A 230,686-nucleotide genomic window follows, 5' to 3' on the forward strand; every position below is an offset into this window, starting at 1 on the left:
GGTGAGGGACCAGGACAGGCCCGGCATGGCGTACGCGGTGGCGACGAGACCGGAGTCGTCCGCCGTGCGCAGGCCGCTCACCGAGGTCGTGGTGTCAGTGGTTTCGGGTGCCGTGGGGCTGGACGTGTTCATCGCTGGAGGTGCCTCCGGAAGAAGCGCAGGGTGGACCCGTGCAGCGCGGTGCGGTGGGGGACGCTGCCCCAGCCGTGGTCCGCGCCTTCGACGATCTGCAGCTCGGCGTTGCCGTCGTAGTGGTCCAGGTAGCGGCGTACGTATTCCATGGGCGCGATGACGTCCTTGTCGCCGTGCAGGATGTGGACCGGCCCGGTGTACGCGCCCGACCGTCCGTAGACGTCGAGGCCGGCGATGTCCTCGACGAGCGCGGCGCTCATCCGGTGGCCGTCGGCGTCGACGTAGCCCTTCTCCGCGATCTCGGGGGCGAGTTCGCGGCCCTTGAGGTATCCGCTGCCGATCTCGAACGGGGCGACCGCGGCCGGGGACCACAGGCACAGGGCGGCGATCCCCGCCCCCTCCTCGGCGGCCGTGATCCCGGCGACCACGCCGCCCATGCTCATGCCGACCAGGCCGATACGGCCCGGGTCGACGAAGTCGAGGGTGCGGACCGTGCTCAGGACCGCGCGGGTCTCGGCGATCTCACCGGTGATGGTCACGTCGAAGAAGTCGCCGTCGCTCTCGCCGTGTCCCGAGAGGTCGAACCGCACCGAGGCGATGCCCTCGGCCGCCAACAGCCGTGACATGGCGACGAAGTTGGGCAGTTCGATCCGGTTGGAGGTGAAGCCGTGGACGAACACCACGGTGGGGTGGCGGGTGTCCGGTGGCCCTTCGGGGATGTGCAGTGTGGAGCGCAGGGTGAGGCCGTCGTGCTGGAAATCGTGGTGGCGGATCAAGGCACAGCCTTTTCGGTCGTGGCGGGGGTGGGAGTGCCGCCGAGGTCGGCGGGCTGGGAGGCTTTGGGCAGGCGTGGCACCCAGGTGAGGCCGATGACCGCGGAGACCAGCGTGACGCCGAGGAGCAGGCCGAAGAAGAGCCGGGTGTGGCCCAGCGCGAAGGCGGGTGTGCCCAGGGCGGCCAGCCCGGCGAGAGCGCGGGTGAAGGCCATGGTCACGCCGGTCGCGGTGGCCCGCAGCAGGGTGGGGAAGAGTTCCTGGGACCAGATCTTGTAGATGGACTCGCCGGCGAAGGCGTTGCCGAGCCCGGAGACGAGCATGACGGCGACCAGGGTGAAGGTGCCGGGCCCGAACAGCGCGGGCAGAGCCCAGGCGATGACGATCAGGGCGGTGCCCACGGCGAACCAGGCGTGCCGGGCGGGCCGGTCGACCACGCGCATGAACACCAGGCCCGCGAGGAAGCCCGTCGGGAGACCGAGGAGCGTGAGCCGCGAGTACTGCGCGACCTCCCCGTTCGCCAGGGCGGTCCACAGGAAGGTGCCGAACTGGCCGAGGGTGTTCGCGCCGAGGTTCCAGGTGGCGTAGTAGAGGCCCGTCGCGAGCAGGGCGTACCCGGTCGGAGCCCGGAAGAGATCCCGGACGCGGCCGAACTCGACGTTCTGCGACGGGGAGCCGGGGTGCCTGTCGGCTGCCCGGCGCGCGGCGGTCCACTCGGCCGACTCGCTGAGGGTGAGCCGCAGGAGCAGGACGACGACGGCCACGACCAGCAGATGGGCGAAGAGGATACGGCCGCCGAGCATGCCCTGCGCCCCCATGAAGGAGCTGAGCAGCAGGACGGCCACGATGCCGGCGAGCCAGAGCATGCCGGAGAACACCACCATGGTGCCCTTCCTGCCCGGCGGCGCCTCCTCGTTGACCAGCGCGAGCGACACGGGGAGGTCCGCGCCGATCGCGAGACCGGTGGCGATCACCCCCGCGAACAGCAGCGCGGGGCTCGCCGCCACCAACAGCAGCAGGACACCGGCCGCGTACAGGACCAGCGAGCAGGTGAAGACCGTACGACGGCCCAACCGGTCGCCGAGCCGGCCGCCGAAGAGCGCACCGGCGGCGAACGCGAGGGTCTGCAGTCCCAACAGGTGTCCGATGGCGCCGGGGGTGAGTTGCAGCGGTGCGGCGTAGTAGCCGCCGATGGCGATGCCCGAGGTCACCAGAGCGGCGGAGTCCAAGTAGGAGGCCATGCCGGCGAGCGTCGCGGTCTTCCAGGGATGGCTCGTGGTGCTTGTCTGGCCGGACATGGGTCCTCTTCGCTGAGCACCGGGGACTGTGTGCTCTGGGGTGCGGGTGGGGAGAGCCGGAGCGGCTACGGAAGTGGCTACCAAGCGTTACTTAAACGCGCCACTTAAACGTGTAGGTTGACTGAGCGGGTAAGCTAGCCCGCGCTCGCGGGGTTTGGCAAGAGGTCTGTCAGAGGGTGGGATGCATGGCCGGGACGTCCAGAGGCAGACGGGTGACCAGTGGGGACGTCGCGAAGGAGGCCGGAGTCTCACGGGCGACGGTCAGCTACGTCCTCAACGACACCCCGCACCAGAAGATCGCCGAGGCGACCCGCAAGCGGGTGTGGGAGGCCGCGGCCCGGCTCGGCTACGCGCCCTCGGCGGCGGCCCGCACACTGCGTACCGGACGCTCCGACATCGTGCTCGGGGTGCTGCCGGACTGGCCGATCCAGCATGTGCTCGGACGGCTCATCCAGCAGCTGACCCACGCCTTCGCCGAACACGAACTCACCTTCCTCGTGCACTCCTCGGCGCAGCCCGCCCGGCCACTGCGGGAGGTCTGGAAGGCGCTGACCCCCGCCGCGGTCCTCGCCCTGAACCAGTTCCCCGAGAGCGAGGCCGAGGCCATGCGCGCGGTCGGTATCGAGGTGGTCATGGCGATGCACGGCGCGCTTTCGGAAGACCCCGGCCCCCCTCTGACAGCCGCCCGGGCGGCCCCGCTGGTGGCCGAGGAACCGATCGGCGCGCTCCAGGCCCGCCATCTCGCCGTCTCGCACCGCCGCCTCGGCTACGCCTACCCGGACCTGCCACGCCTCGACGTCCTCGCCCAGCCCCGGCTGGACGGCGTCCGACAGGTCTGCGAGGAGCGCGGCCTTCCCGAACCCGTCGTCCGCACCGTCCCGCTGGAACTCGACGGTGCCACGGAAGCGGTCAAGGCCTGGCAGGCCGCCGACCCGCCGGTGACGGGCATCTGCGCCTTCAACGACGACATCGCCATGGCCGTGCTGCTGGGCGCGCAGGCCCTCGGGCTGAACCTCCCCCGGGACCTCGCGGTGGTCGGCGTCGACGACATCCCCAGCTCCGCCCTCCTGCGACCGTCCCTGACCACGGTCGTCCGCGACACCGACACCCTCGCGCGGGGCCTGGCCCGCCGTGTCGTCGACGCACTCGACGGGGTGGAGACGCCCGTCGCACCGATCGAGGACCCGCTCGGCATCGAGCGGCGGGACTCGGCCTGAGGACGCCCGCGGCGGCTGACGCGGTGCTCAGTCAGCGGGTCGGGGCTCGCGGGGCCCCGGGCCCACGTCGGTGCCGGTGCGGGCCGGATGCGAAGACGGAGGCCGCGCGATGCCGAAGCGGCCGGCCCGCGAGGTCAGGGATCCGCCGCGCTCCGTGAGAGGGCTGGACGACGGACGGGGCGGGCGGTTACGGTTCCGCCCGTCCTGCTTCGGCGCCAGGCACTCGGGGCCGGGACGGCACGGTCCGGCTGCCCTCGGCTGTCCGGCCGAACGGCCCGGGCGCGCCCGTCGTTGTTCGACCGAGGGCACGGGTCTGTACGGCGCTGATGCGAACGGGCGCACGAGCTCGGACCGTGTCACCCACCGCCCGGGGTCTCTCGGCGCGCGGACCCACCTCTCCGGCCCCGGCAGCGGAAGAGGCTGCCACTCCGGGGCCCTGGCGGTGAGACCTGCCCTTCCCAGGCCTCGCCGCCTGACGCCGTCGCCACGAGCACTCGGCACCGACCCTCACCCCGACCGAACCGTTCCGTCGTGGAGCCACATGCCGCCGCCCTTCCCGACGGGTCGCGGTCACGTCGACGATCGACTCCCAGGAGGTCCAGATGACCACGCCCCCTCCGCCCTTCGACCCGGAGCTGGCCGCCGTTCTCGCCGAGCTCGGCGACCAGGCGCCGACCAGCGCGACCCCGGACGACATCCCCGCGGCCAGGGAGCGGCTCAACGGCGACGTCCCCCTCCTGACCAACGACGAACTGAGCTGTGGCGGACTCTTCGAGGTCCACGAGCGGTCCGTACCCGGCCCGCCCGACGCGCCGGACGTCTCGTTGCTCATCTGCCGGCCCACCTCCGAGCCCGGCCCTCGTCCGATCGTCTACTTCACCCACCCCGGGGGCATGATCGTGGGCACCAACCGGCTGGGCCTGCCGCTGGACTGGGCCGAGGAACTGAGCCTGGTCGTGGTGTCGGTGGAGTACCGGCTCGCCCCCGAACATCCGCACCCGGCACCGATCGAGGACTGCTACGCGGGCCTGCTGTGGACGGCGGCCCACGCCGAGGAGATCGGCGGCGATCCGGACCGCATCGTGCTGGCAGGAGGCAGCGCGGGCGGCGGACTCGCGGCGGCCCTGGCCCTTCTCGCCCGGGACCGCGGTGGTCCGCGCGCCCTCGGCCAGTTGCTGATGTGCCCGATGCTCGACGACCGCAACGACACGTTGTCCGCCCACCAGATGGCCGGGCTCGGCGTATGGGACCGCACCGCCAACGAGACCGGCTGGAACGCCCTGTTGGGCGAGGCGCGCGGCACCGACGGCGTCCCGCCGTACGCCGCTCCCGCCCGCGCGGCCGACCTCTCGGATCTTCCTCCCGCGTTCATCGACGTCGGATCCGCCGAGACCTTCCGGGACGAGGACGTCACCTACGCCTCCAGGATCTGGCAGGCCGGGGGCCGCGCCGAGCTACATGTGTGGCCGGGCGGTTTCCACGGCTTCGACGGCCTCGTGCCGCAGGCCGCGCTCTCGGTCGACGCCCGCGAGGCCCGACTGCGCTGGCTTCGGCGGCTCCTGGGAGAGTGACGATTCCCGGTCCCCGTCGAGGGTCCTCCTCCCGGTCCCGACGGCCACCGTATTCGGCTCGGCCGTGGCCGTCGGACGCCACCCATCCTGCGCCCCTGGGAGGGGTGAGCAACGTTTCCCAAAAATAGGTTGGATCCGCCGACGCCTTCCGCTCACTCCGGCGGTCGCGCCGTCGACCGCCGCGGCACGAGCGAGGGAGTGAGGGTGACCCGGGACGACGGGCGGCCGCGGTCGGCGATCCGTTCCAGCAGCAGGCGTACGGCGTTGCGGCCCATCTCCTGACCGGCCTGGTCGACGCTGGTGAGCGAGATCGGGCCGTAGGCGGCGAACGTGGTGTTGTCGTATCCGGCGACCGAGAGGTCTCCGGGGGCGGACAGGCCGGCCTCGGCGAGCGCTTCGAGTGCGCCCATCGCGGCGATGTCGGCTCCGGCGAAGACGGCTGTGGGCCTGGCCGGGGCGGGGCGGGCGAGTAGTTCCCGCATGGCCAGGTGGCCGCCTTCCTGGCTGTAGCTGGTGGAGATGACGTCGATCATCTCCTCCAGTCCGTGGGCCCGCATGGCCTGCCGGTATCCGTCCGCGCGCCGGGCGTTGGGCATCTCCGCGAGGCGTGTGGGGTCGGTCTCGTGGTGCTCGATGTGCGCGATCCGGCGATGCCCGAGACCGACGAGGTGCCGGACGACCAGGGCCGCGCCCTCGGTGTCGTCGTCGGTCACGGTGTCGTAGGCGGGGGAGGAGCCGTGGCGGCCGACGACGACGGTGGGGACCGCGCCGGCGACATGTTCCAGATGGGCGCGGGAGGAGACCGGGGCGACCAGGACGAGTCCGTCCATGCCTCGGTCGATCATCGCCTCGGTGACCCGGGCCTCAGCCTTCTCCCCGTTGCAGCCGGGGCCCAGGAACACCTGGTAGTCGGTCTCCTCCAGCGAGTCGGTGACGCCGTCGAGGATCTCGGGGAAGAACGGGTTGCGGATGTCGGGCAGCATCACGCCGATCGTGTACGTCTGGCCCCGCAGGGCCCGGGCGCCGGCGTGCGGCCGGTAGCCCAACTCCTCGATCGCGCGGCGCACTTTGGCCTGCATGTCGGGGCTGGCTCCGTAGGCGTTGCGCAGCACCTTGGACACGGAGGTGACGGACACCCGGGCGTGCCGCGCGACGTCGACGATGGTGACCCTGCGCTGCGGTGCTGTCGGCTCCATCCGGTCCTTGCCTCTCGGGAGATCGTCCGGCCGCAGTGTAGGCCGGAACGCGCAGGTCGAACGAGGGTCCGGATCCCGTGGGCCGAGAGTGCCGGGAGGTGCGGGTCGCGCGGGCCGGGTCACGCCGCCGCGATGCGCGCGACATCTTGACGTCACGCGGGAGGCTCCTTAAGGTCTGGCCACACCCTTTGGGAAACGTTACCCAAAGCCGTGGCGTTTCTCGTGGCCCGCCAGTGGGCCGCTCCTTCATCCAGCACGAACACCGATCAGGAGAGCCGAGCGTGTCCGCACATCGCGCGGCTCGGCGGATCTACCCAGTACGTGATGTGAATCGTTTCAAGAGAGGGGGTTCGTCGGTGGCTCTGGCCCCGCACAAGCGGCTCGTCGACGATGACCGGCCTCCGGTCGCACCACCGGATCCGCGGCCCCGGCCCGCGCGCACGACCCCACCGTGGTGGTTCGCCCTGCCGGCGATGCTGCTGTTCGCTTTCGTCGTCCTGGTGCCGAGCGTCCGCGGCGTGTACTACGCCTTCACCGACTGGGACGGACTCGACCCCGACTTCTCCTTCGTCGGCCTGGGCAACTTCACCGCCATGCTCGACGACCCGGACGCGAAGCAGGCCGTCTGGCACACGCTGCTGATCGCGGTGGCGATCACGGTCATCCAGAACGGGCTGGGGCTGCTGCTTGCCCTGGGCGTCAACTCCGCCATCAGGTCCCGCAACATCCTGCGGGTCTTCCTGTTCGCCCCGGCCGTGATCACCCCGATCGTCACCGCCTACCTCTGGCGGAACCTGCTCGGCCCGGACGGCGCAGTGAACAGTCTGCTCGGCGCGGTGGGGCTGGGCGGACAGCGGCAGGACTGGCTCGGCGACCCGGAGCTGGCCCTGTGGTCGGTGGTCGGGGTGACCGTGTGGCAGTACGCGGGCTACTCCATGGTCATCTTCCTGGCCGGCCTCCAGTCGGTGCCCAAGGAGGTCCACGAGGCCGCGTCCATCGACGGCGCCGGTCCCGTACGCCGCTTCTGGTCGGTGACCAGGCCCCTGCTGGCGCCGGCCCTCACCATCAACCTGATGCTGTCGATCATCGGCGGGATCAAACTCTTCGACCAGGTCTACGCGTTGACCGGCGGTGGCCCGGGACACGCCACCGACACCATCTCGACCCTCATCTACAAGGACGCCTTCACCCTCGGCGAGTTCGGCTACAGCATCGCGCTCGCCGTCGTCCTCACGATCATCGTGGCGGTCGTCTCGGCCGGTCAGTACGCCGGTCTGTCCCGCAACGAGAGGGCCGCGTCATGAAGCGCTACGGCCGCCGCACCCTGGCCCTGGAACTGGCGATGATCGCCACCGCCCTGTTCGTCGGCTTCCCGGTGTACGTCCTGGTCAACCTGGCCGTGCGCCCCACGTCCGACACCTCCTCGCCGATCAGTCCCACCACCTCACCCACCCTCGACAACTTCACCCAGGCCTGGCAACAGGGCGCGCTGGGCGGGGCGTTGGCCAACAGCCTGCTGGTGACGGGGTGCAGCGTCGTCGTCGTACTGGCCGTGTCGTCGCTCGCCGCGTACCCGCTGGCCCGGATCACCGCCCGCTGGTCCCGGGGGACGTACCTGACGATCCTCCTCGGCCTCGCCCTGCCCTTCCAACTCGCGTCCCTGCCGCTGTACCAGACCATGCGTGACCTGGGCCTGCTCGGCACCCCCTGGGCCCTGGTCCTCTTCTACTCCGGCCTCCAGGTGCCGTTCACCGTCTTCCTCTACGTCGGCTTCCTGCGCGCCCTGCCCCGCGACTTCGAGGACGCGGCCCTGATCGACGGCTGCACACCCCTGCAGGGCTTCCGGTACGTGATCCTGCCGATGCTCAAACCCATCACCGTCACGGCCCTCGTGCTCAACACGGTCGCCGTGTGGAACGACTTCTTCACCCCGTTGCTGTACCTCAGCGGCAGCGACCGGCAGACCCTGCCGGTCGCGATCGCGGGCTTCGTCGGCCAGTACGTCACCGACTGGAACCTCATCTTCGCCGCGCTGGTGATCAGCATCCTTCCCGTCCTGCTCGTCTACTTCCTGCTGCAGCGCAGCATCATCAACGGCTTCGCGGGAGGGCTGAAGGGATGACCCCGACGCCCGACCGTCCCTCAAGTCCGGTGGCACTCTCCCCGAGGGGGACCTCATGAAGACACGCACACTCCCCGTCATGCTCGCCGCGGTCACGTCCATGGCGGTGCTGGCCGCATGCGGCGGCGGCACCAAGGCGGGCTCCGACGGCGACTCGGGCGGCTCCGGCGGCTCGAAGACGCTGACCCTCGCCTCGATCGACCAGGGCTCGGTCGAGGACGTCGTCAAGGCGTTCGAGAAGGCCAACCCGGGCGTCAAGGTCCGCTACACCACCAGCGGAGCCGACCAGTACCAGCAGCAGATCCGCACCCAGCTGTCCTCGGGCACCGCGCCCGACGTGATGTCGGTCTGGCCCGGCAACGGCAACCCGGGCGCCACCTACACGCTCGCCAAGCCCGGCTACCTGCGCGACCTGTCGGACCGGCCGTGGGCCGCGAAGCTGCCGGACGCGATGAAGTCCGTCGCCCAGTACGAGGGCAAGACGTACACCGCGGTCTTCGGACAGAACGGCATCGGAGCCGTCTACAACGAGCAGGCGCTGAAGAAGGCCGGGCTCACCGCGCCCGACACCTGGACGGACCTGCTGGCCTTCTGCAAGGCGGCGAAGGCCAAGGGCACCCCGGGCTTCGCCCTCGGCAACCAGGACAACTGGGTGACCCAGCTCATCCTGTACTCCCTGGTCGCCACCACCGTCTACGGCGAGGACCGGGACTTCGACCAGAAGATGCAGGCCGGCGAGGCCACCTTCGCGAAGTCGCCGTGGACCACCGCCCTGGACAAGTACATGACGATGGAGAAGACCGGCTGCTTCCAGAAGAACCCGCTGGGCACCAACTACGAAGCCAGCCAGCAGCTCGCCGCCACCGGCAGGACCCTCGGCATCGTGCAGGGCAACTGGGTGATCGCGCTCCTCAAGCAGAAGAACCCGAAGGGCACGTTCACCCTCAAGGCGCTCCCCGCCACCGACGACCCGTCCCAGACCCTGATACCCGCCGCCGCGGGCGCCGGGTACGGCGTCAACGCGAAGGCGAAGAACGTGAAACTGGCCCTGAAGTTCGTGGACTTCGTGATGTCGGCCAAGGGCATGAACACCTTCGTCGGGAAGCAGGGCGGTCTGCCTTCTCTGCCCGACACCGGCTTCGCCGCGGACCCCTCGCTCGCCGAACTCTCCGAGTTCATCAAGTCCGACCGCACGGTCCCCTTCATGGACCAGCTCTGGCCCAACCCCAAGGTCCAGCAGACCATGCTCAGCGGGCTCCAGGAGATCTTCAGCGGGCAGTCCACGCCCGAGAAGCTCCTCGACGAGATGGACGCCGACTACAAGGCCGGTAGCTGACCGACGGGCCGTCGGCCGCCGTTCGCGGCCGACGGCTCTCTCCGGCTGCTGAATGAAACGTTCAAACCGACAGTGACCCAATGGATCGGAGGATCGGCATGCCCGACGTCCCGAGTGAGGCGTTGAGCCGTAGACAGGTGGTCGGCACCATGGCCGTATCCGCGGCGGGGCTGGCCTCGCCCCTCGTCCCCGGGCTGCCCGCGGCGGCGGCTCACGCCGACGAGGACGACGGCCGCCGTGGAGCGAGAGTCACCGGCCTCGCGGTCGACGGCCGTGAGGACAGCCCGCTCGGCGTCGACGATCCCGCCCCCCGGCTGAGCTGGCGGGTGACCGGAGCCGACGCCGGCTGGACCCAGGCCGCCTACCGGGTACGGGCGGCGCGTTCGGAGAAGGATCTGGACCGCGGGCGCCTGCTGTGGGACAGCGGCAAGGTCCGCTCCTCCGCCCAGACCGACATCGCCTGGCACGGACCCGCGCCCGCCTCGCGCGACCGGGTGGTGTGGCAGGTGCGGGTGTGGAGCACCGGCGGCCACGCGACACCGTGGAGCAGGCCCGGCAGCTGGGAGACGGGCCTCCTGAAGCGCTCCGACTGGGGCGAGGCCCGGTGGATCGAGTACCCGGGCCGCACCCTCGACCAGCCCCTGCCCGTCTTCGCGCGCGCCTTCCGGGTGCACCCGCGAGGAGGCAAGATCGTCCGGGCCAGGCTGTACCTGTCCGGCATCGGACTGCACGTGGCCCGACTCAACGGCGAACCCGTCACCGACGAGGTCCTCGCCCCGGGCAACTCCAACTACCAGCTCTCCACCGAGTACCGGGCGTACGACGTCACCCGGCTCGTCCGCTCCGGGGACAACACTCTCGGTGTCGAACTGGGACACGGCACCGCGCTGGTGACCCGGTCCGTCACCAACCCCACCACCGGCCGCAGCGCCCCGTACAGCTGGTGGCAGAGTCAGCCCAAGGGTGCCGGCGCCCTCGTCGCGCCCGCCGCGCGGGGCGCCACCACGGTCAAGGTGAGCAGTGTCGCCAACTTCCACATCGGCGGGACCATCAGCGTCGACACCGGTGACGGCGGCGAGCGTCTGGAGTCCCGGACCGTCACCGCCATCGGCACGGCGGGCGCCGACGGCACGGGCATCTCCTTCGAGCCCGGTCTCTCCGCCGGTCACGAGACCGGCGCCACCGTCGTGGGCTCCGGCAACTCCCTGGCGGGCACCGACCCGAGCGCGGGCGCCGCCGTGTCGCCGCGACTGATCGCCCGTCTGGAGGTCACCCGGGCCGACGGCACGGTCGAGACCGTCGTCAGCGACCGCTCGTGGCGGGCGGCCCTCGGCCCCACCGTCACCGCCAACTGGTACTCCGGCTCCGACTACGACGCCCGCCGCGAACAGCCCGGCTGGACCGAGCCCGGTGCCGACCTCGGCGAGTCGGCGCGGCGGCGCGACGGCACGGCCATGGGCTGGACCGACGCGGGTATCGCACCGCCGCCCAACCTGACCACCGAACTGGTGTGGCGGGCGGCCGAACCGCTCAGAATCGTCGACAGGATCCGTCCGGTCGCTGTCACCCAAGCGCGTTCCGGCGTCTGGGTCTTCGACTTCGGACAGAACGTCGCCGGCTGGCCGCTGCTCGACCTGGAAGGCCCGCTCCCGTCCGGGACCACGGTCAAGCTGTACCCCGGCGAGTCGCTGAAAGCAGACGGCACCGTCGACCAGGCGTCGCTCATGGGCGGCGGCCCCGCCCGTGGCACCGACCTGTTCGCCGCCTACACAACACACGGCGACGAGCGGGGCGAGCGCTGGCATCCGCGGTTCCACTACTTCGGCATGCAGTGGCTCCAGGTGACCGGACTGCCGGAGGACTACGTCCCGACCCTCGACACGGTGACCGGCCTGCAGATCCACGCGGACGTACCCGCCGCCGGATCCCTGCGCACCTCGAACGACCGCATCAACCGCGTCCACCGCATGTCCCGTTACTCGATCATGAGCAACGTCATGTCCACCTTCACCGACTGCCCCGGCCGGGAGAAACTCGCCTATCCCGCCGACTACGTCCAGCCCTTCGGAGCCCTGCACCGCACCTTCGGATACGCGGCCTACCTGCGCACCATGCAACGCCACCTGGTCGAGGGCCAGTCGCGGACCGGCGACAACATCGGCAACGTGGCGCTGAAGGCCCCCGTGTACGACTGGGGGTACACCGGCCGCTTCGGCGACGAGATCAACTGGGGCAACGGCATCGTCCTGGTGCCCTGGCTGGCGTACGAGACGTACGGCGACACCCAGACGATGCGCGACCACTACCCCCGGATGCAGGAGTTCCTGAACTACATCCGGACCAGGAAGGCGGGCACCGGCGCCGACGCCCACCTCGTGGACGCGGCCCTGGCCGACTGGATCGCCAGTGAGAACACCTCGGGCCGTATCACCGGAACCTGGGGCTACCACCAGGTCGCCGACCGCATGGCCCGGATGGCGGCCCTGATCGGGCGCGACGCCGACGCGGCCGAGTACCGCAACCTCGCCGACAACATCAAGGCCGCGTTCAACGACGCCTTCTACAACGCCTCCCTCGGCCGGTACACCGCCGAGGGCGATCGGGGTGCCGCCGGTGCCACGCAGGCCGCGCAGGCGCTCGCGCTCGACGAAGGCCTCGTACCCGAAGGTGAGGGCGCCAGGGTGTTGGAGGCGCTGGTCGAACTGGTCCACGCCCACCACCCGTTCGGTGGCGGACCGCACTTCAGCGGCGGCACCATCGGCCTCGCCCCGATCGTGCGGGCCCTGCACGAGGGCGGTCACGACGAGCTCCTGTGGGACGTCCTCCAGGAGGACACCCGCCCGAGCTACGGCCACTTCATGGCGCCCACCACCGCCAACCCCCAGGGTCTGACGACGATTCCCGAGGAGTGGGGCCTGGGCAACTCCAAGAACCACATGATCCTCCTGCAGATCGAGGAGTGGTTCCACAGCGGTGTGGTCGGCATCCGCCAGGCGCGGGGCAAGGCCGGCTACCGCGAGTTGGTCATCGACCCCCGCCCGGTCGGCGACCTCACCCATGCCGAGGGCAGCTACCGCACCCCGTACGGCGTGGTCTCCGCACGCTGGACCCGCAAGAACGGCCGGTTCCGCCTCGACGTGGAGCTCCCGCCGAACACCACGGCGGAGATCCGGCTGCCCGCCCCGGACCACCCCACCCAGGTCGTCGGTTCCGGGCAGCACACGTTCACCACCCGGGACCTGTGACCTCGTGACCGGGAGCCGAGAGCTGGGAGGACGCCTGTGGCGTGAGCCATGAAGGTCCCGTCGCGGGCCAGGAGCGCCACACCGGGTGTCGCGGTCCTGGCCCGCGCCGTGCACCCTCCAGCACGGTCACCGGCACTTCAGCGGTCTTCCGCAACCAGGGAACACGCCGACGAGTGCCGCCTGGCTCACGCTGTGGCGTAGTCGGCGAGCGACGGCGCCAACAGGCCGAAGGCGCTGTCCGCCTCCGCGGTGACGGTGGCGGAGATCCGGGTGTTGTCCTGTCCGGCGAGGGTGAGTTCCTGGATGCGCTGGAACAGGGTGCGGTGTACGGCGCCGAGCAGGGCGGCGGCGGTGCGCGGGGTGATGTCGCCGCGGAGTGCGCCGGTGGCATCGGCCAAGGCGTCCGCCAAGGCGGCCTCCCGCAGGTCGTGCAGGTCGCGCAGTCGGGCGGAGAGGGTGGGACTGTCGGCGATCATGCGGGCGAAGTCGGGGCCGGAGAACCCGGCGACCGGGTCGGCGTTCGCCGCCGCTGCGGTGAAGGCGTGCCGCAAGGCCGACAGGGCCGACTCGCCGGTCCGACGGCTGGTCACCGTACCGGCCAGGGTGGCGATGAAGGCGTCCTGGTGGTCCAGGGCCAGGTCCTCCTTGCGCGGGAAGTAGTTGGTGACCGTCTTCTTCGCCACCCGCGCGGCGGCGGCGATCTCGGCGATGGTGGTCCGCTCGAAACCCTGGGCGAGGAACAAGCCGGTGGCGACGTCGGAGATGAGCTGACGGGTCTCCTGCTTCTTGGATTCCCGCAGGCCGGCCGGGGGCGCGGACGAGGTGGCGTCGGTAGTCATGGGGCAATCTTACCCTCGGAGTAATTTTATGTTGACAACCTGAAGGTGATCGGTCTAAGTTTACGTCCGTCGTAAGTTTTCTGTGCGTCCCGCTCCACCTCCCGGAAACCACTGAGGAGAAGCACCTTGCAGATCACCGCGTCCACCGTCTCGCTCACCGTCGACGACGTCGCCGCGTCCCAGCGGTTCTTCACCACCCGCCTCGGCTACGTCGAGCAGGCCGCCGCCGACGGGTTCGCCTCCCTGGCGCGCGACGACGCCGCGATGGACATCGTCCTGCTCGCCCGCGGCACCGAGGTGCTGCCGGCCGACCAGCGCGACCAGCACGCCTCCGGGCTGATCCTCGCCTTCACCACCACCGACATCGCACAGGAGGAGAAGCGGCTGCGTGCCGAGGGCGTCGAGATCACCATGCCGCTGCGCGAGGAGCCCTGGGGCGAACGCCTCTTCCAGGTCACCGACCCCAACGGGGTGATCGTCCAGTTCGTCGAATGGGTCACCCCGCCCGGCTCGAACCGTGAGTGACATCCCGCAATGCCCGGCGCGCGGATCGGCGACGGCTCCCGGTCAGACCGATCCGGCAGCCGACCTGGTCACCGAACACGCCCGCACCATCATGGCCGGAGCCCCGGCCGACATCGAACGTATCGCCACCGAGCACGGTTTGGGGAGCCCCTTTGACCCGTATATCCATCGAAGAGCACGCGGTGGCCGACAGCGAGGCCGGACCCTACGCCCTCACCACGGGAGCGGACGGCGCGCTGTGGTTCACCCTCGTCCACAGCGGACAGATCGGCCGCCTCGTCCCCGGTGAGGAACCGACGAGCCACCGGCTCGACCCCACCTGCGGGCCGACCCTCATCACACCCGGACCCGACGGCGCGCTGTGGTTCACCGAGTACCGGGCCGACCGGATCGGGCGGATCACCACCGACGGCGTCATCGGCGAATTCGACCTGCCCACACCCGGCTGCGGACCCTTCGGCATCGCGACGGGACCCGACGGCGCGCTGTGGTTCACCGAGACAGCCGCCGACCGCATCGGCCGCATCACCACCGACGGCCACATCACTGAGTTCCCGCTCCCGGTCACAGGCGCCTTCCCCTCCGCGATCACCGCCGGTGACGACGGGATGTGGTTCACCCTCAACCAGGCCGGTGCCATCGGCCGGATCGACATGACCGGTGCGGTCACCATCCATCCCCTGCCGACGGAGGCGGCGGCACCGGTGGGGATCGCCGCAGGCAGCGACGGGACCCTGTGGTTCGTCGAGATCGCCGCCGGGCAGATCGGACGGATCACTCCCGACGGGCAGATCACCGAGTTCCCGCTGCCCGACCGCACCGCCCGACCGCACGCCGTCACCGTCGACGAACAGGGCGCCGCGTGGTTCACCGAATGGGGAGGCAACCGCGTCGGCACGATCACCCCCGACGGCTCCATCACCGTCCACGACCTGCCCACTCCCCATTCCGAACCGCACGGCATCGCCGTCGGTCCCGACGGCGCCCTGTGGACCGCACTGGAGACCGGCGCACTCGCCCGCATCGCCGCGGACGACGCCCCCTGACCAGGCTGCCCCCTTACATTCCGACAATCCATCAGCAGCGGTCGCCCGTACGGCGGCCGGGGAGGAACCTCATGAAATACGCACTCGTGATCTTCGAGACGGACGAGTCACGCCGCCGGATCCAGGCCGACCGGGCCGCATACCGCAAGGAGTACGAAGGCTGGATCGGCAGCCTCGCCGCCGCCGGGAAACTGGTCGGCGGCGAGGCCCTGGAGACCGAGCACATCACTCCGGCGACGGTGCGTACCAAGGCCGACGGGACGTCAGCGGTGACCGACGGGCCCGCGCAGACCGGCGAGGAGACCCTCGGCGGCTGGTTCATCATCGAGGTGGCCGATCGCGAGGAGGCCGTCGAACTGGCCAAGAGCCTCCCCACGCCGGAGACCATCGAGATCCGCCCGATCCTCGAATCGGCCTGAACACCACGCTGCGACGGGAGGGAGCGGCTACATGCCGCCGGGGTCAGTGGCTCGGCCGACGGCTGTCCACCAGGCGTACTTGTGACGCTCACTCACCGACCTTCAGGCCGCGACGAGTTCCTGGTCGCGGTCCGGGGTCTTGACGTTGGGCTTCTTGTTCGGCAGTGAGAGACGGATGACCTTGCGCCATGCGGAGAACACCTGCTTGGGCAGGGGGCCGGTGACGTACTCCAGCTCGTACTTCTCGAACAGCGCGCGCACCTTCACGGCGACCTCGGCGTACCGGTTGCTCGGGAGGTCGGGGAAGAGGTGGTGCTCGATCTGGTGGGAGAGGTTGCCGGTCATGAAGTGCAGGGCCTTGCTGCCGCTGATGTTCGCCGAGCCCATCATCTGGCGCAGGTACCACTGGCCACGCGTCTCGCCCTTGATCGACCGGCGCTCGAAGACCTGCACGCCCTCGGGGAAGTGCCCGCACATGATCACCGAGTGGGTCCAGAGGTTGCGGACCAGGTTCGCGGTGAACGTGGCGGCGAGCGTGGTGAGGAACGACGGGCCCGACAGCAGCGGGTGGATCACGTAGTCCTTGAGCACCTGCTTGCGGATCTTGCGGCCCACGGCCTTGGCCCGCGCGCGGAACTCCGGGTTCTTGCGGCGGCGCTTGTGCAGGTTCTTGCCGAGCTCCAGGTCGTACGCCGCGATGCCGTACTCGAAGAAGCAGGCGTTGATGAAGTTCCACAGCGGCTGGCCGAGGTGGAACGGGTGCCACCGCTGGTCCTCGTCGACGCGCATGATGCCGTAGCCGAGGTCGTTGTCCTTGCCGATCACGTTGGTGTACGTGTGGTGCAGCTCGTTGTGCGAGTGCTTCCACTGGTCGGCCGGCGAGACGTGGTCCCACTCCCAGGTGGTGGAGTGGATCTTCGGGTCCCGCATCCAGTCCCACTGGCCGTGCAGGACGTTGTGGCCGATCTCCATGTTGTCCATGATCTTCGCCACGGACAGACCGGCGGTGCCGATCAGCCACGCGGGCGGGAAGAACGAGAACAGCAGTACGCCCCGGCTGGCCAGTTCGAGCTTGCGCTGCGCCGAGATGACCTTGCGGATGTAGGCGGCGTCCTTCTCGCCTCGGTCGGCGAGCACCTCGTCGCGGATCGCGTCCAGCTCGCGGCCGAGCTCCTCGATCTGCTCCGCGGTGAGGTGGGCGGTGGGGTCGATGGCGGTCAAGGTGCTCCTACCGTTCGATGTCGCAGGGGCCCGCCGCGGCGGACACACAGGTCTGGATGAGGACGCCCGGCTCGGCCTCGGTGATCTCGCCGGTGCGCAGGTCGCGGACGGCGCCCGCCTTGAGCGGCGTGACGCAGCCGAAGCAGATGCCCATACGGCACCCGGACGGCATGAGCACGCCGGCCTCCTCGCCGACGTCCAGCAACGGCGTGGCGCCGTCCGCGTCGACGGTCTTGCCGGTGGTGCTGAACGTGACCTCGCCACCGTCGCCGGTGACGACGATGCCGGGGCGGAACCGCTCGGTGTGCAGGCGCTCCCGTACGCCGTGCTCGCTCCAGTGCTCCTCGGCGGCGTCGAGCAGGCCCGCGGGCCCGCAGGCCCAGGTCTCGCGCTCGGCCCAGTCGGGCACGAGTGCGTCGAGACGGGCGATGTCGAGCATGCCGTCCGTGTCGGTGTGCACCTCGGTGAGCCGCAGTTTCTCGTCCGCGACCAGGGCGTGCAGTTCGTCGCGGAAGATCACGTCCTGCGGCCGCGGCGCACTGTGGACCATGACGACGTCGTCGAACTCGGTGTCGCGCAACATGCCCATCACGGGCGTGATGCCGCTGCCGGCCGTCAGATAGAGCACCTTGGCGGGCTTCGCCCGCGGCAGCACGAAGTCACCGGCCGCCTGGTCGAGTTGGATCAGCGTGCCCGGTTCCGCCCTGCGGACCAGGTGGTTGCTGACCTTGCCGTCCGGGATCGCCTTCACGGTGATCGTGACGCGGCCGTCCTCGCGCTTGGCCGGTGAGGTGAGCGAGTAGGCACGCCACAGCCGCACCCCGTCGACGTCGACCCCGATCCGCACGTACTGACCGGCCGTGTGACCGCGCCAGCCCCGCCCCGGTCTGATCACGAGGGTCGCGGCGTCACCCGTCTCGGGGTGCACGGCCTCGATGCGCCCCCGCAGGTCGGCGCCCGCACGCAGCGGGCTGACCAGGTCGAGGTAGTCCGACGGCAGCAGCGGCGTCGTGACCATCTCCAGCAGTTTCCACGCCCTGCTGCGGAGGGCTGTACTCGTCATGACTCCAGCTTGCTGTGCCTCAGGGCGTAAAGTCCTGACCGCAGGACGTGAATCTGGTCGGCTGAATTGTTCGCAGGGAATAAAAAATGGGCCATGCAATCCGAAGGGCCAGCGAACTGGCCCTCGACGAGACGACGGTCACAGCGCTGCGGGCCGCGCTGAGGACCACCGCCGACGAGGTCGTCCAGGCGATCATCGACGAGGTCCCTCCCTACGCCAACGCCCTCTCGGGCCACATGGGCGCCACCATCCGCCGAGCCGTCCGCACCGCCCTGGGGCACTACCTGGACCTCGCGAGCGGGAACGCCACCGGCGGCGACGCCGGTGACGCGGCCTACGAGCTGGGCCGCGGCGAGGTCCGCGACGGCCGTTCGATGGACGCCCTGCTCAGCGCCTACCGCGTCGGCGCCCGCGTGGCCTGGCGATGCCTGGCGGCGGGTGCCGTACCCGCGGGCCTGCCCGCCGCCGAGGTCGCCAAGTTCGCCGAGCTGACCTTCGCCTACATCGACGAGCTCTCCGCCGCGAGCGCCGCGGGCCACGCCGACGAACTGGCCGCCCGGGGCAGGGCCCACGAGCGCCACCTGGAACACCTGGCCCGCGACCTCCTCGCCGGCGCGAGCCCGGACGTGCTGCTGGCCTCTGCCCAGCGGGCCGGGTGGCAGCCTCCGGTCTCGCTGACCGCGGTCCTGCTGCCCGCCGCCCAGGCCCGGCCCGCCTACCGCGCGGTCGACCCGAGCACTCTTGTCCTCGACGACCTGCCGGACGCCACCGGTGTGCTGCTCGTCCCCGATGCCGACCGCTCCCATCTCCTGCGGCAACTGACCGACCGCACCGCCGTGGTCGGCCCGGCCCGGCCCTGGACGCGTGCGTCCGCCTCGTACGCACGAGCCGTCCGCGCGCGCTCCCTCTCCTCCGACATCCGCGACACCGAGGACCACCTGCCCGAGCTGGTGCTGAGCGCCGACGTGGAGGCGTTCGCGGACCTGCGTGCCCGAGCCCTCGCACCGCTGCGGACCCTGCCCGACGCGACCGCTCGGCGGCTGGAGGAGACCTTGCGGGCGTGGCTGCTGCACCAGGGCAGGCGGGACGAGGTCGCGGCGGCGCTGTTCATCCATCCCCAGACGGTCCGGTACCGGATGTCGCAGCTGCGGGAACTGTTTCCGGATCTCGCGTCGCCCCAGGGGGTCCTCGAACTGACGCTGGCGGTCGGTCGCGCCGGCTCGGAGTACCGGCCCGGCGACGGTCACGCGCGCGGGCGTTCGTGAGGGCGACCGGCAGCGCGACCGACAGTGCGACCGACAGTACGACCGGCAGTGCGACCGATCCGGTGCCCTCGGGTGGGTGCGGTCGCGCACGGACGCCTGGCCGGGAGCACCATGTTTCTCGGGGAAGGTGAGGCGGAGGTGTCCCATGCCTGAGCTGCCGGACGTCGAGGGGTTCCGGAGGGTGCTCGCGTCCTGCGGGAAGGGCAGGGTCATCCAGAGTGTCGACGTGCGCGACCCGGGCGTACTGCACGGTGTGAGCGCCCGGCGGCTGCGTGAGGCGCTGGAAGGCCGGCGTCTCACCGAGCCGGGGCGGCACGGCAAGTGGTTGCTCGCGCGGACCGGCGGCCCCACCCTCGTGCTGCACTTCGGCATGACCGGCCTGCTGCTCTGCTGCCGTCCCGACGACGAGGTCGAGGCGCACGACCGTGTCCTGTTCACCCTGGCCCGCGACCGGCAGCTGCGCTATCGCGACCAGCGCAAACTCCAGGGCATCTGGCTGGCCGACGACGAGCGGGAAACGGCACGGCTGCTGGCCGGGCAGGGGCCCGACGCGCTGGCGGTGGCCCCTGGGGAGTTCGCGGCCGTGCTCTCCGCACGCCGGAGCAGCGTCAAGAAGGCCCTCACCGATCAGTCCGTCCTGGCCGGCCTCGGCAACCTCCTGGCCGACGAGATACTGTGGCGCGCCCGGCTGCGTCCGACCGGCCGGGCGAGCGATCTCACCGAGAGCGACTGCCGTCGCCTGTACACCCACATGCGCCGCACCCTGCGCTCCGCGGTCACCGTCGGCCGCGTCCCGCCCCGCGACTCCTGGCTGACCGGCCACCGGGACGACCCCGCCCCCACGTGCCCGCGCTGCGGCAGCTCCCTTCGCCGGTCTCGTACGGCGGGCCGGACGACGGTGTGGTGTCCGCGGTGTCAGTAGAACGGACCTCGGCGGCCTGACCGGCGGGCCCCGACGGGGTGGTGCCGTGCGTCTCGGGGTCAGGTCGTCGTGGCCGATTCGGCGCGGGTGAGGGCTACGTCGAGGACGACCAGGAGGGCGTCGCGGACGGAGCCGGTGCGGCGGGCGTCGAAGACGGTGAGGGGGACGTGGTCGGCGATGTCCAGGGCCCAGCGCACCTCGTCCAGGTCGTGTTCGACCTCCCCGTCGAAGGCGTTGACGGCGACCGCGAAGGGGATGCGTTTGTGCTCGAAGTAGTCGACGGCGGCGTAGCAGTCGTCGAGGCGGCGGGTGTCCACGATGACCAGGGCCCCGAGGGCGCCCTCGACCACGTCGTCCCACATGAAGCCGAACCGGTCCTGGCCCGGTGTCCCGAACAGGTACAGCTTCAGGGTCGGGTCGAGGGTGATGCAGCCGAAGTCCATGGCGACGGTGGTGGTGGTCTTGTCGGGCGTGTGTGTGAGGTCGTCCACACCGGCCGCGACCTCGGTGATGGCGGCCTCCGTGGTGAGCGGCCGTATCTCGGAGATCGAGCCCACGGTGGTGGTCTTGCCGACCCCGAAGCCGCCGGCGACGACCAGCTTGACCGGCAGCGGTGGCTGCTCCTGCGGCTGTTCAGCCGCTGTCGCGGAGTGTGCCCCGTGAGTCGGGGACGGCGCGGAGACCATGGATAACCCTTCGGAGTACGGAGATGTCCTGCGCGGTCCGGGCGTTGGGCACGTGGACTGCCAAGTGCCCGGCGGCACACAGGTCTTCGGCGAGCACTCGGACGACGTTGAGGTGCAGTCGCAGGTGAGCGGCCAGTTCCGCCACGGACTGCGGCTGCCGGCAGGCGGCGACGATGTCGTGGTGTTCGAAGGCGAGCGTGCCGAGGACGGAGAGGCCGGCCGAGGTCGCCACGATCTGGGTCTCGATCGGGATCGGTGCCGCCCTGCCCGCCCCCGACACCCGCCCGGCGGTCAGCAGGAACGGCCGGACGGCGGGGGCGCGGCCGACCGGATCGACCGGATCGACCGGATCCGACTCCGCTGTCCCTGTCGGCTCCGCTGTCCGCGCCGACTCGCGCGGTCGTTCTCCACCGTCGGCCATGACGACCTCCTGCCTCGTGGGACGGTCAGCCGGCCGGTGTGGAGCCGACGCTGTTCTTCAGCTCCATCACCAGCTGCGGGGTGAGCGCGGCCCCGGCACGGTTGGCGAAGAGGGTCATCTCGTAGGCGATGTTGCCCAGCTTCGCCTCCTTGGAGGCGACCACGCCGAGCACGGCGCCGTTGCCGATGGCCGAGACCAGCACATGGCCGCCCTCCAGATCGATGATGACCTTGTTGAGGCCGCCCAGCGCGTAGTTGCCGGAGACCCCGGCGGCGAGGCTGGTGATGCCGGAGACGATCGCGGCGAGCCGCTCGGAGTCGGCCCTGTCGCGTAGTTGGGAGACGGCGATCAGCAGGCCGTCGGACGACACCGCGATGGCGTCGACGACCCCGGCGGTGTCGGTGGCGAACCGGTCGAGCAGCCAGGTGAAGTCGGCTGCCGCGGTGCGCAGATCGTCGGGCTGCGCCTGTTCGGGGGTGATGTCATCTGCCGACGTGGTCACTGCCCGTCTCCTTCTGGCCTGCTGGGGTTTCCGAGGTTTCCGAGGACGGCGGCGTTCTGCTCGTCCGGGGGTGTGGCCGCGTCCCGTTCCGCCCGGCGTACGGCGGCCTCGAACTCGTCGAGTTCCGTGCGGACGGCGTCGGCGTCGAGCGACTGTCGTACCGATGGGACGCTCCGGTCGGCCGCCGGGGTGGTCACGGTGAGCGTGGCGCCCCGGACCCGTCGGCGCAGCGGCCGGGCGGTGGCCGTCGGTGAAGGCCCCTCGGGAGTTGGTGCCCGTCCCGCGCCGGGGCGGGACGGGATGCGTCGGGGCAGGTCGCCGGGGGGTGACACGACCGTCGGCCGCCGTTCGGCAACGGTCGCGACCGCCGGTGCGGGTACGACGGCCGGTGCGGGTACGACTGTCGCCGCCTCGGGTCTCGTCGTAGGCGCCGCCCCGGCCGGTGTGCCGTCCACCGGACTCATCGTCAGCAGCAGCGTGGAGGGGATCCAGACGGTGCCGGTGACGCCCCCGCCCGGGGTACGGCTCAGGGTGACGCGCAGTCCGAGGTGGCGGGCCAGGCTGCCGACCACGAAGAGGCCCAGCACCTTCGTCGGTACGAGGTCGAGCCGTTCCCGGCGGACGAGGCGGGCGTTCTCCTCGTCGAGCCGTTCCGCGCTCATGCCGAGGCCGTGGTCGATGACCTCGATCAGGGCCCCGCCGTCCTTGGTGACATCGGTGCCGGGCCGTACGACCACCTCGACGGAGGTGTGGGACGGGGAGAACGAGACCGCGTTCTCCAGCAGTTCGGCGAGCAGCAGCGTCAGATCGCCGACGATGTCGGGCCCGATGGTGATGTCCGTCTCGGACCGCAGGGACACCCGCTGATAGCCCTCGATCCGGCCGAGGCCGGAGCGGATGACGTCGGCCAGGATGGTCGGCCGGGCCTCGACATCGGTCTCCCGGATGCCGGCGAGCAGCATCAGACTGTCGGCGTTGCGCTGGAGCCGTACGGCGATGTGGTCGATGCGGTATAGCCGTTCGAGGAGGTCGGGGTCGGTCTCCTCGCGTTCCACGGCGTCGATCAACGACAGCTGGCGGGTGGTCAGATTGCTGACCCGGCGCCCCACGTTGCCGAACATCTCGGCGACGTTGCGGCGGCTCAGCACCTGCCGCTCCAGCAGCGCGGCGGCGGTGACCTGCACATGGTTGAACGCCTCGGCGAGTACGCCGATGTCGTCGCGGACCGGCACGGGGATGGCCTGCGGCCGGAACGGGGCGGCGTCGGGGGACTCGTCGTCGGCGACCCGGGCGAGCTCCTCGTCCGCGGCCTCGACCACCTGCTGGGCGGCACCGGTCAGGGCCATGAGGGGACGGACGACCGAGCGACGGACCAGGACACAGAACCCGAGCCACGCGGCGAAGCCGAGCAGCGCGGCACCGAGCATCAGCCACGCTTTGTACAGGGCGTTCGCGGACAGCGAGTCGGCCTGGGCGGCGGTCTGGTCGATCAGCGTCCGGGTGATGCCGAGACGGGTGTCGGCCTGTCGTTCTCCGGCGGCGATCTTCTCGCGCAACTCCCGTGTGGACTGCGACTGCAGGGAGGCCGGATCGACCTGCAGTTCCGCGAACTGCGAGGTGATGTCGTTCTGTTCGGCGCCGCGCTCGATGCCGTTCATGGCCAGGACCTGCTGCGGCGTGGCGATACGGCCGAAGCGGTCCGCCTGGTAGGTGTACAGCTCGTGGGCGCCGGCCGCGCGGGTGTACTCGGTGAGGGCGTTGGCGTCCCGGGTCTGCGCGGAGAACACGGCGCTCTCGAACGCCGCGTGGGCCGCGTCCGCGCGCAGCGCCGCGTCCAGCAGATTGGTGACCGAGGACTGCGAGGTCGCCGCGAAGCGGTCGAGTCCGATGCCGTCGATGAGATAGCCGACCGCGGCGGCGTAGGCGGGGTCGATGTTGGCGGCGGGGACGTAGTCCCGGCCGAGCTTCTCCCGCAGGGCGTCGAGGCCGGCGATGTACTGCAGTGCCTGTGCCTCCTCGGCCGGGAGGCTCGACCCGAACGCGGACCGTACGGCCGCGACCCGCTCATCGGTGGTTCGCTGCGCCTCGCGGTAGGCGGTGGTCGACGGCCGGGCCGCTCCGGGGCGGCCCGCCTCGTACTGCACGGACAGCAGGAGTGCCAGCCGGTGTTCGGCCTGGATGTCGTTGATGAGCGCGGCGACCTGCTCGCTGTCGCGCACCATCTCGGCGATGCGGTCGGTCTCGCGGACCTGCTCGATCTGGCCGGTGACGCCGATGCCCAGCAGGACGCCGACGACCGCGATGGGCGCGACGACGAGCACGTTGAGCTTCCGCCGGAACGGCCACCGGGCGAGAACGGACCCCGCCCTCCGGCGGAACGGAGGAGTCCGGTCCTTGGGTCCGGGCGGCGGCTCCACTGTGTTCGTGGGCACGCTGGCCTCCTTCGATGTTCGGGTGGGGGCGAGATCCCGTCATGTGTCCGGATCCGGCCGGTGGAGACTATCGCCTGTGTGATCGCTTTGAGCCTGTGTGTAATCAAGAATTGATTACGAATTGTTCGCACGCGCCTACTGAGCGGTAAGGCCGCCCGTGGAGGGACGGGTCGGGGCCCTGCTACATTCCCACCGCGACAACCCGCCGGGCCGCAGCCCGAGGTGCGGCCGTCGTGCTGCCGTTGCGCTGCCGTCGTGGCGCCGGCGTGCTCCGATTCCGGCCGTCCGCCGGGTCGTTCTCCTCCCCCCACGCAACCCCTGCCCCCTCGTGCCCCGTTGAGGAGACCCCGTGCATCCCACCCGCAGAGCGACCGCGGCAGCCGTCACGTTCCTGGTTCTCGCCACGACCGTCGCCGGCTGCGACAGCGGTTCGGCCGGCGACGCGTCCACGGTCGGTGCGCCGAAGCCGGGTTGCCCCGCCGTCCTCGCCGAGGCGAAGCGGGCCGTCAAGGAGGCCGAGGACATCAACGCCCCCTGGAGCGGCCCCACCACCGGACCCGATGCCGTCCCCGACCGGACCCTCGCCTATGTCGCCCAGACCATGACCAACCCCGGTGTCTCAGGCGTCGCCAGAGGTGTCCAGGAAGCGGCGAAGGTCATCGGCTGGGATGTGCGCACCATCGACGGGCAGGGCACGCCCGAGGGCATCCGGGCCGCCTTCGCCGAGGCCCTCGCCCTCAAGCCCTCCGGCATCGTCGTCGGCGGCTTCGACCCCGGGTCCGTGACCGAGCAGGTCGCACGGGCGAACGCCGCGGGCATCCCGCTCATCGGCTGGCACGCCACCGCCGCCCCCGGCCCCAGCACCGATCCGAAACTCTTCACCAACGTCACCACCAAGGTCGAGGACGTCGCGGAGATCAGCGCCGACTGGATCATCGCCCGCTCCGGCGGTCGCGCGGGCGTGGTGCTCTTCACCGACGCCTCCATACCGTTCGCGAAACGGAAGTCGGACCTCATCGAGAAGCAACTCGCCACCTGCGCCGACGTCGAGCTGCTGAGCCACGAGGACATCCCCATCCCGGAGGCCAACAGCCGTACCGTCGACAAGGTCTCCTCCCTCCAGTCCCGCTTCGGCGACCGATGGACCTACTCCGCCGCCATCAACGACCTGTACTTCGACCACGCGGCACCCGCACTGCGCGCCGCCGGTCACCAGGGCGACGGCGCCCCGTTCAACATCGGCGCCGGTGACGGCGATCCCTCGGCCTTCGAGCGGATCAACGGCAAGCAGTTCCAGGCCGCGACCGTTCCCGAGCCCCTGTCCGAACAGGGCTGGCAGATCGTCGACGAGTTCAACCGCGCCTTCGCGGGCGAGCCCGCCAGCCGTTACGTCGCACCCGTCCACATCACCACCGCCGACAACAGCGGCGGCGCACTGTCCTGGGACTCGGAGGGCTACCGTCAGGCGTACCGCAAGATCTGGGACAAGTAGAGCCCGACTCGGGGGCGGTGGCGGCGGTGGCGGCGGTGGGGTCGGTTGGGCCGGTGGGGGCGGCGGGAGCCACATGCTCCCGGACGGATCCGTCCAGCGTGCCGCCCGCGGCGTCTACTTCTCGTCCGCGTCCGGTGTGCGTGTCTTGCCCGCGGCCGTCGGCCGGGCCACGCCCTCGACCGCGACACAGATGCCGAAGACACGGTCGTGACCGGTCCAACCGTTGACGTGGCCACGGTTGTTGCTGATCTGCACCCGCTTCCTGGCGGGGTCCACGGCGGACACCAGGTGCAGATAGACCGTGCCCGCGACACGGGCGAGGACGATGTCACCCACCGCCACCTTCGCCGGATCGACCGGAGCGACGACCACCCGCTGCCGACTGCGTATCAGCGGAACCATCGAAAATCCGCTGGGCCGGAACTCCACGGTCTCCCCGCCCGCGACCCTGCCCGCCACCGCATCCAACGCGCCCATCCGACGATCGTGGCAGGTTCGTTCCCGTCACCCCACCGAATTTCTCACCCCGCCGGGTGGGCCGCTGGCGTCGGACGCGACGCCCGTGGACTTCCGTCCGGCACTTCGTACGAGGGACGCGGCGGCCCCCTCCCAGTCCGGATACGCGAAGTCGAACCCGGCCGCGCGCAGCCGACCCGGCGTCACCCGGCGGCTCTTGAGCAGCAGTTCGGTGTCCGAGCGCAGGGCGAAGGCCCCCAGCTCGGCCATCCAGCGGGTCGCCGGCAGACCCACCGGAACGCCCCAGGCCCCGCGCAGCGTCCGCATGAAGTCGCGGTGCGGCAGGGGGCCGGGCGAGGAGAGGTTCACCGGGCCGTCGAGGTCGTCCCGGGCGATCAGGAACTCCACCGCCCGTACGAAGTCCTCGCCGTGGATCCAGGAGACGTACTGCGCGCCGCCGGCCACCGGACCGCCCAGCCCGAGGCGCGCCATCCGCGACAGGATGTGGAACACCCCGCCCCGGTCCGGGCTCATGACCATCGCCGCGCGCAGTGCCACCTTGCGGGTCGCGGGCGTCGGCGCCTCGGTCTGCGCCCGCTCCCAGTTCCTCGCGATCTCCACGCTGTACGCCCAGTAGTCCGGCACCCCGGACTCGGAGCCGCCGATGACGCCGGTCGCCTCGTCGTGCGCGGCGTCGAAGCGGTGGGCGTAGATCGTCGCCGTACTCATCTGCAGCCAGACACGTGGGGGACGTGCGGCGGCGGCGATCGCCTCGCCGACCACGCGTGTCGAATCGACCCGGGAGTCCATCATGGCCCGCATGTTCTCGGCGGTGTAACGACAGGAGACGCTGCGCCCCGCCAGGTTGACCACGACATCGCTGCCGTCGATCGCCTCGGCCCAGGGGCCGAGCGTGGACCCGTCCCAGCCGCGGTGACGCGCCCGCGTGGGACGCCTGGTCAGCACCGTCACCTCATGCCCGGCCGCCGTCAGCGCGCGATCGAGCAACGCACCCACCTGTCCGGTTCCCCCGGGCAGCACTACCTTCATCGAACCCCCTCGGCTTCGCTCGTCACCAGCGTACCCTCTCCTTTTGAACATGTTCAATTAATGGGGGCGGTGCCTATGATCGGGGAGTGAGCATCGACATCGCATACGAGTGGCGGGGCGACTTCGCCGACGCCGACCTCAACGCGCTGCACGCCGACTGCTTCGGACACCCCGTAGGCCGGACCGCGTGGCGGGAACGACTCGAACGGCACAGTCTCGGCTGGGTCTGCGCGCGGGAGGACGGGGCGTTGATCGGCTTCGTCAACCTCGCCTGGGACGGCGGAGTCCACGCCTTCGTCCTCGACACGGTGGTGGCACGGCACCGCCGCACCCGAGGGATCGGCGCCGCGCTGATCGCGACCGCGGCCGGAGAAGCCCGCGCCGCGGGGTGCGAGTGGCTGCACGTCGACTTCGAGGAGCACCTGCGGCCGTTCTACTTCGACACCTGCGGCTTCAAGGAGACGACGGCGGGTCTGATCGCCCTGTGAGCGCGGGGGCGGGGACCGTCGGTCAGTGCGTACCGCTGGGGCCGGAAGCCCGGCCTTCTCGCCGACTCGGTCGGCGACCCGCGCCCCGGAAACCGGCCCTATGCGGGCCGTCGGTTCAACGGCGGTACCTCAGGCCCGGTGTAGCGTCCCCCCTTCGTGCCGCGGGTGGGCTGCCATCCGGCGGTATTGCTGAAGCTCTCCCAGGACACGCTCGTGCGCTGGTCGTGCGGCGCTCCGGTCTGGGCCTCGTACGCGTTGGCGGCGAGGTACAGGAGAGACTCGAATTCCATCCCGGTCGGGAAACGCGAGGGATCCGCGAGTACCTCCTCGTAGAACTCCCTTCCGTTCGCCACCACGACACAACGCGCGTACAGGAAGTCGTCGGCGGAAATGTAATCGTCTCCGTCGTCCGGGTCCGCCTCTCCCCGATAGCACCAACGGGCGTGCTCTCGCGTATCCAGAGCGAAAAGCTTGGTGGCAAGCAGGTCCTCGAACGCGACGATGTCCCGCGACGGCAGTGCCTGAAGCACCTGCGAGGCGGGAGCGAGCACCGCCTCGTCGTCACCGGCCCGTTCCCAGTCGAACGATGCGATGAGGGCCCAGAAACGTACTTCATCCATGGTCCGATCCTTGCATGGGCTCAAGACCGCTCAGCCACGAGACGGCTTCCCTCCGGGCAGCTCTGCGAGCGCCATGGCCGCGGCCTCGCGGACGTAGTCCACGGGGTGGTGCCGATAGGGCTCGATCATCGGGCGGGCGTCAGGGGCACGGGTGGAGCCGAGAATGCCGAGGGCGTGCTCCAGGAGAGGGGCGGTCATCGTGGGGAGGCACGGCGCCAGTCCGGCGACCAGCCGGAGCGGCAGGTCTCGGCGTTCAGAGGCGTTACCGATGGCGTTGAGAGCACTCTCACGGACAGCGTCGTCCGGGTCCTTCACGGCAGTGGTGAGCAAGCACGCGACAGCCGTTTCCGTCTCGTCCTGCGTCAGGCTCGACCCACGCAGGAGATCACCGAGCTGCTCAGCGGCGGCATCGCGATCCCGGGCGTCAGGGGCGTGCAGGTCAGCCAGGAGGGCAGGGGCCAGATTCATACGGCCACCGTGCCATGCGGTTCGGAAAACTGGGCGCGGACTCAGCGCTGGTCGGGGCAAGGCCCACCGAGGGGACCGGGGAGGTGTCCCCGGCCCCCTCATGCCCGGGGCGGTCAAGGCTTGACGTAGGTGCAGATGGCCAGGGGGGAGTGGGGGGAGTAGGGGGCCGCGTCGGGGGGCCAGTCGCCGAAGCGGGATTCGGGGACGAGGCCGGCGGTGCGGGCGTAGGTGTCGAACTCGTCGGGGGAGGTCAGCCGGGAGACCTCGGTGCCGACGCGGCTGGTGCCGTCGGACTCGAACCAGACGTGCGAGAGGTGCCAGAGCGACCCCTCGGGCAGCAGCAGCGAGTGGCTCTGCAGCCCCGTGCCGGGCTCCGGGTACGGCGTGAAGTACGTGGTGCGGGCCCGGCCTTCGTGCAGGGCGAGGATGGCCGGCTTGTTGTGGGTCTCCACGACGAACCGCCCGCCGGGAGCCAGGAGATCGGCGGCACGCTGCACGGCCTGCTGCTGCTCCTCCGGGGTCAGCAGCATCGACAGGGTGGCGCAGATGGCGTACACGAGCCCCACGGTGCGGTCGGCGGTGTAGGTGCGGATGTCGCCGTGCACGGCGTCTACGGGCGTCTCGTCGGTGCGGTCGCGGCGCAGCAGGCCGAGCATCTCGGGCGAGCAGTCGACGCCGGTGACCGGGCCGACGCGGCGGGACAGCGGGAGCGCGACGCGTCCGTTGCCGACGCCGAACTCGACGGTGCCCGAGGCCGGGTCCGGGTGGAGGGAGACCAGACGGTCGACCTCGGCGACGACGGACGCGTCGTCGGGGAAGAGCCGGTGGTACCAGTCGTCGAACTGCCGGCCGTAGCCGATGTCGTCGATGATGCCGCCCGTGGTGGAGCCGGTGGACGTGGCGGGCTTGGTCGGGGTGCTCATGGGTGGTGCCTCCGTTTCTTGGGCGGGGTGGGCCTCGGATGGGTGCTCCGTCTGGCCTGGGCGCAGGCGCCGAGCAGCACCACCAGGGCGACGCCGAGGACGGCGGGGGTGCTGACGGCCCGGGTGGTGATCAGGAAGCCGACGATGCCGAGGGCCACCACGAACGGGATCAGCAGGAAATCGTTCATCACACTCTCCAGTCGGTAACTCCGATAACTCCGATAACGCAGATGACTTCGGTAACTCTGTTCTGTTGTCGGGTACTTGGTTCAGGACGCCACGTCGGTGAGCGACTGGATGCGGGCGAGCCGGCGGTAGAGGTCGCTGTGCTGGTGGAGTTCGTCGTGGGTGCCGATCGCGTGGATCTCGCCCCGGTCGAGCACGACGATCCGCTGGGCCTCGGTGACGGTGGACAGCCGGTGGGCGATGGCGATGACCGCGCAGAAGTCGGAGATCATGGCGATGCTGTCGCGCAGCGCGTTCTCCGACTCGCTGTCGAGGTTGGCGGTGGCCTCGTCCAGCAGCAGGATCCGGGGCGCCTGCAGCAACGTACGGGCGATGGCGAGACGTTGGCGCTGACCGCCCGACAACCCCGCGCCCCGGTCGCCCAGTTCGGTGTCGAGGCCGTGCGGAAGCGCGGCGATCACCTCGGTCAGGTTGGCCATGCGCAGCGCCTCGGCGACGTCCTTGTCCCCGGCGTCCGGCGCGCTGTAGGTGAGGTTCTCGCGGACGGTGCCGCGCAGCAGGGTGTGGTCCTGGTCGACGTAGCCGACGACGGACCGGAGCTTGTTCAGCGGCATGTCGGTGATGTCCGTGCCGTCGATGCGGATCGCCCCCGACACCGGGTCGAAGAGCCGCTCGATCAGCTGGAAGACGGTGGACTTGCCGGCGCCGGACGGGCCCACCACGGCGGTCAGCCCGGTGGCCGGGACCTTGAACGAGACGTCGTCGAGGACGATCTTGTCGGTGCCGGGATAGGCGAACGTCACCTTGTCGAAGACGAGACCGCTGTCGTACGCGCCCCTGGAGGAACGGGGGCCGCGCTTGCGCTCGACGGGGGGTTCCGTCGCCCGGTCGCCCTCCACCTCGATCTTCCCCAGCTCGGCGAGACGGTCGATCGAGGCCCGGCCGACCTGGAACTGGGCGATGGAGGTGAACAGCGTCAGCAGCGGGGCCACCAGATAGAACAGATAGAGGATGAACGCGGTCAGGTCGGCGGCGCTCATCTGGCCCGTCGCGCTGCGGGCCGCGCCCAGGGCGATGACGACGGTCAGGGCGAGCTGCGTGCCGATGCTCATCGTGGGGTCGAGCAGCGACGACAGGACCGTCACCTTGATCCCCGACTTGCGGGCCTGCTTGGCGATGTCCGCGATGCCCTCCGCCTCGCGGGTCTCGGCGCGGGACGCCTTCACGGTGGGCATCGCGCCGAGCACCCGCATCAGCGCGGAGCCGAAGTTGCCGGTGTCGGTCTGGTTGGTGATCGACACCTTCCGTACGCCGCGCGCCAGCCACAGCGAGATGACGCTGGTGACGCCGAGACAGCCCAGGGTGGCCAGCAGCAGGACCTCGTCCACCCAGGCCATCAGCGCGATACCGCCGACGACCAGGAACCCGTTCTGGATGATGCTGTCGATCGCGTGCGTCATCGTGGTCCGGGCGAGGAGCGTGTCGCTGACCATCCGGGCGAACACATCGCCCTGCTTCCAGCCGCTGTACGCCCGGAACCGGGACCGCAGCAGCCGGGAGGCGAGGCTGCTGCGGATGTCGTAGACGATGTTCTCCCCGGCCAGCCCGATGACGTACGAGTGGAGGGCGCCGAGGACGGCGTCGGCGAGGAACAGGGCCGCGGCGATCATGATGGGCTCGGTCACCGGCTGCCCCTGCTCGACGGTGGCGACCAGCGCGCCGATGACCGCGGGCTGCGCCAGGGAGGCGGCGGCGCCCAACAGGCCCAGCAGGATGCCGAGTCCGATCAGCCCGCGATGCCGGCCGAGCGCCCGCCACGGCTTGGCCCCCTTGCCCCACAGCAGATGCAGATGGAGCTGCGGGACCGCCCGGTGGACGGCCCGCGGCCTGGCCGGGGGCCGCGTGCCGAGGGGGCTCACTCGGAGTCACTCCCGTCGTGCTTGCGCTCGCGCACCACCTGGACGTAGAGCAGGGCCGCCTTGATGAAGCCGATTCCGACCAGGGCGAGGCCGCTGATGAAGAAGGGATTGTCGAGGCTCATGGTCAGGCCCTCACTTCGGTCTTGGCCGAGGCGGCCGGAGCGGAGGGGGTGAGCGGGGTCCTCGGCGCGTAGGGGTCGAGCGGGATGAACGGGGAGACGAACATGAGCCGGGGGTCCTGGCGCATGTCGTAGCCGGTGCCGGAGGCCAGTGCGAACTGGAAGCCCCGGATGTCGTCGGCCGGTGTCTCCTCGGCCGCGATACGGGTGCGGACATGCTCGGTGATCAGCCGGCAGCCGGGGGTGCTGGTGGCTGCGGCGAAGCCCTGCTCCAGACGCGGCAGGATCTCCTGACAGGCGTCGAAGACGGCCTTGTCGGCGCGGCGGGTCGGGAACCACACCAGGTGCATCGGCTTGCGGTCGACGATGCCGCTGGCGTCGCGCCAGGTGGACGCCGAACCGTCGCCGCTCACCGTGCGGTACAGGAAGTGGTAGTCGAACATGGCCGGGTGCGGGGCGAAGAACCGCCAGTTCGGCAGGAGCGAGAAGTGGTCCCGGGACCGGACCCGGCTGAAGTCGTGGTGGGGGTGCTGGCCGGCGAGGGTGAGCAGGAGCATCGCGGCTCCGGCGATCCGCCAGGGGGCGCCCTCGCCGGTGAGGGCCTTCTTCAGGTACGTACGGGTCAGCGACCTCATCGCGCGCTCTCCTTCCGCGTGGCGGGACGGGTGGGGCGGCCGGCGGAAGCGGAGGAGGAGTCCGAAGCGGCGCTACGGCCTGCGGGGGAGTGGTGGTCGAGGCCGTCGAAGAACGCGAGGATGCGGTCCGTGACCTGGTTCGCGTGGCGGCTGTTGATCAGCATGCTCTCGTGGGTGGCGCCCTCGATGACCACGGTCTCGGCGGGCGCGCCGACATGGGCCTCGGCGAGTTCCCTGTGCAGCAGCAGTTGTTCGGGGCTGCGGTCCACGGTCCGCTGGGCGGAGACCACCAGCGCGGGGACGCCCTCGATGCGGGCGAGGGCACCGGTGAACGAGCCGAAGTCCTCGCGGATCCCCTTCCATTCGCGGCGCGCGGCCTCCCACATCCGGGCGTCCGCGTACTGCGCGAACACCTTCTTCCGGTAGGCGTACGGCAGTTCGCTGATCCACACCGGGCGGGTGAGGAGCAGACCCGAGCCGAGCCGCAGCGCCCGGCTGACGGAGGCGAAGTTGCCCGACAGGCCCCGCTCGATCGTGCCCAGCCCGCTGGTGAACTGGCCGGGGTGGGAGGAGTCGAGGTAGACGATGCCCTGGAGCCGGTCGCCCAGCTGCCGGGCGGCACGGCGGGCGAGTTCGCCGCCGATGGAGTGGCCGACGAGGATCACCTTGCGGTGCGGGGCGACGGCGCCGTTGACGAGGTCGACGAGGTCATGGACGGACTCCGACAGCCGGAACGCGGTGGTGGCCCGGCGTCGGCTGCCGGCGTAACCGGCGCGGGCGTAGGTGACGACCCCGTACCGGGTCTCGTGGCACAGGCGTTCGGCGATCCACGCGTAGTGCTCGCTGGTCGAGAGCAGTCCGCTGGCCAGCACGATCACCGGCCGGTCGGGTTGTCCCGGTGAGTACTCCTCGTACTGGAGTTGGTTGCCGTGCCGGGTGGTCAGGGTGCGGGAGGTGTGCCAGCCCTCGGTGGTGCGCAGCCGGCGGCGTACGGCGGTGACGGCGGCCGCGGCGGCGCCGCCCGCGAGCGCGACGGCGGCGACGGTCCGGGCCCGGTCGTCGCGGGCGGCGCCGATCGGGTGGGAGCGCGGGGTGCTGGTGTAGGCGACGAGGGGGTGGAAGGCGGGGAAGGCGGGGACGAACCGGCTGAGGCCCATGAAGTAGCCGTTGGCCACATGGAACGCGGCGGCACTCGTGATCATGGAGCGGGTCAGCTTGCCGCCCCGGGCGTAGACCAGCGGGAAGAGGCACTCCAGGGCCAGCACGCTGTGGGTGAGCACCTTGGCGGTCTTCGGGTGTTCCACGGTCCAGCGGTGCATGCCCTCGTGCCCGTAGGTGCGGGTGCGCATCACGCCGCCGAGCGCGGTGGCGTCCCGCCAGGGCTTGCCGAACAGCTTGACCCAGCCGGATATCGCGTAGGCCATGTTGGCCTGCAGCGCGGCGTACCAGAGCAGCGCGTCCTTGGCGGCCGGGGAGGGCACCACCCGGGCGGCGCCGGTGGCCAGTTGCACCAGGGTGGCGACCTGGTCGGAGCCGTCGCCGCCGTAGTGGTGGCGGGGGGAGAGCACCGCGGACGAGGCACCGAGGAAGAGGCTGCCGGCGCCCCGCCAGCGGGAGTCGCCGGGCAGCAGCATGGCGAGGGCCACGGCGGAGCGGGCGACGTGCAGGGCGGTCGTGGTCCGCACTCCGCTGACCCCGTCGACCAGACGGCGCGTCAGGGGGCCGGCCCCGGCCAGGTTCTGCCGGGCGACCTCCCAGTCGTTCATTCCGCCCTTCTCGATGTCCTTGCGCTGGCTCAGATACTCCAGGGAGGACTGCAGGCTGGACACCGCGGCCAGTCGCTCGGAGATGCCGAGGGCACGGTCCCTGCCGACCGGAGCCGGTCCGAAGACCGCAGAGGTGATCCGCCCCGGAATGACGGGAGGGATTTTTCCGCTGAATTTCACGGGCTCCTCTTTCGTGGTAGCCTCTGGTTGCGATTTTTCTGCCTCAAGGTTCTTTGCCTCAAGGCACACTGCCGGGCCAGAACACACCTCTGGCCCGGCAGTTCTCATGTGCTGCGTCGATCGGTCAAGCGGATCAGACGGCGCCGCCGACGGCCGCGGCCTGCGCGTTCGCGGCGTTGGCGACGGCCTGGTTGGCGTCCACCGCCGCGTTGTTCGCCTCCACCGCGCTCGCGGCGCCGACCACCTGGGCGACACCGCCGGCGGCCTGAGCCAGGTCCGCCAGACCGCCCAGCGCGTTCAGGGCGTTGGCGCCGCTGACCCGGCCGATGCGCGGGGTACCGAGGGTCGGACGAGCGGACGCGAGGATGACACCCTCCACGGGGAGGTCCAGACGGTCCATCGCCTTCGCAATGCTGCTCATTCGCTTTTCCCTTTCGTTTCGAGGGCTTCGGAGAACCTTTTTTCCGTGCCCTTCGAGAAAGAACATTACGGGGGCCCTCAGGGGCTTCACATCCAGAAAATTGACGAATTCCGGAGTGACGGGCTTCACATGGTTCCGGTGAACGCCGGGCGGCACGCAGAAAGGCCCGGACCGTGCGGTCCGGGCCTTTCTGGAACTCTCTGGAAAGAGAAATCAGCGACGAATCCGGCGCAATGCCGACGCCGCCGCGTTCGCCCCGCACATACCGTGGGCGCCGGCTCCCGGCGGGGTCGCCGCCGAGCAGATGTACCTGCCCGGTACGCCCGTGCTGTAGGGGTCGAGCGCGGCACGCGGGCGCAGGACGAGCTGGAAGGCGGTGTTCGCGCCGGCGACGATGTCACCGCCGACGTAGTTCGCGTTGTACTCCTCGAAGCCGGCGGGCGGGCGGACGGCCAGGTCCAGGACCCGTTCGCGGAACCCGGGGGCGAAGCGCTCGATCTGTGCGACGACCGCCTCCGTGGCGTCGCCGTCGTAGCCGTGCGGGACGTGCGCGTACGTCCAGACCGGGTGGACGTCGCCCTTCGAGCGCTGGGGGTCGGCCAGATACTGCTGCCCGACGAGGACGAACGGCCGGTCCGGCATACGCCCTCGGTGGATCGCCCGCTCGCCGGCGGCGACCTCCGCGTAGGTGCCGCCGAGGTGGACGGTGCCGGCCCGGCGGGCCGCCTCGTTGGTCCAGGGCACACCACCCTGGACGGCGAAGTCCACCTTGAACGCGCCGGGACCGTACCGGTAGCGGCGGTAGGCGCGGGCCACCCGCCCCGGCAGCCGGTCGCCGAGGATGTCGGCGACCGCACGCGGGGCGAGGTCGAACATGACCACGTCGGCCGGCGGCAGATCGGCCTCGGACCGCACCCGCACCCCGGTCTCGATCCGGCCGCCGAACTCCGCGAGTTGAGCCGCGAGCGCGTCGGCGATCGCCCGGGAGCCGCCCGCCGCCACCGGCCAGCCGTGCCGGTGACCGGCGGCGATGATCGTCAGACCGATCGCGGCGCTCGCCGGCCGGTCGAACGGGCGGAACGCGTGCGCGGCGACCCCGGCGAACAGGGCGCGGGCCTCTTCGGAACGCCACCGCCGGGCCATCACGGCGGCCGGCAGCAGGGCCCGCGGGCCGAAGGACGCCAGCCGCAGCGGATGGCGCGGCACATGCGCGAGCGGCCTCATCAGATCCTCGGCCAGGGCGTCGTAGCCGTCCGCGAGCGGCCCGAAGACCCGTCGCCATCTGCGGCCGTCGCCGTCACCGAGGCCGTCGGCGGTCTCCCGCACCGACCGGTGCAGGACCCCGGCCGCGCCGGAGTCCAGCGGATGGACGCAGTCGATGTCCGGCAGGTGCCAGGTGAGGCCGTGCCGGCCGAGGTCGAGGCTCCGCAGGAACGGCGAGCCGACGGCCATGGGGTGTGTGGCGGAGCAGTGGTCGTGCAGCAGACCCGGGGTCAGTTCGCTGGTGCGGGTGCCGCCGCCGATGGTGTCGGCGGCCTCCAGCACGGTGACCTCCAGGCCCTCCCGGGCGAGGAACACGGCGGCCGCGAGACCGTTCGGACCGCTGCCCACCACGACGGCCGTACTCATAAGGCTCCTGCGTCTCTCGGGCGGCGAACGGGAAAACGGTGGAACGGGCCCCGGAAAGGGCCCGGTCCGCGCCGATTCACCACTCTGCGGGACGAGGGAAGGCCGTCCCGGCGCCTTGGGACTCCGACATTAGAGGGTGGTCCGTTCCGGCGCGATTCGCAGAATTGCCTAATTCTCGGGCCGGGCCCCCGGCCCTCGCCGAACCGCGGCCGAGCCGTGGTCATCCCGCGTCCCAACTCATATCCGGTTCGGGCTCCGTGTGCGCGTGCGGCTTGGCGTGCCGACCGGACGGCCGACGGGCCGGCGAGGCCGACGAGCCCGGTCCGGCGGATTCCTCGGCGTTTTCGAGCGCGGCCTCCGTGCGGACCGGGAAATGCGCGATGAGCCACCAGCCGCCGTCGTCGGCCGGGCCCGCCGCCAGCGAGCCGCCCACCGCCTCCGCCCGCTCGCGCAGCCCGATCAGGCCGTACCCGCCGCGGCCTCCCGTGGGCCGCGCGACCCGCCGCTCCGGCCCGTCGTTGTACACATCGACCCGCAGCAGGTCGTCGCGGGTGCGATGGACGCGTACCGTCGCCTGTCTGCCCGGCGCGTGCCGCCGTACGTTGGTCAGCGCCTCCTGCACCACGCGATGCACCGCGGAGCCCACCTCGGGTTGCAGAACGCTGTGCCGGGCGGCTCCGGTGATCTCCAGCTGGGCGCTTGAACCGTCGCCCTGGCCGCTGAACGCCGAGACCAGCTTGGTGAGTTCGGCGTACGGCTCCTCGGGCCGCTCGATGACGGTCTGGTCGCCGTCCTCGCGCAGCACCCGGATCAGCCGGCGCATGGAGTCCATGGTCCGCTGCCCGGCCTCGGCGATGTTGGACAGGATGGGGCCGACCTGCTGTGGCGCGCTCTCGTGGATCACGCCGGCGGCGTGTGCCTGCGCGATGATGCCCGTCACATGATGGGCGACGAAGTCATGCAGTTCCCGGGCGAGTTGGATCCGCTCGGCGAGCCGTACGGCGGCGATCGTACGGCGGCGGCGGGCGTCCAGCGTGCGTAGATAGCAGCCCGCCCCGACAGCCCCGCCGACCGCGAACGTCAGCAGGAACGGGTAGGTGAGGGTGACCCCCGTGCCCCCGGTGCGCAGCGGTTCGTCGATGACGCTGGCCCCCATCGCGGCGGCCAGGGCGAGGGCGACGCGGGGCCGGGCCACATTGCGGCAGGTGCGGGCGAGCAGGACCAGCATGCACGCCGTCTCCAGCAGCCCCCACTCGGGCATGGCCCACCCCATCAGGGAGGTGCCCAGCGTCACCGCCGTCGACAGGGCCGCGCACACCCCCGTACGCCACTTGATGCTCAGCCGTGCGTCGGGCACGAGCACCAGCGCGAGGGCGACCGGGCCGGTCACCAGCGGCAGCCAGTCGAGGGGGCCCCGCTGCTGCGACACGATGATGCCCACGTCGAGCAGCCACAGCACGCCCAGGGCCGGGTACAGGGCCTGGTGGCTCAGCCGATGCACGGGTGACCGGGGGCGGCCGCGGTGGTGTGGCTGGGTCGCTCGTGCCGAGAGTGCCGCGAGTGACGAAGGTGTCATGGAAGTGCAGGTTAGGCATGGACATGCTTCGCTGGCAGGTGGTGCGTCGTTCTGTGGGGAGTGACACAGATCGACCATGAGATGTTCATGGAGTCACCGTCAACGCGCGGTGCGGACCGTCCCGTTGGCCCAGGCCCAGGCGGCGACCTCGACGCGGTTGCGGACGCCGAGCTTGTGGTGGATGTGGCCCAGATGCGTCTTCACGGTGGACAGGGACAGACACAGCTCGTCGCTGATCTCCTGGTTGGTGCGGCCCACCGCGACCAGCCGGGCGACGTCCAACTCCCGGCTGCTGAGCGACGATTCGGGTGCACCGGTGCCGTCCGCCGGTGCCGACGCCCGCTCCTCCAACTGCTTCAGCAGCCGGACCGTCACCCCGGGCGAGACCAGCGCGTCACCGCGCGCCGCCGCCCGGACCGCCTCGATCAGCAGCGCGGGCGCGGCGTCCTTCAGCAGGAAACCGCAAGCGCCGTTGCGCAACGCGATGTTGAGGTAGTCGTCCTGGTCGAAGCTGGTGACCACGACGACCTGGGTCGGGTGGGTGGCTCCCGGTCCGGCCAGCAGCCGGGTCACCTCCAGCCCGTCCAGCTTCGGCATCCGGACGTCCACCAGGCACACGTCCGGCCGCAACGCGCGCGCCAACTCCACGCACGCGAGCCCGTCGGGGGCCTCCCCGACCACCTCGATGCCCTCCTGGGCGTCGAGGATGAGTCGGAAACCGGCCCGGACCAGATCCTGATCGTCGGCAATCATCACGCGTGTGGGGGTGCTGCTCACGCGGCCGAGCATGCCATGGATCACGTGGCCGGTCCGGTGGACCGCGGAAGTCGGCCGTCGAACAGCCGTGCCGAATCGGGCGGTTGGCGCGTTCCCGGCGAAAGATCCGCGTCGGGCGGATGGACCGAGGCCGATCGGCCGATGTCTACCGCCGGGTATCGGTCGAACGGTCGATGGCCGGGGCCCGGCTGTCACGGAAGAGTCACAGCGCAGCACACGGACGACACACGGGTCCCCGACCCCCTCCGAACAAGGCAGGCACCCCATGGCAGTGGACAGCTACGGCCGACTCAGCGCCCGGGAACTGGAGATCCTCCTTCTGGCAGCCCACGGTCTGTCGGACGCGGACATGTCCAGGCGGCTGTCGATCTCACCCCGCACGGTGGCCTCCCACATGCGCAGCCTGCGGGAGAAGCTGGCCGCGAAGAACCGCACCCACCTCATCGTGACCGCCCTCCGCGCGGGCATCCTCGCGCTACGGACGGATCTGCTGGACCGGGCGGAGCGGTTCGACCGGCTGGAGGAAACGTTCCGTTTGACGGGGCACAGCGGGGTCCGGGCCCAGCCCGTCGGCGTCGCGTAGCGCTTGGGCGGGTGACCGCGTGGGCGGATGACCGCGTGAGCGGGTGACCGCGTGAGTGTGTGCCCCGGGCCGGGTTCGGTCCGGGGCACTTCACTGTGCGGCGTCGGACGGCAGCTCCAGACACAGCTCGTAGCCGCCGTCCCGCAGATGCCTGGACGTCACGGTTCCGCCGAGGAGTTCGGCGCGCTGGCGCAGGCCGATGAGGCCGTGGTGGGCGCCCGGGAGGGAGAGTGCCGGGCGGCTGGGAGCGGTGTTGGTGACGGTGGCGCGGAGGGTGCCGCCGTGCTGCCGGAGGCGGATGGTGGCGGTGGCGCCGGGGGCGTGCTTGCGGATGTTGGTGAGGGCCTCCTGCACGGTGCGGTAGACCGCGCGCTGGACCGGTGGCGGAAGGTCGGCGGGCAGGTCCGTGCGCAGATCGGTGTCGATGCCGCTGCCGGTGACGAGCCGTTCGAGGTCGGCCAGGGAGGGCTGCGGGGTCAGTTCGGTGGGGCGGCTGCCGGAGGCCCGCAGTATGCCCACCATGTGCCGCAGCTCGTCCAGGGTCTGCACACTCAGCAGCCGTATCGTGGCCGCCGCCTCCTTCGCCTCCGGGTCCCGGCTGCCGACCTGGAGGGCGCCGGCGCGCACGGCGATCAGACTGACCTGGTGGGAGACGGCGTCGTGCATCTCCCGGGCGAGCTGGGCGCGCTCCTTCGCCAGGACACCCTGCGCGACCAGCAGCCGCTCGTGCTCCTTCACCTCGGAGACCTCCACCAGCCGCAGCGACAGCTCCCGGCGGGCCTGGACGAGCTGCCCGAGGAAGAGGGGCGCGGTCGCCTGCGCCACGCTGTACGAGAGCGGGATCAGGCCCTGGCGGTCGTCGAGATCGGTGAACTCCGGTGACGGCCACGACCACCAGGTCAGGTCGCAGACGGCGAACGCCAGCGCGCACACGGCCAGCGGCACCCGGTGGTGGGTGCGCGAGGCGAGCGTGTACAGCGCCACCAGCGTGGCGAACACCGCGTCCGTGAACAGGGCCGTCGGCAGCGTGAGCAGGAAGGCCGGCAGGGGGAGACGGCGACGCGCCAGCAGCGCACAGGCGGCGAGCAGGGCGGCGGCCAGCTCCCCCGGGTGATGGGTGCCCACATCGTGGATCCAGACGTCCAGCAGCGAGGCCGCGACGAGCAGGGCGTCCGTCACCGGTCCGTGCGGGGTGCGGGAGGGCGACCTCACGCGCTCTCCCGCCCGCCGCCGAGCGGGCGCGACGGCCTGAGCAGCCCCGCCCGTTCCGCCAGCAGCGCCGCCTGCACCCGGCTGCCCACCTCCAACTTGGTGAGGAGCGCGCTCACATGGTCCTTCACCGTGCCCGTGCCCAGATGCATCCGCTCGGCGATGTCGGTGTTGGACAGCCCCTCCGTGATCAGGACCAGGACGTCCCGCTCCCGTTCGGTCAGCCGGTCCACGAGCCGTACGGCGGCCGCCCGGGGCCCGTTGTCCAGGTACCCGTCGACCACGGTCCGGGTCACCCCGGACGACAGGACGACCCCGCCCGCCGCCAAAGTCCGTACGAGATACGGCAGTTGCTCCGGATCGGTGTCCTTGAGGAGGAAACCGGCGGCTCCCGAGCGCAGGGCGGCGGCCACGTACTCGTCCATGTCGAAGGTGGTGAGCATGGCCACCACGGGAGGGCGGGGGAGTCTTCTCAGCTCGGCGAGGACGGTCAACCCGTCCACGTCCGGCATGCGGATGTCCAGCAGGACGACCTCGGGGCGCAGTTCCCGTACGGCCTGGACGGCCCGGCCGCCGGGGACCGCCGCCACCACGTCGAGGTCGTCCGCGGAGTTGAGGATGTGCTCGAAGCCCGTACGGATCAGGGCTTCGTCGTCGACCACCAGTACCCGGATCACCCGTGCCCCGCTCGTCGTCGGACCACCACTGGACTTCTTTCGAACCCCTACGACGTCCGAAGTCGCCGCCGGGTTCCCCTTTCTCCCGGTTTACGGTCACCTGGCGGGGGTGACTCCGGCTGACCGGCGGGGACGGTCCAGCCATCCGCCGGATGGTGACGCGCCCCCCGCGCCCCCGACGCTGAAAGCCATGACACCAGACACGTCGTCCGACCTGTCGGCCGAGCCGGCCACCCCGCCCGCCCGCACCCCCGCCCCCACGGCCGCCACCGACGCCGAGAGGCGCGCCAGGCGCGTCACCGGACGGTTGGTCGGCATCGATCTCGCCCGTGGGCTCGCGGTGTTCGGCATGTACGCCGCCCATGTCGGCCCCGACCCGGCGGGCGGCGGGCCGCTGGGCTTCGTGATGGAGCTGGCGCGGGGCCGCTCCTCCGCGCTGTTCGCGCTGCTGGCCGGCTTCACCCTCGTCCTGATCACCGGCCGCCCGCACCCGCGCACCGGCCGCGCCGGACGGCAGGCCGTGGCCCGGATGGTGATCCGCTCCCTCGTCCTGATCGCCCTCGGGCTCGCCCTGACCGCCCTCGACACCGACGTCGACGTGATCCTCGCCTTCTACGGGCTGACCTTCCTCGCCGTCCTCCCGCTGTGCCGGCTGCGGGCCCGCACGCTCGCGCTCCTGGCCGCCGTCGGCGCGCTCGTCATGCCCCAAGTCCTGTACGGGGTACGGCTGTCGATCGAGAACGGCGACTGGGCGGACGCGATCACCGCCGCCGACCCGCTGGCCCGGGTCAGTGACACGGACGGCTTCCTGGAGCTGCTGTTCACCGGTGAATACCCCGTGCTCACCTGGGCGTCGTTCATGCTGGCCGGGATGGCGGTCGCCCGGCTCGACCTCACCCGGAGCGCGAACCGCTCCCAACTCGCGCTGGCGGGCGCCGCGTTGACGGTCTTCGGCTACGGTGGCTCCTGGCTGGCCCTGCGTCTCGTCCCGCACGCGCGGGCCACCGTCGCCGCCGCCGCGGACGGCGACGGCGCGGCCTCGGCCTGGTGGTCCGACACCGTCGGCTACCTCGTCGACGACACCCCGGCGGCCTGGCTCCTGGTGGGCGCGCCGCACAGCCAGACGACGTTCTCCGTCCTCGGCAACACCGGGGTCGCGCTGCTGGTCGTGGTGGGGTGCGTGACGGCCATGGACCGGCTGCCGCGCCTCGCCCGCCTCGCCACCCCCGTGTGCGCCGTCGGGATGACGGCCCTGACCGCGTACGTCCTGCACATCCTCGCCATCCGCGAGTTCGGCATGGAGGAGGAGACCGGGCCCGCGCTCGTCGACCTCGCCGTCTACCTCCTGGTCGCCCTGGTGCTCGCCACCGCCTGGACCCGCTTCTTCCGCCGAGGACCGCTGGAGCATGTGCTGCACGTCTGCACCCGCCCGGCGCGCCTCATCAGGTGACGATCACGCGAACTTCGGCCAATCTGCGGCCACTTCACCATGCCCGCATGGACAGACCCCGTCCGTCTCCGCGCAAGCTTCACTCCGCACCATCTGCATGACCCGACCATCGACACCATCGACGACCCATCAAGGGAGCGCGTGTGAGAACGCCCCGCACTGCTCGAAGAGCCGCCCTCCTCGCCACGGGCACCGCGCTGACCACCGTCCTGGCGGTCTCCCCGGCGGGAGCGGGTACGCCCGTCCTGCCGACGGTGACCGCCACGAGCGAGTCGGCCGCGCTCCACGACGACGAGGCCGGCGGCAACGCCGACGCCGACGACCCGGCGATCTGGCGGAACCCCGCCGACCCGGGCCGCAGCCTCGTCGTCGCCACCGCGAAGGAGGGCGGCCTGCGCGTCTACGACCTGGACGCCCGCCTCGTGCAGACACTGGCCGCGCCGAAGCCGCCCACGGACGACGACGCCCCCGGCCGCTACAACAACGTCGACCTGGTCACCGGTCTGCGCACCTCGGCGGGCCGGGCCGATGTGGCGGTGGTGAGCGACCGGGGCAACGACCGGCTGCGGATCTACCGCATCGATCCCGCCCGCCGCGGCGGACCCCTCACCGACATCACCGACCCGGCCGCCGCGCCCGTGTTCTCCGCCGACCAGGCCGAGATCAACGACCAGCGCACCGCGTACGGCCTCGCCACCTGGACCGACAAGGCCACCGGCCGCACCTACGCCCTGGTCAGCAGGCGCGAGCGCACCCGGCTCGCCCTGCTCGAACTCCTCCCGGCGGCCCACGGCAAGGTCGGCTACCGCACGATCCGCACCCTCGACCTGCCGTCCTCCTTCCGCCTGCCCGACGGCAGCACCTGGAGCCCCTGCGGCGAATCCGGTGAACTCCCGCAGGTCGAGGGCATGGTCGTCGACCCCGCCACCGGCACCCTCTACGCCGGCCAGGAGGACATCGGCATCTGGCGGCTGCGCGCCGACCTCACCGGCAAGCCGGTCCTGGTCGACCGGACCAGGGAGTACGGCGTCCCCGGCACCTATGACGAGGAGACCGAGGAGTGCGCGCCGGGCACCGACCCCGGCTATGGCGGCAAACGGTTGTCGGCCGACGTCGAGGGCCTGACGATCTATCAGGAGCGGGACGGAGACGGCTACTTGCTCGCCTCCAGCCAAGGGGACAACACCTTCGCCCTGTACGACCGGGAGGTGGGCGAGGGCAACGAGTACGAGGGCGGCTTCCGGATCGGTGCCGCCTCGCCGACCCTGGACAGTGTGGAGGAGTGTGACGGCGCGGCCGTCCTCAACGCCCCGCTGGGCCACCGCTATCCGCGCGGTCTGCTCGTCGTCCAGGACGGCCAGGAGACCCCCGGGGCCCCGGACGGCGAGGGCGGCACCCGCACGGGCACCGGCTTCAAGTTCGTCGACCTCGGTGAACTGGTGGACGCCACCGACATGTGAACGCCGACATGTGGCCGACGACAGGTGGGCACCGACAGGTGAGCGCGGTCAGCCCTCGGCCACGCAGAGGGGATCCTCCTCGACGAGCCCGTGCGCCATCCACTGCTCCACGGCGGCGACATGGACCGTCGCCGCCGACACCGCCAGCGCGGCGTCACGGGCGCGCAGCGCGCGGAGGATCTCCTCGTGCTCCCGGTGCGCGTGCTCCACGGACCGCTCGGTGCGGGTGCCCCGGACGATCCGGGCCCGCTGCGTGCGGGTGGAGAGCACCCGCAGCAGCATCGACAGCACCGGGTTGCCGACCGCCTCCACGATCCGCAGATGGAAGGCGATGTCGTGGCCGACGAACTCCTCCACCGTGGCGGCCGCCCGCGACCGCTCCAGGATGGCGCCCAGCTCGTCCAGGTCCCCGGCGGTGAGCAGGGCCGCCGCCGCCCCGGTGGCGTGGGGTTCCAGCAGCCGCCGTACCTGGAGCAGTTGCAGGGCCGTCTGCCCCTGGGAGACGTCCGACGCGAAGGAGAGCGACTCCAGCAGCAGATGCGGCTCCAGACTGGACACATACGTGCCGTCGCCCTGCCGGGTGACCAGGATCCTCATCGCGGTCAGCGCCCGTACCGCCTCCCGCAGCGAACTGCGGGACAGCCCGAGCTGGGCGGCGAGGATCTCCTCCTTGGGAAGGCGGGAGCCCGGCGCCAGCTCACCGGCCACGATCATCGCCTTGATCTTGTCCATCGCCTCGTCCGTGAGTGCCACGAGGTGTCTCCCTCCGCCCGGTCCGCCGGGGTCACTCCTGCTTCTCGCCCGAGGCGAAGCGGGAGATGATCAGGGCGACGATGATGATCGCGCCGTTGAGGAACTGGTTCCACAGCGGTGGCACTCCGGCCAACGTCATGACGTTCACGACGAGTTGGAGCGTCAGCACACCGGTGAGCGCGCCGAACACCGAGCCCTTGCCGCCGTTGAGGCTGACCCCGCCGATGACGGTCGCGGCGAACACCTGGAAGATCCAGCCGCTGCCCTGGGTCGCGGAGATCGAGCCGTAGTGACCGCTGTAGAGGATGCCGGCGAACGCGGCCAGCACACTGCCGAGGATCAGCACCGCCCACACGATCCGGTCCACCCGGACACCGGCCGTGCGGGCCGCCTCCGCGTTGCCGCCGATCGCGTACAGCGCCCGCCCGTGCCGCAGCCAGGCCAGCGCGCTGCCGCCGAGGGCGAACAGCACCACGCAGATCCAGATCGCGGCCGGCACCCCCAGCCACGAGGCCTTCCCCAAGTAGGTGAAGGAGGACGGCAGTTCCACGATGGACTGGCCCTCGGAGAGCGCCACCTGGAGACCGCGCAGCATGGTCAGCATGCCGAGGGTGACGATGAAGCCGTTGAGGCGCAGCTTCAGGATCAGGAACCCGTTGACGGCGCCGATCACCACGCCCACCAGCAGACACAGCGGTACGGCCGTCCACTCGGGCAGCAGCCCGAGGCCGGTGAACCGGGCGCCGCTGGTCGGCAGTACCAGCCAGACCGCGATGACGGGCGCCACGCCGATCGTGGACTCCAGGGACAGGTCCATCCGGCCGCAGATCAGGATGAGCGCGGTGGCCAGCACCAGCAGGCTCAGCTCGGTGGACTGCTGGGCCACACCGATGAGGTTGTCGGCGGTCAGAAAGGCCGGCGAGACGATGAACCCGATCAGGCCCAGCACGAGGATCGCCGGGACCAGGGACAGTTCACGGAAGCGACCGAGGTCGAGCCCGCGGCGGGTGTCTCCGTCGGTCTCCCGCGCCACGTTCGTGGCGGGGTCGGTGACATCAGTGGTGGCGGACATGACTACCTTCCGTGCTCTTCGGGGGTGTCGGAGGCGGGGGTGTCGGACGCGGGGGTGCCGGAGGAAGGAGCGTCGGAGGACAGGGCGTCGGAGGCGGGAGCGTCGGGGACGCCCTCGATGGCGGCGACCAGGTCCTCGTCCCGCCAGCCGCGGTCGAACTCGGCGACCACCCGCCCGTGGAACATCACGGCGACCCGGTCGCACACCCGCAGGTCGTCCAGTTCGTCGGAGACGATCAGCGCGGCCTTCCCGCCGTCGGCGATCTGCCGGATCCGGCGCAGCAGGAACTCCTTGGACTTGACGTCCACGCCGTTGGTCGGGCGGATCGCCACCAGCACATGCGGGTCGGTGGCCAGGGCGCGGGCGACGACGACCTTCTGCTGGTTGCCGCCGGAGAGCGCCGACACAGGGGTGGCGCCGCCCGGGGTCTTGATGTCGAGGTCCCGGATCATGCGCTGGGCGAAGACCCTGGTCCGGGAGGGCAGCACGGTGCCGTACGGGCCGAGCTGGTCGGTGACGGTGAGCGTCGCGTTCTCCGCCACGCTGCGGTTGTTGACCAGCCCTTGCAGATGCCGGTCCTCCGGGACGAGCCCGACACCCACGGCGAGCGCCGAGGGCACACTGCCGCCGCGCACCCGCCGCCCCCGGACCGAGATCGTGCCCTCCTCGACCCGGTGCAGTCCGGCGACGGTCTCGCCCACCCGCACATTGCCGCTGGCCGCCGCCCCGGCGAGGCCGACGACCTCGCCCGCGCGCACCGACAGCGACAGGTCCTCGCAGGCGCCGGGCAGGGTGAGGTGCTCGACCGCCAGCAGCTCGGGGGCGTCGGACCGTACCGGGGGGCGGTTCTCGACGGTCTCCGCCGCCGTGACGGTGGTCTCCCCGGTCATGGCCTCCACCAGCTGCCGGTGGTCGAGTTCGGCGACGGGCGCGGTCAGGATGTGGGCCGCGTCGCGGTAGACGGTGACGGTGGTGCAGAGGTCGTAGACCTCTTGGAGGTGGTGCGAGATGAAGAGGAAAGCGACGCCCTGGCGCTGGAGGTCGCGGAGTTTGTCGAAGAGCCGGTTGATGCCGCGGGCGTCGAGCTTGGCGGTCGGCTCGTCGAGGATGATGAACCGGGCGCCGAAGGACAGCGCCCGCGCGATCTCCACGAACTGCCGCTGCTCGACGGTGAGGTCCCGCGCCCGCGCGTCGGCCTTCACGTCCACGCCGTACCCGGCGAGCAACTCCTCGGCCCGCGCCCGCAGTTGCTTCCAGCGGATGGGCCGCAGCGCGCCGTCGCTCTGCCGGTTGAGGAAGAGGTTCTCGGCGACGGTCAGGTCCTGGATGATCGTGGACTTCTGGTAGACGCAGGCGACCCTGGACCGCCAGGCGTCGATGTCCCCGACGGGTGGCGCCGCCTCGCCGGAGAAGCGCAGGGTGCCGGTGTCGGCGTGCCGCAGCCCGGTCAGGATGGACACCAGGGTCGACTTGCCGGCGCCGTTCCGGCCGACCAGCGCGTGCGACTCGCCCGGCGCGATGGTGATCCGGGCGTCGCGCAGCGCGACGGTGGCCCCGAACCTCTTGCTGATGCCGGTGGCCTCGGCCACCGGGGTGCGACTCCCGGCGGCGGGGAGGCCGCCGCCGTTCGCCGCGGCGGTCGCGGTGTCCGCCATGGTGGATACCGTCCTTCGTGGGGTGGATACGAGGCGTGGGGGATGCGAGGGAGTGCGGTCGGCCGGGGCGGGGTCAGCCGACGTTGTTGCCCCACAGGGTCTTGTCGTCCACGTTCTCCTTGGTCACCAGCGGCGCGGGGAGCTGGTCCTCCAGGCCGTTGGGGATCTCGATGATCGTAGAGTCGTGGTCGGTCTTGCCCGGCTTGAAGGTCTTGCCCTCGGCCGCCGCCTCGGCGTAGTACAGCGCGTACTTGGCGTACAGGTCGGCGGGCTGGGAGACGGTGGCGTCGATCTGGCCCTTGCGGATCGCCTCGAACTCCTGCGGGATGCCGTCGTTGGAGATGATCGAGATGTGGCCCTTCTCCCCGGCGGGCTTCAGCAGGCCCTTCTGCTCCAGCAGGGCCAGGGTCGGCTGCAGGAAGACACCGCCGGCCTGCATGTAGATGCCGTTGAGGTCGGGGTGCTGGGCCAGCAGCGACTGGAGCTTGGCGGAGGCCACGTCGCCCTTCCAGTCGGTGGGCAGCTCGAACACCTTGATGTCCGGGAACTTCGTCTTCATGCACTCCGCGAACGCCTCGGAGCGGTCCCGCCCGTTGATCGAGTCCAGCGCGCCCTGCAACTCGGCGACCTTGCCCTTGCCGCCGAGCTGTTCACCCAGGAACTCGCAGGCCTTGGTGCCGTACGCCCGGTTGTCGGCGCGGACCACCATGTAGACGTCGCCCTTGTCGGGGCGGGTGTCGACGCTGACCACGGGGATCTTCTTCGACGCGAGGGTGTCGAGGGTGGAGGCGATGGCGCCGGTGTCCTGCGGGGCCATGACGACGGCCTTGGCGCCGGTGTTCTGGAACACCTGGACGTTGGCGACGAGCTTGGTGATGTCGTTCTGCGAGTTGCTGAGCGGGAGCGCGTTGATGTCCTCGGACTTGACGTCCTTCTTCAGGTACTCGGCGTAGGAGTTCCAGAAGTCCGAGTCGGAACGCGGCAGGTCGATACCGATGGCGGGCTTGTCACCGCCCGAGCCGGCCGACCCGGAGGAGCTGTCACGGTTGCACGCGGTGAGGAGGGTGAGGGCCGCGAGGGCGCAGGCCGCTGCGGCGGTGGAGCGGGTGCGAGCGAGCTTCATGGCCGGGTTCTCCTTAGCCAGGACAGGGAGGCCGCCCTCCGGTACAGGCATGCGTGAACCGTCGGAGGGGAGGGATAGAGGGTCAACCGGATGAACGAGCAGCGGAGTTGGGGAGGCCACGATCTAGGTGTGGCTCTTGCAGCGATTCCTCCGATGTATCTCGGACGTCGAGGACGTTACGACGGCATTGCCGGGGAAGACAAGGGGGCACTCATCACTAATTCGTCACCCTGGGGAGAAGTGGGCGTCGATCAAATACATCCGAGGAATGCGTTGTCAGGGCGCCGAACTGCCCTTAAAGTCGCGGTGCGCCATTCCTCCGATGAATGACGATGGACGACGACGGCTGATCGATGGCCGACCGATGGCCGACCGATGGCCGACCGATCCCATGGCAAGGGAGCTGCCCAGTGAAACTGCTACGCGTCGGCGCCCCGGGAGAGGAGCGGCCCGCCGTCCGAACCGACGACGGCCGGCTGCTGGACCTGTCCTCCGTGGTCCCCGACATCGACGGCGCCTTCCTCGCCTCCGGGGGAGTCGACCGGGCCCGAGCGGCGGTCGAGGCGGGCGGACTGCCCGAGCTGGACACCGCCGGACTGCGGATCGGCGCCCCCGTCGCCCGCCCCGGCAAGGTCGTCTGCGTAGGGCTGAACTACCGCGACCACGCCGCCGAGACCGGCGCCGCGATCCCGCCCCGCCCGGTCGTCTTCCTGAAGGACCCGGGCACGGTCGTCGGCCCCTACGACGAGGTGCTGATCCCGCGCGGCTCGGCCAAGACCGACTGGGAGGTCGAGCTGGGCGTCGTCGTCGGACGCCGGGCCCGCTACCTGGAGGGACCCGAGGACGCCGCCGAGGTGATCGCCGGCTATGTGGTCAGCCACGACGTCTCCGAGCGGGAGTTCCAGCTGGAGTACTCCTCGCAGTGGGACCTCGGCAAGTCCTGCGAGACCTTCAACCCCATGGGCCCCTGGCTGGTGACCGCCGACGAGACCGGCGACCCGCAGGACCTCGGGCTGCGGCTCAGCGTCAACGGCGTCAAACGCCAGCACGGGCACACCCGCGACATGATCTTCCCGGTCCACGAGATCGTGGCGTACCTCAGCCGGTACATGGTTCTGGAGCCCGGCGACGTGATCAACACCGGTACACCCGCGGGCGTCGCCCTCGGCCTGCCCGGCACCCCCTATCTCCGCCCCGGTGACACCGTCGAGCTAGAGATCGACGGGCTCGGGAGCCAGCGCCAGACCTTCGGCCAAGCGTGAAAGGCACCCCCTTGAGCACCCCCGTGACTGCATCCCCCGCCCGGATCACCGCGGTCGACACCTACGACATCCGGTTCCCCACCTCGCGGGAGCTGGACGGGTCGGACGCCATGAACCCGGACCCCGACTACTCCGCCGCCTATGTCGTGCTGCGCACCGACGCCGGCGACGGGCACGAGGGCCATGGCTTCACCTTCACCATCGGCCGCGGCAACGACGTCCAGGTCGCCGCCATCGGCGCCCTGCGCCCGCACCTCCTCGGCCGCTCGGTCGAGGAGCTGTGCGCCGACCCCGGCTCGGTCAACCGCGACCTGATCGGCGACAGCCAGCTGCGCTGGCTCGGCCCCGAGAAGGGCGTGATGCACATGGCGATCGGCGCCGTCGTCAACGCCGTCTGGGACCTGGCCGCCAAACGCGCCGGACAGCCCCTGTGGCGGCTGCTCGCGCACGCCGACCCCGAGTGGCTGGTCTCCCAGGTCGACTTCCGCTACATCGCCGACGCCCTCACCCCCGACGACGCGCTGGACCTGCTCCGCCGGGGCCGTACCGGGCTCGCCGAGCGCGAGAGCAGGCTGCTGGCGCGCGGCTACCCCGGCTACACCACCTCACCGGGCTGGCTCGGCTACTCCGACGAGAAGCTCACCCGGCTGGCCAAGCAGGCCGTCGCCGACGGCTTCACCCAGATCAAGCTGAAGGTCGGCGCCGACCTCGCCGACGACCTGCGCCGGATGCGCACCGCCCGCGCCGCCGTCGGCGACGGCGTACGCATCGCCATCGACGCCAACCAGCGCTGGAACATCGCCGAGGCCGTCGAATGGACCCGGGCCCTCGCCGACTTCGACCCCTACTGGATCGAGGAACCCACCAGCCCCGACGACATCCTCGGCCACGCCGCCGTCCGCCGGGGCGTCGCCCCCGTGAAGGTCGCCACCGGCGAACACGTCCAGAACCGCATCGTCTTCAAACAGCTCCTCCAGGCCGAGGCCCTCGACGTCCTCCAGATCGACGCGGCCCGCGTCGGCGGCGTCAACGAGAACCTGGCGATCCTGCTGCTCGCCGCGAAGTTCGGCGTCCCCGTCTGCCCGCACGCAGGCGGCGTCGGCCTGTGCGAACTGGTCCAGCATCTGTCGATGTTCGACTACCTGGCCCTCTCCGGCACCACCGACGACCGCGTCATCGAGTACGTCGACCACCTCCACGAGCACTTCACCGACCCCGTGGTGATGCGCGAGGGCCACTACGTCGCCCCGCTGACCCCCGGCTTCTCCGCCACCATGCACCCCGGGTCGCTCGCCGAATACCGTTACCCGGACGGCGCGTTCTGGGCCGCCGACCTCGCCGGACGAGAGGAAGTCGCATGACCGGAACGACAGGTGAACCGACAGGTGAGCTGAACGGCCTCCGCGCGATCGTCACCGGAGGCGCCTCCGGCATCGGGCTCGCCACCGCCCGGCTGCTCGCCGCCCGGGGCGCCGGGGTCGCCGTCCTCGACCTCGACCCCTCCGGCGCCTCGGCCCCGCTGCTCGGCCTCAAGGCCGACGTCTCCGACGACGCCTCCGTACGGGCCGCCGTCGCGGAGGCCGTCGAGCGGCTCGGCGGTCTCGACATCCTTGTCAACAACGCGGGCATCGGCGCCCAGGGCACCGTCGAGGACAACCCCGACCTCCAGTGGCAGCGCGTCCTCGACGTCAACGTCCTCGGCATGGTCCGCACCAGCCGCGCCGCCCTGCCCCATCTGCGGAACTCCTCCCACGCGGCGATCGTCAACACCTGTTCCATCGCCGCCACCGCCGGACTGCCGCAGCGCGCCCTGTACTCGGCAAGCAAGGGTGCGGTCCTCTCGCTGACCCTCGCCATGGCCGCCGACCACGTCCGCGAGGGCGTCCGCGTCAACTGCGTCAACCCCGGCACCGCCGACACCCCCTGGGTCGGCCGGCTCCTCGACGCCGCCGACGACCCCGAGGCCGAGCGCGCCGCCCTCAACGCCCGCCAGCCCATGGGCCGGCTGGTCCACGCCGACGAGGTCGCCGCCGCCATCGTCTACCTGGCGAGCCCCGCCGCCGCCTCCGTCACCGGCACGGCCCTCGCGGTCGACGGCGGAATGCAGGGCCTCCGGCTCCGCCCGGCCGGCTCATGAGGACCAGGGCCCTCGGCCGCACCGAGGTCCGCGTCACCGAACTGGCCTACGGCGCCGCGGGCATCGGCAACCTCTTCCGCCCGGTGTCCGACGAGGAGGCCGCCGCCGCGATCGACGCCGCCTGGGACGCTGGGATCCGCACCTTCGACACGGCGCCCCACTACGGCCTCGGCCTCTCCGAACGCCGCCTCGGCGCCGCGCTCCGGGGCCGGCCCCGGGAGTCGTACACGATCTCCACCAAGGTCGGCCGGCTGCTGGTGCCCGCCGATGGGGACGGCGACGACCTGGCAGACGGCTTCGCGGTCCCGGCGACCCACCGCCGGGTCTGGGACTTCTCCGCCGACGGAGTGCTGCGCTCCCTGGAGGCCAGCCTGGAACGGCTCGGCCTCGACCGCGTGGACACCGTCCTCCTCCACGACCCCGACGACCACGTCGAACAGGCCCTGCGCGAGGCCTACCCGGCCCTGGAGCGGCTGCGCGCCGAGGGCGTCGTGGGAGCCATCGGCGTCGGCATGAACCAGTGCCCCGTACCCGCCCGCTTCCTGCGCGAGACCGACATCGACGTGGTGCTGCTGGCCGGCCGCTACACCCTCCTCGAACAGGAGGGCCTGGACGACCTGCTCCCCGAGGCCGCCGCGCGGGGCCGGAGCGTGCTGATCGGCGGTGCGTTCAACTCCGGGCTGCTGATCGACCCGAAACCCGGCGTCACCTACGACTACGCCCCCGCCCCGAGCCCCGTGCTCGACCGCGCCCTGCGGCTGAAGGCCGTCACCGAACGCCACGGCGTACCGCTGCGCGGCGCCGCCCTGGCGTTCCCCTCCGCGCACCCTGCGGTGGCGTCCGTACTGACCGGTGCCCGCTCCGCCGAGGAGGTGCGCGACGCGGTCGACCTGCTCGGCCACCCGATCCCGCCCGCCCTCTGGGACGACCTGCGCGCCGAGGGGCTGCTGCACCCGAACACCCCCGTCCCGCCGCCCAAGCAGCCTTAGCCGAGGAAACTGTCGTGAAGGAGCCGTCGTGAGGGTCGCCCTGCACACCAAGGTCCGCGCCGACCGCGTCGAGGAGTACGAGGCGGCCCACCGCGAGGTCCCCGAGGAACTGACCACCGCCATCCGCGCCGCCGGGGTGAGCGAGTGGACGATCTGGCGCAGCGGCACCGACCTCTTCCATCTGCTGGAGGTCGAGGACTACGCGGCGATGATCGCGGAGCTGGAGAAGCTGCCGGTCAACATCGCCTGGCAGGCCCGGATGGCCGACCTCCTCGACGTCGTCCACGACTACTCGGCGGACGGCTCCGACGCGGGCCTGCCCGTGGTGTGGGAACTGTGACCGGCACCCCCGTCGGCTCCGGGATCGTCGACGCCCACCACCACGTCTGGGACCTCTCCGTCCGCGACCAGGACTGGATCACCGGCCCCGAACTCGCCCCGCTGCGCCGCGACTTCACCCTCCGCGAGCTGGAACCCGAGGCGCGGGCCGCCGGTGTCACCGCCACGGTCCTGGTGCAGACGATCACCGTGCCCGAGGAGACCCCCGAGTTCCTGGCCCTGGCCGCCGGCAGCGACCTGGTCACCGGGGTCGTCGGCTGGACCGACCTCACCTCGCCCGCCGTCGCCGAGACCCTCGCCGCACTGCGCGAAGGCCCCGGCGGCGAGCACCTGGCGGGCATCCGCCACCAGGTGCAGGGCGAACCCGACCCCCGCTGGCTGGTCCGCCCGGACGTGCTGCGCGGCCTGTCCGCCGTCGCCGACGAGGGACTCGCCTACGACCTCCTCGTCCAGCCCCACCAGCTCCCGGCCGCCGTGGAGGCGGCGGCCCGACTCCCCGAACTCACCTTCGTCCTCGACCACGTGGCGAAGCCGCCCATCGCCTCCGGTGAACTGGAGCCGTGGGCGGGGGAGGTACGGAGGCTGGCCGCGCTGCCGAACACCGTCTGCAAGCTCTCCGGCCTGGTCACGGAGGCGGACTGGAAGACCTGGTCCGTCGCCGACCTCGCCCCGTACGCCGACACCGTGCTGGACGCCTTCGGCCCCGGCCGGCTGATGTTCGGCTCCGACTGGCCCGTCTGCCGACTCGCCGCCGACTACGCCCAAGTCCTCGACGCCGCCCGCTCGTTGACGTCCGGACTGAGCCCGGCCGAACACCACGAGGTCTTCGCGGGCACCGCCACCCGCGTCTACGGTCTGCGGACCTGAGCCGCGGCGGCCAGCTCCTCCGGCGTCCGCGGACCAGCCTCCTCCTCGCCCAACAGCCCCTGTTCCCGCAGGTGTTGAGCGACCGCGATGCCCCAGGGCAGTCGCAGCCCCGCCTGCTCAAGGAGATCCGTTCGGGCGAGCATCGCGGCCACCGGGCCGGTGCGCGCGCCGGACGGGGTGAGCAGCGCCGCGTCGTCGGCCCAGCGCAGGGCGAGGTCGACGTCATGGGTGGCCATCACGACGGTGGTGCCGGACCGGCGCAGGTCGTCCAGGGTGGCGAGCAGCCGCTCCTGCCCGTCCGGGTCGAGTCCGGCGGTCGGCTCGTCCAGGATCAGCACCCGGGGCCGCATCGCGACCGCTCCCGCGATGGCGGTCCGTTTGCGCTGGCCGTAGGAGAGCAGATGGGTGGGCCGGTCGGCGAGCGCGGCGATCCCGAGCGCGCCGAGCGCCTCGTCCACCCGGGCCCGTACCTCGGCGTCGGGCAGCCCGAGGTTCAGCGGCCCGAACGACACGTCCTGCGCGACGGAGGCCGCGAACAGCTGGTCGTCGGGGTCCTGCACGACCAGCTGCACCGTCGTCCGCAGCCGGGTCAGCCCCTTGCGGTCGTACGTCACCGTCCGCCCCTCGACCGCCAACTCGCCACTCCGGGGCCGCAGTCCACCGCTGAGCAGCCGCATGAGCGTCGTCTTGCCACTGCCGTTGCGGCCCAGCAGGGCGAGCGCCCGCCCCTCCAGCACCTCGAAGTCCAGGTCGCTGAGCACGGGCGGCCCGTCCTCGTACGCGAACGACGCGCCCCGCAGGGAGACCAGCACGGGCTCGCTCATGTGCTCGCTCATGTGCTCGCTCATGTCAGCGGCCTTTCCAGGACGAATCCAGTACGAGGGTGAGGGCGGCCACGGCCCCGAGCAGGGCGACGCTGGCCGCCGTGAACCGGGCCGAGACCCGGGCCTCGGGGACCAGGACGCGCAGGGTGCCGTCGTAGCCGCGCCCGGCGAGACCGGTCTGCAGCCGGGCCGCGCGGTCGAAGGCCCGGACGAAGGCGGTGGCGCCGAGACCGGCGAGCGAACGCCAGGTGGCGGCCCGGGTGGTGTGGCCCAGCCGGGCCGCCTGCGCCTCCCGGATCCGGCGCACGGAGTCCAGCAGGAGGAAGCTCATGCGGTACGTCACCAGCGCCACGTCCACGACCGGCGCGGGCACCCCGGCCTTCACCAGCCGGGGCAGCAGGTCCGACATGGGTGTGGTGAACGCGAACAGCAGGACACCGAGGGAGGCGGCCGAGGTGCGCAGCAGCAGCTCCCCGGCGCGGACCGGGCCGCCGTCGGCCAGGGTGACGAACCCGTCGGATCCGCCGACCTGGACGAGCAGCGGCAGCGCGCCGGTCACACAGAAACCCAGCGGCACCCGGTAGGCACGCCACAGCCGGCGGCCGGGCACCCCGGCCGGGCCCAGCAGCACCACGAGCGCGGTCAGCAGGACCAGAGCCGCGCCCGGCCAGGGCGGCAGGGAGATCGCGAGCACCGTGAGGCCGAGCCCGAGCACGGCCTTGTCCACGGGATGGCGGCGGCGCCAGCGACTGCTGTGCGCCGCCGCGTCGATCGGCAGCACGTGGCGTCAGACCCGTCCAGCGGGGGAGTCACCGCTGCCACCGGACGAGCCCTCGTCGCCGGAGACCGACCGCGAGGCCGACCGCGAGGCCGACCGCGAGGCCGTCGCACCGGCCGCGACCGCCTCGGCCTTCGCCGTACCGGTACCGGCCGTGGGGGCGTCCCCGGCGCCGTCGAGCTGCGCCCGCGCCCGCGCCTCGCCCTGACGCCGCCCCCGGTGGATGCCGAAGTAGTACGCGAGGACGCCCGCGCCGATCGCGGCCTGAAGGGCGAACAGCGCCGACTCGATCTCCCCGGACGGCGGCTCGTACAGCGGGGAGAACCACGGCTCGTAGTCCGGCTCGATCTCCGTGATCGCGGTCTCCGCCTCCGCGTCGGCGCCCGCGAACGGCTCCTCCTTGTGGTCGCCGAGGCCGAGGGCCAGCGGCAGCACGGCGAGCGCGGCCACGACGAGCAGCAGCAGGGCGTTGATCTTCGTGTTCCGGCTCATCTTCTTGGCCGTCCTGGTCATCGGGCCACCGCCTCGGTCCCGTTCGCGTCGTCGGTCTCGTTCGCGCGCCCGGCGCGGTCGCGCCCGCCGGTCAGGAGCACGCCGAGCCGGGTCAGTTCGCCCTTGCTCGACTGCACCAGCAGCCGCATCACCAGCACGGTGAGCAGGCCCTCGCTGATCGCCAGCGGGATCTGCGTGACGGCGAAGATGGAGCCGAACTTGCCGAGCGCGCCCAGGAAGCCGCTGCTCGGGTCGGGGAACGCGAGCGCCAACTGCACGCTGGTGACGCAGTAGGTGACCAGGTCGGCGACGAACGCGCCGAAGAACACCGTGACCATCAGCGGCACGCCGAAGCGCCGCAGCAGCCGGTAGATGCCGTACCCCGCCCAGGGGCCGGCGATCGCCATCGAGAAGACGTTGGCGCCGAGCGTGGTCAGCCCGCCGTGCGCGAGCAGCAGCGCCTGGAAGAGCAGGGTGATGGTGCCCAGGACGGCCATGATCGGTGGCCGGAACAGGATGGCGCCGAGGCCGGTGCCGGTGGGGTGGGAGCAACTCCCGGTGACCGACGGCAGCTTCAGCGCGGACAGGACGAAGGTGAAGGCACCCGAGGCACCGAGCAGCAGCGTGCTCTCGGGGTGCTCCTTGACCTCACGGGTGAGTGCCCTGACTCCGTGGACGACGAATGGCGCGGACGCGACGCCCCAGGCGATCGCGTGCGCCGGAGGAAGGAAACCCTCGGCTATGTGCATGGCTCAGCAGACCCTCTCCAGCACCTCGTGGATGGTTGACGCGCCTTGGCCGGTCTCCTGGCTTACGGGTGACACCGCCCATGCTCCGCCTTCCCGGGTCCGAAGACCCAGTGGCTGTCCGTGAGGACCGGAGCCGGACTTCCCGATCACAGTGGCGAGGGCCGCACCGGCATGACACCGGATTTCCCGTTCACCAAGGCGTGGTGACAGTAGTGCCCGGACAAGGACGCTGACAAGCGGAGACGAGGGGCGCGCGGGCGCCGTGGAACAGCTCACACCACGGCGCACGCCCCACCCTCCCCACGCCGCACACGAGCGCCTGTGCGGCGACGGCAGTTGGCCGGAACCGCTCGCACACCTGGTCGCCCTTGGCCACGGGTCTCGCCCTGCGCTTGAATTCAGCCTTCACGCCTTCACGCCTTCACGCCTTCACGCCTTCACACCGTCGTCACAGGGAGTCCGCAGTGCATCGCCCGACCTTGGTACGCCGTTCGCGCCGTCTCGGCGTTCTCACCGCAGCCGCGCTCGCGGTCGCCGTCGCCACCGCGGGGCCGGCCGCGGCCCACGCGGAGGTCGAGGCGGAGGGCGCCCGCGCCCTCGACCAGAACGTCGACCTCACCTTCTCCGCCGAGTCGGAGTCCGCCTCCGCCGGCATCACCAAGCTGGAAGTGATCCTGCCCAAGGGCCTGGTCCCCGCCGACCTCACCTACAAGGAGGGCCCGGACGGCTGGAAGTTCGCCCCCACCGACCGCGGCTACACGGTGTCCGGCGCCAAGCTCGCGGTCGGGGAGGACGTCGAATACGTCGTCACCGTACGACAGTTGCCCGACACCAAGTCGCTGGTCTTCAAGACCCTCCAGTCGTACAGCGACGGCAAGGTGGACCGCTGGATCGAACTGGAGGAGGAAGCCGAGGGCGACGGCCACGGCCACGGCCACCCGGCACCCCGCCTGGACCTCAAGGCCGCCGCACCCGGCGCGAAGCTCGTGAGCCCCACCCCCTCGACAGACCCCACGACGGCCACGCCCACCCCCTCGGCCGACAAGAGCGCCGACGCCTCCACACCGTCGGCACAGGCCGCGGCGGACAGCACCGACGGCGACGACGGCGGCTCCCTGGCCGTACCCCTCGGCATCGGCGCGGTGGTCCTGCTCGCACTCGGCGGCGGCGCGTGGTGGTTCCGGTCCCGCCGCGGCGGCACCACCACCTGATCAGCCCCGGCCGCACGTCCGCCGCCACCTGAGCAGAAACCCGCAGGTCACATCGCTGGACTGATGTGCGACCCACCGGGGTAGCCCTTACTTGCAATCAATGTGCAACAGCACTTATGGCGCAGCAAGGGTGTGAGGCTCATGACGTCCCGACCGATACGAGGTGCCGCCGTCGCGGCGGCGGTGGCCCTCGGCGTCACCGCGTGCTCCGCGCCCGGCGGTGGCGCCGACGGCGGCGGCCCGGCCGACTCCGTCGTGATCGGGGTGGCGTCCGAGCCGGACACCCTCAGCCCGCTCCTCGGCTACGGCAAGAACGGCAACTCGAAGATCTTCGACGGACTGCTGGCCCGGGACGCCGACCTGGAGCTGAGACCCGCCCTGGCCAAGGCGCTGCCCCGGATCGCCGACGACGGCCGGACGTACACCTACACCCTCCGCGAGGGCGTGGAGTTCAGCGACGGCGAGCCCCTGACCTCCGCCGATGTGGTCTTCACCTACCGGACGGTGCTGGACGCCAAGACCAACAACACCGCCCGCAGCGAACTGGACGCCATCAAGTCGGTGCGGGCGGACGGCGACGACAGGGTCGTTTTCACCCTCGACTACCCCTACGCGCCCTTCGCCGGCCGTACGGTCCTGCCGATCGTCCCGGAGCACATCGCGGGGAAGCAGGACCCCAACACCGGCTCCTTCAACACCGAGCCGGTCGGCACCGGTCCGTACGTCCTGTCCGCCTGGAGCCGGGGCGAGAAACTCACCTTCAAGGCCAACCCGCGCTACTGGGGCGGCGCGCCGGAGGTGGAGAAGTTCACCATGGCGATCGTCGAGGACGACGACGTACGCGCCACCCGGCTGCGCTCCGGCGACCTCGACGGCGCGATCCTGCCACCCAACCTTGCCGCCACTTTCGAGAACGACGGCGGCCGGAAGAGGTACGGCGCCAAGTCCTACGACTATCGCACCGTCACCCTCCCCACCGACAACGAGGTCACCGGCGACCGGGCGATCCGGCAGGCCCTCGACGCGGCTGTGGACCGCGAGGCCATGGTCGACCAGATCCTCGACGGCGCCGGCCGCCCGGCGTACGGGCCGCTGCCCAGCGACGACCCCTGGTTCGCCCGGGGCATCGAACGCCCCCAGGACCTCGCCAAGGCCGCACGTGTCCTGGACGAGGCGGGCTGGCGGACCGGCGCGGACGGCATCCGCGCCAAGGCGGGCACGAAGGCGGCCTTCACCCTGCTCTACCCCTCCGGCGACAAGGTCCGCCAGGACCACGCCCTCGCCTACGCCTCCGACGCCAAGAAGGCCGGCATCGACGTGACGGTGGAGAGCGCCACCTGGGAGGTCATCGAGCCGAGGATGAAGGACACCGCCGTCCTCGCCGGCTTCGGCTCCACCGGCGACCCCGACTTCGGCCTGTACACGATGCTGCACTCCTCCCTCGCCGGGGACGGCTTCAACAACATGGGCCGCTACGCCAACCCGGCCGTGGACGAAGCCCTCGACACCGGCCGCCGCGGCCGGGACGACGCCGCCCGCAAGGCCGCGTACGACACGCTCCAGCGCGAGCTGGTGAAGGACCCCGGCTACACCTTCCTCACCCACATCGACCACGTCTACGTCCTCGCCGACCGCTGGGACGGCCTGACCACCCAGGTCGAGCCGCACGAGCACGGCTTCGCCTCCGGACCGTGGTGGAACATCGAGGACTGGCAGCCGCGGACGTGACCCGACTCCCCTGGGGAGCGATGGCACGACTGACGGGACGCCGGGCCCTGTTCGCCGTCCCCGTCGTCCTCGTCGTCACCTTCGGCGTGTTCGCGATCGCCGCCGCCTCCCCCTTCGACCCCGTCAAGGCGTACGCGGGCACCGCCGCCCTCGGCGCCGACCAGGAGACCCTGGACCGGCTGCGCGCCAACCTCGGCGTGGACCAGCCGTTCGCCGTGCGCTGGTGGCGCTGGCTGACGTCCGCGCTCACGGGCGACCTCGGCGAGTCCGGCGTGCTGCGCCAGCCGGTGGCCCAGGTCATCGGCGAACGCCTCGTCTGGTCGACGCTCCTGTGCGCGGTCGCCTTCGCCGCCGCGGTCCTGCTGGGGACCACGCTGGGCGTGCTCGCCGCCCGCCGCCCGGGAGGATGGCTCGACCGGGCCGTCACCTCCGCCGCGTACGGCCTCGAAGCCGCGCCCGTCTTCTGGGTCGCTCTGCTCGCCGTCTGGCTCTTCGCCCTCCAGCTGGGCGTCCTCCCGGCGGGCGGCCTCACCGACACCGCCGGCGAACAGGTCACGGCCGGCCAGGTCGCACACCACCTCGTCCTGCCCGCCGGGGTGCTCGCCCTCTCCCAACTACCCTGGTTCACCCTGTACGTACGGCAGGGCGTCGGCGACGCGTTGGCCGAGGACCCGGTACGGGGCGCCCGTGCCCGGGGCATCGCCGAACGCACGGTGCTCCTGCACCACGCACTGCGCTCCGGACTGCTGCCGGTCCTCACCCTGATCGGCTCCCGCGTGCCCGAACTCATCACTGGTGCCCTGCTCGTGGAGAGCGTCTTCAGCTGGCCCGGTATCGCGGCGGCCACGGTGGAGGCGGCCACCGCCGTCGACTTCCCGCTGCTCGCCGCGCTCACCACGCTCGCCACGGTCGCCGTCCTCATCGGGAACCTGCTGGCGGACCTCCTGTACGGCCTGATCGACCCGAGAGTGAAGCTGAGTGAACTGTGACGGTGAAGCCCACGATGTCCACGATGTTCATGACTGACAGGGCAGTCGCGGCGCCGCCGCCCGGGTCCGCGTGGCGGTCGCGCGGCCCGAACCGCCGCTCGACGCACACCCTCCGGGTGCGCACCTCCGCCGCACTGGTCGCGGTGACCGTCCTGGCCGTCCTCCTCGTACCGCCGCTGGTCCAACTCGACCAGCAGGCGGTCGACCTGGCCGCCAAGCTGCGACCGCCCTCCTGGGCCCACCCGTTCGGCACCGACGACGTCGGCCGTGACCTGCTCCTGCGCTGTGTCTACGGCCTGCGCGTCTCGTTGCTCGTGGGTCTCGCCGCCGCCCTCACCGCGACCGTGATCGGCACGGCCGTAGGGGCCACCGCCGGGGCGCTCGGCGGCCGGGCCGACCGGCTCGTCATGCGGCTGGTCGACACGGTGTCGTCCGTGCCGCATCTGCTGCTCGGCATCTTCATCGTCGCCCTGTTCCGGCCGGGCGTCTGGCCGGTGGTGGTCTCGGTCGCCCTCACCCACTGGCTGTCGACCGCCCGGATCGTCCGCGCCGAGGTGCTGTCCCTGCGCTCCCGCCCCTACATCGACGCGGCGGTCTCCGGCGGTGCCTCCCGGTGGCGGGTGACCGTACGGCATCTGCTGCCCGGGGTGCTGCCGCAGGCCGCGCTCGCCGCCGTGCTGATGGTGCCGCACGCCATGTGGCACGAGTCCGCCCTGTCCTTCCTCGGACTCGGGCTGCCCACCCACACGGCCAGCCTCGGCACCCTCGTCCAGAGCGCCCGGGGCTCCCTCCTCGCCGGCCAGTGGTGGCCCACCCTCTTCCCCGGCCTCTTCATCATCGTCCCCACCCTCGCCCTCGCCGGCCTCACCGGAGCCTGGCGCGAACGCCTCAACCCCCGCCACCGATCGGAGCTGACACTGTGACCACGGGATCCGAGGCGACGACGGACGGGGCGGATGCGGCGACCGCCGGGGTCCAGGGGACGGGTGCCGAGGGCCAGGGGGCGGCTGCCGGGGGTGATGGGGCGGCTGCCGGGGCTGGTACGAAGGCCGCCCGGCTTGACCGGCTCGACCGCGCCGCCGCTGCCGAGGCGCGGGCCGGCGGAGCGCGAGGGGAGGCCGCCGGAGCCGTCGCGGCCGAGGCGATCGCCCCAGGCCCCGACGCCCAGGCGGCCGGGGTTCGTCGAACCGCCGTGCCGGCCACCGAGTTCGACGCGGGGGCCGGAGGCGGGCGCGCCCCCGGCCCCGAACGCCCCGTCGTCCTGTCCGTGCGCGGGCTCTCCGTGCGGTTCCTGATGCCCGGCGGGCGCCGTGTCGCCGCCGTCTCCGACGCGCGGTTCGACGTCGGGGCCGGGGAGTGTCTGGTGCTGATCGGGGAGAGCGGGTGCGGCAAGTCGGTGCTGGCCTCGGCGCTGCTCGGGCTGTTGCCGGGCAACGCGCAGACCAGGGGCGAGGCCCGGCTCGGTGACCTGGAGCTGCTCGGGGCCGACGAGCGGACGCTCGCCCGGACGGTCCGGGGCCGGCTGATCGGGCTGGTGCCCCAGAGCCCCGCGGCACACCTCACCCCCGTCCGCAGGATCCGCTCGCAGCTGGAGGAGACGGTCGCCGCCCTCACCGGCGTACGCGGGCGCACGGCCGTACGCGAGGCGGCCGAGGCGGCGGCCGAGCGCGCCGCGTTCCCCGCCGACCACCTCGACCGGCATCCGCACGAACTCTCCGGCGGCCTCGCCCAACGCGCCGCCACCGCACTCGCCCTCGTCGGCGACGCGCCCCTGCTGCTCGCCGACGAACCCACCACCGGACTCGACCGCGACCTCGTGGACCGCACGGTCGACGAACTGCGCCGCCACGTCGACACCCGCACGGGCCGCGCCCTGCTGGTCATCACCCACGACCTGGCCGCCGCCGCACGCATCGCCGACCGGGTCGCCGTCATGTACGCGGGCCGCATCGTCGAACTCACCCACGCCACCGCCTTCTTCGGCACCCCCGGCCCCCGCCACCCCTACAGCCGGGGCCTCCTCGACGCCCTCCCCGACCGCGCCTTCACCCCCATCCCGGGTATGCCCCCCGAACTCGGCGACCTCCCGGACGGCTGCGCCTTCGCCGCCCGCTGCGACCGCGCCACCGCCCTCTGCGCCACCCCGCCGCCGACCACGGACGGTCCGGCCTGCCACCACCCGCACGACCCGGCCCCCCTCCCGACCCCGACCCCGCCCGCCCCGGAGGACATCCGTGCTTGACCTGCGTGCCGTCACCGCCGGGTACGACCGGCGCGCCCCCGTCGTACGGGACGTCTCCCTGACCGTCGCCCCCGGCGAGGCCGTCGGACTGCTCGGCCCCAGCGGCTGCGGCAAGTCCACCCTCGCCCGGGTGGCGGCCCTGCTGCACCGCCCCGACGCCGGAACCCTCACCCTCGACGGCACGCCCGTACGGCGATGGCGGCACCGCGCCCCGCGCGGGCAACGCACCGCGTTCGGCGTCGTCTTCCAGCAGCCCCGGCTGTCGGCGGACCCCCGGCTGCGGCTCGCCGACCTCATCGCCGAGCCCCTGCGCGCCACCGGCCGCCGGGCGGAGGCACCGGACCGGGTCACCGAACTGGCGTCCACGGTCGGCCTCACCCCGGACCTGCTGACCCGACGCCCCCACGAGGTCAGCGACGGCCAGCTCCAACGGGCCTGCCTCGCCCGCGCGTTGGTGCTGCGCCCCCGCTGGCTGATCTGCGACGAGATGACCGCCATGCTCGACGCCTCCACGACCGCCGCGCTGGTCGCCGTGGTGGAGGAGTACCGGACGGCCACCGGCGCGGGCCTGCTGGCCGTCGGCCACGACCGCGTCCTCCTCCGCCGCTGGTGCGACCGCACGGTCCACTGGGAGAGCCTGACCTGACGGAAGCCTTGACCGAAGTCCGTACCGAAGCCCTGACCGAAACGTGGCACGAGCTTTACTGCGACCTTCTTGCAGCTACCAAGTCACCGCACAAGGCTGTGGGGGCCGGACCCACCTACGCAAGCGGCACGACGAGTAAGGCACGCGCACCATGACCCCTGCGACCGAGACCGCCCCCTCCACCGCCCCCACCGACCACGGCGGCTTCTCCTGGCGCCGCGTCCGCGCCTCGATGTCACGCAAGGAGTGGGCGAGCCTCGGCGGGATGGCCGGCTTCATCCTGGCGCTGCATGTCATCGGCTGGTTCACGCTGGTCGTGATCGTCGCCCCCGAGCACTACAGCGTCGGCAGCAAGACCTTCGGCATCGGCATGGGCGTCACCGCCTACACCCTGGGCATGCGGCACGCGTTCGACGCCGACCACATCGCCGCCATCGACAACACCACCCGCAAACTCATGGGCGAGGGGCAACGCCCGCTGTCGGTCGGCTTCTGGTTCTCCCTCGGTCACTCCTCGGTCGTCTTCGCCCTCACCTTCCTGCTCACCCTCGGCGTCAAGGCGCTCGCTGGACCGGTCCGCGACGACGACTCCGCCCTGCACGACATCACCGGCTGGGTCGGCACCACCGTCTCCGGCACCTTCCTCTACGTCATCGCGATCATCAACCTGGTGATCATGGTGGGCATCTGGAAGGTGTTCCGCGAGATGCGCTCGGGCACCTTCGACGAGGCCGCCCTGGAGGAGCGGCTGAACAGCCGGGGCTTCATGAACCGCCTCCTCGGACGCCTGATGAGGTCGATCACCAAGCCGTGGCAGATGTTCCCGCTGGGCCTGCTCTTCGGCCTCGGCTTCGACACGGCGACCGAGGTCGCGCTCCTGGTCCTGGCCGGTTCGGGCGCGGCCTCCGGGCTGCCCTGGTACGCGATCCTGTGCCTGCCGGTGCTGTTCGCGGCCGGGATGTCCCTCCTGGACACGATCGACGGCTCGTTCATGAACTTCGCCTACGGCTGGACGTTCTCCAGGCCGGTCCGCAAGGTCTACTACAACCTCACGATCACCGGCCTCTCGGTGGCCGTCGCCCTGCTCATCGGCACGGTCGAACTGCTCGGCCTCGTCGCCGAGAAGGCGCATCTGCACGGCCTGTTCTGGGACTGGGTCGCCGGCCTCGACCTCAACGTCATCGGCTATGTCGTCGTCGGCCTGTTCGTCGTCACCTGGGCGGTCGCGCTGCTGGTGTGGCGGTTCGCCCGGATCGAGGAGAGGTGGACGACGGGCTGAACCCCTGGTCGAGCGTGGCCGGCAGGCGGGGGACCAGCGGGTTCGAGTCGTCCCTGCGCCAGGCGACGGCGACCCGGGTGCGCGGGGAGCCGGGCCCGATCCCGCGGAAGGCGACGCCCTTGAGGCGGATGCGGCGGATGCTCTCCGGGGCCAGGGACACGCCCAGCCCGGCTCCCACCAGGGCGCAGACGGTCTGCCACTCCACGGCGTGCTGCGTCACCCGGGGTGTGAAGCCCGCCGCGACGCACACGCCGGTGATCCGGTCGTACAGCGGCGGGCCGACGGCACGCGGCAGCAGCACGAAGGGGCAGTCCGCCAACTGCCCGACGCGGACGACGCGTTGCGCCGCGAGCGGGTGCGTGGACGGCAGGACGGCCACGAACGGCTCGGTCAGCACGGTCGCGAAGGCGATCTCCGTCTCGTCGGCGGGCGGTTCGCGCAGCAGACCGATGTCGATCGTCCGCTCGCGCAGCGCGGCCAGTTGGGGCGTCGTGGTCATCTCCTGGATGTCCAGCGCCACGGCGGGAAACCGCTCCCGGAAGGTCCGCAGCAGCCCGGGCAGCAGGGTCAGCGCGAGCGAGGCGGCGAAGCCGATCCGCAGCCGGCCTGCCCGGCTGGCGCCGGCGTCCCGGGCCGCGGCGAGGCCGTCCGCGAGTCCGCCGAGGGCCTGCCGGGCGGCGGGCAGGAGTTCCCGGCCCGCCGGGGCGAGGGCGACGGGCCCCGGCCCGCGGCTGAACAGCGGATGGCCGACCTTCTCCTCCAGCCGCCGGATCTGCTGGCTCAACACCCTGCATGTCGCGAAGGTGGAGCGGAGCCACGGGTTCACGCGAGCGCAGGCTTGAACCCCAGCCCCGCCCCCGACCCCGGCACCGCACCCGACCTCGCGCCCGCCCCCGCCCCCGGTACCGGCCTACGAATCGGTCTCGATCCGTGACACCGTCTGGGGCGCTGTTGGTGATCACGCCATCATGAGCCCATGAATCGGCCACTGTCGCGCCTGCACACTCCCGACTGGGTGACGGCCGACGCCTCGACGCTGAACGTGGCCCTCGTCTACCCCATGCAGGGGCCCGCCGGGATCTTCGGCCCGGCCTGCGGGGCGTGCGCGCGGCTGGCCGCCGAGGAGGTCAACAAGGCCGGGGGAGTGCTGGGCAGGGAGCTGCGGCTGATCGAGGTGGACGGCGGGGCCGAGCCGTGGCGGGTCGCGGAGGAGGTGGAGGCCCTCGTCGTCTCGGGCGCGGTGCAGGGCGTCACCGGCTGGCACATCTCCTCGGTCCGGCAGGCGGTGGCGCCGCGCGTCGCCCACCGGGTGCCGTACGTGTACACGGCCCTGTACGAGGGCGGGGAGCGCACCGAGGGCGTCTTCATGACGAGCGAGACGCCCTCCTGGCAACTGCTGCCCGCGATGCGGCTGCTCGCCGAGTCACGCGGGGTGCGCCGCTGGTTCGTCGTCGGCAACAACTACGTATGGCCCCGCCACACCGCACGGGCGGCCCGGGGCTACGCCCGCGCCTGCCGGGGCCGGGTCCGCGGCGAGGCGTATCTGCCGCTCGGCACCGAGGACTTCGAGGCCGTCCTGCGGCGCATCGAGCGGGCCGACGCCGACGGGGTCCTGATGCTCCTGGTCGGCAGCGACGCGGTCCGCTTCAACCGCGCCTTCGCCGCCTCCGGCCTCGACCGGCGGTGCCTCAGACTGAGCACGCTGATGGACGAGAACATGCTGCTGGGCAGCGGCCCCGAGGCCACCCTCGACCTGTACAGCACGGCCGGGTTCTTCGCCTCGCTCGCCGACCAGAACACCCTGGACTTCCACGGCCAGTACGCCGGCCGCTTCGGCCTCCAGGCACCGCTCCCGGGCAGCCTCGGCGAGTCCTGCTACGAGGGTGTCCTGCTGCTCGCCGCCCTCGTCGAGCGGGCCCGCGCCCTGGACGTCACCGCGATCGGGGCGGCCGCCGACACCGTCTCGTACGAGGGACCGCGCGGCCTGCTCGGTCTGGACGGGCGGCATGTGCGCCAGCGCATCTACCTTGCGCAGGCCGACGGCTACGACTTCAACGTCCTCGCCCAGCTGTCCGCTCCGCACGACCTGCGCTGACCCCGCCCCGGCCGTCGGTGCCGCCACCGCTCTCCAGGGTCCGCGCCAGCCGGTCCAGCAGCAGGTGCAGATGCTTGCCGTCCTCGTCGGTCAGCGGCTCCGACTCGGTCCAGTCGACGCGGACTTCACGGGCGAGCAGCTGCCATCGCTCCAGGCCGCGCGGGGTGAGATGGGCGAGGACACGGCGCCGGTCGACGGGGTCGACACGACGGAACACCAGGTTCTGGTCGACGAGTTGGTCGATCAGTTTGGTCAGGCTCGGCGCCGGCAGGAAGGCGTGCGAGGCGAGCGCCGACATGTTGTGCCCCTGTCCGTCGGAGAGCAGGTCGAGGACCCGCCAGGCCTCCACGGAACAGTCGAACTCGTCCAGCACGGACTGGACTCGGCGCACGGACAGACGCTCGGCACGGGTCAGCAGATGGAGCAGTTCCTCGGGCCGCTTCGCCATCGCACTCCTCAACTCGCCTGCACCCGCCCCCGCGACGTGATGCCGGGAGCTTACCTTCGCCGACCCCGCTCCTGACAAAAAACCAGGAGTACATCCTTTCTGTGGGAAGTAACAAATCCTCCGCGGCCTCAGAAAAATACTTCCTGAGGAAACTGTTCTTCAATTGCCCCGAAACGCAAGGGAAACAGTCGCCTCGCAGGCTGTGGTCGCACTTCAGCGACCTAGGAGGTAAGGCATGTCCGGGATCGGCATCAGCAGACGCGGCATCCTCGCGGGCGCGTCGGCGCTCGGTACGACCGCCGCCCTCAGCGCGTGCGGGGCCAAGACCGGCAGCGGCACCTCGTCGAACGCCGGAGCACAGGCGGACACCTCCGGCGACACCGTCAAGGTGGGACTGTTGAACTCGCTCTCCGGCACCATGGCCATCAGCGAGGTCACCGTCCACAACGCGCTGCTGCTCGCGGTGAAGGAGATCAACGCCGCCGGCGGTGTCCTCGGCAAGAAGCTCAAGCCCATCAGCCAGGACGGCGCCTCCGACTGGCCGACCTTCGCGGAGAAGGCGGAGGCCCTGATCACCGACGACAAGGTGGCCGCCACCTTCGGCTGCTGGACCTCCGCCAGCCGCAAGGCCGTCAAACCCGTCTTCGAGCGCTACAAGTCGCTCCTGTTCTACCCCGTCCAGTACGAGGGCCTGGAGCAGTCGCCGTACATCTTCTACATCGGCGCCACCACCAACCAGCAGATCGTGCCCGCCCTCGACTACCTCAAGAAGCAGGGCCTGACCCGGCTGTACCTGGTGGGCAGCGACTACGTCTTCCCGCGCACCGCCAACAAGATCATCAAGGCGTACGCGGAGGCCCAGGGCCTGAAGGTGGTCGGCGAGGATTACGCGCCGCTCGGCTCCACGGAGTTCGGCACCATCGTCAACAAGGTCAAGGACGCGGGCGCGGACGCCGTGTTCAACACCCTCAACGGTGACAGCAACGTGGCCTTCTTCAAGGAGTACAAGTCCGCCGGGCTCACCGCGAAGAGCCTGCCGGTGCTTTCGGTGTCGATCGCCGAGGAGGAGGTCAAGAGCATCGGCACGCAGTACCTGGAGGGCCAGTTGACCGCCTGGAACTACTACGAGACCACACCGGGCGCCGCCAACACCAAGTTCGTGGCCGCCTACCAGGCCGCCTACGGCAAGGACAAGCCGACCAGCGACCCCATGGAGGCCGCGTACATCTCCGTGTACCTCTGGAAGGAGATGGTCGAGAAGGCCGGGTCCTTCGACGTGACCAAGGTGAAGAAGGCGGCGGGCGGCATCGAACTCGACGCCCCCGAGGGCAAGGTCACCGTCGACGGGGCGACCCAGCACGTCTACAAGACGGCCCGCATCGGAAAGATCGGCTCGGACGGCCTGATCGAGGAGATCTGGAACTCCGGCAAGCCGATTGCGCCGGACCCGTATCTGAAGGGGTACGACTGGGCCACCGGTCTGTCGTGAGTCCGCGGACCCGCACCCCTGAAAGCATAAAGCAGCGGGCGCAGCCCGCGCTTTTCAGGGGCGCGGGGAACTGCGCGAGCAACCCCCACCGGACCCGCACCCGCCAACGCACCCCCACCCCCCGACCCGGAGCCGCGTCATGACGGTCATCCTCAATCAATCGTTCACCGGCATCAGCATCGGCGCCGTCCTCCTCCTCATCGCCCTCGGCCTGACCCTCACCTTCGGTCAGATGGGCGTGATCAACATGGCGCACGGCGAGTTCATCATGGCCGGCGCGTACACCACGTACGTCCTGCAGAAGTCCATCAGCGGCGCCGGCACCTCCCTCCTCGTCGCCCTCCCCGCCGCCTTCCTCGTCGCCGGAGCGATGGGCGCGCTGCTCGAATGGCTGCTCATCCGCCGTCTGTACACCAGACCCCTGGACACCCTGCTGGTCACCTGGGGCGTCTCCCTGATGCTCCAGCAGCTGGCCCGGGACATCTTCGGCGCCCCGAACGTGCAGACGGCCGCACCCGACCTCCTCACCGGCAACATCTCGGCCGGCGGCGTCTCCTTCGCCAACAACCGGCTGTTCATCCTCGGCCTCGCCCTGCTCTGCGTCCTCGGCCTCACCCTGATCCTGCGGCTGACCCCGCTGGGCCGCCGTATCCGGGCCGTGGTGCAGAACCGGGACCTCGCCGAGGTGTCCGGTATCGCGACCGAACGCGTGGACCGTACGACCTTCTTCATCGGCTCGGGCCTCGCGGGCGTGGCCGGTGTCGCGCTGACCCTGGTCGGCCCGATCGGTCCGACGATGGGCACCAACTACATCGTCGACGCCTTCCTGGTCGTGGTCGTCGGTGGCGTCGCCCAGCTCAAGGGCAGTGTCATCACGGCCTTCGCGCTCGGCGTCCTGCAGTCGGTCCTCGAATACTCGACGACGGTCAGTGTCGCCAAGGTCGTCGTGCTCGTGGCGATCGTCGCCTTCCTGCAGTGGCGACCCCAGGGCCTGTACACACTGCGCACCCGGAGCCTCGCATGACGACGACAACTCCCGTTCCCGAGAAGACCGTTCCCGACCCGGCGGAGCCCGCACCCTCCCTCCTCGACCGCTTCCGCGTCCCCGGCGCGTTCCTCCTCGGCGCCGTCCTGCTGCTCGGTGTCGCCCCGCTCGCCCTCTCCGACTTCCGGCTCAACCTCCTCGCCAAATACCTGTGTTACGCGATCGTCGCGGTCGGCGTCAGCCTCGCCTGGGGCCGCGGCGGACTGCTCGTCCTCGGCCAGGGTGTCTTCTTCGGTCTCGGCGGCTACGCCATGGCCATGCACCTCAAGCTCGCCGACGCCGCCGACACCGGTCAGACGCTGCCCGACTTCATGCAGCTCTACGGCACCGGCGACACCCTGCCGTGGTGGTGGCAGCCGTTCGCCAATCCGCTGTTCGCCCTCGCCATGACCGTGCTGCTGCCGATGGCGGTCGCCGCGCTGCTCGGCTTCCTCGTCTTCCGCCGCCGGGTCAAGGGCGCCTACTTCGCGATCCTCAGCCAGGCGCTGGCAGCCGCCCTCGCCATCTGGCTGGTCGGCCAGCAGGCCACCACCGGCGGCACCAACGGCCTCACCGACATCCAGGGCTTCTTCGGCTACGACCTCAACGACCCGGTCAACCAGAAGATGGTGTACTTCATCATCGCCGCCGTGCTCCTGCTGCTGATGGCCGCCGCCCGCCAGCTGTTCGTCAGCCGCTACGGCGAACTCCTCGTCGCCGTACGGGACTCCGAGGAGCGCGTCCGGTTCCTCGGCTACGACCCCGCCACCGTCAAGCTCGTCGCGTACGTCGTGGCGGCGGGCATGGCCGGTCTCGCCGGTGCCCTCTTCGTCCCGGCGGTCGGCATCATCTCCCCGGCCCTGATCGGCATCGTCCCCTCCATCGGCTTCGTCATCGGCGCGGCGGTGGGCGGCCGGGCCTCCCTGGTGGGTGCCGTGCTCGGCGCGATCGCGGTCGCCTGGGCGCAGAGCACCCTCTCCGACGCCTTCCCCGCCGCCTGGACCTACCTCCAGGGCCTGCTGTTCGTCCTCGCCGTCGGCTTCCTGCCCGGCGGCCTGGCGTCCCTGGCGGGCGTGGCGCGCCGACGCCGTACCCCCAGGACGATCACCACGGCCCCGGCCCCGACAGGAGGAACGGCATGAGCGGCGAGGGACTGACGATCCGCGATCTCCGGGTGACGTTCGACGGTTTCCACGCCGTCGACGGCGTGGACCTCGACATCCGCCCCGGTGACCTGCGCTTCCTCATCGGCCCGAACGGCGCCGGCAAGACGACCCTCGTGGACGCCGTCACCGGCCTCGTGAAGTCCACCGGATCGGTCCGCTTCGGCGGCGAGGAACTCATCGGCAAGCCGGTGCATCGGATCGCCCGCCTCGGCATCGGCCGGACGTTCCAGACGGCCACCGTCTTCGAGCAACTCACCGTCCTGCAGAACCTCGACATCGCGGCCGGCGCCGGACGCGGCCCGCTGACGCTGCTCCGCCGCCGCAAAGGCGTGCCGGAGGCGGTGACCCGGGCCCTGGAGACCACGGGCCTGACCCACCTGCGCGACCGCCCGGCGGGGGTCCTGGCGCACGGCCAGAAGCAGTGGCTGGAGATCGGCATGCTCCTCGTCCAGGACGTGAAGCTGCTCCTGCTGGACGAGCCGGTGGCCGGGATGAGCCACGACGAACGGGAGGCCACGGGCGAGCTGCTCAGGCGCGTCGCCGAGGACCACACGGTCGTCGTCATCGAGCACGACATGGACTTCATGCGCTCCTTCGCCCGCACCGTCACCGTCCTGCACGCCGGCCAGGTGCTCAGCGAGGGCTCCGTGACCGAGGTCCAGGCCGACGCCAGGGTCCAGGAGGTCTACCTCGGCCGCGCGTCCGAGCCCGCCACCGAGGAGCCCGCCACCGAGGAGCCCGCCGCGACCCCGCCCCCGCCCGTCCCCGTCCCCGCCGCCGAGGAGGCATGACGCCCATGCTGGAGATCGACTCCGTCCGGGCCGGCTACGACCGGACGACCGTGCTGCACGGTGTGACCCTCTCCGTCCCGAAGGACGGCGTCGGTGCCGTCCTCGGCCACAACGGCGCCGGCAAGAGCACCCTGCTGCGCGCCGCCATGGGCCTCATCAGGCCGAAGGGCGGGACCGTGCGGCTGGACGGCGAGGACATCACCCACCTCGCCCCGCACCAGCGGGTGGCCCGGGGCATGGCCTACGTCCCCCAGGGCCAGCAGTCCTTCCCGCACCTCACCACCGCCGAGAACCTGCGACTGGTCGCCGACGGCCGCCCGGACGGCAAGGAGGCGACCGCGGAGGCCCTGGACCTCTTCCCCGTCCTGCGGGAACTGTCCGGCCGCCGGGCCGGTCTCCTCTCCGGCGGCCAGCGCCAGCAACTCGCCCTGGCCCGCGCCCTGATCACCCGCCCCCGGCTCCTCCTCCTCGACGAGCCGACCGAGGGCATCCAGCCCTCCGTCGTCGCCGAGATCGAGGAGACGATCCTCGCCCTGACCCGCCGGGGCGGCCTCTCCGTCCTCCTCGTCGAACAGCACGTCGGCTTCGCCATGCGCGCGGCCGGGCGGTACTACGTGCTGGAGGCGGGCCGGGTCACCTCGTCGGGCGAGGGCGGCACGGGCTCCGAGCAGACGGTCCGCGCGGCGCTCAGCGTGTGATGGTCTGCGCGGCGCTCAGCGTGTGACGAACCGCGGGTGACGAACCGGCGTGCGACGGGCGCGTGATCGGCTCAGTGCCCCCCGGAGTGACGGTGCCGCCAGCCCGTCGGCACCCGCAGGGCGCCCGCCAGATGGGGATGGCCGAGGGGCAGGTCCGTGTGCACATGGGTCACCCGCAGCCGGGCCGCGCGCACCCGGGCCGCGCGCACGTGGCCCGGGTGCGCGTGGGCGGCCGGCGCGGGCGCCGGGCGCGTGCCGGCCGCCGCCCGCGCCGGCCACAGCCGTACGGCCAGCAGTGCCGCGCCCAGGGCGATCGTCCCCAGCGCGAGCACCGCCCAGCCCAGCCCGGCGGCCGCCCCCAGCCACCCGGCGAGCGGATACGTCAGCAGCCAGCAGCCGTGCGAGAGGGAGAACTGCGCGGCGAACGCGGCCGTACGCTCCCCGGGCGGCACCGCGCGACGGATCAGGCGCCCGGTGGGGGTGAGCACCGCCGAGGACGCGGCACCGAACGCGGCCCAGAGCACGAGCAGCGCGGGCAGCCGCCAACTCCCGTCCCGCGCGGCCGTGACGACCCCGAGCCCGGCGAAGACGACGGCCAGGGACAGCGCGCCCGGCAGCATCACCGCCCGGTCCGGCACCTTGTCCAGCACACGCGGCAGTACCAGGGCCACGGCCATCGACCCGGCCCCGTACGCCCCCAGCGCCAGCGCGACGGCGCCCGCCGACAGGCCCAGTACGTCACGGACGTAGACGACGGAGTTGACCGTCACCATGGCCCCGGCCGCCGCGACCGCGAGGTTCAGGGCGAGCAGGGACCGCAGCCCGGGGGCGCCGAGGAACAGACGCGTCCCGGCCGTGGCCCTGGCGTACACACCGCCCGTGCGCGGCACGGATTCGGCGGCCCGCGCGGGCAGGGCGGTCGAGACGACCAGCGCGGCGGAGGCGAGAAAGCCGACGACCGTGCCGCTGAACAACCAGTCGTAGGTCATGACCGACAACAGGGCGGCCGCGAGCGCGGGGGAGAAGAGGCTCTCCAGGTCGTACGCGAGCCGTGACATCGACAGCGCCCGCGTGTAGTCGCGCTCCTCGGGCAGCACCTCGGGGATGACGGCCTGGAACGTGGGCGTGAAGGCGGCCGACGCGGACTGCAGGAGGAACACCAGGACGTACACCTGCCAGACCTCGCCGACGAACGGCAGCGACACGGCGATCCCCGCGCGCACCAGGTCCGCCGACACCATCAGCGCCCGTCGCGGCACCCGGTCGGCGACCGCACCGACGGCCGGCGCGATCACCACGTACGCCACCATCTTGATCGCCAGCGCCGTACCGAGCACGGCTCCGGCGTCGGCCCCCGCGAGATCGTAGGCCAGCAGCCCCAGCGCGACGGTCGCCAGCCCCGTCCCCACGAGTGCCACGACCTGAGCGACAAACAGCCGCCGATAAACACGCTGACGCAGAACGACAAGCATGAGCAGATCATAACTCTCATGTGCGCACCTGCGCACATGAAGGCAGACGGTGCGCACGCCGACGCGCCCCCGAAGGGGCGCGGGGAACTGCGCGACCAGCCACACTCGACCCGCAGCCGAAAGCCGACCCCCTCCGCACCCCCAGCGGAGCGCCTACGCTGGGCACATGCCTGAACGCCATGCCGTCTCACCTGCGTCCGGTGCGCATCTGCGTGCCCCCGACAGCGCACGGCTCATCGAGGCGACCGGAGTGTTCGCGATGCTCTCCGACGTCACCCGGCTGCATCTGCTGTGGCTGCTCGCGCAGGGCGAGTCGGACGTCGGCTCCCTGGCCGAGCGCTGCGAGGCGTCCCGCACGGCCGTCAGCCAGCACCTCGCCAAGCTGCGGCTCGCCGGACTCGTGGACACCCGCCGGGAGGGCCGGCACATCTACTACCGCCTCGGCGACGGGCACTTGCGGCGCCTGGTCGTGGAGGCGCTCAGCCACGCGGACCACCGGGTCAGCGGCCAGGCACCGCACGACTGAGGACGGCTCATGACCGCTGACTTCTCGCTCAGACAGCTGGAGTACTTCGTGGCCGTGGCGGACACGGGCTCGATGAGCGCCGCCGCCGTGCGCTGCCATGCCTCCCAGGCCGGTATCTCCACCGCGATCGCCGACCTCGAACGCCGGCTCGGCGTACAACTCCTGGTCCGGCGGCGGGCCAAGGGCGTCTTCCTCACCGAGGCCGGCACCCGGGTCCTGGCCCACGCCCAGGCCGTCCTCGCCCGCGCCGAGGACCTCAAGGCCGACGCCAGGGCCGAGGAGGGGCAGCTCGCCGGCCGTCTGACGATCGGCTGCTACACCACCCTCTCCCCGTTCCTGGTCCCACCCCTCGTCGACGGCTTCACCCGGCTCCACCCCGGCGTCGACCTGCGCTTCGTCGACGGCTCCCAGGAGGAGATCCGGCAGGCCCTCCTGGACGGCGCCTGCGATCTGGGCCTGCTGTACGAGACCGGCGCCGAGACGGGCCTGACGTGCGCCACCGTGCGGGCCAACAGGCCGTACGTGATCCTCCCGCCGGGCCACCCCCTGGCCGGGCGGGACGCCGTCTCCCTGACCGAACTCGCCGACGAGCCCCTGATCCTCTACGCGGCGCCGCCCGCCCCGGCCAACGCCGACCGCTGGATGCACGGCGTCGGCGTCAAACCGAACATCCGCTACCGCACCTCCTCCATCGAGGCCGTCCGCGGCCTGGTCGCCCGGGGCCTCGGCTACTCCCTGCTGATCCAGCGCTGGCCGACCGACACCAGCTTCGAGGGCCTGCCCCTGGCGTCGGTACCCATCAGCGACCCGCTGGAGGAGGTCAGGGTCGTGATCGCCCACGCCGCGAGCGTCACTCCCACCCGCAGAGCCCGCGCCTTCGCCCAGTACGCCCGCAAGACCCTGCACACGACGGCGACCGCGTGAGGCCGGACCGCCCCGGCCCGGGACGGGTGCTCGCCGTGGTGGCGGTGCTGACGGCGGGGCTGCTGTTCTTCCCCGGCGCGGTCCCCAACTGGGTGGGCCGCGCGGGCAGTCTGCTGGAGGCCTTCCTGCCCTGGCTCGGCCTGGTCGTCGTGGCCTTGCTCGGCCTGGGCCTGCTGTACCGTTCGGCCGTCGCGCTGCTGGCCCTCCTGCTGCCGGTGGCGGCCTGGACGTACACCTTCGGCGGGCTGCTGCTGCCCGGCGCTGGGCCCGGCGCGCGCGATCTGGTCGTGGTGCAGCACAACGTCGGCGACGAGAACACCGACCCGGCGGGCACGGCCCGTGCCCTCGCGGACGCGGGCCCCGACCTCATCGCGCTGGAGGAACTGGTGCCCACGGCGCTCCCGGTCTACGAGAGGGCCCTCGCCCCGGACTACCCGCACCACGCGGTCCGGGGCACCGTCGGCCTCTGGTCGAAGCACCCCCTCACCGAGGCGCGGCTGCTGGACATCAAGCCGCGGGGCATCGTGGAGGAGTGGAATCGCGGGCTGCGCGCGGTGGTCCGCACCCCGCACGGCGACATCGCCGCGTACGTCGCCCATCTGCCCTCCGTCCGCGTGGGGTTGGGCGGACTCGCCTCCCAGCGGCGTGACGAGAGCGCCGCGCTGCTGGGCCGGGCCGTCGCCGCCGAGAGCCGCGACCCCGTGATCCTGCTCGGCGACCTCAACGGCACGGTCGACGACCGCGGGCTGGCGCCCCTGACCGCACGGCTGAACACGGCCGAGCGGGGCTTCGCCTTCAGCTATCCCGCCGGCTTCCCGCTCACCCGGATCGACCAGGTCATGGCCCGCTCGGCGACCGTCACCGACATCCGCACCCTCCCCGCGACCGGCAGCGACCATCTGCCGGTCGCCGCCCGGATCGTCCTGGGCCGGACCTGAGCGCTCTCAGACCGGTCCGATGGACTCCAGCGTCGGTACGACCTCCTCGATCGAGCCGTCCGCCGCGAACACCAGCCGGTCCAGGGTGGATTCGCGGTGCGTGCCGTCGCCGCGCGGAGTACCGGGGCCGGGGATGGCGAACCGGTGGTAGCAGATGAACCAGTCGTCGGTGCCGGGGACGTTGACGACCGTGTGGTGGCCGGTGGCGAGGATCCCGTACTCCGGGCGCTTTCGCAGGATCACCCCCTTCTTGGTCCACGGGCCCAGCGGGGAGGGGCCGGTGGCATAGGCGACGCGGTAGTCCTCGCTGCGGGTGTCGTCCTCCGACCACATGAAGTAGTAGACGCCCCGCCGTTTGATGACGAAGGCGCCCTCCCGGAAGCCGTCCGGGGTGAACCGCCGTACCAGCGCCGGATCGAAGGACACCATGTCCTCGCCGAGCGGCACCCCGTACGCCTCGCAGTTGCCCCAGTAGAGGTACGCCGTGCCGTCGTCGTCCTGGAAGACGGCCGGGTCGATCATCTGGCCCTCGTAGTCGTCGCGCCCGATGAGCGGCCGGTCCAGGGCGTCCCGGAACGGGCCGGTCGGGCTGTCCGCGACGGCCACCCCGATCTGCTGGTTCGCGCAGAAGTAGAAGTAGTACGACCCGTCGCGCTCCCCGGCGGCCGGCGCCCAGGCGTAGCGGTCCGCCCAGCTCACGTCCGACTCCAGGTCGAGGGCGACCCCGTGGTCCTGCCAGGTGACCAGGTCGTCGGAGGAGTACACCTGGAACCGGGTGCCGCCCCAGCCCTCGAAGCCGTCCGTCGTCGGGTAGAGGTAGTAACGGCCGTGGAACTCCTGGATGTTGGGGTCGGCGTGCAGCCCCGGCAGGAGGGGGCTGCGCATGGGAACGGCCTCGACCGTCCAGGTGCGGGCGGTCCCGTCGGCGGTGGTGACGGTGTACCGCCGCGGGGCGCGGAAGTCGCGCGGGGTGCCGGACGGCGGTTCGATCCGGGCATCCGCCGACAGGTCGAACTCCGGGGCGAGACCGTCGAGTTCGATGCCCGGGTGCAGGGGCAGGACGACCTTGGAGGCGGCGTCGTCGACGAGTGCGTACGCCTTCAGTCCGTCCGCCGGGACGGTGGCGTCGACCACGGACGCCTTCGGCGCCCACGCGGCGAGCAGCCGGTCGTACTCGGCGCGCGTCACCGGCAGCACCGCGCCGTGCCGGGCGCCCGGCGGCAGCGCGTGCTCCTCGCACGGCGTCCACGTGCCGGAGTCCGGATCGGCGGTCTCGAAGGGGACGTAGCCGCGTCCGCTGAACTCGTCGATGAACAGGTACCACTTGTGGTCGTCGGCGTTGGACCGGAAGACGATCGGCCCCTCACCCTGCTCGATCGCCCCCTGCCCGATCCGGTCGGCCACGAAGGTGTACGCGGGGGCGCGCAGCCCGGTCGACTTCTCGGCGGTGAGGAACTTTCCGCCGGGGGCGGCGGGGGAGTTGGCCCGCTCGTCCTTGGTGAAGCGGTAGTAGGTGCCGTCGTGCCGGACGACGGTCGAGTCGATGACCGAGTGGCCGGGGTCGTTCCAGACCTGGGGCTCGCTGAAGACGCGGAAGTCCTGGGTGGTCGCGGACAGCATGCGGTTGTGGGTGTCGGCGGTGTGGTCCGGGTCGTCCTCCGCGTACAGCTTCGACGCCCAGAAGACGACGTACGCGCCGAGGTCGGGGTCGTGACAGGCCTCGGGGGCCCAGACGTTCCCGGCGGTGCCGGGGGCGACGCGCACCAGGCGGCGGTCGGTCCAGTGCACCAGGTCGGTGCTCTCCCAGACCATGAGGGAGGTGCTGCCGGTGCGCTGCACCCGGTCCCAGTCGCCGTCCGGTTCGCCGTGCATCCTGAGGTCGGTGGCGATCAGGAAGAACCGGTCGCCCTCCGGGGCGCGGACGAGGAACGGATCACGCAGTCCGCGCGTGCCGAGGTCCGAGGTGAGCACCGGCGCACCGCCGTTCAGCTCACGCCAGCGCAACGGGTCGTCGCCCCGGCTGAGCGCGAACCTGATCTGCTCGCCGTCCGGGCTGCCCTCGCCGGTGAAGTAGACGAAGACGTATCCGGCGTACTCCTGCAAGCCGACCTCCAGGGCTCCAGCACTGCGACCTTTTGACGCTTCCTGTTGGAAACTCGTCGAGAAGTGTTGCTATCTGCGGCGAGTGGCGTCAAGGGTCACTTGCTGGGACTCCCCGGTCGGTTCATACGGCGGTTCCCTCGACGATCTCGACGGTGAGGCGGCCGAGGCCGGTGATCTCGCCCTCCAGCAGGTCGCCGACCTTCATCCACCGCCCGGTGCCGAGGCCGACACCGGCCGGGGTGCCGGTGGAGACCACGTCTCCCGGCTCCAGCGTCAGATGCTCGGTGATCTTCACCAACTGCTCGGGAATGGACCAGATCATGTCCCGGGTGTTGGCGTCCTGCCGGGGCTCGCCGTTGAGCCAGAACCGCAGGCGCAGGTCGTTCTCGTCGACGTACCGGGCCGGGACGATCGCCGGTCCGAGCGGGCAGCTGTCGTCGAAGGCCTTGCCGCCGAACAGGTCGAACTTCACCAGGTGTCGGGGATGCCGCTGCCAGTCCCGGGCGGAGAGGTCGATCGCGATCGTGTATCCGGCCACATGCTCCATCGCGTTCTCCAGCGTCAGCCGACGCCCCCGCCTGCCGATGACGACGGCGAGTTCGAGCTCGTAGTCGAACTTCTCCGTCTGCTCGGGGTAGCGCACGGTCTTCCCCGGCCCCACCAGCGAGGTGGTCGGCGGCTTGAAGAAGAACAGGGGGATCTTCTTGTCCTTCTCCCAGTCGGTGTGACCGCCGTCCTTCTCCATGTGGTCGTAGTAGTTGGCGCCGGTCATCACGACCTTGCGGGGGAACTGGAGAGGCGTGAGGACGTCCTCCGGCGCGGCCGGGGCGGGCAGCGGCGCGGTGGTGTCCGTGCCGTCGGCGAGCCGCTCGGCCGCCTCGACGAGGATCGGCTCGGTCCGCTCCCAGTGGTCGAAGACGTTCATCAGGCCGCGTACCGGCTCCGGGTGCAGTGCCTCGGGGGCGACGTCCGCCAGCGCCCAGTGACGGCCGTCGAGGGACAGCACGGGCGTGGGCCTGCCGTCGACGCGCAGGGTGGCCAGGGAAAAGGTCATGGGAAGGATCTCCGTCGTTCGAGCGGGGTACGGCATCGCGGGTGGGACGGTGGCTACGCGCGCCCGGTGAGCGCCGTCAGCATCCGGGGGCCGCCCTGCACGGCCGTGCGCCGCATGTGGTGGAGGACGCCGCGCATCCCGCCCATCTCCTCACCGCCCCCGGCCCGGCCGGGGCCGCCGTGGATCAGCGCGGGCAGCGGCGCGCCGTGGCCGGTGGACGACTTCGCGGACTCGGCGTCCAGGACGAGGACCCGGCCGTGCCAGGGGGCGAGCCCGACGACCGTACGGCGGGCGAAGTCCGCGTCCCCGGTGACCACGGACGCGGCGAGGCTGCCCCGACCCCGGGCGGCGAGGAAGACGGCATGGTCCGGCGAGGTGTACGGGATGAGCGTGCTGACCGGGCCGAACGCCTCCACCTCGTGCGGGGCGGTGGCCCCGGGGTCGTCGCAGCGCAGCAGCAGGGGCGTGAGGAACGCACCGCGCTCGCCGTCGGCCCCGGTGAACTCCCTGCGGTCCGGGTCGCCCGAGACCAGCCGTGCCGAGTCCAGCAGCGTCTTCACACAGCGCCGTACCTCCTCGCGCTGCCCGAGGCTCGCCAGCGCGCCCATGCGCACGGCAGGGTCGGCCGGGTCGCCCACGACCACCCCGGCCAGTCGGGCGGCGGCGGCCTCGCTCACCGCGTCCATCAGCTCGGCCGGTACGAGGGCGCGGCGGATCGCGGTGCACTTCTGCCCGGCCTTCACCGTCATCTCGGTCACCAACTGATCGACGTACAGGTCGAATTCGGGGGTGCCGGGGGTGGCGTCGGGGCCGAGGACCGAGCAGTTGACCGAGTCGGCCTCGGCGTTGAAGCGCACGGCCTGCCGGACGACCGCCGGGTGCGTCCGCAGCCGCTCCGCCGTGGCCGCCGAGCCGGTGAACGACACCAGGTCCTGTTCGGTGACATGGTCGAGCAGATCGCCCGCTCCGCCGCACACGAACTGCAGACTGCCCGGCGGCAACAGGCCCGACTCCACGACGAGTTCGACCAGCCGGCTGGTGAGCTGGGCGGTCTGGGTCGCGGGCTTGACGAGGCTCGGCACACCGGCCAGCACCGCCGGGGCGAGCTTCTCCAGGGGCGCCCAGACGGGGAAGTTGTACGCGTTGATCTGGACGGCCGCGCCCCGCAGGGGAGTGGCGATGTGCCCGCCGAGGAAGGTCCCGTCCCGGCTCAGACTCTCGCGCTCACCCTCGACGTACACCAACCCCTCGTCGCCGCCCGGCAGTTCACGCTCGCCCAGGGCCGCGTAGTACTGGACGACCCGGAGTCCGCCGTCGATGTCGTACTTCGAGTCGAAGAGTGTGGCACCCGTGGTGGCGGACAGCGCGTACAACTCCTCGCGGTGGCCCCGCAGATGGGCCGCCAGGTCGGCGAGGAGCCGGGCACGCCGGTGGAAGGAGAGGGCGCGCAGTGCGGGGCCGCCGACCGTGCGGGCGTGGTGGAGCGCGGCGGCCATGTCGACGCCGGCCGAGGAGACATGGGCGACCACCTCGCCGGTGACGGCGTGGTGGACGGGTGTCCCCGCCTCGGTGGGGGTGTGCCACCGGTCCTGTACGTAGCTGCGCAGCGCGCTCATGCCTCGGTCCCGTCCGTCGCAGGTGTCCGGACGGCCGCGACCGTGCCGGCGTATCCGTCGTCGCCGTCCGCGACGGCGTGGTGGCCCCAGATGTCGGCCGTGTAGACGCGGCTCACCCAGGTCGCGTCGTCGACCCGGCGGCCCTCGGCGCCCACCTCGATGCCGAAACCGGCGGGGGAGCGCATGTAGAAGGAGAACATTCCGTCGTTGGAGTGCCGGCCCAGTGTCGCCATCAGCGGGACCTTGTGCGCGCGGGCCCGGTCGTGGGCGCGCCCGACCTCGTCCATGTCCGCGACCTCGCACAGCACATGGTGGGTGCCCTCGCGCCTGCGGGACTCGACGAAGGCGATGCTGTGGTGGCGCGGGTTGCAGCCCATGAAGTAGAAGGTCCCGCCGAGCGGCAGATGGGTCACGTCGCTGAGCCGGAAGCCCATGACGTCCCGGTAGAAGTCCACCGCCGCCAGGGCCCGCGGGGACTTGAGGACCACATGGCCCATGCCCTGGTCGCCGGTGACGAAGCCGACGCCGAGCGGGGAGACGAAGGGGGTCGCGGCGACCCGGCGCCCGGTGAACACTTCCGTCCGTACCGCGCAGGGCCCGTCGAACCACAGCATGCGGTCCACCTGCCGCTCGGCGCACTCCTCGGCCGTACCGTCGTGCACCTCGACGCCGTGCGCGCGCAGCCGCTCCACCACCCGGTCCAGGCCCGCCCGGTCGCCGGCCTCCCAGCCGATGTACGTCACACCGCCGGACTCGGCGGGTTCGACGGCGAACCGGTAGGGGTGCTCGTCCAGGCGCAGCAGCCGCGCCCCGGGGGAGCCGGGCGGGCCGGCCGGCATGGTGCCGATCACGTCACCGGCGTACGCGACCCAGCCGTCCGGGTCGGGTGTGCCGATGCCGAGATAGCCCAGGCTGCGAATACTCATCGGAACCTCCACTGGTCGGGGCCCCGCCCGTGAAAGCGCGATGGGCCGCCCGCTCCCCGAAGCTAGTTGTCAGGGTTCTAATTATCAAGACTCTGACGAATCTCCGGACAAGGTTCGCAAGACTCTTGACTGTCAGAGTTCTATCTATCTACGGTCTGGGCATCCGACGACGGCTCCACGGCCGTCACGACGACGTCGGCCGCCCGTCCTCACGGCGCCGGCCGTCACGAAGGGCGATCCCATGCCTGTAGCTGAGCCGCGGCTGTTCCCCGTGGCGGAGACGGACATTCCGGAGAAGGCGCTGACGGCCCTGGAGCCGTACCGCAACGCCGAGGCCGGCGGTGACATCTACGCGATCTGGGCGACGCTCGCCGCGCACCCGGACGCGCTCCGCCGCTTCCTCGTCTTCGGCAACCACGTCCTGGGCAAGAACACGCTGCCCGTCCGGTCCCGCGAGCTGGTGATCCTGCGCGTCGCCTGGCTCACCCAGGCCGAGTACGAGTGGCTGCAGCACGTGCGGATCGCCCGCCGGGCCGGGGTGTCCGACGACGAGATCAGGGCCCTCGGCACCCCCGCACCGGCCGGCTTCGACGAGACCGATCAGGTCCTGCTCCTCGCCACCGACCAGCTGGTCGGCGTCGCCGACCTCGACGACGACGCCTGGAAACGGCTACGGGACCGGCTCGGCACCGAGCAGCTCATCGACCTCGTCTACACGGTCGGCCAGTACCAGACCGTCGCGATGGCCATCAACGCCTTCCGCGTCCAGCCGGAGCCGGACATCGCCGCCCTCCGCGCGGAACTCCCGCTGCCCGCGCCCACCACTCCGCCGTACCCCGTAGGAGAGTCCTCATGAAGCTCGCCAACCTCGCCGGCCGGGCCACCGTCATCGTCGGCGACCGCGCCCTCGACGTGGAGAAGGCCAGCAACGGGGCGCTCGGCCCCGACCCGGCCGTCCTCTACGACCTCGCGCACCACGACGCACTGCGCCGGCTCGCCGCGGCGGCGGGCGACGCCGACCTCGCCGAGTACGACGAGAAGCTGCTCGGCCCGGTCTCCCCGCGCGCCCCGAAGATCCTCGCCGTCGCGCTCAACTACCGGGGCCACGCCGAGGAGTCGGACATGCCGATCCCCGAACAGCCCACGGTCTTCGGCAAGTTCAGCAGCTCACTGACCGGCCCCTACGATCCGGTGATCGTGGCCGAGGGCATCGACAAGTGCGACTTCGAGGCCGAGGTCGTGGTCGTCATCGGCCGCACCATGCGCGCGGTGGAACCCGGCGCGGTCTGGGACGGCATCGCCGGGGTGACCGCCGGACAGGACATCACCGACCGTCGCGAGCAGTGGCGCAAGCCGCTGAACCAGTTCACCCTCGCCAAGTCCTACGACACCTACAGCCCGACCGGGCCGCTGATGGCCACCGTCGACGAGTTCGAGGACCCCGACGACATCGAGATCGTCGGACACGTCGACGACCTGGAGGTCCAGCGCGGCCGGACCTCCGACCTGATCTTCCCCGTCCCGGAGCTGGTCTCCTGGCTCTCCCGCCATGTGACCCTGCAACCGGGCGACCTGGTCTTCACCGGCACCCCCGCCGGCTGCGGAGTCCGCCGCGTCCCCCGGCTGTACCTGGAGCCCGGAATGACACTGACCACCGAACTTCCCGGTGTCGGTACGATGCGCAATCCGATCAGCCGGTGACGTCCGATCGGCCGGTGACAGCCGGCCAGTCGGTGACAGCCGACCAGCCGGGAAGATCGAAACGCGCTGTTACGATGCGAGCGGTCCGGAGGAAGGGAGCCCTCACGTGTCGGACGATCACGTAGGCGACACGGTCGGCGCCGTCGACCATCCGCGCTCCCGCGAGTTCTTCGACAAGGTGCGCAACCGCCACCAGGAGATGGGCCACACGGACCGCCAGCTGGACGGTGTCGCACTGGTCACCCAGCTCACCCGGCTCGTCGCCCGCCTCGTGCAGGACTTCGAGGCCTCCGTGCACCGGCCGCTCGGGATGACCTGGGCCGGCTTCCGGATCATGAACACCCTCTGGGTCTTCGGGGACATGGAACAGCGCGAGATCGCCCGTATCTCCGGCACCTCGCGGGCCAGCGTCTCCAGTGCCCTCAACACGCTCGAAGAGCGCGGTCTCGTCGAGCGGCGCCGCGAGCAGGGCGACCGGCGGCTCGTCCGGGTCTCGCTCACCGAACCCGGCCTCACGATGCTGCACAAGGCCATCGAGGGACAGACCGAGCGCGAGCACGCCTGGATGGGTGTACTGGAGGACCAGGAGATCTCCCAGCTGGTCACCCTGCTGGGCAAGATGGTCAACCAGAAGCACCCGGAGTAGCCGGAGCGGTCCGTCTTTCGGCGGCTCCCGGGAGAGCCATCGCGTGAAGTTGTAAGACCCTTGACGATTAGAACCCGGACGTTTACGTTCTCCGCGACTCTCGCCCTGATTCCCCCCTTCTCTCGCTTCTCCCTTCTTCGTTCCATCTCTTCGTTCCATCTCGCACCACGAGGAGTACGACCATGCCCCGCAGAATCGTCACCGGCCTGAACGAGGACGGGCAGGCCGCCGTCGTGCAGGACGGGCCCGCGCCGCGTACCTACGAGCTGAAGCACACGCCGGGCTTCGCCAACTCGCTCGTGTGGTCGACGGCAGCCGAGCCGGTCGTCCCCTTCGCCGGGGCCGATCCGACTCCGGCCGTGGCCTCGTACGTGCCGGCGCCCGGTGAGACCCGGCTGATCCACCTCGTGATCCCGCCGGACACGGTCTACGCGACCGAGGGCTTCGACTTCGCCGCTGCCGCCGCCGAGCGGCTGGAGACCAGCCCCGGTCTGGCCGAGCTGTTCGAGCCGGACGCGCCCGGGATGCACACCACCGACACCGTCGACTACGGCGTCCTCCTCCAGGGCGAGATCGTCCTCGAACTCGACGCGGGCAACGAGACCACCCTCGCCCCCGGCGACATCGTCATCCAGAACGGCACCCGGCACGCCTGGCGCAACCGCTCCGACGCCCCCGCCGTCGCGCTCTTCGTCCTCATCGGCGCACGGAGGACCAACTGATGCCGCACCTCGACCCCACCGACGCCCTGGACCTCGACTCCGAACTCGACGAGGTCGAACGGCTCATCCGGGACACCGTCGCCGCGTTCGTCAAGGACAAGGTCACCGACCACGTCGCCGACTGGTTCGAGGCGGGCACCTTCCCGACCGCCGAACTCGGCCCGGAGATCGGCAAGTTGGGCCTGCTGGGCATGCATCTGGAGGGCTACGGCTGTGCCGGCGCCAGTGCCACCGCGTACGGCGTGGCCTGCCGCGAGCTGGAGGCCGCCGACTCGGGGCTGCGCAGCTTCGTGTCCGTGCAGGGCTCCCTGGTGATGTTCCCGATCCACCGCTACGGCTCCGAGGAGCAGAAGCGGGAGTGGCTGCCGAGGCTGGCCTCCGGTGAGGCGATCGGCTGCTTCGGGCTCACCGAACCCGACCAGGGCTCCGACCCCGGTGGCATGCGCACCCAGGCCAAGCGCGACGGGGACGACTGGGTCCTCAACGGCACCAAGATGTGGATCACCAACGGGTCCATCGCCGACATCGCGGTCGTCTGGGCCCGCACCGAGGACGGCATCCGCGGCTTCCTCGTCCCCAAGGGCACCCCCGGCTTCACCAGCAGCGAGATCCACCGCAAGCTTTCCCTGCGCGCCTCGGTCACCGCCGAGCTGCACCTGGAGGACGTCCGGCTGCCGGGCGACGCGGTGCTCCCGGGAGCGACCGGACTGCGCGGACCGCTGTCGTGTCTGTCGGAGGCCCGCTTCGGCATCCTCTGCGGAGTCGTCGGCGCCGCCCGCACCTGCTACCTCTCCGCGCTCGAATACTCCACCACCCGCGAGCAGTTCGGGCGGCGGATCGGCGGCTTCCAGCTCACCCAGGGCAAACTCGCCGCGATGCAGGTCGAGTTGGTCCGCTCGCAGTTGCTGGCCCTGCGGCTGAGCAAGCTCAAGGACGCCGGGAAGCTCCGCCCCGAGCAGGTCAGCCTCGGCAAGCTCGCCAATGTGCGCGCCGCCCTGGACATCGCCCGCTCGGCCCGCACCGTCCTCGGCGCCAACGGCATCACCACCGAGTACCCGGTGCTCCGGCACGCCAACAACCTGGAGACGGTCCTCACCTACGAGGGCACCGAGGAGATCCACACCCTCGTCGTCGGAGAGTCCGTCACGGGCCTCCCGGCATACCGCTAGGACCCCGGACCACGGGAGGCGAGCGTCGTGACGCCACACGCACCGCACGAGCACGACCACGAGCACGACCACGAGCACGTCAACGACCACGTGAACGACTTCGTCCAGGGCATCAGCCTCCAGGAGCTCTGGGACGACCCCTATCCCCTCTACCGCAGGCTGCACCACGAGGCTCCCGTGGCCTGGGTCCCCGCCGCCGGCCGCTATCTGATCACCCGGCACGAGGACGTCGTCTTCGCCGAACAGCACCCGGAACTCTTCAGCTCCCGCGAGAAGGACTCCCTGGTCCTGAAGGTCATGGGCGCCAACATGCTCCGCGAGGACGACCCCGAGCACCGCAAGCTGCGCGCGGCGGCCGAGCCGCCGGCCCGGCCCCGGCGGGTGAAGACCGACTGGAGCCCGATTTTCCAGCGCACCGCCGACGAGCTGATCGACTCCTTCGCCGACAAGGGCGAGGCCGACCTCTTCACCGACTTCGCCGGACCCTTCGCCGCCACCAACCTGGCCCATCTGCTGGGGATTCCCCAGGTCCCGGCGGCGGACATGATCCGCTGGTCGCAGGACATGATGGACGGCAACAGCAACTACGCCGACGTCCCCGAGGTCTGGGACCGCGCCCTCGCGGCGGCCGGCGCCGTCGAGGAGGCCGTCGACGAGGCCGTACGGCGACTGCGCGACGAGCCCGACGGCTCGGTGATCTCCTCGATGCTGTACGCCGAGGACCCGCCCACGCTCCAGCAGATCAAGAACAACGTCAAGGTCATCATCGGCGGCGGCATCAACGAGCCCCGCGATGTGCTGACCGCCGGAGTCTGGGCCCTGCTCACCCACCCCGAGCAGCGCGCGGCCGTGGAGGCGGAACCGGTCAGGTGGCGGCACGTCTTCGAGGAGACCGTCCGCTGGATCTCCCCGATCGGCATGTACCCCCGCCAGACCACCGACGCCGTCGAACTGTCCGGTGTCCGCATCCCGGCCGGTTCCCGGGTCGCCCTGGTGATCGGCGCGGCCAACCGGGACGAGACCGTCTTCCCGGAGCCCGACCGCTTCGACATCGACCGTGAACAGCGGGGCCATCTCGCCTTCGGTGGCGGACCCCACTTCTGCATGGGCACCTGGGTCGCCCGCCACGAGGTCGGCGAGATCGCCTGGCCCACCCTCTTCCGGCGGCTGCCCGGTCTCGAACTCGCCCCGGAGCAGCCCGTACGGGTCGGCGGCTGGGTCTTCCGCGGAGTGCTGAACCTGCCCGTCCGTTGGAAGCGCCGGAACCACTAGGAGCGACGTTGTCCGAGAACATCAGCGCCGCCCCGAACGGCGGCGCCGCCCCGAAGGCAGACGCTCGGCATGCCGACACTCGCCAGGCCGACGACCCCGAGGCCGACGTCCGGGCGGGTGCCTGGTTCGGCGCCCGGCTCGCCGCCCACGCGGCCGACGCGGGCTCCCGTACCGCCCTCGTCTTCGAGGACCGGACCTGGACGTACGCGGAACTGGATCTCGCCGTCCGCCGCAGCCTGGGCCGCCTCGCCGAGCGGGGCGTACGCCGGGGCGACCGGGTCGTCATGCGGGGCGAGGCCCGGCCCGAGGCCGTCGTCACGATGTTCGCCGTGACGCGGATGGGCGCGGTCCTCGTCCCCGTCCACCCCCAGCTGACCGGCCGTGAACTGGACGTCGTCCGCGCGGAGACCGAACCGCGAGCGATCGTCGCCGACGAAGGGTTCCTGGCGACGCTTCCGGACGGGCCCGAACTCCGGCTGACCTGGGAGGAGATCGGCGACCCCGACGCGCCTCCGGCGGAGGCCGACGCCCCGCCCGCCGGTTCCGACGTCGCGATCATCGCCTTCACCTCCGGGACCTCGGGCCGGCCCAAGGGCGCCCAGCTCACCCACGACAACCTGCACTGGAGCATGGTCAACGGCATGGCCCGGCTGCCCGTGACCGAGGACGACGTGGTCCTCGTGGCCACCCCGCTCGCCCATGTGGCGGTCCTCGGCGGACTGCCGCAGTACACCTGGGCCGAGCGCGGCACCGTCGTCCTGGCGCCGAGGTTCGACGGCGGCCTCTTCATCGACCTGGTCCGCGACCACGGCGTGACCGCCGCCTTCGCCGTACCCGCCATGCTGTCCCTGCTCATCCGGCACGCCCGCTTCGACGCCCCCGACCTCGACTCGCTGCGCTGGGTCCTGGCGGGCGGCTCACCGGCCCTGTCGTCGACCACCACCCGGCTCCTGGACCGCGGCGTCAAGGTCGTCAACTCGTACGGCCTGACGGAGTCCAGCGCCGGCGTCACCTACGCCGCGCTCGACGAGGTCGCCGACCGGCCGGCCTCCGCCGGACGGCCCGTACCGCACGTCGAACTGATCGTCGTGGACGACAAGGGCTCACCCGCCTCCGTCGACAGCGTCGGGGAGATCCGGCTGCGCGGACCGTCCGTGGCGGCCGCGTACCGGACGAGCGCGGGACCGCTGCCCGTCACGGACGCCGACGGATGGTTCCACACCGGGGACCGCGGCCGGTTCGACGAGCGGGGGCGGCTGGAAGTCGTCGGGCGGGCCAAGGAACTGATCATCACGGGCGGCGAGAACGTCGACCCGGCCGAGGTCGAGAACGCGCTCGTCGACCTGCCGGGTGTCCTCGAAGTCGCCGTCGGCGGCACTCCTGACCCCCTCTGGGGCGAACTCGTCACCGCGTACCTGGTGACCGGCGCGCCCGAGCCGACACTCGACGACGTCCGGGACCACCTCGAAGGCCGGCTGGCCCGGCACAAATGGCCGCGGCGGCTCCACGTCGTCCCGGCCCTGCCCCGCGGAGCCACCGGAAAGCTCCGGCGCAACGCCTTGCACGACCTCACGACGACTGGCGACACCACCACATCAGAGCCGCACACCCAGGAGAGACCATGACCGAGACCATGCGCGCAGCACGGATGCACGACGTCGGCGAGCCCATGCGGATCGAGCGGGTCCCCGTCCCGGTGCCCGGTCCCGGCGACGTACGGGTGGCCGTGCACGCCGTGAACATCGTGCCCAACCTCGCCAACATCCTGACGATGTGGACCACTTGGTTCCCGCACAGCCCCCTGCCGACCCTCCCGGCCATCTTCGGCCTGGACCCGGCCGGTGTCATCGAGGCCGTCGGCGAGGGCGTGGAGGGCTTCGAGGTCGGCGACCGGGTGTACGTCAACCCGGGCCGCAGCTGCGGCTCCTGCCGCTCCTGCCGCAACAACGACTCCATCAACTGCGCCAGTTACGCGTTCGCCGGCTACTTCGGCTTCTCCCCGTCCGCGCTCGGCCTCCTCGACCGCTACCAGGGCGGCCTCGCCGAGTACATGGTCGCCCCTGCGTACGCCCTGGTGAAACTCCCCGACCAGCTCTCCTTCGAGGCCGCCGCCCGCTTCGGCTACATCGGCACCATGTACTCGGCGCTGCGCAAGGCCGACGCCGGCCCCGGCAAGACGGTCCTGGTCAACGGCATCAGCGGCACCCTCGGTATCGCCGCCGCGCTGCTCGCGCCCGCCCTCGGACTGACCCATGTCTACGGCACCGGACGCGACCGGAACCTGCTGGAACAGGTCGACAAGCTGGCCCCGGGCCGCTTCCGGCTGCACTCCCTCGACGACGGCCCGCTCGACGAGTGGGTCCGCGAGCAGACCGACGGTTACGGCGCGGACATCTACATCGACGCGCTCGGCCCGGGCGCCCCGCACGAGACGTTCCTCGCGGGCATGCGGGCCATGGCGCGCGGCGGTGTCGCCGTCAACATCGGCGCCATCGCCGGTGACGTACCGGTCGACGTCCACCGCATGATGGACCAGCAGCTCCGGCTGATCGGCTCGGCCTGGTTCACCTCCGGGGAGGGCCAGGCGATGGCCGACCTGGTCGCCGCCGGACTGCTCGACCTCAGCCCCCTCGAACACCAGGTGTTCCCGCTGGAGCAGGTCAACGACGCGATCAGCGGCACGGCCCGGCGCAACGGCGGTTTCAGCAACTTCATCGTCAGCCCGGTGGCCTGAGAGAAAGCACCGCCATGCGAGAGGAAGCACGGCCATGCCTGAAGTGAGCACGGGGACGGCGGTCACGGAACCCGGGATCGTGATCGTCGGCGCCGGACAGGCGGGCGTCCAGGCCGCCGAGTCCCTGCGCGACGCGGGCTTCACCGGTCCGGTCACGATCATCGGTGACGAAGCCGAACCGCCGTACCAGCGACCGCCGTTGTCGAAGGAGTACCTCGCCGGGAAACTCCCGGAAGGCGAACTCGCCCTCCGCGCCGACCGGTTCTACGCCGAGCGCGGCATCGGCCTGGTCGTCGGCCGCCGGGTCGTGGAGGTGGACCGGGCCCGGCGGCGGGTGACACTCGACGACGACAGTGAACTCCCGTACGCGCACCTCGTGTTGGCCACCGGCTCCCGGCCCCGGCCGCTGCCGCTGCCCGGCACCGGACTCGCCGGCGTGATCGGTCTGCGGACGCGTGCCGAGGCCGACGAGCTGCGCCGGCGGCTGGGCGAGGTAGGGAACGTGGTGGTGATCGGCGCCGGGTTCATCGGCCTGGAGTTCGCCGCCGCCTGCCGGGCCGCCGGCCTCCGCCCGGTCGTGCTCGACATCGCCGAGCAGGTCATGGGCCGTGCCGTCTCCGCACCCACCGCCGCCCACTTCGCCCAGCGGCACCGGGACCAGGGCACCCGGCTCCTGATGGGCACCGCACCGGTCGAGATCGTCGGCTCGGACGGCCGGGTGACCGGCGTCCGTACGGCGGACGGGGCGACGATCCCCGCCGACCTGGTGGTCACCGGCATCGGTGTCCTCCCCAACACCGAACTCGCCACCCTGACGGGCCTGGAGACCGACAACGGGATCGTCGTGGACGCCCACCTCGCCACGGCGGACCCGCACATCTCGGCCATCGGCGACTGCGCGGCCTTCCCCGACCCGCAGGACGATCCTCGGGGCGATCCCCATGGCGATGCCCACGCCACGCGGCGCCGGGTGCGGCTGGAGTCGGTCCAGAACGCCGCCGACCAGGCCCGCTGTCTGGCCGCCCGGCTCACCGGGGCGCCGCGCCCCTACGACGCGCTGCCCTGGTTCTGGAGCTACCAGGGCGATCTCAGGCTCCAGATCGCCGGACTGTCGACCGGCCACGATCGAACGGTTGTACTGGGTGCGGGTGCGGGTGCGGGTGCGGGTGCGGGTGCGGGTGCGGCCACCGGCTTCTCGGTGCTGTGCTTCCGTGACTCCGCCCTGATCGCCGTCGAGTCCGTCAACCGCCCCGCCGACCACATGGCGGCCCGACGCCTGCTGGCCGCACGCGTCACGGTGACCCCCGAGGACGCCGCCGAGCCCGGCTTCAGCCTGCGCGGCCATCTGGCACGGGCCAACGATCCGGAACGGAGGGCACTGGCATGACCGCTGCCACCACCGCTGTCACTCCTGCCACCGCCGTCACCGCTGTCTCACGCGTGGGCGTTCTCGGCTGCGGACTCATGGGCTCCGGTATTGCCGAGACGGTGGCCCGCGGCGGGCTGGACGTGCTGGTCGTCGAGGTCGGCCCGTCGGCGGTCGCGGCCGGGCGGCGCCGTGTCGAGGACTCCCTCGGCAGGGCCGTACGCCGGGGCAGGCTCACGGACGACACACGCGACCGCGCTCTCACCCGGCTGTCCTTCTCCACGGACGTCGGCGACCTCGCCGACCGTGACCTCGTCATCGAGGCCGCCGTGGAGGACCGCGACCTCAAGTGCGCCCTCTTCAGGGACGTGGACAAGGCGCTCGGTGACGGCGACGCGATCCTCGCCAGCAACACCTCGTCCATCCCGCTGACGGACCTGGCCACCGTCACCGGCCGGCCGGACCGTGTGGTGGGGCTGCACTTCTTCAACCCCGTCCCCGTACAGGCCCTGGTGGAGATCATCCCCGCGCTCACCACGAGCGCCGACACCGTCGACCGGGTCCGTCGCTTCGCCGTCGAGCAGCTGGGCAAGACCGCCGTGCAGGCCCCGGACCGGGCGGGGTTCATCGTCAACGCCCTGCTGCTGCCGTATCTGCTCTCCGCCGTGCGCATGGTCCAGTCGGGCACCGCGACCGCCGAGGACATCGACCACGGCATGGAACTCGGCTGTGCCCATCCCATGGGCCCGCTCCGGCTCCTCGACCTGATCGGCCTCGACACGGCCCAGGCCATCGCCGAGTCCCTCTACGAGGAACACGCCGAACCCCTGTACGCGCCGCCACCCCTGCTCCGCCGCATGGTCGCCGCCGGCCGGCTCGGCCGGAAGTCGGGCCAGGGCTTCTACGCCTACCCGGCGGCCTGAGTTCGGCTCGGTGGGCATGCGGCCACCGGAGGCTGTCGGCCACCCGAACCCGAACCCGAGCCGGTGCCGGCGCCGGCGTGCTGATCGAGTAGGGGGCACCGGCCGCGCCCGCGTGGTCAGCCCTCCAGGCGTCGCAGCCGTTCCGCGTCGCAGGTGCGGGGGCAGGTGGAGCAGGCCTCGGCGGGGCGGATCGTGTAGTAGAGGCAGCAGCCCATGCGGGTGCGGGTCGGGTGTTCGTGGCCGTCGCGCGTCCGGAGCGAACGGAAGTCGGCGCCGCCGGGGAAGGGCGCGTGCGCGCTGGGGAGGACCGCCGACGCGGCCCGGACACCGGCGGCCTCGTCGCCCCGCATCCGGCCCAGATACCAGAGGCCGGAGACCAGGTCGTCGGAGACCAGACCCCACAGCGCGCGGGATCCCCGGCGGGCGTACGGGCCGAGCGCGTCCAGCACCGGGCCCATGTGGTCCGCGACGGCGGCCCTCAACTCGGCGCGCAGCGCCTCCTGATGGGCGACCGCGCGGGCGCCGGGCAGAGCGGCCGCCGGGTCGTCGGGGAGGCAGACGAGGTCGGACCCGGGGGTGATCTCGAATGTGCCGGTCGCGAGGTCGATCCGTATGTCGCCCGGTGCGACGCGGGGCACGCGCCGCTCCAGGTACCAGACACCGCTCATCAGCAGGCCGACCGACCAGGCGTAGTCGTGCAGGGCACGGGAGGCGGCGACGTGCCGGGGCGCGGAGTGGGCGTAGCGGTCCTGGATCCGGGCGACCTCCGCCTCGACGAAGGCCTCGACACCGGCCTGACCGTCCATCAATCCAACTGCGGGACCTGGCACTTGGGGAGCGACCCGTACGGACAGCGCCTCGCACCGCGCGTCCAGGCGGTGGTAGGCGGCGGCGAGGAGTTCCGGGACGGACGTGGCGGTGTCGGCCTGGGCGGTTTCCAGGTGGGCCACGGTCATCGGTAACTCCATAGCGTGAAGAGGTTTGGCGAGCGAGGGAGGTAAGGCTTACCTTAGCTGCAAGATCGCGCGCCGATGACCAAGGGAAGTGTGAAGCAGTCGTGTGCGTCGCTGACCAGCGAAGTTACTTACGGGTTGATCAAGAGCGGTGTGGATCACAGTGCCCCCACAGCTGTTGAAAACTAAAGCATGCCTAACCTAAGCTCACGTTTCGTGACTGCGACCGAACGGGTTGCGCCGACCGGCGTGCCCCCGCGTGCCCTGAGGCACCTGCCCCTGTTCCTCGGCGGAATCGGCGCCTTGGCGCTGTGCGCCGCGCTGAGCCTCGCCCTCGGAGCCCGCTCCGTTCCCCTGCCCACCGTCCTCGACGCGCTGACGGGACACGGGGAAGGCCGGGACGCCCTGGTGGTGACGGGCCTTCGGCTGCCGCGCACGGTCATCGGCCTCGCGGTCGGCGCCGCCCTCGGCGTCGCGGGCGCCGTCGCCCAGGGCATCACCCGCAACCCGCTCGCCTCCCCGACCACCCTGGGAATCAACGCCGGTGCGGGCTTCGCGGTCGTCGTCGCCATCTTCGCGCTGAAGCTCACCGACCCCGTCGAGTATGTGTGGTTCGCCTTCGCCGGCGCCGCCGGAGCGGCGGTCCTCGCCCAGGCGCTGTCCCGCCGCGCCGGGGACATCGACCCCGTACGGCTAGCCCTCGGCGGCACCGTGCTCCAACTGGTGCTGCTGTCCTGGACGTCGGCGGTCATGCTGGCCAGCCAACGCACCCTCGACGAGGCGCGCTTCTGGCTCGCCGGCTCGATCGCCGGACGCCCACTCGACACCCTCTGGCCGGTCCTGCCGACCCTCGTACTCGGTCTGCTGCTCGCCGGGGCCGTCGCACCCGCCCTCAACGCCCTCGCCCTCGGCGACGACTCGGCCCAGGCACTCGGCGTTCCCGTCACCCGGGTCCGGCTCGCCGGCGGTATCGCGGTCGTCCTGCTCGCCGGATCGGCCGTCGCCGTGGCGGGCCCGGTCGCCTTCATCGGACTCGCCGCACCCCACCTCGTCCGCCCCCTCCTCGGCGGCGACCACCGACTCCTGATCCCCGGCTGCCTGCTCGCCGGCCCCCTGCTCCTCCTCACGGCCGACATCCTCGGCCGCCTGGTCGTCCGCCCCGCGGAACTGGAGGTCGGCATCGTCACCGCCTTCCTCGGCGCGCCCCTGCTGGCCCTGCTCGCCCGGAAGGTCGCCCGATGACGCCGACCCGCACGGCGGCCGTACGCCACGACATGCGCCGCCCGCCCGGCCGCGGCCGCCTCCTCGCTTACGGTGCGACCGGCCTCCTCGCCCTGCTCACGCTGCTCACCCTCGCCGTCTCCACGGGGGAGATGAGCATGCCCGCCTCCACGGCGCTCCGCGCGCTGGTCGGGCTCGGCGACCCCGGTGATGTGTTGGTGGTACAGGAGTTCCGGGCGCCGCGTGCCGTCGCCGCCCTCGTGGCCGGTGCCGCACTGGGCGCCGCGGGCTGTGTCCTGCAACGGCTGTTCCGCAACCCGCTCGCCTCCCCGGACGTGATGGGCGTGACGGGCGGCGCCTCGCTCGGCGCGGTCGCGTTGCTGGCCGCCGGAGCCTCCCAACTCCTCATCCCCGTCGGCGCGTTGGCCGGAGGTCTGCTCGCCGCCCTGCTGCTGGGTGTGTTCGCCTGGCGGTCGGGGCTCGCCGTCACCCGGCTCGTCCTCACCGGCCTCGCCGTCCAGGCGGGCCTGGCCGCCGCGGTCAACCTGATGATCGTGCGCTTCCCGGCCGAGCTGGCGGGCTCGGCGCTCCAGTGGGCCACCGGATCGGTGTACGGCCGGACGTGGACGGAGGTCTGGGGCGCGGGCGCCGCCGTCCTGCTCGCCCTGGCCGCCGCGCAGGCCACGCACCGCCGTCTCGCCGTGCTCGACCTGGGCGACGACTCGGCCGGGGCGCTCGGCCTCAACACCTCCGCCGCCCGCCTCCAACTCCTCCTCGTCGCCGTCACGTTGGCCTCGCTGGCCGCCGCGCTCGCCGGCCCGGTCACCTTCGTCGCCCTCGCCGTCCCCCACATCGTCCGCTTCCTCACCGGCCCGCCCACCGCGGCGACGCTCGCACTGGCCGCGCTCACCGGAGCGGTGCTGCTGCTGGCCGCGGATCTCGTCGTCCAGCATCTGCTTCCGGTCGAGGGACTCCCGGTGGGCGCCGCGACGGCGACGCTCGGGGCGCCCTGGCTGCTGATGCTCATGTTCCGGCAGAGCGCGCCGGTGCGGGGGAGAGGGGTGTGAGTGGGGTGCGTTGTCGGGCGCGGGCCCGGTGGGGGCTGGTCGCGCAGTTCCCCGCGCCCCTGAAAAGCACGGGCTGCGCCCTGCGCTTTTCAAGCCCACCACCGTTGCCGTTCAGGGCCGCGGGGGCCTGGCTTTTCAGGGGCGCGGGGAACTGCGCGAGAAGCCCCACCGGACCCGCACCCGAAGTCCCTACCCGTTCAAACCCCGCCGCTCGCCCCCAGGAGCCCCCATGCCCCCCACCAACCAGCTCTCCACCCACCGCCTCGACCTGCGCTACGGCGACCGAACCGTCGTCGGCGGACTCGGCGGGCTCGACCTGACCCTGCCCGGCGGGGCCGTGACCGCGATCGTCGGCCCCAACGCCTGCGGTAAATCAACCCTGTTGAGAGGGCTGAGCAGACTGCTCGCACCCACCGCCGGGACGGTCACCCTCGACGGCTCCGACATCCACCGCATGCCGGCCCGCGCCCTGGCCCTCCGGATGGGCCTGCTGCCGCAACAGCCGGTCACCCCGGAGGCGATCACCGTCGAGTCACTCGTACGGCTCGGCCGCTTCCCGCACCAACGGCTGCTGAGCCCCTGGTCCGCCACCGACCAGCGGGCCGTGGACGAGGCGCTGGACCGCACCGGGACGGCCGCATTGCGGGACCGCCCCGTCGACACGCTCTCCGGCGGACAGCGCCAACGCGCGTGGATCGCCCTGGCGTTGGCGCAGGACACCGAACTGCTCCTGCTCGACGAACCGACCACCTTCCTCGACCTCCGGCACCAGCTCGACGTCCTCGACCTGGTCGCCGCCCTGCACGCCGAGGCCGGCCGCACCGTGGTGATGGTGCTGCATGACCTCGGACAGGCCGCCCGCTACGCCGACCACATGGTCGTGCTCAAGGACGGCCGCCTCGCCGCCGCCGGCCCACCGGCCGACGTACTCGACGCGGACCTGGTCAAGTCCGTCTTCGACGTGGACTGCCGAGTCGTCCCCGACCCGGAGACCGGCACCCCGCTGGTCGTCCCGAAGAGCGGCGCGGCCCGGCACACCACCGCATCCGCGACCACCTGACCACTCATCGCCTCATCCATCAATCCATTCATCTATTCATCCATTCATTCCTTCATCGACTCATCCTCCGAGAAAGACCATCCCTCATGCTCAAGCGCTTCCCCCTGCGCGGATTCGGCCGCCCCGCCACCGCGCTGCTCACCGTCGTGCTCGGCACGGGCCTCCTGGCCGCCTGCGGCGACGCCGACACGACGAAGACCGGCGACACCGCCCAGGCCGGCGCCGACAGCGCCGCCTTCCCCCGCACCCTCAAGACCGTGATGGGTGACGTCGAGATCCCGGCGCAGCCGAAGAAGGTCGTCGTCCTCGACACCGGCGAGCTGGACGACGTCACCCTGCTCGGCATCGACCCGGTCGGCGCCGTCGCCCCGCACTTCAAGACCGAGGGCGGCTTCCCGACGTACCTCGAAGGCGACCTGAAGAACACCACGGACGTCGGCCCGCTCCTGGAGCCGAACCTGGAGAAGATCGCCTCCCTCAAGCCCGACCTGATCCTGTCCTCCAAGGTCCGGCACGAGAAGGTCTACGACAAACTCAGCGCCATCGCCCCGACCGTGTTCACCGAGACCACCGGCGGTGTCTGGAAGGAGAACCTCAAGGTCCACGCCGAGGCGCTGGGGCTGGAGGACAAGGCCGAGACGAAGCTGACGGAGTACGAGGCCCGGGCCAAGGCGCTCGGCGCGGCCGTCGAGAAGAAGGACGGCGCCCTGCCGACCGTCTCCGTGGTCCGCTTCGTCGCCGGCCCGACGCGCCTGTACGCCTCCAACTCCTACAGCGGGGTCGTCCTGAACGACGTGGGCTTCCCGCGCCCGAAGTCGCAGGTGTCCGACGACCCGGCCGTCACCATGAAGGACGTCAGCCCGGAGGAGATCGACCAGGCCGACGCCGACCTGATCTTCGTCACCTCCGCCGACGCCGACGACAAGACCCAGAGCCAGGTCACCTCCAACCCCGTCTGGAAGGACCTGCCCGCCGTCAAGGACGGCAAGGTCTTCGAGGTCCCGGACGAGACCTGGATGTCCGGCATCGGCGTCCAGGCCGCCGAGGAGATGCTCGCCGACATCGCGAAGGCCACCGGCGTCGACCTCCCGAAGGCGTAACTCCCGAGGTAGCCGGGGCGGGCCCCACCACGAGACGGGCCCGCCCCGCCCCGCCGAACCCCTCACTCGCCAGCGGAAGTTGTGCACGAACCCCATGCGTCTGTATCTGCTCGCCCTCAACCCGACCGACTCCGTCACGGAGGGCTTCCTGCCCGCCGCCGCCCGCCTCGGCCTGGACGTCACGCTCCTCACCGACCAGCCCGACGCCCACCGCGCCGCGTACCCGGAGCATCCCGCGATCGAGATCCTCGACTGCGACGTACGCGACCACCGTGCCGTCGTCACCCGGATCTCCACCCACCACCGGCCCGACGCGGTCTTCACCAACAGCGACCACCTCCAGACCCAGGCCGCCCTCGCCGCCCACTACTTCGACCTCCCCGGCAAGGACTGGCGGGCCACCCTGCGCGGCAAGGACAAGGCCGAGATGCGCCGCCATCTCGCCGCCGCCGGCGTGGACACCGTCTGGTCCGCCGAGATCGGCACCCCGGCCGACCTCACCGGGCCCCGCGTCGCCGACGCCCCGTACCCCTGTGTCGTCAAGCCCCGGGAGGGCGTCGCCAGCGAGGACGTCGTCCTCGTCACCGGCCCCGAGGACCTTGCCGCGCGGGGCAAGGAGATCCTGGCCCGCCGCGCCGGGGCCGGCCTCGTCGTCGAGGAGTATCTGCCGGGCGAGCTGTACACCCTGGAGACCCTCGGCGACGGCCGGGTCCGCCACATCCTCGGCGGCTTCCACACCGAGGTGTCCCCGCCGCCCTACTTCATCGAGGAGCGGCTGACCTTCGTGCCGGCGCACCCCGAGCCGGTCGTCGCGCAGGTCCTCGCCCAACTCGACGCGCTGGGCGTCGGGTTCGGCGCCTGCCACACCGAGTTCGTCGTGCACGACGGCCGGGCCCGCATCATCGAGGTCAACTACCGTGCCATCGGCGACCAGTGCGATCTGCTGCTCGCCCGCCTCCTCGACCTCCCGCTCTTCGAGCACATCCTCCGCACCCACCTCGGCGAGCCGCTCCCCACCGACCTGGGCCTCCGCCGCGACGGCGCGGCCCGCCTGGAGTATCCGTACGCCGACCGGGCCGGCACCCTCGTCACCGCCCCCGCCGCCGCCGAACTCACCGTGGACGGCGTGCATCTGACGTACCGTCCGCTCCGCGAACCCGGCGAGCACCACCCGCTGTACCGGACCAACCGCGACTACCTCGGCATCCTCCGCGCCATCGGGACCGACCAGGACACCGTCGATCGCGTGGTGGCGGACTTCCTCGCCGCGCGGCACTGGGAGATCCAGCCGTGACCGCCGTCGCCACCAACCCCGTCATCACGCCCGCCTCCGTCGGTGCGCCCGCTCCCCCCGACCCCACCGAAGCCGGCCTCCTCACCCGCGTCCTCGGCGCCCTCCTCCGCGAGGACGTCGTCGGCCTGCGCTCCCGCAGCACCCTCGTCCACCACCCCGACGGCCCCTGGCTCCGCCTCCCCACCCACGACGGCGATCCGGACGCCGACACCGACGCCGAGGCCGACGCCGACGCCGAGGCCGGGGCCGACGCCCTCCTCCTCCCCGTCACCGAGGACGGCTACCAGCACCCGTACGCCGCCCGACTGCCCCTGCTCGTACGGGAGTCGGACGCAGCCCACCTCACCACCTGCGCCACCGTCCTCACCGCGCTGCGCGCCCTCGCCGACCCCGCCGACCGGGACGGCTTCGACGCCTTCACTGAGGAGTGCCGCCAGACCCTCGCCACGATGCGGCTGCACGAGGCGACGGGGGAGGAGATCGCCGCCGGGCTCACCGACCTGTACGGCACCGATCTCGCCGACTGGACCGGCCTGCACGGCGGCCTCGCGTTCGAGACCCTCGCCGCACGTCTCGACCACCCGGTCTACCCGACCGCACGCGGCCGCTCCGGCCTCGACGAGGCCCAACTGCGCGGATACGCACCGGAGTTTCACCCCTCCTTCGCCCTCCGGTGGCTCGCCCTGCCCCGCGAGTCCGTCACCGTCAGCGGTGCTCTGCCGGACGGCTGGCCCACCCCCTCCGGGCTCGGCCTCGCGGACCTCGACCACACCCATGTCGCCCTGCCCGTCCACCCCTTGACCGTCGGGGCACCCCTGGACGCGGCCCTGCGCGAGGCGGGGCTCGCGGACCGTGCCGTGCTCGCCGACCGGGCGTACCTCTCCGTCGTACCGACCCTGTCGATGCGTACGGTCGCCCCGGCCGCCGCCCCCTCCCTCCACCTCAAACTCCCTCTGGCGACTGCCACGTTGGGACTGCGCAACAAGCGGTCCATCAAGCCCGGCACCCTCGTCGACGGTGCCGCAGGACAGCGGCTGCTGGCGGCGGTGATCGACCGCGAGCCCCGCTTCGAGGGCCGGGTGCTGCACGCCGACGAGACGGTGTACGCACACGCCGGACACGAACTCCTCGCCGTCCTGTGCCGCCGCTACCCCACGGACCTCGACGACTGCGTGGTCGTCCCCCTGGCCGCCCTCCTCGCCGAGGCACCCGGCGGACGCCTGGTCGTCGACCATCTCGCCGACCGCTTCCACGACGGCGACCCGAGGGCCCTGCTCGACGCCGTGCTCACCCTGCTGTTCGACTGGCAGACGACCCTCTTCGGCTACGGCATCGCCCTGGAGTCGCACCAGCAGAACGTCTCCCTGGTCCTCGGCCCCGCACCCGGCGACCTGCGGCTGCTGCTGAAGGACAACGACGGGCCGCGCGTCAACCGCACCCGGCTGACCGCCAAGTTCGGCCAGGACGGCGGCACTTGGGGCTTCGACGACCCCCGCACCTTCACCACCGGCGACCGCGCGGTGGCCGATGTCTTCACCACCATCACCGTCCATCTGTGCGCCGGTGCCTACGCGTTCGGCCTCGCCCGGCACGGCCGCGCCCCGCTGCCGCAGATGCTGGACCTCGTACGGGACCGGCTCGCCGAGGCCGTCGACCGGCTCGGCGGCAGCGCGGCGGCCGTCCTGCGCGAGCGGGTGCTGAACGCGCCCGAGCTGCCGGTGAAGGCGATGGTGACCGCCGGGACCCTGCTCAGCAAGGAGCGCTCGGGCGCCGCCGACATCAACAAGCACTACACCACCGGGCCCAACTACCTGCTGCGGGAGGGTGGTTCGGCATGACCGCCGAGGCTCTCCCGATGCCGCGCCCCGCGTTCGGGCGACGGCAGGTGCACGCCGTGGCCGCCTGCTACTTCGTGGCGTCGTTCGCCGCGCTGGGGCTGCCGCCGTACTTCACGGAGATCCTGCCCGGGCTGGGCGACCGCGCGGCCCGCTGGGCCGGGGTTTTGTACGTGGTGCCCACGGTGTTCAGCGCGCTCGCGGCACCCCTGTGGGGGCGGCTCGCCGACCGCTTCGGACGAAAACGGCTGCTGCTGCGGGCCCAGTTGGGCCTCGCCGTCTCCTTCGTCCTGGCGGGCTGGGCCGACTCGCTCACCATGTTCACGGTGGCCCTGATGCTCCAGGGCATCCTGGGCGGCACGTTCGCGGCCTCCAACGGCTATCTGGGCGCCGCACTGGAGGGGCCGCGACTGTCGAAGGCGCTGACCCTCATGCAGGGCAGCGCACGGGCCGCCCTGGTCTTCGCGCCGATCGCCGTCGGCACGCTGTCCCCGTGGCTGTCCCCGCACCGCCAGTACGCCCTCCTCGCACTGCTCCCGCTCGCCGCCGCCCTGCTGCTGGCCGCCCTGCCCGAACCGGCCGAGACCGCCGGGCCGGACACCCCAAGCGCGGCGGGCACCGCGAACGCGGCGGACGCGGCGGACGCGGCGGACGCGGACCGGACGGACGCCCCCGGCATCGCTCCCCGGGCCGCGCTGCGCAGGCTCTACGCACTGGAGTTCGCCTTCGTGTTCTCCACCGTCATCTCCTTCCCCTATCTGATCTCCCTCGTCGAGGAACGCCTCCCCGGAGCCTCCGCCGCCCTCTCCGGGCTGCTCTTCGCCCTGCCGCACCTCTGCTACCTGGTCACGGCGATGGCGGTCCACCGGGTGACGGCGACGCGCCCCCGGCTCGGCATCGCCCTCGGCTTCGCGCTGATCGCCCTCGGCCTCGCCGGCCACGGCGTCGCCGACACCCTGCCCGCGCTCGTCGCCGTACGCCTGCTGCTCGGCCTCGGCCTCACCCTCGGCATGGTCGGCCTGTCGGTCCTGGCCGCCGACTGCGCCCGGGGCCGCGCGCCCGGCGGGATGTTCGGCTCCCTGGAGTTCTTCTCCAAGGCCGGCGCCGTCGCCGCCGGGGTGACCGCCGCCGCGGGCAGCGCCCGGTTCGGTCCCGCCGCGCCGGTGCTGATAGGCGGCGGCATAGCCGCCCTCTCCGTCCTCGCGACCCTCCTGCCCCCACATCCGCGTACCCGCTGGAGCCACTGAATGCCCCCGCTCACCGAGTCGCTCGGTACCACCACCCCCCTCCCCACCGCCGACGAGGCGCCGGCCCCCGCCCCGGCCCCCGCCCCGGCCCCCGCCCTCCCCACGGCCGACGACGCCGTGGCCCACACCCTCCTCAACTGCCTGCTGCGCGAGGTGTCCGGCCCCGAACACCAGACCGCCGTCATCGACGGCCACCTCCTGCTGCGCCTGCCCCGCCGCGGCCTCCTCCTGCGGGTGGCCCTCCGCCGTACGTCCCTGCTGGGCGCCCACCGCTTCACGGGCCCGGTCACGGAGCAGTCCGACACCGGCTGGCGCACACTCGACTGGCGCCGCCTCGCCGAGTACACGCACGACGAGCTGTCGCTGCGCACCGGCGTCCGCAACGACGAGTTCCTGCACCAGATCGACTCCAGCCACCGCACCCTCGCCACCGCGCTCGCCGCCCGCGCGGCCGACGCGCACACCACCCATGACAGCGGCCCGTCCGGTCTCCCGGACTACCTCGCCTCCGAGCAGTCCCTCCTCTTCGGCCACCGCTTCCACCCCACCCCCAAGGCCCGCACGGGGGACGCGGACGCCTGGCAGTCGTACGCCCCCGAGGCCGGCGCCCGTTTCCAGCTGCGCTACCTCGCCGTCCGGGACCACCTGATCGCCGAGGAGTGCGCCGAGCCGGGCGCCACCGCCGTGCTCGACGGGGACCGGGGCGACGTCCCCGAGGGGTACCGGCTGCTGCCCGCCCACCCATGGCAGTACGAGATGCTCCGCGAACACCCGCTGCTGCGCGAGGCGTTGGGCCGCGGCGACATCCTGGACCTCGGCCCCGGCGGCCGGGAGTACGCGGCCACCGCCTCCGTCCGCACCCTCTTCGACGGCGACGCCTTCCTGAAGTTCAGCCTCAACGTCCGCATCACCAACTGCCTGCGCAAGAACGCCAGTTACGAACTCTCCGGCGCCGTCGCCCTCACCCGCGTCCTCGCCCCGGCCCTCGCCGACCTGGAGACCCGCTTCCCGGGCAGCGCGATGCTCCGCGAACCCGCCTACCGCAGCCTCGCCGTCCCCGGCCCCGACGGCACCCCCGACCGTGCCCTCCTCGAAGGCTTCGGTGTGATCGTCCGCGAGGGCCTGTCCCGGCGGCTGCTGCCCGGCACCACCCCGCTGCTCGCCGCCGCCGTCGCCGACGAGTACCCGACCAGCGCCGCCCACATCTCCCGCCTCCTCGCCGGCACGGGCCCCGAGACCGCCCTGACCTGGTGGAAGGCCTACCTCAGCCTGCTCCTCCCGCCCGTCCTCTCCGCCTACTTCGACCATGGCCTCGTCCTGGAGCCCCACCTCCAGAACGTCCTGATCTGCGTCGACACCGACGGCATGCCCGCCCAGGTCCTCTTCCGCGACCTGGAGGGCACCAAGCTCGTCCCCGACCACCACGCCGACACCCTCACCGCCCTCCCGCCCGAGGTCGCCGGCCCGATGGCGTACGACGCCCAGCGGGGCTGGGACCGCGTCGTGTACTGCCTGCTCGTCAACCACGTCGCCGAGCTGCTCGCCGCCCTCGCCGACCTGCACCCCGAGACCGAGGCCGACCTCTGGGCGGCGGTCCGCGCGACGATCCGGACGTACGCCGACGAGGAGGGCTGCCCGCCCCGCCTCTCCGCCCTGCTCGCCGGAGTCCCGCTCCCCGCCAAGACCAACCTCCTCACCCGCTGGGAACGCAAGGCCGACCGCGAGGCGGGCTACGTCCGGCTGCCCTCACCCCTCGCCGAGGACGTCCTGCGCTGGAGCACCCGATAAGCCCCCGATGAGCCGCCGCGCACCCACGCTGCCGCGCACCCACGCCGCCCGCACTCGCACCGCCCCGGCGCCCCAGAGTCCTCCGACGAGCCAGGAGCCCCCGATGACCCTTCCCACACCCGCCGTACGCGACCGCGTCCACTCCCTCCCACCCGCCGAACTCCCCGCGTACGTCTACGACTTGGCGGCCCTGCGTGACCACGCCGCCCAGGTACGCGCTGCCCTCCCCGAACGGGTCGAGCTGTACTACGCGGCCAAGGCGAATCCCGAGCCGGAGATCCTGGCCGCGCTGGGCCCGTACGTCGACGGCTACGAGGTGTCCTCCGGTGGCGAACTCGCCCACGTCGCCCGCGCCGTCCCGGGCCGCCCGCTGGCCTTCGGCGGCCCCGGCAAGACCCCGGCCGAGATCCGGGTCGCCCTGGAGGCCGGCGTCGAGCGCTTCCACGTCGAGAGCGCGCACGACCTGCGCATGCTCGGCGCACTGGCACGCGAGGTCGCACCCGCCACCCGCGTCGGGGTACTCCTCCGCTTCAACCTCGCGGTGGCGGACGGCTCGCTCACCGGCAGCTCCCTCGCGATGGGCGGCCGTCCCACCCCGTTCGGCCTGGACCCGGCCCAGGCACCGGACGTACGCCGTCCCCTCACGGACGGCACCCACCCGCACCTCCAACTCCTCGGCGTCCACGCCCACTTGGCGAGCGGACTCGACGCCCCCGAACAACTCTCCGTCGCCCGCTCGATCGTGGAGTGGGCGACCGGCCTGGGCGTCCCACTCGCGGAGGTGAACGTCGGCGGCGGCATGGCCGTCGACTACACCCGCCCCGACAGCCGCTTCGACTGGAAGACGTACGGCGAGGGTCTCGCCCAACTCGCGGACGTGCACCCCGAACTGACGCTGCGTATCGAACCCGGTCGCGCCCTCACCGCCTACTGCGGCTGGTACGCCACCGAGGTGCTGGACGTGAAGCACAGCCACGGCGAGGAGTTCGCGGTGGTCCGGGGCGGCACCCACCATCTGCGCACCCCCGCGACCAAGGGCCACGACCAGCCGTGCTCGGTCCTGCCGGTGGAGGAGTGGCCGTACCCCTGGCCGCGCCCGGCGGCCGAGGGGGAGCGCGTCAGCCTCACCGGCCAGCTCTGCACCCCGAAGGACCTCCTCGCCCGTGGCGCCCCCGTCCCGGGGCTGCGGGCGGGGGACCGGGTGGTGTTCGGCCTCGCGGGCGCGTACGCCTGGAACATCTCGCACCACGACTTCCTGATGCATCCCCGCCCCGGCTTCCACTTCCTCGACTGACCGCTTCCCGCCGGAACCCGACCGCCCGCCCGGCCCTCTTCGGGGTGTGACCGTTGACAGGCGGGCCGGCCGGGCGCAGACTCATGCGCACAAGAGAGTGAAGTGAATTTCACCTGGCGAACACGGTGACACGCGAACACGGTCGGAGTACTCACATGCACACCACTGTCGGCATCATCGGCGGCGGCCCGGCGGGGCTGCTGCTGGCCCGTCTGCTGCACAACGCGGGAATCGACAGTGTGGTTCTGGAACGCAAGGACCGTGCCTATGTCGAGCAGCGTCAGCGCGCCGGAATCCTGGAACAGGCCACCGTCGACGTGCTGCGCTCCGCGGGCGCGGGCGCCCGGCTGGACGCCGAGGGAATTCCGCACGACGGCATCGAACTGCGCTTCGACGGCCGCGCCCACCGCGTCGGCTTCCCCGAGCTGACCGGCGGCCGCCGGGTGTGGGTGTACGCGCAGACCGAGGTCGTCAAGGACCTGATCGCCCTCCAGCTCACCGGCGGCGGCCCGCTGCTGTTCGAGGCCGAGGTGCACGGGGTGGACGGCGCGGACACCGACCGGCCCGTGATCCGCTACACCCACGAAGGCCGCGAACAGACCCTGACCTGCGACTACGTGGTGGGCTGCGACGGCTTCCACGGCGTGGCCCGGGATGCCGTCCCGGACGGGGTGCGCACGACGTACGAGCGGACCTACCCCTACTCCTGGCTGGGCATCCTCGCCGACGCCCCGCCCGTCTACGACGAGCTGATCTACGCCCACTCCGAGCGCGGCTTCGCGCTGGCGAGCATGCGGTCGCCGTCCGTGAGCCGTCTCTACCTTCAGGTCCCGAACGGCACCGACCCGGCCGACTGGTCCGACGAGCGGATCTGGGACGAGCTGGACGCCCGGTTCGCGCTCACCGCCAACCCCGGCTGGCGGCTCGAACGCGGGCCCGTCACCGCCAAGGCCGTCCTGCCGATGCGCAGCCACGTCACCGAGCCGATGCGGTACGGCCGGGTCTTCCTGGCCGGCGACGCCGCCCACATCGTGCCGCCCACCGGTGCCAAGGGGCTCAATCTGGCCGCCACCGACGTCATCGTGCTGGCCCGCGCCTTCGCCCGGCTCAGGGAGACCGGCTCGACCGAGCTGCTCGACAGCTACTCCGACACCTGTCTGCGCCGGGTCTGGCGGGCCGAGCACTTCTCCTACTTCATGACCACGACCCTGCACGCCGACCCGGCCCAGTCCCCGTTCGAGACGAAACTCCAGCTCTCGCAGCTCGACCGCGTCGCGACCTCACGTCACGCCGCGGCCGAGCTGGCCGAGAACTACACGGGGCTGCCGCTGGACGGCGGGTCCTAGCCGGCTTCGGTGTCAGTGGGCGCCGAGACCGCCGCTGCCGAAGCCGCCGCTGCTGTTGTTGCTCCAGCGCCGCCGCTTCTTCTCCGGGCTGGGCCGTGTCCCCTGGTTGCCGTGCACCTCGTACGGTGTCAGCCGGTAGTCGCTCTTGGGGATCTCGTCGGGCTCCCGGTTCAGCTGCTCCTCGCGGACGGGTCCGCCCTCGGGGATCCGGGGCTGCTCGTCCGGGCGCGGCCGGCGCGGCTCACGGGCGCGCACGCGGGCACCCAGCCAGAGGGCGCCGATCAGCATGGCCACCACGACGACGCCGGCCAGGAACGGTGCGATACCGCCCAGCACGCTACGTTCTGCGGCTATATCAGTCCATTCCATGTTCATAAGGGATGAATACCCCCAATCGTTCGAGTGAACCGATCCGAGTCCGGACCGGACCGGTCCAGACCGGCCCAGACCGGTCCGTGTACGAACCGGACCGCTTCGCACGGCTCGTCCCCGGGTGCCCTGTCGCGCGGGTCGGAAACGGAACCCGGCGGACCGCCCGCGGCGACGCCCGATCGCGCCCGCCGTGTTTGGCCGCATCGCCTCCGGCTACCCGCCCGTGGTGACCTCGACGACGACTTCCCAACAGGAACTCATCCGGTTCCTTGAGGACCGCTTCGCATGTGCGCAGGCCTGCACCGAATGTGCGCGGGCCTGCGCGCTGCGGGCCAGCCTCGCCGACCCGGACGGACCCGAGAGCCAGGAACAGATGCGGCGTAAGGGCATCATGTGCGCGGAGGTGTGCGACGCCACGTGCAGGGTGCTTTCCGAGGAGGCGGGCCTCGACGAGGCCGGTATCCGCCTCCAGGTGGAGTGGTGCCGCACCGTGGCCCTGGAGTGCGCGCGCACCTTCGACGATTCCCCCGGTGCCGAGGACGGCGCCAAGGCCTGCCGCGCCTGCGCCCAGGCCTGCACGGACTTCCTCGCCACCCTCCGCTGAACCGGCGACGGGACGGGTGTCGCTCCCGCCCGTTCCTCCGTGTTGCCCTCTGTCTGGCTGTTCCCAATTACTGGAACACGTTCTAGCGTGTGCGCCGTCAGGTCGGCCTTGGGGAGCCTGGAGGCGCCGTGCACCTCGAATACACGCCCGAGCAGCAGCGGCTGCGCACCGAACTGCGCGCCTACTTCGCCGAGTTGGTCCCGGAGGGCGCCTACGCCCGGCACGCCGACCCGGCGGCGCAGAAGCGGTTCTACCGCGAGACCATCCGTCGCCTCGGCGCCGACGGCTGGCTCGGAGTGGGCTGGCCCAAGGAGTACGGCGGACGTGGCCTGACCGCCGTCGAACAGTTCGTCTTCTTCGACGAGGCCGCGCAGGCCGGCGTACCGCTGCCGCTGATGGCGCTCAACACCGTCGGCCCGACGATCATGCAGTTCGGCACCGAGGAACAGAAGGCGTACTTCCTGCCCCGCGTTCTCTCCGGCGAGATCGACTTCGCCATCGGCTACAGCGAGCCGGACGCCGGCACGGACCTGGCGTCACTGAAAACGCGCGCGGTGCGAGACGGCGACGAGGCCACCGGCCATTACACGGTCAACGGGCAGAAGATCTGGACCACCAACGGCGACACGGCCGACTGGGTCTGGCTCGCGGTCCGCACCGACCCCGACGCCCCGCCCCACAAGGGCATCACCATGCTCCTCGTCCCGACCACGGAACCCGGCTACTCCTGCACCCTCATCAACACGCTCGCCTCCCACGACACCACCGCCAGCTACTACGAGAACATCCGCGTCCCCGTCTCCCGCCGCGTCGGCGAGGAGAACAAGGGCTGGCGGCTGATCACCAACCAGCTCAACCACGAACGCGTCACCCTCGCCGCCCACGGCACCATGGCCATCCGCTCCCTGCACAACGTCCAGCGCTGGGCCATGGAGACCAAACTCGCCGACGGCCGCCGCGTCATCGACCTGCCCTGGGTCCGCCGCCGCCTCGCGCAGACCCACACCAAACTCGACGCCCTCAGGCTCCTCAACTGGCGCATGGTCAGCGCCCTCCAGGAGGGCACCCTCACCCCCCAGGACGCCTCCGCCGTCAAGGTCTACGGCTCCGAGGCCCGCCGCGACGCCTACGCCTGGCTGATGGAGGTCGTCGCCACCGCCGGCGCCCTCAAGGAGGGCTCCGCGGGCGCGGTCCTGCACGGCGAACTCGAACGCGGCTACCGCTCGGCCGTGATCTTCACCTTCGGCGGCGGCAACAACGAGATCCAGCGCGAGATCATCTCGTGGATCGGCCTGGGGATGCCCCGTGTACGGCGTTAGCTGCAGGTGATCGACTTGGTGGGGCCGGTCCTGCTGTCGGTCTTCTCCCCGTCCAGCCACACCCGCCAGGTGTACGTACCACTGCACCTGGTCGGCAGGGAAATGTTGCCGGAGCTCTCGTCGCTGGCGTCCCAGCCGTCGCTGTTCGCGGTGTACCAGATCCCCAGGACCTTGCGCTGAACCTTGAGCTTCATGTCACCGCAGCCGCTGCCGGCCCAGGCACCGTATCCGGTGACCTGGCCGGGCCCGGTCTTCAGCACATTGCCGGCCGTGACATGGCAGGAGGCCGCGGCAGCCGGTGACCCTCCCGCGACGAGGAGCCCTCCGGCCATGACACCGCCGAGCACAGCGGACACAGCCTTTTTCTTGAAGTGACGCATGGTGATTCCCCCTACGAGCAGTGTTGTGAACGGCAGAGAGCAAGACGACTTCGTGACCCACGCTCCGTCGCCGAAGCTCACGTGGCAGTCTGCGGAGCTTCCGGCCCAGGGTGTACCTGCAACGTTCCAGGTTGCGCCGGACACCGCCACTCACCGGCACGTGAAGCACTCTGGCGGCGCGTGGCCGACCTGGCGTACGCCTCCCTGCCGCCGTACGCCCACGAGTTGTACGGCAGGCCGGGTCCCGCACCGGCCGTGGTCACCCGCCGCCTGCGGCTCGCCGGAACCTTCCTGCGCTGTGTTCCCGCCCGTCTGCGCCGGCAACTCCCGCCCAAACACATCCTCCGCGCCATGGCACGGCTCGGCCCCGGCTCCCGCCCGGCACCGTACAAAGTCGGCAGATAGACCGCCATACTGGACGGGCCAGGGGGATGCGGGGCCGGATACGGGGGCGATCGTCGGCGATGGGGGACACCAGGCTGATCCAGGGCCGGTACCGGCTGCTCGATCTGATCGGGCGCGGGGGGATGGGCGAGGTCTGGCGTGCGAGGGACGAGTCGCTGGGGCGGCTGGTCGCGGTCAAGTGCCTCAAGCCCGTCAACACCCAGCCCGACCAGTCGTTCACCCGTGTCCTGCGCGAACGCTTCCGGCGCGAGGCACGCGTCGCGGCCGCCCTCCAGCACCGGGGGGTCACCGTCGTCCATGACTTCGGTGAGTCCGACGGGGTGCTGTTCCTCGTCATGGAGTTACTGGACGGCCGCAACCTCAGCCAGCTCCTGGAGGACAACAGACACCATCCGCTGGCCGTCCCGGAGGTCGTCGAGATCGCCGGGCAGGTGGCCGCCGCCCTCGACTACACCCACCGGCAGGGCATCGTGCACCGCGACCTGAAGCCCGCCAACATCATGCTGCTCACCGACGGCACCGTGAAGATCTGCGACTTCGGCATCGCCCGCCTCGGCCGCGACGTCACCTTCACCTCCCGGCTCACCGGCACCGGTATCGCCATGGGCACCCCGCACTACATGTCACCGGAACAGATCAGCGGCGACGAGGTCGACCAGCGCAGCGACCTCTACTCGTTCGGCTGTGTGCTCTACGAGATCGTCACCGGGGTACCGCCGTTCGACCTCGACGACGCCTGGGCGGTCCTGATGGGCCACCGCGACACCGCCCCGACGCCCCCGCGCCACCACCGCGACGAGATCCCCGAGTACCTCGACCGCGTCATCCTGGACCTGCTCGCCAAGGAGCCGGAGGAACGACCGCACGACGCACGCGAGTTGGGCCGCAGGGTCGGGGAGGGGCGGGCGGCCACCGCCCCGGGCCCGGGCCGCGCCCAGGTGCCGGCCGCCGTGGCACGCCCCGTCCTCCCCGAAGCCGCCCCCGGCCCGCCCGGCCTCTGGGCGCGCCCGGAGCAACCGCCGTCGCGGGAACCCCGGTTGCCGTCCTGGACCCGCGGGATGACCACCGGCCACAAGGCCACCGGCACCGGACCGGGCGGTCTCACCCCGCCGGACGCCTCTGCCGGGCTCACCGGCGAGTGGATCGCCCGCCCCGCCACCGGCCGCGTCGAACGGCCCGTACGCCCCGAACGGCCCACCCCGTCACCGGAGTTGATCACCACCCTCACCGGGCGGCACAACGCGGGCCTCAGCCTGGGGCGGCTGGGCCGCTGGACGGAGGCGGGCGAGGTGCACCGCGCGGTGGCCGCCGAACGCGAGCACGCCCTCGGCCCGGACCACCCCGACACCCTCGCCAGCCGTTTCGAGGTCGGCTTCACCCTCAGCCGCACCGGCCGCCCCGCCGACGCGCTGCGCGAGTTCGCCCACGTCGCCCGGGTCCGCGAGCACGTCCTCGGGCCCGACCATCCCGACACACTCGCCGCCCGGCAGGAAATGGCGTACGTGCTGGGCCAGTTGGGCCGCCACTTCGAAGCCCACCAGGCCTATACGGGGGTCCTCGCCGCCCGGGAACGCCTCGCCGGGCCGGACCACCCGGACACCCTGCGCTGCCGCCACAACCTCGCCTTCAACCTCAGCAGGCTCGGCCGGCTGGAGGACTCGTACCGCATGGCGAGCGAGGTGGCCGCCGCCCGCGCCCGGGTGCTCGGCGCCAACCACCCCGACACTCTCGTCACCCGGTACGAAGTCGGCTACGCCCTCGGCCAGTTGGGACGCTGGCCCGAGGCCCTGGAGACCTACCGCGAGGTCGCCGAGACCCGTGCCCAGGCCCTCGGCCCCGACCACCCCGACACCCTCGCCGCCCGCCACGAGGTCGGCATCAGCCTCGGCCGGCTCGGCCGCAGCACCGACGCGCTCACCCTCTACCGCGCCCTGGTCGACGACCGCACCCGCGTCCACGGCCCCGCCGACACCGAGACCCTGCGCGCCCGCCACGGCCTCGGTGTCAACCTCGGGCGCCTCGGCCGCTGGGAGGAGGCCCTCGCCGAGTCCCGCGACGTGTGCGCCCTGCGCGAGCGCGTCCTCGGCCCGGACCACCCCGACACCCTCATCAGCCGCCGCGAGGTCGCCGTCGGCCTCGGCTGGCTCGGCCGCTGGGCCGACGCCCTCACCGAATACCGCCACGTAGCCGACGCCCGCGAACACATCCTCGGCCCCACCCACCCCGACGCCCTCACCAGCCGCAACGACGAGGCCCACTGCCTAGAACAACTCGGCCGCACCCAGGAAGCGGTCGAGCTGTACCGCCGAGTGGCGGCGTTACGCCAGCAACGGTCAACAGACGGCCACTGACACCGCCGACGGGCCGGGTGATGGCTGGGGCAGGGGACCGCCGGGCGGTCACGGGGACTGTGGACGGTCGGGTGGTTGCTGGGGCAGGGGACGGCCAGATGGTGCTGGGGCAGGGGGCGGCCGGGCGGTCACGGGGACTGCGGACGGCTGGGTGGTTGCTGGGACACCGGACAGCCGGGCGGTCACCGGTGCCGCCGACCGCCGGGCGGTCAGGGGGACTGGGGGCGGGCTGTGTGGTTGCTGGGCCTGCGGACGGCGGGTCGGTTGCGGGACCGAGGACAGCCGGGCGGTCACCGGTGCCGCCGACTGCCGGGCGGTCAGGGGGACTGGGGAGGGGCTGTGTGGTTGCTGGGCCTGTGGACGGTGGGTCGGTTGCGGGATCGAGGACGGCCGGGCGGTCACCGGTGCCGCCGACTGCCGGGCGGTCAGGGGGACTGGGGAGGGGCTGTGTGGTTGCTGGGCCTGCGGACGGCGGGTCGGTTGCGGGACCGAGGACGGCCGGGCGACCACCGGTGCCGCCGACTGCCGGGCGGTTGCTGGGGCCGTTGGACGGCCGGGTGGTTGGTGGAGCCGAGGGCCGCTGGGCCACGGGGACTGCAGCGCGGTCGCCGGGCTCGCGCCGGGCCCGCCGCAGCGCCCGGCCCTCTGGCCGTCGACGGACCGCGCCGAGCCAGGACCTCCGGGTGCGCGCCGAGGTCCCGGTCTGCCGCGTCGGGTCCGGGCGGCTCCCGGGCCCGACGGTGGCCGACAGCGTCGAGTGGGGCGTCGGCTCCCCCGACCGCCGACCGCCGACCGCCGACCGCCGACCGCCGACCGCCGACCGCCGACCGCCGACCGCCGACCGCCGACCGCCGGGCTCGCGCCGACCCCCGCCACACCGTCCGGCCCTCTGGCCGCCGACGGGCCGCGCCGAGCCCGGCCCCCCAGGTGCCCGCCGACGGACCGCGCCCGAGCCAGCCCCCCGGGGGCCCGCCGACGTCCCGGCCGGCCGTCGAGTCCGGGCCCCCGGCCCCCGGGCCCCGACGGTGGCCGACAGCGCCGAGTCGAGCGTCGGCTCACCGGCCCGCCGACCGGCCGCGCCCAGCCCCGGCTCCCCGGTCGCACCGCCCAGGCCCGCCCCCCCCCGTTGATCCACCTGCCCCACCCCCCTGGCCGACCCCGAGCGCCGCGTGTTACCAAGAGCCATGCCTGCCACCCCCACCCCCGCGCCCGCATCCGTACCCGCAACCCGGCCCGGACGTCCGGTCGGGCCTCGGCCGCACGGCTCGTACGACGCCGTGATCGTCGGCGGTGGGCACAACGGGCTGGTCGCCGCCGCGTACCTCGCCCGGGCCGGGCGCTCCGTGCTGGTGCTGGAGCGGCTGGACCACACCGGTGGGGCCGCCGTGTCGACACGGCCCTTCGCCGGGGTCGACGCCCGGCTGTCGCGGTACTCGTACCTGGTCAGCCTGCTGCCCCGGAAGATCGTGCGGGACCTCGACCTGGACTTCCGCGTCCGGGGCCGCACCATCTCCTCGTACACCCCCGTCGAACGCGACGGACGCCCCACCGGCCTGCTCGTCGGCGGGGGCGAGCGCCGCACCCGGGAGGCGTTCGCGCGGCTCACGGGCGCGGACCGCGAGTACGAGGCCTGGCAGCGCTTCTACGGCATGACGGCCCACGTCGCCGAACGGGTGTTCCCGACCCTCACCGAGCCCCTGCCCACCCGCGACGCCCTGCGCGACCGTATCGACGACGAGGAGGCCTGGCGCACCCTCTTCGAGGAACCGATCGGCACGGCCGTCGAGTCGTCCTTCACCGACGACCTGGTCCGCGGTGTCGTCCTCACCGACGCGCTCATCGGCACCTTCGCGGACGCCCACGACCCCTCCCTCCGCCAGAACCGCTGCTTCCTCTACCACGTGATCGGCGGCGGCACCGGCGCCTGGGACGTGCCCGTCGGTGGCATGGGCGCGCTCACCGACGCACTGGCCAGGGCCGCGCGCGACGCGGGCGCCGTCCTCGCCACGGGCCACGAGGCCCGCCGGATCGAGACCGACGGCCGGTCCGCCGAGATCACCTACCGGACGGCCGACACCGAGGGCACCGTCACCGCACGCCACGTCCTGGTCAACGCCTCGCCGCGCGAACTGGCCGCCCTGACCGGCGACACACCCCCTACCCCCGCCGAGGGCGCGCAGCTCAAGGTGAACATGCTGCTTACCCGGCTCCCCAGGCTCCGCGACGAGTCCGTCGACCCCCACGAGGCCTTCGCCGGGACCTTCCACATCGCCGAGGGATACGACCAACTGGCCACCGCCTACGCCCAGGCCGCCTCCGGCACCCTGCCCGAGGCCCCGCCCTCCGAGATCTACTGCCACTCGCTCACCGACCCGACCATCCTCGGCCCGGACCTGGTCGAGCAGGGCTACCAGACGCTCACCCTCTTCGGCCTGCACACCCCCGCGCGGCTGTTCGAGTCCGACAACGACGCCGTACGCGAGGAACTCCTCAAGTCCACCCTCGCCCAGCTGGACGCCCACCTCGCCGAGCCCCTCACCGACTGCCTGGCCACCGACGCCGACGGCCGCCCCTGCATCGAGGCCAGAACCCCCCTCGACCTGGACCACGACCTCGGCCTCCCCGGCGGCAACATCTTCCACCGCGACCTCACCTGGCCCTACGCCCAGACCGACACGGGCCGCTGGGGAGTCGAGACCCACCACGACAACATCTTCCTGTGCGGCGCGGGCGCGGTACGAGGCGGCGGTGTGAGCGGAGTCCCCGGCCACAACGCGGCGATGGCACTGCTGGAGGCGGACGGCATGGACGACTTGCCGTAGGCAGTCAGGGGCGCGGGGAACTGCGCGACCAGCCCCCACCAACCCGCACCGCCAACCAACCGACCCACCCCACCCCACCCCACCCCTCACGCGCCCACCCCCACACCCCCGATGCTCACGCAAATCTGACGGTGCATCAGAAAACCCCTTCCCTCCTCCGGAGGACTACGGCATTCTGCGCACCATGCAGACGGAGCTGAGCAACACCCTCGGAGTCCAGTACGCCGTCTTCGGCTTCACCCCGTTCCCCGCGGTCGCGGCCGCCATCAGCCGCGCCGGCGGCTTCGGGGTGCTCGGCGCGGTCCGCTACACGGCCCCCGACGACCTGAAACGCGACCTCGACTGGATCGAGGCCCACGTCGACGGCATGCCGTACGGCCTGGACGTCGTCATGCCGGCCAAGAAGGTCGAGGGCGTCACGGAGGCCGACGTCGAGGCGATGATCCCCGAGTCCCACCGGCAGTTCGTCAAGGACACCCTCGCCAAGTACGGCGTCCCCGAACTCGCCGAGGGCGAGGCTTCCGGGTGGCGCATCACCGGCTGGATGGAACAGGTCGCCCGCAGCCAGCTCGACGTCGCCTTCGACTACCCGATCAAGCTGCTCGCCAACGCGCTCGGGTCCCCACCCGCCGACGTCATCGACCGCGCCCATGAACAGGACGTCCTCGTCGCCGCGCTCGCCGGCAGCGCCCGGCACGCCCGTAAGCACGCCGACGCGGGCATCGACATCGTCGTGGCCCAGGGCTACGAGGCCGGCGGCCACACCGGCGACATCGCCTCCATGGTGCTGACCCCCGAGGTCGTCGAGGCCGTCGACCCGTTGCCGGTGCTCGCCGCCGGAGGCATCGGCAGCGGTCAGCAGGTGGCCGCCGCCCTCGCCCTCGGCGCCCAGGGCGTCTGGCTCGGCTCGCTCTGGCTGACCACCACCGAGGCCGAACTGCCCTCGCCCCGGCTGATCGAGAAGCTGCTCGCCGCCGGCTCCGGCGACACCGTCCGCTCCCGCGCCCTCACCGGCAAACCCGCGCGCCAGCTCCGTACCGAATGGACCGACGCCTGGGACGACCCGGCCGGACCCGGCACCCTCCCCATGCCCCTGCAGGGGCTGCTCGTCGCCGAGGCGGTGTCCCGGATCCAGAAGTACGAGGTCGAGCCGCTGCTCGGCACTCCGGTCGGGCAGATCGTCGGCCGGATGAACAGCGAACGCAGCGTCCAGGCCGTCTTCGACGACCTCACCCGAGGCTTCGAGCGTGCCGTGGACCGGATCAACCGGATCGCCGGAAGGAGCGCGGAACGATGAACCGAGCCCCCCAAGGCCGGCCTTCCCCGGCCCAACCACCGCAGGGCTTCTGGGCGCAGGCCGCCGCCGACCCCGACCGTAGGGTGCTCATCGCCCCGGACGGGGAGGAGTGGACCGCCGGACGGCTGCACGCCGCTACCAACCGCCTGGTGCACGGCCTGCGCGCGGCCGGACTCGAACGCGGCGACGCCTTCGCGGTCGTCCTGCCCAACGGCGTCGAGTTCTTCGTCGCCTACCTCGCCGCCACCCAGGCCGGTTTCTATCTCGTCCCCGTCAACCACCACCTCGTCGGCCCCGAGATCGCCTGGATCGTCTCCGACTCCGGCGCCAAGGTGCTCATCGCGCACGAGCGGTTCGCCGACACGGCACGCGCCGCCGCCGACGAGGCCGGGCTGCCCGCCGACCACCGGTACGCGGTGGGCACGGTCGAGGGCTTCCGCCCGTACGCTGAACTCCTCGACGGACAGCCCGAGTCGGCGCCCGGCGACCGCACCCTCGGCTGGGTCATGAACTACACCTCCGGCACCACCGGCCGCCCCCGGGGCATCCGCCGTCCGCTGCCCGGCAAGCTCCCGGAGGAGTCCTACCTCGGCGGTTTCCTCGGCATCTTCGGCATCCGGCCGTTCGACGACAACGTGCACCTGGTCTGCTCGCCGCTCTACCACACGGCCGTACTGCAGTTCGCGGGCGCGTCCCTGCACATCGGGCACCGGCTGGTGCTGATGGACAAGTGGACGCCGGAGGAGATGCTCCGCGTCATCGACGCCCACCGCTGCACCCACACCCACATGGTGCCCACCCAGTTCCACCGGCTCCTCGCCCTCCCCGCCGAGGTGCGCGCCCGCTACGACGTGTCGTCCATGCGGCACGCCATCCACGGGGCCGCGCCCTGCCCCGACCATGTGAAGCGGGCCATGATCGAGTGGTGGGGCGAGAGCGTGGAGGAGTACTACGCGGCCAGTGAGGGCGGCGGCGCCTTCGCCACCGCCGAGGACTGGCTGAAGAAGCCCGGTACGGTCGGCAAGGCGTGGCCCATCAGTGAACTCGCGGTCTTCGACGACGACGGCAACCGCCTGCCCGCCGGTGAACTCGGCACCGTCTACATGAAGATGAGCACCGGCGGCTTCTCGTACCACAAGGACGAGGGCAAGACACGGAAGAACCGTATCGGCGACTTCTTCACCGTCGGCGACCTCGGACTCATCGACGACGAGGGCTATCTCTTCCTCCGGGACCGCAAGATCGACCTGATCATCTCCGGTGGCGTCAACATCTACCCCGCCGAGATCGAGGCCGCCCTCCTCACCCATCCCGCCGTCGCCGACGCCGCCGCGTTCGGCATCCCGCACGACGACTGGGGCGAGGAGGTCAAGGCCGTGGTCGAGCCCGCCCCCGGCTTCACCCCGGGGCCGGCCCTGGCCGAGGAGATCCTCGCTCACTGCGCCCGGCAACTCGCCGGGTACAAACGCCCGAAGAGCGTCGACTTCACCGAGGCGATGCCCCGCGACCCCAACGGCAAGCTCTACAAACGGCGGTTGCGGGAGCCGTACTGGGAGGGCCGGCAGAAGACCGTCTGACCGGACCCCGCCGATGCCGGACTCCGCGCCGCCCGTGACCACGGGCGGCGCCGGACCTCACCGCTTGCGCGCCACCCCGCCCACCGCGATGACCTCCTCGGAGCCACCGGCGGCGGACGCCCCCGGATCCGGCCGCCAGTCGTTCAACGGCACGACCCCGGGCTCCAGCAGCTCCAACCCCTCGAAGAACCCGGCGAGTTGGGCCGGGCTGCGCAGGTAGTAGGGGACCGCGCCGCTCTCGTTGTAGCCGCGGGTGGCCTCGGCGTTGGCCTTGTTCGTGTCGACGCTGTCGTTGAACGCGAGGTAACTCCCGGACGGCAGGGCGGACATCAGCGTGCCGATGATGGCCCGCGCCTCGGCGTAGTCGGCGATATGCCCGCTGACCTGCATCATCGTCAGCCCGACCGGCTGGGAGAGATCCAGTGTCCTGGCCGCCTCCCGCAGCACGGTCTGCGGGTCGTGCAGATCGGAGTCGATGTAGTCGGTCGCTCCCGCGGGCGTACTGGTGAGCAGTGCCCGTGCGTGGGTCAGGACCAGCGGGTCGTTGTCCACATAGACGACCCGCGCCTGAGGGGCCGCCCGCTGCGCGATCTCGTGCGTGTTGTCCGCCGTCGGCAGACCGGTGCCGATGTCGAGGAACTGACGTATGCCCGCCTCGGCGGCGAGGAAGGTGACCGCGCGGCCCAGGAAGGCCCGGGAGTCACGGGCCAGGTCGGTGATGCCGGGGAACACCGCGCGGAAGGCGTCGCCCGCCGCGTGGTCGACCGGGTAGTTGTCCTTGCCGCCCAGCCAGTAGTTCCAGATCCGGGCCGAGTGCGGCACCGTCGTGTCGATCATGGTCGCCGAATCCGTCTCCGGACGTAACGAGTCCTGCGCCACCGGGCGGCCTCCTCAAGGGGGAACGGTCACAGGGCGATATGCCCATGGCAAGGTGCTGACAGAAGAATGGTGCCGCCCCGAGCGGGACGGCACCATATCCCTTCGGTCAATGGCTCATTGACTCAGGGGCTCACTGACCGACCCGGACCACCTTCAGCTTCGGCGAGGACAGGATGTCCTTCTCGCAGAAGCGGGACGTCACCCACTTCTCCGCCGAGAACAGCCGCGTCTGGTCCACATAATGGGGCGAATTCGGGTTCGACGACTGCGAGTACGTCAGCAGGGTGCGGGCCACCGGGCACCGGCCGCCGTCCCAGCCGACCGCCTGAATGTGGCTGGAACCCGACGAGACCTCCGGGTAGACACCCTCGGCCGCCCGCCACGGCGCCTCGATCTTGTTCCACACCCCCAGCCCCTCCGTACCGCCGGACACCGCGATGCGCTCACCGCCCCGTACGACGAACTGGTGGTCGCCGAGCTTCGCGTCCAGCGCCACGTTCGCCGCCCGCAGATCCCGCACCGTGTCGGCGAGGGCGGTGGCGAAGCCGGGCACGTCCGTGTTGAGCGTGTGCGGTGTGTTGACGGGGTCCGCCGCGGAGAAGGGCACCTTCCAGAACTGCCCACGCGGCACCACGGCGGTCAGCCGCCGCCAGAACCGGTCGAAGAGCAGCGCGCCCCGGCTGTCGGTGTTCACGGTCCGGTCCCACGCCTCGAACACCCCGCACGCCTCGGACACGTCGACGACCGTGCCGTCACTGCCCGTCGCCGTACCGCCCGGCAGCGCGGCACACGCCCGCGCCACGTCGTCGCCGGTGAGATCGGCCGCGGGTACCCGGTTCGCGAACTGCTGCCGCTGGAGGTCCCGTACGGTCAGATCGCCCCGCTCGGCCATCGCCGCCACGTCCTCGACCGCGCCCCGCGTCCGCAGCGACCGCTGGGTGCCGATGGTGCCGAACACCCGCTCGTACCCGGTCAGCGGCTGGTCCGCGTTGGCCAGCCACGCGCTGTCGTTGGAGTTCTCCGCGTACGCCGCGTCCTTCAGCGTCGGCATCCTCGCGGGCCCGAAGATCCCCGGCTGCACGGCGTCGGCGTCGCTGCCGAGCGCGCAGTCGGACCGCGAGCCGTCCAGGACCGCGACCCCCGACGCCGGATACGTGGCCCTGCCCAGCGGCGTCGAACAGCGGGCCGCCAGCTCGTCGGTGATCCGGGGGAGTGTCTGCGACTGGGTGAACAGGGTGTGCCCGGCGGAGTCGGCGGCCACGGTGTTCACCCAGGGCAGGCCCTGATGCCGGGCGAGGGACTTCAGCACGTCCGCGGTGCCGCGGGCCTTGGCGAAGCCCAGCGAGGTGTCGGTGAAGCGGAGGTTCGCCGCGTTGGGGTCGTTGACGGCGTACGCGGTGCCGCCCGTCCATGGCAGCGGGAGGTCGGCACCGAGCGAGGTGACCACCGGGCCGTACCGCGTCCACCACTGGACCCGGGTGACCGGGGCACCGTCCTTGACGCCGACGGTGACCGTCCGCTTCGTCATCCGCTCCGGTTTCCCGTCCACGAGATACGTGGTCGGGTCGGCCGGGTCCAGCGTCAGCTGATGGACGTTCATGGGGACGCCGGTGGCCACGGTGTGGCTCCACGCGACCTTCGCGTTGAACCCGATCTGGGTGATCGGCGAGCCCAGCAGCGAGCCGCCGGAGACGTTCAGCTCACCGGGGATCGTCTGCTGCGCCTGCCAGAAGCGGCGGCCACCGGCCCACGGGTAGTGCGGGTTGCCCAGCAGCAGACCCCGGCCGTTCGCCGTGGCGTCCCCGCCGAACGCGACGGCGTTCGAGCCCATGTCCGCGTTCGCGGCGTCGAACAGCTGACTCGCGGCGCGGGCGGCGGCCTTCGTGTCCAGGGTGGCGGCGGTATCGCCCCGGCGTCCCGTGTCCGTCGTACCGGTGGCGGGCGGCTGCGCGGTGGTGATCGCGTCCACGAGCCGCCCCTCACCGCCGAGGACGGCGAGGGCGTACGCGCGGGAGAACACGTCGAGCGTGGAGACCGGCCGCACCCAGGCGGCGCCCTCGCAGGCGGGGTCGGTGATCCGGTTCTTCTTCAGCCACGCGTTGTAGCCGGCCGCCCACCCCCGCATCAGATCCTCGACCGCGCGGCTCGGCCCCAGCGGTTCGGGCTTCTCCAGCAGCCGCTCGACGGTGCCCGCCTCCCGGACGCCCTGGAAGTACAGGTCGCTGGTGAGGTTCCTGGTGGCGGAGGAGAGGGAGAAGTCGGGGGCGGCGTCGGGCCCGAACCAGCGGGAGCGCTCGCCCTTCACGGTGACGAACCCGTCGGCGAGCACACACACCTGGTCGGCGGCCTGCGCCCAGCCGGTGCCGAAGCCGAGGTTCGCGTAGTCCTTGGCGACGATGTGCGGGACGCCGTACTCGGTGTAGCGGATCACGGCGGACAGGCCGCCGTGGGAGGTGCGTTGTTCCTGGGCTCGCGCGTCATCAGCGGCCGAGGTGGCCGCGGTGGCGGAGGGCAGGACGGCCGAGGCGGTGAGCAGGGCGACGGCCGAGACCACCAACTGTCTCAGGCGGGTGCGCATGGCGGCTCCCAACATCGTTGAGGGAAAGGACGATTGAGCGTGTCGACACGTGTCCACGTAGTCCGTACGGGTGAGGGATCTTCCCTCGAAGTGACTCGCCGCTCGATGGCCGAAGTTGAGCGACTTCCCGCCATGTGTGCCGGATTACGGTCGTGCGGGTGGTGCGCTTGACCTCGCTCGTACGACGCAACGAGGATCACCGCAGAACCTGGACGAAGGAGCACGGGACATGACGGCTGGCCGCAGTGTGACGGTCGACGGGACGCTGCGGCGCACCGCCGGGCGGATTCCCGCCCGCGTCGCGATCCACTACGGCGAACGGTCCTGGACCTACGCCGAGTTGGACGACGCCGTCTCCCGGGCGGCCCGCGCCCTGCGCGACACCGGCCTGGAACGGGGCGACCGGGTGGCCGCCTACGGCCACAACTCGGACGCCTACCTCATCGCCTTCCTGGGCGCCGCCCGCGCCGGACTGGTCCATGTCCCCGTCAATCAGAACCTCACCGGCGACGACCTCTCCTACCTCCTCGACCAGTCCGGCAGCACCCTCGTGCTCACCGACCCGGACCTCGCCGGGAACCTCCCCGAGGGCACCCGCACGCTGCCGCTGCGCGACGCGGACGACTCGCTCCTCGCACGTCTCGCCACCACCGAGCCGTACGACGGCGAGGAGCCCCGCGCCGAGGACCTCGTCCAGCTGCTCTACACCTCGGGCACCACCGCGCTCCCCAAGGGCGCGATGATGACGCACCGCGCCCTCGTCCACGAGTACCTGAGCGCGATCGCCGCCCTCGATCTCCAGGCGGGCGACCTGCCCGTGCACTCCCTGCCGCTCTACCACTCCGCGCAGATGCATGTGTTCCTGGTGCCGTATCTCGCGGTCGGGGCCACCAACACGATCCTCGACGCGCCGGACGGCGACCGGATCCTCGACCTCGTGGAGGAGGGCCGCGCCGACAGCCTCTTCGCCCCGCCCACGGTGTGGATCGCCCTGTCCAACCGCCCCGACTTCGCCACCCGCGACCTCACCGGACTGCGCAAGGCCTACTACGGCGCGTCGATCATGCCGGTGCCCGTCCTCGAACGCCTCAAGGAACGCCTGCCCGAACTCGCCTTCCACAACTGCTTCGGCCAGAGCGAGATCGGTCCACTCTCCATGGTCCTCGGCCCGTACGAACACAAGGGCCGCATGGACTCCTGCGGGCGCCCCGTCATGTTCGTCGAGGCCAAGGTCGTCGACGAGGACGGCGAGGAGGTGCCCGACGGCACCCCAGGCGAGATCGTCTACCAGTCGAAGCAACTCTGCGAGGGCTACTGGAACAAGCCGGAGGAGACCGCCGAGGCCTTCCGCGACGGCTGGTTCCACTCCGGCGACCTCGCCGTACGCGACGCCCACGGCTTCTTCACCGTCGTCGACCGCGTCAAGGACGTCATCAACTCCGGCGGCGTCCTCATCGCCTCCCGCCAGGTCGAGGACGCCCTCTACACCCATGAGCAGGTCGCCGAGGCGGCGGTGATCGGCCTCCCCGACGACCACTGGATCGAGGCCGTCACCGCGATCGTCGTCACCCGCGGAGAGGCCTCGGAGGCCGAACTCATCGCCCACGCCCGCGAGGAACTCCCCCACTTCAAGGCCCCGAAGAGGGTCTTCTTCGTCGACGAACTCCCCCGCAACGCCAGCGGAAAGATCCTCAAGCGGGAGCTGCGGGACCGCTTCGCCGAGGGCTGAGAAGATCGACACCATGCCTACCTTCACCGCACCGGACGGAACCGAACTCGCCTACCACCTGCGGGGTGAGGGGGAGCCGTTGATCGTCCTGCCGGGCGGTGCCATGCGGGCCTCCGCCTACCTGGGGGACCTGGGTGGGCTGTCCGCTCACCGGCGGCTGGTGCTGCTGGATCTCAGGGGCACGGGGGACTCGGCGGTCCCGGCCGACCCGGCGACGTACCGGTGCGACCGGCAGGTCGAGGACGTCGAGGCGCTTCGGATGCGCCTGGGGCTGGAGCGGGTGGAGCTGCTCGCGCACTCGGCCGGCGGGAATCTGGCCATGCTGTACGCGGCGCGGTACCCGGAGCGGGTGTCCCGGCTGGCTCTGATCGCCGCGACGCCGTGGGCGGTGGGGCTGCCGGTGACCGTGGAGGACCGGCTCGCCGCCGCCCGGCTGCGGGAGGGGGAGCCGTGGTTCGCCGAGGCGTACCCGGCGTTCGAGGCGGCCTGGACCGGACGGGGCCCGTTCGACGACGCGATGATGCCGTTCTTCTACGGCCGCTGGGACGAGACCGCCCGCGCCCACATGGCCGCCGAGGAGGACCAGACCAACGACGAGGCGGCCGGCGTCTACGGCTCGGCCGGTGCCTACGACCCGCCCGCCACCCGGGCCGCCCTCGCCGGACTGTCCGCCCCGGTCCTCGTCCTCGCCGGTGCACTCGACACCGGCCCGACCCCCGACCTGGCCCACCGCGCGGCGGGCCTCTTCCCGGACGCCCGGTTCACGGTCCAGCCCGGCGGCGGTCACTTCCCCTGGCTCGACGACCCGGAGTGGTTCGTACGCCGGGTCGTCGACTTCCTCGCTCTCCCCGACCGCCGCTGAGACGACGGCTCACCGGTCCGCGTCCGCCGCCACGGACCGCGCCCAGCGGTAGTCCGCCTTGCCGCTGGGGGAGCGCTGGATGGCATCCGTGAGGACCAGCTGGCGGGGGATCTTGTAGCCGGCGAGGCGGGTACGGCAGTGGGTCTGGATGTCCTCCAGGGAGGGGTGGGCCGCGCCCTCGCGGAGCTGCACCACGGCGGCGACATGGTTGCCCCAGCGCGCGTCCGGCACCCCCGCCACCAGCGCGTCGTACACATCGGGGTGCGCCTTGAGGGCCTGCTCGACCTCCTCCGGATACACCTTCTCGCCCCCGGTGTTGATGCACTGCGAGCCCCGGCCGAGGACCGTGACGACCCCCTCCTCGTCCACGGTCGCCATGTCACCGAGGAGCACCCAGCGCTCACCGTCGCGCTCGAAGAAGGTCTCGGCCGTCTTGCGAGGGTCGTTGTAGTAGCCGAGCGGGACATGCCCGCGCTGCGCGACCCGCCCCGGCACGCCGACCGGCACCGGCTCGTACGTCGCCGGGTCCACGACCCGGGTACGGGAGTGCACGCGGATACGGAAACCGTCGCCCGCGCCCGAGTCCTGCGTGGCCGTGCCGTTGAAACCGGACTCCGAGGAACCGAAGTTGTTCAGCAGCATCGCGTTCGGCACCAGCTCCTGGAACTGCTGCCGGACCGTCTCCGACATGATCGCCCCGGACGACGACACACTGAACAGGGCCGAGCAGTCCGTGCCCTTCATCGGGCCCTTCAGCGCGTCGATCAGCGGACGCAGCATCGCGTCGCCGACCAGCGACACACTGGTCACCTTCTCCTGCTCGATCGTCCGCAGGGCCTCCTCCGGGACGAACTTGCGGTGGATCACCACCCGTTGGCCGAAGTTGAACCCGATGAACGCGGTCAGGGTCGAGGTGCCGTGCATCAGCGGGGCCGTCGGGAAGAACGTGATCCCGTCACCTCCGGCCGCCACCCGCTCCGCCAGCTCCTCCGGCGACTTCACCGGCTCCCCGGTCGGGGCACCCCCGCCCAACCCCGAGAAGAACAGGTCCTCCTGACGCCACATCACCCCCTTGGGCATGCCCGTCGTACCGCCGGTGTAGATGATGAACTGGTCGTCGCCCGAGCGTGCCGGGAAACCCCGCCCGGCGGACGCGGCCGCCTCGGCCTCGGCGAAGTCGACGGCGTCGAGAGAGGCGCCGAGAGTGGCACCGAGCGCGGGCGCGTCCGGCGCGGGGGTCCCCACCCGCACCAGATGCCGCAGCTTCTCCGTCCGCGGCAGCGCCGCCGCCACCCGCCCCGTGAACTCCGCGTCGAAGACCAGCCCCGCCAGATCCGCGTCCCGGTAGAGGTAGACCAACTCCTCTTCCACATAGCGGTAGTTGACATTGACCGGCACGATCCGCGCCTTGAGGCAGCCGAGCGCGGTCTGCAGATACTCGATGCCGTTGTAGAGGTGCAGGCCGACATGCTCCCCGGGCTCGATCCCGCTGTCCAGCAGATGGTGACCGATCCGGTTCGCCGCCGCGTCCAGCTCCGCGTAGGTGAGCCGCCGCTCCGCCCCCGTCCCGGGAATGTCGAGACACACGAGAGCCGCCCGGTCGGGCACCACATCGACGACCGACTCGAACAGGTCGGCAAGGTTGAACTCCACCGCGCTCCTCCTGATCTCGTTGCCCTCGGTTGCCGGTCATCAGAGCAAAGGGCGGCACAACTGTGAAGGGTCCGCGCGCAGAAATCTGACTGAGTGTCAGAAAACCCTTGAAGTGCCGACCCGCCTCCTGCAACCTGTTCTCGTTTCCTGCGGACGGAGGACTCCGGATGAGCGGCACCGAACACCTCGCCGTGCGGCGCGAAGGCGCCACATTGGTGCTCACGCTCAACAGGCCCGAGGCCAAGAACGCGCTCTCCCTGCCGATGCTCGTCGGCCTCCACGACGGCTGGATCGAGGCCGACGAGGACGAGGAGATCCGCTCGATCGTCCTCACCGGCGCCGGCGGCGCCTTCTGCGCCGGGATGGACCTCAAGGCCCTCGCGGGCAAGGGGATGGAGGGGCAGCAGTATCGGGACCGGCTCAAGGCCGACCCCGATCTGCACTGGAAGGCCATGCTCCGCCACCACCGGCCCCGCAAACCGGTGATCGCGGCCGTCGAGGGCCACTGCGTCGCCGGCGGCACGGAGATCCTCCAGGGCACGGACATCCGTGTCGCGGGGGAGTCGGCGACGTTCGGCCTCTTCGAGGTCAAGCGCGGGCTCTTCCCGATCGGCGGCTCCACGGTCCGCCTCCAGCGGCAGATCCCCCGGACGCACGCCCTGGAGATGCTGCTCACCGGGCGGCCGTACAGCGCGCGCGAGGCCGCCGCGGTCGGTCTGATCGGGCATGTCGTGCCCGACGGGACCGCCCTGGCCAAGGCGTTGGAGATCGCCGAACAGATCAACGCGTGCGGGCCGCTCGCCGTGGAGGCGGTGAAGGCGTCGGTGTACGAGACGGCCTCGATGACCGAAGCGGAGGGGCTGGCCGCCGAGCTCAAGCGGGGGTGGCCGGTCTTCGACACGGCCGATGCGAAGGAAGGGGCTCGTGCCTTCGCCGAGAGGCGGGCGCCTGTCTACAAGCGGGCGTAGGCGCACTGAGGCAGTTCGTTCGTCGACTGCGGGCCGTCCGTGGCTGGTCGCGCAGTTCCCCGCGCCCCTTGGGGCGCGCCTGTCGCCCCCCTTTCGAAGGAGGCAAGGTTCGATGTCCGCGATCCTCAGAGCACCTCTCACCGTCGAGTTCCCGTTCACCCGTTCCCTCGGGCCCGTGCAGAGTGCCTTTCTCAGCGGGCTGCGGGAGCGGGTTGTCCTCGGAGTGCGTACCGGCGACGGCAGGGTTCTCGTCCCGCCCGTCGAGTACGACCCCGTCACCGCCGAGGAGATCCGCGATCTCGTCGAGGTCGCGTCCACCGGGACCGTCACCACCTGGGCCTGGAACCACGAGCCCCGTCGCGGGCAGCCCCTCGACGCGCCCTTCGCCTGGGTGCTGGTGAGGCTCGACGGCGCCGACACCGGCCTGCTGCACGCCCTGGACGCGCCCGGACCCGACGCCGTACGCACCGGAATGCGGGTCCGTGTCCGGTGGGCCGAGGAGCGGTCCGGGGCCATCACGGACATCGCCTGCTTCGAACCGTACGACGGTGAACCGGGGGAGCAGGGTGAACCGGCCGCCCACAGCGGCGAGTTCGAGGACGCGATCACCGGGATCGTCGCCCCCGCCCGCCTCGACTACACCTACGCGCCCGGCCGGGCCCAGACCGGCTACATCAACGCCCTCGCCGAGCGCCGCAACGTCGGCGAACGCTGCCCCTCCTGCCGCAAGGTGTACGTCCCGCCGAGGGGCGCCTGTCCGACCTGCGGGGTGGCCACGGCCGAGCAGGTGGAGGTCGGGCCGGGCGGCACGGTGACCACGTTCTGCATCGTCAACATCAAGGCGAAGAACCTCGACATCGAAGTCCCGTACGTCTACGGGCACATCGCCCTCGACGGCGCCGACCTCGCCCTGCACGGCCGGATCGCGGGCATCCCCTACGACCAGGTGCGGATCGGTCTGCGCGTCGAACCCGTGTGGACGGAAGGCGCCCGCTATCCCGATCACTACCGGCCCACCGGCGAGCCGGACGCCGAGTACGACACGTTCAAGGAGCTGCTGTGAACCGGGACATCGCCGTCGTCGCCTTCGCCCAGACCGACCACCGGCGTACCAGCGACGACGTCTCCGAGGTGGAGATGCTCATGCCGGTGCTCCACAGGGTCCTGGAACAGACCGGGTTGAAGACCGCCGACATCGGCTTCACCTGCTCCGGCTCCAGCGACTACCTCGCCGGCCGCGCCTTCTCCTTCACCCTCGCCCTCGACGGCGTGGGCGCCTGGCCGCCGATCTCCGAGTCGCACGTCGAGATGGACGGGGCCTGGGCGCTGTACGAGGCGTGGGTGAAACTCCGGACGGGCGACGCGGACACCGCGCTCGTCTACTCGTACGGCAAGTCCTCGCCGGGCTCCGTCCGGGACGTCCTCACCCGGCAGCTGGACCCGTACTACGTGGCCCCGCTGTGGCCCGACTCCGTCGCCCTCGCCGCACTCCAGGCCCAGGCCCTCATCGACGCGGGCACCACCGACGAACCGGCGCTCGCGGCGGTCGGGGCCCGCAGCCGTGCCGACGCCGCCGCCAACTCCCATGCCCAGCTGCGGGGTTCGGTGCCCCAGGGCGACTACCTCGTACGGCCGTTGCGCACCGGGGACTGCCCGCCCATCGGCGACGGGGCCGCCGCCGTGGTCCTCGCGGCGGGGGAGCGGGCCCGGGAGCTGTGCGCACGGCCCGCCTGGATCCGGGGCATCGACCACCGCATCGAGGCGCACGGCATCGGCGTACGCGATCTGACCGACTCGCCGTCCACCCGCCTCGCCGCCGAGCGGGCCGGGGTGTTCGAACGGCCCGTGGACAGCGCCGAGTTGCACGCCCCGTTCAGCTCCCAGGAGGTGATCCTGCGCGAGGTGCTGGGCCTCGACGACAGCGTGAACGTCAACCCGTCGGGCGGGGCCCTGGCCGCCAACCCGATCATGGCCGCCGGGCTCATCCGCATCGGCGAGGCCGCCGCGCGCATCCACCGGGGCGAGTCCGACCGGGCGTTGGCACACGCCACCTCCGGCCCCTGTCTGCAACAGAACCTGGTCGCCGTACTCGAAGGGGATCCCCGATGAGCAAGGAGCCCGTGGCCGTCGTAGGCGTCGGCCAGACCAAGCATGTGGCGGCGCGCCGGGACGTGTCGATCGCCGGGCTGGTCCGCGAGGCCGCCCGACGGGCCCTGGACGACGCCGAGTTGACCTGGGCGGATGTCGAGGCCGTCGTCATCGGGAAGGCGCCCGACTTCTTCGAGGGCGTCATGATGCCCGAGCTGTATCTCGCCGACGCGCTCGGCGCGGTGGGCAAGCCGATGATGCGGGTGCACACGGCCGGCTCGGTCGGCGGCTCGACCGCGCTGGTCGCCGCGAGCCTCGTCGCCGCCCGCGTCCACGGCACGGTCCTCACCCTCGCCTTCGAGAAACAGTCCGAATCCAACGCCATGTGGGGGCTGTCGCTGCCGATCCCGTTCCAGCAGCCCCTGCTGGCAGGCGCCGGCGGCTTCTTCGCCCCGCACGTCCGGGCGTACATGCGGCGCAGCGGCGCCCCCGACACCGTCGGCTCCCTGGTGGCGTACAAGAACCGCCGCAACGCGCTGAAGAACCCCTACGCCCATCTCCACGAGCACGACATCACGCTGGAGAAGGTCCAGGCCTCGCCCATGCTCTGGGACCCGATCCGCTACTCGGAGACCTGCCCCTCGTCGGACGGGGCGGTGGCGATGGTGCTCACCGACCGGGCGGGCGCGGCCCGTGCGCCCCGGCCCGTCGCGTGGATGCACGGCGGCGCGATGCGCAGCGAGCCGACGCTGTTCGCGGGCAAGGACAGTGTGTCGCCGCGTGCGGGACGGGACTGCGCGGCCGATGTGTACCGGCAGGCGGGGATCGCCGATCCGCGCCGGGAGATCGACGCGGTGGAGATGTACGTGCCGTTCTCCTGGTACGAGCCGATGTGGCTGGAGAACCTCGGTTTCGCCGCCGAGGGAGAGGGCTGGAAGCTCACCGAGTCCGGCGTCACCGAACTGGACGGCGATCTTCCGGTCGACATGTCCGGCGGGGTGCTCTCCACCAATCCCATCGGCGCCTCCGGCATGATCCGTTTCGCGGAGGCCGCGCTCCAGGTGCGGGGGCTCGCGGGAGAACACCAGGTGGAGGGCGCCCGGCGGGTGCTCGGGCACGCCTACGGCGGCGGGTCGCAGTTCTTCTCGATGTGGCTCGTGGGCGCCGAACCCCCCACCTCCTGAACCCGCCCCTCACGTGGCCTGTCGGCGGTGGGGGCCGATCGCTAGTCTGGCGGGCGGACGACGAACCGGGAGGAGCACGGACGTGGCCGAGACCACCATGCAGCAGCGATCCCTCGACGGCTGGCACAAGCCGGCGGAACTGGACCTGACCGACGCGGACTGGCGGTCGAGCAGCCAGGGGCGGGGAGATGTCCAGATCGCCTTTGTCGAGGGCTTCATCGCCATGCGCAACAGCGGCAGCCCCGAGAGCCCCTCGCTGATCTTCACCCCCGCCGAGTGGGGCGCCTTCGTGTCGGGTGCCCGTGAGGGCGAGTTCGACCTGACCTGAGCGGGCGTACCCGCCGCGTGGTGGGCGGCCCGGACCGCCCACCACCGGCGGGTCAGCGCAGGGTGACCTCGCGCGGGCCGTTGTAGGGCGCCAGCGACAGCACGGTCCGCGGTGTCCGCAGTCCCTCGTGACCCGTGAACAGCTCACGCGCCGCGGCGAAGTCCACCGCGTCGCCCACCACCGGGGCGACCTCGTCGTACAGCGCGCGGACCGGGTCGGTGAGTTCCTGGCCGACGTCGGCCTCGGCCTCGGTGCCCCAGATGTCCCACAGCAGCGTCTCGACCTTGTTGAGGTCCGCGAGATCGAGCCGGACGTTCCCGGCCACGAACCACTCCCCGTTGAGCGGCCCCTCCTCCGGCGGATGCAGCCCGAACGTCAGCGGGTCCGCCCCGCCCTCCCGAATCGCCCGCCAGGCCTTGGCCGCGACGAGGAAACGGTCGCGGGGTACGTCCATCGGATCGAAGTCGATCCTCCAGGTCTCGATGACCAACGGGTCCGTGAGCTGGGCGTCGGCCAGCAGCCAGCCCCGCGCCGGGTCCCAGTACTCGGTGACCACGTGGTCGCAGTGGAAGCCGTTCTCCCCGAAGTAGGTGGCGAACCCCGACCGCAGCCGTGCGGGCACGCCGAAGTGGCGCAGCAGGGAGCAGTGCAGCAGCGAGAAGTCGCGGCACACCCCGACGAACCGGTCCTCGATGGATCATCAGATCCCGGGCCACCCGGGCGAGTCGGGCCGGATCGCGGGGCAGGCCGGCGTAGAGCGGGGCGAGGTCGCCCGGGTCGGTGAAGGTGCTCTGTGCGGCGTAGAAGCCGGCGACATCCGGTGCGAGGTGGACCGGTGGCATGAGGGGACCCCCAAGGAATCGGCCACGCGTTCGATTTGCGGGCCGCTTCGCCTCACCGTGCCAAAATTCACCCGCAATTGTCCACAATTCAAGCGGCCGCCCGACCTGAACTAATGGATGGCGGCTCCCCTATCATTAGCCCCATGGAGTACTCGATCAGCGCGGACGCACGGCTCGCCCTGGACCTCGCCCTGACCGTCCGCCACGACGGCGGCGGCGGTGTCGCCGACGATCTGACCGACACGGCCGGGCTCGCCACCTGGGTCCGGGCGCACGCGGACGTCCTGTCGGCCGCCGAGAGCCCCACCCCCGACGAGGCGGCGCTCACCGCCGTACGCGACCTCCGCGCCGCCGTCCGCGCCCTGTTCGCCCGAGCCGTCAGCCCCGGCGAACCCAGCCCCGCCGACGCCACCCGACTGCTGTCCGTCCCCGAGGCACTGGCCCGGGTCAACGAGGCCGCCGCCCGCACCCCCACCGTCCCGGTCCTCAGCTGGGGCCCCGGCACCGAACCCGTCGTCCACCACCGGCCCGCCACCGGCGAGGACCCGCTCACCGCCGCCCTCGCCCGCGCCGCCCTCGCCTTCCTCGCGAGCCCCGAACGACAGCGGCTCCGCGCCTGCCACGCCCCCCGCTGTGTGCGCTACTTCCTCAAGGAACACCCCCGCCAGGAGTGGTGCAGGCCCTCCTGCGGCAACCGCGCCCGCGTCGCCCGCCACCACGAACGGCACAAGAGGACCGCGGGCTGACTCCCACCCCGCGGAACGCCCCCGCCCCCGACGCTCCCTCGGCCCCACCGCCGTACGGCACGCCGTACCATGGCGACATGTCCTTCCTCCGCCGCCGCAGCGCCACCCCCGCCGGGCCCGACTTCGACGTACTGGCCATGGACCCGGGCGACTGGCCGGGCAATCTCGGTGCCGGTCTGCTGCCCGCCCCCGACGGCAGCTGCCAGGGCGTCTTCCTGCGCTACGACCTCTACGGCGGCCGCGGCCCCGCGATGATCATCGGCAACCTCCCGGAGGGCTCCCCGGCGCGCGAGATCTCCGACGGCGAGGTCCCCTTCGAGGTGGCCCAGCTGCTGATCGCGCTGGAGAACGACGAGGACATCACCGTCGTCGACACCGAGGACATGCCCGTGATGCAGGGCGACAACCTGCTGATCGTCCGGCGCCTCAAGCTCTCCGAGTCCCGGATCGCCTGCGTCCAGTTCGACCGCAGCGACAACGTCCTGGTGACCATCGCCGCCTGGGACCGCCCCATCACCGACGACCTGTACGCGCTGCTCAAGCCGCTCCCGGCGGAGCTGTTCCAGCAGGGCTGAGAGCGGCGGAGCACGAGCACGGGAGAAGGGCCGGGTGCGCACACCCGGCCCTTCGTCGTGCGCACGGCGTCGGGCTCACGCCGCCGGCAGCACCCGCACATCCGCCGCCCGCACGAACGCCACCCGGTGACCGAACTGGATCTCGTAGTAGAGGTCCTTGCCGACCACGACCCGGTGCCCGCTGGTGTCGAAGGTGACCGCGTAGTAGTACTCGCCGGGCACCCGGCCCCCGGTGACGTACTTCTGGTCCTTGAGCAGCTTGTACGGCCACGGGGACACCGCCTGCACGGGCACCCCCGCCGGGTAGGCCGCGGCCTCCGGGTAGGCGCGGCCGTACACCGGGATGTCCGCCAGACCGTCCCGGGGCGTCACGACCAGCCCGGCCGCGCCGACCGCCGTCGGCTTGTCCGCCGGGTTGCGGAACCAGGCCTTCTGGCCCAGGTACCAGATCGCCGTCCAGTCACCCTGCCGCTCGGCGACCGCGTACTGCTGCCCGGTGGAGACCCGCGACCCGAGGTCGTTCACCCCGGTCGTCGAGGCGCTGCCGTCCGGCCGCAGCCCGATGTCCTTGATCAGCGGCGAGGTCGCGTCGGGCCTGCTGTACAGCCGCACCGCGCTGGAGCCGTGCACCGCGCAGGTCGCGCCACCGGAGCCGCAGCCGGTGAACGTGGGCCGATTGTCGGCGTAGTCCGGCAGGATCGTGACCATGGTGCTGTCGCTGCCGGACGTCGCACCGAGCGGCTTGCCCAGCAGCTCGAAGTAGTGCCGCCAGTCCCAGTACGGGCCCGGATCGGTGTGCATCCCCGGAATCGTCGCCGTCGTCGGGCCGGGCACGGTGTCATGGCCCAGGATGTGCTGCCGGTCCAGCGGGATGCCGTGCTGGTCGGCGAGGTACCTCACCAGCCGCGCCGACGACCGGTACATCGCCTCCGTGTACCAGGCGTCCGGCGCGGCGAGGAACCCCTCGTGCTCCAGACCGATCGACCCCGCGTTGACGTACCAGTTGCCGGCGTGCCAGGCGACGTCCTTGGCCTTGATGTGCTGGGCGATGTGCCCGTCCGTGGAGCGCAGCGAGTACTGCCACGACACATACGTCGGGTCCTGGACCAGCTCCAGGGTGGTGTCCCAGTAGCCCTCGGTGTCATGGACGACGATGTACCGGATGGGCTGCGAGTTCGGCCGGTCCGCCAGGTCGTGGTTGCCGTAGTCGTTGTCGCCGAACTCCGCGTACGGCGCCGGGATCCACTCGCAGGCCACCGTGGTCGGGCACTCCGTCCCGGCCGCGGCCGACCTGCGCAGCCCGGCCCGGGACAGCTGCCCGGTGTCGGGCGCGAGGCCCGGGTCGGCGGCCAGGACCACCCGCTGACCGGCGTCCGTGACCCGGTGGGCGCCGTCACGGATCACCGCGAACACCTCGTTCGCGTAGGTCGCGGCCGTGGCCCGGTCGTCGGCGCCCGAGAAGCGCGCCACCGCCCCGTACCAGTCCGCCGGATCGGCGCTCGGCCGGGCGCCGAGCTCGCGCTGCGCGGCGGCGAGCAGCGCGGCACCGCCCGCGACATTGGCCTCCGCGTCCGTACGCAGAGCCTCCTCGGGCAGACCGGTCAGCTCGGCCGCCCTCGTCAATGTCCGCAGCCGGGCCGGGAGTTCGCTGTTCTCGGGCAGCCTCGCCTCGGGCTTCAGGGGCGCCCGGGAGTCGTCGCCGCGCGGATCCTCCGCGCCCTCGCTGTGGTGCGGGGCCTCGGCCAGGGCCGTGCGGGCGTCGGTGAGATGCATGGGCCCGTAGCCGCCGGTGACGCTCGGCGCGCCGCCGTGGGCGTCCCAGCGGGACTGGAGATAGGAGACGCCGAGCAGAACGCCGCGCGGTACGCCGTACTCGGCGGCGGCCGCGGTGAAGGCGCCCTGCAGCCGGGCCGAGGAGAGGGCCGGCGCCTGGACGGGCGGGGCCGCGCCCAGCAGGGGCAGCAGCAGGACGGCGGGCGCCGCGGCCAACGCCGACCTGCGCAGCGGTCTGGGGTGCGGGGTGGATCTGCGGTCGGTGGGGGATCCTCGCAAGGCGGCCTCCTGGAACGGTGGGGCGTCGGGGGGCGTGCGGGGCCGGACGTGCCTCAGTGCTATCGGCCGGCCGACGATCCGTCAATCATGCCCGGGGAAGGCCGCTTCCCCAGGGATTGCCCGCCCTGCCCGCCGTCCTGCCCGCAACCGGACACCTGCCCGCCGACATGACGGAGGCCCGCGGTGCGCCCCTGTCCAGGGCGCGCCGCGGACCTCCGTCTCCCCTCAGCGAGTGCCGACCGCCGCCCGGACGGCCTTGCGGGCCAACTGGCAGTCGTCGTGCAGCCGCCTGAGCAGCAGTCGCTGTTCCTCGCCGGACGGCGCGGCGGCCGGGTGGGCCGGGCCCGGTGCCGCTGGGGTCGCGTCGTGCATCGAACGCTGCACGGCCGTCTCGTAGGTACGGATCTCCCGGGTCAGGACGAGCATCAGGTTCACCAGGAACGCGTCCCGCGAGGCCGGGCCCGCCGACTGCGCCAGCTGGCTGATCTGCCGCCGGGCCACGGGGGCGTCCCCGAGCACCGCCCACAGCGTCGCCAGGTCGTACCCCGGCAGATACCAGCCCGCGTGCTCCCAGTCCACCAGCACTGGACCGGCCGGTGAGAGCAGGATGTTCGACAGGAGGGCGTCGCCGTGGCAGAACTGGCCCATGCCCTGACGGCCCGCGGCGTGGGCGATGCCGTGCAGCAGCTTCTGCAGATCGCCCAGGTCCCGGTCGGTGAGCAGGCCCAGCTCATGGAAGCGGGAGATCCGCTCCGCGTAGTCCAGCGGGGCGTCGAACGTGCCGGCCGGTGGCCGCCACGCGTTCAGCCGGCAGATCGCGCCGAGCGCCGCCCGGATGTCGGCGCGCGGCGGCGCCTCCACCGGATGCCGCTGCAGGGCGGCCACCCGGCCCGGCATCCGCTCGATGACCAGGGTGCAGTTGTCCGGGTCCGCCGCGATCAGCCTCGGCGCCCGCACGGGGGGGCGGTGCCGGACGAACGAGCGGTATGCGGCTATTTCGTGCCGCAGCCGGTCCTCCCAGATGGAGGAATGATCCAGTAAACACTTGGCGACGGCGGTACTTCGCCCTGTGGTGCCGACGAGCAGCACCGAGCGGCCGCTGCGGCGCAGCACCTGGACCGGCGTGAATTCCGGACAGATGCGGTGCACCGAGGCGATCGCCGTGCGCAGTTGGGCGCCCTGGGGGCCGGACAAGTCGAGTCTCCCGCTGAGCGGTTGGGTGCCGAGACCCGGCACGCGCCGCGTCCGGCCGCTGAGCACCGGGGCCGCCGTACGCGTGGGGTCGAGGTAGGGGCCGCCGCCCGGCTGGCGGGGGTGCAGCGACCGGGGAGGGGCGGACACGGAGGACGATGCTGCGTACATGGGGGAGGACAGATCCCTTCGTGTGCCGACGAGGTCACGCGCCTCCCGCCCCGGCCGTACCGGGAACACCCTGGGGAGTGCCCGTCGGGGCGACCGGGTCGGGGTGGCGCTTTCCTACCTGACACCGGATGGGCCGTGGCACACCATGTAGCGCACCCTGGCGAAGCCTGGCGAATAGTCCCCGTGCAACTGACAGCGGGCTACATTCAACTCAGCCGAGAACCTGGGGACTTGACGTGAGCGGACAACCCAACACCCGACTCGCAGACCTGTTCGGCCTGGCCGGCTGGTCGAAGGGCGAGCTCGCGAGGCTGGTCAACCGGCAGGCGGCGGCCATGGGCCACCCGCAGCTGGCGACCGACACCTCACGGGTGCGGCGGTGGATCGACATGGGAGAGATCCCGCGCGATCCCGTGCCGCGGGTGCTGGCGGCGCTGTTCACCGAGCGTCTCGGCCGTGTCGTGACCATCGAGGACCTCGGTCTGGTCCGGCACGGGCGTACGGGGAAACGGCCACGCGGCGGGAGTGTGGAACATCCCGACGGCGTGCCGTGGGCGCCCGAACGGACTGCCGCGGTCCTCACCGAATTCACGGGAATGGACCTCATGCTCAACCGACGCGGCTTGGTGGGTGCGGGCGTCGCGCTCACCGCGGGCTCCGCACTCAGCAGTGCCATGCACGACTGGCTGCACACCGATCCGGCCCTCGCGGCCGACGCCCCCGACCTCGACAATCCCCTGCACGCCGACCCCGCTGGGTTCGACCGGTACGAGGCCGCCCCCATCGGGTCGCAGGAGATCGAGGAACTGGAGCGCTCGGTCGAGGTGTTCCGGGCCTGGGACGCGGCCCGCGGCGGCGGGCTGCAACGCAAGGCTGTCGTGGGACAGCTCAACGAGGTGGGAGGCATGCTCTCCTACCGCCATCCCGACCGTATCCAGCGGCGCCTGTGGGGCGTCGCCGCCAACCTCGCCGTCCTGGCCGGCTGGATGTCGCACGACATCGGCCTCGAACCCACCGCCCAGAAGTACTTCATCATCGCCGCCCACGCCGCCCGGGAGGGCGGTGACCGGCCCCGCGCCGGCGAGGCCCTCTCCCGGGCGGCCCGACAACTGGTGCATCTCGGCAAGCCCGACGAGGCGCTCGACCTGATGAAGCTGGCCCAGTCCGGCTCGGGCGAGCAGGTGCTGCCGCGCACCAAGGCCATGCTCCACACCGTCGAGGCCTGGGCGCAGGCCTCCCTGGGCAAGGGGCAGGCCATGCGCCGCACCCTGGGCCAGGCGGAGGACCTGTTCGTCTCCGACCGGGCCGATGTGCCGCCGCCCAGCTGGATGCAGATGTTCAACGAGGCGGATCTGTACGGCATGCAGGCCCTGGCCTACCGCACCCTCGCGGAACATGAACCGGCGGCGGCCCAGCACGCCCGGCACTACGCGGAGAAGGCGCTGGACCTCAGGACCGACAAGCAGGAGAGGTCAAGGATCTTCGACTATCTGTCGATGGCCTCGGCCTCCTTCATCGCCGACGACCCGGAGCAGGCGGCGAGCTACGCCCGTCTGGCGCTGGCCGCCATGGGCTCCAACTCCTCCCACCGGACCTGGGACCGGCTGCGTGAGATGTACCGACTCACCGGTCAGTACGCCGGCTATCCGAAGATCCAGGATCTGCGAGAGGAGATCCAACTCTCTCTGCCCAAGCCCCAGTCGAAGTCCCCGCTGCCGAAGATGCCGAAGTTGCCGAGGAGCAGGGGCGACATCGCACCGGCGTGACGGCGGCGGGGCGGTTCCTCAGGCGCTGACCCTGGCGACGAGCACACAGGCGTCGTCCGCACGCTCGGTCTCGCCGAACGTCTCCACCACCGTCCGTACACATTCCTGGGCCGTACGCGCTTCACCGAACCGTGGGGCCAGGTCCAACAGCCGCTGCACGGCTGCCTCTCCGCCGCGCCGGGGGACCAGTCCATCGGTGTGCAGGAGCAGCAGATCGTCCGGTTCGAGTGTGACTTCGGCCTGCCCGTAGACGGCACCCGAGGTCGCTCCGAGCAGGACGCCGTCCGGCGGTGTCAGCGCGCGCCCCGTCCCGTCGCGGAACAGCAGCGGGGCGGGGTGTCCCGCCTGCGCCCACACGAGGGTGCGGGTCGCCGGCCGGTAGCGGCAGCAGACGGCGCTGCCCAGGGCCGGTTGCACGGTGGCGTCCAGCAGCTGGTTGAGGCAGGCCATCAGCCGGGCCGGTTCGGTGCCCGCCGTCGCCATGCCGCGCAGCGCGCCGATCAGCATCGCCATGCCCGAGGTGACGGTCACCCCGTGCCCGGTGAGGTCGCCCACGCTCAACAGGCTCTCGCCGCCCGGCAGTTCGAGGGCGTCGTACCAGTCGCCGCCGATCAGCGCGCTCGTCGAACAGGGCAGATAGTGGGCCGCGAGGTCCAGCCTCGCGGGGCCCTGTCGCGGGAGCCGCAGGGAGCCGCGCCACGGCGGCAGCACGGCTTCCTGCAGCTCGACCGCGAGCCGGTGCTCGGTCTGCGCGACATGCCGTTGGCGGTGCAGCGAGTCACGGGTCTCGCTCTCCGCCCGCTGGCTGCGCCGCAGTTCGCTGACGTCCCGCAGGACGGCCCACATCGAGGCCGTACCGCCGTCGTCGTCGAGCACGGGCTCGCCCATCATGTGCACGGTGCGCACCCCGCCGTCGGGGAGCAGGATCCGGAACTCGCCGTCGATGCGCTGGGCGTCGATCAGACAGTCCGTGACCATCGCCGTCAGCTTCGGCCGGTCCTCGTCGAGCACCAGCGACGGCAGTTCGTCGAGGGTGAGCGGGGGAGCGGCGGGGTCGCGGCCGAGGATCTGGTACAGCTCGCCGGACCAGCTGGCCTCGTCCGTCAGCAGGTTCCACTCGGCGCTGCCGACCCGGCTGAGCAGGGAGGCGCGCCGGGGGGCGGGGGGCGGGGCGACGGGGAGGCCGGCCGGGGGCGCGGGGGCCGGCGGCGGTGCCGGTCCGTCCCGCAGCTGGGCCAAGTGGTCGTCCAGATCGCTCAGTTGATGCAGGGCCAGGTCGTAGAGCGCGCGCTGCCAGCGGGTCTCGGGGTCCGCTCCGTCGGCCGGTGCGTCCCGCCGTACGGCGTCCACGTCGCCCAGCAGCCGCCGCGTCTGCGAGATGAGCGCGTCGACCGTGCCGCGTCGGGGCGGCTGGGCGGCGGGACGATCCGCAGAGAGAGGGGACGGCATCACGTACTCCGATGGGGGACGGTACGACCAACGCTGACGTAAGGGCCGATTACGACTGTTGCACAGCCCGCGACGCGCTGTAAGGGATTTGGCAAGACACGATACGGCGGTGCTTCTGGCATATGCCAGAGTCCTCGCTGTGGGGGTTCTCCCCGGCAAGTCGATACGCGCCCTGAAAGCCCAAGTCGTAGGAATCGTACGTGACTTGACGGACTGCGGACCCCATCCACACGTCAAGCATTCCCCTGTTCGAGGGGCGTATGTGCGAGCCTCCGCGATTACACAGAGCGGCATATGTAAATCCCATCGGGTGACATGGGTCACAGAGGTGAATCCAAGGAGCCGCGTCGCGCGAAAGCCCTCGGAAGAGCTTCACCGAAACGGAGACCGTTGATGACCGTCACGCTGGAACAGCCCGCCCGCGCTCTCCTCATCACCGCCGAGGACCAGGAGGTCCCGGTGCCCGCGAGCCTGCGCTATTCCTCCGACGATCCGCTGGCCGTGCACCTCGACTTCCCGGCCGACATCTCGCTGAACGGTGACATGGTGACGTGGACCTTCTCGCGCGGACTGCTGGAGGAGGGGGTGTGCGCCCCGGCGGGAGCCGGTGACGTGCACATCTGGCCCTGCGGCCGCTTCCGCACGGTGGTGGAGCTGCACTCCCCGTACGGCATGGCCCTGCTCAAGTTCGACAAGGCGGCGCTCCAGCGGTTCCTGCTGCGCAGCTACGCCGTCGTCGCGTCCGGGAGAGAGGACGTGGGGCCCGCGCTCGACCGGGGGCTGACGTCCCTGCTCGGGAACGTCTGAGCCGGGGCCGGCGTCACGGCGCGGGACATCGGGTCGGCAGTCAGTACCGCAGGACCCCCGCGATGCCCCGGGCGTCGCCGAGCGTGCCGTCGGGGACGAAGCGGACCTCGGCGCCGGTGTCCAGGCAGCGCTCGACGATCTCGTCCACGATGTCCTCGCGGACGTCCAGATCACCGCTCTCCGCCGGGACGAGGTGACCCCCGCCGGCCCCGGCACCGGCCCCCGCGCCGTCACCGTGGGCGCGGACGGTCGTCCGGTAGTTCTCCTCGACGGCCAGCAGCTGGACGCGGCCCTGCTGCGCGTTCTGCCAGATCTCGTCGACGCTGGCCGCGAACGCCTTGTGGCCACGTGCCGTTTCGAGCCGCCGTGCCACCGTGTCGGCGTTCCTGCGGTCCTCGGCGGCGACCAGCGGCCCGACCGCCTGCCACACGGCGTCCGGCGTGCCGTGCGCGAGCCCGCCGTGCGCGACGTGGGTGGCGTCCCTGGTGACGGTGCCGATCTCGTCGAGCAGGGACAGCGCGGCCGTCTCCCCGGTGACGTACAGGGGCCGCCGCTGGGCGCGCAGCACCCGGGCCAGCGCGGTGTCGGCGTCGCGCAGGAAGTGCCGGGTGTCCTCGTCGCGGAAGGCGGACGGCTGGTCGCCGATCCGCTCCTGCCGCTCGGCGTCGAAGTTCCCGCGCTCCCTGGTCAGCGGGAAACCACCGGTGCGCGCCTCGGTGACGCGGCCGGCGCCGCCGCTCCACAGGGTGGCCCGGTCGGGGGAGACCGAGAGCACCCAGAACGTCCGCTCGGCGGCCCGCGCGGCCACCAGGTTCCGGGTGAGGAAGGTGTCCGCGAGCACCACCCGCTCCGGCACCGGACGGGCCAGCGACCAGACCTGGTGCTCGCCGGGCGCCGCGAAGATCACCAGACCGTCCTCGGCGTGCGTCAGGTCGACCTCGGCGAGCGCCTGGTCCAGCTGGGCGACGACGTCGGCACGCCGCTCCCGGGTGACGGCGGGATCCTGTTCCAGCCGCTTCTTCGCCTCGGCCACCACATTGCGCAGCCGGACCGGATCCTGGGAGTTCTCGGGCTCCCGGCGGTGGGTCGGCGTCAGCACCGACACCGCGGGGTAGGGCCGCGGACGGCGCAGTTCGGTGAGGGTCGCGGGACTGAGGGCATGCTCCATGACTTCACGATAGGACCGAATCGCGCGCCGGGCATTTGGGGTAATCCGGCGCGCGATTCCGTGTGATCTCCGCGAAGATCAGCCGACTTCCTTGAAGATCAGCCGACTTCCTTCTTCAGCGCCTTGTCGGCGGCGGCCTTGGACGGCTTCCACCAGGTCGTCACCGGCTCCCAGACCTTGACCTTCTTGGTCGCGCCCAGCTGCTTCACGCTGAACGTACGCCCGTTGAGGTTGGGGTTGGCGGACACGGTGATCGTGCCGACGCGACGGGCCTCGGGGTCCTTGAGGTCGGCGATCGTCCGGACCGCCGCGTACACCGTCTTCCCCGCGCCGACCTTGTACGGCCCGCTCTCGCCCGAGGGCACCGGCAACGCCGCGCCGTCGAGGTCGCCGAAGGTGACCACGGGAAGGCGGTCGATCGTGCAGGTGCGGGTACCGGTGTTCTTGACACTGATGTGCACGACCCGGGTGTCCTTCGCCTGCTTGGCGCCCAGCTTGAGGACCTTGGCCTTGCAGACCGGGGTCTTCGCCTGCGCGGCGGGCTGGGCGGCCAGCCCCTGCGGGGCGGCGGCGAGGAGCAGCGCGGCACCGGCGGTCGCCGCGGTCGAGACGGTGAGGAAGGAACGGATACGCATCGGTGGAATCCCCCAGCTTTGGTCACGTACGGGTACGGCGGGCACAAAGGTGACGCCTGCCCAATGTGACGAGCGGGATGCGTACGGGGTTGTACCGAATGCGTCCGTGTTGCACGCCTGATGCTCAATCGTCGGCGCCGCAGGAACTTCCGTCGTCCGGCAGCGTCCCGAACAGCAGGAACTCGTCGACCTTGTCGTGCACGCACTTCGACGAGCCGTACCCGGTGTGCCCCTTGCCCTTGTTGTCGAGGACGACCGCCGAGGAGCCGAGCCGCTTCGCCGTCTCCACGGTCCACCGGTACGGGGTGGCCGGGTCGCCCCGGGTGCCCACCAGCAGCATCTTCGGGGTGTCGAGGTCCCGGACCTCCTCGCGGATGAAGTCGGTGCCCGCGGGCCGGCCGTAGCACATCAGGACGTGGGTGAGCCGGTACGGGCCGAACACGGGGGAGGCGTCCTCGTAGGTCGCGCGCAGATCCTCCAGGTTCTCGGTGATCTCCGCGGCGGTGGGCCGGTCCGGGTCGTCGGCGCAGTTGATCGCCATGAGCGCGGCGGGGTAGTTGTCCGGCGGGATCTCCTCGACGTCGGCGAGTCCGGCGTGCGGGGTCGGCGTGCCGGACGCGGTGGGCTCGGACGGCTCGGACGGCTCGGACGGCTCGTGCGGACGGGCCGGTAGGGGGGAGCGGTACGGGGTGGCCGTCGGTGCGAAGCCGCCGCCGCTGAGGGCCATGACGCCCCGGGTGTCGCCGTCGTGGACGAGCATGTTGAGCGCCTGGGTGAGCAGGGGCCACATCTGTTCGCTGTAGAGGGCGTGACCGATGGCGCCCACCAGGTCCTGGCCCGTGAAGTCCGGCCCGAAGTCGGAGGGCACGGGGTACTCGTCGAGGGAGTCGACCAGCGCCACGACCTGCTCACGGGCCGACCGGGAGTCCTGCCCGAAGGGGCACGTCAGCTCCTCGGTGCACGCGTCGAGGTAGTCCTCCAGCGCCCTCTGCTGGCCCGCCGCACCGACCAGACCCTGTTCGGTCAGCGGCTCGGACAGGGTGTCCACGCCGTCGAGGACCATCCGGCCCACCTTGTCGGGGAACTGCGCCGCGTACACCGCGCCCAGCCGGGTGCCGTAGGAGAAGCCGAGATAGTTGAGCTTCTTGTCGCCGAGGGCGGCGCGCAGCACGTCCAGGTCGCGGGCGGAGTCGCGGGTGCCGATGTGCGGCAGCACGGGGCCGGAGTTCTTCTCGCACGCGGCGGCGGCCCGCCGCAGCTGCCGCAGCGCGGTCCGCGGGTCGTGCGCGTCGTCCCCGTCGTCGGTCGCCTCCAGGGCGGCCCCGGTGCCGTCGCCGCAGCTGACGGGGGAGGAGCGGCCCACCCCGCGCGGATCGAAGGAGACGAGGTCGTAGCCCTTGGTGAGGTCCATGAAGTCGGCGCCGTCGTAGGCGAGTTCGGGGACGCCGGGGCCACCGGGGCCGCCGAAGTTCAGCAGCAGCGAGCCGCGCGGGTCGCCGGTGCCGCGGACGCGGGCCACCGCCAGGTCGAGGGTGCCGGCCTCGGGCCGGGAGTAGTCGAGCGGCACGGTGACCTTGCCGCAGCGCACATCCCTGGGCGTCTCCAGGCCCTCGCACTTCGACCACTTGATCGTCTGCCGGTGGAAGCGGCTCAGGTCGGGCTGCCTGTCGTCCTTGTCGCCGTCGGCGCCGGCCACCGTGGCCGGCAACCCGGCCCCCAGCAGGGCCAGCACCGCGACCGCGGCTCCGGCGAGCGGGCGCCGTCTGTGCGTGGACCGCATGCGTGCCTCCAGGGACGCCCGGCCGGGGCGGCCGGCGACGACCCCCGGATCACCATAGGCGGCCCCTCACGGCCCCGCCCGCGGGCGGGCGCCCCACCCGGAACTGCCGTAACCTACGCCGCGCCGCCGGCCGCCGTCCGCACCCTCTGCGGTGCCGACGCCGGCCCCCGTCCGTGGCCGCGCCGTCGCCGTAAGCCGTACAGCGTCCGCGGCCGTGTCCCTCGTACGCGTGAACCGGGCGGCCGGAGCGAACCGGCCCCACGCGGGGCGCGGGCCGTCGGAGGGACCCCGTCCGACGCGGCGAGCGGGGTGTTGGCGGGCCTCGTCCGTACGCGGTGAGCGGGGGTGTCGGCGGGCCTCGTCCGGACGCGGGAAGTGTGGCGTCGGCGGGGCTCCGTCCGCACGCGGTGAGCGGGGTGTCAGCGGGCCCCGTCCGCACGCGGTGAGCCGGGCGTCGGCATGCCTCGTCCGTACGCGGTGAGCGGGGCGGCGGGCAGGCTCGACGCCCGGCCCGTCCCGCAGGCTCGACACCCGGCCCGTCCCGCAGGCGCCCCCTCGCCCGCCCGTGCCGGTCGTTTCCGGCTGCTCCCGGCTGTTTCCGGCGTCGCGGGAGCGCTCGGGGTTCGGCGAGGATGCTGCGGGGTGCGGCCGACCACCGTGCCCGCGGTCGGTCGACGGCCGTGCACTCGCGACCTCAGTGAAGGAGCGCAGAGATGACCTCTCCGGGGGCTCAGGACCTCGTCGTCACCCGGGCCACGCCCGACGACTGGGCGGTGGTCGCCCGATGGGCGGGGGAGGAGGGCTGGAACCCGGGGCTCTCGGACCCGGCGTGCTTCTTCGCCCAGGACCCCGAGGGCTTCTTCGTCGGCCGGCTCGACGGCGAACCCGTCTCGTCCGTCTCCGTCGTCACCTACGGCGACGCCTACGCCTTCCTCGGCTTCTACCTGGTCCGCCCCGAGCTGCGCGGCCGGGGCCACGGCCTCGCCACCTGGAAGACCGCGCTCGCGCACGCCGGCGCCCGCACGGTCGGCCTCGACGGGGTGGTCGCACAGCAGGACAACTACCGGCAGTCCGGTTTCGAGCCCGCGCACCGCACGTTCCGGTACTCGGGCGTCGTCCCCGTGACGGCGGTCCCCGACGGTGTGCGACCCCTCGCCGACGCCGGGGCCCTCGCGGCGTACGACAGTGCCTGCCACCCGGCCGACCGGCCCCGTTTCCTGGAGCGCTGGCTGACCGCCGACGGACACCGGGCGCTCGCGCGGATCGTCGACGGGCGGCTCACCGGCTACGGGGTGATCCGTCCGGGCCGGGACGCCCTGCGGATCGGGCCGCTGTTCGCCGACACCGCCGCCGACGCCCGCGCGCTCCTCGCGGGGCTGGCCGCCGAGGCCGCGGGCCGCGAGCTGGCGATCGACGTGCCGGAGCCGAACACGACCGCCGTGGCGCTGACCGAGGAGTACGGGCTGACGCCCTCCTTCGAGACGGCCCGGATGTACACCGGCCCGATCCGGCCGTACGCCGAGGAGCGCGTCTTCGGGGTCACGACTCTGGAGCTCGGCTAGCGGCCGGGGCGCGACCGTCCCCCGTCCCGGCGGCCGGGGCGCGACCGTCCCCCGTCCCGGCGGCCGGGGCGCGGCTGTCTCCCTTCCTGGCGGCCGGGGCGGTGTCACCCTTCCTGAACGCCCACTCCATGCGCGGCTCGACGACACAGCGGAGCGCGGACCGTACGGGGGAGGTGCACAGCAGGGTGATGCCGCCGACCGCGAGGGCGGTGACCGCCAGCTGCCCGAGCGGGGTGTGCAGCCACTCGGCGGCGTACCAGTCCCGGAACCGCGCCCACTTGATCACGAAGCCGTGCAGTAGATAGCCGTACATCGTGCCCGCGCCCAGCGCCGTGAACCACAGCTGACGGCGCGGCACCCAGGCCAGGAAGCAGGCCGTCAGCAGCACGGCCAGACAGAACAGGGCGGGCGTGGTCAGCAGCCCCACCCAGCGGGAGACGCCCTGACCGGTGACGCTGCCCCGGTGGTAGAACCAGCCCGCGTCGAACCACGGCGCCACCCAGTACGCCGCCCCGACCGCCCCGAGCCCGACCGGAAGCAGCCCCAGCCGTACCCGGCGGGTGCGCAGCCGCTCGAAGTGCTCGCCCCGCAGCGTCAGCCCCAGCACGAAGAACGGCAGGAAGCCCAGCACCCGCTGAATGGAGACATCGCCGCCGAGATCCGGTGAGACCGCCGCCAGCATCGCCAGCCCCAGCGCGACCGGCAGCGGATGACGCAGCATCAGCCACAGCGGCGTGGTCAGCCGCCAGATGAACAGCGCGACCAGGAACCACATCACGTACCAGGGATCCAGCAGGCTCAGCGGATACCCCGGATCGTCCTGCGCCCACCGGTAGAACAGCGTGTACGCCGTCTCGAACACGACATAGGGCAGCACCACCCCCGTCATCAGCCGCTTCAGCCGCCCCGGCGCCATGTCGAAGCTCCGCGAGAAGTACCCCGAGATCAAGGCGAAGGCCGGCATGTGGAACGCGTACACGGTCAGATACGCGGCCGTCGCCGCCCGGCTGCCGTACGTCAGCGGCTCCCAGGCGTGCCCGCAGGCCACCAGGACGATGGTCAGATACTTCGCGTTGTCGAAGTACGGGTCCCGCGAGCTCCGCCGCGGCCGTGGCCGCTCCCCGTCGGGCGGGGCCGCGGGGGCGGGGCGGGTGTGCTGGACCACGTCTTCGGACATCGGTGAGAGTTCTCCGGACAGCAGCGACGACGGAACCCGGACCGCCTGCCCCGACACGCCCGTCTCAGTCGTCGTCGACGGCATCGCCGACGGTTTTGGCGTGGAACCGCCGGTGCAGCGCCCGTACCTCCCCGACCAGCTCCGGCACCGGCCCCTCGACCGTCACCCCCGGCGCGATCTCCCGCACGGGCAGTGTCCGCACCGGCGGCGCGGGCACCCCCAACTCGCCCAGCCAGGACGCGAGTTGCTCGGAGGAGGCGACGTACACGATACGGCCCAGACCCACCCAGGCGTGGGCGGCCGCGCACATCGGACAGTGCTCGCCCGAGGTGTACACGGTGGCTGCCGCGCGCTCCTCGGGACCGAGCCGGGCGGCCGACCAGCGGGCCAGTTCGAATTCCGGGTGACGGGTGCGGTCGCCGCCCGCCACCCGGTTGTGGTCCTCGGCCAGCACCGTGCCGTCCCCGCCGACCAGGACCGAACCGAACGGCTCGTCCCCGGACTCCAGCGCCTCGGTCGCCAGCTCCACACACCGCCGCAGGTACACCAGTTCGGAATCGTCCACCATGTCCGTCCGCACCCTCCTTGGAACTCCTCGGGGACCGCCCGACCGCGCTCCGCGACGTGCACCTTACGTCGTCCGAATCGGTCCCGAATCGCTCCCGAATACCTCCCGATGCGGAGAAGCGGGTGAATTCCGTTGCCAGGGCGAACGACTGATGATGGAGTGAGCGGCATGGATCACGCTGCTGTGCTGGCACTGTTCGACCGGGACATGCGGGAGGGCGCCCGCCCCGACGGGCCCGGGGCCCGGATCGAGCGCGTGGGCGGGGTGGTGCGCCAGGTCGGTTTCGAGAACGGCTGGAGCGGCGTCGTCTGGTCCGACCTCGACGAGGCGGGCGCCGACGCGGCGATCGCCGAGCAGATCCGGTACTTCTCGGGTCTCGGGCGCGACTTCGAGTGGAAGCTGTACGGCCACGATCTCCCCGTCGACCTGGGGCAGCGCCTGCGCGACGCCGGGTTCACGGCCGCGCCGGAGGAGACGCTGATGATCGCGGAGGTCGCCGACCTGACCCTCGACGTCGAGCCCCCGGAGGGCGTACGGCTGCTCCCGGTCACCGACCGCGCGGGGGTGGACCTGGTGGCCGACGTCCATGAGAAGGCCTTCGGCACGGACAGCACCCGGATGCGCCACCAGCTCCTCGCCCAGCTCACCGGGGACAGCGAGTCGGTCGTGGCCGTCGTGGCCCTCGCCGGCGACGAACCGGTGAGCGCCGCCCGGATGGAGCTGCTGCCCGGCACGCGTTTCGCCGGACTGTGGGGTGGTGGCACCGTCGAGGGCTGGCGCGGACGGGGTGTCTACCGGGCCCTGGTCGCCCACCGCGCCCGCGTCGCCGCCGACCGCGGCTACCGCTACGTCCAGGTCGACGCGCTGGCCACCAGCCGCCCGATCCTGGCCCGTCTGGGCTTCGAACCGCTCACGACGACCACGCCGTACGAGTACGTCGTCGCCCCGTAGGCCCCCGCCCGTCTGCCCGTCTGCCCGTCTGCGCGCGGGGTGTGTCACAGGTCGAGCTGGTACTCGACTGCCGTGTGCGTGGGCCGGTAGCCGAGCGCGTCGTTGACCTGGCGCATCGGGATGTTCTCCGACGCGGTGTCGGTGAGCAGCGCGAGATCCGGGTCCGTGCGGTGGGCGTGGAGGATCGCCCGCGCCTTCATCCAGAGCCCGAGTCCGTGCCCCCGGTGCTCGGGCAGCACGGCGGTGCCGTAGTGCTGCCCGTCGCCCCCGCCCTCGTCGGTGCCGTCGCGGTCGCCCGGCAGGACCAGCTCCGAGAAGCCGACGATCGTGCCGCTCGCCGTGTGCACGGCGGCCACGGTGTGCAGCGAGTCGCCGCGCCGCGCGACCGCTTCGGCGGCGGCGACGACCCGCTCGACGTCCCAGACCACCGTCCCGTAGTCGGTGTCGCCCATCGGCATGTCGTCCATCGCCCGGCGCGACGCGGCGTAGTTGCCCGCGAGTTCGGCCGGCACGACCCCCGTCCAGGCGGTCAAGTGGTAGCCGGGGCGGGGCTGTTCGAGGATCCGCGTGAAGTGGTCGGGGTCCGCTCCGGCGAGGTCGAGCCGGGCGTACGTCAGGGTCAGCACGCGGCGGAAGCCGTGGGCCGTGAGGAACGCGTCGCCGGGGGCGCCCTGTTCGGTCTGGGCGACGACCGCGCGGCGCCCGTCCGCACGCGCCGCGCCGACCGCCGCGTCCAGCAGCGCGGAGCCGACGCCCTGCCGCCGCTCGGCCGGGTGCACGGTGACGTCCAGCTCCGCGAGATGCGTCTGCCCCTCCTTGGTGAACAGCCGCAGGAAGGCGGTACCGAGAGGGACGCCGTCCGCCCCGGACGCCAGCCAGGCCGTACGGTGGCTCGACGGGCCGGCGGTGGGATCGGTGAGCGGGGTGATCCGGGTGACACGCGAGGGCAAGGGGACTCCGGGGCTGGTCGGCGGAGACAGGACGAGGCCCGGCGACGCTAGCCGCCGGGCATGCTCACCCGCAACGCGATTACGGCCCGCCGCGAGGACGCTCGCCGACCCTCGCCCGGAGTTCCCTCAGCGTCGTGCCCGTGTGCGGTCCAGTGCCGCGATGCCCAGGGCCGCCAGGGCGATCTGGATGAGCCACTCGGCCCAGTCGACGCCATCGGTGTCGGCCACGCCGACGCCCGCGGCGATCGCCGTGCCGATCAGCGCGGCGACGAAGCCGACGAGGATCGTCAGCAGGATGCCGACGCGCTGCCGACCCGGCACGACGAGCCGGCCGAGCACGCCTATGACAATGCCGATGACGATGGCACTGATGATGCCGTCGATCTCCATCTGAACTCCGCCCCTTGTCGTCGGGATCCCCGCAACCCTGCGAGTGCCCTTCGAACGCGAGTGCAGTCCGCCCACGTTTCAAGTTCTTCACCGGTCCGGCACCCATCCCGTGACGGCCGGCACCTCCGCCGCGATGTCCATGACCGTGCGCCCGTCGGTCGGGACCCGGACGGTGTCGGCCGGCGCCCGCTCGTCCAGCAGGCGTGCCTTGCGGGCGCTCCCGGCCGGCTCCCGTGCCGGCTCGGAGCCGATCGCCGTCTCGGTCAGCACGCTCAGGGTGTTGGTGTAGACGAGCCGCCGGTGGCCCAGGGCGGCGTAGTTGCCCCAGACGGCCGTGAGGTTGCGTTCGGTGATCGCGGCGCGGTGTGGATCTTCCTCGGGCGCCGGATGCACCTGCCCCATGAAGTCGCCCTCGACGACGGCGTGCGCGACCTCGGCCACCCGTAGCCGGTCGGAGATCTCCCAGCCCACGGTCGACTTGCCGACCCCGGCCCGCCCGCCGATCAGCAGTACTTCGGAGCGGTCCATCTAGCCCACCACCTCTCCCGTCACCTCTCCCGCCACCTCCAGGGGGCCGAGACCCGGGTGCGCCGCGCACCGCAGCGCCCGCCGGATCTCCGCCGCCGGGTCCCCTTCGTGGTACGGCCGCTCGGACGTCTCGATGCCGTCGAGGAACTCCTGATAGCGCACGGCGTACGCGAGGTGCGCCAGCGGCTCGGCCAGGGCCAGCGCGCGGGCGGGATCGCTCGCCGGGGCGTGGGTCTTCCAGGAGTCGGTCCAGACCCGGAGGGCCGTGGGGCGTACCGCCTCGGGGAGGAAGTCGTACAGGCGCAGACAGTCCAGGACGGGGTTGCCCCAGTGGGCGTCGGCGAAGTCCACCACGACCGGCGGGCCGTCGTCGCGGCGCCAGTTGCCCGGGTGGAAGTCGGCGTGGACGAGCGTGTCGGGGAGCCCGCAGTCGGCGAGCCGCTCCCAGCGGTCCGTCAACCGCCGTACCGCCGCCCGCTCTTGCTCGGAGATGCCCAACTCGGCGGGTCCGTCGAGGAGTTCGCGGACCTTCTCGCCGAGGACGCGGTCCCGGCGGTCGCGGAGTCCCGGCGGCCGTCCCTCGCCCCGCGCGGCCGAGGCGGCCAGTGCGGCCTGCGCGGCGGTGAAGCGGCGTATGCCGGACTCGACCGTCGTGGCGTCGGCCGACCAGCAGTCCTCGCCGGGGAGATGCTCCAGCAGCATGCGCCGTTCACCGGCGGCGAGGACCGTCGGCACGAGGCCGGCGTCGACCCGGGCGAACGCGGCGATGACCGTGGGCTCGTCCGTGGCGAAGCGCGGTGTCGCCTTGAGCCAGACCGGTCCCCGCGCGGTGGGCAGCCGGAAGAGGCCCGCCAGGTTCCAGGTCCGCCGCTGCTCGACCGGTCCCGTCACCGGCCGCCCCAGTGCGGCGAGCGTCCGCGAGGCCCAGTCCAGGAGCTCCCGCAGCCCGTCCGCCCGGGCCCAGGGCGGGCGAAGAGCGTCGTCCGTGTCGTCGTCCGTGTCCAACAGCGCCCGGTCGACCGGCCGTTGCTCCAGCGCTCCGGGCCCGGGACGCTCCAGCGCCTCCACGTGGTAGGTCGCATGCCCGTCTCGCGCGCCCTCGCCGCCCTCCACGGTCAGCAGCCGCAGCACGAGCACGGGCACCCCGAGCGCCCGCTCCACCCGCTCCACCACGGACTCGGCCTCGGCCCACCACGGGATGTCGACGGGAAAAGGGCCGGTGACCCCGAGGAAGTCCCCGCCCGATGTCACCCACGCGCTCACGGTTCGGCTCACGGCGACAGTCTGAGGTGCCGCGCCTCGCTTGACATGCAGGTAATTGCCTGCATAACGTCAAGTGTGCGATCAGAGGGCGACCCGGGCATGGACAAGGTCTTCAAGGCGCTGGCCGACGAGACACGCAGAAGGCTGCTGGACCGGCTCCACGAGCAGAACGGGCAGACGCTGGGCGAGCTGTGCGAGCGGATCGACATGGCCCGGCAGTCCGTGACGCAGCACCTGGCCGTTCTGGAGGCCGCCAACCTGATCAGCACGGTGCGGCGGGGGCGGGAGAAGCTGCACTACCTCAATCCGGTCCCGCTCCACGAGATGCAGGAGCGGTGGATCGACAAGTTCGAGCGCCCCCGGCTGAGAGCGCTCGGTGCCGTGAAACGACGAGCCGAGGAAGCCATGACCGACAAGCCGACCTTTGTGTACGTCACCTACATCGCGAGTACGCCCGAGAAGGTCTGGGAGGCGCTCACCAGCGCCGATCTGACCGCCGCCTACTGGGGACACCGGAATGTGTCGGACTGGCGGCGGGGCTCACGCTGGGCCCATGTCCGCACCGACGGTTCCGGCGTCGAGGACGTCGTCGGCACGGTCGTGGAGAGCGAGCCCCCGACCCGGCTGGTCACCACCTGGACCTCGCCCGAGAACGAGGGGAAGGAGCAGACGTACTCCCGGGTCACCTTCGACATCGAGCGGCACGCCGACATCGTTCGGCTCACCGTGACTCATGAGGACCTGGAGGACGAGAGCGCGCTCTCCGAGGTGTCCTTCGGCTGGCCCGCGGTGCTGTCCAACCTCAAGTCGCTGCTGGAGACCGGCCGTGTGCTGCCGCAGGAGCCGTGGGAGGTGCCGCGCAAGGGATGACGTCGGTGCGGAGTGGGGTGCGCGGGTCGGCGGCCGGTCCGCCGGAGCGGATCGGCCGCCGTCACCCCTCGCGGGCGTTCGGTTCGCACCCATGGTGCGGGGCCCTACCTAGGTGCGGCCCTACCTCGGTGCGGCTCTCCACCGGTGCGGCTACATCGGTGGCGTGTGGCCCCCGCGCGTGGTGCCCTTGGTCGCGGCGCCGGCGCACATCAGTCCCAGCAGGAGTGCCAGGCAGCCGATGATGATGTTGTTGACCACGACACCGGCGTCCGGGCTGTCGCCCACGATCCACGCCGAGATGATCATCCAGACTCCCAGCGCGCACATGGCCCAGCTCAGGCCGTACATCCTCTCCGGTGCGGCGGTGAAGCCGAGGGCCAGCAGACCGATCGCGATGCCCACGATGAGGTTGTGGGGCACCAGCGAGGGCTGGCTCGTCGTGTAGTGGAGAATCCACGGGGACACGGCGCAGTACAGACCGAGCAGGAACACCGGTCCGTCCACGAGCGCCACATCGCGACCACCGAGCATGCGGGCGAACCGCGCCTGCATTTCGGGTGCGTCGGGGTGACTGGAGATGTCACTCCTGTGTGAGACGTTGGCCATGACTCGACTCCTTTGAACTGTGCAGGCCTGACCGCGTCTGGTGGGGTTTGCGGTAAGCGCCGCGTACGTTCATTCTGCGCTTATTTTGCCTTTATGTGTAGAGGGCGGTGACGCGGCCGCGCCGGGTCACCGGGGGCGGGTTCCGTCCAGGCGGCCGTGCAGCCGGTGCAGCGCACGCCGGGTGTGGCTCTTGACCGTGCCCAGCGGCAGACCGGTGCGTTCCGCGATCTGGGTCTGGGTGAGGTCCTCGTAGAAGGTCAGGTGGAGGACCTGCCGCTGGGGTGCGGGCAGTCGGCCGAGTTCGGCGCGGATCAGGACGCGGTCGAGGGCGGCCTCGGGGTCGGCGTGGCCGGGGCTCTCGGCGAGGGCGAGCGCGGCGCCCGCCGAGACCACCAGGTCCGCCCGGCGGCTCCGCGCGGACAGGGCGTCGGCGATCCGGCGCCGGGCGATCCCGACGATCCAGGCCCCCATCGCGCCGCGCTCGGACCGGTAGCCGTGCCGGCCGCGCCACACGCCCAGGAACACCTGCTGGGTCACGTCCTCGGCCTCGCCCGTGTCGCCGAGACCGCGTCGCGCGAGCGCGTGCACCAGCGCCGACCAGCGGTGGTAGACGGCGGCCAGCGAGTCGTCGTCGCCCGCGAGCAGGCCACGCGCCAGTTCCTCGTCGGCGGGTACGGCACCCGCGGACGTGTGCGGGCGCACGCTCGGACACCCAGGTCTCATGCGGGCGGCTCCTCACGTGGGGCGGTGCGCATGCCGCCATCGTGTGAGCCCGCGAAGCCGTGCGGCCACTCGCATCGTTTCTGCATCGTATAGTCGCCCCCATGGGTGCGAACGGGGAGGAAAGCCCCGCCGATCCGGGGCTCACCAGCGGTGCGCTGGCCCGGCGGCTGGGGGTGTCGCCCACGACGCTGCGCTCCTGGGACCGCCGCTACGGCATCGGACCCGCGGTCCGCCCCGACGGCCGGCACCGGCGCTGGACCCCGCGGGACGTGGCGATGGTCGAGGCGATGTGCCGGCTGACGTCCGCCGGGCTGCCCCCGGCGGAGGCGGCCCGCGCGGCGAGGGAGAGCGCCGGGGGAGCGCACGTCGTGAACCTGAACCTGGACCTGAACCTGGACCAGGCGGCGCGGGGGTCAGCCGTGCCCGGCCCGCCGCCTCCGGGGGACGTCCGCACGGAGTGCCGGGGCCTCTCCCGTGCCGCCGTACGCCTGGACGCTCCGGCCGTCGAGGACCAGCTGGCCGGGGCCGTCGCGCGGCACGGGCTCACGGTGGCCTGGCAGGAGGTGATGGTGCCGACGCTGCACGCGGTGGGCCGCAAGTGGGCGTCGTCCGGGGACCGTTACGTCGAGGTCGAGCATCTGCTGTCCTGGCATGTCTCCACCACCCTGCGCCGCCGCCCCCGGCCACCCGTTCCCCGCCCCGACGCCACCGCCCCCGGCCCGGTCGTCCTCGCCTGTGTGCCCGGCGAACAGCACACCCTCCCGCTGGAGGCCCTCAACGCCGCCCTCGGTGAACTCGGCCTGCCCACCAGGATGTTCGGCGCCGCCGTGCCCGCCGAGGCGCTCACCGCGGCGGTCGAACGGCTCGGCCCGGCGGCCGTGGTCCTCTGGGCCCAGGCCCGCTCCACGGCGAGCCTCCCCCTGGCCCGCCATGTCGCCGACATGCGCTGGGGCGTGAAGGGCGCCCGCCGCCAGGCCCTCGTCCTCCTCGGCGGCCCCGGCTGGCACGGCCGCCCCACCTCGGGAATGGTCCGGCCGACCGCGCTGGACGAGGCGGTGGAGGTGCTGGCCGGTCTCTACGGAGGGACGGACGGGGCGGACGGGACGGTGTGAGCGGCTGGGCGGGGCCGGGCGGTTCGGTCCGTCGGGGCGAGGGCGAGGGCGAGGGCTAGGGCTAGGGCGAGGGCGGGAGCGGCGGCGGGGGGCGGACGCGGTGGTCCGGGTCGGCTACGGCCTGCGTCCGCGCAGGAAGCGTTCCCGGCCCTCAGACAGGTCGACGATCGGGTCCGGATAGTCGAGCGTGACACTGTCCAGCCCGTCCAGCTTCCACGGTTCGTGCACCGCCGGTCCCATGACGTCCGCCAACTCCGGCACCCAGCGCCGTACATACGCGCCGTCCGGGTCGTACCGCTTCGCCTGGGTGGTGGGGTTGAGGATCCGGTTGGGGCGGGTGTCCGTGCCGGTGCCCGCGACCCACTGCCAGTTGAGCTGGTTGTTGGCCACGTCGCCGTCGACGAGGAGGTCCAGGAAGTGCCGGGCGCCGACCCGCCAGTCGACGTACAGCGTCTTGGTGAGGAAGCTCGCGGTCAGCAGCCGGCCGCGGTTGTGCATCCAGCCCTCGTGGCTCAGCTGCCGCATGGCCGCGTCGACCACCGGATACCCGGTGCGGCCCTCCCGCCACGCCTGGACCTCGTCCGGCGCGGACCGCCAACGGTCGTGCCTGGCCCGGTAGTCCACGGCCGCGACGGCCGGCCGCGCGGCCAGCACCTGGCGGTTGAAGTCCCGCCACGCGAGCTGCCGTACGAACGCCTCGGCGCCCGGACCGCCCGCCCGGCGGGCCCGGTGGACCAGCTCGACGGGGGAGAGGGTGCCGAAGTGCAGATGCGGCGAGAGCCGCGAGGTCGCGTCGCCCGCCAGATCGTCGTGCCGGTCCTCGTACGCGGCGACACCGGACCGCAGCCAGGCCGTGAGCCGCCGTCGGCCCTCCGCCTCACCGCCGTCCGCGAGCCCGGCGGACAGCCCGGTGAGGCTCGTGCGGGACGGCAGCCGTTCGGAGCCGACCCCGTCCGGGACCCGCACGGCCCGGGGCGCGTCCACCGCGTCGCGCAGCCGCTGCCGGGACCACTGCCGGTGGTACGGCGTGAACACGGCGAAGTGGTCGGACCCCGCGGGAGTCACGGCGCCCGGCGGGACCGCCGTGGTCACCGTGTCGTGCACATGCAGCCGCACGCCCTGTCCCTCCAGCTCGCGGCGCAGCCGCTCCTCCCGCCGGTGGGCGTGCGCGCTGACGTCCGCCGCCATGTGCACCTCGTCGGCGTCCGCCTCGGCCGCCACCTTCACGACCTGCTCCACCACGTCGCCCGACCGCACCACCAGCCGTCCACCGCGCTCGCGCAGCCCCGCGTCCAGGTCCCGCAGACAGTCGGCGAGGAACGCCAGCCGGTTGGGCACGGCGAAACCGGCCCGGTCCACCGCCGGATCACGCACGAACAGCGGTACGACCTGCCGGGAGCCGTCCAGGGCCGCGCGCAGCGGCGGATGGTCGTGCAGCCGCAGGTCGGCGGTGAACAGGACGACCGAGACGTTCATGGGCACACCTCCGTATCAGACCCCCCACTGGTCACTTCCACGTGGCGCACCAATTCGGATGCGGCGGGCGGGCCATTCATCCGGAGGGGGAGCGGGGAGGGGGAGCGGGGCACGTGCGACCCGCGGTACGGCCGTGAAATTCCATGGTCCGCGATACGAGACCGGTCGGGATCTCCTTGACTGTCGTCGCCGACGGCTGCCACGATCAACGGCATGAAGATGCGACTGGACCTCACGCGACGACGTCATGTCGATCTCGCGCGCGTCTCCAGCGCCTCCTGTCGCGCCGCGGCCTGATCAACCCTCTGCGATCCGCCGCGCTTTTCTCTTTTCGTTGTCCTTTCCCTGTCCGAATTCCCTGTGCCCGCGCGCGTCTTGACGTGCCCGGGTGCCTCTCTGCCTGAATTCGGCGGGTCCGAAGACATTCCGCAACAGGAGTTCCGCATGCCTGCCGCGCCCCCGGAATCCTCCTCCGGGGCGGTACTCCCGACCGCTCCCAGAAAGAGGGCCCATGGCCACCGTCCTGTCCGTCTCCGGCAGCCCCTCCGTCTCCTCCCGTACCGCCAAGCTCGTACGCCACCTGGACGCCCGGCTGGTCGCCCAGGGCCATGAGGTCGTGCCGCTCGACATCCGCACCATCCCCGCCGAGGCCCTGCTCGGCGCGGACTTCAGGCACCCGGCGATCGTCGACGCCGCCGAACTCGTCGAGCGGGCCGACGGCATCGTCATCGCCACCCCCGTCTACAAGGCCGCGTACTCCGGAGTCCTCAAGGCCCTGCTCGACCTGCTCCCGCAGTACGCCCTCACCGGCAAGACCGTGCTGCCGCTCGCCACCGGCGGCTCCACCGCCCATGTCCTCGCCATCGACTACGCCCTGCGGCCGGTGCTCAGCTCCATGGGCGCCCGGCACATCGTCCCCGGCTGGTTCACCCTCGACAAGGACATCACCGTGGGGGAGGACGGCAAGATCACCATCGCCCCCGCCACCGCCGAGGCCCTCGGCCAGGTCGTGGAGCAGTTCCTCACCGCGCTCGGCCCCACGCCGGTGCTGGCCGCCGCGAGCTGACCGCCGAACTGGCGGGCGGCTACCCGGCGACCCGATACCGGGCGGTGCTCAACTCCCTTCATCCGCACCGGCAGTTTCGACAGGAGACCTCGACGTGTCCCTCACCTTCCACTGGTTCCTGCCCACCAACGGCGACAGCCGGCATGTCGTCGGCGGCGGCCACGGCACCCCCGCCACCGCGTCCGGCCGGGACCGGCCCCCGACGGTCGGCTATCTGAGCCAGATCGCCCGCGCCGCCGAGGACCTCGGCTTCGTCGGCGCGCTCACCCCCACCGGTGCCTGGTGCGAGGACGCCTGGCTGACCACCGCGATGGTCAGCCGGCACACCGAGCGCCTGAAGTTCCTGGTCGCCTTCCGCCCCGGCTTCGTCTCGCCCACGCTCGCCGCGCAGATGGCGTCCACCTTCCAGCGGCACAGCGGCGGACGGCTCCTCCTCAATGTCGTCACCGGCGGCGAGAGCCATGAGCAGCGGGCCTACGGCGACTTCCTCGACAAGGACGACCGGTACCGCCGTACCGGTGAATTCCTGGAGGTCGTCAAGGGGTTGTGGGACGGCAAGACCGTCGACCTGGACGGTGAGCACCTCCGGGTCGAGGACGCGCGGCTGGCCCGGCTGCCCGACCCGGTGCCCGAGGTGTACTTCGGCGGCTCCTCGCCCCTCGCCGGACAGATCGCCGCCCGGCACGCCGACGTCTATCTCACCTGGGGCGAGCCGCCGGCCGAGGTCGCCGAGAAGATCGCCTGGATCAGGGGGCTGGCGGCGAAGCAGGGCCGCACCCTCCGCTTCGGCATCCGGCTGCACGTCATCACCCGCGACACCGCCGAGCAGGCCTGGGCGGAGGCGAACCGGCTGCTCGACGGCTTCGACCCGGAGACCGTACGGTCCGTGCAGGCCGGACTCGCCCGCAGCGAATCGGAGGGCCAGCGGCGGATGCTCGCCCTGCACGGCGGCAGCCGCGCCGAGTTGGAGATCCACCCCAACCTCTGGGCCGGAATCGGCCTGGTGCGCGGCGGGGCGGGCACCGCCCTGGTCGGCAGCCACGACGAGGTCGCCGAGCGGATCGAGGAGTACCACGCCCTCGGCATCGACGAGTTCGTCCTCTCCGGCTACCCCCACCTGGAGGAGGCGTACTGGTTCGGCGAGGGCGTCCTGCCCCGCCTCGCCGCACGGGGCCTGTGGCGGCACCCGTCCGCGGGGCCGACGGCCACGCCGGCCCCGGTGCCGTTCGCGAGCTAGGCCTGGCAGGGCCTAGCGGCCTGGCTCCGGTACGTCGACGGGGCGGAGCACCGTCAGGTAGTCCTCCTGGCGTGCCACCATCGCGAAGGGGAACCGGTCGAGTTCCAGGCAGAGTTCGACGTCGTCCGGGTGGTGGCCGCTCCGCAGCCCGGCGGCGAGGTCGGCGGCGGCACGGGAATTCCTTCCGCGACTCAGATACGGGGCAGCCTCGGGCTCGTCCCCGTCCACGCACCGGGCGAGGTACTCGGCGCAGGCCAGGTCCTCGTCGGCCCGGCCGTCCTCGCCGGTCACGACGAACGTCACCGGACCGTCGCCCTCCGCCCGCAGCAACCGTGCGGTCGGGCCCGCCACGACGAAGCTCGCGCACAGCACCAGCGGCGCGTCCGCCACGGCCAGCGCGCCCACGGTCCCCGCCGTCGTCTTCTGCACCAGCGTGCGACCGGCGAAGTCCCGCGACCGCAGCAGCCCCGGCGAGTTCACCGCGTCGAACCCGGCCGCCGGAGCCCCGTCCTTCAGGGCCAGCCAATCCGGGTGACTCTCCTTCAACGCGAGCGCCTCGCCCAGGGTGGAGGCCAGGACGATCCTCTCCACTCCCCGCGAGAAGGCCCAGGCGGCCACGGTGAAAGCCCGCATGACATCGATGACGACCGCGACGCGCGGGACACCGGTCAACTCCGGTATGCCGACGAACTGATGATCCATCACGCCATTCTGCGCTAGTACGCGGCCGACAGTGACCCCAGATGGGCCTGGCGTACCTCCGCCGTCTGGCCCTGGACCAGGAGGAACAGGGCCTCGCGGGCCAGGCGTTGGGCGCGGTGGTCGAGGGTGAGGGAGCGGCCGCCGCCGGCGACGATCGCGGCGGTGGTCGCCGTGCGCATCAGGTCGAACGCCTTCGTCTTGAGCGCCAGCCGCTCCGCCATGTGCTCATGGGGCGCCGGATGGTCGGCGAGGGCGTACGCCTGCCGCCGCACCTTGTCCAGCCGCAGCCGCAGGCCTTTCGTCGTCGGATCGTCCTGGTCCAGCAGCGCGAGGGCCGACTCGGCGACCCCGAAGACCGCCGGTGAGGCGTTCGTGGGCTTGGGGCGGTCGGTCGCGGCCCAGGACTCGTACGGCGCGTGCAGGGCCACCGCGTCGTCCGGGATCCACAGCCCGTCGAGGTCGAGCGAGACCGTACGGGCGGCCGTGAGCGCCGCCAGCCGCATGGGCGCGGAGGCCTTGAGGCCGGACTGCTGCCTGGCCTCGGTGAAGGCGAACACCACCTCGTCCGCGTCCGTCACCCCGGCCAGCAGCATCACATCGTTGAGCCCCCACCCCGTGTACCAGGGAACCGTGCCGTGGAACCGCCAGCCACCCCGCTTCGGCACCGCCCGCACCGGCACCCGCGGATACCGGCGCAGATGCGCGTACGCCACGCCGGACAGCAGCTCGCCACCGGCCAGCTTCCCCAACATGCGCTCCCGGGCGGGCAGTTCGCTCTTCATCAGGGTCAGTACGGGCGTGTAGTGCTGGGTCTGCACGAACCAGGTGGAGCAACAGGCACCGGCCAGGATCTCGGCGGTCTCCCGGGCCACGGAGTTGGGCGCGCCCGACCCGCCGTACGCCACCGGCGCGCTCACCCCGAGCAGCCCCGACCGTTTGATCGCCTGGATGCTGCTCGCGGGCACCCCCTCCTGGTCGACGCGCTCCGCCTGAGGCGCGAGCACCTCGGTGGCGAGCCTGCGCGCCTGGACGACGAGGGGGTGTGGTGACGTGGTCATGGGGTGATTCTCCCCGCCTCCGGCCCCGAAGATCACATCTTTCGGGCCGGAAGATCACATCTTCTCCACAGAGGAGTGGATGTGACCTGTGCCACGTCGGCCCGCTGTCAGGCAGGCGGCCGCAACCGGTCAGGCCGCTGCGCTTGCATGGGGGTGCTCCACCCCCACCGGGGCCACGCCGCCCCGTAAGGAGAAAAGGCCATGCAGGACAGGACCATGCGGGACAGGACCATGCAGGACGGGACCATGAAAGACCGGGCCGGGGTCGAGGAGCTCCTCGTCGCGTCGGACCTCCAGGTGCGGACCTCGGCGGTCGCCTGGAAGCACGTCAGGGCCGAGTACGTCGACGTCGTCGAGGACATCCTCGCGACGCTGGCGCCGAGCGGGCCGTACGCGTACACCGTCGTGCCCATGCTCGAAGAGGGCAAGGAGATCCCGACGCAGCGGATCGTCGACACGTACGAGGCCATCGAGAGCAGCTATCGCAACATGCACCGGTTCGCCGCCGTGGTCGGGATCCGGCCCGTGGCGGAGATCAACGCCTCCTGGTACACGTTCGTCAGCGGTTCGGGCCGGGGGCGTGACAAGAACACCGGTGCCGAGAGCGAGCGCCCCATCATCGTGCTGTTCCCGACGATGGGCTCCGAGGGCATCACCGGTGAGCTGTTCTGGGGCCGTACGCAGCGGGAGACGCTGCCGGGCGACCCGGCCGACGGGGCGCTGGCCGGCCGGTTCGCCGTGGCGAAGGTGCACGACGCGCTCCTCGACGCCTACCGCGAGGGCGATGTGGACGCCATCGTCGAACGGGCCCACCCCGAGGTCCAGACGGGCGTCCGGGACTACGCGGCGGGCGGCGGCACCCTGGTCGAACTGCACACCAGGGACGAACTGAGGTCCCACCTCCAGGAGTTCTACGCCCACTACGAGGTCCGGGAGATCGACGTCGTCCAGCGGCACTTCGACGACTGGTTCTTCTTCCACGAGCTGCGCTGGACGGTCGAGGCCCGCCGGGGGCCCGAGGCGGGCGCCGTCTTCCGCCACCACACCGCCGAGTACGCGGAGGTGTCCGGCGCCGGACTGGTCGTCGCGCACATCGGGCACGGCACGGACCAGGTGAAGCTGGGCTGAGGCGCGGCGCTGCGCTGCGCCTGCAGGTCGGTGCCCCGGACGGTGAGGTCCCGTCCGGGGCGCTTGTGTGTGAGGGCGGCCCTCCCGGGGGTACCGGGGCCCGCGAAATATTGCTTGACTTAGGCAAACTTCTGCTACGGTTGCCGCATGCCCACACCGCGCCCCATCGAAGCGGCCTCCCTGGCGGACGTGGCCGAGATCGAGCGGCTTCTCACCCGCGTCGCGTATCTGGCCGGACGCGCCCGCCGGCACGAGCGGCTGATGTCCGACAGTGGTCTGTCCCTGGACCGCGCCTCCGTGTCGATCCTGCGGCACATCGCCGAGAGCGAGCCGCTGCGCCCGGGGGTGCTCGCGGTCCGGCTGTCCGTCGAGGCCTCCCATGTCACCCGGCAGTTGCGGCAGTTGGAGAGCGACGGCTATGTGGTCCGCGTCCCGGACCCGGAGGACCGCAGGGCGCAGCGCGTCCAGATCACCGACGCCGGGCTCGCGGCGTTCGAGCGCGTCCGAGAGGCCGGCCGCCGGGGGATCGAGGGGGTGCTGAGCGACTGGTCGCCCGAGGACCGGCGCCGACTCGCCGATCTCTTCGGCCGGTTGGCCGACGACTTCGTCCAACACGCCGAGCTGGACGTCGCCCCCCGAGCCGTCGGCCCCTGGGGCGCCGGCCCCCGGACCGACGACGGCCAGGCCTTCGGCCGCCGGACCGCCGGCCCCCGGACCGCCGGCCCCCGGACCGCCGACCCCCGGACCGATGACGCCCAGGTCGACGACGACCAGGCCCTCGACCCCCGAGCCGTTCGCCCCCGACCGCCGGCCCCCGGACCACTGAAGCCCGGCCCGGCGGCTCCGGGCCCGGCGGCTCCGGGTCCCGCGGCCTCCCGCCCGCCGGCTGACGGCGTGGCCGGCGCGATCCCTCCATGTGAGCCCTAGCCGAACGGTCCTGTCATGCGCACTCTGCTCACCGAGAAGCCCTCGCCGCCGCGCGGTGACGGCGCACAGCACATCCTCGTCGTGGCGGACGACCCCGTTGTCACCGAACTCCTCACCACCACCCTGGAGTTGGCCGGATACCGGGTCGCCTCGCCCGTCCCGGACGCCGGCGGGACGACCCGGATCGCCCGGGACAGCTACGACCTGATCGTCTGGGACGCCGCACTGCCCCACCTGGAGCGCTTCGTGCGCAGCCGCTACGGCACACCCGCGGACCGGCCCCCGCTGCTCTTCCTGGCCACCTGTGACACCCTCCACGACCTGGTCCCCGGCCTGCGTCCCGGCGACGAGGACTATGTCGTCAAGCCCGTCCGGATCGCCGAAGTCCTCGACCGGGCCCGCGCGTTGCTGCGCGGCCGGGGTGGACCCGAACGGCCCGAGGGGATGCCCTGCTACGGCGACCTCGTCCTGGACGACGCCGCCTGCGAGGCGCGGCGCGGTTCCCGGCCGCTGCGCCTCACGCCCGCCGAGTACCGGCTGCTGCGCCATCTGCTGGCGAACGCGGAACGGGTGCTGTCCAAGGAGCAGATCAGCCGGCACGTCTGGGGCGAGTACCGCGCCCACGGTGCGATCGAGAAGCTGGTGGCCCGCCTCCGCCGCAAGACCGACCAGGAGGAACCCGCGCTGATCCACACCCGGCGCGGCTTCGGCTACTGGCTCGGCTGCCCCGACGATTGACCCGACAACCGTCCGGAGACCACCGGACGACCACCCCGATCACCGTCCTGACCTGGCGTCATCCGAGTTGACTGGTCTACACCCTTGACTGGTACATACCAACGCGGTTGAGTGTGGCCACCACCCCCCACCACGGCCGCCCCCACGCCGTGGCCGGCCCCGCCGGCGCGTGCGCGCGAGGTTCAGTCCCGTCATGCCCTTCGGGTCCTTGCCCGGGTTCGGCCGTGCTCCACTAAGGAGTTGGTCCCGTGTCGAGGCGCCGTATCGCCGCCGTACTGACCGCGCTGGTCATCGGCGGTTCCACCCCTCTCCTCCTGCCCGCCCAGACCGCGTCCGCCGCCCCCTGTTCGAGCTATCCGAACTGGGTGGCCGGCAGGTCCTACGTCACCGGCAACATCGTCCGCTACACCGACGGCAGGGCGTACATAGCGGAACACGACAACCCGGGCTACGACCCCACCATCAGCACCTGGTACTGGGAGCCGTACGCCTGTGAGAACGGCCCCTCCAACCCCTCCGGATTCGTGGTGAGCGAGGCGCAGTTCAACCAGATGTTCCCGAACCGGAACTCGTTCTACTCGTACAGCGGGCTGCGGGCGGCCATGAGCGCGTACCCGGCGTTCGCCACCACCGGCAGCGACACGATCAAGAAGCAGGAGGCCGCCGCCTTCCTCGCCAACGTCAACCACGAGACCGGCGGACTCGTCCACATCGTCGAGCAGAACACCGCCAACTACCCCACCTACTGCGACTGGAGCCAGTCGTACGGCTGCCCGGCCGGACAGGCGGCCTACTACGGGCGCGGCCCCATCCAGCTCAGCTGGAACTTCAACTACAAGGCGGCCGGCGACGCGCTCGGCCTGAACCTGCTGGGCAACCCCTGGCTGGTGCAGAACGACGCGGCCGTCGCCTGGAAGACCGCCCTGTGGTACTGGAACACCCAGAAGGGCCCCGGCACCATGACCGGCCACAACGCCATGGTCAACAGCGCCGGGTTCGGGCACACGATCCGCAGCATCAACGGCTCGCTGGAGTGCGACGGAAAGAACCCGGCACAGGTGCAGAGCCGGGTGAGTGCCTATCAGCGGTTCGTCCAGATCCTCGGCACATCGGCGGGCGGCAACCTGTACTGCTGAGCCGCGTCCGTACGACGTTCCGCGGAACCCGGCGGGCGCCGCGCCCGGCGCGTGCGAGACTGCGGCGGTGACCTCGGAGACGACCGCCGTGACCACCGCGAGCGCCGCGGGTACCTGGACGCTGGGTGATCTGCCCGTCAACCGTGTCGGCTTCGGCGCGATGCGGCTGACGGGCAGCGCCGCGTTCCACCTCGGGACACCGAGAGGGCGCGAGGCGTCGATCGCCGTGCTGCGCCGCGCGGTCGAGCTGGGCGTCAACCACATCGACACCGCCGCGTTCTACTTCTCCTCCCTGCGCTCCGCCAACGAACTGATCAACAGCGCGCTCGGCGGGCCCTGTCCGGACGACCTGGTCCTCGTCACCAAGGTCGGACCGCACCGTGAGTACTCGGGGGAGTGGGGCACGGCCGCCCGCCCCGACCAGTTGCGCGGCCAGGTCGAGGAGAACCTGCGGCAGTTGGGCCGCGACCACCTCGACGTGGTCAATCTGCGCCGGATGCGGCAGGACTCCATCGCCGAGCACTTCGGCGCGCTGGCCGAGCTGCGGGAGGCCGGGCTCGTCCGGCACCTCGGGATCTCCGCCGTCGAACCCCGGCACCTCGCCGAGGCGCGCGCGATCGCCCCGGTGGTCTGTGTGCAGAACCGGTACGGGCTGAGCGGCACGGACGACCCCGCCGCCGACGACGAGATGCTCCGCCTCTGCGGCGAACAGGGCATCGCCTTCGTCCCGTTCTACGCGATCGCCGGTGACGCGGGCCCCGAGGGTGCGAGCATCGCGCACGACGAGGAACTGCTCGCGGTCGCCCGGGCCCACGACGCCACCCCCGCGCAGATCCGGCTCGCCTGGACCCTCCACCAGGGGCCGCACGTCCTCGCCATCCCCGGCACGGGGAATCCGGACCACCTGGCCGAGAACATCGCCGCCGGTGCCCTCCGGCTCACGGCGGAGGAGATGGCCCGGCTGGACGCCGTGCACCGGGGCGAGGCGTCGGGGCAAAGCAGCACCAACGGGTTCATATAGGCTGCCTGTTCTGTCCCAGCCGTTCGTCACCACCCGGGAGAGTCACCCGTGAGCGTAGCCACCGCCCACTCCGCATCGGCCGTACCGCCCGCCGACGAGACGCCCGCCACACCGGAGGCCACCGGGGGAATTCCGCCGCAGGACGAGGGATTCTGGGTCGAACCGGGCGCGGCCGAGGGGCAGGCGCAGGTCGAGGAACAGGCGCAGGTCGAGGAGCAGGCGCAGGTCGAGGAGCAGGCGCAGGTCGAGGAGCAGCCGGTCCGGGAGGACGTGTCCGCTGCCGAGGTGCCGGCGCAGCCCTCCGGCGACGCCACCCCCGCGGACACGTCGGACACCGCAGACCTTGCGGACGCCGGGGACACTGGGGACGCCGGGGACACCGCGGATGTCGTGGACGAGCAAGTCGCCCGCGATGCCCGGAAGTTCGGGGTGTACGCGCGCACCGGCGGCTGGGCGTTCGCGCTGAAGGTGGCGCGGAGTGTGCGGCCCGGCGGGGAGGCGCCCGGCGAGACGCCCAAGGTGTCGGCGAAGCGGTTCGCCGAACTCGCCGGGTGCTCCCCGGAGCGGGTCATGCGGTACTACAAGGCGTGGGACAAGGCGGCCGACGACGGCATGGTGCCGCACTTCGAGGCGCTGGCCCCCGGCGCGGAGATCGACCTCCCCGACTCCGACGTCTGGCTGACGTACTACAGCTCCCGGTCCAGCGCGACCTCCGACCGGGGCACCGCGATCACGGCGGCCGCCGAGGCCGAGGGTATCCGCCCGACCAAGGCGCTGGAGGTCGCCGAGAACCCCACCGCGCTGCGCGCCGCGATCCTCGCCGACCCCTCCACCGCCCAGGCGGCCCGCACCGCCCTCCTGGACCGTCTCAAGGAGGACCCCTCCCTCCAGACCGAGCTGGCCCGGGACATCGCCCGCACCGACGAGCTGAAGAAGGCCGTCGCCAACGAGACCCAGGCGGCCAGCCGGATCGGGTACGTCCGGCAGATCGTCGAGAACGGGCAGGTCAAGACCCCGGCCGGGCAGGTCATCGACGCCACCGCCGAACTGCGCGCCGAGGCCGAGCGGCACCTGTCCCTCATCGACGAGCTGGACGACGACGAGGACACCGGCGAGTGGGCGACGGAGGCGTACGACACCGTCAAGGAACTCGTCGTCCAGACCGTGCAGGCCGACCCCGAACTGCGGGTCCAGGAGCGCCGGACGAAGTTCTACAGCAGCCTCCAGAAGGCGACCAAGGTCTTCGAGGAACTGACCCTCGACGACGCCGTCGACCTCGACGCGATCTACGAGGACGACATGCTGGAGCGCCTGGAGGAGCTGCAGCAGGCCCTCCACACCTGCATCGCCGCCCTCCGCAAGGCCTCCCCGGGCGAGTGACCCCGGGCTCCGGCCCTCCCCGGCGACCAGGGCCGCGACCAGGGCCGTGACCAGAGCTCCGGCCCGCTCCGACCCCGAGGCCCCCTGCCGTGCAGGGGGCCTTCGCCATGCCCTCCGCCGTGCCCTGGGTCACCCTCGGACCGGTACCGCGAAATGCCATTTGCGTCCGGCGCGTGTTACGTATAACCTCCCGGGAACCCCGAGCCGCCGGAGAGGCCCCGATGAGACGCATTGCCCTGGTCACCCTGGTGGTCGACGACTACGACGAGGCGATCCGCTTCTACACGCAGGCGCTCGGCTTCACGCTCGTCGAGGACGAACCGAGGCCCGACGGCAGCCGCTGGGTCGTCGTCGAGCCGGAGAGCGGCGGACAGGGGCAGGGCGGCGGCCTGTTGCTGGCGCGCGCCAAGGACGAAGCGCAGCGCGCCCGGGTCGGCGACCAGACCGGGGGCCGTGTGGGGTTCTTCCTGCACACCGACGACTTCGCCCGCGACCACACCCGGATGCGGGCCGCGGGCGTCAGGTTCCTGGAGGAGCCGCGCCACGAGCCGTACGGCTCCGTCGCCGTCTTCGAGGACCTGTACGGCAACCGCTGGGACCTCCTCCAGCCCGCCACCCCGTAATCACGCCTCCACTCCACCCCACCGCACCACCTGCCGAGGAACGAACGCCATGTCTGCTACGCGCATAGACGCCGAAGTGATCCGCCGCCTGCCCAAGGCCGTCCTGCACGACCACCTCGACGGCGGTCTGCGCCCCGCCACGCTCGTGGAACTCGCGGCGGAGGTCGGCCACACCCTCCCGGAGACCGACCCGGAGGGCCTCGCGGCCTGGTTCTACGAGGCGGCCAACTCCGGTGACCTGGTGCGCTACATAGCCACCTTCGAGCACACCCTCGCCGTGCTGCAGACCCGCGAGGGCCTGCTGCGCACCGCCGAGGAGTATGTGCTCGACCTGGCCGCCGACGGTGTGGTGTACGGCGAGGTGCGCTACGCGCCGGAGCTGAACACGCGGGGCGGGCTCACGATGAGCGAGGTCGTCGAGACCGTGCAGGAGGGCCTGGCCGCCGGTATGGCCAAGGCGGCGGCCCAGGGCACCCCGGTCCGCGTCGGCACGCTGCTGTGCGGGATGCGGATGTTCGACCGGGTCCGTGAGGCCGCCGACCTGGCCGTGGCCTTCCGGGACGCCGGTGTCGTCGGCTTCGACATCGCGGGCGCCGAGGACGGCTTCCCGCCCGCCGACCACCTGGCCGCCTTCGAGCACCTGCGCCGGGAGAGCGTGCCCTTCACCATCCACGCCGGTGAGGCCCACGGGCTGCCCAGCATCCACCAGGCCCTCCAGGTCTGCGGCGCGCAGCGCATCGGCCACGGCGTCCGGATCACCGAGGACATCCCCGACCTCGCGGGCGGCAAGCTCGGCCGTCTCGCCTCCTGGGTGCGCGACCGCCGTATCGCCCTGGAGATGTGCCCCACATCCAACCTCCAGACCGGCGCGGCCGGCTCGATCGCCGAGCACCCCATCACGGCGCTGAAGGACCTCGGCTTCCGCGTCACCCTCAACACCGACAACCGGCTCGTCTCGGGCACCACCATGACCCGCGAGATGACCCTGCTCGTCGACGAGGCCGGCTGGACCCTCGACGACCTGCGCACGGTCACCGTCAACGCCCTCAAGAGCGCCTTCCTCCCCTTCGACGAGCGCAACGCCCTCATCGAGGACGTGGTCCTGCCCGGCTACGCGTCCGCCGCCTAGGACCCCTCGCTCAGTACCAGTCCCCGTACGTACGCGGCCTGGCCGACATGCTGGAGATCGTCGGCCAGGACGCTGATCAGGCGTACGCCGAGGGTGACGGCCGGGGTCCAGCGCTCGTCCACGATCCGGTCGAGGTCGCCGGGGCGGAGGCCGTGCAGGAACTCCAGCGTCCGCGTGTGCACGGCGTCGAAGTAACCGGTGAGCAGGTCACCCGAGTCCACCCGCACCTTCGCCACCTGGGCCGGGCTGTGTCCGAACCCGGTGTCGCGGGACGGCAGCGCGAGCCCGAACCGCTTGTCCCAGCCCTGGCACGGCCAGACCTGGTCCGCCCCGGAGGCGTCGGCGACATGGTCGTCCTGGATCCGGGTGAGATGCCAGACCAGCCAGGCGACGGAGTTGGCGTCGGGGGCGGGGCGGGCGTGGAGGTCCGCCGGGGAGAGCCCGTCCACGGCGGCGTGGACCTCCTCCTTGATCCGGCCGTACGCGTCGATGAGAACGTCCTGCACATCCATACGTCCACCATCGGGCATCCGGCCCGCGCCCGCACCGCCCCCGGCCCACCCCCCTCGCCCTGCAGCGCCGGTCCCCCGATCCGGCGCTGCGGGACACCTGTCAGCTTGCGGCGGTGTGGTTCGCGGTGCGGTCGGTGGTCGGTCGGTGGAGCTTGTCGACGGCGGTGGTCGTCGTCTTCTTGAAGGCCTTCACGGGCGCGTCCTTGAAGCCGCCCATCTGCCCCCAGTCCACGACGGTGACGGTCCGGCCGTCCCGGCCCACGGACAGGAGCCGGATGTCCATGGCCCCCCAGGACGTCACGGTGGCCACCCCGTGGACACGGGCGCCCTCCTCCACGGGCAGCGTCCCGAGGTCCCGGTACTCGGCCTCGACGTCCGGGTCGGAGGAGTCGCTGACACAGTCCTGAAAGTCCTTGTTCAGCCGCGTGGCGAGTGCCTTGGCCTTGCTGTCGCTGCCCGTGACGACGACGACCTGCCGGGCGCTGGTCTCCAGGTCCGTCCGGAAGGAGCGGTGGTTGACGTCGTAGGCCAGGAACGCGTCGCCCAGGCAGTACTCCAGCTCCTCGGGGACGCCGTCCTCGATCTTGCCCGCCGTCCAGGAGGACGAGGGGTGCGGCGGGAGTTCGGACGCCGACAGGTACTTCGGCGTGCTCGCCTTCGCGGCGGCGGCCGGTACGGCGCCGGCGGCGAGTGCGGAGCCGGCGGCGAGGCCCGCCACGACGAGTGCGGCCAGTGTGCGGGCTCGGGTGCGCTTGGGCATGGTTGTCCCCCGTGGATGAGTGAGTGGTGGTTCCTCGCCGCCCGACGCCGGATGGTCCGTCCGGCCCTGGTCGGGGCGACACCAGAAGCATCGGCCGTCACCGGGCGTGAGCGCAACGGCGGGCGGCCGATCAGCGGCCATGGAACCATCCCAGCCCTTCTGACGTGCCTGTACGGGGAGTGCCTGGGATGCCGTCCCGGGACGGGGAGGACGTGGAGAACAGTGTCGGCAGTACCGGACGACGTGCGGGAGTTCGCGGCGTCGCTCACACGGCTCAAGGAACGCACGGACCGCAGTTACGGGCAGTTGGCCCGCCGCCTCAACATGAACACCTCGACGCTGCACCGCTACTGCGCGGGCGACACGGTTCCGCTCGACTTCGCGCCCGTCGAGCGGTTCGCCGCGCTCTGCGGGGCGACGGCGGAGGAACGGCTCGAACTGCACCGGCTGTGGCTGCCGGCGGTCGCGGCGCGGCAGCGGGCGCGGACGGGTGGGGGAGGGGCGGCCGCACCGGAACCGGCACCGGCACCGGCCGGGTCGGCCGCGACGGTCCGGCCCGCCGAGGCCGTCGATTCCGCCGATCCCTTGGAGTCGGCCGCGCCCGCCGAGCCGCCCGCGGAGTCCGCCGAGGCCGCCGGGTCGGTCGAGCCCGCAGAGCTGGTCGAGCCCGCAGAGCTGGTCGAGCCCGCAGAGCTGGTCGAGCCCGCAGAGCCGGTCGGGCCCGTAGAACCGGTCGAATCCACAGGTCCGGTCGACCCGGTCGCCGTGCCCGCGTCGGTGCCCCCGGTGCGCCGCCCCTGGCATCGCCGTCGGCGCACCCTCGTCAGCGCGGCCGTCGCCGCGGTGCTCGTCGCGACGCTGGGCAGCCTGACCGTGCTGCCGTCCGGCGGGTCTTCGGCGGACGGCAGCGTAGGGGGCGGCGCGCCGCCCCCCTCGCGTACGGGCTCGGCGGCCCAGCGCCCGTCGACCGCGCCCACGAGCCCGTCCCCGTCCCCGTCACGGGACGGCAGCGGCACGAAGAGCCCCTCACCCACGCCCACTCCGAGCGACGAGCCCGAGCCCAGCCCCACGAAGGACGACGACACCGGGGAGCGCCGGCCCCCGGCCACCGGCGTGCCCCTCACCTGGACGGCCAACTCACAGGCCTGGGCGCTCGGCTGCGGTCATGACTACGTCGTCGCCAAGCCGCCCGGCGAGGTGCCCCCGCCGCCCGCGCCGCAGGACGCGGGCGTCTGGGCCGCGACCCAGAAGGCAGTGCACGGCCGGAACACGATCGTGGAGATCACCGTGCAGGGGCGGAAGTCCACCGCCGTCGTGCTGACGGCGATGCGGGTGCGGGTCGTGGGACGCGCGGCTCCGGCCGGGGGCAACGCCTACGGGATGGACCAGGGCTGCGGAGGACGGGTCACGCCCCGGTACTTCGACGTGGATCTGGACAAGGACCGGCCGATCGTCCGCCCGGTCGACGGCGCCGACCTGGACGTGAAGATCCCGGCCGTGAGTTTTCCGTACCGTGTGTCGGCCGAGGACCCGGAGGTGCTGATGATCTCCGCCGACACCGAGACCTGCGACTGCAGCTGGTACCTGGAACTGGACTGGTCCTCCGAGGGCCGCACCGGCACGGTCCGGATCGACGACGCGGGCCGCCCGTTCCGTACGACCGCGATCAAGGGGCTGCCGCGCTACGAGTACGACACCCTGAACCGCCGGTGGTACTCCCCTACCGACTGACCTCGGAGCACCCGGCCGGCGGGTCGAGCAGCCCCATCAGGGCACGCGCCGCCGGGCTGGTGGCCTGTGGGGGCGGCAGCAGGGCGACCGTCTCGTACACGTTCTCGCTCGTGCCCTTGACGGCGAGCGCGGTGAGGGAGTCGCGCTTGTGCCGGAAGTGGCGGGGGACGACGGCTATGCCGAGGTTCTCGTCGACGAGTTCGAGGAGGCTGTGCACATCGTTGACCTCCAGGGCGACGGCCCGGCGGACGCCCGCCGCCGCGAAGACCGCGTCGGTGGCGCGGCGCGGACCCCAGTCCGGGTGGAAGTCGACGAAGACCTCGCCGCCCAGCTCCTCCGGGGTCACCGCGGCGCCGGCCCCGGCCGCCGCGAGCCGGTGGCTCGGATGGCACAGGACGGTCATCGGCTCGCTGGACAGCGGTACGACGCGCAGCTGGTCTGTGTCCTCCTGGGCCGTCCGCACGGCGAACGCCAGATCGAGCCGCCCGCTCGCGACCTCCTCCGCGAGCGCGCCCGAGCCCGCCTGCCGCAGACAGATCTCCACATCCGGGTGCCGCCGCCGGAACGTCGCCAGCAGCCCGGCCACACGCAGCCCGGCCAGACACTGCTCGGACCCCAGCGCGAGCATCCCGCGCAGCACGCCCTGCACGGCGGCCACCGCCTCCCGGGCCGTCCGCACCTGGGCGAGGATCCGCTCCGCCTCGGTCAGCAGCGCCCGCCCGGCCGGGGTGAGCATCACCCTGCGGGTCGTCCGTACGAACAGCGGGGTCTGCAGCTCGCGCTCCAGGGCCCGGACGGAGGCGGACAGACCCGACTGGGAGACCAGCAGCCGTTCGGCGGCCCGGGTGAAGTGCTCCTCCTCGGCGACCGCGACGAAGTGCTGGAGATGGCGGAGTTCCATGACTGAGAAGCGTAGGCGCTGAATCCCATCGGATTCTTCTGTTGGACCAATGCCCCCAGGTCGCGAAAGAGTGGACACCGGTTCTCAGGGACTTCGGTCCTCCCGTGCCAACCTCTCTGGAGTCGCGTTGTACACCGCACACCCCGACCGCTACGCGGACATGCCCTACCGGCGCACCGGACGCAGCGGTCTGAAACTTCCCGCGCTCTCACTCGGCCTGTGGCACAACTTCGGCCCCGACCGTTCCGTCGAGACGCAGCGCGCGATCCTGCGCCGCGCCTTCGACCTGGGCGTCACCCACTTCGACCTGGCCAACAACTACGGCCCGCCGCCCGGCTCCGCCGAGTCCGCCCTCGGCGAGGCCCTCAAGGCCGACTTCGCGCCGTACCGCGACGAGCTGGTCATCTCCACCAAGGCCGGCTATCTGATGTGGCCGGGCCCGTACGGCGAGTGGGGCTCCCGGAAGTACGTGCTCTCCTCGCTCGACCGGAGCCTGGAGCGCATGGGCCTGGACTACGTCGACATCTTCTACTCGCACCGCCCGGACCCGGAGACTCCGCTGGAGGAGACGATGGGCGCGCTGCACTCGGCGGTCCAGCAGGGCAAGGCGCTGTACGTCGGTGTCTCCAACTACTCGGCGGAGCAGACCCGGGAGGCCGCGCGCATCCTGGGCGAGCTGGGTACCCCGCTCCTCATCCACCAGCCGCGCTACTCGATGCTCGACCGGCGCCCCGAGAGCGAGGGTCTGCTCGACGCCCTCGACGAACTCCAGGTCGGCTCCATCGTCTTCTCCCCGCTGGAGCAGGGGCTGCTGACCTCGCGCTACCTCGACGGCATCCCGGAGGGTTCCCGCGCGGCGAGCGACAGCCCGTTCCTGAAGTCGGAGGCCGTCACCGAGGACCTGGTGGGTCGGCTGCGCGCGCTGGACGAGGTCGCCAAGTCCCGCGGCCAGACCCTGGCCCAGCTCGCCCTGGCCTGGACGCTGCGGGGTGGCCGGGTCACCTCCGCGCTCGTCGGCGCGAGCAGTGCGCGGCAGATCGAGGACAGTGTGGGTGCCATCGCCAACCTCGACTTCGAGGCGGACGAGCTGACCCGCATCGACGCGATCATCGAGGGCAAGGCCTAGTCTCCCGTCCGGCCTCGGGCCACCTGCGGCCCGGTGGGGCTTCTCGCGCAGTTCCCCGCGCCCCTGAACAGCACGGGCTACGCCCCGTGCTGTTCAGGGGCGCCCGGCCCGTTGAACGCTCCGCCGATGTCCTGCGTATGGGACGGAGACGATCGGGTCCGGTAGCCGCCCCCGCGCTGCCGGTGACGCCAGAAACGCCCGCTCAGCGGGCCCTTCGCCGTGTTTCGGCCAGGCACGCCCTCGCATATGCCAGGAGACTGGCTGAATTGGCATGGTGACAGAGGGTCAGGAGTGTCGATACTCGACAGGCAGGGCGATTGAGTCGTGAACGAACGCGCACCCGTGCGCGTTCACCATGTCACTGTGCGTAACGATCGGGGGAGCGAAACGTGCACGACGAATTCCTGTGCCATGTCACCGCGTACGGCTGGTGCGACGGCCGACGCGTCGGTGTGCCCCTCGGTACCTACCGCGCCCCCACACTCGCGCTCGCGCTGTGGTGGATGCGCGACCGCGCGTTATGGATCGCCGAACGCCTCGACCCGCGACCCGAGAACCCCAACTTCCCCCCGAACGCGGTCGTTCCGGTCGCCGACACCGTACCCGACGTACCGAGCCAGCTGCGCGCCTGGACCACCGACGACGGTCAACAGGACCTGGTCGCCGAGGAGTTGGCCGCCGGAAACCTGGTCCGCATCGCCACCAACGACGACACCACGGAGTACGAGCTGCTCGCGGAGTCCGTCGACGCCGTCCGCATGCAGCGCATCGCCCAGAGAATCGCCGCCCCCGCCGCCTGACCGCGCCCCCGACCCGGCCGGGCGCGCAAATCCGGACGGATCGGTAGAATTTTCGGCATGGCAGAGCGGTCGATCGCACCGACTGCGCCCGAGCTCGTGTTGGAGACCGAGTCGGGCTCCACCGTGATGACCCCGTCCCACGCCTACCACGTGGGCCGCGACCCGCGCAGCGACGTCGTCCTCGACGACGACCGGGTCTCCTGGCACCACGCGGTACTGCGGGCCGAGACGGACCACTGGACCATCGAGGACGAGAACAGCACCAACGGCACGTACGCCGACGGCCACCGCGTCCACGAGTGGGACGTCGGCCCCGGCACCGTCATCCACTTCGGGAGCCTCCCCGACGGCCCCCGCGCGGTCCTCACCGGCCGCGCCCCCGAGCGCCCCTCCGGCATCCTCCGCCCCGCCTCCACCGGCACCTTCCGGCAGCCCACCAGCGTCCGCCCGCTCCCCGAGCGGACCGTCCGCATCGGCCGCGCCTCCGACAACGACCTCGTCATCGACGACCTCGTCGTCTCCCGCCGGCACGCCGAGCTGCGGGCACGGCCCGAGGGACCCGAGGGCACGTACGAGATCGTCGACCTTGGCAGCCACAACGGCACCTTCCTCAACGGCACGCCCGTCGACCGGGCGCCGGTCACTCCCGGTGACATCGTCGGCATCGGACACTCCGCGTTCTGCCTGGTCGGCGACGAACTCCAGGAGTACGTCGACACGGGCGAGGTGTCCCTCGATGTCCAGGAACTCACCGTCGCCGTCGACCGCGGCCGGAAGACGCTGCTGGACGGGGTGTCGTTTCCGGTCGGCGAGAAATGCCTCCTCGCCGTGGTCGGGCCGAGCGGCGCCGGAAAATCCACCCTCCTGAACGCCCTCACCGGGCAGCGCCCCGCCGACAGCGGCGCGGTCCTCTACGACGGCCGCGACCTGTACCGCGACTACGCCGAGCTGCGCCAGCGCATCGGCCTGGTCCCGCAGGACGACATCCTGCACGCCCAGCTCACCGTCCGCAGAGCCCTCTCCTACGCCGCCGAACTCCGCTTCCCGCAGGACACCGCGAAGGCCGAGCGGCAGGCCCGGGTCGACGAGGTGATCCGCGAACTGGGCCTCGAACAGCGCGCAAACCAGCCCATCCACAGCCTCTCCGGCGGCCAGCGCAAACGCGTCAGCGTCGCCCTGGAACTGCTGACGAAACCCTCCCTGCTGTTCCTCGACGAACCGACCTCCGGCCTCGACCCCGGCATGGACCGCTCGGTGATGCACATGCTGCGCGGCCTCGCCGACGACGGCCGTACCGTCATCGTCGTCACCCACAGCGTCCTCAGCCTCGACGTCTGCGACCGCCTCCTCGTCCTCGCGCCCGGCGGCAGGGTCGCCTACTACGGGCCGCCGGACGACAGCCTCGCCTTCTTCGGCTTCGAGCAGTGGCCGGAGGCCTTCGAGGCCTTCGAACGGGACCGGGACCGGGACTGGGCGGGGGAGTACCGCGACTCGCCGTTCCGGCGGCAGTACGTCACCGCCGCCATGGAACAGCCGTATCTGCATCTGTTCGACGAGGACGGCGGGGACGACGGCGAACCGGTCGCGGTGGCGCCGCCGCCCAAACCGCAGAGCTGGGGCGCCCAACTGGGCACCCTGGTCCGCCGGTACACGGCCGCGCTCGGCGCCGACCGCACCTTCCTCGCCATCATGATCGCGCTGCCGTTCGTGATGGGCGCGATGGCCAGGGCCCTCGCGGGCAGCACCCTGGACCGGGAGACCGCCATGAACGCGCTGCTCATCCTGTGCGTCGGCGGAGTGCTGACGGGCGCGGCGAACGCCGTGCGCGAACTGGTCAAGGAACGGGTGATCTACCAGCGCGAACGGGCCGTAGGGCTGTCCAGATCCGCGTATCTGATGTCCAAGGTCGTCGTCCTCGGCACCGTCACCGTCCTCCAGGCCGTCGTCCTCACCTTGGTCGCCCTGCTCGGCGTCGACCTCAACGCCCCCGGCGGCGAAGGCGTGTTGCTGCCACCGCTGGCCGAGATCACGATCGCCGTGGCGCTGCTCGCGTTCACCGCGATGATGCTCGGCCTGCTCGTCTCCGCGCTGGTCCGCAAGGAGGAGGTCACCATGCCGCTGCTGGTGCTCCTCGCCATCGTCCAGGTGGTGTTCTGCGGCGCCCTGCTGGATGTGCGGGGCACGATCGTCCTCGAACAGCTGGCGTGGCTGGTTCCGTCGCGGTGGGCGTTCGCCGCGATGGCCGGCACGATCGACCTCGAACGGATCGTCCCCGACACCTCGGACCCGCTGTTCGCGCACTCGGCGGGCGTGTGGCTGCTCGACCTGGGGATGCTCGTCGTCCTCTCGCTGCTCTGCGGCTGGCTCGTCGCCCGGCTGCTGCGCCGCCGCGAACCCGCGGTGATGCGGAAGTAGCCGCGATGACGACCCCCGGCTTCCTCCCCACCCATGTCGTCCCGCCGGGCGGTCTGTCCGCCTGGGACGCCCCCGACCCCTCCTACCCCACCGTGGCCCTCGACGCGCTGCTGCCGGTCCAGCTCCTGGAACGGCGCGGCGACTGGGGCCGGGTCCTGTGCGCCAACGGCTGGTCCGCGTGGGTCGACGGCCGTCTCCTCGTCGCCGTACCGCAGGACCCGCCCGCCGCCGGCGCGGACGCCGCCCGGACCGCCGACCCGCGCCCGCTGCTCGCCCGTGCGGAGGAGGCCCTGACCCGCTACCGCACCGAGGCGGAGGCGCTGGCCGCCGGGCACCGCGACGGGGAGGCCTTCCGGGAGCGGACGAAGGGGCTGCGGATCGGGCTCGTCGTCGACGGCGAGTCGCTGTGGCTGTTCGACGCCGCGCACGAGCGGTGGGTGTACTGCGACGGGAACCGGCTGAGCACGTTCGCGGTGGGGGAGCGACCGCAGGAGACACCGCGCCAGACACCGCACGAGACCCCGGCTGGCCCGAAGGTACCGCCGGTCGCGGCCCCGGCCCCGGCTCCGGCACCGGAGTCCACCCCGGAGCCGACCCGTGTCGTACAGGAACCCGAACGCGCACCGGCCGGGCACCCGCCGACCGAGCGGCGGGCGGCCCCGCACAGGGCGAGCGACGACGAACCCACCCGGCTGGTGCCGCCGGTGACCCGCGATGAGTGACACCCAGCCGTACGCGGGACGTCCCTCGGAGCTGGTCGGGCGGCAGATCGCGGGCTATCGCATCGAACGCGAGATCGGCCGCGGCGGTATGGCCGTCGTCTACCAGGCGCTGGACCTGCGGCTGGAACGGACCGTCGCACTGAAGCTGCTCGCCCCGGAACTCGCCCGCAACGACACCTTCCGGCGCCGCTTCACCCATGAGTCACGGGTGGCCGCCGCCATCGACCACCCGCACATCGTGCCCGTCTTCGAGGCGGGCGAGACGGACGGCGTCCTCTACATCGCGATGCGGTACGTCGCCGGCAGCGATCTACGGCATCTCCTGGACCGGGAGGGCCCGTTGCCGGTGACGACCGCCACCCGGATCGCCGCCCAGGTCGCCTCCGCGCTGGACGCCGCGCACGACCACGGGCTGGTGCACCGGGACGTGAAACCCGGCAACATCCTGGTCGCGCAGGGCACCGACAGCGACCACCCCGAGCACGTCTACCTCACCGACTTCGGTCTGACGAAGAAGTCGCTGTCGCTGACCGGGTTCACCAGCGTCGGCCAGTTCGTGGGGACGCTCGACTACGTGGCCCCGGAGCAGATCTCGGGCAAGCCCGTCGACGGCCGCTGCGACGTGTACAGCCTCGCCTGTGTCGTCCACGAGACCCTCGCGGGCCGGCCACCCTTCCAACGGGACGACGACATGGCCCTGTTGTGGGCCCACCAGTACGACGAGCCGCCCCCGCTCACCGGCGGGCGGCCCGACCTGTCCCCGGCCGTGGACCAGGTCATGGCGACGGCGCTGGCCAAGTCGCCGGACGACCGCTACGACTCCTGTCTGTCCTTCGTGGCCGCGCTCCGGGCGGTGGACACGGGGCACGGCGTCCCACCGGGGCACACGCCGACCCGGGCCGCCGCGCCGAAGGCGTCCGGGCCGCCCGAGGCGCCGCCGGAGCCACCGCCGTGGGCGGAGCCCGTCTTCATCCGGCCCGGCCGGTACCCCGGCTGACGTCGAGCCGTTCCACGTGCGCCACGTTGTCCCGGTCCTCGGTGTCGCCACTCGCCTCGGCGGCGAACCAGGCGTCCAGGATCTCCTTGAGCAGCGGCTCGGAGGTCAGCCGCAGCCCGATCGCCAGGACGTTGGCGTCGTTCCAGCGGCGGGCGCCGTCCGCCGTGTAGGCGTCCGTGCACAGGGCGGCCCGTACGCCGGGCACCTTGTTCGCGGCGATCGACGCGCCGGTGCCCGTCCAGCAGCACACGACGGCCTGGTCCGCCGCGCCGGAGGCGACCTCGCGCGCCGCCGCCTCCGAACAGACCGCCCACCGGGCGTCGTCCCCGGCGCGCAGCGCGCCGTACGTCACCACTTCGTGGCCCCGGCCCCGCAACTCCGTGAGGAGGAAGCGGGCGACGGGCTCGTCCATGTCCGAGGAGACAGAGATCCGCATGCCCCCGAGGCTACCGGGCCCGCTCGACACCCGTCAGGGCCGCGGCCAGGTCTTGCCGTGGAGCCGCTCGATGCTGGTGTTGAAGCGTTCCAGGTAGTCCGCGAAGCCGGTGATGTCCTCCTCGGACCAGCCCTCCAGCACCGTGCCGAGGCTGCGGACATTGCCCTCCCGCTCCTCGTCCAGCCGACGCTCGCCCTCCTCGGTGATACGGAACTTCCGGGCCACCCCGCCCTCCGGGTCGAGCGTGTGCTCGACCAGCCCGGCCTTCAGCGCGGCGGCGGTCTGCCGGCGCAGCGTGGAGGCGTCCAGACCGAAGGCGTCGCTCAGCTCGCCGATCGACATCGGTCCCTCGACACGGATCCGGCTGAGGAGGATGTACGCGCTGCGCTCCAGCGTGGAGTCCTTGCGGCGCCCCTTGCTCTGGCTCAGATGCTGGTAACGCCCGAGCAGCATGTTCTCGTACTCGACCCGGCGCGTCGGATCTTCCACGGTCGCCTACCTCCTCGTTGCGGACACCGCCAGGGCGATCCTTCCATCCCGGCGGGCCCGCCCCGCCCACCGAGCCAGGCAGCGTACCCGTAATGTGCATCATGCATGAAGAGTGTGCGATGCATGGTGCAGGTATGCTGCACGCCAGGTGCATGACGTATGCCCCGTCACCGGTCACATCGCACGGAGGAACCCCCTTGACGGCCACCCCACCGCCCGCCACCCGCCCGGGTGGTGTCATCGCGACCCTGGCGCTCGCGGGCATCGTCGCCGCGATCATGCAGACACTGGTGACCCCGCTGCTCACCGACCTGCCCACGATCCTCGACACCAGCGCGGCGAACGCCACCTGGGTGATCACCGCCACGCTGCTGACGGGCGCGGTCTTCGGTCCCATCGGCGGACGCCTCGGCGACCTCCACGGCAAGCGCCGCATGCTGCTGGTCTGCTGCGCCCCGCTGATCATCGGCTCGGTGGTGTGCGCCCTGTCCTCGACCGTCGTGCCGATGATCGTCGGCCGGGGCCTCCAGGGCATCGGCATGGGCGTCGTCCCGCTCGGCATCAGCCTGCTGCGCGACGTCATCGCGCCGGAGAAGCTCAGCGGCTCCATCGCCCTGGTCAGCGCCTCCCTCGGCATCGGCGCCGGCCTCGGCCTGCCGATCGCCGCCGCCGTCGCCCAGTACGCCAGCTGGCGGGTGCTGTTCTGGGGCGCCGCGGGCCTGGCCGTCGCCGTTACCGCCATGATCTGGTTCCTCGTCCCCGAGACCCCGGCCGGCGCCAAGGGGCAGCGCTTCGACTACGTCGGCGCCCTCGGCCTCGGCGGCGGAGTGGTGTGCCTGCTGCTCGCCGTGTCCAAGGGCGCGGACTGGGGCTGGGGTTCGGCCACCACCCTCGGCCTCTTCGCCGGCGCCGCCGTCCTGCTGCTGTCCTGGGGCTTCTGGGAACTGCGCACCCGCGAGCCGCTGGTCGACCTGCGCACCACCGCCCACCCGCGCGTGCTGCTCACCAACGTGGCCTCGGTTCTTGTCGGCTTCGGCATGTACGCGCAGTCGCTGATCACTCCGCAGCTCCTGAGGTTGCCTGAGGCCACCGGCTACGGTCTGGGCCAGTCGATGCTGGGCATGGCGCTGTGGATGGCCCCGGCCGGGCTGATGATGATGGCGCTCTCCCCGCTCGGCGGAAAGCTCACCAACGCCCGCGGCCCCAAGTTCACCCTGGTCACCGGCTCCCTGGTGATCGGCGTCGGCTACGGCCTGGCGCTGGTGCTGATGGGCACCACCTGGGGGCTGCTGATCGTGTCCCTCGTCGTCAGCTCCGGTGTCGGCCTCGCCTACGGCGCCATGCCCGCGCTGATCATGAGCACCGTCCCGCTCTCCGAGACGGCCTCCGCCAACAGCTTCAACACGCTCATGCGCGCGCTCGGCACCTCCACCGCCGCCGCCGTGGTCGGTGTGGTGCTCGCCCAGATGACCACCACACTCGGCGGCTTCAGCCTGCCCTCGGAGGCAGGCTTCCGCACCGGCCTGATGATCGGCTGCGGCGCCGCGCTGGTCGCCGCCGCGGTCGCCGTGTTCATCCCCGCCGCGCGGGCGGCCGAGAGCGACGCCGACCCCGACGAGCGGGAGCCGAGCACGGTGGAGGCACCGGCCTCCGCCGCCTAGTGGAGCCCGGCGCGGACGGGCGGGGGAGTGAGCCGCTTCGGCCCCCCGTCCCCGTCCGCGCCTAACCGGTCCGGCGCAGCAGCGCGGACAGGGTGAGACGGGACGAGACGCCGAGCTTGCGGTAGACGCGGAACAGATGGGTCTCCACCGTGCGCGGACTGAGGAAGAGCCGCTCGGCGATGTCGCGGGTGCGCAGCCCCTGCGCGGCGAGGTCGGCTATCTCGCGTTCGCGGTCGCTGAGCGTGCCGAGCGCGTGCGCGGCCGGGTCGCTCTCGGCCAGGGCAGTGCGCAGGTCGGCCACCCGCTCCCGCACCAGCCGCGCCCCGCAGGAACGGGCGACCGTCTCGGCCACGTCCAGGTGGCGCAGCGCCTCGGCCCGGCCCTCGGCCGCGGCGAGCGAGGGCGCGGCGACGGCCAGCGCCCAGGCGTACCGCACCGGCATGTCGGCGGCCCGGAACGCCTGGGCGGCCAGGACGAACAGCTTGGCCGCCACGTCGTGTTCCCCGTCGGCCTGATGGAGCCGGGCGCGGGCCTCCTGGACGTACGCCTCCTGGACCGGGAGCCCGAGCCGGCCGGCCGCCGTCTCGGCGGCCCGGACCAGGTGCTCGGCCCGCTCGCGGTCACCGCACTCCAGCGTGGCCGTCGCCAGCAGGGCGAGCAGGAACGGCCGGGTGAACGGGCGCACCAGCGGCAGTCCCTCCCCGCCCACGCCCTCCAGCAGCGTCCGCCGGCAGCCGGCGGCGTCCCCGGCCAGCAGCCGCGCCTGCGCCAGCAGGCCCGTCGCCGAGGTGGCCCACCAGCTCCGGCCGGGCGGGGTGACCGTCGTCGCCTCCTCGACCAGTGCGACGGCCTCGGCCGCGTACTCCCGGCCACGGGACCAGACGAGCGCCGTCGTCCGCATCGCCCGCGCCAGGGTGACCGCGCCCTCGGCGCCGAGCGCGCCCGCCACGGTCTCGACCTCCCGGGCCCGCCGCTCGGAGGCCTCCAGCCGGCCGGTCCACTGCTCGACCATGGCGAGGGCCAGCAGCCGGTGCATCAGGATCGGCCGCTGGGCGTCCGAGTCGGCGGTCTCCAGCCCCCGGCCCAGATGACGGGCCGCGTCCGCGAACCGCTCCAGGTACAACTCGGCGCAGCCGAGCAGGGCCAGGGTCTCCGGGGTCCGGCCGGCGATCGGGTCGGGCAGCGCGTCCAGCAGCCGCGCGCACCGTGTGATCTCGGGGCCGGCCTCGTCGACGTCGCCCGCGTGGACGGCGCAGAGGGCGGACAGGACGCGCAGCACCGTGCGGTCCCCGCGATCGGCCGCGCCCGCCGCGAGCGCGGCCTCGCGGAGCAGGGTGCGCGCCTCGTCGTGCGTACCGCGGACCACATGGACCAGTCCGTACTCGATGGCGAGCCGGACGGCCTCGGGCGGCAGCGGATCGGGCAGCGGCCGGGGCAGCAGGCCGAGGGCGGCGCCGACGACGGCCGTCGCCTCCTTGTACCGGCCGAGCCGCCGTTCGGCGTCGGCCCAGACGGTGTGCGCCTGGAGCGACTGGCTCTCGGTGAGGTCCGCCCGCGGATCCCCGAGCAGCTCGTGCGCGCGGGCGCGGGCCTCCTCCGGCCGCCCGGAGGCGTTCAGGGCGCGGCAGCAGGCGAGTTCCAGCGCGGTCCGGGCGGCCGGGTCCCCGCCCCGGTCGGGCAGTGCGTCCAGGGCCAGGCGGTACCAGCGCGCCGCGGTCGCCGGTGACCGGCCGACGATCTCCGCGGCTCCCTCGGCCAGGGTGCGCGCGGCGCCGGCCGCGTCCGTGCCGAGCAGGTGCTCGGCGTGCCGGGCGCGTTCGGCGGCCCGGCCGCCCCGGGCCGCGACCAGTTCCAGGGCACGACGGTGGGCGCGCAGCCGGAAGGACAGCCCGGCCCGCTCGTACGCGACATGGCCGAGGACGGGGTGCCGGAAGCGCAGACCGCCGCCGGCGGCCGGGCGTACCAGGTCCGACCGCTCCAGTTCGGCGAGCACGTCGAGGGTGCCGTCCAGGCCCAGCCCGGAGACCTGGGCCACGTCCTGCGGCCGGAACGGGGAGCCGAGGACGGCCGCCGCCGACATCGCCGTCGACGCCGGCGGGGTCAGCGCGTCGAGTTCGGCGACGAGGGGCTTGGCCTCGCGGAGCAGCCCGTCGGGGTCCGTTCCCGGACGGTCGGGCCACAGGCCGGGGTCCCAGTCGGCCGCTAGGAGCAGCCGCAGATGACGCGGATTGCCCCCGGCCGCGCCTGCCAACCGGTCGGCGAACTTTCGGCGTTCGGCCTCCCGGCGTCCGGCCTCCCGGCCTTCGGCCTCCCGGCCTTCGGCCTCCCGGCCTTCGGCCTCCCGGCGTTCGGCGGGGGATCGGCCGTGCCGGGCCGGGTCCGCGCCCCGGCCGACGAGGAGGGACGCGACCGCCTCCGTGTCCAGGGGACCCGGTTCGATCCGGGTCACCGTGCCCGCCCGCACCCCGTCCTCCAGTGCCTCCCGCAGCTCGGGCGGGGTCTGCCGGGGGCGGTGGGCCAGGGCGAGCACGAACGGGTGGGACACCACGGAACGGACCAGCCGGACCAGCGTCGCCGTGGACTCGGCGTCGCACCAGTGGACGTCGTCCAGCACCAGCACCCCGCCCGCGGCCCACCGGGCGGGCCGGTCACGGACCTCGGCGAACGGCGGCGTCCGGGCGCCGACGGTCCGGGGGAAGCCCCGCCGGGCCTCCCAGGCGTCGCGGAACACCTGGAAGGGGGCGGAGCCACCGCGTACGGCGTGCGCCCGGGCGACCGGCAGGCCGCGGCGCGCGGCGAACTCCACGAGGGCCAGGGCGAGACGGGTCTTGCCGATACCGGGGTCCCCGGTGATCTCCACCACCGCCCCCCGGCCGTTCCCCAGCGCCTCCACGATCCCCGAGAGCCGGGCGAGTTCGGCCTCCCGTGCCACCAGGGGATCTCCGGCCCCCGGTACGGGCACTGCGGTCATGAGTGCGGTTCCCCCTCCGCGTACGGTCCCACGTCCCCGGGCGCGCATCGGTCACAGGGAGCCTCGGGGCAACCCTACAGAAATAAGAGAGGGTCATCCGTTTATGTCAGGGGGCGGACGGTGAGGGACCAGGGGCCGTCGGAGCGGGCGTAGACGAGACAGGGGCCGGTGAGCGCGGCCTCGCCGTGCCAGGGGCCGACGTGATGGGCCAGCTCGTCGAGGAAGCCGGTGCCGTCCGGTTCGAAGGTGTCGACGAGGAAGTAGCCGCCGTCGTCGGACCGGGGGTCGCCCTCGTACCGGAGGGTCGCGATCGCGAGGCCGCCGGTGTGGCCCAGCACGTCCGAGGCCGGGCGCCGCGTGGTGCCCTCGCAGGGCAGGGCGCTCGACACCGGGCTCACGTCGACCGTCCACGGCCCGTCCGCCTGGACGCGCAGCGCCCGCACCGGCCGGTCGTCGGCGTTCACCAGGGCACGGCACGAGAACGGCCCGTCGGTGTAGACGAGTTGGCTCTGGGAGTGCAGCCGCCCGTCCAGGGCGTCCACCACGAAGTGCCCGGCCCCCTGGTGGGTGATGTCGAGGATGACCGGCCCGGTCCCGGTGGTCAGCCGGCCGACCTCGTCACCGTCCCCGGCGAGCCGCTGGAGCGCCGGGCCGCCGGCGGTGAGCGGCGGGGGTGCCTGCCGGGGCGGCTCGTCGCTCTTGCCGACTCCGAACTCCGGTATCGCGGTGGGCCGTTGCTTCGCCCGGTCGCGCTGAAACCACTTCATCGAGTGCCCCCCTGGTGACGTCTGCGCACAGTATTGGGCGTCCCGGTCCCCGCGTATACAACATGGACCCGCACTTCCGTAACCACCCTTGTGACCTGCGAGATTGTGTCGTTCATCATTGTTTGCGGGGTGGACGGAACCGGTGTGTATCGTCCTCGTCCCGACCGGGCATGGTGAGGGGGGCGGAACGTGCCCGCAGAAGAGGGGGAGTCATGGCGCTGCCGGTCGTGTCCGAGGACGTTCTGTCGCAGCCGATGCTGGGTCCGTCGACCCCCGCCGCGGTCTTCCTGGTCGTCACCGTCGACCCCGGCGGCGAGTCGACGGCCCGCGGGGTGCTCGCCGGACTCGCCGGGCTGGAGCGGGCGGTGGGCTTCTCCAGCCCCGAAGGCGCCCTGGGCTGTGTCGCCGGGATCGGCGCGGAGGCCTGGGACCGGCTCTTCGGCGCGCCCCGGCCCGCCGCCCTGCACCCCTTCCCGGAAGTGCAGGGACCCCGGCACCGGGCCGTCTCCACACCGGGCGACCTGCTCTTCCACATCCGGGCGACGCGCGTCGACCTGTGCTTCGCGCTGGCCGCCGAGATCATGCGGCAACTGCGCGGCGCGGCCACCCTGGAGGACGAGGTGCAGGCCTTCGCGTACTTCGACTCCCGCAACCTCCTCGGCTTCGTCGACGGCACCGAGAACCCGGTCGGGCGCGTGGCCGCGGAGACGGTCCTCGTCGGTGACGAGGACCCCGGCTTCCGGGGCGGCAGCTATGTGCTCGTACAGAAGTACCTGCACGACGTGGACGCCTGGGAGAAGCTTCCCGTCGAGGCACAGGAGAAGGTCATCGGCCGCACCAAACTGACCAACCTGGAGCTGGACGTGGAGGGTTCGCACGTCGACGTCAACACCCTCGTCGGACCGGACGGCACCGAGCAGCGCATACTGCGCGCCGCCATGCCCTTCGGCAGGCCCGGACAGGGCGAGTTCGGCACGTACTTCATCGCCTACGCCCGCGACCCCGAGGTCCCCGAGACCATGCTGCGGAGGATGTTCCTCGGCGAACCGCCGACCGGCCACGACCCGATCCTGGACTTCTCCCGGGCCGTGACCGGAACGATGTTCTTCGTGCCGTCGGCGGACTTCCTGCGCACGATCCCGGCCCGGCGCCCGCCGGTCTGACCGGGCGCCGCGCCGCTCTGACCCCGCTCCCGGTCCGTCAGTAGTCGTCCTCCCCCTCGACGAACGTCCGCACCACCTCGATGTCGCCGATGCGCGACACGTCGACCCGGCGGGGGTCGTCGCCGAGCACCACAAGGTCGGCCCGGCTGCCGGGGGTGAGGCTGCCGGCGTCGGTCTCCCAGTGGCAGGCGCGGGCGGCCTCGACGGTGTACGCGCGCAGCGCCTCGTCCACGGTGACCGTCTCGGCGGGGCCGATGAGACGGCCGGACTCCGAGGCCCGTTCCACCATGAACTGGATCGCCCGCAGCGGGGCGCCGTTCGCCACCGGGCGGTCCGAGCTGCCGGCCACCCGGACGCCGTGGTCGAGGAAGCCCCGGCCCCGGTAGAGCCAGCCCGCCCGGTCCTCGCCCATGATCGTGGCGTAGTCGTCGCCGTAGTAGCGCAGGAAGCTGGGCTGGATGACGACGGTGACGCCGAGCGCGGCCAGCCGGGGGAGCTGGTCGGGGCGGACCAGGCCCGCGTGTTCGACGCGATGCCGGGCCTCCGGGCGCGGCAGCAGCTTCTGGGCCTTCTCCAACGCGTCCAGGGCGACGTCGAGGGCCCGGTCGCCGATCGCGTGCACGGCGAGCTGCCAGCCCGCGAGATGGCCCTCGACGATCGTGCTCTCCAGCACCTCGGGCTCGTGCATGAGCTGACCGGAGCCGCCGGGGGCACCCGAGCCGTCGGGGCTCAGGTAGGGGCTGGTGAGGGCCGCCGTACGGGCCATCATGCCGCCGTCGGTGAATATCTTGAGCGCGCCGAGGGAGAGCGCGCCCTCGCCGAAGCCGGTGCGCAGCCCGAGGTCGATCGCCCGGCTCGTGTTGTCCCCGGGGTCCGCGCCGACCGGCCGCAGCGCGTCGGCGGCCACCATCAGCCGTACCCGCAGCGGCAGTCGGCCGGACTCGTGGGCGAGCTGGTACGCGGCGCCCTCGATGGGGCTGTGCCCGAAGAGCCGGGCTCCGACGCCCGCCTCGGCGACCCCGGTGATGCCCTCGGACCGGCAGACCCGGGCGGCGTGCTCGATCGCCGAGGCCAGCTCGGTGAGCGAGTGCGGCGGCCGGGACTGCAACGCGGCCCCCATGGCGCCCTCGGCGAGGAAACCGTCCGGCCGGGCCACCTCCGCCGGGAGCCCGGCGAGCACCGCCGAGTTGACCAGGCAGGCGTGCCCGGAGAGATGGCCCAGGTACACCTTGCGCCCGGCGCTGACGGCGTCGAGGTCGGCCGCCGTGAGGGGGCGGTCCAGGGTGCGCTGGTCGTAGCCGCCGAAGTCGACCCAGCCGCCGGCGGGCGCCTGCGCCACCGCGTCCGCGACCACGCGGAGCACGTCGTCCGCGCTGCGGCTCGGCGCGACGCTGGGCGCCTTCGCCTTCAGGCCCGCCCACGCCAGGTGCACATGGGCGTCGATGAAGCCCGGCAGCACGGTGGCGCCGTCCAGGTCCAGCGTCCGCCGTGCCGGAAGGCCCGCCACGTCCTCGTCCAGGCCGACGATCCGTCCTCGCCAGATCCCGAGTTCCCGGGCGGCCGGGCGGTCCGGATCCATGGTGACGATGTGGGCGTTGGTGATCCTGGTGCTGAGCACGAACAGGTCCTTCCGGTCGGGGCGGTGGCCCGGTGACATCTCGTCATGGCGCGGAGGCAGCCGGTCAGGGGGATGTCGAATCACCCCCTAGATCTCGAACAGGTTTCGGGGCTGGTCCAGGGAGACAAATCTAGTTAGCCTTACCTAAGTTTTCTTGTACATATCCTGTGTTGGCGAAACCGGTCCGGAGTGTTGCGTGAGAAGAGCGGACCCACCGGGACGGAACGTCCTGTGGCGCGCGGTCGGCGGACAGCGTCGGGACGTCGTGTTCGGCGCGGTTCTGGGGATGGGGCACCAGACGGGCGAGGCACTGGTGCCGGTGCTCATCGGACTGGCCATCGAACGCGGAGTCGTGGACGGCGACGCCCCCGGACTGCTGCTCTGGCTCGCCGTCCTGGCCGTCCTGTACGTCGGACTCTCCTTCAGCTTCCGCTTCAGCGCGCGCGCCGGTGAGCGGGCCTCCGTCACCGCCGCCCACCACCTCAGGGCCGAACTCGTCGGCCGGGTCCTCGCGCCCGAGGGCGGCGCCGAGGAGGGGCGGCTGCCGGGCGAACTGACCAACATCGCCACCGAGGACGCCAAACGGGTCGGCGCCGTCGCCATGGCCCTCATCGTCGCCGTCGCGGCCACCGCCGGACTGGTGGTCAGCGCGGTCGCCCTGCTGCGGGTCTCCGTCGTCCTGGGCCTGCTCGTCCTCCTCGGCACCCCGCTGCTGCTGTGGCTGGGACACCTGCTGAGCAAGCCCCTGGAACGGCGCAGCGAGACCGAGCAGGAGCGTGCCGCGCAGGCCTCCGGCGTCGCCGCCGACCTGGTGGCCGGGCTGCGCGTCCTCAAGGGCATCGGCGCCGAGACGGCGGCCGTCGCCCGCTACCGGCGCGTCAGCCAGGACTCCCTCGCCGCGACCCTGCGCGCCGCCCGCGCGGAGGCCTGGCAGAACGGCGTCGTCACCATCCTCACCGGCGCCTTCATCGCCGTGGTCGCCCTCGTCGGCGGCCACCTCGCCGCCCGCGGCGACATCGGCCTCGGTGAACTCGTCTCCTCCGTCGGGCTCGCCCTGTTCATCGTCGGCCCGCTCGGCGAGTTCGCCTGGGTCAACGCCGAGTTGGCGCAGGGCCGCGCCTCCGCCGCCCGGATCGCGGAGGTGCTCGACGCCCCCGGCGACGTGTCCGACGCCCCCTCCGCGGACGGCTCCAGCGGGGACGCCGTCGAGGGGCGGCTGACGCTGCGCGCCCTCACCCACGGCACCCTGCGCGGCCTCGACCTCGACATCGCCCCCGGCGAGACCGTCGGCGTCGCCACCACCGACCCCGCCGACGCCACCGCCCTGCTGCGCTGCCTCGGCCGCCGGGCCGACCCCGACGAGGGGGCCGTGGAACTGGACGGCACGGCACTGACCACGCTCGCCCTGGACGACGTACGCGCCGCGATCCTCGTCGCCGAGCACGACGCGGACCTGTTCGAGGGCACGGTCCTGGAGAACGTCACGGCGGCGGTCGCCACCACTACGTCGGTCGCCACCACCACGTCGGCGGTTCCGGTCGGAGTCGCCGCCGCCATGGCCGCCTCCGGCACCGACGAGGTGGCCCGCGCGCTGCCCGACGGCGTCGACACGCCCGTCACCGCGCGCGGCCGTTCGCTCTCCGGCGGACAGCGGCAACGGGTCGCCCTGGCCCGGGCCCTGGCCGCCGACGCGCCCGTCCTCGTCGTGCACGAGCCCGCCACCGCCGTCGACGCCGTCACCGAGAGCCGTATCGCCGCCGGGATCAGGGACGTACGCGGCGGACGCACCACCCTCCTGATCACCAACAGCCCGGCCCTGCTCGCCGTCACCGACCGGGCCGTCCTCCTCCACGACGGCCGGGTCACCGCGACCGGCGACCACGAGCGCCTCGTCCACGAGTGCGCCGACTACCGTACGGCGGTTCTGACATGACCGAGCGACCCGGCGCCGACACCACGGCCGAGGCCGAGCCCCGTGGCGCCAACCGCCCCGGACCCGAGCTGCTGCCCGTCGCCACCCCCGCCCGCACCCGGGCGGCGGTCGCCGAACTGCTGCGCCCGCAGCGGCGGTTGGCGCTGTCGGCCTTCACCGTCATGGTGGGTTCCACCGCCGTGGGCCTGCTGGTGCAGCCCCTGCTGGGCCGGATCGTCGACCTGGCCGCCGACCGGGGCTCCGCCGACGCCATCACGGTCACCGCGGCCCTGCTGGTGGCCGCCGCCGTGGTCCAGGGCGTCACCGCCGGGTTCGGGCTCTCGCAGATCGCCCGGCTCGGCGAGACGACCCTCGCCCGGCTGCGCGAACGCTTCGTCGAACGCGCCCTGGCCCTCCCACTGGAGCGGGTCGAGAAGGCCGGCGCCGGTGACCTGACCGCCCGGGTCACCGCCGATGTCTCCCTCATCGCCGACGCCGTCCGCAACGCGCTGCCCGCGCTGGGGCACTCCCTGCTCACCATCTTCCTGACGCTCGGCGCCATGGCGCTGCTCGACTGGCGGTTCCTGCTCGCCGCGCTGCTCGCGGTCCCCGTGCAGATCGCCACCGCCCGCTGGTACGTCGCCCGCGCCATCCCGCTCTACGCGGAGCAGCGGGTGGCCGCGGGCGCCCAGCAGCAGCAGATGCTCGACACCATCGGCGGCAGCTCCACCGTCCGGTCGTTCCGTCTGGGCCGGGAGCACACCGAACGGGTCACCGACCGGTCCCGGTCCGTGGTGGCGCTCACCATGCGCGGCGTCCGGCTCGTCCTCGGCTTCTACAGCCGACTGCACATCGCCGAGTACATCGGACTGACCGCCGTCCTCGTCACCGGCTACTGGCTGGTCCGCGACGGCTCCGCCACCATCGGTACGGCGACCGCCGCCGCCCTGTATTTCCACAATCTGTTCGGTCCCGTCAACGCGGCCCTCGCCCTCCTCGACGACGCCCAGTCCGCCACCGCGGGCCTCGCCCGGCTCGTCGGCGTCACGGACGAACCGGTACCCCCGGCGCCGACGCACTCCGTCGAGACCGGCGGCGTCGACGTCACCGTCCGCGGACTGAGCCACGCCTACCGGACCGGCCACCCCGTGCTGCACGACATCGACCTGACGGTCCGGCACGGCGAACGCGTGGCCCTGGTCGGCGCCAGCGGAGCGGGCAAGACCACGCTGGCCAAGGTGGTCGCGGGCATCCAGCCGCCCACCACCGGCAGTGTCCTGGTGGGCGGGATCCCGCCCACCGAACTCGGCTCCGCCGCCTCCCGCACGATCGCCCTGATCACCCAGGAGACCCATGTCTTCGCGGGCCCCCTCGCCGACGACCTGCGGCTCGCCCGGCCCGACGCCACCGACGACGAACTGCGCGCCGCGCTCGACCGCGTCGACGCCCTCGGCTGGGCCGAGGCCCTGCCCGACGGGCTCGCCACGGTCGTCGGCGACGGCGGCCACCGCCTCAGCGGCGAGCGCACCCAGGCCCTCGCGCTGGCCCGGCTGATCCTCGCCGACCCGCCCCTGGTGATCCTCGACGAGGCCACCGCCGAGGCGGGCAGCGCCGGCGCGCGCACCCTGGAGAAGGCGGTCGCCCGCGCCATAGACGGCCGGACCGCGCTGATCGTCGCCCACCGCCTCAGCCAGGCCGCCACCGCCGACCGTGTCGTCGTCATGGAGGCCGGCCGGGTCGTCGAGAGCGGCACCCACGACGAACTCCGCGCCGCGCGGGGCCCCTACGCCGCCCTCTGGTCGGCGTGGTCGGACGCCCGCGACACCGGCCCCCGGCCGGTCCCCGAGACCCCCACACGCATCGCTCCACAGGAACCCGAACCGAAGGACCTCTGATGTTCCGCTCCCGCAGAGCGCCACGACTCGCCGTCGTGCTCGCCTCCGCCACCCTGCTCCTCGCCACCGCGTGCGGCGGCGACTCCGACTCCGACGACGCGTCGGGCGCCGGCGCGGAGGCGAGCACCTCCTCCGGCGAGTCCGCCTTCCCGGTCTCCGTCGCCCACAAGTACGGCAGCACCACGATCGAGGCCGAGCCCAAGCGGATCGTCACCGTCGGCCTCACCGACCAGGACTCGGTCCTCGCCCTCGGCAAGGTCCCCGTCGGCACCACCGAGTGGCTCGGCGGCTACAAGGGCGCCATCGGCCCCTGGGCCGCGGACAAGCTCGGCTCCGCCGAGGCGCCGACCGTCCTCAAGGACACCGGCACCGGCCCGCAGGTGGAGAAGATCGCCGCGCTCAAGCCCGATCTGATCCTCGCGGTGTACGGCGGACTCACCAAGGAGCAGTACGAGTCGCTGTCCAAGTTCGCGCCCGTGGTCGCCCAGCCGAAGGCGTACAACGACTACGGCGTGCCGTGGCAGGAGCAGACCGAGACGATCGGCAAGGCGCTCGGCAAGTCCGAGGAGGCCGCGAAGGCGGTCGCGGACACCGAGGAGAAGATCAAGGCCGCCGCCGCGGAGCACCCCGACTTCAAGGGCGCCACGGCAGTCATGGCCACCCCGTACGAGGGCATGTTCGTCTTCGGCAGCCAGGACCCGCGCTCGCACCTCCTGGGTGACCTGGGCTTCTCGCTGCCCAAGGACCTCGACAAGGTGATCGGCGACCAGTTCGGCGCGAACATCAGCAAGGAGCGCACCGACCTCCTCGACCAGAGCGCCATCGTCTGGCAGGTCGGCGATGTCACGAAGGACGCCGCCAAGCTGCACAAGGACGCCTCCTACAAGGACCTGAAGGTGGTCAAGGAGGGCCGCGAGGTCTACGTCAACGAGACCAGCGACTACGGCAACGCCCTGTCCATGGGCACCGTCCTCAGCCTTCCGTACGTGATCGAGCGGCTGGTGCCGCAGCTGGCGGCGGCCGTCGACGGCAAGACGGACACCAAGGTGGAGCAGCCCGCGTCCTGACGCGGCGGGGAGCACGGGGAAGGGGGGGCCGGTCACCGACCGGCCCCCCCTTCCGTATGCCCGTTGGCCCGTATGCCCGGAGGCCCGGGTCAGCCGTCCATCGACTCGGCCAGGCTGCGCGGCCGCATGTCGGTCCAGTTCGCCTCGACGTGGTCCAGGCAGGACTGCCGCGACCCGGGTCCGTGGACCACCCGCCAGCCGGCCGGCACGTCCACGAAGTCCGGCCACAGGCTGTGCTGGTTCTCGTCGTTGACCAGGACGAGGTAGGTGCCCTCGGGGTCCTCGAACGGGTTGCTCATCGCGTTCCTCTTTCTCGCTTCTGTGTCACTTCGGGTTCCGCTCCGCCCACGCGACGAGCCCTCGCAGGGCCCGGAACCAGGTCTCGGAGAGATCCTGGACCATCTCGCGCGGCAGCAGTCCTTCCAGATACGACCAGTGCGCGGCCAGTACCGGCCCGTCCGCCCGGTCCTCGGTCACCACGTTGATCTCCAGCGCGTGACCCTCCCGCATCGAGCCCTCCGCCCCGATGTCCGCCGCGTCCTCCTCCGGCGCGTACGACCAGTCCGTCTCCTCCGGGATGCCGAACCGGCCCAGGTAGTTGAACTCGACGCGCGGCGGCTCGTAGGCCGAGAGCACCGCGCGGGTCCGGGGGTTGAGGTGCCGCAGCAGCCCGTACCCGACGCCGTTCGCGGGCAGGTCCGCCAGATGCTCGCGCACCCGCCGTACGGCCTCCTCGGCGGCCTGCCCGCCCGCGAACGCCTCGCCCGTGTCCACCGGTCCCGGGTCGAGCCGGACCGGGTAGACGCTGGTGAACCAGCCGACCGTACGGGACAGATCGACCCCGTCGCCGCCCAACTCCTCCTCGCGGCCGTGGCCTTCGAGGTCGACCAGGACCGAGGTGTCCGAACCACCGGTCCGGCGCCGCCGGTCGGCGAAGGCGAGGGCGAGCCCGGCCAGCAGGACGTCGTTGACCTGCGCGCCGAACGCGGCCGGGACGGCCGACAGCAGGGGCCCGGTGTGCTCGGCGGGCAGCCGCAGCACGACCTCGCGCCGCGTGGCGGCGGTGTCGCGGTCCGGGTCCCGCTCCCGGGTGAGCGGCAGGGACTCCGCGCCGCCGTGCAGGACTGCCTCCCACAGGGGGAGTTCGGCCTCCCGCTCCGGCGACTGGGCCAGCTCGGTGAGCAGCCGGGACCAGCGGGCGAACGACGTCTCGACGGGCAGCAGCGCGACCGGCCGCCCGGCGGAGACGTCCCGCCAGGCCGCTTCGAGGTCCGGCAGCAGCACCCGCCAGGACACACCGTCCACCACGAGGTGGTGGCCCAGCAGCAGCAGCCGGCCCGGGGCGTCGCCCGCGTCGAACCACACCGCCCTGACCATGATCCCCGCGTCCGGGTCGAGCAAGTCCCGTGCCGCCGTGGTGTGTTCCCGTACGGTCTCGCCCAGCGCGGTCGCGTCCAACCCGGACACGTCGACCCGCTCGATCCAGCTCACCGCGTCGACCGTACCGACGGGCGGCACGTGCAGCGACCACTCCTCGGTGTCGTCGAGGGAGGGCCGGACCAGGGTGGCGCGCAGCAGGTCGTGGCGGTCGGCGAGCGCCTGCAGCACGGTCGTCAGACCGGGCAGGTCCAGCGCCGCCGGGGTGCGGACCAGGGCCGCCTGGTGGTACGAGGCGAAGGGGCCGCCCAGTTCGCGCAGCCAGTGCATGACCGGGGTGAGCGGCACGCTGCCGGTGCCGTCGTCCACCGGGCGCGGCGCCAAGACGTCGGCCGCCTCGGCGACCGTGCCCAGCGCGGCGACCGTACGGTGCCGGAACACCAGCCTCGGGCTGATCCTGAGGCCCGCCGCACGGGCCCGGCCCACGAGCTGCATGGCGACGATGCTGTCTCCGCCGAGGGCGAAGAAGTCGTCGTCGACACCGACCCGTTCGAGGCCCAGCACCTCCGCGAACACCGTGCAGAGCAGTTCCTCCACGGGCGTCGCGGGTGCCCGGCCCGAGGACAGGGCGGTGAAGTCCGGCGCGGGCAGCGCGGACCGGTCCAGCTTGCCGTTGGCGAGTTGCGGGAACCGCTCCAGGGCGACGACGGCCGCCGGGACCATGTGGTCCGGGAGCCGGCCGGCGACATGGGCCCGCAGCAGCGCCGGGTCGGGCGTGGTGTCCGGGACCGGTACGACATAGGCCACGAGCAGCTTGCGGGGGCCGTCCTGGTGGACGGTCACCAGGGCCTGGCCGACCTCCGGGTGGGTGGTGAGCGCGGCCTCGATCTCGGCGGGCTCGATCCGGAAGCCCCGGATCTTGACCTGGTCGTCGGCGCGGCCCAGGTAGTCGATCCGGCCGTCGGCGGTCCAGCGGGCCAGGTCGCCCGTGCGGTACAGCCGCGATCCGGCCGGACCGAACGGGTCGGCCACGAACCGCTCGGCCGTCAGGGCCGGGCTGCCCAGGTAGCCCCGGGCGAGACCGCCACCGGCGAGGTACAGCTCACCGGGGACCCCGGGCGGCACCGGCCGCAGCCGGTCGTCGAGGACGTACGCCCGGGTGCCGGCCACCGGCCGTCCCACGAGCGGCCGTTCGCTGTCGCGGACCCGGCCCACGAGGGCGTCCACGGTCGACTCGGTCGGACCGTACAGGTTGAACGCCTCGGTGCCGGGCAGCTCCGCGAGCCGCTTCCACAGGGCGACGGGGACCGCCTCGCCGCCGACGCCGACCACCGCGAGCGGGCAGTCGCCGTCCCGCAGCAGACCGCTGTCGGCCATCTGCGTGAAGAACGACGGGGTGACCTCCAGGAAGTCGAAGCGGTGCCGCAGCACGGCCTCGGTGACCAGCTCGGGGTCGCGCCGGACTTCTTCGGACAGCACATGCACGCAGTGCCCGTCCAGCAGCCACAGCTGCGGCTGCCAGGACGCGTCGAAGAAGAACGACCAGGCGTGCCCGACCCGCAGATGCCGCCGCCCGGCCGCCTCGATCGCGGGCCCGTACAGCGTCTCCCGGTGGCTGTGGAAGAGGTTGCCCAGGGTCTCGTGGGTGATCACCACGCCCTTGGGGCGGCCGGTGGAGCCCGAGGTGTAGATGACGTACGCCGGGTGGTGGGGCGTCAGCGGGGCCGTGCGGTCGGCGTCGGTGAGGTCGGTGGTGTCCTGCGCCGAGAGCCGCGTCCGTGTGGCCTCGTCGTCCAGGACCAGTGGTTCGGTCCCGGGCGGCAGGGTGGCGGCCAGGGCGCGGGTGGTCAGGGTCAGCACCGGCCGGGCGTCGGCCAGGACGTCGGCCGTGCGCTCCACCGGGGCGTCCGGGTCGAGCGGCAGATAGCCCGCGCCCGCCTTGTGGACGGCCAGGACGGCCGTGAGGAAGTGCGCGGTGCGGGGCAGCGCGAGCGCCACGAACCGCTCCGGCCCGGCACCGGCCTCGACGAGCAGCCGGGCCAACCGGTTGGCGTCCGCGTTGAGTTCGGCGAACGTCAGCTCGACCCCGTCGGACGCGGCGGCCGGCAGATCGCCGTGCAGACGCGCCCGCTCCTCGAAGAGGGCGGGGGTGGTGGTCGGCGCCCCCGCGGCGGGCCTGCTGTGCCAGCCGTCGAGGAGCCGGGCCCGCTCGTCCGCGCCGAGGATGTCGATCCCGGCGAGGGCGATGTCCGGGTCGGCGGCCACGGCACGCAGGACACGCAGCAGCCGGGCGGCGAACGCCTCGGCGGTGGCGTGGTCGAACAGATCGGCGCTGTACTCCAGGACGCCGTCCACCCCGCTGCCGTCACCGCGCTCGACGAAGTCGAAGGACAGGTCGAACTTGGCGGTCGTCTGCGCCACGTCGTCCCGGCGGGCGGCCAGTCCGGGCAGCCCGGTGTCGTCCTCACCGGCCGCCAGATACACGACCATCACCTGGAACAGCGGGTGACGGGCCAGCGACCGGGCCGGGTTGAGCGCCTCCACCAGCCGCTCGAACGGCACGTCCTGGTGGTCGAACGCCGCCAGGTCGGCCTCCCGGACGCGGCCGAGCAGCTCCCGGAACGTCGGGTCCCCGGAGGTGTCGGTGCGCAGCACCAGCGTGTTGAGGAAGAACCCGACCAGCTCGTCCAGGCCGGCGTCGGTGCGCCCGGAGATCGGGCTGCCGATCGGGATGTCGTGCCCCGCGCCGAGCCGGGACAGCAGCGCGGCCACGGCCGACTGGAGCACCATGAACACGCTGACCCCGTTGTCGCGCGCCAACCCGTGCAGGGCGGCGGCGAGTTCGGCGTCCAGCGACAGATCGGCGGAACCGCCCCGATAGGTGGACTCCAGCGGACGGGCCCGGTCCACGGGCAGCGCCAGCTCCTCGGGCAGCCCGGCCAGCGCCTGCTTCCAGTACGCGATCTGGCGGGCCGCGAGGCTGCCCGCGTCCTTCTCGTCGCCGAGGACGTCCCGCTGCCAGAGCGTGTAGTCGGCGTACTGCACGGGCAGCGGCTCCCACTCGGGGGCGCGTCCGGCCGTACGGGCGGCGTAGGCGAGCCCGAGGTCCCGGTTGAACGGGCCCTCCGACCACTCGTCGCCCGCGATGTGGTGCATGAGCAGCAGGACCGTCCACTCCTCCTCTCCCGTGCGGAACACATGGACCCGCAGCGGCAGTTCACGGTCCAGCGCGAAGCCGTACGCGCCGGCCTCCGCCAGCAGCTCCGGCAGCAGGTCCCCGTCGGTGTCGACGACCTCGAACGGGACCCGGGCCTCGTCGGGCGCCAGCACCAGCTGGTGGGCCCGGCCCTCGTCGTCGGGGAAGACCGTCCGCAGCGTCTCGTGGCGCACGACGACGTCGTGGACGGCGGCCCGCAACGCCTCGACGTCCAGCGCGCCCGTCAGCCGCCAGGCCGAGGGGATGTTGTACGTGGCGCTCGGGCCCTCCACCTGGAACAGCACCCACAGGCGCTGCTGGGCGGAGGACAGCGGCAGCCGCTCGGGACGCTCCCGGACCGTCAGCGCAGGGCGGGTGGTGCCCGTCGCGTCGGTGGTGTCGGCGAGGCGCCGGGCGAGCCGGGCCACCGTCGGGGCGTCGAAGACCGTACGGAGCGACACCTCCGCTCCGAACGCCGCCCGGACACCGGCCACCAGCCGCATCGCGAGCAGCGAATGGCCGCCGAGGGCGAAGAAGTCGTCGTCGACACCGACCCCGTCCACGCCCAGCACGTCCGTGAACAGACCGCAGAGGATCTCCTCACGCGGATCACGGGCCCGGCCGCCCGTACCGCCGCCCGCCGCGAAGTCGGGCACGGGCAGCGCCCGGCGATCCAGCTTGCCGTTCGGCGTCAGCGGCAGCGCGTCGAGGACGACGACGGCAGCGGGCACCATGTGCTCGGGCAGGAACCCGGCGGTGTGGCCGCGCAGGACCGCCGGATCGGCGACCGCCCCGGCGTCGGGGACGACGTAACCGACGAGCCGCTGCTCGTACGGGACGACGACCGCGTGGGCCACCGACTCGTGCCGGGCGAGCACGGCCTCGATCTCACCGGGCTCGATACGCACACCACGGATCTTGACCTGGTGGTCGGTGCGGCCCAGGAAGTCGAGCGTGCCGTCCGGCAGCCAGCGGGCCAGGTCGCCCGTGCGGTACATCCGGGCACCGGGGCCGCCGTACGGGTCCGCGACGAACCGCTCGGCCGTGAGACCGGGACGGTCGAGGTAGCCGCGTGCGAGCTGGACGCCCGCCAGATACAGCTCACCGGCCACACCCGGCGGCACCGGCCGCAGCGCCGCGTCCAGGACATAGGCCCGGGTGTTCCAGACGGGACGCCCGATCACCACCCGCCCGGCCCCGGGCTCCACCTGGCCGGCCGTCACGTCGACCGAGGCCTCCGTCGGCCCGTACAGGTTGTGCAGTTCGGCCGACAGCACCTCGTGGAAGCGCGCGGCCACCGGCGCCGGCAGCGCCTCGCCGCTGCACAGCACCCGGCGCAGACCCGTGCAGCGCGCGGCGGCCGGCTCCTCCAGGAACACCTGGAGCATCGACGGCACGAAGTGCGTGGTGGTGACGCCCTGTTCGCGGATCAGCTCCGCCAGGTACGCCGGGTCCTTGTGGCCCTCCGGCCGGGCGACCACCAGGGCGGCCCCGGTGATCAGCGGCCAGAAGAACTCCCACACCGACACGTCGAAGCCGGACGGCGTCTTCTGCAGCACCCGGTCGTCGGGGCGCAGTCCGTAGGCGTCCTGCATCCACAGCAGCCGGTTCACGATGCCCTCGTGCGGCACGACGACACCCTTGGGGCGGCCGGTCGAACCGGAGGTGTAGATCACATAGGCCGGGCTCGACGGATCGTAGGACGTGGGCAGTTCACCCTCCGGGCCCTGCGGCAGCGCGTCCTCGACGACGCACACCGGCCGGGCCTCCGCCAGCATCAACGCGATCCGCTCCCGGGGCTGGTCGGCGTCCAGCGGCAGATAGGCGCCGCCCGCCCGCTGCACCGCCAGCAGCACCACGACCAGCTCAGCCGAACGCGGCAACGCCACCGCCACCGTACGCTCGGGGCCCACCCCCATCCCGGCCAGGACCCGGGCCGTCCGCTCGACCTTCGCGTCCAATTCGGCGTAGCTGTACCGGTGTTCACCGTCGACGAGGGCGAGCGCGTCCGGTGTCCGCGCGACCTGCGCACGGAACAGCTCCGGCAGGGTCGTCGCGGGTACCTCGTGCGCGGTGTCGTTCCACCGGACGAGCACCGCCTCCCGGTCGGCCTCCGACAGGACCTCCACATCCCGTACGGGAAGGTCGGGTGCGGCGGCCACCTGGTCGAGGAGCCGCGCCAGCAGCCCGGCGAGCCGCCGTGCCGTCGCCTCGTCGCACCGGTCGTGCGCGTACTCCAGCAGCAGCGTCAGACGGTCGGCGCCCACCTCGTCGACGAAGGTGAAGTGGAGGTCGAACTTGGCCATGCCGGTGTCCATGTCGAACCACTCGGTGTCCAGGCCGAGCACCTCGGGGTCACCGTCGGGCCGGTAGTGGTAGCCGAGCATGACCTGGAAGAGCGGGTTGCGGCCCGCCACCCGGGGCGGGTTCACGGCCTCGACGACATGGTCGAAGGGGAGATCCTGGTTCCCGAACGCCTCCAGGGCCGACTCCCGGACCCGGCCCAGGAGTTGGGCGAACGTCAGACCGGACTCCGCGTCCGACAGATCGGTGCGCAGCACCAGCGTGTTGACGAAGAACCCGACCAGGTCGTCCAGCGCGTCGTCGGTACGGCCCGCGATGGGTGCCCCCAGCGGAATGTCGTCCCCGGCGCCGAGCCGGTGCAGCAGTGCCGCCGTGGCCGCCTGGAACACCATGAACATACTGCTGTTCGTGGCGCCGGACAGGTCCCGCAGGGCCCTTCCGGTGGCGGGGGACAGCTCCTGGCGGACCTTGCCGCCACGCCCGGTGGGCTCCGCCGGCCGGGGCCGGTCCAGCGGCAGCGACAGTTCCTCCGGCAGCTCCCGCAGGGCCTCGGTCCAGTGGGCGCGCTGGGCCTCGCCGACCTGACCGAGCAGGGTGTCCTGCCACAGGGTGTAGTCGGCGTACTGGACCGGCAGCGCCGTCCACTTCGGCTCCCGGCCCTCGACGCGGGCCCGGTAGGCGGTGGTGAGATCGGCGAGGAACGGCCGGTCCGACCACTCGTCGGTGGTGATGTGATGCAGCATCAGCGCCACCACACGGTCATCGGGACCCAGCCTCAACACCTCGGCCCGGACCGGGAGTTCGGTGCTCAGGTCGAACGGGCGCCGCTGCGCCTCCGTGATCCGTGCCGTCAGCTCGTCGGCGCCGACGTCGGACACCCGGAAGTCGGGCCGGGCCGCGCCCGGCGGCACGATCCACTGGTACGGCTCCCCGTCCTCCTCCAGGAACCGGGTCCGCAGGGCTTCATGACGGTCGGTCACATCACCCAGCGCCGCCCGCAGCGCGTCGAGGTCCAGCTCGCCGCGGAGCCGGAAGACGAGCGGGAAGTTGTAGGCCACGCCGCCGGTGATGCGCTCCACCAGCCACAGCCGCCGCTGGGCCGCCGACAGCGGGATACGGGCGGGCCGCTCGGACGCCGGCCGCAGCACGGGCCGGGCGGGCCGCCCGGCCTCCGCGCGCAGCGCCAGCTGCTCGGGGGTGGGTGCCTCGAACAGGTCACGGATGGCCAGTTCGGCGCCCAGTTCGGTGCGGGCGCGGCTGATCAGCCGGGTCGCCAGCAGCGAATGGCCGCCCAGGTCGAAGAAGTTGTCCTCCGCGCCCGTGCGGGGCAGGCCCAGCACCTCGGCGAAGAGCCGGCACAGCACCTCCTCGACGGGGGTGCGCGGGCCGCGCCCGGCCGACAGGGCGACCGCGGGCTCGGCGTCGGGCAGGGCGCGGACGTCGAGCTTGCCGTTGTCGTTCATCGGCAGTCCGGGCAGGACCACGAACGCCGCGGGCACCATGTAGCCGGGCAGCCGTTGCCCGAGGTCGTCGCGGAGCCGCCGGATCAGTGCGGTGTGGCCGCGTCCGGCCGCCGGGGTGTTGGCGAACGGGGCGTCGGCGTCGCGGTCGGCGCGCGGCCGGTACAGGCCCGCCGTACGGAGCGTGCCGGTGCCGGTGCCGGTTTCTGTGTCGGTCCCGGTGTCGGTGCCAGGCATCTGGGCGTCGGGCACGAACACGGCCTCGTAGGCGCCCGGTTCGGCGGACCAGGTGGTGAGCAGCCGGTAGCCGTGTGCCCCGGCGGTCTCCCGCAGGTCCTCCGGTTCCACTCCCGTCGCGACCACGGCCGACGGGCGGCCGGTGTCCAGGGCGCGCAGCCCGGCGAGGTCACCGGCCGTACGGGCGTCCGGGACGCCCCGCACCCGCAGTGGTGCGGTGCCGTCGAGGCGGGCGAGGAGCGCGTCCCGTCCGGTCCAGTCGACGGCCGGGACTCCGTCCAGCGAGAGCTCGGCTTCGCCCTCGTACAGCACCACGTCGTACCGGTAGCGGGTCAGCTCGTTGTGGTGGCGGCCCGCCTTGGTGCGCAGGTCGACGCCGACGCCGAGGGTGGTGAACCAGTCCGGGTCGACCAGGAGTTCCTTCTCCAGGGCGAGACCGCGCTCCACGGCCCGGCGCAGGCTGTCGGGCTCGGTGTCCGCGTCGGCGCGGGCGGCCTGGATGCCGGCCTGGAACACCCGGGCCTGCCGCAGGTCGCGGATGTCACCGAGGAACAGGGCGCCGCCGGGCGCGAGCAGGTCCAGCGCGCCCCGGATCACCTGGTGGAGGTGGTCCAGGCTAGGGAAGTACTGGATGACGGAGTTGATGACGATCGTGTCGAAGTAGCCGGTGGGCAGCCCTTCGGTCACCTCGGCGGGCTGGCAGCGCAGTTCGACCTTGCCCGCCAGCACGGGGTCGCTCTTGACGCCCTCGGTGAGCTTGCGGATCACGGGCGCGGCGAAGTCGGTCGCCCAGTACGCCTCGGCGTCCGGCGCGAGCTTCGACAGCAGCAGGCCCGAGCCGACGCCGATCTCCAGGATGTGCCGGGGCTTGAGCTCACGGATGCGCTCCACGGTGGCCTCGCGCCACTCCCGCATGCCCTCCACGGGGATGGGGGTGCCGTCGTAGGAGCTGTCCCAGCCCGCGAAGTCCTCGGTGAACAGGGCGGTGCCGATCTCGGTGTACTCGGCGGAGTAGATCTCCTGCCACTCACCGATCTGCTCCCGCTCGGCCGACTCCCGTGCCTCGGCGTCGGCTTCGGCCGGGACGACATAGCCGACGAGCCGCTTGGTGCCCGGCGCGGACGTGTCGTCGCGGGCGATGACGGCGGCCCGGGACACCTCGGGGTGCTGCACGAGCGCGGTCTCGATCTCGCCCAGCTCCACCCGGTAACCCCGGATCTTGACCTGGTCGTCGGTACGGCCCAGGAAGTCCAGGTTGCCGTCCGGACGGCGGCGTACGAGGTCACCGGTACGGTACATGCGCTCGCCCGGCTGCCCGTACGGGTCGGCCACGAACCGCTCGGCGGTCAGACCGGGCCGGTCGAGGTAGCCGCGTGCCAGACCGACGCCCGCGATGTACAGCTCGCCCGCCACGCCGTCCGGCACCGGCCGCAGCCAGGTGTCGAGGATGCGGGCGCGGGTGGCGCGGATGGGCTTGCCGACGGTCGGGGTGGCACTGTCCTCCGTGCCACCGCCGAGCGTATTGATCGTGTACTCGGTCGGGCCGTACAGGTTGTAGCCGTACGTCCCCTCCGTGTCCCGCAGCGTGTTCCACACCGTCTCGGTGACGGCCTCGCCGCCGAGCAGCACCAGCGGCGGCCGGTGCCCGTCCAACAGGCCCTCCTCCAGCAGGAGATGGGCGTAGGTCGGGGTCACGTTGACGACATCGACGCGGTGTTCCTCGCAGTACGCCACCAGCGCGGTCGCGTCCCGCCGCAACTCCTCGTCGCAGACGTGTACTTCATGCCCCTCGACGAGCCACAGCAGCTCCTCCCAGGACATGTCGAACGCGAACGACACGGTGTGCGCGATCCGCAGCCGCCGCCCGCCCGCCGACGCGATCGCCGGGGCGAAGATCTCCTTCTGGTGGTTGAGCTGCATGTTCGTCAGACCGAGGTACGGCGTGACGACACCCTTGGGGCGACCGGTGGAGCCCGAGGTGTAGATGACGTACGCCGGGTGGTCCAGGCTGAAGGTCACCGACACCGGGTCGGCCGGGAGGTCCGCCAGTTCGGCGGCCACCGCCGGGTCGTCGAGCAGCACACGCGGTGTGTCGCCCGTCAGCGTCGCCGACACGCCGTCCGTGGAGAGGAGGAGCAGCGGGCGGGCGTCGGCGAGCATCAGCGACAGCCGGTCGGCCGGGTGGTCCAGCTCCAGCGGCAGATACGCCGACCCCGTGCGCAGCACCGCGAACAGCGCCACCACCATGTCGATCGATCGGGGCAGCCCGAGCGCGATCACCCGCTCGGGACCGGCGCCGCGCGCGATCAGCAGCCGGGCCATCCGGTTGCAGCGCGCGTCGAGTTCGGCGTACGTCAGGGTCTGCGTGCCGAAGACCAGCGCGGTCTCGTCCGGGGTACGGGCGGCCTGCGCGGCCAGCATGTCCGCGACCGTCTCGTGCGGTACGGGCTGCCGCTGCCCGGCCTCCTCGCGGGCGAGCGCGGCGGCCTCGGCGGGCAGCAGGGAGTCCAGCGAGCCGACCGGGGCGTGCGGGTCGGCCACCAGACGGCCCACCAGCAGCACGAAACGGTCCAGCAGGCGCCGCGCCTGGGCGCCGTCCAGCAGGTCGGGCCGGTAGGCGAGGGTCGCCCTGACCGTCTCGCCGGGTGTGACGACCAGGTTGGCCGGGTAGTGCGTGGCGTCCACGTTGGCCACGGCCGTCGCGCCGTGCCGCTCGCGCAGCTCGGCGAGCCGCTCGTCGGTGTCGGCGTTGCGCAGCACGAACAGTGTGTCGAACAGCCGTCGGTGACCCGACTCGGCCTGGAGCACACCCAGGCCCAGGTGCTCGAACGGCATGACCTCAAGGCGCTCGCCTTGGATACGGCGCAGCAGCTCGACGACCGGCTCACGCGGGTCGAAGGCGATGCGCGCGGGCACGGTGTTGAGGAACATGCCGATGACGTTCTCTACGTCCGGCACCTCGCTGGGCCGCCCGGCGACCGTCGTACCGAACGCGATGTCGGTACGGCCCGTCGCACCGGCCAGGACCAGACCCCAGGCCGCGTTGAGCACCGTGTTCATGGTCAGACCGTGGGCGCGGGCGGTGTCGCGCAGCCGCTCGGCGACCGGCGCGTCCAGCACGGCGTCCAACTGCTCCGGGATCACCGGCTCCTGGCCCCGCTCGGAGGCGGCCGGCACCAGCAGCGTGGGCTCCTCGAAACCGGACAGGGCCGCGCGCCATGCCCGGGTGGCCTCGGTGTCGTCCTGCCGCTCCAGCCAGGTCAGATAGTCGCGGTACGAGCCGGGACGGTCCAGCCCCGCCGGGTCGCCGCCGCTCTCGTACAGCGCGAACAGCTGGTCCAGGAACAGCCAGGCCGACCAGCCGTCCCAGAGGATCAGATGACGGCCGACGATCAGCCGGTCGCCGCGCTCCTCACCGAGCCGGACGAGCAGCATCCGGAAGAGCAGGGGCCGGGTGAGGTCGAAGCGCTGGGCCCGCGACTCCTCCAGCAACTCCCGCATCCGCAGGTCCTGTTCGGCTGCCGGGAGCCCCGCGAGATCCACCTCGGTCAGCGGGATCTCGGCGTCCCGCACGATGAACTGCACCGGCTGGCGCAGCCCCTCACTGGTGAACCCGGCCCGCAGGCTGGGGTTGCGGGCCAGCAGGGTGCGCATGGCCGCCGACAGCCGCTCGGCGTCCACGCGGTCGGCGAAGTCGAAGGACTCGTGGACGGTGTAGACGTCGAGGGAGCTGTCGTCGAAGTTCGAGTGGAAGAACAGGCCCTCCTGGAGCGGGGCGAGGGGCCACACGTCCTCGATCCGGCCCGGAGCGAGCCGCTCGACCCGCTCCCGCTCCTCCTCGGTCAGCGTGAACGCGGACACGGCAGGGGTGTCCGTGTCGCCCGTGGCCGTCTCGTCCAGGGCGGCCGTGGCGGCGAGCGCCGCCGGGGTGCGGTGCTCGAACACCTCGCGCGGGCCGATCGCCAGCCCCGCGCGACGGGCCCGGCTGGACACGGCGATCGAGCTGATGCTGTCACCGCCGAGCAGGAAGAAGTCGTCGTCGACCCCGACCTCGTCGAGCTTCAGCACCGCCGCGAAGATCTCCACGAGCACCTGCTCCCGGGGGCTGCCCGGGGCACGGGTGACGGTGCCGCGTACGGCCTGCGGGGCGGGCAGCGCGGCGCGGTCCAGCTTGCCGCTCGGGGTGAGCGGCAGGGCTTCGAGCACCACCCAGGCGCTCGGCACCATGGGGGCGGGGAGCGAGTCGGCGATGGCCTCACGGAGGTCGCCGACCTCGGCGGCGCCCGCGACGGGCACGATGTAGGCGACGAGCGCGTCGTCCCGGACCGTCACGGCGGCCTGCGCGACCTGCGGCAGCCGGACGAGGGCGGCCTCGATCTCACCGAGTTCGATCCGGTTGCCGCGCAGCTTGACCTGCCGGTCCGTGCGGCCCAGATACTCGATCACCCCGTCCGGGCGCCGTCTGACCAGGTCACCGGTGCGGTACATCCGGCTGCCGGGCTGCCCGTACGGGTCCGCGGTGAACCGTTCGGCGGTCAGCCCCGGACGCGCGTGGTAGCCCCGGGCCAGCTGGACACCGGTCAGATACAGCTCGCCGGGGACTCCGTCGGGGACGGGCCGCAGACAGGCGTCCAGGACCCGGAGGCCGGTGTTCCACACGGGACGCCCGATGGGCACGGACGCGCCGGGCGCCTGCTCCTCGTCGGAGGCGTACGGGTGGTACGTGACGTCGACGGCCGCCTCGGTCGGGCCGTACAGGTTGTGCAGCGGTACGCCCGTCAGCGCGTGCCAGCGGCTGGCCGCGGTGACCGGGAGCGCCTCGCCGCTGCTCAGCACCCGGCGCAGCGACGCCGACCAGGTGGGGTCACCGGTGACCTCGTCGTGCTGGAGGAACGCCTCCAGCATCGAGGGCACGAAGTGCATGGTGGTGACGGCCTGTTCACGGACGAGTCCGGCCAGGTAGGCGGGATCGCGGTGGCCGTCCGGGCGGGCCAGCACCACGGTCGCGCCTTCGAGGAGCGGCCAGAAGAACTCCCACACGGACACGTCGAAGCTCGACGGCGTCTTCTGCAGCACCCGGTCGTCCGCGCCGAGCCCGTACTCGCCCTGCGTCCACGCGAGACGGTTCACGATCGCCCGGTGGGTGACGACGACGCCCTTGGGGAGGCCGGTGGAGCCGGAGGTGTAGATGAGGTAGGCGGGGTCGTCGGGGTGGGCGGGGGCGGGGGTGCTGGTGTGGGCTGGGCTTGCGGCGGTCTCGTCGTCCGGGGCGTCCAGCAGCAGGACGGAAGGCGCTGCAGGAACGTTCCGCTCGGACGGCTGGGACTGCGACTGGGGCTGGGGTTGGGGCAGCCGGTCCGCCGTCGCCGACAGTGTGACCACCGTCGTCGCGCCCGAGTCGGTGAGCATGTGCGTCACCCGGTCGGCCGGGTAGTCCAGGTCGACCGGCAGATACGCGGCGCCCGACTTCAGCACGCCCAGCAGCGCCACCATCAGCTCCGCCGAACGCGGCACGGCGACCGCCACGAAGGTGCCCGGCCGGGCACCCCGGCCCCGCAGACGCCCGGCCAACTCCTCGGCACGGGCGTCCAGTTCGGCATAGCTCAGCCGCTCGCCCTCGAAGACGACGGCTGTCGCGTCCGGCGTCCGGGCGACCTGCGCGGCGAAGCCCTCGGCGAGGGTGGTCTCCGGTACGAGGCGCTCCTCGCCGGCGGGGTGGGCGTTCAGGGCCTCGTCGGGGGAGAGCAGGTCGACGGAGGCGGCCCTGCGATCCGGTGCCTCGGCGATGGCCTCCAGGACGCGGACCAGCCGGTCGCCCAGCGCGCGGACGGTGTCGCCGTCGAGGCGTTCCGCGTGGTGCTTGAGCCGCAGGTCGAGCCGTCGGCCGGGCTTGACGACGAGGGCCAGGGGGTAGTGCACGGCGTCGTGGAAGGCGTCGCCGGTGATGCGGACGGTGCCGGAGGCGTCCCGGAGGTCGGTCTCGGCGGGGTAGTTCTCGAACACCACGAGGGTGTCGAAGAGTTCACCGGAGCCCGCGTGTCCGGTGAGCCGCTGGATCTCGGCGAGGCCCAGGTGCTGGTGGTCCAGCAGCCGGGCCTGCTCCTCCTGGAGCCGGACGAGCAGGGTGCACAGGGACTCGCGGGGGGTCCAACGGAAGCGCGTCGGCAGGGTGTTGATGAACAGGCCCACCATGGAGGCGATGCCCTCGACCTCGCCGTCGCGCCCGGAGACCGTCGTACCGAACACCACGTCGTTCCGGCCGGTCAGCCCGCCGAGCAGCAGACCCCAGGCGCCCTGGACGACCGTGCCGAGGGTGACCCCCTGCTCACGGGCCCGCTCGGCGAGCCGCGCGGTGGTCCGCTCGGACAGCTCCACACGGACGTGCTCCGGGCGCACGGGTGCCGTGTCGGCCGGGTCGCCGACCAGCCGCGTCGGCTCGTCAAGACCGGCGAGCGCGTCCAGCCAGGCGTCACGGGCCGCGTCACGGTCCTGCTCGGCGAGACGCCGCAGGAAGCCACGGTAGGGGGCGACTTCGGGCAGCGCGGGTGTGTCGGTGCCGTAGAACGCCATCAGTTCGCGATGCAGCACCGGCAACGACCAGCCGTCCGCCACGATGTGATGGAACGTCAGGACAAGCTGGCTGCGTTCGCCGCCCAGCCGGATCAGGGCGCAGCGCAGCAGCGGCGGCGCGGCCAGGTCGAAGCCCCGGGCGCGCTCGTCGGCGGCCACCGCGTCGCCGAGCGACTCGCGGACCTCGCTGTCCTGCGAGGACAGGTCGACCTCCCGCCACGGCAGTTCGGCGTCCCGCGTGATGATCTGTACGGGGGTGCCGTCCGCGCGCTGCCGGAAGGCGGCCCGCAGCGGCGCGTGCCGGTCCAGGAGGCCCTGGGCGGCCCGCCGCAGCACCTCGCCGTCCACCGGCCCGGCCAGGTCCAGCACCTGCTGGACGACATAGGTGTCCCCGTCGCCGCGGGTGAGGGCGTGGAAGAAGAAGCCCTGCTGGAGCGGGGTCAGCGGCAGCAGTTCCTCGACCCGCAGCGGGTGCGTGCCCTGGATCTCGGCCAGTTCGGCCTCGTCGACGGCCACCAGCGGCTCGGCGGCGGTGCGCTCGTCGGCGCCGGCCTCGTCGCCCCGCTCGACGGCGGCCTGCGCCAGCGCCTCGACCGTACGGTGCCGGAACACCTCACGGGTGGTCAGCTTGAGGCCCGACTCCCGGGCGCGGATGAGGAGTTGGATGGCGGTGATGCTGTCGCCGCCGAGCGCGAGGAAGTCGTCCTCTGCCGTCACGGAGTCCAGGCCCAGCACCTCCGCGAACAGCGCGCACAGCAGCCGTTCGCGGGGGGTGCGCGGGGCGCGGCCGGAGCTCATCGCCGCGTAGTCGGGGGCGGGCAGCGCCCGCGCGTCGATCTTGCCGCTGGGTGTGACCGGCAGGGCGTGCAGCGGGACGAACGCCGAGGGGACCATGTAGTCGGGCAGCCACTCGGCGGCGTGCGCGCGCAGGGTCCGCATCAGCGCGGCCACGTCACGGAACGGCGCCGGCCGGTTGGCGCGCGGGTAGGCGTCGGCCGTCCGGTACAGGGGGCCGAAGGGCCCGTCGAGGACGAGGACGGCGTCGAACGCGCCGTCGTCGGCGTTGCCGTTCCAGGTGAGCGCCGCCCGGTAGCCGTGCTCCGCCGCCAGCGCGTACAGGTCCTCGGGGTCGGCGCCGGACGCCGCCTCCCGGCTGCTGCCCTCCAGCCGCCGCAGGTCCGCCAGGTCCTCCACGAGGCGCGCGTTGGGCACACCGGTGACCCGGAGCCCCTCGGGCTGCCCGGCCAGCAGCTCGGCCAGCCCGCCGAGTCCGCCGAGCGTCGCCCAGTCGATGTCCGGCAGCTCCCGGACGGCCGCCGGGGCCCCCGGGCGCAGGACGACGTCGTACCGGTAGCGGCTCAGCTCGTTGTGGTGGGTGGCCCGCTTGATCCGGATCTCCGCGTCGAAGCCGTCGAGGGCGGCGAAGAAGTCCGGGTCGAGGAGGAGTTCGCCCTCCCAGCGCACCGACCGCTCCACGGCCGCCCGCAGCGCGCTCTTGTCAGCGTCCTCCCCGTCGCCACCGGTGGCCCGCCGGGTCTCCACGGCCGCGCGCAGCGTACGCAGCAGCCGCAGATTGCGGACGTCGCCGACGAAGATCCGGCCGCCGGGGGCCAGCAGCCCCGCCACCTGACGCAGTACGTCGACCAGGTACTCCCCGCTGGGGAAGTACTGGGCGACCGAGTTGATGACGACCGTGTCGAAGTACCCGGCGGGCAGCCCGTCGGTGTCATGGGCGGGCTGGGCCCGCAGTTCGACCTTGGCGGCCAGTTCCGGATCGGCGTCGACCTGGGCGCGGAGCGCCGCGACGGCCGCCGGGGAGAGATCGGTGCCCCAGTACGCATCGCACTCGGGCGCGACCAGGGACAGGATCAGCCCGCTGCCGACACCGATCTCCAGCACCCGCTGCCCGGTGCCGAGTTCACGGATGCGCTCGACGGTCGCGGCCCGCCACTCGCGCATCTCCTCGACGGGGATCGGGGTGCCGTCGTACATGCTGTTCCAGCCCGCGAAGTTCTCGCGGAAGCCGGAGCCGTCACGGGCGGCCGTGGCGTCACCGGAGTCGGCGGTGTCTCCGGAACCGGTGGTGTCCTCGGAACCGGCGGCCCCGTAGAGGAGTTCGTGCAGCTCCTTCCACTCCTCGACCCGCTCGTCCGGGTCCGCGTCGCGCGGCGCGTCGAGGGCGGGGACGACATAGGCGGCGAGACGGCGGTCGCCGGGCCGGTCCTCGCGGACGACCACGGTGACCTGGTCGACGGCCGGGTGGCCGCGCAGCACCGACTCGATCTCGCCCGGCTCGATGCGGAAGCCGCGGATCTTGACCTGGGCGTCGGCGCGCCCCAGGAACTCCAGCCGTCCGTCGGCCCGCCAGCGCACCAGGTCACCGGTGCGGTAGAGCCGCTCACCGGGCTCCCCGAACGGGTCGGCGACGAACCGCTCGGCGGTCAGATCCGGCCGCCCGAGGTAGCCGCGGGCCAGACCCGCGCCCCCGAGGTACAGCTCACCCGTGACCCCGGCGGGGACGGGTCGCAGGAAGGCGTCCAGGACGTACGCCCGGGTTCCCGGGTCGGGCACACCGATGGGGACGATCGCCCCGGCCGGGATGTCCGGATCGCACAGGCCCAGCGTGGAGTTGGTGGTCGCCTCGGTCGGGCCGTAGGCGTTGAACATCATCCGCCCGCGCGCGTACCGCCCCACCAGCTCGGGGGAGACCCGCTCGGTGCCCGCCAACAGCGTGGCGGTCGGCGGCAGTTGCACGTCGTCCGGCATGGCGGCGAGCAGCGCGGGCGGCAGGATCATGAAGGTGATGCCGTGCGCGTTCGCGTAGTCGGCGAGCGGCGCACCAGGCACCCGCAGCTCCGCGGGGACGACGACGAGCCGGCCGCCGGACAGCAGGCCGAGGCACAGGTCCCAGAAGGCGACGTCGAAGCTCGGCGAGGCGAACTGCAGCACCCGGCTGTGCGGGCCGATGCCGAACCGCTCGCTCTGCGTGGCCACCAGCTTCGCCACACCGCCGTGCGCGAGGGCGACGCCCTTGGGGCGGCCGGTCGAGCCCGAGGTGTAGATCACATAGGCGGCGTTCAGCACGGTGAGCGGACCCCCGCGGTCCGCGTCGGTGGGATCGTGGACCGGCCGCTCGGCCAACTCGGCGGCGGCGGCGGGCGAGTCCAGCTCCAGGACCGTCATGCCCCCGTCCGCGTCGGGCAGGTCCCGGGCGGTCTCGCCGGTGGTCACCATGCAGACGGGCCGCGCGTCGCCCAGCATGTACGCGATCCGGTCCGCCGGATAGTCGTGGTCGATCGGCAGATAGGCGGCGCCCGCCTTCATGACGGCCACCTCCGCCACGATCAGCTCGGCGGAACGCGGCAGCGCCAGGGCCACGATCCGCTCGGGACCGGCCCCCCGCGCGATCAGCGCGTGCGCCAGGCGGTTGGCGCGCTCGTCCAGCTCGGCGTAGGTGAGTTCCTCGTCCTCGAAGACCAGCGCCACCGCGTCCGGCCGCTGCCGCACCTGGGCGGCGAACATCGCGGGCCAGGTATCCGCCGGCACCGAATGCCCGGTGTCGTTCCAGTCCAGGACGACCTGCCGGTACTCCTCCGGGCTCATCAGCTCCAGCCGGGCCACCGGAGTCTCCGGCCGGGCCAACGCGTCGGCCAGCAGCGTGCGGTAGTGGCCGAGCAGCCGCTCGATCGTCGTCCCGTCGAAGACCCCGGGGTGGTACGCGGCCCGCGCCGTATCCCCGTCCACCTCCAGCAGGACGTCGACCGGGGCGGGCAGGTCGCCGACGGGCCGCGCGGCCGTGGCGAACGCCGTGTTGAAGAACAGACCGCCGCCGCGCGCGGGCCGGGGCCGCAGCTCCTCGACCAGGAGCCCGATCGGCACCCGGTGGGTCTCCGCCTCCTCGTACGCCTGCGCCACCCGGCGCGTCAGCTCGGCGAAGGTCGGCTCGTGCTCGACGGACACCCGCAGCGGGAGCCCGTCATGGCCCACGGTCAGATCCGTCGCCCCGGTGTAACGGTGCAACAGGGCGACGAACGCCGCGAGTCGTTCGGCGTCGGAGGCGTCCGGGACATCGGTCGTGACGCGCGTGTCCCGCTCGGTGAGCGGCTGCGGCGGATGGGGCCGATCGGCGGGCAGTGAGATCTCGAGCGGCAGCGATGTCAGCAGCCGACGCCAATAGGCCAGGACTTCCTCGGTACCGCACACAGCAGTGAGCCTTCCCACCAGTTCGGGATCCGGTTCTGAGCCGGGTCGCGGACATACTAAGGTAAGGGTTACCTAATTCACAGGGTGCACATAGTGAGAGTTGTCCCAACAGCGGCAATCGGCGGGGAAGGAAGACCTACAGTTCAACGGGCGCTCGCCCTACAGTTAAGGCAAGCCTCATCAAAGAAAGTTGAAGACGTGGGGACCTCGACGGTCCGGGCGGCGAAAGGCCCCCGCGCGGTACTGCTGCTGACGCTCTCGGGCGTGGCCCTGATCACACTGTGCGCCCTGTCGATGGCGTTCGGCGCGCTCGGTGTCCCCCTCGACCAGGTGTGGCACACCCTCCTCGGCGACCCTCCCAACACCCGTGTCGACACCGTCATCTGGTCGGTACGGCTGCCCCGCACCGCCCTCGGACTCGCCACCGGCGCCGCCCTCGGACTCGCGGGCGCGCTGATGCAGGCACTGACCCGCAACCCGCTCGCCGACCCCGGCATCCTCGGCGTCAGCGCGGGCGCCGCCTTCGCGGTCGTCCTGTCGGTCGGAGTGCTCGGCATCTCCTCGGTGTACGGGTACATCTGGTTCGCCTTCGGCGGCGCGTTCACCGCCAGCGTCCTCGTGTACGTCCTCGGCGGGCTCGGCCGATCCGGCTCCACCCCGGTCAAACTCGCCCTGGCCGGCGTCGCCGTGACCTCCCTGCTCTTCTCCCTCACCAGCGCGATAGCCCTGACCGACCCGGACGCCCTCAACCGCTACCGCTTCTGGAGCGCGGGCTCGCTCGCCAACCAGGACGAGGCGGTGCTCCTGCGCGTCCTGCCGTTCCTCGCCGTCGGCGCGCTTCTCGCCCTGGCCTGCGCCCCGGCCCTCAACAGCCTCGCGCTCGGCGACGACGTGGCCAAGTCCCTCGGCCTCAAGCTCGGACTGATCCGCGTCCAGGGCGTCATCGCCGTCACCCTGCTCACCGGGGGAGCGGTCGCCGTCATCGGCCCCGTCGTCTTCGTCGGCCTGGTCGTGCCGCACATCGCCCGTGTCCTGGCCCAACTCGCCGGACTCGGCCCCGACCACCGCTGGCTGCTGCCGCTGTCGGCGGTCCTCGCCCCCTGCCTCCTCCTGACCGCCGACATCGCCGGCCGACTGATCGCCCGCCCCACCGAGATCCAGGCCGGCATCCTCGTCGCCTTCATCGGCGGCCCCTTCTTCATCGCACTGGTCCGCCGCCGACGCCTCGCGGAGCTGTGACATGACCTCTCGAACGGGCGGGCACGGGCCTGTGCTCGACGAGCCTTGGCCTTCGAAACCGTGGTGCCCGTGGCCCATGACGACAGAACCCGTGGAGCTGTGAGCCGATGACCACCGAACTCACCTCCGCGCCGCCCCCGAAGGGCGCCGCGGACCCGACTCCGAGACGGCGTACGGCCGACCGCCTGGCCTTCCGGCTCCCCGCGCCGCCCGTCTCCGGTGTCGTACGCCCCCGGCTGCTCGCCGTCTGTCTGCTGCTCGCGGCCGCCGCGTTCCTGGCGTTCGCCGTGGAGACCTCCGTCGGCGACATCCATCTGCCGCTCACCGACGTGCTGAAGGCCCTCGTCGGAACGGGCGACCCCGGCACCGAACTGATCGTGCGGGAGCTGCGGCTGCCGCGCGCGCTGGCCGGGCTGCTCGTCGGCATCGCGTTCGGCATCTCCGGGGCCCTGCTCCAGACCGTGACGCTCAACCCGCTGGCCAGCCCCGACATGATGGGCATCACCCAGGGCGCCGGCGCGGTGGTCGTCGCCGGGATCGTCCTCGGCTGGGACGGCGGCCTCGGCACCCAGGCCCTCGGCCTGCTGGGCGCGTTGACCGCCGGACTGCTGGTGTATGCCCTGGCCTGGAAACGCGGCACCACCGGCTACCGCATCGTCCTCGTCGGCATCGGCATCGCCTGGATCTGCACCAGCATCACCGACTACCTCATCGCCCGCGGCCAGCGCTTCCAGGCGCAGGCCGCCCTCGGCTGGCTCGTCGGCAACCTCAACGGCCGTACCTGGGAACAGATCCAGCCGCTCGCCGTGACCATGGCCGTGCTGGTGCCGGCGGCGGTGCTCCTCGGCCGGCAGATCCGGGTCCTCCAGCTCGGGGACGACGTCGCCAAGGGGCTCGGCACCAAGGTCCACATCGTCCGGGTCGCCGTCCTGCTCATCACGGTCGGCCTCGTCGCCTTCGGCACGGCCACCGCCGGGCCGGTCGCCTTCGTGGCGCTCGCCGCGCCCCAGGTCGCCCAGCGCCTGGCCGGCACCCCGTTCCCGCCGCCCGTCGCGGCGGGGCTCACCGGTGCCGTGATGGTGCTGGTGTCCGACCTCGCCGCACGGAAGGTCATCCCGGACACGGAACTCCCGGTCGGGGTCGTCACCGGGGTGCTCGGCGCCCCCGTCCTGCTGTGGCTGCTCATCCGCGCCAACCGCGCCGGTTCAGGAGGCTGAAGACGTGTCATCGAAGTACGAACCGGCCACGAAGGGCGAAGCCCATGCGAACCCCGCTGCCGCCCCGGCCGGCCCCGCTGCCGAAGCCCAGGGAGGCGCCCGTGCCGGTCACATGGCCGACAACGGCACCGAGGCCCGGATCGGCCCCGCTGCCGAAGCTCTGGCCGGTTCCGGTGGCGAGAACAAGGGAGGCGTCGGTGCCGGTGCCTCAGCAGGCGCCCGCCCTGATGCCCAGGCTGATTCCCCCGCGGCCACCTCGACCGGTTCCGGCGCCGAAGCCCCGCCCGGTTCCGGTCCGGATGCCCCAACCGGTCCCGATGGTGACGCGCCGGGAGGCTTCCGCGCCGATGCCCCGGGCGACAGCGGTGTCGAAGTCCGGGTCGGCTCGCGCGCCGATGCCTCGGGCGGTTCCGGTGGTGATGTGCCGGGAGGCTTCCGTGCCGGTGTCCCGGGCGACAGCGGTGTCGAAGTCCGGGTCGGCTCGCGCGCCGATGCCCCGGGCGGTCCCGGTGGCGATGTGCCGGGAGGCTTCCGTGCCGGTGCCCCGGGCGACAGCGGTGTCGAAGTCCGGGTCGGCTCGCGCGCCGATGCCCCGGGCGGTCCCGGTGGCGATGCGTCGGGAGGCTTCCGTGCCGGTGCCCCGGCCGACAGCGGCGTCGAAGTCCGGGTCGGCTCGCGCGCCGAGGCCCCGACCGGTCCCGGTGGTGACGCGTCGGGAGGCTTCCGTGCCGGTGTCCCGGGCGACAGCGGCGTCGAAGTCCGGGTCGGCTCCCGTGCCGACGCCTCGGCCGGTTCCGGTGCCGAGACGGAGGGGAGCCCTCGTGCCGGTGTCCCGGCAGACGCCGGCGCTGACGTCCCGGCCGACTCCCGCGCGGCGACCTCGCCCGGTGCCGGTCCCGAAGTCCCGTCCGGTGCCCGTCCGGATGCCCCGACCGGCTCCGCCGCCGAAGCGCCGCCAGGCTCCCGTCCCGGTCTCCCGACGGACACCGATGCCGAAGCCCGGGCTGGCACCCACCCCGACCCGCACTCGGATCCCCGCCCCGTCCTCGGTGGCGGCTCCCGCGCCGGTTCGCACCCCGGTGCAGGCTCGGATTCCCGCCCCGGCAACCGCCCCGGCCCCGCTGACGGCCCCGGCGTAGGCGCTCCCACCAACTCCCGCCCCGACACCCCCACCGACTCGCACCCCAACCCGCACTCGGATCCCCGCCCCGGTCACCACGCCGGCCCCCGCGTCCGTGGGCCCGAGCTGCGTGCCCAGGGGCTTCGCCTCGCCTATGACGATCGGGTCGTCGTCGAGGATCTCGACCTGGTGATCCCGACGGGGCGGGTCACGGCGATCGTCGGGGCCAACGCCTGTGGGAAATCGACCCTGTTGCGGGCCCTGGCCCGGCTGCTCACGCCCAAGGCGGGGGCCGTCCATCTGGACGGCCGCTCGGTGCACTCCATCCCGACCCGCACCCTCGCCCAGCAGCTCGGCATCCTCCCGCAGACCCCGGTCGCACCCGAGGGCCTGACGGTCATCGACCTGGTGGGGCGCGGGCGTTCACCGCACCAGACGTGGTGGCGCCAGTGGTCGAAGGGCGACGAGGAGGCCGTCCACGAGGCGCTCCGCGCGACCGCTATGACCGACCTCGCCCACCGGCCCGTCGACGAACTCTCCGGCGGACAGCGGCAACGCGCCTGGATCGCCATGGCCGTGGCCCAGGGCACCCCCGTGATGCTGCTGGACGAGCCGACGACGTATCTCGACCTCGCCCACCAGATCGACGTCCTCGACCTGGTCACCGACCTCAACCGGCACCAGGGCCGCACCGTCGTCATGGTCCTGCACGACCTCAACCAGGCGTGCCGGTACGCCGACCACATCATCGCCATGAAGGGCGGGCGCATCGCCGGCGAGGGCACCCCCGCCGACGTGATCACCGCCACGATGGTCGAGGACGTCTTCGGTCTGCGCTGCGTCGTGCGCGAGGACCCCGTCAGCCGTACGCCCATGGTCATCCCGATGGGCCGTCACCACGAGGGCACGGGACGGGAACCGGACGACGCGGACGCGGTGTCCGTGGCGGGCACCGCCGGCTGACGCGCGACTGACGCGCGGCCGACGGTGCCCTCGGCCTCACGGACCCGCAACGGCAACGGGCCCGTGAGTGGCCACGGGACGGGCGGTCACCCCCTGAGGGAGCACGGACGGCCCGTCCGGTGGGTTCACGTTCACCGGACGGGCCCGCCGCCCGTCATCCGCGCGGGTTCACGGACGAGCCGTCAGATAACCGCCCATCGTGCGGAAGTACTCCGTCGCCGCCAGCTCCTTGCCGTCCTCCGTCCGCACCCGCTTGACCAGCAGCCCCGGCAGCCGCCCGGAACGGGCCTGCGCACCGGCGACGATGACGACACCGTCGCCCTCGCGGATGAAGATCCGGCCCGGCGTACCGCCGTACCGCCCCTCGGAGACACCGGCCGAGACGATCCGGATCCGCTCGCCCCGGTGGTGGGTGAACGCGTTGGGATACGGGTCGGACTGGGCCCGTACGAACCGCTCCAGATCCTCCGCGGGCCAGGTCCAGTCGATCCGGCTGTCCTCCAGGGACCGCTTGTGGAAGAAGCTCGACCGGGAACGGTCCTGCGGTGTCCACACGGCCTTGCCGGACGCGATGAGTTCGAGCGACTCGGTGACCAGTGGACCGATCAGGTCGACCGTGCGGTGGAACAGGTCCGTCGCCGTGTCCCGCGGTCCGACCCGCACCGAACGCTGCAACAGCACATCGCCCATGTCGAGTTCGGCGTCCATGCGGTGCGCCGTGACACCGACCTCCGGCTCGCCGTTGATGAGCGCCCAGATGAGCGGCGAGAAGCCCGCGTACGTGGGGAGCAGGGAGTCGTGGATGTTGAGCGTGCCGTGGGGTGGCAGATCGAAGATCTCCGGCGGCAGCCAGGTACGCCAGTTGTTGGCCACGATGAGGTCCGGTTCGGCCTCCTTGAGCGCGCGCAGCAGCTCGTCGTCGTCCGGGCGATTGCGCAACAGCACGGGCACACCGTGCTGTTCGGCGAGATCCGCGACCGAGTCGCTCCAGATCTTCTCGTACGCGTGGTCGCTCTTCGGATGGGTGACAGCCAGGACCACCTCGTGGCCGGAATCCAGCAGTGCCTGCAGCGTCCGGTGTCCCCAGGTCTGGTACCCGAACATAACGACCCGCATATGAGCCCTCCTCAGCCGTTGCTAGGTAAGGCTAACCTTATCTAATATGTCCCTGCTTGGGGGAGGCTGTGTTCCTGCTTGAGAAACTCTGTGACCCGCTCTATGAAAGGCGATGCGGTGACAACGCTGCACACCGGGCCGGATTCCATCTACGACGTACTGGGTATCGGATTCGGCCCATCGAATCTCGCACTCGCCATCGCACTGCACGAACAGTCCGTCGACGCCGGTCCGGAGGGCGGGCTGAAGGTCGGGTTCCTGGAGAGACAACCCCGGTTCGGATGGCACCGCGGGATGCTCATCGACGACGCCACCATGCAGGTGTCCTTCCTGAAGGACCTGGTGACGATGCGTGATCCCACCAGCGACTTCAGCTTCCTGTGCTACCTGCGCGACCGGGGCCGACTCGTCGACTTCCTCAACCTCAAGACCCTGTTCCCCCTGCGCATCGAGTTCCACGACTACTTCGAGTGGGCCGCCGCCCGCGTCGCGCACCTCGTCGAGTACTCGTCCGAGGTCGTCTCGGTGCGTCCCGTCACCCGGGACGGCGTGGTGCGCTGGTTCGACGTCACCAGCCGGGTGCCCGGCGACCCGGACAGTCTGACCGTCCGCCGCGCCCGCAGCGTCTGCGTCGCCACCGGCCTCGAACCGCGGCTTCCGCAGGGTGCCTCCCTCTCCGAACGGGTGTGGCACAACAGCCAGTTGCTGCCCCGGGTCGAGAAGGTCCGGGCGTCGGGACAGCCGATACGCCGGGCCGTCGTCCTCGGCGCCGGACAGAGCGCGGCGGAGGCCGTGGACTACCTCCACCGCAACTTCCCCGAGGCCGAGATCTGCTCGGTCTTCGCCAAGTACGGCTACACGCCCGCCGACGACAGCCCCTTCGCCAACAAGATCTTCGATCCCGAGGCCGTAGACCTGTACTACGACTCGCCCCGCGAGGTGAAGCAGTCGCTCTTCGACTACCACCGCAGCACCAACTACTCCGTGGTGGACATGGATCTGATCGAGGCCCTGTCCCGGACCATGTACCAGGAGAAGGTCCAGGGCCACGAGCGGCTGCGGATGATGAACGTCTCCCGGCTGCGCGAGGTGGACGCGGGCACCGACGACGTCAAGGTGACCGTGGAGTTCCTGCCCACGGGGGAGCGCGAGGTCCTCTCCGCCGACCTCCTCGTCTACGCCACCGGCTACCAGCCGCAGGGCGTCGGCGACAACCTGGGCGAGATCGGCAAGCTCTGCCTGCGCGACGAGGAGGACGCCCTCCGCGTCGGCCGTGACCACCGGGTGGCCACCGTGCCCGATGTCACCGCCGACATCTACCTCCAGGGCGGCACCGAGCACACCCACGGCCTCACCTCGACCCTGCTGTCCACCACCGCCGTACGGGCCGGGGAAATCTGCGCCTCCCTGGTGGCCCGCCGCGCGGCAGGCATGGCGACCGCGGAGGGCTGAGCGACCGACACCGGGCGGGCGCCGAACGGTGCCCGCCCGCGTACGGGGTGCGGCCGGCGTCCGCCCGCGTACGGGGTGCGGTCGGCGCCCGCCCCACTACCGGGTGTGGCCGGCGTCCGCGTCGACCGCACCCCGCCGTCGCACCCCCTTCGCCAGCGCCCCGCCCAGGAACCCGGTCACCAGCCCCCACAGGACGGCCAGGCCGAGCGCGGACCACAGATGGGGCCGCAGGTACAACTCCCCGCCCAGGTCACCGCCAAGGTCGCCGATGCCGAGGACCGACAGCCCGTAGTGCGCGGAGATCCGGCCCACCAGACAGACCGCCAGAACGGTGAGCACGAGCGCCGCGGCCATGTGCACGGCGTGCTGCCACAGCCGTACCCGGGCCGGTGAGCGCGCCGCCATCACGAACGCGGCGGCGACCAGCAGCACGGCGTTCACCACCAGGAGCCACCAGACCCGGCCGTCGTACTCGGCGAGCGAGCCCAGGTTCAGGGTCGACACATCGGGTCCGCGCACGACCTCGTCCAGGATCTTCGGCATCGGCAGCCCGAAGGGCCCCTCCACCTGGCTGTCCCAGGTGGCGCCCAGCCCGACGGTGAAAACCAGCCACACCACGTTCGGCAGCCCCAGCAGGATCACCGCGGCCGTCTCGGCGGCATGCCCACGGGTCGCCGCCACCACGACCGCGATCACCAGCCCGATCCCGACATACGCCAGCAGCAGCCCGACCATGGCGTACGCGGCCGGGCGTACCGACTCCTGGAACCGCAGCAGCCGCGCCGGCAGGGGCGCCCCCCGCGACACCAGCAGCGCCAGGACGAGGACCCCGGCGAGCCACAGCAGCCCGAAGAACACCGTCGGCACCACGGCCGCCTCGAAGCCGACGCCGGCGGAGGTCCCGAGGAAGTCGCCCACGTCACCGAGGGAGATGTCGAAGGTCTGCCGGGCCGCGAGCGCGAGACCGATCAGCGCCGCCAGCCACAGGACGGCGATCCGGGCCGCCCAGCCCGCGAGTTCGGCCGCCCCCGCCACCGCCCGGTGCCGCAGCGGCCGCAGGAACCCGGCGGCCATGACCAGCGCGCCCACCAGGGTCACCGACAGCGGGACGACCGTCAGACCGGCCTGGGTCTCGGCGAAGGCCCCGGCGTCGCCGGACAGTTCGATCGTGCCGCCGACCGCCGTCACCACGGTGGCCGCCACGACCCGGGGGAACGCGCCGTCCGGGAGGTCCGCCGCACCCGCCGCCCACAGCCCCAGGGACGCCGTCACGATCATCGCGATCAGCCCGGCCAGTACGACGGCCAGGGCCTGGAGCCAGCCGTGCCGGGCGACCGCCCGCTCGGGTGCGGTCGTCTCCTGGGGACTCAGCGTCCGGGGACTCACTCTTGCCACGCTAAGCACGCGGGAGGCACTCCGCGCGCCGGGAGGCCCGGGCCCGCTCGGCTTGCGGGTGGCACGGGACCAGGGCACACAATGGGCCTGTTGTGGAATAAAGCGGTGGTAAAGGCAGGTAAACGCCTGAACCTGTACACAACCTGCACATCGCCGCGGCATCTCTGTGGCGCGGCATCTCTGTGGCGCAGCATCTCTATGGCGGGAGAAGCCCCGTGAGCTCCGAGCAACCGTCCTCCGGCCGTCCGACCGGACCCCCCTCCGGCCCGCTCTCCGGGCCGACGCAACCCAGCCCCGCCCCGCCGAGCCCGACCCGGCCGAGCGGCACGGACGGCGGGGGCGGCGGGGGCGGACCAGAGGGCCCCGGCGGGCCCGGCGGCTCAGGCGGCGGCTCAGGCGGCTCCGGCGGATCCGGTGACTCCGGGCAGGGGCCCGGAACCCCCGGTCACCCCTGGTGGCGGTCCGCGCCCCGGATCGCCCTCATGGTCACCGCGGCCGTCGTCGCCGCGGTCCTGATCATCGTCCTCACCCGCTCCGACGACTCGGGCGACTCGGCCGGCGGCGAGGTGTTCCTCCAGGCCGCGGGCAAGTCCGGCCCCGACCCGTTCACCGAGTCGACGGCCACGGACAGCTCCACCCCGCCCGAGACCCCCGAGACGACACCGGGCAGCTCGGAACCCGGCAATGTGACCCGCGCCGTGGACGGCGCCTCCCCCGGCCTCTACGGCGGAACCCGGAACGTCGCCAGCTGCGACGTCGAGAAGCAGGTCGAGGCGCTCGGGGCCGACCCCGCCAAGAACGACGCGTTCGCCTCCGTCGCCGGCGTCGAGTCCGCGCGGGTCCCCGCCTATCTGCGCGCGCTCACCCCGGTGCAGCTGCGCATGGACACCCGCGTCACCAACCACGGCTACCGCGACGGGGCCGCCACCAGCTACCAGGCCGTCCTCCAGGCCGGCACCGCCGTCCTCGTCGACGACCGGGGGGTGCCCCGGGTGCGCTGCGCCTGCGGCAACCCGCTGAAGCCGCCGATCGCGCTGCAGACCACCCCCGAGCCCAGGGGTGACTCCTGGCCGTCGTACCGGCCGCAGAACGTGGTGGTCATCGAGCGCTCGACGACGATCGTCAAGGTCTTCGTCCTCTACGACGCCGAGCACGACGACTGGTTCACCCGGCCGCGCGGCGACACCGGCGGCAAGGACAAGAAGACCGACCCGCCCGTCGACCGGCCCTCCCCGTCGGTGTCGACCTCGTTCACCGAGGAACCGCCCACCAAGAAGCCCGAGCCGTGCCGCCCGACCCCGCGCGGCGCCACCGGGGACGGGAAGACCGAGAGCCCCTGCCCGTCCTCGTCCTCGGTGCCCCCGACCACCCCTTCGGAACCGGAACCCGAGCCGGAGACCTCCGAGCCCACGACGGAACCCGAGAGCCCCGAGACGGCCGACTCGCTGCCGGACGACACCCCGACGACCGAGACGGAGTCCCTCGGCGCCCCGGAGTCGCTCACCCCGGAGTCCTGACCGGCCGACCGGCTCACCGAGCGGCCCCGGGGCCCGCCGGATCTTCCGGTCGACAGGCCCCGCGACCGGCGGCCGGGTCGTCCACGCCGACCACGACCCGGCTGCCGCCCGGCTCACTCGTCGATCGCCGACCCGAACCGCGCGCCCACATGCGGCGCCCCGAGCGAGGCGGCGTTGTACGTCCACGACCCCGACGCCGTGATACCGCCCGCGCCCGCCGACAGCACCCAGACATGGCCGTCGCCGGCGTTCTCGCCCGGCGCGGCGGCCAACAGCCCGAAGCGGCCGTCGCTGTTCGGGTCGGTCAGCCGGACCTGGGCGCCCCACTTGTCGCCCTTCTCGGCGGCGCCCGGCACGTCCGCGGAGTTCTGGTCCCAGGACCTCGCGCCGGTCGCGGTCAACCCGGAGGCCGCGCCGCGCAGCACCCACACCGCGCCCGCGTCCGCGACCGTGCCGATGTCCTCGCCCGTGGCGCCGATCGCCACGTCCGCGTACCCGTCCCCGTCGGTGTCCGCGACCGACAGGTCCGAGCCCCAGCCGTCACCGGCCTCGGCGACACCGGGCACCCCGGGGGAGTCCTGCACCCACCACCGCGGCTCCGCCGCCGGCCCGTCCGGACCGCCGAGACGCACCCCGACCAGACCGCCGGTCATCGTCTCGCCGGGGTTGTCGTCCGGGGAGGCGGGCTCGCCGGTCACCAGATCGTCGTAGCCGTCGTTGTTGAGGTCCCCGGACGCCGCGACCGGACCGCCGCGCAGATCACGCTCGTACTTCAGCCCGTCCTCGTTCCCCGACAGATACGTGGACCAGCCGTGACCGGGCTCGTCACCGACGCTGAGGCCCGACACGATCAGATCGGCGAAGCCGTTCTTGTCGTAGTCGCCGGTGGTCAGGGACTTGGCGGCGATCTGCCGGGCCTCGGCGGAGTTCGCGTCGAGCCGCCGGGTGGCCTCCGGGCGCGCCGAGGTGCTCGCCGCGCCGCCGAACGAGAACAGCTCCACGTCGTACCCGTCGAGGACGGCGAGTTGGTCGCCCTCGGTCTCGGCGGTGAAGCGCGCGGCGGCGAGGCCGAGGCCGAACCGCTCGTCGGCGGCGGGTTCCTGGGTCTCCAGCCAGTCGCTCGCGGCGCCTTTGAGCCCCGCCTTCGAGCCCCAGAGGATGGCGACGCCGCCCGCGTCCTTCTTGGTGTCGAGGTCCTCGCCGGGGATGCCGACGATCGCGTCGTCGAACCCGTCGCCGTTCAGGTCCCCGGTGGCCACCGACCCGCCGAAGCCGTCGCCCACCTCGGCCGCGCCCGCGATCCCCGAGGTCGACTGGCTGAAGAGGGCCTTGTCGCTCGTGTCGATGCCTCTGGCCGAGCCGTACTGCACGGTGACCAGCCCGGCCCCGCTCGCGCCGCTGACCGTGGCCCCCGGCGCCCCGATCAGCACGTCCTCGTATCCGTCGCCGTTGAAGTCGCTGTTGCGGTCACTGGCCTGCGTACTGCCGGGCACCCCCGCGTACGCGGTCGGGGCGGCGACGATCGCCGCGCCGGAGACGAGAAGAAAGGCGGCCGCCGCGAGGGCGGCCGAACGGTTCTTGCGCATGTACGGCTCCGATGTGTAAGAACGGCCGGGCAGCGCGGGGGTGTCCGGAAAGGGCCCGTTCCTTGTCCGGCGTCCTGTTTGACGGCGGACGGGACGCGAGGGTTGCACGGGAACGCACCCCACTTGAGGAGGCCTTTCTTCCGGATGAGGCCCCTCATACCGCCCCTACTCCTGCCCGGCGAGCGCCGCCCTTGCCGCGACCGCGTCGTCCGGATCCCAGCCCTCTCCCGGCACGGCGGCCAGCAGCAACCGCGTGTACGGGTCGGCCGGTTCACCGAGCACCCGCCGCGTCGGCCCCTGTTCGACGACCTGTCCGCGCCGCATGACCAGGACGTCGTCGGTGATGTGCTGGACCACGGCGAGGTCATGGCTGACGAAGACGAGGGCGACACCGGTGTCCCGGCGGATCTCGTCGAGGAGGTGGAGGATCTGCGCCTGGATCGACACGTCGAGCGCGGCGACCGCCTCGTCCAGTACCAGCACCCGGGGCCGGACGGCGAGCGCGCGGGCGATGGCCAGCCGCTGCCGCTGCCCGCCGGACAGCTGCCGGGGCCGTGCCTCGGACTCCCGCGCGCCCAGCCCGACCTGGTCGAGCAGTTCGGCGGCGAGCCCCTCGTCCCGGCCGTGCAGCCGCAGCGCGGTGCGCAGACACTGTCCGGCCGTCAGCCGTGGGTCGAGCGAGATGTACGGGTCCTGGAAGACCATCTGGATCTCGCGGGCCCGGGCCAGCCGGGCGTCCCGGCGCCTCGGGGTACGGGCTTCCCGGGGGCGGCCGTCGACCGCGACCGTGCCCGAGTCCGGGCGCACCAGCCCCACGAGCATCCGGGCCACGGTCGTCTTGCCCGACCCGGACTCCCCGACGATGCCGAGGGAGCCGCCCCGGGCCACCGTGAACGACACCGCCTCGGCGGCGGTCAGCCGGCCGCGCCCCGGCAGGGGGTAGGTCTTGCGGAGCCGGTCGACGACGAGCAGGGCGTCGCCGCCCGCCGGGTGCGTGGCCCGGGAGTGGTCGGTCATGACGTGGTGGTCCTTTCCACCGAGGCCGCCGCGACGGGCAGGGAGGAGGAAGCGGCCCCCGGCACCCGTCGGCACGCGGCCGTCCCGCCGTCCGGCAGGGGCATCGCCTGCGGCTGCCAGGTCTCGCAGTCGGGCTCGGCGTCGGGGCAGCGGGGTGCGAACGGGCAGCCCGGGAAGGTGTCGCCGAGGGACGGCGGCCGGCCCGGGATCGGCAGCAGGGCGCGGGGTGTCTCGCCCAGTGTGGGTGAGCAGGAGAGCAGGCCGCGGGTGTAGGGGTGCGTGGGGTCGGAGAACAGGGCCCCGGCGGTGCGCTCCTCGGCCACCCGGCCCGCGTACATGACGTAGACGCGGTCGCAGTACGCGGCGGCCAGATGCAGATCGTGGGTGATGAAGAGCAGCCCGGCCCCCGTCTCGGCCCGCAGCACGCGCAGTTGGGCGAGGATCTCGGCCTGGGTGGTGACGTCGAGCGCGCTGGTGGCCTCGTCGGCGAGCAGCAGCCGGGGCCGCGCGGCGAGCGCCCCGGCGATGACGACCCGCTGGAGCATGCCGCCGGAGAGTTCGTGCGGACGCTGCCGCAGCCGGCGTTCCGGGTCGGACAGGCCCACGGCGGCGAGGAGTTCGACGGCCGCCTTGCGGTCCGCGCCCCGCTCCCGGAGGAAGTCGCCGATCCGGCGTACGGGGTTGAGGGCGGCCCGTGGATCCTGGTGGATCATCGCGACGGTGCGGGCGCGGTGGCGGCGCAGTTCCTCGCCGGTGAGGGACAGGACGTCGGTGTCGTCCACCCGTACCGTGCCGGAGACCCCGGCCCCGCCGGGCAGCAGTCCGAGCGCGGCCTTCGCGGTCGTCGACTTGCCGGAGCCGGACTCGCCGACCAGGCCGACGACCTCGCCGGGGGCGACCCGCAGGGAGACGTCGTCGAGGACCGGGCGGGCGGCACCCGGGATCCCGACGGTCAGACGATCGATGGTGAGCAGCATCAGGCCTGCCTTCCGAGCCGGTCGGCCGCCCAGACGCCGACCACGTTGAAGGAGACGACGACGGCGGCGATGGCCGTGCCGGGGACGAGAGCGGGCAGCAACGCGCCCTGGACGACGGCCGCCTGCCCCTCCTGCACCATCAACCCCCAGTCGGAGCTGGGTGGTTGGGCGCCGAAGCCCAGATAGGAGAGGGTCGCGAGCGACATCAGGGCCTCGCCGAAGAGCACCACCAGATAGCCGGTCACCGCCCGGCCGAGGTTGGGCACCAGATGGAAGGCGCAGATCCGGGCGCCGCCCATGCCCTGCACCCGGTAGGCGTCCACGTACGGCTTGCGGGCCTCGGACAGGGCCAGGGACCGCGTGTACTTGGCGACGGTCGGGGTGTAGGCGAGGCCGAGGGCCAGCACGGAGGTGGTCATGCCGGTGCCGAAGACCGCGATGATCAGGACGGTGAACAGCAGCCCGGGGAAGGCGTACATGACGTCCGTGACCCGGGAGACGAAGGAGTCGACCCAGCCGCCGCGCCACGCGGCGAGCACCCCGAGGGTGACGCCGAGCAGCGCGGCCACCGCGAGCAGCAGCAGCGGGGCGATCAGGCTGGTGCGGGCGCCGTGCAGGACCCGGGAGAGCAGATCCTGCCCGGAGGCGTCGGTGCCCAGGAGGTGGTCGCCGCTGGTGCCGGCGAGGGAGGCGGACAGGTCGATCGCGTCGGGTGCGTACGGCGCGAGCAGCGGGGCCAGCGCGGCGGCGAGGACGACCAGGGCCAGGAACCCGGCGGCGATCGTGACGCCCACGGGCCGGCGGGACCGGATCCCGACGGGGGTGAGGGTGAGGGTGGTCATGCGGTGCGGGCCTCCTCGCGGACGCGCGGGTCGAGCAGCGGATGGACCAGGTCCACGACGGTGGTGACGGCGATGTAGCCGGTGACCATCAGCAGCAGGACGGCCTGGGCGACGGGGAAGTCATGGGTGTTGATGGCGCCGACGAGCAGTGAACCGATGCCGCTCATCCCGAACGCGGTCTCCACGACGACCGTCCCGGCGAGCATCCCCGCCATGACCAGACCGCACATGGTGATGATCGGGCCGAGCGCGTTGCGCAGCACATGGCGGCGGACGATGTCGCGTTCCGGGATGCCGGAGGCGCGGGCCGCCTCGACGTGGTCGGAGGCGGCGGCCTCCGCCATGGCCTGCCGGGTGACCCGGCTGATCAGGGCGAGCGCGCCGAGCGCCAACGACAGTGCGGGCAGCGTCAGATGGTGCACGGTACCGGCGAGGCCGCTGCCGCTGCCCGTCACCGGGAACCAGCCGAGTCGTACCCCGAAGACCGACACGAGCGCGATCGCGGCGACGAAGGACGGCACGGACGCGGCGAGCGTCGTGCCGCCCACCACCGCCGAGTCCACCCACGTGGACCGCTTCACGGCCGCCAGAATGCCCGCGCCCACGCCGAGCACGACGAACAGCAGCGTGGCGTAGGCGACCAGGCCGAGGGTGGTGGGCAGCCGGGCCGCGACCAGGTCGGACACCTGGTCGCTGTACTTGAAGGAGCGGCCGAGGTCGAGATGGAGGCAGTCCCACAGCCAGCGGCCGTACTGCACGACCAGCGGCTCGTCCAGGTGGTACTGGGCCCGGACGGCCGCGAGCCGCTCGGGGGTGAGCTTGTCGCGGCCGCCGGCCAGGAACACGGCGGGGTCTCCGGGCGCCGCGTACACGGCGGCGAAGATGACGAACGAGGCGGCGAAGAGCGTGGCCAGGAATCCGGCCAGCCGCCGCGCGACACGGGCGGGCACGCGCGGTCAGCCCTTCTCGGCGCCGAGCCCGGCCGCCCACGGGTAGTAGAGGTAGGCCTGCGAGGCGGGTGCCCCGGTCAGTTCGTCGCTCAGCACCAGCACCGAGGGCATCTGGGCGACGGGGATCCACACGGCGGCGTCCGCGAAGAGCTTCTGCACCTCGACGGCGAGGGCCGCCCGCTCGGTGTCGTCGAGGGTGCCGAGCGCCCGGTTCACCTTCTCGTCGTATGAGGCGTCCTTGTAGCCGACCCAGTTGTTGGACGAGTCGGACAACCCGTTGTCGTAGAAGCCCATCGGGTCGGACTTGGAGATGTACCAGTCCGCGACCAGCACATCGATCTCGGCGCGGGCCTGCGGATCGCTGTAGAACTCCTCGAACTGCGCGGTCGGTACGGTCTTGATGGTGCCCTTGAGCCCGATCCGCTGCAGCGCGGCCCGTACGGCGTTGGCGACGACGGTACGGCCCTGGGTGGCGTCCGTGCCGATGACGATCGGCTCGGAGGGCGTCCCCGCCTCCTTGACCAAGGCCTTGGCCTCGGCGATGTCGTCGGCGTCCGGGGAGGCGGGCGCGGTGGCCGCCAGCTCCTTCTGCGCGGCGGCGAACTCGTCCTTGGCGTACCCCCAGGAGCCGGAGCCCACCGGGCTGGCCCACGGCTCGACGAAGCCGCCGTAACCGGACTTGGCGATGCCCGCCCGGTCGAGCGCCAGCGACAGCGCCTTGCGGATCCTCGGGTCCTTCAGACCGCCGCGCTCGGTGGGGATGAGGTCGAGGGTCGCGGTGGACGGCCCGTAGTACTGGGCGAGCCCCTTGACCCCGCGCAGGGCGGAGGCCGTGTTGGGCGACTCGGCGAACGTACCGTCGGCGGCACCGGTCTTGAGCGCGTTGACCAGGGCGCTGTCGGCGGCCCAGCGGAAGACGACCTCCCGCGTGAGCGGCTTCTCGCCCCAGTAGCCGTCGTACGCCCGGATGGTGATCGAGTCCCCGGACTTCCAGCCGCTCAGCTCGTACGGGCCCGAGCAGGCGTCGGTCTGCCCCGGTGTGCCGAAGTCCTCGCCGGCCTTCACCACCTGCTCCTTGTTCCAGACGATCCCGGCGTCACCCGCGAGCGCCTTGGTGAACAGGGCGTCCGGCTTCTTGAAGCGGATGGTGATCTCGCGGTCCCCGGTCTTCTCCATCGAGGAGACGTTGGGGAACTCGTCGCTCTGCTCCATGTCCGGGTCGGCGTGCCGCTTCAGACTCCACAGCACGTCGTCGGCGGTCAGCTTCGAGCCGTCGTGGAAGGTGACACCGTCCCGGACGGTCAGGACGAGCGTCCTGTCGTCGGGGGTGGTGGCCTTCTCGGCGAGGAAGGGCTTGATCGTCATGTCCGGCTGCAACTGGTAGAGCCGCTCGCAGACGTTGGTGAGGACGACGCGCCCGGCGCTGCTGCCCTGGGTGTCGAGGTCCAGGGAGTCCGGCTCGTCCTCCAGCAGCCAGTCCACCTTCGCCACGGCGCCCTGGGCGGCGGGCGTGGTGGCGGTGAGCTTCAGCTTCGCGGCGTCGGCCGCCGAGCCACCGGTCGCGGCCGTGTCGGCGCCGCTGCAGCCGACGGCCGTGAGCAGGCCCGCCGCGGCCAGCCCGGCGGTCACCGCTCTCCGGGTGCCGGTCGTCTTCGTGGTCTTCGTCCTCGTCATCGCCATCGGATGAACTCCTGTGCTCTCAGCTGGGGCGGTCGGTGGAGGGGGAGGGGGTGCCGTGCGGGCCGTCGTAGAGGTTCCAGGGCAGGTGCTGGTAGTCGCGGTCGCACGGGGTGCCCGCGGTCACGTGGTAGTCCCCGCTGGTCAGGTCCACACAGGAGGAGACGAGCGTGGTCCAGTGCTCCACGGCGGGGCGGCGGGTGTCGGGGTGGGTGCACAGCGACTCGGGCAGTCCGAGGTGGTCGGACATGGCCTGCTTGATGAGCTTGCGGGACTCGTCGGGCCCGGTGGAGCCGCGCAGCGCCCGCAGCCCCTGCTCGGCGCGGGGTACGCGCACCAGCGAGTCGGCGGACAGCGGGCGGTAGCCGGCCGCGATGGCCGCAGGGACACCCGCCTGGTAGTGGTTGCCGTGCACCAGCAGACCGTCCTCGGGGTGCAGCCAGCCGTGCCCGGCGGGCGTGGTCTCCAGGTCGACGGCGAAGCCCTCGCGGACGGTCAGCAGGGCGTTGGAGGCGATGTGCGCCCGGGTTCTGCACAGGACGTCGAGGGCGTCCGTGATGGACGCCTGGTTCAGGACAGCGCGGCGGACGACGGTCTGCGGCAGGCCCACCGTGTCGTCGAACCGGCCGCCCAGACCGTTGGCGTTGAGCGCGATGCCCGCCGAGTTGGCGCCCTGGCGGCCGACCTGACCGGCCTCGACCTGCATGATCAGGGTCGGTGCGGGCGGCTGCACGATCCGCAGCATGACGACCGTGTCGGCGGCGCCCGCCCGCCAGTCCCAGTTCTGCCCGGCCCACACATGGCCGTCGCCGCTGGCGGGCCCGTACAGGGCGAACGAGGTGCAGCCCTCGACCCGCTCCTCGGCGACGGTCTCCGGCTCCGGCTCGGGCGTGGCCATCCGGGCGAACGACTGGTCGTAGAGGACCTCGCCGCGGGCGTTGAGCGCGAGCACGTCCAGCAGGGTCACACCGGCGCCGTCGGCGATGCCGCGCATCTCCTCCAGCAGCTGCGGGGCGTACGAGGCGACCGGCTCCCGCCAGCGGGCGGCGCGGGCGGTGACCTGCTCCCAGGTCAGTCCGGCGGCGTGGCCGAACGCCTCCTCGTAGTAGGCGAGCGCCGTGTGCAGTCGGGGCCGTACGGCCTCGCCGTACTGCCGTCCGCGCTCCAGCGGGGAGCCGGAGATCTCGATCAGGGGGAGGGAGCGGGATGCCATTCTTCTCCTCGCGACGGAGAGCTGCCCGTGGATGACGCGGTGCTGTAACGTCGGTTACGAGAAGCTTTCCTCTTGGAATGCGTTGTCCAGGAGAGTAACGCCCGTCACAAGGAAGTCAATGTCTGTAATGAAAGTTTCAGATCACGAGGATCGTGACGACCGCGGAGATCTCGGGGATCCCGGCGATCCCGGCGCGGGCCTGGCGCGGCTCCGGGCTGCGGTCCGCGACCACTGGGAGAGCCTCTCCGCGTCCGAGCGGGCGGTCGCCCAGTACCTGGCCAGCGCCCCCGTCGAGCAGCTGCTCTTCGCCGGCGCCCAGGAACTCGGCGCGGCCAGCGGCACCAGCAACGCCACCGTGGTCCGCGCCCTCCAGCGCCTCGGCTACGCCGGGCTGCCCGCCCTCAAGCGCGAGCTGGCCTCCGGCTTCACCGCGGCCGTGGCCCCCGAGGTGCGGCTCAGGCAGCGCATCGCGCATGTCGGCCCCGACCTGGACGGCATCTGGACCGATGTGCTCGACGAGGCCCAGGAGCGCATCGACCAGACCCGCCGGCTGACCGAACCGGACGCCCTGCGCGCCGCCGTGACCGCACTCGCCGACGCCGTCGAGATCCACTGCTTCGGGATCGCCGCCTGCGAACCGGCCGCCCGCCACCTCTCCCTGGCGCTCGGCCGGATCGACCGCCGCTCACGCTTCGTCAACGCCACCGGGTTCGCCCTCGCCGACCATCTCCTCGCCCTGCGCCAGGGCGACGCCGTGG

At 72.3% G+C, this 230,686-nt stretch carries 191 protein-coding genes, 3 pseudogenes and 1 riboswitch (2 of these 195 cut by a window edge); of the genes and pseudogenes, 108 read left to right on the top strand and 86 right to left on the bottom strand.

Features of this window, described 5'->3' with window-relative positions:
• The 3 genes in view from ACZ7MG_RS03235 to ACZ7MG_RS03245 are tightly spaced (each overlapping or abutting the next) and all read right to left on the bottom strand, a layout consistent with a single transcriptional unit that may run on beyond the window.
• Positions 1-132 carry the beginning of an alpha-L-rhamnosidase gene (locus tag ACZ7MG_RS03235; protein ID WP_471946104.1) on the bottom strand. 2,541 nt of this gene lie to the left of the window's left edge, so the window shows 132 of its 2,673 coding nt (coding positions 1-132); the start codon lies at positions 130-132; the stop codon falls past the left edge of the window.
• Positions 129-908, bottom strand: coding sequence for an alpha/beta hydrolase family protein (locus tag ACZ7MG_RS03240; protein ID WP_471396227.1), 780 nt, complete (start codon positions 906-908; stop codon positions 129-131). Before ACZ7MG_RS03240 ends, ACZ7MG_RS03235 begins: the two co-directional genes overlap by 4 nt.
• Complete coding sequence (locus ACZ7MG_RS03245; RefSeq protein WP_471396224.1) at positions 905-2,203, bottom strand: MFS transporter; 1,299 nt, start codon at positions 2,201-2,203, stop codon at positions 905-907. The genes ACZ7MG_RS03240 and ACZ7MG_RS03245 overlap by 4 nt, the downstream gene beginning before the upstream one ends.
• Before the next feature lie 185 nt (positions 2,204-2,388).
• On the opposite strand from ACZ7MG_RS03245, the gene ACZ7MG_RS03250 reads away from it, so the two are divergent.
• Positions 2,389-3,420, top strand: coding sequence for a LacI family DNA-binding transcriptional regulator (locus ACZ7MG_RS03250; protein WP_471396222.1), 1,032 nt, complete (start codon positions 2,389-2,391; stop codon positions 3,418-3,420).
• Between the two features lie 602 nt (positions 3,421-4,022).
• Positions 4,023-4,991, top strand: a complete 969-nt coding sequence (locus ACZ7MG_RS03255; protein ID WP_471396221.1) for an alpha/beta hydrolase — start codon at positions 4,023-4,025, stop codon at positions 4,989-4,991.
• 152 nt (positions 4,992-5,143) lie between these two features.
• Here the strand turns inward: ACZ7MG_RS03255 and ACZ7MG_RS03260 are convergent, their stop codons facing one another.
• Positions 5,144-6,187, bottom strand: coding sequence for a LacI family DNA-binding transcriptional regulator (locus tag ACZ7MG_RS03260; RefSeq protein ID WP_471396220.1), 1,044 nt, complete (start codon positions 6,185-6,187; stop codon positions 5,144-5,146).
• Positions 6,188-6,543: 356 nt separating this feature from the next.
• Between ACZ7MG_RS03260 and ACZ7MG_RS03265 the strand changes: the two genes are divergently transcribed.
• The 4 genes from ACZ7MG_RS03265 to ACZ7MG_RS03280 all read left to right on the top strand — a co-directional run bounded on the left by ACZ7MG_RS03265 (position 6,544) and on the right by ACZ7MG_RS03280 (position 12,890).
• Entirely contained in the window at positions 6,544-7,491 is a 948-nt protein-coding gene (locus ACZ7MG_RS03265; protein ID WP_471396218.1) for a carbohydrate ABC transporter permease, read from the top strand.
• Positions 7,488-8,309 carry a carbohydrate ABC transporter permease gene (locus tag ACZ7MG_RS03270; protein ID WP_471396216.1) on the top strand — a complete coding sequence of 274 codons (822 nt, stop codon included), beginning with the start codon at positions 7,488-7,490 and terminating at the stop codon, positions 8,307-8,309. The genes ACZ7MG_RS03265 and ACZ7MG_RS03270 overlap by 4 nt, the downstream gene beginning before the upstream one ends.
• A 55-nt stretch (positions 8,310-8,364) precedes the next feature.
• Entirely contained in the window at positions 8,365-9,645 is a 1,281-nt protein-coding gene (locus ACZ7MG_RS03275; protein ID WP_471396214.1) for an ABC transporter substrate-binding protein, read from the top strand.
• An 80-nt stretch (positions 9,646-9,725) separates the two neighbouring features.
• Positions 9,726-12,890: a family 78 glycoside hydrolase catalytic domain gene (locus ACZ7MG_RS03280; RefSeq protein ID WP_471396213.1), complete on the top strand. Its 3,165-nt coding sequence runs from the start codon at positions 9,726-9,728 to the stop codon at positions 12,888-12,890.
• 185 nt (positions 12,891-13,075) lie between these two features.
• On the opposite strand, the gene ACZ7MG_RS03285 is transcribed toward ACZ7MG_RS03280, so the two are convergent.
• A complete protein-coding gene (locus ACZ7MG_RS03285) occupies positions 13,076-13,729 on the bottom strand; it encodes a TetR/AcrR family transcriptional regulator (RefSeq protein ID WP_471396211.1) in 654 nt (217 codons plus the stop codon).
• 126 nt (positions 13,730-13,855) lie between these two features.
• Here ACZ7MG_RS03285 and ACZ7MG_RS03290 point away from each other — a divergent pair, with 126 nt between their 5' ends.
• From ACZ7MG_RS03290 to ACZ7MG_RS03300, 3 genes are all read left to right on the top strand, one after another.
• Positions 13,856-14,254, top strand: coding sequence for a VOC family protein (locus ACZ7MG_RS03290; protein ID WP_471396210.1), 399 nt, complete (start codon positions 13,856-13,858; stop codon positions 14,252-14,254).
• A 161-nt stretch (positions 14,255-14,415) separates the two neighbouring features.
• On the top strand, positions 14,416-15,300 hold the full coding sequence (locus ACZ7MG_RS03295) for a Vgb family protein (RefSeq protein WP_471396240.1): 885 nt from the start codon (positions 14,416-14,418) through the stop codon (positions 15,298-15,300).
• Positions 15,301-15,371: 71 nt separating this feature from the next.
• Entirely contained in the window at positions 15,372-15,719 is a 348-nt protein-coding gene (locus ACZ7MG_RS03300) for a YciI family protein (RefSeq protein WP_471396209.1), read from the top strand.
• Positions 15,720-15,821: 102 nt separating this feature from the next.
• Here the strand turns inward: ACZ7MG_RS03300 and ACZ7MG_RS03305 are convergent, their stop codons facing one another.
• Complete coding sequence (locus ACZ7MG_RS03305) at positions 15,822-16,940, bottom strand: fatty acid desaturase family protein (RefSeq protein ID WP_471396207.1); 1,119 nt, start codon at positions 16,938-16,940, stop codon at positions 15,822-15,824.
• A 7-nt stretch (positions 16,941-16,947) separates the two neighbouring features.
• Complete coding sequence (locus tag ACZ7MG_RS03310; RefSeq protein ID WP_471396204.1) at positions 16,948-18,003, bottom strand: ferredoxin reductase; 1,056 nt, start codon at positions 18,001-18,003, stop codon at positions 16,948-16,950.
• A gap of 86 nt (positions 18,004-18,089) precedes the next feature.
• On the opposite strand from ACZ7MG_RS03310, the gene ACZ7MG_RS03315 reads away from it, so the two are divergent.
• Both ACZ7MG_RS03315 and ACZ7MG_RS03320 read left to right on the top strand, forming a co-directional pair.
• Complete coding sequence (locus ACZ7MG_RS03315; RefSeq protein ID WP_471396202.1) at positions 18,090-19,268, top strand: PucR family transcriptional regulator; 1,179 nt, start codon at positions 18,090-18,092, stop codon at positions 19,266-19,268.
• A gap of 145 nt (positions 19,269-19,413) precedes the next feature.
• Entirely contained in the window at positions 19,414-20,190 is a 777-nt protein-coding gene (locus ACZ7MG_RS03320; RefSeq protein WP_471396200.1) for an Fpg/Nei family DNA glycosylase, read from the top strand.
• A 59-nt stretch (positions 20,191-20,249) separates the two neighbouring features.
• Here ACZ7MG_RS03320 and ACZ7MG_RS03325 read toward each other — a convergent pair whose 3' ends face one another.
• The 4 genes from ACZ7MG_RS03325 to ACZ7MG_RS03340 are packed head-to-tail and all read right to left on the bottom strand — an operon-like array spanning position 20,250 to position 24,231.
• Positions 20,250-20,876, bottom strand: a complete 627-nt coding sequence (locus ACZ7MG_RS03325) for a GTP-binding protein (protein ID WP_471396198.1) — start codon at positions 20,874-20,876, stop codon at positions 20,250-20,252.
• The gene (locus tag ACZ7MG_RS03330) at positions 20,824-21,297 is read right to left on the bottom strand and encodes a DUF742 domain-containing protein (protein ID WP_471396196.1); all 474 of its coding nucleotides are present in this window, start codon (positions 21,295-21,297) and stop codon (positions 20,824-20,826) included. Before ACZ7MG_RS03330 ends, ACZ7MG_RS03325 begins: the two co-directional genes overlap by 53 nt.
• Positions 21,298-21,322: 25 nt before the next feature.
• The gene (locus tag ACZ7MG_RS03335) at positions 21,323-21,799 is read right to left on the bottom strand and encodes a roadblock/LC7 domain-containing protein (RefSeq protein WP_471396195.1); all 477 of its coding nucleotides are present in this window, start codon (positions 21,797-21,799) and stop codon (positions 21,323-21,325) included.
• On the bottom strand, positions 21,796-24,231 hold the full coding sequence (locus ACZ7MG_RS03340; protein WP_471396193.1) for a sensor histidine kinase: 2,436 nt from the start codon (positions 24,229-24,231) through the stop codon (positions 21,796-21,798). Before ACZ7MG_RS03340 ends, ACZ7MG_RS03335 begins: the two co-directional genes overlap by 4 nt.
• A gap of 349 nt (positions 24,232-24,580) precedes the next feature.
• Here ACZ7MG_RS03340 and ACZ7MG_RS03345 point away from each other — a divergent pair, with 349 nt between their 5' ends.
• Positions 24,581-25,723 (top strand): substrate-binding domain-containing protein, encoded by a 1,143-nt coding sequence (locus ACZ7MG_RS03345; RefSeq protein WP_471396191.1) that lies wholly within the window; start codon positions 24,581-24,583, stop codon positions 25,721-25,723.
• A gap of 114 nt (positions 25,724-25,837) precedes the next feature.
• Here the strand turns inward: ACZ7MG_RS03345 and ACZ7MG_RS03350 are convergent, their stop codons facing one another.
• Both ACZ7MG_RS03350 and ACZ7MG_RS03355 read right to left on the bottom strand, forming a co-directional pair.
• Positions 25,838-26,200 (bottom strand): S26 family signal peptidase, encoded by a 363-nt coding sequence (locus ACZ7MG_RS03350; protein ID WP_471396189.1) that lies wholly within the window; start codon positions 26,198-26,200, stop codon positions 25,838-25,840.
• 27 nt (positions 26,201-26,227) lie between these two features.
• Positions 26,228-27,229, bottom strand: coding sequence for a TIGR01777 family oxidoreductase (locus ACZ7MG_RS03355; protein WP_471396188.1), 1,002 nt, complete (start codon positions 27,227-27,229; stop codon positions 26,228-26,230).
• Positions 27,230-27,321: 92 nt separating this feature from the next.
• Between ACZ7MG_RS03355 and ACZ7MG_RS03360 the strand changes: the two genes are divergently transcribed.
• The gene (locus tag ACZ7MG_RS03360; RefSeq protein WP_471396238.1) at positions 27,322-27,717 is read left to right on the top strand and encodes a GNAT family N-acetyltransferase; all 396 of its coding nucleotides are present in this window, start codon (positions 27,322-27,324) and stop codon (positions 27,715-27,717) included.
• A 98-nt stretch (positions 27,718-27,815) separates the two neighbouring features.
• Here the strand turns inward: ACZ7MG_RS03360 and ACZ7MG_RS03365 are convergent, their stop codons facing one another.
• The 12 genes from ACZ7MG_RS03365 to ACZ7MG_RS03420 all read right to left on the bottom strand — a co-directional run bounded on the left by ACZ7MG_RS03365 (position 27,816) and on the right by ACZ7MG_RS03420 (position 38,948).
• On the bottom strand, positions 27,816-28,337 hold the full coding sequence (locus ACZ7MG_RS03365; RefSeq protein ID WP_471396187.1) for a DUF4240 domain-containing protein: 522 nt from the start codon (positions 28,335-28,337) through the stop codon (positions 27,816-27,818).
• 30 nt (positions 28,338-28,367) lie between these two features.
• Positions 28,368-28,805, bottom strand: a complete 438-nt coding sequence (locus ACZ7MG_RS03370; protein ID WP_471396185.1) for a hypothetical protein — start codon at positions 28,803-28,805, stop codon at positions 28,368-28,370.
• 113 nt (positions 28,806-28,918) lie between these two features.
• Entirely contained in the window at positions 28,919-29,728 is an 810-nt protein-coding gene (locus tag ACZ7MG_RS03375; RefSeq protein ID WP_471396183.1) for a class I SAM-dependent methyltransferase, read from the bottom strand.
• Positions 29,725-29,916: a hypothetical protein gene (locus ACZ7MG_RS03380; RefSeq protein WP_471396182.1), complete on the bottom strand. Its 192-nt coding sequence runs from the start codon at positions 29,914-29,916 to the stop codon at positions 29,725-29,727. Before ACZ7MG_RS03380 ends, ACZ7MG_RS03375 begins: the two co-directional genes overlap by 4 nt.
• Positions 29,917-29,997: 81 nt before the next feature.
• Positions 29,998-31,833, bottom strand: a complete 1,836-nt coding sequence (locus ACZ7MG_RS03385) for an ABC transporter ATP-binding protein (protein ID WP_471396180.1) — start codon at positions 31,831-31,833, stop codon at positions 29,998-30,000.
• A complete protein-coding gene (locus ACZ7MG_RS03390; RefSeq protein WP_471396178.1) occupies positions 31,830-31,955 on the bottom strand; it encodes a hypothetical protein in 126 nt (41 codons plus the stop codon). Before ACZ7MG_RS03390 ends, ACZ7MG_RS03385 begins: the two co-directional genes overlap by 4 nt.
• A gap of 2 nt (positions 31,956-31,957) precedes the next feature.
• Positions 31,958-32,587, bottom strand: a complete 630-nt coding sequence (locus tag ACZ7MG_RS03395) for a hypothetical protein (protein ID WP_471396176.1) — start codon at positions 32,585-32,587, stop codon at positions 31,958-31,960.
• On the bottom strand, positions 32,584-34,533 hold the full coding sequence (locus tag ACZ7MG_RS03400) for an alpha/beta fold hydrolase (protein WP_471396175.1): 1,950 nt from the start codon (positions 34,531-34,533) through the stop codon (positions 32,584-32,586). Before ACZ7MG_RS03400 ends, ACZ7MG_RS03395 begins: the two co-directional genes overlap by 4 nt.
• A gap of 133 nt (positions 34,534-34,666) precedes the next feature.
• Complete coding sequence (locus ACZ7MG_RS03405; RefSeq protein WP_236067477.1) at positions 34,667-34,954, bottom strand: hypothetical protein; 288 nt, start codon at positions 34,952-34,954, stop codon at positions 34,667-34,669.
• A gap of 213 nt (positions 34,955-35,167) precedes the next feature.
• The gene (locus tag ACZ7MG_RS03410) at positions 35,168-36,583 is read right to left on the bottom strand and encodes a phytoene desaturase family protein (RefSeq protein WP_471396173.1); all 1,416 of its coding nucleotides are present in this window, start codon (positions 36,581-36,583) and stop codon (positions 35,168-35,170) included.
• 220 nt (positions 36,584-36,803) lie between these two features.
• On the bottom strand, positions 36,804-38,159 hold the full coding sequence (locus ACZ7MG_RS03415) for a sensor histidine kinase (protein WP_471946105.1): 1,356 nt from the start codon (positions 38,157-38,159) through the stop codon (positions 36,804-36,806).
• A 99-nt stretch (positions 38,160-38,258) separates the two neighbouring features.
• Positions 38,259-38,948, bottom strand: coding sequence for a response regulator (locus ACZ7MG_RS03420; protein ID WP_471396170.1), 690 nt, complete (start codon positions 38,946-38,948; stop codon positions 38,259-38,261).
• Between the two features lie 253 nt (positions 38,949-39,201).
• Between ACZ7MG_RS03420 and ACZ7MG_RS03425 the strand changes: the two genes are divergently transcribed.
• The gene (locus tag ACZ7MG_RS03425) at positions 39,202-39,519 is read left to right on the top strand and encodes a response regulator transcription factor (protein WP_471396167.1); all 318 of its coding nucleotides are present in this window, start codon (positions 39,202-39,204) and stop codon (positions 39,517-39,519) included.
• 90 nt (positions 39,520-39,609) lie between these two features.
• Here ACZ7MG_RS03425 and ACZ7MG_RS03430 read toward each other — a convergent pair whose 3' ends face one another.
• Entirely contained in the window at positions 39,610-40,731 is a 1,122-nt protein-coding gene (locus tag ACZ7MG_RS03430) for a sensor histidine kinase (protein WP_471396164.1), read from the bottom strand.
• Positions 40,728-41,405, bottom strand: coding sequence for a response regulator (locus tag ACZ7MG_RS03435; RefSeq protein ID WP_471396162.1), 678 nt, complete (start codon positions 41,403-41,405; stop codon positions 40,728-40,730). The genes ACZ7MG_RS03430 and ACZ7MG_RS03435 overlap by 4 nt, the downstream gene beginning before the upstream one ends.
• A gap of 190 nt (positions 41,406-41,595) precedes the next feature.
• Here ACZ7MG_RS03435 and ACZ7MG_RS03440 point away from each other — a divergent pair, with 190 nt between their 5' ends.
• Both ACZ7MG_RS03440 and ACZ7MG_RS03445 read left to right on the top strand, forming a co-directional pair.
• Positions 41,596-42,855 carry a DUF418 domain-containing protein gene (locus tag ACZ7MG_RS03440; protein ID WP_471396161.1) on the top strand — a complete coding sequence of 420 codons (1,260 nt, stop codon included), beginning with the start codon at positions 41,596-41,598 and terminating at the stop codon, positions 42,853-42,855.
• A gap of 143 nt (positions 42,856-42,998) precedes the next feature.
• Positions 42,999-44,315 (top strand): phytase, encoded by a 1,317-nt coding sequence (locus ACZ7MG_RS03445; RefSeq protein ID WP_471396158.1) that lies wholly within the window; start codon positions 42,999-43,001, stop codon positions 44,313-44,315.
• Positions 44,316-44,363: 48 nt separating this feature from the next.
• Here the strand turns inward: ACZ7MG_RS03445 and ACZ7MG_RS03450 are convergent, their stop codons facing one another.
• From ACZ7MG_RS03450 to ACZ7MG_RS03465, 4 genes are all read right to left on the bottom strand, one after another.
• On the bottom strand, positions 44,364-45,068 hold the full coding sequence (locus ACZ7MG_RS03450; RefSeq protein ID WP_471396156.1) for a FadR/GntR family transcriptional regulator: 705 nt from the start codon (positions 45,066-45,068) through the stop codon (positions 44,364-44,366).
• A gap of 31 nt (positions 45,069-45,099) precedes the next feature.
• Positions 45,100-46,140: an ABC transporter permease gene (locus ACZ7MG_RS03455; protein WP_471396154.1), complete on the bottom strand. Its 1,041-nt coding sequence runs from the start codon at positions 46,138-46,140 to the stop codon at positions 45,100-45,102.
• Positions 46,141-46,142: 2 nt separating this feature from the next.
• A complete protein-coding gene (locus tag ACZ7MG_RS03460; RefSeq protein WP_471396152.1) occupies positions 46,143-47,795 on the bottom strand; it encodes a sugar ABC transporter ATP-binding protein in 1,653 nt (550 codons plus the stop codon).
• 73 nt (positions 47,796-47,868) lie between these two features.
• A complete protein-coding gene (locus ACZ7MG_RS03465; protein WP_471396150.1) occupies positions 47,869-48,918 on the bottom strand; it encodes a sugar ABC transporter substrate-binding protein in 1,050 nt (349 codons plus the stop codon).
• Between the two features lie 410 nt (positions 48,919-49,328).
• Here ACZ7MG_RS03465 and ACZ7MG_RS03470 point away from each other — a divergent pair, with 410 nt between their 5' ends.
• From ACZ7MG_RS03470 to ACZ7MG_RS03495, 6 genes are read left to right on the top strand one after another with little or no spacing between them, the layout of a single operon-like run.
• A complete protein-coding gene (locus ACZ7MG_RS03470; protein ID WP_471396147.1) occupies positions 49,329-50,180 on the top strand; it encodes a fumarylacetoacetate hydrolase family protein in 852 nt (283 codons plus the stop codon).
• A 23-nt stretch (positions 50,181-50,203) separates the two neighbouring features.
• Positions 50,204-51,541: an L-fuconate dehydratase gene (locus ACZ7MG_RS03475; protein WP_471396146.1), complete on the top strand. Its 1,338-nt coding sequence runs from the start codon at positions 50,204-50,206 to the stop codon at positions 51,539-51,541.
• A complete protein-coding gene (locus tag ACZ7MG_RS03480) occupies positions 51,538-52,317 on the top strand; it encodes an SDR family NAD(P)-dependent oxidoreductase (protein WP_471396143.1) in 780 nt (259 codons plus the stop codon). The genes ACZ7MG_RS03475 and ACZ7MG_RS03480 overlap by 4 nt, the downstream gene beginning before the upstream one ends.
• Positions 52,314-53,306, top strand: a complete 993-nt coding sequence (locus tag ACZ7MG_RS03485; RefSeq protein ID WP_471396140.1) for an aldo/keto reductase — start codon at positions 52,314-52,316, stop codon at positions 53,304-53,306. Before ACZ7MG_RS03480 ends, ACZ7MG_RS03485 begins: the two co-directional genes overlap by 4 nt.
• Before the next feature lie 28 nt (positions 53,307-53,334).
• Entirely contained in the window at positions 53,335-53,646 is a 312-nt protein-coding gene (locus ACZ7MG_RS03490) for an L-rhamnose mutarotase (RefSeq protein WP_471396139.1), read from the top strand.
• Entirely contained in the window at positions 53,643-54,512 is an 870-nt protein-coding gene (locus ACZ7MG_RS03495) for an amidohydrolase family protein (RefSeq protein WP_471396137.1), read from the top strand. Before ACZ7MG_RS03490 ends, ACZ7MG_RS03495 begins: the two co-directional genes overlap by 4 nt.
• On the opposite strand, the gene ACZ7MG_RS03500 is transcribed toward ACZ7MG_RS03495, so the two are convergent.
• Genes ACZ7MG_RS03500 through ACZ7MG_RS03515 form a run of 4 tightly spaced genes read right to left on the bottom strand, consistent with a single transcriptional unit; the run spans position 54,494 to position 57,355 of the window.
• Positions 54,494-55,336 carry an energy-coupling factor ABC transporter ATP-binding protein gene (locus ACZ7MG_RS03500; RefSeq protein ID WP_471396237.1) on the bottom strand — a complete coding sequence of 281 codons (843 nt, stop codon included), beginning with the start codon at positions 55,334-55,336 and terminating at the stop codon, positions 54,494-54,496. The two genes, ACZ7MG_RS03495 and ACZ7MG_RS03500, sit on opposite strands and share 19 nt — an antisense overlap.
• Positions 55,337-55,361: 25 nt before the next feature.
• On the bottom strand, positions 55,362-56,117 hold the full coding sequence (gene cbiQ, locus ACZ7MG_RS03505) for a cobalt ECF transporter T component CbiQ (RefSeq protein ID WP_471396136.1): 756 nt from the start codon (positions 56,115-56,117) through the stop codon (positions 55,362-55,364).
• Positions 56,118-56,123: 6 nt separating this feature from the next.
• On the bottom strand, positions 56,124-56,606 hold the full coding sequence (locus tag ACZ7MG_RS03510; protein WP_471396235.1) for an energy-coupling factor ABC transporter substrate-binding protein: 483 nt from the start codon (positions 56,604-56,606) through the stop codon (positions 56,124-56,126).
• Between the two features lie 17 nt (positions 56,607-56,623).
• Entirely contained in the window at positions 56,624-57,355 is a 732-nt protein-coding gene (locus ACZ7MG_RS03515) for an energy-coupling factor ABC transporter permease (protein ID WP_471396133.1), read from the bottom strand.
• 30 nt (positions 57,356-57,385) lie between these two features.
• Positions 57,386-57,568: riboswitch (cobalamin riboswitch) on the bottom strand.
• 251 nt (positions 57,569-57,819) lie between these two features.
• On the opposite strand from ACZ7MG_RS03515, the gene ACZ7MG_RS03520 reads away from it, so the two are divergent.
• The 7 genes from ACZ7MG_RS03520 to nicT all read left to right on the top strand — a co-directional run bounded on the left by ACZ7MG_RS03520 (position 57,820) and on the right by nicT (position 65,450).
• Positions 57,820-58,566, top strand: coding sequence for a DUF1775 domain-containing protein (locus tag ACZ7MG_RS03520; RefSeq protein WP_471396131.1), 747 nt, complete (start codon positions 57,820-57,822; stop codon positions 58,564-58,566).
• A 141-nt stretch (positions 58,567-58,707) separates the two neighbouring features.
• Positions 58,708-60,294: an ABC transporter substrate-binding protein gene (locus tag ACZ7MG_RS03525; protein WP_471396128.1), complete on the top strand. Its 1,587-nt coding sequence runs from the start codon at positions 58,708-58,710 to the stop codon at positions 60,292-60,294.
• Between the two features lie 20 nt (positions 60,295-60,314).
• Complete coding sequence (locus tag ACZ7MG_RS03530; RefSeq protein WP_471396126.1) at positions 60,315-61,283, top strand: ABC transporter permease; 969 nt, start codon at positions 60,315-60,317, stop codon at positions 61,281-61,283.
• A gap of 29 nt (positions 61,284-61,312) precedes the next feature.
• Positions 61,313-62,206 carry an ABC transporter permease gene (locus tag ACZ7MG_RS03535; protein WP_471396125.1) on the top strand — a complete coding sequence of 298 codons (894 nt, stop codon included), beginning with the start codon at positions 61,313-61,315 and terminating at the stop codon, positions 62,204-62,206.
• Positions 62,207-62,577: 371 nt separating this feature from the next.
• Positions 62,578-63,525: an ABC transporter ATP-binding protein gene (locus ACZ7MG_RS03540; RefSeq protein ID WP_471396232.1), complete on the top strand. Its 948-nt coding sequence runs from the start codon at positions 62,578-62,580 to the stop codon at positions 63,523-63,525.
• Positions 63,518-64,171, top strand: coding sequence for an ABC transporter ATP-binding protein (locus tag ACZ7MG_RS03545; protein WP_471396122.1), 654 nt, complete (start codon positions 63,518-63,520; stop codon positions 64,169-64,171). Before ACZ7MG_RS03540 ends, ACZ7MG_RS03545 begins: the two co-directional genes overlap by 8 nt.
• Positions 64,172-64,322: 151 nt before the next feature.
• The gene (gene nicT / locus ACZ7MG_RS03550) at positions 64,323-65,450 is read left to right on the top strand and encodes a Nickel transporter NicT (RefSeq protein WP_471396121.1); all 1,128 of its coding nucleotides are present in this window, start codon (positions 64,323-64,325) and stop codon (positions 65,448-65,450) included.
• Here nicT and ACZ7MG_RS03555 read toward each other — a convergent pair.
• Positions 65,383-66,234 (bottom strand): LysR family transcriptional regulator, encoded by an 852-nt coding sequence (locus tag ACZ7MG_RS03555; RefSeq protein WP_471396119.1) that lies wholly within the window; start codon positions 66,232-66,234, stop codon positions 65,383-65,385. The genes nicT and ACZ7MG_RS03555 overlap by 68 nt on opposite strands.
• A 192-nt stretch (positions 66,235-66,426) precedes the next feature.
• On the opposite strand from ACZ7MG_RS03555, the gene ACZ7MG_RS03560 reads away from it, so the two are divergent.
• A complete protein-coding gene (locus tag ACZ7MG_RS03560) occupies positions 66,427-67,545 on the top strand; it encodes a substrate-binding domain-containing protein (RefSeq protein WP_471396117.1) in 1,119 nt (372 codons plus the stop codon).
• Here the strand turns inward: ACZ7MG_RS03560 and ACZ7MG_RS03565 are convergent.
• Positions 67,502-67,993 carry a MarR family winged helix-turn-helix transcriptional regulator gene (locus ACZ7MG_RS03565; RefSeq protein WP_471396116.1) on the bottom strand — a complete coding sequence of 164 codons (492 nt, stop codon included), beginning with the start codon at positions 67,991-67,993 and terminating at the stop codon, positions 67,502-67,504. The two genes, ACZ7MG_RS03560 and ACZ7MG_RS03565, sit on opposite strands and share 44 nt — an antisense overlap.
• 235 nt (positions 67,994-68,228) lie before the next feature.
• Between ACZ7MG_RS03565 and urtA the strand changes: the two genes are divergently transcribed.
• The 5 genes from urtA (at position 68,229) to urtE (ending at position 73,161) form a co-directional block, all read left to right on the top strand.
• Positions 68,229-69,482, top strand: coding sequence for an urea ABC transporter substrate-binding protein (urtA, locus tag ACZ7MG_RS03570; RefSeq protein ID WP_471396113.1), 1,254 nt, complete (start codon positions 68,229-68,231; stop codon positions 69,480-69,482).
• A 139-nt stretch (positions 69,483-69,621) separates the two neighbouring features.
• Positions 69,622-70,506, top strand: a complete 885-nt coding sequence (gene urtB / locus ACZ7MG_RS03575) for an urea ABC transporter permease subunit UrtB (RefSeq protein WP_471396111.1) — start codon at positions 69,622-69,624, stop codon at positions 70,504-70,506.
• Positions 70,503-71,648 carry an urea ABC transporter permease subunit UrtC gene (urtC, locus tag ACZ7MG_RS03580; protein ID WP_471396108.1) on the top strand — a complete coding sequence of 382 codons (1,146 nt, stop codon included), beginning with the start codon at positions 70,503-70,505 and terminating at the stop codon, positions 71,646-71,648. Before urtB ends, urtC begins: the two co-directional genes overlap by 4 nt.
• Positions 71,645-72,463, top strand: coding sequence for an urea ABC transporter ATP-binding protein UrtD (gene urtD, locus ACZ7MG_RS03585; protein WP_471396106.1), 819 nt, complete (start codon positions 71,645-71,647; stop codon positions 72,461-72,463). Before urtC ends, urtD begins: the two co-directional genes overlap by 4 nt.
• Before the next feature lie 5 nt (positions 72,464-72,468).
• The gene (gene urtE, locus ACZ7MG_RS03590; protein WP_471396230.1) at positions 72,469-73,161 is read left to right on the top strand and encodes an urea ABC transporter ATP-binding subunit UrtE; all 693 of its coding nucleotides are present in this window, start codon (positions 72,469-72,471) and stop codon (positions 73,159-73,161) included.
• 71 nt (positions 73,162-73,232) lie between these two features.
• On the opposite strand, the gene ACZ7MG_RS03595 is transcribed toward urtE, so the two are convergent.
• Positions 73,233-74,633, bottom strand: a complete 1,401-nt coding sequence (locus ACZ7MG_RS03595; protein WP_471946106.1) for an MFS transporter — start codon at positions 74,631-74,633, stop codon at positions 73,233-73,235.
• A gap of 166 nt (positions 74,634-74,799) precedes the next feature.
• On the opposite strand from ACZ7MG_RS03595, the gene ACZ7MG_RS03600 reads away from it, so the two are divergent.
• Genes ACZ7MG_RS03600 through ACZ7MG_RS03610 form a run of 3 tightly spaced genes read left to right on the top strand, consistent with a single transcriptional unit; the run spans position 74,800 to position 77,021 of the window.
• Positions 74,800-75,159 carry an ArsR/SmtB family transcription factor gene (locus ACZ7MG_RS03600; protein WP_471396544.1) on the top strand — a complete coding sequence of 120 codons (360 nt, stop codon included), beginning with the start codon at positions 74,800-74,802 and terminating at the stop codon, positions 75,157-75,159.
• 9 nt (positions 75,160-75,168) lie between these two features.
• A complete protein-coding gene (locus tag ACZ7MG_RS03605) occupies positions 75,169-76,083 on the top strand; it encodes a LysR family transcriptional regulator (protein WP_471396546.1) in 915 nt (304 codons plus the stop codon).
• A complete protein-coding gene (locus tag ACZ7MG_RS03610) occupies positions 76,080-77,021 on the top strand; it encodes an endonuclease/exonuclease/phosphatase family protein (RefSeq protein WP_471396549.1) in 942 nt (313 codons plus the stop codon). Before ACZ7MG_RS03605 ends, ACZ7MG_RS03610 begins: the two co-directional genes overlap by 4 nt.
• A 6-nt stretch (positions 77,022-77,027) precedes the next feature.
• Here ACZ7MG_RS03610 and ACZ7MG_RS03615 read toward each other — a convergent pair whose 3' ends face one another.
• The 4 genes from ACZ7MG_RS03615 to ACZ7MG_RS03630 all read right to left on the bottom strand — a co-directional run bounded on the left by ACZ7MG_RS03615 (position 77,028) and on the right by ACZ7MG_RS03630 (position 82,720).
• A complete protein-coding gene (locus ACZ7MG_RS03615; RefSeq protein ID WP_471396551.1) occupies positions 77,028-79,124 on the bottom strand; it encodes a glycoside hydrolase family 43 protein in 2,097 nt (698 codons plus the stop codon).
• Positions 79,125-79,245: 121 nt separating this feature from the next.
• Positions 79,246-80,178: a fumarylacetoacetate hydrolase family protein gene (locus tag ACZ7MG_RS03620; RefSeq protein ID WP_471396554.1), complete on the bottom strand. Its 933-nt coding sequence runs from the start codon at positions 80,176-80,178 to the stop codon at positions 79,246-79,248.
• A 53-nt stretch (positions 80,179-80,231) separates the two neighbouring features.
• On the bottom strand, positions 80,232-81,794 hold the full coding sequence (gene paaZ / locus ACZ7MG_RS03625; RefSeq protein ID WP_471396557.1) for a phenylacetic acid degradation bifunctional protein PaaZ: 1,563 nt from the start codon (positions 81,792-81,794) through the stop codon (positions 80,232-80,234).
• Positions 81,791-82,720, bottom strand: coding sequence for a VOC family protein (locus ACZ7MG_RS03630; protein WP_471396560.1), 930 nt, complete (start codon positions 82,718-82,720; stop codon positions 81,791-81,793). The genes paaZ and ACZ7MG_RS03630 overlap by 4 nt, the downstream gene beginning before the upstream one ends.
• Before the next feature lie 241 nt (positions 82,721-82,961).
• On the opposite strand from ACZ7MG_RS03630, the gene ACZ7MG_RS03635 reads away from it, so the two are divergent.
• The 10 genes from ACZ7MG_RS03635 to ACZ7MG_RS03680 all read left to right on the top strand — a co-directional run bounded on the left by ACZ7MG_RS03635 (position 82,962) and on the right by ACZ7MG_RS03680 (position 93,253).
• Complete coding sequence (locus ACZ7MG_RS03635) at positions 82,962-83,576, top strand: carboxymuconolactone decarboxylase family protein (RefSeq protein ID WP_471396563.1); 615 nt, start codon at positions 82,962-82,964, stop codon at positions 83,574-83,576.
• Positions 83,573-84,421 carry a fumarylacetoacetate hydrolase family protein gene (locus ACZ7MG_RS03640; RefSeq protein ID WP_471396565.1) on the top strand — a complete coding sequence of 283 codons (849 nt, stop codon included), beginning with the start codon at positions 83,573-83,575 and terminating at the stop codon, positions 84,419-84,421. Before ACZ7MG_RS03635 ends, ACZ7MG_RS03640 begins: the two co-directional genes overlap by 4 nt.
• Before the next feature lie 106 nt (positions 84,422-84,527).
• Positions 84,528-85,067, top strand: a complete 540-nt coding sequence (locus ACZ7MG_RS03645) for a MarR family winged helix-turn-helix transcriptional regulator (protein ID WP_471396568.1) — start codon at positions 84,528-84,530, stop codon at positions 85,065-85,067.
• 182 nt (positions 85,068-85,249) lie between these two features.
• Entirely contained in the window at positions 85,250-85,789 is a 540-nt protein-coding gene (locus ACZ7MG_RS03650) for a cupin domain-containing protein (protein WP_471396570.1), read from the top strand.
• A complete protein-coding gene (locus ACZ7MG_RS03655) occupies positions 85,789-86,958 on the top strand; it encodes an acyl-CoA dehydrogenase family protein (protein ID WP_471396574.1) in 1,170 nt (389 codons plus the stop codon). Before ACZ7MG_RS03650 ends, ACZ7MG_RS03655 begins: the two co-directional genes overlap by 1 nt.
• 27 nt (positions 86,959-86,985) lie before the next feature.
• Positions 86,986-88,230 carry a cytochrome P450 gene (locus tag ACZ7MG_RS03660; RefSeq protein ID WP_471396577.1) on the top strand — a complete coding sequence of 415 codons (1,245 nt, stop codon included), beginning with the start codon at positions 86,986-86,988 and terminating at the stop codon, positions 88,228-88,230.
• 8 nt (positions 88,231-88,238) lie between these two features.
• Complete coding sequence (locus ACZ7MG_RS03665) at positions 88,239-89,855, top strand: class I adenylate-forming enzyme family protein (protein ID WP_471396580.1); 1,617 nt, start codon at positions 88,239-88,241, stop codon at positions 89,853-89,855.
• Positions 89,852-90,964 (top strand): alcohol dehydrogenase catalytic domain-containing protein, encoded by a 1,113-nt coding sequence (locus ACZ7MG_RS03670; RefSeq protein ID WP_471396583.1) that lies wholly within the window; start codon positions 89,852-89,854, stop codon positions 90,962-90,964. Before ACZ7MG_RS03665 ends, ACZ7MG_RS03670 begins: the two co-directional genes overlap by 4 nt.
• A gap of 34 nt (positions 90,965-90,998) precedes the next feature.
• Positions 90,999-92,351 carry an NAD(P)/FAD-dependent oxidoreductase gene (locus ACZ7MG_RS03675; RefSeq protein ID WP_471396586.1) on the top strand — a complete coding sequence of 451 codons (1,353 nt, stop codon included), beginning with the start codon at positions 90,999-91,001 and terminating at the stop codon, positions 92,349-92,351.
• Positions 92,348-93,253 carry a 3-hydroxybutyryl-CoA dehydrogenase gene (locus ACZ7MG_RS03680; protein WP_471396589.1) on the top strand — a complete coding sequence of 302 codons (906 nt, stop codon included), beginning with the start codon at positions 92,348-92,350 and terminating at the stop codon, positions 93,251-93,253. The genes ACZ7MG_RS03675 and ACZ7MG_RS03680 overlap by 4 nt, the downstream gene beginning before the upstream one ends.
• A 116-nt stretch (positions 93,254-93,369) precedes the next feature.
• Here the strand turns inward: ACZ7MG_RS03680 and ACZ7MG_RS03685 are convergent, their stop codons facing one another.
• Positions 93,370-94,209 (bottom strand): (2Fe-2S)-binding protein, encoded by an 840-nt coding sequence (locus tag ACZ7MG_RS03685; protein WP_471396591.1) that lies wholly within the window; start codon positions 94,207-94,209, stop codon positions 93,370-93,372.
• Between the two features lie 189 nt (positions 94,210-94,398).
• Here ACZ7MG_RS03685 and ACZ7MG_RS03690 point away from each other — a divergent pair, with 189 nt between their 5' ends.
• From ACZ7MG_RS03690 to ACZ7MG_RS03735, 10 genes are all read left to right on the top strand, one after another.
• Complete coding sequence (locus ACZ7MG_RS03690; protein ID WP_471396594.1) at positions 94,399-95,448, top strand: FecCD family ABC transporter permease; 1,050 nt, start codon at positions 94,399-94,401, stop codon at positions 95,446-95,448.
• A complete protein-coding gene (locus tag ACZ7MG_RS03695) occupies positions 95,445-96,494 on the top strand; it encodes a FecCD family ABC transporter permease (RefSeq protein ID WP_471396597.1) in 1,050 nt (349 codons plus the stop codon). Before ACZ7MG_RS03690 ends, ACZ7MG_RS03695 begins: the two co-directional genes overlap by 4 nt.
• A 229-nt stretch (positions 96,495-96,723) precedes the next feature.
• Positions 96,724-97,554 (top strand): ABC transporter ATP-binding protein, encoded by an 831-nt coding sequence (locus tag ACZ7MG_RS03700; RefSeq protein WP_471396600.1) that lies wholly within the window; start codon positions 96,724-96,726, stop codon positions 97,552-97,554.
• 86 nt (positions 97,555-97,640) lie between these two features.
• Positions 97,641-98,654, top strand: coding sequence for an ABC transporter substrate-binding protein (locus tag ACZ7MG_RS03705; RefSeq protein ID WP_471396603.1), 1,014 nt, complete (start codon positions 97,641-97,643; stop codon positions 98,652-98,654).
• Positions 98,655-98,748: 94 nt separating this feature from the next.
• The gene (locus tag ACZ7MG_RS03710) at positions 98,749-99,948 is read left to right on the top strand and encodes an ATP-grasp domain-containing protein (RefSeq protein WP_471396605.1); all 1,200 of its coding nucleotides are present in this window, start codon (positions 98,749-98,751) and stop codon (positions 99,946-99,948) included.
• Between the two features lie 23 nt (positions 99,949-99,971).
• Positions 99,972-101,786, top strand: coding sequence for an IucA/IucC family protein (locus ACZ7MG_RS03715; protein ID WP_471396632.1), 1,815 nt, complete (start codon positions 99,972-99,974; stop codon positions 101,784-101,786).
• Positions 101,783-103,030: an MFS transporter gene (locus ACZ7MG_RS03720; RefSeq protein ID WP_471396607.1), complete on the top strand. Its 1,248-nt coding sequence runs from the start codon at positions 101,783-101,785 to the stop codon at positions 103,028-103,030. Before ACZ7MG_RS03715 ends, ACZ7MG_RS03720 begins: the two co-directional genes overlap by 4 nt.
• Entirely contained in the window at positions 103,031-104,818 is a 1,788-nt protein-coding gene (locus ACZ7MG_RS03725; protein WP_471396610.1) for an IucA/IucC family protein, read from the top strand.
• Between the two features lie 103 nt (positions 104,819-104,921).
• Positions 104,922-106,112, top strand: coding sequence for a type III PLP-dependent enzyme (locus ACZ7MG_RS03730; RefSeq protein WP_471396613.1), 1,191 nt, complete (start codon positions 104,922-104,924; stop codon positions 106,110-106,112).
• A gap of 155 nt (positions 106,113-106,267) precedes the next feature.
• The gene (locus ACZ7MG_RS03735; RefSeq protein WP_471396616.1) at positions 106,268-107,458 is read left to right on the top strand and encodes a 4-hydroxybenzoate 3-monooxygenase; all 1,191 of its coding nucleotides are present in this window, start codon (positions 106,268-106,270) and stop codon (positions 107,456-107,458) included.
• Positions 107,459-107,470: 12 nt separating this feature from the next.
• Here the strand turns inward: ACZ7MG_RS03735 and ACZ7MG_RS03740 are convergent, their stop codons facing one another.
• Positions 107,471-107,833 carry a DUF6479 family protein gene (locus ACZ7MG_RS03740; RefSeq protein ID WP_471396619.1) on the bottom strand — a complete coding sequence of 121 codons (363 nt, stop codon included), beginning with the start codon at positions 107,831-107,833 and terminating at the stop codon, positions 107,471-107,473.
• Positions 107,834-108,056: 223 nt separating this feature from the next.
• On the opposite strand from ACZ7MG_RS03740, the gene ACZ7MG_RS03745 reads away from it, so the two are divergent.
• On the top strand, positions 108,057-108,434 hold the full coding sequence (locus ACZ7MG_RS03745) for a four-helix bundle copper-binding protein (RefSeq protein ID WP_471396635.1): 378 nt from the start codon (positions 108,057-108,059) through the stop codon (positions 108,432-108,434).
• A gap of 128 nt (positions 108,435-108,562) precedes the next feature.
• Positions 108,563-109,753, top strand: a complete 1,191-nt coding sequence (locus tag ACZ7MG_RS03750) for an acyl-CoA dehydrogenase family protein (RefSeq protein ID WP_471396622.1) — start codon at positions 108,563-108,565, stop codon at positions 109,751-109,753.
• On the opposite strand, the gene ACZ7MG_RS03755 is transcribed toward ACZ7MG_RS03750, so the two are convergent.
• Entirely contained in the window at positions 109,750-110,109 is a 360-nt protein-coding gene (locus ACZ7MG_RS03755) for a hypothetical protein (RefSeq protein ID WP_471396625.1), read from the bottom strand. The two genes, ACZ7MG_RS03750 and ACZ7MG_RS03755, sit on opposite strands and share 4 nt — an antisense overlap.
• 177 nt (positions 110,110-110,286) lie before the next feature.
• Between ACZ7MG_RS03755 and ACZ7MG_RS03760 the strand changes: the two are divergent.
• From ACZ7MG_RS03760 to ACZ7MG_RS03780, 5 genes and pseudogenes are all read left to right on the top strand, one after another.
• Positions 110,287-110,538: pseudogene (locus ACZ7MG_RS03760) on the top strand (oxygenase MpaB family protein); the annotation flags it as partial.
• A 59-nt stretch (positions 110,539-110,597) separates the two neighbouring features.
• Positions 110,598-112,889, top strand: coding sequence for a serine/threonine-protein kinase (locus ACZ7MG_RS03765; RefSeq protein ID WP_471396628.1), 2,292 nt, complete (start codon positions 110,598-110,600; stop codon positions 112,887-112,889).
• 1,184 nt (positions 112,890-114,073) lie between these two features.
• Positions 114,074-115,711 carry a phytoene desaturase family protein gene (locus ACZ7MG_RS03770; RefSeq protein ID WP_471392123.1) on the top strand — a complete coding sequence of 546 codons (1,638 nt, stop codon included), beginning with the start codon at positions 114,074-114,076 and terminating at the stop codon, positions 115,709-115,711.
• Between the two features lie 184 nt (positions 115,712-115,895).
• Positions 115,896-117,008, top strand: a complete 1,113-nt coding sequence (locus ACZ7MG_RS03775) for an NAD(P)H-dependent flavin oxidoreductase (RefSeq protein WP_471392126.1) — start codon at positions 115,896-115,898, stop codon at positions 117,006-117,008.
• Complete coding sequence (locus tag ACZ7MG_RS03780; protein ID WP_471392129.1) at positions 117,005-118,585, top strand: acyl-CoA synthetase; 1,581 nt, start codon at positions 117,005-117,007, stop codon at positions 118,583-118,585. Before ACZ7MG_RS03775 ends, ACZ7MG_RS03780 begins: the two co-directional genes overlap by 4 nt.
• A gap of 57 nt (positions 118,586-118,642) precedes the next feature.
• On the opposite strand, the gene ACZ7MG_RS03785 is transcribed toward ACZ7MG_RS03780, so the two are convergent.
• Both ACZ7MG_RS03785 and ACZ7MG_RS03790 read right to left on the bottom strand, forming a co-directional pair.
• Positions 118,643-119,464, bottom strand: a complete 822-nt coding sequence (locus ACZ7MG_RS03785) for an SAM-dependent methyltransferase (RefSeq protein ID WP_471392131.1) — start codon at positions 119,462-119,464, stop codon at positions 118,643-118,645.
• A 130-nt stretch (positions 119,465-119,594) separates the two neighbouring features.
• Positions 119,595-122,042, bottom strand: coding sequence for a penicillin acylase family protein (locus ACZ7MG_RS03790; RefSeq protein WP_471392134.1), 2,448 nt, complete (start codon positions 122,040-122,042; stop codon positions 119,595-119,597).
• 229 nt (positions 122,043-122,271) lie between these two features.
• On the opposite strand from ACZ7MG_RS03790, the gene ACZ7MG_RS03795 reads away from it, so the two are divergent.
• Positions 122,272-123,771: an acyl-CoA synthetase gene (locus tag ACZ7MG_RS03795; protein WP_471392137.1), complete on the top strand. Its 1,500-nt coding sequence runs from the start codon at positions 122,272-122,274 to the stop codon at positions 123,769-123,771.
• Positions 123,772-123,784: 13 nt separating this feature from the next.
• Entirely contained in the window at positions 123,785-124,633 is an 849-nt protein-coding gene (locus ACZ7MG_RS03800) for an alpha/beta fold hydrolase (protein ID WP_471392140.1), read from the top strand.
• Positions 124,634-124,642: 9 nt separating this feature from the next.
• On the opposite strand, the gene ACZ7MG_RS03805 is transcribed toward ACZ7MG_RS03800, so the two are convergent.
• Positions 124,643-126,286: an acyl-CoA synthetase gene (locus ACZ7MG_RS03805; protein ID WP_471392143.1), complete on the bottom strand. Its 1,644-nt coding sequence runs from the start codon at positions 126,284-126,286 to the stop codon at positions 124,643-124,645.
• A gap of 167 nt (positions 126,287-126,453) precedes the next feature.
• On the opposite strand from ACZ7MG_RS03805, the gene ACZ7MG_RS03810 reads away from it, so the two are divergent.
• From ACZ7MG_RS03810 to ACZ7MG_RS03830, 5 genes are all read left to right on the top strand, one after another.
• The gene (locus tag ACZ7MG_RS03810) at positions 126,454-127,254 is read left to right on the top strand and encodes a crotonase/enoyl-CoA hydratase family protein (RefSeq protein ID WP_471392146.1); all 801 of its coding nucleotides are present in this window, start codon (positions 126,454-126,456) and stop codon (positions 127,252-127,254) included.
• A 112-nt stretch (positions 127,255-127,366) separates the two neighbouring features.
• The gene (locus ACZ7MG_RS03815; RefSeq protein ID WP_471392149.1) at positions 127,367-128,317 is read left to right on the top strand and encodes a Zn-ribbon domain-containing OB-fold protein; all 951 of its coding nucleotides are present in this window, start codon (positions 127,367-127,369) and stop codon (positions 128,315-128,317) included.
• The gene (locus ACZ7MG_RS03820; RefSeq protein WP_471392152.1) at positions 128,314-129,363 is read left to right on the top strand and encodes a thiolase domain-containing protein; all 1,050 of its coding nucleotides are present in this window, start codon (positions 128,314-128,316) and stop codon (positions 129,361-129,363) included. Before ACZ7MG_RS03815 ends, ACZ7MG_RS03820 begins: the two co-directional genes overlap by 4 nt.
• Entirely contained in the window at positions 129,360-130,526 is a 1,167-nt protein-coding gene (locus tag ACZ7MG_RS03825) for a thiolase domain-containing protein (protein WP_471392155.1), read from the top strand. Before ACZ7MG_RS03820 ends, ACZ7MG_RS03825 begins: the two co-directional genes overlap by 4 nt.
• Positions 130,527-130,608: 82 nt before the next feature.
• Positions 130,609-130,854, top strand: coding sequence for a DUF397 domain-containing protein (locus ACZ7MG_RS03830; protein ID WP_383894842.1), 246 nt, complete (start codon positions 130,609-130,611; stop codon positions 130,852-130,854).
• 52 nt (positions 130,855-130,906) lie between these two features.
• Here ACZ7MG_RS03830 and ACZ7MG_RS03835 read toward each other — a convergent pair.
• Positions 130,907-131,696 (bottom strand): annotated as a pseudogene (locus tag ACZ7MG_RS03835) (transglutaminase-like domain-containing protein).
• A 143-nt stretch (positions 131,697-131,839) separates the two neighbouring features.
• On the opposite strand from ACZ7MG_RS03835, the gene ACZ7MG_RS03840 reads away from it, so the two are divergent.
• Complete coding sequence (locus ACZ7MG_RS03840) at positions 131,840-132,442, top strand: CGNR zinc finger domain-containing protein (RefSeq protein WP_471392158.1); 603 nt, start codon at positions 131,840-131,842, stop codon at positions 132,440-132,442.
• A gap of 77 nt (positions 132,443-132,519) precedes the next feature.
• Entirely contained in the window at positions 132,520-133,017 is a 498-nt protein-coding gene (locus ACZ7MG_RS03845) for a hypothetical protein (RefSeq protein WP_086762885.1), read from the top strand.
• A gap of 75 nt (positions 133,018-133,092) precedes the next feature.
• Here the strand turns inward: ACZ7MG_RS03845 and ACZ7MG_RS03850 are convergent, their stop codons facing one another.
• Both ACZ7MG_RS03850 and ACZ7MG_RS03855 read right to left on the bottom strand, forming a co-directional pair.
• On the bottom strand, positions 133,093-135,069 hold the full coding sequence (locus ACZ7MG_RS03850) for an N-acetylmuramoyl-L-alanine amidase (protein WP_471392162.1): 1,977 nt from the start codon (positions 135,067-135,069) through the stop codon (positions 133,093-133,095).
• A gap of 225 nt (positions 135,070-135,294) precedes the next feature.
• On the bottom strand, positions 135,295-136,431 hold the full coding sequence (locus ACZ7MG_RS03855; RefSeq protein WP_471392165.1) for an aminoglycoside phosphotransferase family protein: 1,137 nt from the start codon (positions 136,429-136,431) through the stop codon (positions 135,295-135,297).
• A 236-nt stretch (positions 136,432-136,667) separates the two neighbouring features.
• Here ACZ7MG_RS03855 and ACZ7MG_RS03860 point away from each other — a divergent pair, with 236 nt between their 5' ends.
• The gene (locus ACZ7MG_RS03860; protein WP_471392168.1) at positions 136,668-138,197 is read left to right on the top strand and encodes a DNA-binding protein NsdB; all 1,530 of its coding nucleotides are present in this window, start codon (positions 136,668-136,670) and stop codon (positions 138,195-138,197) included.
• Positions 138,198-138,215: 18 nt separating this feature from the next.
• Here ACZ7MG_RS03860 and ACZ7MG_RS03865 read toward each other — a convergent pair whose 3' ends face one another.
• On the bottom strand, positions 138,216-139,646 hold the full coding sequence (locus ACZ7MG_RS03865) for a PP2C family protein-serine/threonine phosphatase (RefSeq protein ID WP_471392171.1): 1,431 nt from the start codon (positions 139,644-139,646) through the stop codon (positions 138,216-138,218).
• Between the two features lie 393 nt (positions 139,647-140,039).
• Here ACZ7MG_RS03865 and ACZ7MG_RS03870 point away from each other — a divergent pair, with 393 nt between their 5' ends.
• Complete coding sequence (locus tag ACZ7MG_RS03870) at positions 140,040-140,453, top strand: SsgA family sporulation/cell division regulator (RefSeq protein WP_471392173.1); 414 nt, start codon at positions 140,040-140,042, stop codon at positions 140,451-140,453.
• 40 nt (positions 140,454-140,493) lie between these two features.
• On the opposite strand, the gene ACZ7MG_RS03875 is transcribed toward ACZ7MG_RS03870, so the two are convergent.
• From ACZ7MG_RS03875 to ACZ7MG_RS03885, 3 genes are all read right to left on the bottom strand, one after another.
• Entirely contained in the window at positions 140,494-141,621 is a 1,128-nt protein-coding gene (locus ACZ7MG_RS03875) for a baeRF3 domain-containing protein (RefSeq protein ID WP_471392176.1), read from the bottom strand.
• Positions 141,622-141,719: 98 nt separating this feature from the next.
• Positions 141,720-142,256 carry a DUF4232 domain-containing protein gene (locus ACZ7MG_RS03880; RefSeq protein WP_471392179.1) on the bottom strand — a complete coding sequence of 179 codons (537 nt, stop codon included), beginning with the start codon at positions 142,254-142,256 and terminating at the stop codon, positions 141,720-141,722.
• Positions 142,257-142,380: 124 nt separating this feature from the next.
• Positions 142,381-144,036: an alpha/beta hydrolase gene (locus tag ACZ7MG_RS03885; protein WP_471392182.1), complete on the bottom strand. Its 1,656-nt coding sequence runs from the start codon at positions 144,034-144,036 to the stop codon at positions 142,381-142,383.
• Between the two features lie 713 nt (positions 144,037-144,749).
• On the opposite strand from ACZ7MG_RS03885, the gene ACZ7MG_RS03890 reads away from it, so the two are divergent.
• Entirely contained in the window at positions 144,750-145,598 is an 849-nt protein-coding gene (locus tag ACZ7MG_RS03890; protein ID WP_471392185.1) for a GNAT family N-acetyltransferase, read from the top strand.
• Here ACZ7MG_RS03890 and ACZ7MG_RS03895 read toward each other — a convergent pair.
• Entirely contained in the window at positions 145,576-146,775 is a 1,200-nt protein-coding gene (locus ACZ7MG_RS03895) for an acyltransferase family protein (protein ID WP_471392188.1), read from the bottom strand. The genes ACZ7MG_RS03890 and ACZ7MG_RS03895 overlap by 23 nt on opposite strands.
• Positions 146,776-146,839: 64 nt before the next feature.
• On the bottom strand, positions 146,840-147,343 hold the full coding sequence (locus ACZ7MG_RS03900) for a nucleoside deaminase (RefSeq protein WP_471392191.1): 504 nt from the start codon (positions 147,341-147,343) through the stop codon (positions 146,840-146,842).
• Positions 147,344-147,511: 168 nt separating this feature from the next.
• On the opposite strand from ACZ7MG_RS03900, the gene ACZ7MG_RS03905 reads away from it, so the two are divergent.
• Positions 147,512-148,294, top strand: a complete 783-nt coding sequence (locus tag ACZ7MG_RS03905; RefSeq protein ID WP_471392194.1) for a GNAT family N-acetyltransferase — start codon at positions 147,512-147,514, stop codon at positions 148,292-148,294.
• Positions 148,295-148,338: 44 nt separating this feature from the next.
• Here ACZ7MG_RS03905 and ACZ7MG_RS03910 read toward each other — a convergent pair whose 3' ends face one another.
• From ACZ7MG_RS03910 to ACZ7MG_RS03925, 4 genes are all read right to left on the bottom strand, one after another.
• Positions 148,339-149,244, bottom strand: a complete 906-nt coding sequence (locus tag ACZ7MG_RS03910; RefSeq protein ID WP_471392197.1) for a GNAT family N-acetyltransferase — start codon at positions 149,242-149,244, stop codon at positions 148,339-148,341.
• A 126-nt stretch (positions 149,245-149,370) separates the two neighbouring features.
• Entirely contained in the window at positions 149,371-149,634 is a 264-nt protein-coding gene (locus ACZ7MG_RS03915) for a GlsB/YeaQ/YmgE family stress response membrane protein (RefSeq protein WP_471392199.1), read from the bottom strand.
• Between the two features lie 87 nt (positions 149,635-149,721).
• Complete coding sequence (locus ACZ7MG_RS03920; protein WP_471392202.1) at positions 149,722-150,162, bottom strand: hypothetical protein; 441 nt, start codon at positions 150,160-150,162, stop codon at positions 149,722-149,724.
• Positions 150,163-151,437, bottom strand: coding sequence for an aminoglycoside phosphotransferase family protein (locus ACZ7MG_RS03925; RefSeq protein ID WP_471392205.1), 1,275 nt, complete (start codon positions 151,435-151,437; stop codon positions 150,163-150,165).
• Between the two features lie 87 nt (positions 151,438-151,524).
• Between ACZ7MG_RS03925 and ACZ7MG_RS03930 the strand changes: the two genes are divergently transcribed.
• Positions 151,525-152,295 carry an ArsR/SmtB family transcription factor gene (locus ACZ7MG_RS03930; RefSeq protein WP_471392208.1) on the top strand — a complete coding sequence of 257 codons (771 nt, stop codon included), beginning with the start codon at positions 151,525-151,527 and terminating at the stop codon, positions 152,293-152,295.
• A 150-nt stretch (positions 152,296-152,445) separates the two neighbouring features.
• Here ACZ7MG_RS03930 and ACZ7MG_RS03935 read toward each other — a convergent pair whose 3' ends face one another.
• Both ACZ7MG_RS03935 and ACZ7MG_RS03940 read right to left on the bottom strand, forming a co-directional pair.
• Positions 152,446-152,901, bottom strand: a complete 456-nt coding sequence (locus ACZ7MG_RS03935; RefSeq protein WP_471392211.1) for an SPW repeat protein — start codon at positions 152,899-152,901, stop codon at positions 152,446-152,448.
• 126 nt (positions 152,902-153,027) lie between these two features.
• The gene (locus tag ACZ7MG_RS03940) at positions 153,028-153,624 is read right to left on the bottom strand and encodes a sigma-70 family RNA polymerase sigma factor (RefSeq protein ID WP_471392214.1); all 597 of its coding nucleotides are present in this window, start codon (positions 153,622-153,624) and stop codon (positions 153,028-153,030) included.
• Between the two features lie 101 nt (positions 153,625-153,725).
• Here ACZ7MG_RS03940 and ACZ7MG_RS03945 point away from each other — a divergent pair, with 101 nt between their 5' ends.
• Entirely contained in the window at positions 153,726-154,736 is a 1,011-nt protein-coding gene (locus ACZ7MG_RS03945) for a MerR family transcriptional regulator (RefSeq protein WP_471392216.1), read from the top strand.
• Between the two features lie 114 nt (positions 154,737-154,850).
• Here ACZ7MG_RS03945 and ACZ7MG_RS03950 read toward each other — a convergent pair whose 3' ends face one another.
• On the bottom strand, positions 154,851-156,212 hold the full coding sequence (locus tag ACZ7MG_RS03950; RefSeq protein WP_471392219.1) for a cryptochrome/photolyase family protein: 1,362 nt from the start codon (positions 156,210-156,212) through the stop codon (positions 154,851-154,853).
• A gap of 219 nt (positions 156,213-156,431) precedes the next feature.
• Between ACZ7MG_RS03950 and ACZ7MG_RS03955 the strand changes: the two genes are divergently transcribed.
• The 3 genes from ACZ7MG_RS03955 to ACZ7MG_RS03965 all read left to right on the top strand — a co-directional run bounded on the left by ACZ7MG_RS03955 (position 156,432) and on the right by ACZ7MG_RS03965 (position 158,515).
• Positions 156,432-156,509 carry a putative leader peptide gene (locus tag ACZ7MG_RS03955; RefSeq protein WP_351405193.1) on the top strand — a complete coding sequence of 26 codons (78 nt, stop codon included), beginning with the start codon at positions 156,432-156,434 and terminating at the stop codon, positions 156,507-156,509.
• A 214-nt stretch (positions 156,510-156,723) separates the two neighbouring features.
• A complete protein-coding gene (gene ssuE / locus ACZ7MG_RS03960) occupies positions 156,724-157,278 on the top strand; it encodes an NADPH-dependent FMN reductase (protein WP_471392222.1) in 555 nt (184 codons plus the stop codon).
• A 94-nt stretch (positions 157,279-157,372) separates the two neighbouring features.
• Positions 157,373-158,515, top strand: a complete 1,143-nt coding sequence (locus ACZ7MG_RS03965) for an LLM class flavin-dependent oxidoreductase (protein ID WP_471392225.1) — start codon at positions 157,373-157,375, stop codon at positions 158,513-158,515.
• Positions 158,516-158,527: 12 nt separating this feature from the next.
• Here ACZ7MG_RS03965 and ACZ7MG_RS03970 read toward each other — a convergent pair whose 3' ends face one another.
• A complete protein-coding gene (locus tag ACZ7MG_RS03970; RefSeq protein ID WP_471392228.1) occupies positions 158,528-159,217 on the bottom strand; it encodes a 2-phosphosulfolactate phosphatase in 690 nt (229 codons plus the stop codon).
• A 14-nt stretch (positions 159,218-159,231) separates the two neighbouring features.
• A complete protein-coding gene (locus ACZ7MG_RS03975; protein WP_471392231.1) occupies positions 159,232-160,275 on the bottom strand; it encodes an acyl-CoA dehydrogenase family protein in 1,044 nt (347 codons plus the stop codon).
• Positions 160,276-160,476: 201 nt separating this feature from the next.
• Here ACZ7MG_RS03975 and ACZ7MG_RS03980 point away from each other — a divergent pair, with 201 nt between their 5' ends.
• The 8 genes from ACZ7MG_RS03980 to ACZ7MG_RS04015 all read left to right on the top strand — a co-directional run bounded on the left by ACZ7MG_RS03980 (position 160,477) and on the right by ACZ7MG_RS04015 (position 168,357).
• Complete coding sequence (locus tag ACZ7MG_RS03980) at positions 160,477-161,403, top strand: hypothetical protein (protein ID WP_471392234.1); 927 nt, start codon at positions 160,477-160,479, stop codon at positions 161,401-161,403.
• A gap of 147 nt (positions 161,404-161,550) precedes the next feature.
• On the top strand, positions 161,551-162,330 hold the full coding sequence (locus tag ACZ7MG_RS03985; protein WP_471392237.1) for a MarR family winged helix-turn-helix transcriptional regulator: 780 nt from the start codon (positions 161,551-161,553) through the stop codon (positions 162,328-162,330).
• Positions 162,331-162,345: 15 nt separating this feature from the next.
• Positions 162,346-163,068: a response regulator transcription factor gene (locus ACZ7MG_RS03990; protein WP_471392240.1), complete on the top strand. Its 723-nt coding sequence runs from the start codon at positions 162,346-162,348 to the stop codon at positions 163,066-163,068.
• 248 nt (positions 163,069-163,316) lie between these two features.
• Positions 163,317-164,204, top strand: a complete 888-nt coding sequence (locus tag ACZ7MG_RS03995) for a glycoside hydrolase family 19 protein (RefSeq protein WP_471392243.1) — start codon at positions 163,317-163,319, stop codon at positions 164,202-164,204.
• A gap of 67 nt (positions 164,205-164,271) precedes the next feature.
• Positions 164,272-165,225 carry an oxidoreductase gene (locus tag ACZ7MG_RS04000; protein WP_471392246.1) on the top strand — a complete coding sequence of 318 codons (954 nt, stop codon included), beginning with the start codon at positions 164,272-164,274 and terminating at the stop codon, positions 165,223-165,225.
• A gap of 48 nt (positions 165,226-165,273) precedes the next feature.
• Positions 165,274-166,605 (top strand): hypothetical protein, encoded by a 1,332-nt coding sequence (locus tag ACZ7MG_RS04005; RefSeq protein ID WP_471392248.1) that lies wholly within the window; start codon positions 165,274-165,276, stop codon positions 166,603-166,605.
• Between the two features lie 221 nt (positions 166,606-166,826).
• Positions 166,827-167,228: a VOC family protein gene (locus tag ACZ7MG_RS04010; protein WP_471392251.1), complete on the top strand. Its 402-nt coding sequence runs from the start codon at positions 166,827-166,829 to the stop codon at positions 167,226-167,228.
• Between the two features lie 49 nt (positions 167,229-167,277).
• Positions 167,278-168,357, top strand: a complete 1,080-nt coding sequence (locus ACZ7MG_RS04015; RefSeq protein ID WP_471392254.1) for an adenosine deaminase — start codon at positions 167,278-167,280, stop codon at positions 168,355-168,357.
• Here the strand turns inward: ACZ7MG_RS04015 and ACZ7MG_RS04020 are convergent.
• Both ACZ7MG_RS04020 and ACZ7MG_RS04025 read right to left on the bottom strand, forming a co-directional pair.
• Positions 168,354-168,869: a mycothiol transferase gene (locus tag ACZ7MG_RS04020; RefSeq protein WP_471392257.1), complete on the bottom strand. Its 516-nt coding sequence runs from the start codon at positions 168,867-168,869 to the stop codon at positions 168,354-168,356. The two genes, ACZ7MG_RS04015 and ACZ7MG_RS04020, sit on opposite strands and share 4 nt — an antisense overlap.
• A gap of 100 nt (positions 168,870-168,969) precedes the next feature.
• Positions 168,970-169,629, bottom strand: a complete 660-nt coding sequence (locus ACZ7MG_RS04025) for a hypothetical protein (protein WP_471392259.1) — start codon at positions 169,627-169,629, stop codon at positions 168,970-168,972.
• 51 nt (positions 169,630-169,680) lie between these two features.
• On the opposite strand from ACZ7MG_RS04025, the pseudogene ACZ7MG_RS04030 reads away from it, so the two are divergent.
• Positions 169,681-170,010 (top strand): annotated as a pseudogene (locus ACZ7MG_RS04030) (helix-turn-helix domain-containing protein); the annotation flags it as partial.
• 1,339 nt (positions 170,011-171,349) lie between these two features.
• On the opposite strand, the gene ACZ7MG_RS04035 reads toward ACZ7MG_RS04030, so the two are convergent.
• Entirely contained in the window at positions 171,350-172,261 is a 912-nt protein-coding gene (locus tag ACZ7MG_RS04035; protein ID WP_471392261.1) for a LysR family transcriptional regulator, read from the bottom strand.
• A 127-nt stretch (positions 172,262-172,388) separates the two neighbouring features.
• Between ACZ7MG_RS04035 and mgrA the strand changes: the two genes are divergently transcribed.
• From mgrA to ACZ7MG_RS04060, 5 genes are all read left to right on the top strand, one after another.
• On the top strand, positions 172,389-173,387 hold the full coding sequence (mgrA, locus tag ACZ7MG_RS04040; RefSeq protein WP_471392264.1) for an L-glyceraldehyde 3-phosphate reductase: 999 nt from the start codon (positions 172,389-172,391) through the stop codon (positions 173,385-173,387).
• Positions 173,388-173,776: 389 nt separating this feature from the next.
• Positions 173,777-174,187: a hypothetical protein gene (locus ACZ7MG_RS04045; protein WP_152166710.1), complete on the top strand. Its 411-nt coding sequence runs from the start codon at positions 173,777-173,779 to the stop codon at positions 174,185-174,187.
• 57 nt (positions 174,188-174,244) lie between these two features.
• On the top strand, positions 174,245-176,602 hold the full coding sequence (locus tag ACZ7MG_RS04050) for an FHA domain-containing protein (RefSeq protein WP_471392267.1): 2,358 nt from the start codon (positions 174,245-174,247) through the stop codon (positions 176,600-176,602).
• Positions 176,603-176,607: 5 nt separating this feature from the next.
• Entirely contained in the window at positions 176,608-177,324 is a 717-nt protein-coding gene (locus tag ACZ7MG_RS04055; protein WP_471392270.1) for an SH3 domain-containing protein, read from the top strand.
• The gene (locus ACZ7MG_RS04060) at positions 177,317-178,321 is read left to right on the top strand and encodes a serine/threonine-protein kinase (protein ID WP_471392273.1); all 1,005 of its coding nucleotides are present in this window, start codon (positions 177,317-177,319) and stop codon (positions 178,319-178,321) included. Before ACZ7MG_RS04055 ends, ACZ7MG_RS04060 begins: the two co-directional genes overlap by 8 nt.
• Here ACZ7MG_RS04060 and ACZ7MG_RS04065 read toward each other — a convergent pair.
• Together ACZ7MG_RS04065 and ACZ7MG_RS04070 are read right to left on the bottom strand one after the other, a co-directional pair.
• The gene (locus ACZ7MG_RS04065) at positions 178,293-178,757 is read right to left on the bottom strand and encodes an RpiB/LacA/LacB family sugar-phosphate isomerase (protein WP_471392276.1); all 465 of its coding nucleotides are present in this window, start codon (positions 178,755-178,757) and stop codon (positions 178,293-178,295) included. The genes ACZ7MG_RS04060 and ACZ7MG_RS04065 overlap by 29 nt on opposite strands.
• A 33-nt stretch (positions 178,758-178,790) precedes the next feature.
• Positions 178,791-179,246 carry a MarR family winged helix-turn-helix transcriptional regulator gene (locus tag ACZ7MG_RS04070; RefSeq protein WP_471392279.1) on the bottom strand — a complete coding sequence of 152 codons (456 nt, stop codon included), beginning with the start codon at positions 179,244-179,246 and terminating at the stop codon, positions 178,791-178,793.
• Positions 179,247-179,443: 197 nt separating this feature from the next.
• Between ACZ7MG_RS04070 and ACZ7MG_RS04075 the strand changes: the two genes are divergently transcribed.
• On the top strand, positions 179,444-180,907 hold the full coding sequence (locus ACZ7MG_RS04075) for an MFS transporter (protein WP_471392281.1): 1,464 nt from the start codon (positions 179,444-179,446) through the stop codon (positions 180,905-180,907).
• Positions 180,908-180,968: 61 nt separating this feature from the next.
• Here the strand turns inward: ACZ7MG_RS04075 and ACZ7MG_RS04080 are convergent, their stop codons facing one another.
• Together ACZ7MG_RS04080 and ACZ7MG_RS04085 are read right to left on the bottom strand one after the other, a co-directional pair.
• The gene (locus ACZ7MG_RS04080; RefSeq protein WP_471392284.1) at positions 180,969-183,878 is read right to left on the bottom strand and encodes a helix-turn-helix transcriptional regulator; all 2,910 of its coding nucleotides are present in this window, start codon (positions 183,876-183,878) and stop codon (positions 180,969-180,971) included.
• 101 nt (positions 183,879-183,979) lie between these two features.
• A complete protein-coding gene (locus ACZ7MG_RS04085; RefSeq protein ID WP_471392287.1) occupies positions 183,980-184,645 on the bottom strand; it encodes a hypothetical protein in 666 nt (221 codons plus the stop codon).
• 212 nt (positions 184,646-184,857) lie between these two features.
• Here ACZ7MG_RS04085 and ACZ7MG_RS04090 point away from each other — a divergent pair, with 212 nt between their 5' ends.
• Positions 184,858-185,808, top strand: coding sequence for a Dyp-type peroxidase (locus ACZ7MG_RS04090; RefSeq protein ID WP_471392290.1), 951 nt, complete (start codon positions 184,858-184,860; stop codon positions 185,806-185,808).
• Between the two features lie 37 nt (positions 185,809-185,845).
• On the opposite strand, the gene ACZ7MG_RS04095 is transcribed toward ACZ7MG_RS04090, so the two are convergent.
• Entirely contained in the window at positions 185,846-187,426 is a 1,581-nt protein-coding gene (locus tag ACZ7MG_RS04095) for an amidohydrolase (RefSeq protein WP_471392292.1), read from the bottom strand.
• A gap of 196 nt (positions 187,427-187,622) precedes the next feature.
• On the opposite strand from ACZ7MG_RS04095, the gene ACZ7MG_RS04100 reads away from it, so the two are divergent.
• From ACZ7MG_RS04100 to ACZ7MG_RS04110, 3 genes are read left to right on the top strand one after another with little or no spacing between them, the layout of a single operon-like run.
• A complete protein-coding gene (locus ACZ7MG_RS04100; RefSeq protein ID WP_471392295.1) occupies positions 187,623-189,359 on the top strand; it encodes an ABC transporter transmembrane domain-containing protein in 1,737 nt (578 codons plus the stop codon).
• A complete protein-coding gene (locus tag ACZ7MG_RS04105) occupies positions 189,356-191,233 on the top strand; it encodes an ABC transporter ATP-binding protein (protein WP_471392298.1) in 1,878 nt (625 codons plus the stop codon). Before ACZ7MG_RS04100 ends, ACZ7MG_RS04105 begins: the two co-directional genes overlap by 4 nt.
• On the top strand, positions 191,233-192,300 hold the full coding sequence (locus tag ACZ7MG_RS04110; RefSeq protein WP_471392301.1) for an iron-siderophore ABC transporter substrate-binding protein: 1,068 nt from the start codon (positions 191,233-191,235) through the stop codon (positions 192,298-192,300). Before ACZ7MG_RS04105 ends, ACZ7MG_RS04110 begins: the two co-directional genes overlap by 1 nt.
• Positions 192,301-192,389: 89 nt before the next feature.
• On the opposite strand, the gene ACZ7MG_RS04115 is transcribed toward ACZ7MG_RS04110, so the two are convergent.
• Positions 192,390-192,599, bottom strand: coding sequence for an MbtH family protein (locus tag ACZ7MG_RS04115; RefSeq protein WP_471392304.1), 210 nt, complete (start codon positions 192,597-192,599; stop codon positions 192,390-192,392).
• A gap of 25 nt (positions 192,600-192,624) precedes the next feature.
• Positions 192,625-211,647 carry an amino acid adenylation domain-containing protein gene (locus ACZ7MG_RS04120; RefSeq protein WP_471392306.1) on the bottom strand — a complete coding sequence of 6,341 codons (19,023 nt, stop codon included), beginning with the start codon at positions 211,645-211,647 and terminating at the stop codon, positions 192,625-192,627.
• A 198-nt stretch (positions 211,648-211,845) separates the two neighbouring features.
• Between ACZ7MG_RS04120 and ACZ7MG_RS04125 the strand changes: the two genes are divergently transcribed.
• Positions 211,846-212,886 carry a FecCD family ABC transporter permease gene (locus ACZ7MG_RS04125; protein ID WP_471392309.1) on the top strand — a complete coding sequence of 347 codons (1,041 nt, stop codon included), beginning with the start codon at positions 211,846-211,848 and terminating at the stop codon, positions 212,884-212,886.
• Between the two features lie 107 nt (positions 212,887-212,993).
• Positions 212,994-214,103, top strand: coding sequence for a FecCD family ABC transporter permease (locus ACZ7MG_RS04130; protein WP_471392311.1), 1,110 nt, complete (start codon positions 212,994-212,996; stop codon positions 214,101-214,103).
• A 208-nt stretch (positions 214,104-214,311) separates the two neighbouring features.
• On the opposite strand, the gene ACZ7MG_RS04135 is transcribed toward ACZ7MG_RS04130, so the two are convergent.
• Positions 214,312-215,178 (bottom strand): hypothetical protein, encoded by an 867-nt coding sequence (locus ACZ7MG_RS04135; RefSeq protein ID WP_471946115.1) that lies wholly within the window; start codon positions 215,176-215,178, stop codon positions 214,312-214,314.
• A 171-nt stretch (positions 215,179-215,349) separates the two neighbouring features.
• On the opposite strand from ACZ7MG_RS04135, the gene ACZ7MG_RS04140 reads away from it, so the two are divergent.
• Positions 215,350-216,186 carry an ABC transporter ATP-binding protein gene (locus ACZ7MG_RS04140; protein WP_471392796.1) on the top strand — a complete coding sequence of 279 codons (837 nt, stop codon included), beginning with the start codon at positions 215,350-215,352 and terminating at the stop codon, positions 216,184-216,186.
• Between the two features lie 168 nt (positions 216,187-216,354).
• Here the strand turns inward: ACZ7MG_RS04140 and ACZ7MG_RS04145 are convergent, their stop codons facing one another.
• Positions 216,355-217,302: a methionyl-tRNA formyltransferase gene (locus ACZ7MG_RS04145; RefSeq protein WP_471392313.1), complete on the bottom strand. Its 948-nt coding sequence runs from the start codon at positions 217,300-217,302 to the stop codon at positions 216,355-216,357.
• Positions 217,303-217,419: 117 nt separating this feature from the next.
• On the opposite strand from ACZ7MG_RS04145, the gene ACZ7MG_RS04150 reads away from it, so the two are divergent.
• Entirely contained in the window at positions 217,420-218,754 is a 1,335-nt protein-coding gene (locus ACZ7MG_RS04150) for a lysine N(6)-hydroxylase/L-ornithine N(5)-oxygenase family protein (protein WP_471392315.1), read from the top strand.
• Positions 218,755-218,850: 96 nt separating this feature from the next.
• Here the strand turns inward: ACZ7MG_RS04150 and ACZ7MG_RS04155 are convergent, their stop codons facing one another.
• The gene (locus tag ACZ7MG_RS04155) at positions 218,851-220,140 is read right to left on the bottom strand and encodes a streptophobe family protein (RefSeq protein WP_471392317.1); all 1,290 of its coding nucleotides are present in this window, start codon (positions 220,138-220,140) and stop codon (positions 218,851-218,853) included.
• A 224-nt stretch (positions 220,141-220,364) separates the two neighbouring features.
• Between ACZ7MG_RS04155 and ACZ7MG_RS04160 the strand changes: the two genes are divergently transcribed.
• Positions 220,365-221,666 (top strand): DUF6777 domain-containing protein, encoded by a 1,302-nt coding sequence (locus tag ACZ7MG_RS04160; RefSeq protein WP_471392320.1) that lies wholly within the window; start codon positions 220,365-220,367, stop codon positions 221,664-221,666.
• A 113-nt stretch (positions 221,667-221,779) separates the two neighbouring features.
• Here the strand turns inward: ACZ7MG_RS04160 and ACZ7MG_RS04165 are convergent, their stop codons facing one another.
• The 7 genes from ACZ7MG_RS04165 to ACZ7MG_RS04195 form a co-directional block, all read right to left on the bottom strand.
• Positions 221,780-223,252, bottom strand: coding sequence for an esterase (locus tag ACZ7MG_RS04165; RefSeq protein ID WP_471392322.1), 1,473 nt, complete (start codon positions 223,250-223,252; stop codon positions 221,780-221,782).
• Positions 223,253-223,417: 165 nt separating this feature from the next.
• A complete protein-coding gene (locus ACZ7MG_RS04170) occupies positions 223,418-224,269 on the bottom strand; it encodes an ABC transporter ATP-binding protein (RefSeq protein ID WP_471392325.1) in 852 nt (283 codons plus the stop codon).
• Complete coding sequence (locus ACZ7MG_RS04175) at positions 224,266-225,246, bottom strand: ABC transporter ATP-binding protein (RefSeq protein ID WP_471392328.1); 981 nt, start codon at positions 225,244-225,246, stop codon at positions 224,266-224,268. The genes ACZ7MG_RS04170 and ACZ7MG_RS04175 overlap by 4 nt, the downstream gene beginning before the upstream one ends.
• A complete protein-coding gene (locus ACZ7MG_RS04180) occupies positions 225,246-226,088 on the bottom strand; it encodes an ABC transporter permease (protein WP_471392331.1) in 843 nt (280 codons plus the stop codon). The genes ACZ7MG_RS04175 and ACZ7MG_RS04180 overlap by 1 nt, the downstream gene beginning before the upstream one ends.
• Positions 226,085-227,038, bottom strand: a complete 954-nt coding sequence (locus tag ACZ7MG_RS04185; RefSeq protein ID WP_471392334.1) for an ABC transporter permease — start codon at positions 227,036-227,038, stop codon at positions 226,085-226,087. The genes ACZ7MG_RS04180 and ACZ7MG_RS04185 overlap by 4 nt, the downstream gene beginning before the upstream one ends.
• A 6-nt stretch (positions 227,039-227,044) precedes the next feature.
• A complete protein-coding gene (locus ACZ7MG_RS04190) occupies positions 227,045-228,718 on the bottom strand; it encodes an ABC transporter substrate-binding protein (protein WP_471392337.1) in 1,674 nt (557 codons plus the stop codon).
• A gap of 19 nt (positions 228,719-228,737) precedes the next feature.
• Positions 228,738-229,928 (bottom strand): C45 family autoproteolytic acyltransferase/hydolase, encoded by a 1,191-nt coding sequence (locus ACZ7MG_RS04195; RefSeq protein WP_471392340.1) that lies wholly within the window; start codon positions 229,926-229,928, stop codon positions 228,738-228,740.
• Positions 229,929-230,055: 127 nt separating this feature from the next.
• Between ACZ7MG_RS04195 and ACZ7MG_RS04200 the strand changes: the two genes are divergently transcribed.
• Positions 230,056-230,686, top strand: partial view of a MurR/RpiR family transcriptional regulator gene (locus ACZ7MG_RS04200; protein WP_471392343.1) — the 5' portion only. The gene runs 311 nt beyond the window's last position; 631 of the gene's 942 nt are visible here — the first part of the coding sequence; the start codon lies at positions 230,056-230,058; its stop codon lies off the right edge, out of view.

It is taken from the genome of Streptomyces sp. NPDC107538 (assembly GCF_055657445.1).

Coding starts and splice junctions, on each gene's coding strand:
- ACZ7MG_RS03640 (WP_471396565.1), top strand. CDS start 83,573: ATGAAGCTCGCCAACCTCGCCGGCCGGGCCACCGTCATCGTCGGCGAC.
- ACZ7MG_RS03725 (WP_471396610.1), top strand. CDS start 103,031: ATGCCCCCGCTCACCGAGTCGCTCGGTACCACCACCCCCCTCCCCACC.
- ACZ7MG_RS03530 (WP_471396126.1), top strand. CDS start 60,315: ATGGCACGACTGACGGGACGCCGGGCCCTGTTCGCCGTCCCCGTCGTC.
- ACZ7MG_RS03515 (WP_471396133.1), bottom strand. CDS start 57,355: ATGCACATAGCCGAGGGTTTCCTTCCTCCGGCGCACGCGATCGCCTGG.
- ACZ7MG_RS03390 (WP_471396178.1), bottom strand. CDS start 31,955: ATGAGCCTCGACAATCCCTTCTTCATCAGCGGCCTCGCCCTGGTCGGA.
- ACZ7MG_RS03395 (WP_471396176.1), bottom strand. CDS start 32,587: ATGAGGTCGCTGACCCGTACGTACCTGAAGAAGGCCCTCACCGGCGAG.
- ACZ7MG_RS03955 (WP_351405193.1), top strand. CDS start 156,432: ATGCGACTGGACCTCACGCGACGACGTCATGTCGATCTCGCGCGCGTC.
- ACZ7MG_RS03630 (WP_471396560.1), bottom strand. CDS start 82,720: ATGAGTATTCGCAGCCTGGGCTATCTCGGCATCGGCACACCCGACCCG.
- ACZ7MG_RS03900 (WP_471392191.1), bottom strand. CDS start 147,343: ATGGTGGACGATTCCGAACTGGTGTACCTGCGGCGGTGTGTGGAGCTG.
- ACZ7MG_RS04010 (WP_471392251.1), top strand. CDS start 166,827: ATGAGACGCATTGCCCTGGTCACCCTGGTGGTCGACGACTACGACGAG.
- ACZ7MG_RS03680 (WP_471396589.1), top strand. CDS start 92,348: ATGACCGCTGCCACCACCGCTGTCACTCCTGCCACCGCCGTCACCGCT.
- ACZ7MG_RS03985 (WP_471392237.1), top strand. CDS start 161,551: ATGCCCACACCGCGCCCCATCGAAGCGGCCTCCCTGGCGGACGTGGCC.
- ACZ7MG_RS03730 (WP_471396613.1), top strand. CDS start 104,922: ATGACCCTTCCCACACCCGCCGTACGCGACCGCGTCCACTCCCTCCCA.
- ACZ7MG_RS04080 (WP_471392284.1), bottom strand. CDS start 183,878: ATGACCGCAGTGCCCGTACCGGGGGCCGGAGATCCCCTGGTGGCACGG.
- ACZ7MG_RS03940 (WP_471392214.1), bottom strand. CDS start 153,624: ATGAGACCTGGGTGTCCGAGCGTGCGCCCGCACACGTCCGCGGGTGCC.
- ACZ7MG_RS03945 (WP_471392216.1), top strand. CDS start 153,726: ATGGGTGCGAACGGGGAGGAAAGCCCCGCCGATCCGGGGCTCACCAGC.
- ACZ7MG_RS04190 (WP_471392337.1), bottom strand. CDS start 228,718: ATGGCGATGACGAGGACGAAGACCACGAAGACGACCGGCACCCGGAGA.
- ACZ7MG_RS03775 (WP_471392126.1), top strand. CDS start 115,896: ATGCAGACGGAGCTGAGCAACACCCTCGGAGTCCAGTACGCCGTCTTC.
- ACZ7MG_RS03280 (WP_471396213.1), top strand. CDS start 9,726: ATGGATCGGAGGATCGGCATGCCCGACGTCCCGAGTGAGGCGTTGAGC.
- ACZ7MG_RS03790 (WP_471392134.1), bottom strand. CDS start 122,042: ATGCGCACCCGCCTGAGACAGTTGGTGGTCTCGGCCGTCGCCCTGCTC.
- ACZ7MG_RS03285 (WP_471396211.1), bottom strand. CDS start 13,729: ATGACTACCGACGCCACCTCGTCCGCGCCCCCGGCCGGCCTGCGGGAA.
- ACZ7MG_RS03990 (WP_471392240.1), top strand. CDS start 162,346: ATGCGCACTCTGCTCACCGAGAAGCCCTCGCCGCCGCGCGGTGACGGC.
- ACZ7MG_RS03795 (WP_471392137.1), top strand. CDS start 122,272: ATGACGGCTGGCCGCAGTGTGACGGTCGACGGGACGCTGCGGCGCACC.
- ACZ7MG_RS03365 (WP_471396187.1), bottom strand. CDS start 28,337: ATGGATGAAGTACGTTTCTGGGCCCTCATCGCATCGTTCGACTGGGAA.
- ACZ7MG_RS03510 (WP_471396235.1), bottom strand. CDS start 56,606: ATGAGCCGGAACACGAAGATCAACGCCCTGCTGCTGCTCGTCGTGGCC.
- ssuE (WP_471392222.1), top strand. CDS start 156,724: ATGGCCACCGTCCTGTCCGTCTCCGGCAGCCCCTCCGTCTCCTCCCGT.
- ACZ7MG_RS03565 (WP_471396116.1), bottom strand. CDS start 67,993: ATGGCGAAGCGGCCCGAGGAACTGCTCCATCTGCTGACCCGTGCCGAG.
- ACZ7MG_RS03720 (WP_471396607.1), top strand. CDS start 101,783: ATGACCGCCGAGGCTCTCCCGATGCCGCGCCCCGCGTTCGGGCGACGG.
- ACZ7MG_RS04085 (WP_471392287.1), bottom strand. CDS start 184,645: ATGAAGTGGTTTCAGCGCGACCGGGCGAAGCAACGGCCCACCGCGATA.
- ACZ7MG_RS03405 (WP_236067477.1), bottom strand. CDS start 34,954: ATGAGCAGCATTGCGAAGGCGATGGACCGTCTGGACCTCCCCGTGGAG.
- ACZ7MG_RS03950 (WP_471392219.1), bottom strand. CDS start 156,212: ATGAACGTCTCGGTCGTCCTGTTCACCGCCGACCTGCGGCTGCACGAC.
- ACZ7MG_RS04090 (WP_471392290.1), top strand. CDS start 184,858: ATGGCGCTGCCGGTCGTGTCCGAGGACGTTCTGTCGCAGCCGATGCTG.
- ACZ7MG_RS03905 (WP_471392194.1), top strand. CDS start 147,512: ATGGATCACGCTGCTGTGCTGGCACTGTTCGACCGGGACATGCGGGAG.
- ACZ7MG_RS03595 (WP_471946106.1), bottom strand. CDS start 74,633: ATGCTTGTCGTTCTGCGTCAGCGTGTTTATCGGCGGCTGTTTGTCGCT.
- ACZ7MG_RS03890 (WP_471392185.1), top strand. CDS start 144,750: ATGACCTCTCCGGGGGCTCAGGACCTCGTCGTCACCCGGGCCACGCCC.
- ACZ7MG_RS03895 (WP_471392188.1), bottom strand. CDS start 146,775: ATGTCCGAAGACGTGGTCCAGCACACCCGCCCCGCCCCCGCGGCCCCG.
- ACZ7MG_RS03655 (WP_471396574.1), top strand. CDS start 85,789: ATGCCGCACCTCGACCCCACCGACGCCCTGGACCTCGACTCCGAACTC.
- ACZ7MG_RS03270 (WP_471396216.1), top strand. CDS start 7,488: ATGAAGCGCTACGGCCGCCGCACCCTGGCCCTGGAACTGGCGATGATC.
- ACZ7MG_RS04195 (WP_471392340.1), bottom strand. CDS start 229,928: ATGGCATCCCGCTCCCTCCCCCTGATCGAGATCTCCGGCTCCCCGCTG.
- ACZ7MG_RS03350 (WP_471396189.1), bottom strand. CDS start 26,200: ATGGGCGCGTTGGATGCGGTGGCGGGCAGGGTCGCGGGCGGGGAGACC.
- ACZ7MG_RS03560 (WP_471396117.1), top strand. CDS start 66,427: ATGAATCGGCCACTGTCGCGCCTGCACACTCCCGACTGGGTGACGGCC.
- ACZ7MG_RS03300 (WP_471396209.1), top strand. CDS start 15,372: ATGAAATACGCACTCGTGATCTTCGAGACGGACGAGTCACGCCGCCGG.
- ACZ7MG_RS03480 (WP_471396143.1), top strand. CDS start 51,538: ATGACCGGAACGACAGGTGAACCGACAGGTGAGCTGAACGGCCTCCGC.
- urtD (WP_471396106.1), top strand. CDS start 71,645: ATGAGCGGCGAGGGACTGACGATCCGCGATCTCCGGGTGACGTTCGAC.
- ACZ7MG_RS03355 (WP_471396188.1), bottom strand. CDS start 27,229: ATGAAGGTAGTGCTGCCCGGGGGAACCGGACAGGTGGGTGCGTTGCTC.
- urtA (WP_471396113.1), top strand. CDS start 68,229: ATGTCCGGGATCGGCATCAGCAGACGCGGCATCCTCGCGGGCGCGTCG.
- ACZ7MG_RS04025 (WP_471392259.1), bottom strand. CDS start 169,629: ATGCCCAAGCGCACCCGAGCCCGCACACTGGCCGCACTCGTCGTGGCG.
- ACZ7MG_RS04050 (WP_471392267.1), top strand. CDS start 174,245: ATGGCAGAGCGGTCGATCGCACCGACTGCGCCCGAGCTCGTGTTGGAG.
- urtE (WP_471396230.1), top strand. CDS start 72,469: ATGCTGGAGATCGACTCCGTCCGGGCCGGCTACGACCGGACGACCGTG.
- ACZ7MG_RS03670 (WP_471396583.1), top strand. CDS start 89,852: ATGACCGAGACCATGCGCGCAGCACGGATGCACGACGTCGGCGAGCCC.
- ACZ7MG_RS03875 (WP_471392176.1), bottom strand. CDS start 141,621: ATGGAGCATGCCCTCAGTCCCGCGACCCTCACCGAACTGCGCCGTCCG.
- ACZ7MG_RS03455 (WP_471396154.1), bottom strand. CDS start 46,140: ATGTCCGCCACCACTGATGTCACCGACCCCGCCACGAACGTGGCGCGG.
- ACZ7MG_RS03705 (WP_471396603.1), top strand. CDS start 97,641: ATGCTCAAGCGCTTCCCCCTGCGCGGATTCGGCCGCCCCGCCACCGCG.
- ACZ7MG_RS03315 (WP_471396202.1), top strand. CDS start 18,090: ATGGGCCATGCAATCCGAAGGGCCAGCGAACTGGCCCTCGACGAGACG.
- ACZ7MG_RS03845 (WP_086762885.1), top strand. CDS start 132,520: ATGTCCTTCCTCCGCCGCCGCAGCGCCACCCCCGCCGGGCCCGACTTC.
- ACZ7MG_RS03800 (WP_471392140.1), top strand. CDS start 123,785: ATGCCTACCTTCACCGCACCGGACGGAACCGAACTCGCCTACCACCTG.
- ACZ7MG_RS03410 (WP_471396173.1), bottom strand. CDS start 36,583: ATGAGTACGGCCGTCGTGGTGGGCAGCGGTCCGAACGGTCTCGCGGCC.
- ACZ7MG_RS03685 (WP_471396591.1), bottom strand. CDS start 94,209: ATGACCGTGGCCCACCTGGAAACCGCCCAGGCCGACACCGCCACGTCC.
- ACZ7MG_RS04015 (WP_471392254.1), top strand. CDS start 167,278: ATGTCTGCTACGCGCATAGACGCCGAAGTGATCCGCCGCCTGCCCAAG.
- ACZ7MG_RS04020 (WP_471392257.1), bottom strand. CDS start 168,869: ATGGATGTGCAGGACGTTCTCATCGACGCGTACGGCCGGATCAAGGAG.
- ACZ7MG_RS03920 (WP_471392202.1), bottom strand. CDS start 150,162: ATGGACCGCTCCGAAGTACTGCTGATCGGCGGGCGGGCCGGGGTCGGC.
- ACZ7MG_RS04105 (WP_471392298.1), top strand. CDS start 189,356: ATGACCGAGCGACCCGGCGCCGACACCACGGCCGAGGCCGAGCCCCGT.
- ACZ7MG_RS03700 (WP_471396600.1), top strand. CDS start 96,724: ATGCCCCCCACCAACCAGCTCTCCACCCACCGCCTCGACCTGCGCTAC.
- ACZ7MG_RS04115 (WP_471392304.1), bottom strand. CDS start 192,599: ATGAGCAACCCGTTCGAGGACCCCGAGGGCACCTACCTCGTCCTGGTC.
- ACZ7MG_RS04145 (WP_471392313.1), bottom strand. CDS start 217,302: ATGCGGGTCGTTATGTTCGGGTACCAGACCTGGGGACACCGGACGCTG.
- ACZ7MG_RS03970 (WP_471392228.1), bottom strand. CDS start 159,217: ATGGATCATCAGTTCGTCGGCATACCGGAGTTGACCGGTGTCCCGCGC.
- ACZ7MG_RS03275 (WP_471396214.1), top strand. CDS start 8,365: ATGAAGACACGCACACTCCCCGTCATGCTCGCCGCGGTCACGTCCATG.
- urtC (WP_471396108.1), top strand. CDS start 70,503: ATGACGACGACAACTCCCGTTCCCGAGAAGACCGTTCCCGACCCGGCG.
- ACZ7MG_RS03840 (WP_471392158.1), top strand. CDS start 131,840: ATGGAGTACTCGATCAGCGCGGACGCACGGCTCGCCCTGGACCTCGCC.
- ACZ7MG_RS03635 (WP_471396563.1), top strand. CDS start 82,962: ATGCCTGTAGCTGAGCCGCGGCTGTTCCCCGTGGCGGAGACGGACATT.
- ACZ7MG_RS03330 (WP_471396196.1), bottom strand. CDS start 21,297: ATGGCCGACGGTGGAGAACGACCGCGCGAGTCGGCGCGGACAGCGGAG.
- ACZ7MG_RS03245 (WP_471396224.1), bottom strand. CDS start 2,203: ATGTCCGGCCAGACAAGCACCACGAGCCATCCCTGGAAGACCGCGACG.
- ACZ7MG_RS03380 (WP_471396182.1), bottom strand. CDS start 29,916: ATGAACGATTTCCTGCTGATCCCGTTCGTGGTGGCCCTCGGCATCGTC.
- ACZ7MG_RS03885 (WP_471392182.1), bottom strand. CDS start 144,036: ATGCGGTCCACGCACAGACGGCGCCCGCTCGCCGGAGCCGCGGTCGCG.
- ACZ7MG_RS03465 (WP_471396150.1), bottom strand. CDS start 48,918: ATGAAGCTCGCTCGCACCCGCTCCACCGCCGCAGCGGCCTGCGCCCTC.
- ACZ7MG_RS03415 (WP_471946105.1), bottom strand. CDS start 38,159: ATGACACCTTCGTCACTCGCGGCACTCTCGGCACGAGCGACCCAGCCA.
- ACZ7MG_RS03425 (WP_471396167.1), top strand. CDS start 39,202: ATGGCAGTGGACAGCTACGGCCGACTCAGCGCCCGGGAACTGGAGATC.
- ACZ7MG_RS03420 (WP_471396170.1), bottom strand. CDS start 38,948: ATGCTCGGCCGCGTGAGCAGCACCCCCACACGCGTGATGATTGCCGAC.
- nicT (WP_471396121.1), top strand. CDS start 64,323: ATGACCCCTGCGACCGAGACCGCCCCCTCCACCGCCCCCACCGACCAC.
- ACZ7MG_RS03855 (WP_471392165.1), bottom strand. CDS start 136,431: ATGTACGCAGCATCGTCCTCCGTGTCCGCCCCTCCCCGGTCGCTGCAC.
- ACZ7MG_RS03915 (WP_471392199.1), bottom strand. CDS start 149,634: ATGGAGATCGACGGCATCATCAGTGCCATCGTCATCGGCATTGTCATA.
- ACZ7MG_RS03460 (WP_471396152.1), bottom strand. CDS start 47,795: ATGGCGGACACCGCGACCGCCGCGGCGAACGGCGGCGGCCTCCCCGCC.
- ACZ7MG_RS04175 (WP_471392328.1), bottom strand. CDS start 225,246: ATGCTGCTCACCATCGATCGTCTGACCGTCGGGATCCCGGGTGCCGCC.
- ACZ7MG_RS03880 (WP_471392179.1), bottom strand. CDS start 142,256: ATGCGTATCCGTTCCTTCCTCACCGTCTCGACCGCGGCGACCGCCGGT.
- ACZ7MG_RS03375 (WP_471396183.1), bottom strand. CDS start 29,728: ATGAGCACCCCGACCAAGCCCGCCACGTCCACCGGCTCCACCACGGGC.
- ACZ7MG_RS03765 (WP_471396628.1), top strand. CDS start 110,598: ATGGGGGACACCAGGCTGATCCAGGGCCGGTACCGGCTGCTCGATCTG.
- ACZ7MG_RS03695 (WP_471396597.1), top strand. CDS start 95,445: ATGACGCCGACCCGCACGGCGGCCGTACGCCACGACATGCGCCGCCCG.
- ACZ7MG_RS03440 (WP_471396161.1), top strand. CDS start 41,596: ATGACACCAGACACGTCGTCCGACCTGTCGGCCGAGCCGGCCACCCCG.
- ACZ7MG_RS04165 (WP_471392322.1), bottom strand. CDS start 223,252: ATGCGCAAGAACCGTTCGGCCGCCCTCGCGGCGGCCGCCTTTCTTCTC.
- ACZ7MG_RS03605 (WP_471396546.1), top strand. CDS start 75,169: ATGACCGCTGACTTCTCGCTCAGACAGCTGGAGTACTTCGTGGCCGTG.
- ACZ7MG_RS03255 (WP_471396221.1), top strand. CDS start 4,023: ATGACCACGCCCCCTCCGCCCTTCGACCCGGAGCTGGCCGCCGTTCTC.
- ACZ7MG_RS03810 (WP_471392146.1), top strand. CDS start 126,454: ATGAGCGGCACCGAACACCTCGCCGTGCGGCGCGAAGGCGCCACATTG.
- ACZ7MG_RS03535 (WP_471396125.1), top strand. CDS start 61,313: ATGACTGACAGGGCAGTCGCGGCGCCGCCGCCCGGGTCCGCGTGGCGG.
- ACZ7MG_RS03525 (WP_471396128.1), top strand. CDS start 58,708: ATGACGTCCCGACCGATACGAGGTGCCGCCGTCGCGGCGGCGGTGGCC.
- urtB (WP_471396111.1), top strand. CDS start 69,622: ATGACGGTCATCCTCAATCAATCGTTCACCGGCATCAGCATCGGCGCC.
- ACZ7MG_RS03310 (WP_471396204.1), bottom strand. CDS start 18,003: ATGACGAGTACAGCCCTCCGCAGCAGGGCGTGGAAACTGCTGGAGATG.
- ACZ7MG_RS04130 (WP_471392311.1), top strand. CDS start 212,994: ATGACCACCGAACTCACCTCCGCGCCGCCCCCGAAGGGCGCCGCGGAC.
- ACZ7MG_RS03980 (WP_471392234.1), top strand. CDS start 160,477: ATGCAGGACAGGACCATGCGGGACAGGACCATGCAGGACGGGACCATG.
- ACZ7MG_RS03780 (WP_471392129.1), top strand. CDS start 117,005: ATGAACCGAGCCCCCCAAGGCCGGCCTTCCCCGGCCCAACCACCGCAG.
- ACZ7MG_RS03320 (WP_471396200.1), top strand. CDS start 19,414: ATGCCTGAGCTGCCGGACGTCGAGGGGTTCCGGAGGGTGCTCGCGTCC.
- ACZ7MG_RS03975 (WP_471392231.1), bottom strand. CDS start 160,275: ATGACCACGTCACCACACCCCCTCGTCGTCCAGGCGCGCAGGCTCGCC.
- ACZ7MG_RS04180 (WP_471392331.1), bottom strand. CDS start 226,088: ATGACCACCCTCACCCTCACCCCCGTCGGGATCCGGTCCCGCCGGCCC.
- ACZ7MG_RS03600 (WP_471396544.1), top strand. CDS start 74,800: ATGCCTGAACGCCATGCCGTCTCACCTGCGTCCGGTGCGCATCTGCGT.
- ACZ7MG_RS04060 (WP_471392273.1), top strand. CDS start 177,317: ATGAGTGACACCCAGCCGTACGCGGGACGTCCCTCGGAGCTGGTCGGG.
- ACZ7MG_RS03675 (WP_471396586.1), top strand. CDS start 90,999: ATGCCTGAAGTGAGCACGGGGACGGCGGTCACGGAACCCGGGATCGTG.
- ACZ7MG_RS03825 (WP_471392155.1), top strand. CDS start 129,360: ATGAGCAAGGAGCCCGTGGCCGTCGTAGGCGTCGGCCAGACCAAGCAT.
- ACZ7MG_RS03620 (WP_471396554.1), bottom strand. CDS start 80,178: ATGACCTTTTCCCTGGCCACCCTGCGCGTCGACGGCAGGCCCACGCCC.
- ACZ7MG_RS03710 (WP_471396605.1), top strand. CDS start 98,749: ATGCGTCTGTATCTGCTCGCCCTCAACCCGACCGACTCCGTCACGGAG.
- ACZ7MG_RS03935 (WP_471392211.1), bottom strand. CDS start 152,901: ATGGCCAACGTCTCACACAGGAGTGACATCTCCAGTCACCCCGACGCA.
- ACZ7MG_RS03690 (WP_471396594.1), top strand. CDS start 94,399: ATGCCTAACCTAAGCTCACGTTTCGTGACTGCGACCGAACGGGTTGCG.
- ACZ7MG_RS03870 (WP_471392173.1), top strand. CDS start 140,040: ATGACCGTCACGCTGGAACAGCCCGCCCGCGCTCTCCTCATCACCGCC.
- ACZ7MG_RS04065 (WP_471392276.1), bottom strand. CDS start 178,757: ATGCGGATCTCTGTCTCCTCGGACATGGACGAGCCCGTCGCCCGCTTC.
- ACZ7MG_RS03740 (WP_471396619.1), bottom strand. CDS start 107,833: ATGAACATGGAATGGACTGATATAGCCGCAGAACGTAGCGTGCTGGGC.
- ACZ7MG_RS03815 (WP_471392149.1), top strand. CDS start 127,367: ATGTCCGCGATCCTCAGAGCACCTCTCACCGTCGAGTTCCCGTTCACC.
- ACZ7MG_RS03485 (WP_471396140.1), top strand. CDS start 52,314: ATGAGGACCAGGGCCCTCGGCCGCACCGAGGTCCGCGTCACCGAACTG.
- paaZ (WP_471396557.1), bottom strand. CDS start 81,794: ATGAGCGCGCTGCGCAGCTACGTACAGGACCGGTGGCACACCCCCACC.
- ACZ7MG_RS04170 (WP_471392325.1), bottom strand. CDS start 224,269: ATGACCGACCACTCCCGGGCCACGCACCCGGCGGGCGGCGACGCCCTG.
- ACZ7MG_RS03735 (WP_471396616.1), top strand. CDS start 106,268: ATGCACACCACTGTCGGCATCATCGGCGGCGGCCCGGCGGGGCTGCTG.
- ACZ7MG_RS03260 (WP_471396220.1), bottom strand. CDS start 6,187: ATGGAGCCGACAGCACCGCAGCGCAGGGTCACCATCGTCGACGTCGCG.
- ACZ7MG_RS03770 (WP_471392123.1), top strand. CDS start 114,074: ATGCCTGCCACCCCCACCCCCGCGCCCGCATCCGTACCCGCAACCCGG.
- ACZ7MG_RS03540 (WP_471396232.1), top strand. CDS start 62,578: ATGCCCGGCGGGCGCCGTGTCGCCGCCGTCTCCGACGCGCGGTTCGAC.
- ACZ7MG_RS03500 (WP_471396237.1), bottom strand. CDS start 55,336: ATGAGCGAGCCCGTGCTGGTCTCCCTGCGGGGCGCGTCGTTCGCGTAC.
- ACZ7MG_RS04055 (WP_471392270.1), top strand. CDS start 176,608: ATGACGACCCCCGGCTTCCTCCCCACCCATGTCGTCCCGCCGGGCGGT.
- ACZ7MG_RS03865 (WP_471392171.1), bottom strand. CDS start 139,646: ATGCCGTCCCCTCTCTCTGCGGATCGTCCCGCCGCCCAGCCGCCCCGA.
- ACZ7MG_RS03930 (WP_471392208.1), top strand. CDS start 151,525: ATGGACAAGGTCTTCAAGGCGCTGGCCGACGAGACACGCAGAAGGCTG.
- ACZ7MG_RS03250 (WP_471396222.1), top strand. CDS start 2,389: ATGGCCGGGACGTCCAGAGGCAGACGGGTGACCAGTGGGGACGTCGCG.
- ACZ7MG_RS04110 (WP_471392301.1), top strand. CDS start 191,233: ATGTTCCGCTCCCGCAGAGCGCCACGACTCGCCGTCGTGCTCGCCTCC.
- ACZ7MG_RS03370 (WP_471396185.1), bottom strand. CDS start 28,805: ATGAATCTGGCCCCTGCCCTCCTGGCTGACCTGCACGCCCCTGACGCC.
- ACZ7MG_RS03650 (WP_471396570.1), top strand. CDS start 85,250: ATGCCCCGCAGAATCGTCACCGGCCTGAACGAGGACGGGCAGGCCGCC.
- ACZ7MG_RS04035 (WP_471392261.1), bottom strand. CDS start 172,261: ATGGAACTCCGCCATCTCCAGCACTTCGTCGCGGTCGCCGAGGAGGAG.
- ACZ7MG_RS03325 (WP_471396198.1), bottom strand. CDS start 20,876: ATGGTCTCCGCGCCGTCCCCGACTCACGGGGCACACTCCGCGACAGCG.